Consider the following 230,686-nt stretch of genomic DNA (forward strand, 5'->3'; position numbering starts at 1 on the left):
CGTGCTCGACGTCGTCGATCACCACCACCGGGATCACCGGCGAGACGTCGAGCAGGTCGGTCGAATTCGTCGTGGCGCTCATCGGTTCGCCTCCACCTCCATACGCCCCGGCTGGGGCATGTTGAACACGCGAGCACCCTGGTCGGCCTGGGTCACCGCCGTACGCAGCGCCCCGAACAGCTCGCGTCCGGTCCCGGCCCACTCGGCCTCTCCGGGGGGACCGTCGACAGTCTCTCGTTCTTCGAGCTCGCTGGCTGGGACCAGTACTTCGAGCGTGCCGCGCTCGGCGTCGAGCCGGATGACGTCGCCGTCGCGAACCTTGGCCAGCGGCCCGCCGACGGCGGCCTCCGGGGACACCTGGATGGCGGCCGGGATCTTTCCCGATGCACCCGACATCCGACCGTCCGTCACGAGAGCGACCTTATGGCCTCGGTCCTGGAGAGAGCCGAGCGCAGGGGTCAACCCGTGCAGCTCCGGCATTCCGTTGGCGGCAGGCCCCTGGTTGCGCAGGACGACGACCACGTCCCCGTCTAGTTCGCCCGCGCGGTACGCCGCGTCGAAGGCATGCTGCGAGGGGAAGATCCTCGCGGGTGCGATCACCGTGCGGTGGTCGGCCGCGACGGCGGAGACCTTGATGACGGCGCGACCGAGGTTCCCGCGCAGCACTCGCAGCCCGCCGTCGACGTCGAACGGCTCGGCGACGCCCCGTAACACGTTCAGATCGAGGCTCTGGGCCGTCCCGTCCCGCCAGGTGAGTTCGCCGTCGATGAGGCGTGGCTCCTGGCGATAGCGGTCCAGTCCGTGGCCCGCCACCGTGCTGACCGAGCGGTGCAGCATCCCGGCATCGAGCAGTTCGCCGATCAGGAACGGCACTCCGCCTGCCGCGGCGAAGTGGTTGATGTCGGCGGGACCGTTGGGGTAGATCCGGGCGAGCAGCGGGACGGCGGCGGAGAGGTCCGAGAAGTCGTCCCAGGTCAGGGCGATCCCCGCAGCGGCGGCGATGGCCACCAGGTGCATCGTGTGGTTGGTGGAGCCGCCGGTGGCCAGCAGCGCGACGACGGCGTTGACGATGGTGCGTTCGTCGACGATCTCGGCCAGCGGGGTGTACTCGGCGCCAGCCCGGCGGATCTCCACGACTCGGCGGCCTGCGGCCTCGGTGAGCGCCTTGCGCAGCGGGGTGCCGGGCTGTACGAAGCTCGAACCGGGCAGATGCAGGCCCATCACCTCCATGAGGAGCTGATTGGAGTTCGCCGTCCCGTAGAAGGTGCAGGTTCCCGGCGAGTGGTAGGAGGCGGCCTCCGCCTCGATGAGGTCGTCGCGGGTCGCCCGGCCCTCGGCGAAGAGCTGTCGGACCCGGCTCTTCTCCGGATTGGGCAGGCCGGAGGCCATCGGGCCTGCGGGGACCATGAGCATCGGGAGGTGACCGAACGACAGCGCCCCGATGAGCAGGCCTGGCACGATCTTGTCGCAGACGCCGAGCAGGAGCGCGCCGTCGAACATCTCGTGTGACAGTGCGATCCCGGTGGACATGGCGATCACGTCCCGGCTGAACAGCGACAGCTCCATGCCGTCTCGTCCCTGGGTGATGCCGTCGCACATGGCGGGGACGCCGCCTGCGAACTGCGCGACGCCGCCCGCCGCCCGCACCGCGTCCTTGATCCAGCCGGGGAACTCGTGCAGCGGCTGATGAGCCGAGAGCAGGTCGTTGTAGGACGAGACGATGGCAACGCCCGGCTTGACGAGTCCTCGGATGGCGATTCGGTCGGGCCCCGCGCACCCGGCGAAGCCGTGGGCCAGATTGCTGCAGGCCATGCCTGCCCGGACCGGACCGTCGCCCGCGGCACGGGCGGTGCGAGCCAGATAGACCGCCCGGGACTCCTCGCTTCGAGCGACGATGCGCCGAGTCACCTCGGCGATCACTGGATGAAGGGTGTCCTGACTCTCGGGCTGGCTGCTCACCGTTGCCTCCTCGTCGTGTCGACGGGCCGATCGGGCGGCCCGCGAGGCGTTCGACGACGTTGGCAACGCGCTCGTGTTTCGGCTCACACAGTAGGTGAATCCGACTCTCTTTTCAAAATCGATAAAGGTTCACCACGCTGGGTGAACGGTCGAGATGGCCATTACTGGTGAATCTCCTGCTGTGTCACTTGTCACAGGGAAGGATTGTCGGGAGAGTCGGTGCTTGCCGCGTGGGCCGCACGCGGAACGTACGGGGGAGTCGAGGAGGTCGGTATGACGACGGGTGAGATCGCGGCGGTGCAGCGGGCCATCGGCGAAGTGCGGCGCTGCGTGTCGGCACTGCGTACCAGGCATGGCGACATCGGCCCTGTCCTTCGAATGCTCAACGACGTGGACCGGCTGAGCATCGACGCGGCAGACCTGGTCACCGACCCGGTGCCCGCCAGGAGGAACGCCGCAGCGGCGGTCGCTCCTCGGGTGGTCGAGGTGTCCGACGTGCCGTATGACCCAGATCTGTGGCGAGGGGCCGATGACGAGGGCGTCGGCGGACACCTTCGTCAGCATCACTGATGCAGTGCCCGATCTCGATTCGGCGACGATGACGGAGGCGACGTTCATGGCAGCCAGATCGAGCATCCCGAGGGGCACCGGGTGGCTGATGCCCACGTTTGTCCTGCTGGCGATCACTGCGGGCTGCGTGAACGAGCCTGTGCGGCCGGGTGACCCGGACACCTCGGCGGTCACCACATCACCCCTGATCGAGACCACGGATCCTGCCGCGAGCGAGCCCGTCGACCCGAGGGATACCGATGGTCCTACCGTCGAACCCTGGCCGACGTACCCGTGGTCCGAACTGCCGCGTGAGCCCCGTGAATCCGACATCGCGCCCCGACAGTCCCGGTCACCGGGCGACCGAAGACCGACGGTCGTCCCCGAGGCCCCCTCCCCGTCGCCGGGCGGCGTGGAGATCGACCACGGCGCACGGTCGGACACGACGGGAACCGACTGCGGGCTCGTCGAATCCCGCACCGGGACTCTGCGGGTGCACGCCTCGGGCAGCCCGATCGACTGCGTCCGGGCTCGGCAGGTCGTCGCAGCGCACCAGGACTCTCTGCCTGCCGGGGCCCAGCCGGGCGCCCCCGGCTCCGAGGGGGTTCGGATCGGTGAGTGGCACTGTGTCGTTCCCACGCCGAGCGGGACGATGGCGGCTCTCGACACACCGGCAGCCGACCGCGTGGCCGTCGAGACACGGCGACTCGGCATCGGCGGAGCCGCCCCCACGATCCAGCAGGATCGAGTCGATCCGGGGCCGGGCCCGACGGTCCGCGACGCGGCCGGGGCGGGTGCAGCCGGGGCGGACCGATTCGCCGCCGGTCCGACGGCCCGCCCGGCACCGGGCGATGCCGCCCACCGTGAGTCGATCGAGGCGGCCCCGTCCCAGACGAGCAGCCTGGACGCGGGCCTGTGCACCCATGCCGACGGAGTCCGCGTCCTGCTCGCCACCCGGATTGCCTGAGGCGCCGAGCCCGGGTCCGTCGCCTGCGAGATCCGATTCACGACGAGGGGCCGGGGTCGCCGCCTGTAGACGGTGCGAACCCCGGCCCCGATCGTCTCGATGCGAGTCGTCAGTCTCCGACGTCGATGTTCCGGCCCGGCTCGCCGGGCGTGCCCGCCCCTGGCGAACCCACGAGGGCCTTCTTCTCATCGCTCGGCTTGACCGCGACCTTCTTCGTCCGCCGCTGCCGGTTGTCCAGGATTCTGGCCAGCCAGGTGAGCAGCAGACACAGGATGATGTAGATCGCGGCGACGACCAGCGCGGTCGGGATCTGCGGGCGGTTGAACTGCCCGAGACCGCCGATGAGCCGCGCGTAGTCCAGCAGCTCCTCATAGGTGATCAGGAAGCCGAGCGCGGTGTCCTTGAGCAGCACCACGAGTTGGCTGATGATCGCGGGCATCATCGCCCGCAGCGCCTGCGGCAGCAGCACCACGTTCATGACCTGGGTCTTGCGCATCCCGATGGCGTAGGCCGCCTCGCTCTGCCCCTTGGGCAGCGAGAGCACGCCCGCACGGAACACCTCAGCCAGCACCGCGCCGTTGTAGAGCGTGAGACCCAGCACCAGCGCCCAGAGCTGGGACATCCCGAGGCCGTAATAGAAGATGAAGATCAACACGACCAGGGGGGCGGCCCGGAAGAACTCGACCACGATCATCGCGGGGCCGCGGAACACACCGTGGTCGGAGAGTCTGGCCGCGGCGAAGACCGCTCCGAACGTGAGCGCCAGCGCCGCTCCGAGCCCGAAGGCCGTCAGCGTGTTGAGCAGAGCGTTGCCGAGGCCGACCTGGACGTTGACGTAGAGGATCCACTCCCAGCGATCGGCGTCGAACTGGCCCGTTGCCCAGAACCGGTAACCGACGAATCCGATCCCGCCCGCGAGGAGCAGGATGCCGAGCACCCCGAGGAGACGATTTCGGGCCCGTGCCTTCGGCCCCGGCAGGTCGTAGAGGACCGAGGTCATCGAGCCACACTCCAACGCTTCTCCAGGCTGCGCTGTAGCAGCGTCAGCGGAATGACCAGCAGGACGAAGATCACCAGCACCCAGACGAGCCCGTAGAAGACGTCATAACCGCGTTCGGAGAGCATGCTGCGCAGCGCTCCCGCCTCGGCGACGGAGAAGCCCGCAGCGATGGTGGTGTTCTTCAGCAGGGCGATCAGGACGCTGACCAGCGGCGGGAACACCGATCGCACCGCCTGCGGCAGGATCACCTCGCCGAGCGTCTGCGTGAAGGTCAGACCCAGCGCCCTGGACGCCTCGGCCTGCCCGACGGGCACCGTGTTGATGCCGGAGCGGAACACCTCGCACACGAAGGCGGCGGTGTACAGCGACAGGGCGATCACAGCCGCAGTGAAGGGCTGGAAGCTGTTCAGCTCCAGGTACGGGTAGGCGAAGACGAAGAACACGAACACCAGCGTCAACGGGGTGTTGCGCACCACCGTCACGTACAGGGTGCCCATGGCTCGGAACACCGGCACCGGGCTGACTCGCAGCATCGCCAGGAGCGCGCCGAGCGCGACGGAGCCGATCACCGCCACGGCGAACAGCCGCAGCGTATTGCCGAATCCGCGCACATAGGCGTCGGAGTTATCGGCGAAGACCAGCCAGAAGTTCTGGATCTCGTCCAGCAGTGCGTTCATCGTGTCCTCATCCGGCAGCAAGAGAAGGACCGGTGGTCACCGCTGTAGGTGACCACCGGTCCCGTTGTGACTCAGTACCGATCGACCTCAGGCTGTTCTGCGGTGGAACCCGAACCGCCCAGCGTGGCGTCGTAGATCTCCTGCCACTGACCGTTCTCCCGAGCCTCGTCGAGGATGTCGTTCATCGCGTTGCGCAGGACCTCGTCATCGAGGGGGAGGCCGATGCCGTAGGGCTCGTCCGAGAAGGTCTCGCCCACGACCCGGAGCTCGCCCTCGTTCTCGGCCGCGTAGCCGAGCAGGATCGCGTCGTCGGTGGTGACCGCGTCGACCTGCTCGTTGCGCAGCTGCTCCACACACTCGGAGTACAACTGGTACTCGCGGATGTTGGACTCCTCGGTCAGGCCCTCGTCCCGCACCCGCTGGATCGGGGTGGAACCGGTGACCGAGCAGACGACCTTGCCCTCGAGGGTGTCGGGTCCGGTGATCTCCTCCTCGTCGGCCCGGACCAGCAGGTCCTGGCCTGCGACGAAGTACGGACCCGCGAAGTCGATCTGTTCCTTGCGGCCGTCGTTGATCGTGTACGTGCCGACGTAGTAGTCGACCTGCCCGTTGGCGATGGCCTGCTCGCGGGACGCCGAGGGGATCGCCTGGTAGGTGATGTCCTCGGCGGGGTCGAAGCCCAGCTCGGCCGCGATCAGCCGGGCGATCTCGACGTCGAAGCCCGAGTACTCGCCGGTCGTGGGGTCGAGCAGGCCCAGACCGGGCTGGTCCTCCTTGACGCCGATGATCACGCCGCCGCGCTCCTGCATGGCGTCGAAGGTGGGGGAGCCCTCCAGGGCGACGTCGGTGGCGACGTCCCGGTCTACCGGCTCGGCTGCGTCCTCGCCAGGCCCGCCCTCACGCCCGCAGGCGCTCAGTGCCAGCGCGCCGACGAACAGAGTCACCGCAAGGTTGCGGATCTTCATCGTGGTGTCCTGCTTTCTGTCATCAGCGGCACCGCGCGCGCCGCCATCTGGAACTAGTTCGACTCCGAACGGGTGCTGCCCGTCAGTGCGTCAGGATCTTGCCGAGGAAGTCCTTCGCCCGATCCGACTTCGGCTTGGTGAAGAACTCCTCCGGAGTGGAGTCCTCGACCACCTCGCCGTCGGCCATGAACACGACTCGATGCGCCGCCTTGCGCGCGAAGCCCATCTCGTGGGTCACGACCAGCATGGTCATGCCCTCCTTGGCCAGGTCGGTCATCACGTCGAGGACCTCCTGCACCATCTCCGGGTCCAGCGCGGAGGTGGGCTCGTCGAAGAGCATCACCTTCGGCTTCATCGCCAGCGCCCGCGCGATGGCGACCCGCTGCTGCTGGCCGCCGGAGAGCTGGGCGGGGTACTTGTCCGACTGGTTGGCGATGCCGACCCGTTCGAGCAGGCTCATCGCCAGCGTCCTGGCCTCTTCCTTGGGCAGCTTGCGGACCTTGATCGGCCCCAGCATCACGTTCTCCACGATGGTCTTGTGGGCGAACAGGTTGAACTGCTGGAAGACCATGCCGACGTCGGAACGCAGCTTGGCCAACTCCTTGCCCTCTGCGGGCAGCGGCTGGCCGTCGACCTCGATGGAACCGGAGTTGATCGGCTCCAGGCGGTTGATGGCCCGGCAGAGCGTCGACTTGCCGGAGCCCGACGGGCCCAGCACGACGAGCACCTGCCCACGAGGGACCGAGAGATTGATGTCCTTGAGCACATGCAGCGGCCCGAAGAACTTGTCCACGGAGGACACGCTGATCATTGGTGGCTGCCCTGGCGATGCGCTCATGGCCGCACACGATAACGGCAGCCGCGACGGAATTGCTCTCGGTGCGGTCGTCCGTGACCTCACCGGTATTTTGTCGGCGGGTTCCAGAAGGCTGCTGACCGGGCCCGACCGGCCAAGACGCCCCGCCAGAGCACCTCGGCATCGGCGGCTCGTACCCTGAACCGCGTGACCCGAAGCTACGAAGTCCGCACGTACGGCTGCCAGATGAACGTGCACGACTCGGAGCGTCTGGCAGGTCTGCTGGAGGACGCCGGCTATGTTCGAGCCTCGGGCGACGCCACCCCCGATGTCGTGGTCTTCAACACCTGCGCCGTGCGTGAGAACGCCGACAACCGCCTGTACGGCAATCTCGGGCATCTCCGGCCCGTCAAGGACGCGCATCCGGGGATGCAGATCGCTGTCGGCGGCTGTCTCGCGCAGAAGGACCGAGGTGAGATCGTCAAGCGGGCGCCCTGGGTGGACGTGGTGTTCGGCACCCACAACATCGGGTCGCTGCCCGCCCTGCTGAACCGGTCAAGGCATAACGACGAGGCCGAGGTCGAGATCCTGGAGGCGCTGGACGTCTTTCCCTCGACGCTGCCCGCGCGGCGTGACTCCGCGCACTCCGGCTGGGTGTCGATCTCGGTCGGCTGCAACAACACGTGCACCTTCTGCATCGTCCCCTCGCTGCGGGGCAAGGAGCGGGACCGCAGGCCGGGCGAGGTGCTCGCGGAGGTGGAGGCCCTGGTCGCCGAGGGGGTCCTGGAGGTGACGCTGCTCGGGCAGAACGTCAACTCCTATGGTGCCGAGTTCGGCGATCGACTGGCCTTCGGCAAGCTCCTCCGGGCCTGCGGCGGCATCGAGGGCCTCGAGCGGGTGCGATTCACCTCACCTCACCCGCGTGACTTCACCGACGACGTCATCGCGGCAATGGCCGAGACGGACAACGTCTGCCATCAGCTGCACATGCCGCTGCAGTCCGGCTCGGACCGGGTGCTCAAGGCCATGCGGCGGTCGTATCGCTCGGAGCGCTACCTCGGCATCCTCGATCGGGTCCGCGCCGCCATGCCGGACGCGGCGATCACCACTGACATCATCGTGGGTTTTCCCGGCGAGACGGAGGAGGACTTCGCCGCGACGCTCGACGTGGTGCGGCGGGCTCGCTTCTCCTCGGCCTTCACCTTCCAGTACTCGCCGCGACCGGGCACGCCCGCCGCCGAACTGGACGAACAGGTGCCGAAGGCCGTGGTCCAAGAGCGGTACGAGCGCCTGATCGCCGTGCAGGAGGAGATGTCCTGGGCGTCGAACAAGGAGCTGCTCGGCCGCACCGTCGAGGTGCTCGTCGCGCAGGGCGAGGGTCGTAAGGACGGGGCGACCCGGCGCCTGACCGGTCGGGCGAGGGACGGCAGGCTGGTGCACTTCGCGCCCGTCGGCCCGGCGGTCGTCGGCGAAATCCGGCCGGGCGACGTCGTGACGACACAGATCGACTATGCCGCCCCGCACCACCTGGTGGCCGACGGCACGGTGCTCTCCCACCGACGCACCAGGGCCGGGGACAACTGGGAGGCGGGTGTTCGCCCGCAGACCCCCGGTGTCAACCTGGGGCTTCCGTCGTTCGGTGCTCCTGCGGATCAGACGCCCGCCGGGGACGGATGTCGGGCCGGATGAGCGAGAAGGCGGACGGATGAGTTCTGAGACCGTGGATGCGAGCACGCAGACGGAGCGTGCTGGGCGGGTCCCCCTGACCAAGGCCGAGCGGCAGGCCCTGCGCCACTTCGAGCCCGGCAGGCGGGCCCTGTTCCTGGCCGCGGGCGTGCTGGTGCTGCTCCTGGGGGTCGCGTTGCCGTGGACGGGCGGTGCGACGGGCGTGGACATCCTGCTCGGGGCGAGCGACGAGGCCTTGGGGATCGGGGTGCTGCCGAGGATCTTCGTCGCATCGGTGCTGCTCTTCGGCGTGGCGGTGACGGCGCTGACGCTGATCGTGCGGCGGTGGTTCTTGGCCTGGGTCTGTGCCTTCGGCTGCGGACACTCGGTGTTCGAGGGGATGCTCGCGATCTGGACCCGGCAGACGGGTGTCGACACCCCCGGTCCCGGAGTCGGCCTGGTGATCACGGTCCTGGCGATCCTGTTCATGGCCGTGCAGTGGTTCCAGCTCGCCTGGTCCCGCTCCTGACCGTCCGGCCGCTGCCGGTCGACGGCAGAGCGGGCCGCGGGCCCCTGCGCCGCCGCGATCGTCCGGGGCGGTCTCGACGTGGGGGCTGTGCGCAGAGCCCGTAGCGTCCCCGGTGGTGTCCGGCCGTGACCAGACTCGGTGACCTCAGGCACGGCCTCAGACCGGTGGAAGGTCCCGCCGGAGCCTGCCGACGCCCGGCAGGCGCATCGCGGCGGCGACAGCCACGACACGGCGGCAGGCGGCCGAGGCTCGGGCCGGAGTCGTTCGCTCGGGCACGGGGCTGCCTGACCGAGGGCTCGGGTATTCGTCGGCGCACCGCCTGCGTCACCGCGCTGTCGTTCCCGCGTTCCCGGTGCGCTGGACCCCCGGAACGGGCGCCGAACATGAACTCCAGCGCGAACGACGTCGCCGGAGCCCAGGTGTTCCGGACTCCGGCGACGTAGGTCACCTCCGCAGTGTGGTCAGCGCGTCGCCAGTGCCTGCTCGGCTGCCGTCAACCATTCCCGCCACTGCGCGGCCTGCGCGTCGGCCTGTTCGGCCTTGCGTCGGTTGCCTGCCGCTCTGGCCTTCTCCGCCTGCGCCTCGAACTGCTCGACGCGCTCACGGAACTGCGCCACCCGTGCCTCCGCCTCCGGGTCGGTGCGGCGCCAACGGGCGTCGGACGCCTCTCGGACGCCGTCCTCGACCGCTCGGAGCCTGCCTTCGAGTTCCCGGATGCGATCCCGAGGCACCTTGCCGATCTCGTCCCACCGCTCCTGGATGCGCTGAAGCTGTGCGCGGGCCGCCTCCAGGTTCTTCGCCGGATCGATCTGCTCGGCATCGGCGAGCAGCTTCTCCTTCTCCTCGGCGTTGACCGCGAACTCCGCGTCGCGTTCCTCGAAGGTCGCGGAACGCCGGGCGAAGAACCGGTCCTGTGCGGCGCGGAACCGCTGCCAGAGGGTCTCGTCGGCGTCCTTGGGGGCTCGCCCCGCCGCCTTCCACTCGGTCATCAGCTGGCGGTACCTGGCTGCGGTGTCGGCCCAGTCGCTGGACTCGGCGATCTGCTCGGCCTCCTCGGCGAGCTCCTGCTTGCGGCTCTTGGCCACGAGCCGTTGCCGGTCGAGATCGGCGAAGTGGGCGCCGCGTCGGCGGTTGAAGGCGTCGCGGGCCTTGGCGAAGCGTCGCCAGAGCTGCTCGTCCGTCTTGCGGTCGACGCCCCGGATCTCCTTCCACTCGTCGACGATGGCTCGCAGCCGATCACCTGCCGGCTTCCACTGGGTGGACTCCGTGGCGATCTGCTCGGCCTCCTCGGCAAGGGCCTGTTTGCGTGCGGTGGCCGCAGACCTGGCCTCCTCCCGCTCCTGCTTGGCGACGCCGACGGCCTGCTCCGCGACGACCACGAGGTGATCGAGCCGGACGGCCAGCGCGGCGAGATCGCCCACCACTGCGGCTTCGCTCAGCCCGTCGCGAAGCTGGAGAGCGCTGGTCAGCGACTGCTTGGGGTCGCCTGCCTTCGAGGCCAGCCGCGCCTCCAGCAGCCCCGCCTCCGTCAGCAGGTCGTCGAAACGCCGTGCATAGTGCGCCAAACCCTCTGCGGCGTCGCCCGCCTGCCAGGAGCCGACCGCACGTTCACCGGTCTCGCTGGTCACGAAGACGGTCCCGTCCGCGTCGACGCGCCCCCACCGGCCTGGTTCCCTGGACGCCTGCGGTACCGAGGGCGTCGTGGTGGCGGGACGTGCGTTCTCCTGCACCGTCGTCGCCCCAGGGGTCGTCTGCTGATCGGTCATAGCCGGCTCCTCCTTGCCTGCCGCCTTCATGCCCGTGGTGTCCACGGACGCCTCGCCTGAACGAGGCCGAAGCACGCGGGTCCGTGCCAGGTCGGCTGATACCCGCGCGGGCATTCAAACAGGTCAACTCGCTCTTGGGTACCGCAAGGCCCGCACTCGTCGTCGCGGGAGCCCTCGAGGGACGGCTAGCGTGGTGGCTGTGATCGTCGGTGTCGCGGCCCTTCCGCACCCTCCGCTGCTGGTCCCCGAGCTGGTGGCCGGTGCTCTGACCGCGACCGCACCGGTGCGGGACGCCTGTCTGGCCGCCGCCGCCGAACTGCGTGACCTGGCGGCGGACTGGGTCGTCGTCGCCTGCGGACCCGCAGACTCGGCGGAGGTCCGAGGGACGGGAAGCCTCGCGGGTTACGGCAGGCGGGTGCTCGTCCGGCTGGAAGGACACGCGGAGCCCGAGCCCGAGCCCGACCCCGACCCGGACTGGCCGCTGCCGCTGCTGATCGCCGGCTGGCTGCGCGGACAGGTCGGCGCTCGCCGGGTACGCCCGCTGCTGATCGACTCCGGGCTCTCGCCTGCGGAGTGCCTGGCCGAGGGGGGCAGGCTGGCGTCGCGATTCGCAGGTCCCGATGCCGTCGGACTACTGGTCCTGGGGGACGGCTCCGCCCGATCCTCGGAGCGCTCACCGCTGCCCGCCGACCCGCGCGCCGCCGACTTCGACGCGGCGACGGCTCAAGCGCTCGGCACGCCGTCTCCCGAGGCCCTGGCGGGGCTGGACAGTGCGGAGGCGAGCGATCTCGCGGTGAGCGGCCGCGCACCATGGCAGGTGCTGGCAGGTGCGGCGCTGGCCTCCTCGACGCGGTGGACGGCGGAGCTGCGCTATTCGGCCGCGCCGTTCGGCGTCGGCTACCACGTGGCCTCCTGGCGCCCGCTGCACTGAGCCTCGCTTCGACGTGCGCCTCGCGGCTACGCCGGCGAACCCGTGCGTCTCGCGGTGATCGTGGGGGTCCGGTCCCGACCGGTGGGGACGACCCGACCGGACCTCGACCGACACACCCGACGCCCGGCTCCGCCCCTGGCCGAGAGAGCGTCCGCCAGGCGGCTTTACCCTCACCCCGTGACACATCCCCCGACCAGGCTGATCGCCGTGGTGGGCCCGACCGCCACCGGGAAGTCGGACCTCGGCGTGCGGCTGGCCGAGGAGACCGGCGGCGAGGTGATCAACGCCGACGCGATGCAGCTCTACCGGGGCATGGACATCGGGACGGCCAAGATCACGACAGCCGAGCGTCGTGGCGTGCCCCATCACCAGCTCGACGTCCTCGACGTCACCGAGACGGCGTCGGTGGCGGCCTACCAGCGACACGCGCGAAGTGTCGTCCAACGGCTGCTCGACGCCGCGACACCGCCGATCCTGGTGGGCGGGTCCGGCCTGTACGTGCAGGCGGTGCTCGACGAACTCGAGTTCCCCGGCACCGATCCGGCGATCCGGGCGAGTCTGGAGGCCGAGCTGGCGGAACTCGGTGCCTCGGCCCTGCACGACCGGCTGGCGGCTCTGGACCCCACGGCCGCCGCAGCGATCCTGCCGAGCAACGGACGCAGGCTCGTCCGGGCGTTGGAGGTCGTCGAACTGACCGGACGTCCCTTCTCCGCGACGATGCCCAAGACGGGGCCGCCGCGCTACGACGCGGTGCTCATCGGCCTGGACCGCGACCCCGCAGTGTTGGACGAGCGAGTCGAGATCAGGGTCGCTCGGATGTTCGCGGCAGGCCTGCCCGCCGAGGTCCGTTCGCTGCTCGAACTGGGCCTGCGGGACGGCCGCACCGCCTCGCGGGCGCTCGGTTATCAGCAGGTCGTGGCCGCCCTGGACGCGGGCGGTTCCGAGGACGACTTCGCCGCTGCGGCCGCCGACACGGCCAGGGCCACTCGACGGTTCGTCCGTAGACAGCGGTCCTGGTTCCGCCGAGACAAGCGCATCCGGTGGTTCGACGCAGGCGCGCCGGGACTCCTCGAGGAGGCTCTGCGGCACAGCGGCCTGCGATCGGGCGGTCGCTGAGCCGTCGATGCGGCGGCCTCTCGCCACCGCGCTGAGGGCGCGGGCAGGTCGTTCGGCGCCCGCACCGGTCTGCGGGCACGACTCGCCGCCTTCGGGCAACAGGTCACGACGGGAGGGACACACCGGCAGGTTCTAGGCTGTTCGAGTGACCGACGTGCGCTTCATCAAGGGACACGGGACGCAGAACGACTTCATCGTGCTGCCCGACGCCGATGGCGATCTCGACCTGACCGAACAGCGGGTTCGAGCCCTCTGCGACCGCAGGCGAGGTCTCGGCGCCGACGGTGTCCTGCGCGTGGTGCGGGCAGGCGCGTTGGGCGAGCCCGCAGCCGGCCTCGACCCCGACCTGTGGTTCATGGACTACCGCAATGCCGACGGGCCCGCAGTGGAGATGTGCGGCAACGGAGTCCGCGTGTTCGCCCACTACCTGGTCGAGTCCGGTCTCGTCTCGCCAGGTGAGTTCGCGATCGGAACCCGGTCCGGCCCGAAGCCGGTCCGCGTCGACGTCGACGGCATCGTGACCGTGGACATGGGCGCCGTGCGGGTCGGTGCGCCGAGTACGGCAGCCGTCGGGGGCCGGGCCTTCGACGGCGTCGCGGTCGACGTGGGCAATCCGCACCTGGCCTGTGTGCTGGGCTCGGCTGAGGACGATCAGGCGGAGTCTCGCGCCACCCTGCTCGCGGATCTGGATCTCACGGTGCCGCCCGCATACGACCCGACGGTCTTTCCGGACGGGGTGAACGTCGAGTTCATCGTGCCGGTCGAGGAGAACCTGGCCGAGATGCGTGTCCATGAGCGGGGGGTGGGGGAGACCCGTTCCTGCGGCACCGGCACCGTGGCCGCGGTCGCGGCCGTCCTTCGTGCCACCGGGCGGACGATCGGACGGATGCTCGTCGACACGCCCGGAGGCAGACTCACGGTGACCATCGGCGGCGACGACTCGCAGCTCACCGGCCCTGCGGTCCTCGTGGCGGAGGGCCGGCTGGACGCGCTGTGGTGGCAGCAGGCCAACCTGCACTGACGCGGGCGATCGGGCGGACGTCGGGCCGCGTCGTCCGTCGTTCGCCTGCCCGCGTCGCGTCCGAGTCCCGGCTTGGCCGGATGTCCGGACCGTGTGCGGCGGGGCGGGATAGGTCGACCGCGTCGTTCGCCACCACGACGGACCAGCCCGCTCGTCGGTCGAGTCCGTGCTCCGATCCTCGGAGACGATCAGCGGGACGAGGTGTCTGGCTCGTCATGCCGGTCGTGGTCCGGTCCGTCTCGGACGATCTTCGCCAGCCCCGCCTCGGCGGCGAGGAGTTCCTCCGGGGCCTCCCGGAGATGCCTCAGCGGTGCGGCGAACAGCCAGCAGCAGGCGAGGGACATGCCCACGGCCGCGATCATGATCGTCGCTCGAATCCCGACGAGTGCACCGAGTGCGCCACCGACCAGCGCACCCAGGGGGATCGCGCCCCAGGTGAGGAACCTGGTCGAGGCGTTGACCCGGCCCAACAGCCGATCCGGGCACACCGACTGGCGCAGGCTGACCTGGAGGACCGCGAACACGACGGTCCCGTATCCGCCGACGAAGACCCCGACGACGAACAGCGTGAGAGCCCAGCCCCGATCGGCGAAGGGAACGAGCAGCCGGAACGGCGTGGTCAGGACGGTCACCACGATCAACGCCCGGACGGTGCCGAAGGAGTTCGACCAGAACCGCGTGGTGAGTCCGCCGAGGATCCCTCCCGCACCGGTGACCGAGAGCAGCACGCCGACGGTCCCCTCCGCGAGATTCAGGTCGCGTACCAGGAAGAGCACGTTGACGGCGACGTAGACGTTGAGGAAGAAGTTGTAGGTCATGCTGAACAACGTCGTCGGCCGCAACAGCCAGTGCGCGAAGAGGAAACGCAGGCCCTCGGCGATCTCGTCGGTGAGCCTGCCGCGCGGCTGTAGAGCCACGGCCGGGCGCTCACGACTCATCCTGCCGAGCAGTAGCAGCGAGGTCACGAAGCCGAACACGCTGGCGACGAGGGCGTTGGTCGCGCCGAGGAGTTGAGCGAGTGCACCGCCCAGCGGCCTGCCGGAGAAGTGCATCACCTGTCTGCTGGTGTGCAGTCTGCGATTGGCCTCGGGCAGGTCGACCCGGTCGACGATGGTCGGCAGGTAGGACTGGCTCGCGACTTCGAAGAGGGTGAACATCGCCCCGCACAGCAGCGAGACGACGAACAGGTGGGGATAGGTCAGTGCTCCTGCCCACCAGGCGATCGGCACCGACAGCAGCAGCAGAGCCTGGCCCGCCTCCGCCCAGCGCATCACGGGCAGTCTGCGCATCCGGTCGGCCCACGCGCCTGCGGGCAGGCCTATCACCAGGTTGGCCGCCGTGCCCGCCGCCGTGAGCAGGCCCATCTCCACCGGTCCCGCGTCCAGGACGGTCGCGGCGATCAGCGGAATGGCGACGAAGTGGACTGCGGTGCCGAACTGGCTGGCGACGTCACTGAGCCAGAGCACTCCGAAGTCACGCCGTTGTCCTTGGCCGCGCGGCAGACGATTCCCGGTCACGAGACCGCACAGTTACGGAACCATAACCCCAGGTCAACGGCTTCTTGGTGAAGATGGGCTGAGCGGTCGTTTCCCCAGTGCGAAAGGACTTGATCCATCGGCCGGGCTAATCAGTTCGACTGTTCGTCCCAGGCCTCGGCGTGGTCTCACCGGGTGGTCCTCGACGATCCGGGAATGGATGCGCTCCGCGTGTCGCTTGAGTGGGGTGACACTGCGGAGCAAGCCCGCGAAACCGGCTTGCGGTGCGTGAGATGATGGAGGCGTATGACGACATCGATGCAGAGGCCCGACGAGGCCCGTGAAGAATTCCTCTCCGGCGGCGATCTGGAGCGTTCCGAACGCGCGGCGCTACGCCGGGTAGTCGGGCTGTCGACTGAGCTGGCGGATGTCAGCGAGGTCGAGTACCGGCGGCTTCGGCTGGAGCGCGTGGTGCTGGTCGGTGTCTGGACCGACGGCGACAGCGCCTATGCGGAGGCCTCCCTCGCCGAGTTGGCCAGGCTTGCCGAGACGGCGGGCTCGGAGGTGCTGGATGGCGTGGTTCAGCGCAGACAGCGTCCCGACCCCGCGACCTACATCGGCTCCGGCAAGGTCCTCGAGCTGCGCGATCTGGTCGCGGCCAACGGGGCGGACACGGTCATCTGCGACGGCGAGCTGTCGCCCGGCCAGCTCCGCCAGCTTGAGGACAAGCTGAAGGTCAAGGTCATCGACCGGACGGCCCTGATCCTCGACATCTTCGCCAGTCACGCTCGGTCCCGGGAGGGCAAGGCGCAGGTCGAACTGGCGCAGCTCCGCTATCTGCTGCCGAGGCTGCGCGGCTGGGGTGACGCGATGTCCCGGCAGGCCGGTGGTCAGATGGGCAACGGCGGCATCGGCACCCGTGGTCCCGGTGAGACCAAGTTGGAGACCGACCGCAGGCGGATTCACAAGCGGATCTCGAAGCTGCGTCGTGAGATCCTCGCCATGAGCAAGGTGCGGGAGACCAAGCGCGGGCGACGGGTCGCCAACGAGGTGCCCAGCATCGCCATCGCCGGGTACACCAACGCAGGCAAGTCGAGCCTGCTCAACGCCATCACCGGGGCGGGTGTCCTGGTCGACGACGCTCTCTTCGCGACGCTCGATCCGACGACCCGCCGGGGCACCACGCCGGACGGGCGGTCGCTGACCTACACCGACACCGTGGGCTTCGTCCGGCACCTGCCGCACCAGCTCGTCGACGCGTTCCACTCCACGCTGGAGGAGGTCGGCGAGGCACAGCTGCTGGTGCACGTCGTGGACGGTGCGGACCCGATGCCGGAGCGTCAGGTCTCCTCCGTGCGCGACGTCCTGACCGAGATCACCAAGGATCGCGACGAGCAGATGCCGCAGGAGCTGCTCGTGGTGAACAAGACGGATGCGGCCGACGAGGTCGCCATCGCCCGGCTGCGGCATCTGTTCCCCGACGCGGTCTTCGTCTCCGCCCGTACCGGTGTCGGCGTCGAGGCGCTCCAGGAACGGATCGCCGAGCTGATTCCCCGGCCGGACGCGCTCGTCGAGGTCTTCGTGCCTTACACGGATGGTCGGCTCGCCGCGCGACTGCACGCGGAGGGCGAGGTCTTGGAAGAACGGCATTCTGATGAGGGCACCACGATCCGGGCGAGGGTGGGCGCGAGCCTGGCCGCCGAGTTGTCCGACTCGATCGTGGAGCCTGCCGCGTACTGACCGAGTCGGGGCGAGGGCGGCGCAGTGGGTTGCGCCGCTGCTCGCCGTAGGCATGGTGACCTCGGCGCCCTCGGCCTGGGCAGCCGTCTCGGTTCCCGCGCCGGAGCCGGTGTGCGTGATGACCGACCCGGCGATCACCATGCTGTCGGGCCTGGTGTCCGACGGCGACCGCTGGTACATGGTGAACGATCACGATCCGCTCGTGCAGGTCTTCGTGGTCAATCGGGACTGCGTCGTCGAGCGCGTGATACCGACCGGGGTCGATCATTACGACGTGGGTGATCTCGCGATGGCCCCCGACGGGACCCTGTGGGTCGCGGAGACCGGTGACAACCGGCATCGGCGGGAGACGGTCGCCCTCGTGTCGATCCGGCCCGACGGGGTCGCGGCGCTGCACCGGCTTACCTACCCCGACGGGCCGCGCGACGCCGAGGCGCTGCTGATCGGTCGAGACGGCGTCCCCTACATCGTCACGAAGGAATTGATCGGGCCCGCCGAGATCTATCGTCCTGCCGAGCCGCTGGCCGTTCCCGGCCCGGTGCCGTTGGAACGGGTCGGGTCGGTTCGGCTGAGCGGCTCCGACACACCGGGTGGCCCGGTGCCGGGTTTCGTCGGTTCCTTCCTGGTCACCGGCGGTTCGGTTCATCCAGACGGGACCGTGGTGGCCCTGCGCACCTATACCGATGCCTATCTCTTTCCCGCACCCGACGGAGACGTCCTGAGTGCCTTGGCGGGCGAGCCGCTGCGTATCCCGCTGCCGGACGAGCCACAGGGCGAGGCAGTGGCGTGGGAACCCGACGGGACCCTGCTCAGTGGCTCTGAGGGCGCCGACCAGCCGATCCGTGCGGTCCCCGATGCCACGGGGCTGCTCGCGGCGGAGCTGGAACGTCGGGATCGGGAGGCCGGTCTCTCGTCCGAATCGGCCGCCGAACCCGCCGAACCCGGACGGGACGCGCCGCCGTCCGCCGCCCCGGCGGACACACAGTCGTCAGAGGGCCCGCCCGGCCTGCGGCAGGTCGGCATCAGCGTGGCCGCAGTGACGCTGGCGGCGGGAGTGCTGCTGTGGTGGCGCCGTGGAGGAGGCGGCGCAAGGTGCTGATCAGGGCGGCCGTCGATTCGGCGAATCGGAGAGGCGGGTCGCTTGAGCGGGGCGGTCGGCCGGCGTCGCGGGGTCTGCCCGGGTGCGTGTGCGGGTGCTTGTCCGAGCAGGCTCGGGCCGGATGTCGCGCAAACCGACCTGCTGGCTGGCCGCGGAAGAGCCCGCCTCGCTGAGCATGTGACGCCGACGGTTGTCCGCCGGGCGTGCGGTGCGCCCGGCAGCACGGGCCGCTTCGCCTCGTGGCGGTGAACCGGTGGGAGCACTCTGCTGACTCCCGCAGCGCAGCAACGGGCACCCGAGCACGCGTCGGCGTCGGCGCGCCGCGAACACCGGCTCGGTGTCCTGGCGTGGCCGCCGAAGACCCTCAGGCGGGGTGCTCCTGCTCCCCGCCACCGTGTCGAACTCGCGACGTGTCGAACTCGCGACGTGCCCGGAGAGCGTCCGTCGGGTACCCCCGGCCGAAGCGGCTGCCCCCGTGCCGATCAGAGCCTGCGGAGCACGGCGACGACCTTGCCGAGGATCGTCGACTCGTCGCCCAGAATCGGCTCGTAGGCCGGGTTGTGCGGCATGAGCCACACGTGGTCGTCGCGTCGTTTGAGCGTCTTCACCGTGGCCTCGCCGTCGATCATCGCGGCGACCACGTCGCCGTTCTCGGCCGTGGGCTGTTGGCGGACGACGACCCAGTCGCCGTCGGTGATCGCCGCGTCGATCATCGAGTCACCCGCGACCTTCAGCAGGAAGAGCGAGCCTTCGCCGACGATCTCGCGCGGCAGCGGGAAGACGTCCTCCACGGCCTGTTCGGCGAGGATCGGCCCGCCTGCGGCGATCCGACCCAGCATGGGCACGTACACGGGCGCGCCGTCCTGGTCGGGGTCCGCAGTGGCTGGTGCCTGCGGGACGCGGTCGATGGGGAGCACGCCGACGGCCCGAGGACGGTTCGGGTCGCGGCGCAGGTAGCCCTTGCGCTCCAGTGTCCTGAGCTGGTGAGCGACCGACGACGTCGACGTCAGGCCGACCGCCTCGCCGATCTCACGCACGCTCGGCGGATAGCCGTTGCGGTCGAGCCACTCCCGGATCACCTCCAGCACCCGATGCTGCCGGGGCGTCAGTGCCTCGACCGAGGCGGCCTCGGACTGCTCGGGTAGTGCACGCACCGCCGCGCCATCGCGCGCGCCGCCGGTGTCCTGCGCCGTCGTCTTGCGTGCCATCTCGTGCCTCCCGGCCTGTCGTGCAGGCCTTGCTCCCGCCACCCTCTCGGGTGCCCCATCAGTCATTCTCACGCTTTGTGCTCGTGAAGAGACCACAACGGTAACTCGTGACCTACGCAAGATCAAACACCTGTTCGAAGGAATTCGCCCCTTGGGCTGGCCTTCCCGCGAATGCAGTGGTAGAAAATCGCACAGGGGTTCGATCGAACAGCTGTTCGATTCATGAAAGACCTTCGCGGGAGGACTCGTGACCATTACCTCCGACGAGCGCACGCGACGCGATCACGGCGATCAGTGTGCGCCCGCGCCGCCTCGGGCGCCCGTCCGTCGCGTCGGGCGTGCGGGTGCGGCGCGGGCGTCTGCTCGCCATGGGCGTCTGCTGCGCCTCGGGTCGTCCTGTTCGGCGGGCGGTTCCGGCATGCATCGTGCTCGGTCGGCTCCCGCGGCCCGCCTCGGCGCGTCCACTCGGCCGGTCCGGCCGATCGGTCTGCTCGGCCTGGCGGGGCTGGTCCTGGTGCTCGTCGCGCTGCTGCTCGGCATGGCCTGGGGGGCCGCGCGTCCCTCCTCCGCGGGCCCGGTTCCGGAAGCGACGACGATCACCACGGTGGGCGCGGGCGAGACGGTCTGGTCGATAGCGAGGCGGGCGGTTCCTGGCAGCGCTCCAGCCGAGGTCGTCGACCGGATTCGGCTGCTCAACGGCCCCGAGGTCGCCGAGTTACGCGTCGGCCGGGTGCTGCGGGTGCCCGCGGCGGGCGACCACGCGCGGGGGTGATTCGGCTGCGGCGCGTCAGGTCGTCACAACCGGCGTGTCGGACCGCCTGTCGACTTGCAATCCGATCGATCGGAGCCTAGGTTCTACCCCAACATCTTGTGGTCGCAACGGGCTTACGTGTCCACAGATTGGGGTTCTGCCACAGCTCGTGCTGATGCGGTGGCAGAGCGACACTGGCTGTTCGGTGATCGGTTATGTGAGGTGATGGATCGTGCGGTGCCCGTTCTGTAGGCACCCCGACTCGCGAGTGGTCGACTCCCGTGAGGTGGAGGACGGCCAGGCGATTCGGCGCAGGCGATCCTGCTCGGACTGCGGTCGGCGGTTCACCACCGTGGAGGAGTCGGTTCTCGCCGTGGTGAAGCGTTCCGGGGTCACCGAGCCGTTCAGCCGCGACAAGGTCGTCCGAGGCGTTCGTCGTGCCTGCCAGGGCAGGCCGGTCGATGAGGACGCGCTACAGCAGTTGGCACATCGGGTCGAGGAGGCCATCCGGGCGACCGGATGCGCCGAGATCCCCAGCAACGAGGTCGGGCTGGCGATCCTCAGCCCACTGCGCAGCCTCGACGAGGTCGCTTATCTGCGCTTCGCGAGCGTGTACAGATCCTTCTCCTCGGTGGAGGACTTCGAGAAGGAGATCGCCGATCTGCGGACGGCGGACCCTGCGGACGAGCGGCCTTCGGGAGAGGCCTTCGTCTGATCGACGCGCCGACGGGCGGTGGTCGCGGCCCTTCTCGGCGGACAGGTGGGAATCACAGTGCGGTACCGCCACGGCTCGATCCGGGGCGGCCGATGCGCGACGACACAGTGCGGTACCTAGCCGGGTCGTGGTCGGACGGACGAGGGGATCGTCCGGTCGGGCCCTGGAGAATGAGAGTGAGCGGCATGACAGAGACCGTCGGGAGTGCACCGGCACGGTCCAAGCGGGCCAAGTCGGCGGCGAACGCGGCGAACACGGCGTCCTCCTCGGGGGAGCCCGCCGACGGCGCGGGGGCGCGTCTTCGGGTGCGCCGAGTGCACACCACCGAGGGAGTCCATCCCTACGACGAGGTGACGTGGCAGCACCGCGACGTGGTGATGACGAACTGGCGTGACGGTTCGATCAACTTCGAGCAGCGCGGCGTCGAATACCCGGACTTCTGGTCGGTCAACGCCGTCAATATCGTCACGAGCAAGTACTTCCGGGGCGCGGTGGGCTCCGAGCATCGGGAGCACAGCCTTCGACAGCTCATCGATCGCGTCGTCAAGACCTACGTCGCGGCAGGCGTCGAGAACGCCTACTTCGACACCGACGAGGACGCGGTCGTCTTCGAGCACGAGCTGACCTGGATGTTGTTGCACCAGGTGTTCAGCTTCAACTCCCCGGTGTGGTTCAACGTCGGGACGAGCTCGCCGCAGCAGGTCTCGGCCTGTTTCATCCTCGCCGTCGACGACACGATGGAGTCGATCCTCAACTGGTACCGCGAGGAGGGTCTGATCTTCAAGGGCGGTTCTGGCGCGGGACTGAACCTGTCGCGAATCCGTTCCTCTCGAGAACTGCTCTCCTCTGGCGGCACCGCCTCCGGGCCGGTCTCGTTCATGCGCGGCGCCGACGCCTCGGCAGGCACCATCAAGTCTGGCGGTGCCACCCGCCGCGCCGCCAAGATGGTGGTCCTCGACGTCGATCACCCCGACATCGCGGAGTTCGTCGAGACCAAGGCCAAGGAGGAGGCGAAGGTCCGCGTGCTGCGCGACGCGGGCTTCGACATGGACCTCGGCGGCTCCGACATCGTGTCGGTGCAGTACCAGAACGCCAACAACTCCGTGCGGGTCTCGGACGAGTTCATGCGCGCCGTGGAGTCCAAGGGCGACTTCGGCCTTCGTGCCAGGATCACCGGCGAGGTGATCGACGAGGTCGATGCGGAAGACCTCTTCGGCAAGATCGCCCAGGCCGCCTGGGAGTGCGCCGACCCCGGCATTCAGTACGACGGGACGATCAACGACTGGCACACCTGCCCGGAGTCGGGACGGATCTCGGCGTCGAATCCGTGCTCGGAGTACATGCACCTGGACAATTCGAGCTGCAACCTCGCCTCGCTCAACCTGATGAAGTTCCTCAAGGCGGACGGCACCTTCGACGGTGAGCTTTTCGAGAAGTCCGTCGAACTGGTCATCACCGCGATGGACATCTCCATCTGCTTCGCGGACTTCCCGACCGAGGCCATCGGCGACACCACCCGTCGCTTCCGGCAGTTGGGCATCGGCTACGCCAACCTGGGCGCGCTGCTGATGGCGACCGGGCATGCCTACGACTCCGAGGGCGGCCGCTCGCTCGCCGCCGCCATCACCTCGTTGATGACCGGCGTCGCCTACCGGCGTTCGGCCGAACTGGCGGGAATCGTCGGTCCGTACGAGGGATACGCCCGTAACGCCGAGGCGCACCAGCGCGTCATGCGCAAGCACTCGGCGGCCAACGACGAGATCCGCACGCTGCACGCCAACGACGCCGCGGTGCGCACACTGGCTAGCCGGGCATGGCAGCAGGGGCTCGAGGTCGGCGCGCGCAACGGGTGGCGCAACGCGCAGGCGAGCGTGCTCGCCCCCACCGGCACCATCGGTCTGATGATGGACTGCGACACCACCGGCATCGAGCCGGACCTGGCGCTGGTGAAGTTCAAGAAGCTCGTCGGCGGCGGGTCGATGCAGATCGTCAATCAGACGGTGCCCCGCGCTCTGTCCTCGCTCGGCTATCAGCAGGAGCAGGTGGAGGCGATCGTCGAGTACGTCGCCGAGCACGGGCACGTGATCGATGCTCCGGGCCTGCGCGTCGAGCACTACGAGGTCTTCGACTGCGCCATGGGCGAGCGTTCCATCTCGCCGCTGGGCCACGTTCGCATGATGGCGGCGGTGCAGGCCTTCATCTCGGGGGCGATCTCCAAGACGGTGAACATGCCGGAGGACGCGACCGTCGAGGACGTCAAGGAGATCTACTTCCAGGGCTGGAAGCTGGGCCTCAAGGCGTTGGCGATCTACCGGGACAACTGCAAGGTCGGCCAGCCGCTGTCGGTGTCCAAGAGCAGCACGGCGGAGAAGTCGCCGGAGACCGTGGTCGAGTACCGGCCGGTCCGTAAGCGGCTCCCCAAGAAGCGTCCGAGCCAGACCTACTCCTTCACGGTCGGCGGCGCCGAGGGTTACCTGCACGCGGGCTCCTACCCGGATGACGGGCTGGGCGAGATGTTCGTGAAGCTCGGCAAGCAGGGGTCGACGCTGGCAGGCGTGATGGACGCCTTCTCCATGTCCATCTCCGTCGGTCTGCAGTACGGCATCCCGCTGGAGTTCTACGTCTCGAAGTTCCAGAACCTGCGCTTCGAGCCTGCGGGCATGACCGACGACCCGGACATCCGCATCGCCACCAGTGTGCTGGACTACCTGTTCCGTCGGATGGCCCTGGACTACCTGCCCTACGACAAGCGGGCCGGGCTGGGCGTGTTCACGGCGGCCGAGCGCACCGCACAGGTCGAGGCTGACTACCCGGACACCTCGGCGCCGGTGAGCGAGAAGGTCGACTTCGAAGGGCTGCAGACCTCCGTCGACGCCGACCGGAAGCCCGCCGTCGAGGGACAGCCGGACCGGGCGGCCGGCAGTTCCACGGAGCTGATGGAGCTGAGGCTGGGCAAGGCGGCCGACGCGCCGCTGTGCTTCACCTGCGGCACGAAGATGCGTCCGTCGGGCTCCTGCTACCTGTGCGAGGGCTGCGGCTCGACCTCCGGGTGTAGCTGACACTGGCGCCGTTAATGGGTGAACTACCTGGTCAGAGCCGGGGCGCGATGGCGCGCCCCGGCTCTTTCCGTGTCTGTGCCGCGTCTGCGAGAGGCGACTCCACCAAATGAAAGTACGTGACGTACTTGGCCGTGGGTGGGGTTGTTGTGGGACCGACCGGGGAGGCGGGTATGGCTACCGTTCACTACGAGAGCTACACCGAAGCTCGCACGCATCTGAAGAAGCTGCTTGACGCTGCCGAGGAAGGCCGAGTCGCCACGGTTCGGCGTGACTCGGTCATGACGGCGCTGGTGGATGTGGAGCGCCTGCGTCGGTTCCTTGCGTCGACGGTCCCGTCGGATGCCCAGGTCGTTCCCGAGGCCGACAGCTGGTCGGTTTTCATTCCGGGGCTGCCGGTTTCCGCTGATGGCGCGTCGTTCGACGAGGCGATCGCCGAGATGGTCGATGCTCTTCGGGAGTATGCGCAGGACTGGCAGGAGCGCCTGCTCGCTGCGCCGAACCACCGCGACAACTGGGGTCTGGTGCAGTTGATCAGTCTCAGTGACGACGAACAGTTGCGCTGCTGGCTGGTCGGTGCAGCGCGGTGACTTCGTGGCCGCAGCCGACGCGCAAGGATCACGAGACCTTCTGCCAGGTCGAGGAATGGCGGCGAGTGCGAGACGCTCGTGGGCGCACCGGTACGCATCACGTCACTTTCGAACTCGATCTCCTCGATGGCAGGATTCTGCGGGCCCGTTCCTCGCATCCGGTGGACCGCAGCGGCTACGGGCAGAGCAGCTGGAGGCATGTCCTTCGCGATCAGCTCGAAGTCGACGAAGCAGAGTTCTGGCCCTGTGTGCATGACGGCGTCAGGCCCGCTCGCGGAACGCCTGAGCCGCCGACGGAGACGCTGCCCGCCGACCTCGTGCACCTGCTGACTCACGTGTCGGCCTCGACGAGTCCGAGATCGTCGGGCTGTCCAAGGACGAGGCCGCGGCCAGGCTTCAGAGCTATTGGACGCAGGGACCCTGATCGACGTCTGCGGCCCGATACCGGGACCGGCGCGTCAGCGAGTCCTCGGCGGGCATGCCGGGCCGTGTTCGTCTGCCTCCTTGAACCTCGCCTGCGGGACGTCTGTACGGGTCTCTTGGCAGGGCACTGCCGTGTGCCCCAGCTCGAAGGAAGTCGCAGCCCGCATCTCGTGACCACGGCCGATGCCTGCCTGTCTGCCGCGACAGCGGTGCGGACGCCCGTCAGCGTGCCGCTCGTGTCGGCCGGTCCCGCCCACCGTCCTGAGTGAGGCGGTTCCCACCCGATGCCGGTCCCGCGCCTCGCCGCGGACCGCTCCGAGCGATTCGGAGGAGAAAAGCGCGTGCGTAGGCCCGCTGGTCTTTGCTATGGTCTGTTCATGCGCTGACAAGCCCCTTCTTCGTGGTGTCACCTCCCACGCGTGCCTGCCGGTCTCTCGGCGGCATGATGCTTTTCTGTTCCGGCCCGGCGCTGTCTTTCGCGCATCGGTCGGTCTTCTTCATTCGTCTCGCCTCGCTTTGGCGTCCGTTCGGGACGCCGCCGATGATCGGCAGCGGGGCAGAGGTGTCCGTAACAGTCCTCGAATCATGAGGAGGCGATCTTTCATGACGCGAAATGAATCCGGTTCCGAACTCCGTCCGGCCGTGGTGGATGAGCTGAGCCAGACCACCAGCGAGTCGATTCCCGTCCCCTTTCCCCAGGTGGACGAGGTACAGGCCGCCGAGACGGCCGGGCCCAACCGTGCGGAACGCAGGCGGGCGGGCAAGAAAAACAAGGAACGGTTCTCCGGTCACGGGCTGGCCAGGCAGCCGCGTATCGCCGCGGCGCCGCCGCGTCAGTTCGCCCACCGTAGACGTGGCTGATCAGTCCTTCCTTGGTCAGCGGTACCGCCGAACGGACGGTCGATAAGGAGGTGCCAGTGGTGAGAGAAATTCGGCGCGAAGGCGCCCGGCGATAAGACGAGACCGACGGTATGAAGGCCGCGTCATGACAGCGGAACCGTGAGTCGGAACGAATCGGTGGCGAACACCGTGCTCGGCCGTGATCGTGGCCGAGCACGGTATTCGTCGTGGATTCGAATGCCCCGGCCTGCCCACCGGATGGTCGACCAGCGGGTGCTCGGCTGCGGCACATTTCCGACCGAGCAGGCCGCCGACGGTAGCGGCGTGCGTGTCGATCACGCTACGTTGCGAGTGGTCTGAATCACCTGGGCCAGTCCGGTCGTTGGGCGCGCGGTGACCGGCGTGGTCCCCAACCGGCATGTCCGGGAGGAGAACTGATGTCGAGGAGATCGTTCGCGCGCCGGTCGGCCGCCGTGATCGTCGCGGCCGTCATCGCACCACTGACCATGATCGGGTCGGCCTCCGGCGCGGAGCCCGTCGGTCCCGTCCTGTCGCAGGCCCCCGCCGTCGAACAACTCGATCGCCTGTCCGTGCACACCGACCAGGTCGCCTCGGGTCTGCGGCGGCCGACGGCCATCGCGGCTCCGGACGACGGCAGCGGCAGGCTGCTGATCGCGGAGAAGCCCGGCACCGTGCGCGTCTACCACCCGGACGCCGGGCTCGCCGCGACGCCGCTGCTCGACCTGACCGATCGGGTCGACAACTCGGCGAACGAGCGAGGACTGCTCGGCATCGCCGCCTCGCCCGACTTCGCGGAGACGCACGCCCTCTATGTCGCCTACACCTCCCTCCCCGACGGCGAGGTGACCCTGTCCCGCTTCCCGTTGTCCGACGCGGCGCAGGACCCGGTGCCCGCTGACGGGGAGGAGGTCCTGCTGACCCAGCCGCATTCGGAGTTCACCAATCACAACGGCGGTCAGGTCGCCTTCGGGCCGGACGGGCATCTCTACTGGAGCATCGGCGACGGCGGTGGTGGCGGCGATGCGCTGAACGCCGCCCAGGACCTCACGACGCTGCTCGGCAAGATCCTGCGCATCGACGTGAGCGCGAGCTGTGCCGACGCCTACTGCATTCCCGCCGACAACCCCTTCGTCTCCGATGCGCAGGCCCGCCCGGAGATCTGGGCCTACGGGCTGCGCAACGCGTGGCGGTTCTCCTTCGACGACGCCGACGGTGGGCTCTGGATAGCCGATGTCGGCCAGGGCACGCAGGAGGAGGTCAACCGCCTCGCTGCCGACCAGGGCGGTGCGAACCTGGGCTGGCCCTGCCTGGAGGGCACGTCGGTGTTCGACGAGACGCGCTGCGACTCCGAGGCGGAGTACGTCGACCCGGTGTTCACCTACGCGACCTCCCTCGAGGGATGCGCGGTGGTAGGTGGCCACGTCTACCGAGGGTCTGAGTTCGCCGACGCGGCGGCGGGCGTCTACGTGACGACCGACTACTGCACGGCGACCGGTTGGGGCATCGAGACGGCGGACGACGCGCACCCCAGCGCCGTCATCGGTGAGTTCCCCATCCAGACCAGCACCTTCGGCGAGGACGCCGACGGCGAGTTGTACGTCGCCAACGATCTGCCCGGCCAACTGCACGCCGTCTCATTCGAGCTCGAACCGCCTGCGGCGAGCTGTTCGGTCGACTACCAGGTGCGCAACCAGTGGGGCACGGGGTACATCGGCGCGGTCACGGTGGTCAATGAGGGCTCTGAGCCGGTCTCGGACTGGTCCTTGAGCTGGACGGCGCCCGCCGGGCAGACGGTGACCTCCGCGTGGAGCGCCGTCGTCTCGCAGGTGGGTGACCAGATCACGGCGGTCGGCGCCTCATGGAACAGGTCGATCCCGCCGGGTGGATCGGTGAGCTTCGAGTTCCTCGGGACGCACGGCGGTGCCGTCGCCGTGCCCGGTCAGTTCGTGATGAACGGCAGCACCTGCCGCTAGTCCGACTGAGAACGTCCGGGCTCCACGGGCAGCGCGAGGTCCCGCGTGGACGACCCGTCGCCCGGCTCGGACGTTCCGCCTGACTCCGGCGGGGCGTCCGAGCCTGCCCAGGCGAGAGCGCCCGCCTGTGCCGCCGCCAGGACCATCGCCGCCGACTGTTCGGCCAGATGGGCGTCGACGGGCTCGCGGGTGATGAACAGCCGATGGTAAAGCGGGGCCACGACCGCGCGGGCCACGGCGCCGGGGTCCGTGCTCGCGGGCACCTCGCCCCGTCGGATCGCCCGCGTGGTCACCGGCTCGCAGCGGGCGTGCCGATCGGCGAAGAAGTCGCGCAGCGCGGCGGCCGCCCGGTCGGAGTGGAAGGAGGCGTAGACGAACGCGTTGGGCGCACCGGCTCGGCGGGGGTCCGCGAAGTAGTGCAGGACCTCGGTGGCCAGTGCGCGCAGGTCGCCCGCGAAGGAGCCCGTGTCGGGTGGTCGCCAGTCGTCCTCGCCTGCGAGGTCCAACACGTCGATGACCAGTCCGTCCACCCCGCCCCAGCGCCGGTACACGGTGGTCTTGTGCACACCGGAGCGTTCGGCGACGGTGTCCACGGTGAGGCCCTGATAGCCGTGCGCCGCCAACTCGGCCAGCGTGGCGTCGCGGACGGCCGATCGCGTCCTGGCGGTGCGTCCGCCGGGGCGGACGGTGCCGGAGACACGCTCAGGCTCCTCCACAGAGAACTCCAGTCGCGTCGGGTCACTCGAGTGGGCAATCGAACTCCGCGTACACCGGGACGGCCTCGGTTCCGGCCGCCCGGTCGAGACATCACGTCGGTGCAGGTCCGAAGCCCGTCGCACGCTCTCCCGCGTGCACATCCGTCCAATGCCCACCAGGTCGCGTGAGTCCGAGGATGTCACACCCGACCGGGCGGCACGCCGTGCGCAGGGCACTGGGCGATCGACTGCGGTTCGCCGCAGGCTCCGTCCCGGTTCGCCCGGCGAGCGAGTCGGCATCGTCGGGGCGGCCGCTGCACCGGCACGACGCTGCCTCGCCTGCCGGTCGGCCGCGGCCGAGTCGATGAGGGCGCGGCGCGAGCGACTGCGTCCGGCCGCCTCGATTCAAGCTCGGTCGGCCGCCTCCTTCGCAGGAGCCCGCAGCCGTCCGCCCACACCGCCGCCGCCCCTGCCGTCGTCGTCGCTCGGCTCGTGGGAACAGAGATCCACGACGTCCGCGTGCCGGGTGCCGATGCGATGAGTGGGGACCCGGTCGCTCCCGGTGATCACTCGGCTTGGGAACATCACGGTATGGAACTGGACGTCCTGGCTGGCGAGTACGCGGTGTGCAGGCTCGACGCGGGGGAGGCGCTGCCGGACTGGATCGGACCCCGGGACGGCTCACGGCTGTGCTCCGTCACCTGGGCGGGCACCGAACTGTCCGTGCTGTGCCCCGCCGAGCAGGTGCCCGTCGACGAGGGGGCCGGTGACGTGCGGGTGACCGCAGGCTGGCTGGCGCTGCGGGTACGAGGGCCGCTCGACTTCGCTCTCATCGGGGTGCTCGCCTCGCTGGCAGAGCCGTTGCGGGAGGCCGGCGTCAGCGTGTTCTCGGTGTCCACCTTCGACACCGACTATCTGCTGGTGCCTGCGGCGGACCGATTCACCGCGTTGGCGGCGCTGCGCGAGGCCGGTCACACGATCGCCGAGGGGTGACTCCCCTCGGCCGGACTCGGGCGACGGCGGGGACTCCACAGCGGGGATGAGTTCCGCAGGCGGCGTGCTGAGAGCGTCGGCAGTGCACGATGTCGTGCGCCGCAGTCCAGGGCTTTCGTCCACCGGCCGCTTCCCGGTGCTGATCCCGATGATCCTGGCCGTCGGATTTGCGCCGTCGTGAGACCGTGCCGCCCGTCCCGTCGCCGTGGCGGCGGCTCGGCGAGCGAACGGAGTCCTCGGAGCCACGGGTAGCGGGCCGGGCTCGCGATCGGCGTGGTCGATCGGGCTCTCACCTCGCGTCGGTGCCGCCGCCCGCCAGCGAGTCGAGCTCGTCACGCAGCCGATCCACCAGATCCCTCGCCCGGCCCAGCGCGGGTGAGGACGGCGGGACGGCGGACGGCTCGATGGGGAGCAGGTCCGGCGCGGGGGTCAGCCGGAGCTGTTCGTTCTGCTCACTGAGCTCGACCTCGAAGGCGACCCGGTCGGCGCGGTGCCAGGTGGCGAACCACTCCAGCGGCCTGCCCAGCTGATCGGCTCCGCCGCCCTCCAGCAACAGCAGCGGTGCCCCTTCCGGCAGCGCGAGCGCCTCCGCCAGACGCGCGTCGGCAGGGACGGCTCGGACCTGTCGACGTCCGCTCACCGGACGGATGCCCAACGTCGTCTCCAGGACATGGTGGAGCGAGGCGTCGGTCAACAGTTCCTCGGTCAGACCTCGCACTCGTGCCGACGGCAGCCAGGTGCGCACGTAGGCCACCGGTTCCGAGCCCACCGAGCGCAGTCGTTCCAGCCGCATCGTGTCCGTGGTTCCCAGATACTCGGCGACCTGCGGCGGCGGACTGGCCGGGACCAGGTGCACGACCCTGGTGCGCAGGGCCAGGCCGCTTCGCGAGAACTGTTCGAAGAGGCCCGTCGCCCGTTGAACCAGCCTGCGGTGCTCCTGGGGCGATGCCACCACCGGAGCCCGTCCCTGCTCCCGACGGACGAGTCCCTCGGTGACCAGCGCGGCCAGCGCCTGTCGGACCACGCTGCGCGCCACCCCGAAACGGTCTCGCAGGGTCGCCTCACTCGGCAGCGTCGCGCCGGGCGGCATCTCGTGGTCGCGGATCTCTGAGCGCAGCACCGCGGCAACCTGTGCGTGCAACGGCTGCGGTGAGTTGCGGTCCACAGGCATGCGGGTGAGTTTAAGAGCCTGCGGGCCGTTCCCTTCTCCCCGTCGGGTGGGAGCGGCGCCTGCGAGTTCGTCGCCCCCGCCGTTCGCACGCACGCCGTGCCCCTCTCCTGATCGACGTGGTCCGCTGCCTGCGGCTATCACGCCGGGTCGGCACCGGAAGCGCTTCGCCAGACATGACCCCAGCCCGGCGCAAGCTCTGCGGCCCGGCGCAGGGCCAGCACCAGACTGGCCTCTCTGGCCTGGCCGGTGCCCACGATGTCGAAGGCCGTGCCGTGATCCACTGAGACTCGGACGACCGGCAGCCCGACGGTGATGTTCACTCCGTCGTCGCCGTAGACCGCCTTGAACGGCGCGTGTCCCTGATCGTGATAGCAGACAGCGACGAGCCGCCACTTTCCTCGGACGGCAGCCGGGATCAACGCATCGGCCGGGAGCGGGCCCACCGCGTTGATGCCTGCTGCGACGACCTCGGCGATGGCCGGGACGAGCACGTCGGCATCCTCGTCGCCGAACAGCCGATCCTCGCCTGCATGCGGATTGAGACCTGCCACGCCGATCGGCTCCGCAGGCCTGCTCAACGCCGTGCCGAAGGAGTCCGCCAGCCGCAGCACGGAGGTCACCCGCTGCCGGGTCACTCCCTCGATCGCATGCCGCAGGGAGACGTGGGTGGTGAAGTGGAAGACGAACAGGTCGCCTGCGGAGAGGACGAGGCTGAAGTCACGCACGCCGAACTCGTGGGCCAGCAGCTCGGTGTGGCCGGGCCAGCGGTGGCCCGCCGCGTGCATCGCCGCCTTGTTCAACGGTGCGGTGACGATGCCGTCGACCTGGCCGTCACGCGCCAGTGCACAGGCCGCCTTGACGAAGCGGACCGCAGCGTCGCCCGCCCTCGGGTGGACGGCACCGGCAGGCACGTCCGCGAGGGAGTCGCCGACCTGGATCACCTCGATGGTCCCCGGTTCGTTACGTGCCTGTCGAGGGGTGGCGATCACGCGGACCCTCGCCGGGTCGCCGCCCGCGGTCCGGACGCCTGCCCGCACGGCGTCGGCGTCCCCGACGACCACCGGGGCGCAGAGACCACGGAGGTCGGCGTGGCCGAGCAACGCCTTGGCGGTGGTCTCCGGGCCGATGCCCGCCACATCGCCGATCGTGAGCGCAAGGACGGGAATCGTCACTGCGGGCTCCTTTCTCGGATGACCGCGTCGACGGCCAGGGACAGCACGTCCTCGGCGCCGAATCCGCCCGCCTTCGTCACCACGGGCAGGCCCTCGGCGCGACCGCCGAGGATGCGGCTGCGGGGTACACCGGGGACCACCTCGTCCAGCAGCCGGAGGCCGGTCGCATCGAGCGCGTCGAGGACGGCCCGTGCGCCGTCGCCACCCGTGAGCACGAGTCCGTCGACAGGGTGACGCTCGATCATGTCGGACGTCAGGTCGGCGAGGCGGCGAGCGACGGTCGTCGCGTCCGTCTTCTCGCCGACCTCTGCCGGGCTGATGAGCAGGGTCGGGGCGTCCGTGGTCGGTGCGGTCGCGAGGAATCCGTCTCGCCAGCGTCGCCAATGGTCGGCGTCGGCGATCACCTCGGCAGACGGCTGGAACGCTCGACCGGGGTGCTCGGCTGCGAGCCTGGCCGCCTGTGCACGGGTGACCGGATGCAGCGAGGTGACGACGACCAGTACGGCCCCGCCGCGCGGCGCCTCGCCCCATACCCGGGCCAGATGCCTCCCCAGGCCTGCCGATCCCACCGGCACCGCCGTCGGCCCCAATTCGCCGACGGCCGCGGCCAGCAGCGCGAGGTCGTCCTCGTTCTCGGCGTCGACCACCACCAGCGGGCCTGCCTCGCGCAGCCGGTCGGCCGCCGCCCGGGGATCGGTCAGTCCGGTCAGACTGACGCCGACTCCGTCGAACAGCCTGGGCAGCAGACTGTCACGCACCGAGGTCACCGGGTCCGAGCCTGCCGAGGTCTCGGCCACCGGCACGCCGTCGACGAGCAGGGTCCCTGCTCGGACGATCCGGCCTGCCGACGGGAAGGCGGGACACACCACGGCCAGCGCGTCGGGCCCCCATGCTGCGATCGCCGCCGAGGTCTCCTCGGCCACGGGACCGCGCACCGTCGAATCGACCTTCTTGTACAGGTGCTCGACTCCCTCCGCTCGAAGCCTGCCGACCGCCTCGGTCACCAGCCTGGCCGCCTCGGCCGGCTCGGCGTGGCGGGAGTCGGTGGTCACCGCGAGCACCTCGGAGTCCGTGCGGGCCGGTCGGAACTGCAGTTCGGTGTTCCAGCCCGCTCGTGCGAACTGCACTGCGGTGTCGTTCGCGCCGGTGAGATCGTCGGCGATGATCGCGATTCGGGGTTTCATGCGGAGGTCTCCGTCTCGGGCTGGGACTGCCGAAGCGCTCCGTTGCGGCGGAGGACCCAGGAGGCGAACAGTGGGGCGGTGATCGCGGTGATCAGTACGCAGGTCGCGATCTGGGCGGTCGCGGTCCCGACGAACTCCGCGAAGCGCGGGTCGGCGGCGGCGACCACTGCGGGGGTGGCGATGGCGTTGCCCGCGGTCGTGCCTGCCGCGAAGCCGATGCCGCTCTGTCTGCCTCTGCGCAGGAGGAACCGATAGCCGAGGTAGACCAGCCCGCCGGTGATCGGCGTGATGAGCAGGCCGAGCACCAGACCGCTGATGCCGCCGCTGAGGATCGAGCCGAGGTCGATGGCGGTGCCGAGCGCGAAGGCGAAGAAGGGGATGACGATGTTGGGCACGGGCCGCAGCACCTCGCGCCACTGTGCGTCCAGATTGCCGATGATCATGCCGAGGACGAACGGCACCAGCGCCGCGACCAGGGCGATCACGGGGATGTCGCCGAGCCCCGACGCGCCGAGGAACAGCAGGGTGAGGAAGGGCCCGTCGTTGATCGCACTGGCCATGTAGGCGCCTCGGTCGCGCTCGTCGCCGTACTGTCCGGAGAAGGCCAGCCACAGACCGCCGTTGCTGTTGTCCAGTGCCGCGAGCAGGGCGAGGATCGAGACGCCGAGGATGCCGTCGATGCCGACGAAGCTGCCCAGCGTCACCACCAGCAGGGCCGGGATCAGGCTCTTGGTGAGCAGGATCGTGCCTGCCGTGGCCAGCACGGGACCGCCGGTGCGACCGGTGACCTGGGTGCCGGTGACGAAGATCAACAATGCGATCAGGGGCATCGCGCTGTCCTTGAACAGCGCCGTGGTGAATCCGCCGATCTCCAGGGCTCCGGGTGCGAAGGTGCCCAGCAGCGAGCCCAGGACCAGCGGCACCAGCATCAATCCGCCGGGAATGCGGCTCATGGTCCCGAACAGGGGAACCACGGAGCGAAGTCGTTCGCTCATCGTCGTCCTTCCGACACGTCGGTGACGTGCTGATCCTCCCGTAGCGCAGCACCGTCGGTACGTACAAGTGGTACGGACAATGTGCCACAGCTTTGCGGCGGAGGGAAGAGTCGACTCCATGTCGCCGCTTGACACCGATCCCACCTCCGGCAAGGGTGATCACAGTTCGTTCGGTGTCCGAATCTGCACGGGGAGTTGCCTTGCGACGTGCCCGAGGTGTCCTGCTCGCCGCCGCCCTCTCGCTGCCCGTCCTCGCGGCGCCCGCGCTGGCGTCGCCCGTTCTCGGCGAACAGGACCGCGCCCCGGCCGTCACGCCGCCGCTGGACTTCGAGGGCGGCGCCTCACAACCGGTGCTCGACCCGACCGCCGTGGTGCGCGAGAGCCTGTATGTCCAGGCTCCGGTGGACAGCGACGGCGACGGCCGCGACGACGAGGTCTATGTCGAGGTCGTGCGCCCGGACGTCACCGAGGATGGTCTCCGCCTCCCGGTCGTCTATTTCGCGAGTCCCTACTTCTCGGGCGGCAATCCGCTGCAGTTCCACGACGTCGACGTCGAACTGCACGTCCCGGGCGGGCCCGAGGGCATCGTCGGGTCTACCGCGTCGGCAGGTGATGCCGGCGCCGGGGCGGACGCCGATCAGGCGGCTGCTCGACCGGCCATCACCTCGGCTTATGAGTCGTTTCTGCTGGCCAGGGGATATGCGGTCGTCTACGCCGAATCGCTGGGCACCGGCTTGTCGACCGGGTGTCCCACCACCGGCGGCGAGAACGAGACGATCGGCGCCCGGTCGGTGGTCGACTGGCTCAACGGCCGGGCCCCGGCCAGGGACACGGCGGGCGACCCGATCGACGCCCCGTGGACGACGGGCCGGGTCGGAATGATGGGCGTCTCCTACAACGGCACCCTGCCCAACGCGGTGGCGGCGACGGGCGTCGAGGGCCTGGAGGCGATCGTTCCCATCGGCGCCATCTCGAGCTGGTACGACTACTACCGTGCCGACGGCGCCGTCGTCGCGCCCGGCGGATACCAGGGGGAGGACGCCGACGTCCTCGCCGAGTACGTCTACACCAGGGCCGATCGCGAGGTCTGTGCTCCCGTGATCGACGCACTGACCGAGCAGCAGGACCGCGTCACCGGCGACTACAACGAGTTCTGGGACGAACGCAACTACCTGAACGACGCCGATCAGGTACAGGCGGCAGTCCTGGCGGTGCACGGCCTCGCTGACTGGAACGTCAAGACCGGGCAGGTCGCCCAGTGGTACGACGCCCTGGCCCAGCACGATGTTCCCCGAGCCATCTGGCTGCACCAGGCAGGCCACGTCGACCCGCTCTCGGTCCGGCGGGAGGAATGGCTGGACGCCCTCAACCGCTGGTTCACCAACTACCTGCACGACGTGGACAACGGCGTGGCGGACGAGCCGAGGGCGACCCTGCAGCGTGAGGACGGGACCTGGACGGTCGAAGCCGACTGGCCCGCCCCCACCGCGACGGAGGCCTCGTTGTGGCCGTGGCCGGGCGGTGCCGCCGAGGGTGGTCTCGACCCGTCGAACCCGGTGCCAGGCAGCGCGACCGTGGAACGGTTCTTCGACGACGCCTCCAAGACGGCCCAGGACCTCGTCGACTCCCCACGCTCGGGAAATCGGCTGGCGTACTACACGCCGCCCGCCGCGCAGGAGGTCCGACTGAGCGGCACGCCCAGGGTCGACTTCGCCGTCTCCTTCACTCGCCCGGCGGCGAACCTCTCGGCACTGCTGGTCGCTCGCGCGCCCGACGGCAGTGCGGAGATCATCACGCGGGGCTGGACGGACCCGCAGAACCGGGACGCCGATGACCAGACCAGTCCGATCGTGCCGGGCGAGACCTACCGCGTCGAACTGACGATGCAGGCCCAGGACTACGTGCTGCCCGCAGGCCACGAACTCGGGTTCGTGCTGATCTCCAGCGATCGCTACTACACCCTGCGTCCCGCGCCCGGAGCGGGACTGGCGGTCGAGCTGGGGCGGACTCGTCTGGTCCTGCCCACGGTCGGCGGTCGTAGCACACTGACCAGTGCCTTCGGCTGATGATCACCCGTTCGGGAGTCCAGTTGTCCACATAGCCGGGTTGTCCACAGGGGCGTGCTGATCGGCGGGCGCCAGACGGCGCTGATCACGCATGGTCGTGCCATGAGCACGCCGCTGACCTCCTGTATTCGCCTGCACGATCCAGGCGAGTTGATCGCCGCCGTACCGCACCTGCTGGGCTTTCACCCCGCCGACTCCCTGGTCCTGATCACGCTCTGCGGCAGCGACCGCTCACGCGTCGGCGTGAGCATCCGACTCGATCTCCCCGGCGTCGACGAGTACGAGGCCGTGCAGGAGACCCTGCTGGCTCCGATACGGACTCAGCGGACCACCGGGGTGATGCTCGTCGTGGTGGGCGGCGGCAGCCACCACCGAGTCGACGGGCCGCCGCACCGAGGGCTGGTCGACGTCGTGGAGCGAGCCCTGGCCGACGCGGGAGTGCCGTGCCTGCACTCGGTCTGGACTCCGGACACCTCGACCGACAGCCGGTGGATCTGCTTCAACGAGGACGACTGCACCGGCAGGCTGCCCGATCCGGCGGCCACCACACTGGCCGCCGCGAGCGCGGCCGCAGGTCTGGTCACCTTCGCGGATCGCGCCGAGCTGGCCGACCTGCTGACACAGGACGACGAGGCGACCCTGCTCCGTCGGGCGGAGCTGATCGCCGCAGCCACCGAGGCGGGAGACCTGGACCGGACGCTGGCAGGCGCGGCGGCGGCCCGGCGCGACCTCGCCGCATTGCATCGGGCGTTGGAGTCGGTGGAGCGCGGCAGACTGATGGTCGACGACGATCTCGTGGTGCGGCTGGCCTTCTCCCTGACCGACCGTCGGGTTCGCGACGCCTGCATGCGCTGGTGCGCCGGACCTCGTTCGGAGGCGGCGGAACGTCTCTGGCTGGCGTTGACGAAGGCCACGCCTGCTCCCGAGCGTGCCGAGCCCGCAGGCCTCCTCGCCCTGTCGGCGTACCTGCGAGGCGACGGGGCGCTGGCGAGTCTGGCACTGGCCGAGGCCCGCGCCGCCTGTCCGGACCACCTCTTCGCCCAACTGCTCGATGAACTGCTCCAGTCTGGCGTGCCACCGAGCAAGCTCGCCGTCGTGATCTCGGCCAACGCGGAGGACGCGCTGCTCGCCATCGAGTCCGAGGACCAGGACGCATGGTGACCCGACTCCGGAACGAACCGGGTCGCCCGCATCCTCGGCCGCCGCGAAGGGAGATCGTCATGGAAACGGCTCGTCGTCTCGCGGCCCGACTGGTCGCCGCCCTCATCGCCTGCGTCCGGCGTCTGCGTCGAGGGCGGCGACAGAACGTCAGAGCAGGTCGGGACGTCGCCACGAGTCGCCGAGCACCCGCTCGGCGAGGAACGCGAAGACCGTCTCGTACCAGACCTTGGCGTTGCCCGGAGTCAAGATCCAGTGGTTCTCCGTGGGGAAGTACAGGAACCTGGCGGGCACGCCGTGCCGAGCCAGATCGTGGTACAGCCGAAGGGCCTCGCCGATCGGCACCCGATAGTCCCGGTCGCCGTGGATCACCAGCATCGGCGTGCGGATGTCGGCGACCCGAAGATGCGGCGAGTTCGCCGCCACCACCGCAGGCTCGGTCAGCGGATCACCCAGTGCGCGCTGCCAGAAGTAGCCGTCATCCGTCGTTCCGGAGAATTGGTCGATGTTCCACAACGACGCGTGGGTCACCACGGCGTCGAACCGGTCGGTGCTGGTGGCGATCCAGTTGGCCATGTACCCCCCGAAGGAGCCGCCCATCGCCGCAGTGCGCCGCCCGTCCACGTCCGGCCGTTCCACCGTCGCGTCGGTGATCGCCATCAGGTCGGTGTACGGAGCAGCCCCCCACCGCCGCCAGCCCACTCGGATGAAGTCCTGGCCGTATCCCGTGGACAGCGCGGGATCGGGGAGCAGCACCGCGTAACCGCGAGCGGTGGCCGTCCACGGATTCCACCGCCAGGTCCAGGTGTTCCAACTCATCATCGGTCCCCCGTGCACCCACAGCAGCAGGGGAGCGGGGTGCTGTGCGTCTGCGCCGACGGGCAGCGCGAGCCAGGCCCGCACGGTGCGGCCGTCGTCGACGGTGGTCTCGATCTCGGTCAGGGTTCCGGGCAGCTCGGCCACTGCGCCCGGCGCGGGCAGCCGCACCGGGTCCTGCTCGGTGCGGATCGTGTCGATCCGTACCGGCTGGGTCGGGTGGTCGATCGACGACCGCAAGGCGAACAGCACACCGGGATCGGCGCCGGGCTGGAGGTCTGAGTACGCACCTTCGCCGGTGAGGCGGTCGAGTCGACCGTCTTCCAGATCGAGGCGGAACACCGGCCTGCGGCCTGCCACGTTGGCGAGCAGGAACAGGCTTCGGCCGTCGCGGGCGACCGCCACCTCTTCCGGGCGGAACGGGAAGTCCGGCAGCAGATCGGTCAGCTCACCCGTGGCGAGGTCGGCACGGACGAGAGTCACATCCGGCGGCTCGTCGGCGCTGGCCTCCAGTTGACGCAGACAGAACACTGCGGCCGAGTCGGGGGCGAAGGCGGCGACCCGGAGGGAGGCGCCCTCCGTCTCGAAGGATGCCGTGGTCGCCCCGGTGCCAGCGTCGAGCACCACGACGGCGCTGCGGCTGCCTGCCTGCGGAGACACGTCGACGCGGAGTCCGTGGGCGACGAGGGTGCCGTCCGGGCTGATCAGCCCGGGCAGCGCGATCCTGCCGGTGGAGTCCGGCGTCAGGTCCAGCGGGTCGACGAGCCGACCGGCGTCCGCGTCGACACCCTCGGCGGCCAGCAGACGGGTGTGCGCCGGGCCGAGGTCGTGGTCCCAGTACCGCACCGGATACGACTCGTGCAGGATCGCCGTCACACCGGCCTTCTCGCGGGCCTTGCGCTTCTCCTCGTCGGCCTCGCCGAAGTCGACGAACGGGAGCACGGCGGCCGCGACGACGACCCGGCCGGTCTCGGCGGCGACCTGGACGGCCTGGACACCGCCGGACGGGGCGAAGACCTGCCGGGCCTCACCCGTCGGCGGCAGCAGCCAGAGCGCAGCTGCCGCAGTCGTGTCCTGCGGCGAGCCGGACGCCTCCTGATCGCGGCGAGCGGAGACGAACAGCAGCGAGCCGTCGGGACTGAAGACCGGGCTCGACTCGCTCTTGGCCGACCTGGTGAGACGCCGGGCAGGTCGTTGCCCTGCGGGGTCGAGTTCCCAGAGCGCGCCCTGCCATGTCTTGCCGTCCCCGGTCAGCTCGCTGACCACGGTGACGAGCCGATCTCCGGTCGGCGACACGGCCAGCGATCCGAGGCGGGGAACGGCCACGAAGCGGTCGAGATCGAGGAACGTGCCTGCCGCGTCGTCCGCAGGCGGCTCGGCGAGACTCGAAGTCGTCATCGATCAGGCGCCGATCCGGCCCTGGGTGAACCGCCAGGCGTCGGCGACGATGGTGTCCAGGTCCGGACGCTCCGGCTTCCAGCCCAGCTCGGCGCGGGCGCGGTCGGCGGCCGCCACCAGCGTCGCCGGGTCGCCCGCGCGGCGGGGGGCGAGCTCGGCCGGGATGGCGTGCCCGGTGACACGCCTGCAGGCGTCGATGACCTCCTTGACGGAGAAGCCGGTGCCGTTGCCGAGGTTGTAGATCCGGTGCTCGCCCGCCGAGGCGTGCCGCAGCGCGAGCAGATGGGCATCGGCCAGGTCCGTCACGTGGATGTAGTCCCGGACGCAGGTGCCGTCCTCGGTCGGCCAGTCGTCGCCGTAGATCGACACCTGGGCCCGCAGACCGGACGCCACCTGGAGCACGAGCGGGATGAGGTGCGTCTCGGTGGCGTGTCGCTCCCCGAACCGGTCGTGGGCGCCCGCGACGTTGAAGTAACGCAGGCTCACCGCCGCGAGACCGTGGGCGTTGGCGTAGGAGGTGATGGCGTGGTCGATCGCCAGTTTGGTGGCACCGTAGGTGTTGGTGGGGCGGGTGGGGGCCGACTCGGGGATCGGCACCTGCTCCGGCTCGCCGTAGGTGGCGGCCGTCGAGGAGAACACCAGCCGAGGAACACGATGCCGGTGTACGGCCGCGAGCAGCCGCAGCGAGGTCACCACGTTGCCGTCCCAGTACTTCGCCGGGTCCGTCATGGACTCGCCGACCAGCGACTTCGCCGCGAAGTGCAGGACGCCCTCGACCCCCTCGGCCAAGAGGTCGTCGGCCGCCTCGGCCAGATCGGCCTGGACGAATGTGGCGCCCTCGGGTACGGCGTCGGCGTGGCCGGTGGACAGGTCGTCGACCACCACGACCTCATGGCCCTCTTCGACCAGCCGCGCCGCACAGACGCTGCCTACGTATCCGGCTCCACCTGTCACCAGCAGCTTCACGTTTCCAGCCTTCCGTTGACGCCTCGCGGGACAGCGTTCGGCCGAGGCGGACGGGTGGCCGGTCAGCCTGCTGACGACTCCTCGCGGCCTGCGCCTGCCGAGGGCAGCGCCGCGAAGAACCGGGGGTGTGCCAGCCCGCGCTCGTCGAACGCGGCGATGATCGACTCCTCGACCTCCGCCTGTGCCGCAGACCGTATAAGGGCGATCGCTGACCCTCCGAACCCGCCTCCGGTCATCCGGGCGCCCAGGGCGCCCGCAGCCAGTGCCGACTCGACGACGAGGTCCAGCTCGGGGCTGGAGACCCGGTAGTCGTCGCGAAGACTCTCGTGCGAAGCGGTGAGCAGCGGGCCGATCATGTCGAGCCTGCCCTCCGTCAGCATTGTCACCACGGACTCGACCCTGGCGTTCTCGGTCACCACATGGCGGACCAGGGGCCGCAGCTCCTCGGGCAGGCGGGCCGTCGCCACGTCGAGTCCGCTGTGCGCGACCTCGCGCAGCGACTCGATCTCCAGGGCCTCGGCAGCCGCGACACAGCCGCGTCGCCGTTCCCCGTACCCCGACTCCGAGTGCGCGTGGCGGGTCCGGGTGTCGATGACCAGCAGCCGCAGGCCGTGCGCGGCGGTGTCGAAGGGCACCTGGATCTGCTCGCCGGAGCGGACGTCCAGGAACAGGACGTGCGCCGCCGTGCAGCACAGCGACGCCGTCTGGTCGAGAACGCCGGTCGGCGCGCCGACGAAGTCGTTCTCGGCGCGCTGCGCCCAGCGCGCGATCCGGGTGAGGTCCGGACGCGCGTCGTCTGCCGGTCCGTCCAGCGGCGTGCCTGCGAGGTCCAGCAGGCTCAGCGCGGTGGCGCACTCCAGCGCCGCCGAGGAGGACAGGCCCGCGCCGGTCGGGACGTCGCCACAGATCACCAGGTCGGCGCCGCCGAGTCGGACGCCTTCCTCTCGTAGGACCCAGGCCACGCCTGCGGGATAGGCCGCCCAACCCGTGACGTGCCCGGGCTCCAGCTCGGCGATGTGCAGCGGCTCGGCGATTTGTGGCCTGCCGTCGGCCCCGACGGTGGTCAGGTTCAACAGTCCGTCGTCTCGGGCCGAGGCCGCGACGACGGTGCGGTGCGGCAGCGCGAACGGCAGCACGAAGCCGTCGTTGTAATCGGTGTGCTCACCGATGAGGTTCACCCGTCCGGGCGCACCCCAGCAGACCTCGGGGGCGTGCCCGTGTCGGGCGCGGAAGGCCGCGACGGCACGCTGGGCGGCGTCCGCGGAGTCGGCGGGCACGGTGACTGACTCCTCGGCGTGGACGTCGGTGCTCACAGGGCGCGCACCAGCACGGCGTGAGCGATGTTGGTGGCGAGCAGGGCGCTACCGCCGGGTCCGGTCACCTTGATCTCGTTCGATCCGCCTGCGGAGGAGACGGTGACCACTCGGTCGGGCATGACGCCCGCCGCCTTCAGATGTGCCATCAGGTCGGGGTCGAGCTGCACGTACTCGGCGATCCGGCAGACCTGGGCCTGGCCGCCGCCCCGGCGCGCGATCTCGTCGAGCCGGAGCAGGTCGGTCTCCATCGGCGGCGCGGGTTCGCCGACGCCCAGCTTGTCTAGACCGGGGATCGGATTTCCATACGGGGAGGTGGTGGGGTTGCCCAGCAGCGTGACGAGCTTGCGTTCGACCGCCTCGCTCATCACGTGTTCCCAGCGGCACGCCTCGCTGTGCACGTGCTCCCATTCCAGCCCGATCACGTCGACGAGCAGGCGCTCGGCCAGGCGATGCTTGCGCATCACCGCCTCGGCGCGTTCCCGCCCGGCTCCGGTCAGCTCCAGGTGGCGGTCCTCGGCCACGATGAGCAGCCCGTCCCGTTCCATTCTGGCCACCGTCTGGCTGACGGTGGGCCCGCTCTGTCCCAGCCGTTCCGCGATGCGAGCGCGCAGTGGGATCACGCCCTCCTCGCCGAGGTCGTAGATCGTGCGCAGGTACATCTCGGTGGTGTCGATGAGCTCGTTCACGCCGGCTCCCCTGTTGAAAGTCCTAGAGCTTGTGGCAGTCGTGGTTCGTCGCGGAGAATGAGGTCGAGTCGCCAGGAGGGGGTCGCGAGAAAGGCGACACCTTGACACGCGAGCGGTGGGACCGCGCTACCGGCTACCACGACATCCTAGAGCCTGTCCTTGTTCCCTGTTCTCTCGTCATGTGACGCGTTGGTCGTCGGCGTCGCCGCCTCTCGGCCGTGACGCCGTCGTGGTCTGTTCCTCCGTCACCACCCCGCCCCGACTGCTTCGCGCGTGCCGTGGATCGCGACGCATGACGAGGGACGGCTGTCCTCCGTCTTCATCGTAGGGGCGGGTGCCGACCGGCTCGGCCCGATACACAGGCGTGGCGAGGTGGACCTGTGCGGTCCCGTTCCGCGAAGATGTCGAGCGTGCAGCCGTTGGTGAGTACCGAGGAACTGGCCGAGGCGATGGCGGGCGAGAACCCGCCGGTGCTGGTGGACGTGCGCTGGGCATTGACGGGGCCGCCCGGCCGCCTCGCCTACCAGGCGGGTCACCTGCCCGACGCGGTCTTCCTGGATCTCGACCGCGATCTCGCCGCCCCACCGGGGTCCGGGGGGAGACACCCACTTCCCGCCGCCGAGGACCTCCAGGCCGTGCTGCGGTCCGCCGGGATCAGCGCAGGCCGCCGGGTGGTCGCCTACGACGCCGCCGACGGCTCGGTGGCCGCGCGGGCTTGGTGGCTGTTGCGCTGGGCGGGGCATGACCAGGTCTCGGTGCTGGACGGCGGGTTCGCCGCCTGGACGGCCGAGGGACGCGAGGTGACCGCCGTCGTTCCCGACCCCGCGCCGGGCGACATCGTGGTTCGGGCGGGGAGCCTGCCGGTGCTCGACGCCGCCGGTGCCGAGGAGCTCACCGAGCGCGGCGTGCTCTTGGACGCGCGAGCGCCACAGCGCTATCGCGGCGAGGTCGAGCCGGTGGATGCCAGGCCCGGCCACGTGCCTGGTGCGCGGAACGCCCCGTTCGCCGAGCACCTCGACGAGTCGGGTCGCTGGCGTTCTCCCGCCGAGCTGGCCGAGCACTTCGCCGCCTTGGGCGTCACCGGCACCACGCCGGTCGGTGCCTACTGCGGATCAGGGGTGACCGCCTGCTCGGTGCTGCTGGCGCTGGAGACTGCGGGACTCAGCGCCCCCGACCGGCCTGCCGCCCTCTACGCGGGTTCCTGGTCGGAATGGGCGGGGCAGCCGCAGCGCCCGGCAGCGTTGGGGGAGTCGCCCCGCTGACATCGCCTTTCGCCGCAGCCGACCGCATCGACGCCGTGGCAGGTGCCGGGCGAGCCGGAACGTCGCCCGCGTCCGAGGACGTGGCGGGTCTGATGCGGTCGGTGGGACCTGGGCGGCCCGGACCGGCCCAGGAGTCGGGCTGGAAACGAGCGTGGGCAGCGAACGCGCAGCCGGTCGGCAGAACCGACCGTCCGGGCGGGGACACCGGCCGGTGCGCATGGCGCAGCGGTCCTGCCGTACCGAGCGGGGCTGACGGTTCAGCTGACCGGCCGGGCGTTTCCGGGCGGTCAGCCGTTCGTTCACCTGCGGGAAGGGCGAGGTCGGCCGACGGTGACGCCTCCGACGGCGATCACGAACACGCCGTCATCGAGGTGTCGGCCGACGCGGGCGCCGCCGTCGGGGGTTGGTCGGTGTCCAACGCGGTGTCGGTCGAGGCCCGACCAGGCGGACCACGCCGACGACGGGACGGAGCCCGAGCACGTCAACTGTGCTCGACCCGTGACGCGCGAATCACGAGGTGGTTCCGACCGCGAACGATCGCGGTCGGAACCGGTGCACCGTAGAACCGCAGTAGTCGACGATCAGGCTGCCGGAACCGCGTCGTAGACGAGCTGAAGCATCGCCTCGGCCTCCGGGCAGAGGTCCCGCTCGACAGTCCCCCAGGTGTCGAGGTCGACGTAGATCGTGTTGAGGAGCACCGAGGGGTCCTCATTGACGACGACGCCGACCTCGCAACGACCCTCGGTGACCAGGCGGTAACCAGGGCGTCCCAGGATCTCCGTTGGCTCCTCTTCCTCGCTCGTCACGTCCTCGCCCCAGTAGGTGGCCCCGAAGCCGAGGTAGTTGAGGGAGGTCCCGTCCAGGTCGATGGAATAGGAGCAGATCGTCGTGTAGTCGCTGGGGTCGGTCACGCTCGGCGAGCCGACGGCTGCCTCGATCTCGGCGACGTCCACCAGGTCGCAGTAGCCCGGGACGGCCTCGGGACTCTTCGCATCGCCGCCACCGCTGCCACCGCCGTCCGCGGTCGGGGTGGTGGGGTCCGGGATCGGGATCGTCGGTGTGGTGGCCTCGTCGCCTCCCGAGCCCGAATCGTCTTCGCTGGTCTGCGAGCCGCCCGCGCCGGGTGCGGGAGACGCGGTGCCTGCCACCGGCGTGGCACACGCTCCTAAGCCGAGAACGAGCAGAACGGCGCTGATCGCGGTGGTCAGGCTTCGCTGAGACATGGCGCGCATACCTTTCAGACGGGCGCCGAGCATATTCGGTTTCACGACGTCTGGAGCGAACTCCGTCGAGCTGATCACCGGATTCGGCACCGTGGGTGACCTCGCCGAACCGCAGCGGCAGGCAGGATCGCTGAGACGGTAGCCGACGACCCCGTCACCTCACATGCCGATCGGCGAACTCCGACCCAGCGTGGCCGAGGATGAGCGCTTCGCGACGGCGCAGGCTCGCCTGTCGCCTGCCTGGGAGCGCATGATCTCGCCGTCGTATCTCGCACAGAGCGGGGTACGGTCGGCCGGTGGCGTCGGCGGCGATCGTGTGGGACGAGAATCTGCTCGGATACGACATGGGCGAGTCCCATCCCCTCACCCCGGTCCGACTCGACCTGACGATGCGGTTGGCGCGTGAGCTGGGCGTTCTCGACGGGATCTCCCTCGTTCGGCCCGTCCCCGCCGACGAGACGCTGCTTGCCGCGATTCACGACCGCGAGTATCTCGCCGCCGTGCGTGCCGCCTCCGCGATCGACACAGAGCCCGCATCCGAACTCCCCTCCCGATTCGGCCTCGGCACGGTGGACAATCCGATCTTCCCCGACATGCACGAGTCGTCGGCGCTGATCGCGGGCGCCTCGGTCGCCGCGGCCAGGGAGATCGTCGAGGGCCGCGTCGACCGCGCCGTGAACATCGCGGGCGGGCTGCATCACGCCATGGCCGATCGCGCGGCGGGATTCTGCGTCTACAACGACTGCGTGGCCGCCATCGCGTGGCTCCTCGATCAGGGGCTGGAGCGCATCGCCTACCTGGACGTGGACGTGCACCACGGTGACGGGGTCCAGGCCGCGTTTCAGTACGACCCGCGCGTGCTCACGATGTCTGTTCACCAGCATCCGATGACACTGTGGCCGGGGACGGGCGGTCCTGCCGACGTGGGCGGTCCCGGCGCCGAGGGCCGGGCGGTGAACCTGGCCCTGCCGCCGGGGACCGACGACGCGGGCTGGCAGCGGGCCTTCCATGCGGTGGTGCCGTCGTTGCTCGCGGCGTTCGAACCTCAGCTGCTCGTCACGCAGTGCGGTGTCGACACTCACCGGGAGGACCCGTTGGCGGACCTGGCGTTGACCGTCGACGGCCACCGGGCGATCTATCGGACGCTGCGCGACCTGGCGGAGACGCACGCGGGGGGACGTTGGCTGGCCCTCGGCGGCGGCGGATACTCGCCGTTCCGCGTGGTGCCGAGGTCCTGGACCCACCTGCTTGCAGTGCTGTTGGACCGCGACCTCGCCCCGGAGACGACGATTCCCGCCGGGTGGCGTGCCCATGCCGCACGGCTCGCGCCGCCGGACACACCCATCCCCGTCTCGATGAGCGATGACGGGCATGGCGACGCGTCCGGAGACGCGGGCTTCCCTGCGTGGGACGGCGAGGTGTCCCATCGGGTCGACCGTGCTCTGCTGGCCACGCGTCGGGCAGTGTTCCCCCTGTTCGGACTGGACCCGGAGGACCGACGGGACTGAGGGGTCCTGCCGACTCGGGCAACCCGAGGCCGGTCTCCTCGGATGCGCGCGGGCCGAGGATCTCCAGCCCGTCCGGAGGGGCCAGCCGCCTTGTTCGGGAATCAGGACGCGGCGCCGGTCCGACGCCGTCGTGGGCTCGCCGACGGCAGGCGATGCGGCGCAGAATCGTGTCGTCGAGGTATCGCCGATCCGCGGCCCGGGCAGGAGTGATGGTGCGGTCCTCGCTGTTCCACGGGCCGCCCGTGGCGGTCGCGCGGGGTCGGAGATGTTGGCGACCCGCCGTCGCCGTGCCACGGTGGTGGCCGGGGCGGGCGGCGGGCAGCTCGCGGGCGCTGCGGTGGCGCGGCGCTGGTGCGGCTGGCCGAGCGTGGCTGGATGCGTGATCCGCCGCGCTGGTGGGGCGGTGCCGGACGCGCCGTGCGTGCGGCGATGCCTGCCGCGTCGCCACCCGCGCGGCGGCCGACGAGGGAGGGCAGCGGCTGATGGAGTCCGAGTCCGGGAGACGAGAGGTGCCGCAGGCGGCGCCGGGAGCACCTCGACACTGGGCGGCCGACGTCGTGCTCAGCGACGGCGGAACCGTGCACCTCCGGCCGCTGGAACCCGAGGACGGACCCCTGCTGGTGGCGCTGCACTCGCGGATGAGCGAGCGGACCCGCTATCTGCGTTACTTCGGCGCCTACCCCCGGATGCCCGCCTCGGACGTCCGGCGCTTCAGCACGGTCGACCACGACGAGCGAGTCGCGTTCGGCGCCCTGCTCGGCGACGACATCGTCGCCGTCGGCCGCTACGACCGACTGCCGGGCAGTGCCTCGGCGGAGGTGGCGTTCGTCGTCGAGGACGATCACCAGGGGCGCGGCCTCGGCTCGATCCTGCTGGAGCATCTGGCCGCCGCCGCGAGGGAGCGCGGCCTGCGCGGCTTCGAGGCCGAGGTCCTCGCGGAGAACGTCCAGATGGTCTCGGTGTTCCGCGAGGCGGGGTACTTGGTGCGCCGTGAGCTGGCGGAAGGGGTCCTGCACCTGGAGTTCACCATCGATCCGACCGAACGGTCCGTGGCGGTCGTCAGGGCTCGTGAGCAGGCAGCCGAGGCCCGCAGCGTGCACAACCTGCTGTATCCCAGGTCGGTTGCGGTGATCGGTGCCTCCACCGATCACGCGAAGATCGGTCACGCGGTGCTGACGAATCTGCTCGCGGCGGACTTCGCCGGGCCGGTCTATCCGGTCAATCCGGAGCACCGCTCGGTCCGGGGAGTCCGGGCCTACCCGTCCGTGGTGGACATCCCGGACGAGGTCGATCTCGCGGTGGTGGCGGTGCCCGCCGCGCGGATGGACGAGGTGCTCGACGGCTGCCTGGCCAAGGGCGTGAAGGCGCTCGTGGTGATCAGCGCGGGCTTCGGCGAGACCGGGCAGGACGGCCTGGGCGCGGAGCGGCGGCTGGTCCGCGCGGCTCGGGCCCACGGCATGCGTGTGGTCGGCCCGAATGCCCTCGGTGTGGTCAACAACGACGTCGGGGTCCGATTGAACGCGACGTTGGCGCCCGGACTGCCCAGGGTGGGGCGGGTCGGCTTCTTCTGTCAATCCGGCGCGCTGGGCACCGCGATCCTCGCCACGGCCGCAGGGCGGGGGCTGGGCCTGTCGACCTTCGTCTCGGCGGGCAATCGTGCCGACGTGTCGGGCAACGACCTGCTCCAGTACTGGCAGACCGACCCGGGCACCGACGTGGTGCTGCTCTATCTCGAGTCCTTCGGCAATCCCCGCAAGTTCGCGCGGCTGGCCCGCAGACTCGGCCGAACCAAGCCGATCGTGGCGGTGAAGTCTGGCCGACACTCCGGGCCGCCCGCGTTGGCGGCGACGTCGGTGCCGGTGGACGAGACCAGCGTCGCAGCCCTGTTCGAGCAGTCGGGGGTGATCCGGGTGGAGACGCTGGCCCAGCTCTTCGACACAGCTCTCGTCCTGTCGAATCAGCCGCTGCCCGCAGGCGACCGGGTGGCCGTCGTCGGCAATTCCACCGCGCTCGGCCTGCTCGCCGCCGACGTCGCACTGGCCGAGGGCCTGCAACTCGCGGGCGGCCCGGTGGACGTCGGCGCCGCCGCCACGCCGGAGCAGTTCGCAGCCGCGGTGCGCGCGGCGATCGGCTCTCCCGAGGTCGACGCACTGGTGGCGGTGTTCGTCCCGCCCATCGCGGTGCCGGGCAGCGCCTACGCCCGTGCCCTGCGCGAGGTGGTGTCCGAGCCGCCCGGCGGTACGCGCAAGCCCGTCGTCTCGACGTTCCTCGCGGTGGAGGGCATCCCGGACGAGCTGGCCGTGCTCGGTCCGGACGGCTCGCCGGGTCGAGGCTCGGTGCCGTCGTATCCGAGCCCGGAACGCGCGGTGGCCGCCCTCGCCAGGGCCGCTCGCCATGCCCGCTGGCGGTCGGCGCCGCAGGGCGAGCCCCGCAGGCAGACAGGCCTCGAGACCGACCGGGCCGCCGCTCTCGTCGACGCCTGGCGAACGCAGGCAGGTCCGGAACAGGCCACGGGCGCCGGGCCGCGTTCCGATGCGGCGCCGACCACGCCGGTGGCGGCGGGCTCCACCACTCGCCCCGGTCCCGGCATTGTGACGTTGTCGGACAGCCGGGTGCGCGAGCTGTTGGGCTGCTACGGCATCGAGGTGGTGCCGTTCACCCTGGTCGGGTCGATCGCGGAGGCGCTGGATGCCGCAGACGAGCTGGGCTTTCCCGTGGCATTGAAGAGCGCCGACCCGCGCCTGCGGCATCGGCCGGACCTGGTCGGCGTTCGGCTCGGCCTCGGCGGCCGGAGCGCGGTGCGCGCGGCGTATCAGAGCCTGCGGGCGGTGTCCCCGGACTCCGGGGTGTACGTGCAGCGGATGGCACCGGCCGGCGTGTCCTGTGTGATCGGGTTACAGGACGACCCCTCCTTCGGCACGCTGCTGTCCTTCGGGCTGTCCGGAATCGCGAGCGATCTCCTCGGCGACCTGGTCTACCGGGCGGTGCCGCTGACCGACGTGGACGTCGAGTCGGTGATCCGCGAGCCGAAGGCCGCGCCGCTGCTCACGGGATACCGGGGCGGCGAGCCGTCCGATCTGGTCGCCCTCGCCGACCTGGTCTCCCGTGTCTCCGCACTCGCCGAGGACGTGCAGTCCGTCCGTGCGCTGTCCCTGGAACCGGTGCTGTCCTCGGCGTCGGGCGCCTTCGTCGCGGGGGCTCGGATCGTGCTCGGCCCGGAGCCGACCTCGGATCTGGGGCCGCGCCGTCTTCGGTGATCTCGCTCGGCCGGGTCGACCTGCGATGGGGAGCACACCCGCCAGGCACCGGACTCGGCGACTGCGCGGCAGGCGGGGCCGTACGAGTCGGGCCCGGCGCCGCGTGGCCGCTCCGGCTGCGGGCCGGTACGGCTACGGAGCGGGCACGGTGGGCAGTCTGCCGACGAACGTGGTCAACAGTCGGGCGAAGTCGGCCTGTTCCTGCGGGCTGAAGTCGGCCATCGCGGCGGCCAGGACGCTCTGGCGAAACCGATGCGCGACGACAGAAGCCGCCTGCCCTTCGGCCGTGCGCATCAGCACGGTGCGTCGCCCGTCCCGTTGATCGGCCTCGCGGCGCAGCAGACCGGCCGTGACCAGGTCGGCGACCAGCCTGCTGGCCCTCGGCTGGTCGACGGCCAGCGCCGACGCGACGCCGGTGACGCCGATCTGTCGTCCGTCCAGCTCGGCGGCCTCGACGGCATCGAGCACCTCGAAGCCCGCAGTGTTCGTCGGTATGCCGCCCGCACCGCTGCGGCCCGCGAGCCGCCCGATCATCCGGCGGCTCTGCATTCTTCGGATGATCACCATGGCCCGTTCGACGGCCGCTACCTGCTCGTTCACCGGCCCCCATCACATATCATCGTGCAACTAGTTGTCAGATTACAATAAAAGGGGACCGTGATGGACGAGGCACGAACGCCGATCGGCTTCTGGCTCAAACACCTGGATCAGCTCATCGAGGCCGGGCTGGATGACGCGCTGGCGACGGCGAACGTGACTCGGCGTCAGTGGCAGGTGCTCTCCACCCTGCGGGCCAGGCCGAGGGAAACGGCGGAACTGCTGGTCGAACTGCGGCCCTTCGCTACCGTCGTCGAGGCCCATGACCTCCTCGACGACTTGACCGACCGCGGCTGGATCGCCGACGAGGCGGACCGCTGGACGATCACCGCCGACGGCGTCGCCGTCTGGAGCGCGGCTGCCGAACACGCCCATGAGTTCCGACGCGTGTCCTCCTCGGGAGTGACCGAGGAGGACTACCGGACGACGCTGCGAGTGCTGCGCCGGATGGCGGGGAACATCGCCGGGCGCGACGTCTCGTCGTCGTGACGCCAGGCCTCGGCGCCCCTTCCGTCTCAGACGAGACCGGGACCGATCCGACAGCGGATCGGTCCAGGCAGACTCGTGGTGATCAGTCGGTCGGCGGCCCCAGGTCGAGGGTGATCTGAGCGCCGCCCCAGGCCGAGACTCCGAGGCTCAGCGTCCCGCCGGAGGCCGAGGCGGTACGTCGAGCGATGTCCAGACCTAGTCCGGTGGAGCCCGCACCGCTGGCGCCGCGTCGCAGCGGGCCGGTGTCGCCGTTCGTCGACTCGGCGAAGCCCGGCCCGGCATCGGCGACGACGAGCCGGGCACCGCCGGTGGGCCAGGCGAGCAGCCGGACCGCGATGGCGCTGCCGTCGGGGGTGTGTGCGAAGACGTTGCCCAGCAGTGCGTCGACGCAGGCAGCCAGGTCTGCCTCGATGAGGCGGACCGGCACTGGTCCCAGGGCCAGATCCAGTTCCACCGGCCGCTCGGTGTCCTCGGCGAGGACGGACCAGAACTGCACGCGATCCCGTACCACTGCCGCGGCGTCGCAGGAGGTCGGCAGCGGATGGACTCCCGTCTCGACGGCTCGCCTCCTGGCGTCGCCGATGATCTCGCTGACCGCGCGCTCCAGTTCGGCCACCGCTGCGCTGATCCGCCGGGCCTCCGCCGGATCGTTCAGCCCTTCGGCTTCCAGCTTCATCGAGGTCAGCGGGGTGCGTAGCCGATGAGAGAGATCCGCGACGGTCTCCCGCTCCTCTCGTAGCAGCTCCTTGATCCGGCTCGCGAGATGGTTGAGCCCGCCCGCCACCTCGCGCAACTCCTGCGGGCCTTCCGGCGTGGCCCGTGCGTCCATCTCACCGGCCGCGAGCCGGTGGGAGACGTCGGCGAGCCTGCGGGTCGGACGGACCAGGGAGTGGGCCATCCGGTCGGAGACCAGCACGCTGACCGCCATCAGCGCGACGCCGAGCAGGAGCAGGATCAACCAGGATCGGGTGACTCCTCGGCCCATCTCCTCGGTCGTCACCAGCGTGCGGATCACCGCGGTGCGGCCGTCCGCGTCGACGGTGGCGAAGAGGATCTCTCGCCCCTCGGGGGTCTCGGCCGACAGGCTCTGGCCCAACATGGCCAGCTCGACCGCATCCGTGGGTGCCGCCTGTTCGCCGACGACCGTGCCGTCGGGTAGGAACACGCTGACCGGCCGGTCCGCCAGGCCGTTGGTTCGCATCCCCCGGTCCAGCGATTCGGCATCGCTGTTGGCCACCACCCAGATCAACGACTGCGCCTCCACCGTCGCCGCGTGCACCGCGCGGTCCTCGGCGAAGGTGCGGATCAACAGTGCGAGCGGGATCAGGAATGCCACCAGGACGAGTGAGGTGGTGGTCCCCACCAGGATCGCCAGTCGACGTCTCATCGGGGTCTCCTCATCCCTGCGGGGCGGCGAGTTTCACGCCGACCCCGCGCACGGTGTGCAGATAACGCGCGTTCTGGGCTGTCTCGCCGAGTTTCCGGCGCAGCCAGGACAGGTGGACGTCCACCGTCTTGTCCGCTCCGCCGTAGGGCACCTGCCAGACCTCGGTCAGCAGCTCGCGCTTGCTGACCACCTCGCCCGCGCGGGTCGCCAGGTAGTGCAGCAGGTCGAACTCGCGCGGGGTCAGCTCCAGTCGTCTCCCGTCGAGTTCGACCTCCCTGGCCCTGGCATTGACCCGCAGGCCGCCGACGGTCACCGTCGGGTCCTCGTCCTCTTCGCTGCCCCTGCGCAGCACGGCCCGGACGCGCGCGTCGAGCTGACCTGCCCCGAAGGGCTTGGTGAGGTAGTCGTCGGCTCCCGCATCGAGTGCGGCGATGATCTCGGTCTCGTCGTCGCGGGCCGTGGCCACGATCACCGGGACCCGGCTGACCGCCCGCAGCATCCGCAGCATCTCGCGACCGTCCATGTCCGGCAGCCCCAGGTCGAGCACGACGAGGTCGGGGCGATCGGCGACGGCCTGCGACAGGCCGTCCATCGCGGTCCTGGCCGAGGCCACGGCATGTCCGCGCTCGGTCAACGCACGCGTCAGCGCGGTGCGAATCGTCGCGTCGTCCTCGATCAGCAGTAGATGAGCCACCCGGGAACGCTAACCGAGGATCTCGGCTCCGCGGACGGCCCGGACAAGCCCTAAGCCCGCCTTAGCCGCGTGTTAACCCTCGACGATCACGGCCGCGTCGATCGCCGATCGAATCGGCTGACGCCGGGCGGAGACGAGTCGAGCCGAGGAGAGCGCTAGGCAGGCCTTAGTGTCGTCTTAACCATCTCCGAGCCAAGGTGACGACATGACCGAGGAGCGACCCGCACAGGGCAGGACGGCGTTGGGCATCGTGGGCTGGACGGTGGCCGCAGTGGTGGCGACCGGAGTCGGCGTCGCCGCCCTGAGCGCCATCGGCGCGGGAATCACCGAGTCGGTGATTCGTCCGCTGAGCCAGTCCGAGGTCCAGGGGCGACTCGCTGCGGCGGCTGCCGCCGGAAACGCCGACGATCCTGGGGGGCCCGGCGCGCCGCCCGCGACGTCCGACGGTCCGTCGGAGTCGCCGTCGCCGCCGAGCGAGCCGACGTCGCCTGCCGAGGACGTCTCGCCGCCCAGCCCGGAGCTGATCGAGACCGACGGCGGCATGGTGACCGCTCGGTGCGGGGACGCCGACGACGTGCTGCTGGTGACGCAGACTCCCGCGCAGGGATTCTCGGTCGACATCGAGCGGGAGGACGATGACGATGAGCCTGTGGGCGCCGTCACGGTGCAGTTTGAGTCCGAGGAGCTCGACGTCGAGGTGCTGTTGAGCTGTTCCGGCGGGGTGCTCTCGCACCGGACGTCCATCGACGACTGAGCACGGGCAGGCGGCCGGGGCACCCTGCCCCGGCCGCGCCGCCGCGCCGACCTCGATGCTCCGGCTAGACCACCAGATCCAGCAGCAGCAGACAGACCAGGGCGAAGACCGAGATGATGGTCTCCATCACCGACCAGGTTTTGATCGTCTGCCCGACGGTCATCCCGAAGTACTCCTTGACCATCCAGAACCCGGTGTCGTTGACGTGCGAGAAGAACAACGAGCCCGCGCCGATCGCCAGCGCGAGCAGCGCGCCCTGCGCCGGGTCCAGGCCTGCGGCCAACGGCGCGACGATCCCGGCCGCCGAGATGGTCGCCACCGTCGCCGAACCGGTGGCCAGGCGGATTCCCACCGCGATGAGCCAGCCGAGCATGAGCGGCGAGAGTGCGGCGTCCTGGCCATATCGGGTGATGATGTCGGCGACTCCGGACTGCACCAGGGTCTCCTTGAAACCGCCGCCTGCGCCGGTGATGAGCAGGATGCCCGCGATCGGTCCCAGCGAGGCACCGAAGACATCGGTGATTCGTTCCCGACCGAAGCCCGCGCCCCGACCCAGGGTGAACATCGCCACCAGGGTCGCCACGAGCAGCGCGACCAGCGGGGTGCCGAGGAAGTCCAGCCCGGTACGGACGGTGCTGCCCTCCGTCAGCCAGATCTCTCCGATGGCCTTGCCCAGCATCAGCACCACCGGCAGCAGCACCGTGATCAGCGTCGCGGTGAAGCCGGGCCTGCGGGCCGGTGCCTCGCCGTCGGCCGTGTCGGTGGCCGAGCGGGGCAGCAGATGGGCAGGCGGGCTCACCTGAACCCAGCGGGCGGCGTAGCGGGCGAACAGCGGTCCCGCGACGGCCACCGTTGGCAGCGAGACCAAGAGCCCGAATCCCAGGGTCAGCCCCAGATCCACTTCCAGGCTGTCGATGGCGATCAGCGGGCCCGGATGCGGCGGGACCAGTCCGTGCAGCACGGACAGGCCTGCCAGCGCGGAGATGCCGATCAGCATCAGGGGCTGCCCGCTGCGCTGCGCGGACAGCAGGACCACCGGGATCAGCAGCACGACGCCGACCTCGAAGAACATCGGCAGTCCGATGATCACCGCGACCAGCGCGATCGCCCAGGGCAGGGCACGTGCTCCGGTCCGGCCGAGGATGGTGTCCACGATCCGGTCCGCGCCGCCGGAGTCGGCGAGGAGTCTGCCCAGCATCGCGCCGAGGGCGATCAGCGCTCCGACGCCGCCGATCGTGCTGCCCAGCCCCGCGCTGAACGTCTCGACGATCTCGGCGACGGGCATGGCGGCGATGAATCCGAGCGCGCCTGCGCCCAGGGTCAGCGCCAGGAACGGATGGACCTTGAGCCAGGTGATCAAGACGACGATCACCGCGATCCCGACGAGGGCCGCGGTGACCAGCCGGGTGTCGTGCCCGGTCCACGGGCCGCCGCCCTGCGCTAAGAGATCGGCGTGTGCCGTCAAGGCGTTCACTGCCGGATTCATGTCAGATCGGCCTCCCTACGTCCTGCGGCCTTCAGCGCCGCGAGGGAACGGTCGACGATCACCTCGGCATCCTCGGAGACGTCCGCGGTGTAGCCCACTTCGTCGGACTCCAGCGGTTCGAGGTCGGCGAACTGGGAGTCCAGCAGCGAGGCGGGCATGAAGTGGCCGGTGCGGCCGGCCAGTCGATCGGAGATCACCTCGCGGCTGCCTGCCAGATGCAGGAACCACACGCCGTCGTTGCCGGTCCGCAGCAGGTCACGGTAGGAGCGCTTCAAGGCAGAGCAGGTCACGACCCCGCTGACGTCTGCCCGTTCCTGCTCGCTGATCCACGCGGCGATGGACCGCAGCCACGGCAGCCGGTCCTCGTCGTTCAGCGGGACGCCGGACTCCATCTTCGCGATGTTCTCCGGCGGATGGAACTCGTCTGCCTCCGAGTAGGTCACTCCGAGACGTTCGGCAAGAGATCGAGCGATCGTGGTCTTGCCGGAACCGGACACGCCCATGACCACCACGATGGTCGAGGACCGCTCCCTTGCGGACATCCGTGCTCCTCACTCTGGCTGCCGGGTGCGCGGAGACGCCACACCCCAAGCAGTCTCCTCGATCAGCCGGGCGCGACACCAGAGCGGCGGCGAGACTTCGCCCAGCACCGGCGAGACGGCCCGGACTCCGTCGACCCCGCCCGCCCCGACGGCGGTCGAGTGTCGCGACCCGAGCGTGACAGAGTCGGGCATCGTCGACCGGACGGCGGCCCGCCCGGCGAGTCGACCCTGCGCCCCGGGTGTCTCCGCCGTCGAACCCGGGCCGGACGACGGTCCGGGCGGGCGAGTCTCGGTCGTTTCGCGGGTCGACTCTGCTGCCGGGCGGCCGGGCTTCTGCCTGCGGTAGCAGCGGGAACAGCCTCGGACGACACAGCAGGAACGTGCGTGGACCGAGCCGGGTCGAGACCCGCCCCGACCCGCCTGCGGGCGTCCCGACCACGTCGACGGTCCACCACCCGGTGCTCGACGGCAGGCCCGCCTGCACCTGGTCGAGGCCGCTCTACTCCATCAGACCCTGTTGCAGCGCGTCGCGCCGCAGATCGGAGAGCAGGGTGCCCGTGGCGTCCGAGCCCGCCCGCCAGAAGTCCCAGCCGTTGCAGGCCTTGACGTTCAGCGCGACCGCAGCCGCCCGGGACACCGAGTCGAAGGTCTGCCCGCTGGGCAGCCGGATTCGGCCGCCCTCGGTGACTCGCGCGGTGTAGGTGTGCTTCTTCCGGTGGCCGTAGAGCTCGGTGCCGTCCTCGATCATCCCGGCCTCGATGAGGTCGGCGATCTCCACGCCGTACCGCGCTTTGCGTCGGCTGCGCTTCACGGTGGCCCGGTTAGGCGGGGTGTTCTCCGGCCGCAGCCCCAGCAGTTCGGGGCGCCAGATCAGCTCGCACAGCCGCCGGTACAGGCGCTGCCGGATCTGGATGGCATCCAGCCCGAAGTGATCCGGCCAGGGACGGAACGCCTCGCTGAGGTCGTGCTCGGCCACGAACCGGGCGAACTCGGGCTCGGCGGCCAGCGTCTCGGGATGCAACGAGGCCGCGAGGAGATTCTGCTCGCGGTAGTGGTCGATCTTCGTCGTGTGCTCGTCGGGGAGCCGATCCCCGGCGGGGAGCAGCAGCAGCGCGCCCAGCCGTTCCCGGAAGTCCTCGAACGCCTCGGTCGTCATGATCTCGGCTTGGTAGCGCGGAAAGGCGCGCGGCCAGACGTGCTCGATCTCCCAGGGCTGCGGATCGTCGAGGTAGACGGCGATCAGGTCGGGACGGCCCGACGCGACCTCCACGAACGACGTCAGCCTGGCGAGCACGTAGCGCACCTGAGCCCAGTTGCCCGGCTGGAGACTGAGCCGGTCCACGCCGGAGAAGTCGTCGGGCAGCGTGGCCGCCTCGGCCTCCAGGAGCCCGGTGAGTCCCTCCAGGCCCTCGGCGCTGCGCAGCCGCACGGTCAGCTCGTCGACCTCCGGGCGCACCTGGTGGGGCAGCAGGCTTCGGTTGTTGACGATCTTCAGTGTGGTGGCCAGATCGAGGTAGCCCGCGATGCGCCTGCTCTTCTCCTCGAAGACCTCGTCGGAGTCGTCGGGGCGCAGCGCGGACAGGATCGGCGGCAGGGGGTCGACGACCTCCAGCCGTGCGGTGTGGAAGACGGCCTCCATCCCGTGGACGAGCATCGCCGCAGCGTCCTTCAGCGCGCTGTACTGCCTGCTCAGCGGAACGAGGAAGTACTCGACGAAGGCCCGGAAGTCGTCCGCGGTCCGCAGCTCCAGCCGAGCCTCGTTCTTGCGTACCCACTCGTGGAAGCCACGGTCGATCTCCACCGGGTCGGTGCTGTCGGCGTCGAACGCCGCGAACTTCGCGATCAGCACGGCCTTGACGAACTCGCTCGGCGTGTCCACACCGTGCCGGGACAACTCGGCGATCATCCGCCGCCAGAGGTCGTTCAACTGGCGTCTGCCGGTCTCGGCCCTGGCGAGCAGATAGCTCTTGAGCAGGTCGACCGGGCTCAGCCGGGCGCCCCGGTTGTTCATCGTCTCGAAGATCTCCCAGCCGTGCTCCCGGTCGAGCGCGTCGATGGAGACCAGACAGACCCGGTCGAGCAGCCAGTCGTGGAAGAACGGCAGCGCCTCGTCACGCAGACTCGCGGGGAAGTCCTCCTCGATGTCGCGGGCCCGCTCGTACAGGTTGCGCACCGACAGACTGGCATCGGCGCTCAGTGTGTGAGCGAGGCCGCGCAGGAACGCGTTCAGCACCTCGTTGCGTTCCGGGATGTCGATGTTGAAGGTCGTCTCGCCGTGCCGGGTGCTGTAGATCATCGGGTCGAGACCCTTGGCGTCCTGATCGAGATCCTGTTCCTCCAGCAGCCTGCGGAGGTAGACGACGATCAGATGCAGCGTCGTGAGACGTTGTTGTCCGTCGACGAGGAATGCGGCATCCGGGGTCTGATAGCACACGATCGGACCAAGGAAGTAGGGCGCGTATCCGATGGTCTCTCGGCGCGAGTGCGTCGGCCGCCACTCCCGGATGAACCGCCGCTCCAGATCCTGGAGCAGCGCGACGACGTCCTTACGGGACCAGCTGTATTCCCGCTGGTAGTAGTCCAGTTTGTACTTCTTGTTGCTCAGGAGTTCCTGGACCGTGGCCCCTCGGCCCTCCACCGGACTCTGCGCCACCGCGACCCCTCCGAAACCATTGTGATCTCGACGACGGAGTGTAATCGAAGAGATCGTCGGCTCCCTCGATGGAGTGACGCAGTCGTGCGGTGCTTCTCTCGTCGTCCTCGAAGACCCCCGCCCGCATCAGCCTCGCCCCAGGAGGAACAACACGATTCCCGAAGGGACGATCAACAGCAGTTCGACGGAGCACGCCGCGAAGGTCCGGGCGGCTCGTCCCCACGGATCTCCGTCTCATCGAGTCGCCCCCTCCGTCAGCCACAGCAGGTCGTCCCGGGCGATCGACCAGGCTTCGTCGGCAGGCTCGCCGATCGTCGTCGTCGCCACCGTCCGCCAGGGGTCGTCGACGGGGCCTGCGATCCGGATGTCCCGCAGTCGATATCGGGACGAGCCGTTCTCCGCCAGGAAGCCGGGGCTCACCTCGACGACCACGGCGTGAGCAGCGGAGATCGGATGGAAGATTGTTGCGGCGCGGTCCTGCTGATCGCGAGCGCCCTGACGCCAGCTCAGCGCGAGCAGCCGACGCAGGGCGGCCTCGGTGACGGTTCCGCCCGCGGCGGGCAGCGGGTCGGCGGTTGGATCATCCGGACGTGTGAGGTACGACGCCCTGCCCAGCTGTGGGATCGGCTGAATGATCTCGTAGTCGGCGAACAGCGCCGACCAGCGGTGCAGATCCGAGCCCAGCCGCAGCGGATGCGGCAGTTCGATGAGCGCCGAGGGCGCAGGCGTGACGGTGTCGTCGTTCACGTCGGCGAACGAACCGTCCTCGGCGATGCGGAACGCCGCCGGGGCCGAACGACCGGGTTCCTGCGCCGTCCAGACCAGACCCTGCGCCAACCTGCCCAGCAGCGGGTGCTCTACCCAGCGCCGTCGGAACTCGGCGCTGCTCCACGTCCTGCCGTGACGCAGCGCGCGCTCCAACAGCACGGCGCTCTCCTCAGCCACCTGCGCGAGTCGATCCGCCAGTGCGGCGAGCCAGGGAGGCTCGGCGGCACCTCTGGCAGCAGACGCCCCGCCGCCGTGCTCAGTACTGTCGTCCCCGCCGGGCGAGACCCGCCTGCCGACCGGTCGGCCACTCGAGCCTGCGGCGCCGTCCACCGAGGCCGGGGCGGGCGACCTGCCGATCTCGGCTCCGAAGTCGCACTGCCCGGCGGGCTCGGTCCGGTCGTCGATGACGGCGGGCACGAGGCCCTGCTCCACGACCACGGTGACTCGACGCCCCGCAGCCTCGACCGGCCGGACCCCGCCTGGAGCGAAGCCGAGATCCGGCGTGATGCTCTCCAACGCCTGGTCGACGGTCATGCCCCGTCGGGCGGCGAGTGCGACGAGCTGGTCGCGGGCACGGGATCGGATCACGACGGACCGTGTCGTGTCGACGATGCGCCGGAGCTGCTCGACTGCGGCGTCCGAGCCCAGTTCCGCGAGGGCGTCGATCGCGAGGCCCGCCCGCTCGTCCCGACGGGAGACCAGTTCTCCGAGCTGCCGCGCCGTCTCGTCGTCGCCCAGCACGGCCTGCGCCCGCAGCACCCAGTCCGTGCCGGGCACGCCGGCGCCGTGCCGGTGCGAGTGCCAGAACAACGCCATGCCGAACTCCGCGAGCGACGTCGGGTCGCACCGGGCGCGGAGGACTGCGATGCCCGGATCTCGCCTGCCGGAGTGCGACCGAGCCAGCATCCGCAGCAGCCGGTCCACGACCGGATCGGGCAGGACGCTCGCCTGATCGCGCAGGAGGACCGACGGCAGTGCCTCGGCGGCCGTCCAGCCGTGGATCTCCGAACGTCGGCGTGGTGCGCGAGCTTCCTCCGACAGGGAGTCGGTGATCGGGTCCGCGCGGTCGCCATGCCGGGCGGCGACGTCGAACACCACCTGCGGGCCTGCGACCTCGACCAGCGCCCGGAGCGCGTCGACGGCCGATGCTCGCCGGGCGGGGTGCGGATGACCGCCTGCCTGGACGATCAGCAGATCCGCCGCCGCAGTCGGGTGTCTGGTCAGCCAGTTCAGTCCGATCCACCGGGCAGGGTGTCTGCGCAGCCACCGCGCTGCCGACGCGGCCACCCCGGGATGGACGACCGGCAGCAACGCCGCCGCCGTCCGCTCCGGTCTCCGCCGTACCGCCGAGAAGAGCAGCGGCAGGGTGGCCAGGCCGTGTCGTGCCACGATCGGCCGCAGCCGCCTGCGATGGTTCAGGAACAGCGGTGGTCGCCAGTGGGCGAGAAGGCAGCCGGTGATCTCGGCGGGTGCCTCGGCGAACATCCGGAACTGCTCCTCGAGCGTCAGCTCCCCTGCCGAGAAGGCGGCGGCGACGGCGGTCCAGTCGTCGTGGCGCAGCCACGGCGCCGGGTTCGCGCTCCGCTGCTCCGCCGCCCAGTCCTCTCGTTCGCCCGGCAGCCAGGACATCGCGGGCTCGACCGACGAGACGAGGCCCGGAACGGGAGTGGGAAGCCAGGGCCTCGCGCTCCGGGGCGGCGGCTCGACGAGCGGAATCGGTCGGCGCGACACCGTCACCTTGGTGACACGTTCGACGGCGGCACGATGGTCTGCGGGCAGTTGCGGCACCAGCGTCCGGGCGAGGTCGGGTCGATCGGCGACGTGCTCGCGTAACAGTCGCCGGGCAAGGTGCCCCGCCGGATCGGCGGAGTCCTTCGCCGAGGCTGCGGCCAGCAGTCGCAGACCCGCCGCCGGTATCCGGCGTAGCGCCGTGCGGACCAGGCCGGGCACCGGAGCATCGCCGAGCAGCGGCAGGAGCGCGGCGATCGACTCCTCGGTCGCGAACCAGGCCAGCATCTCCGACATCGGTTGTCGACCGGCCGGGAGGTCAGAGCGTTCCAGCAACTCGCGCAGGAACGGCGTCAGCGCGGACCCCATCCCGTCGGCGGCGGTGCAGAGGACCTCCGGCCGTCGCAGCGGCGAGTCGCCTCGGACGGCCGCGCCGAGCACCGTGGTCAGCTGTGCCGCCGTGGACACGGACCTGATCAGCGCGTCGACCGCCTTCTTGGACAGGCCCTTCTCCGCGCAGTCGGCCGCCACCCAGTCCTGTCTGGTCGGCACGAGGAACGAGGAGACGACCCGGCCTGCGAGAGTGCTTCGATATTCGGTCAAGGCCGTCGTCGCATCGGCATATACCTGCGCGGGGGCCACGGCCAGCAGCGCCCGCACCCGACGCGTGATCGGCTCGCAGCTCGGGCTGAACGCCGCTCCGCCGTCGCCGGTCAGCACCAGTCGAAGCGGCTGCCGCCACTCGGCGCGCCACGGCCTCGCCCAGAACCCGTTCAACTCCGCGACCGCCCGCGCCGCGAAGACCAGTCCCTCCGTCTCCACCCAGGCATCGGCGAGGCAGGCCAGACCGGCAGACTCCCCGAGGTCGAACGCGGTCGCCGCGGCCAGCACCGCCGCGCCGGCAGGCGTGGACTCCCCGGCCAAGTGGGCGTGCGCCGCCGTAGACAACGACGGGCCCCTCGGGTTGCGCTGCGACGGTGCGAGCATCCGGCGAATACTCGGCGGCGGCGTGAGCAGTCGCACCACGGCGCCCGCATCCCGGCGAGGTGCCCGTACCTGTCGCCACCCGCCGCCCCGACGCGGGTCGATGTGCCTGCCCCACTCCGGCGGGACGGACGTCGCCGCCGCATCGGAGGGCTCGTTCGCGGACCTGATGTGGTGTCTCCACTCTTCGACGACGCTGCCGTCGTGCCTGCTGATCTTCGTCGCAGCCCACCACACCGTCCGACGGCGCGTCCCGAGCCGTGCGCCGCCCCCCGAGTGACCGCGTCGCCTGCTCGCCCGAGGGCGTCGTCTCGCCGGGCGCGGAGCCTGGGGTGGCCTGGCGGCACGGCTGCCTCGCGACGGGAGAATCGCCCGTGCCGACGAACGGCGGACGGCCCGGCTCACGACCTGTCACACACGCCGTGACGACCGTGCGCCACGACGGGCGGTCTCGGGCGGCTACCCTCGCAGGGAGCAATGCCAACCGGGTGAGGCCTGCCCCCGTGGGCCTTCCCGACGAGTCCTGGAGCCTGAGACCTCGTGTTCGACACTCTCTCCGATCGTCTCACCTCGGTTCTGAAGAACCTGCGGGGCAAGGGACGACTGTCCGACGCCGACATCGACGCGACCTGCCGCGAGATCCGGATCGCACTGCTGGAGGCCGACGTCGCGCTTCCGGTGGTCAGGGCGTTCATCGCCCAGATCAAGGAACGCGCCAAGGGCGCCGAGGTCTCCCAGGCGCTGAACCCGGCCCAGCAGGTCGTCAAGATCGTCGACGAAGAGCTGGTGGGCATCCTCGGCGGGGAGACCCGCCGGCTGAACCTGGCGAAGAACCCGCCGTCGGTGATCCTGCTCGCGGGCCTCCAGGGCGCGGGAAAGACGACTCTGGCGGGCAAGCTCGCCAAGTGGCTGCGCGGCCAGGGACACACGCCGCTGCTGGTGGCCTGTGACCTCCAGCGCCCGAACGCGGTCACCCAGCTGCAGGTGGTCGGTGAACGGGCGGGCGTCCCGGTGTTCGCTCCGGAGCCGGGCAACGGCGTGGGTGACCCGGTCGAGGTGGCCAGGCAGTCGATCGCGGAGGCCGAGCGGTCCCAGTACGACATCGTGCTGGTGGACACCGCCGGTCGTCTCGGCGTCGACGAGGAGTTGATGCGGCAGGCTTCGAACATCCGTGACGCCGTCACGCCGGACGAGATCCTCTTCGTCCTGGACGCGATGGTCGGTCAGGACGCGGTGAACACCGCCGAGGCGTTCCGGGACGGCGTCGGCTTCACCGGCGTGGTGCTGACCAAGCTCGACGGTGATGCCCGAGGCGGCGCCGCGCTGTCCGTTCGGCACGTCACCGGCCAGCCCATCCTCTTCGCCTCCAACGGGGAGAAGCTGGAGGACTTCGACGTCTTCCACCCCGACCGGATGGCCAGCCGGATCCTCGGCATGGGCGACGTCCTCAGCCTGATCGAACAGGCCGAGCAGCACTTCGACCAGGAACAGGCGGAGAAGGCGGCCCAGAAGATCGGCTCCGGCGAGCTGACGCTGGAGGACTTCCTGGAGCAGATGCTCGCCATCCGCAAGATGGGCCCGATCGCCAACCTGCTCGGGATGCTGCCGGGCGCGGGGCAGATGAAGGACCAGCTCGCGGACTTCGACGAGAAGAGCCTCGACCGGATGCAGGCCATCATCCGAGGCATGACGCCTGCGGAGCGCGCCGATCCGAAGATGATCAATGCGTCGCGGCGACTGCGGATCTCTCGCGGCTCTGGTGTCGCGGTCAGCGACGTCAACGACCTGGTCACCCGCTTCTTCGACGCCCGCAAGATGATGCAGCAGATGGCAGGCCGGTTCGGCATGCCAGGGGTGGGCGGCGGCGGCAGCGGCCGCAAGGGCAAGGGTAAGAAGGGCAAGAAGGGCAAGGGGCGCGGCCCGACGCCGCCCAAGGTGCGGGGCGGGATGCCCGGCTTCCCGGGCGGTTTCCCCGGTGGGATGCCCGGCGGCTTTCCCGGCGGCCCGCAGGGTGGTGGCACCCCGCAGATCCCGCCGGGCCTGGCAGGCATGGACCAGCTGCCGCCCGGCTTCGACCCGAGCAGGCTGACCTTCGGCGACAACAAAAAGAAGAAGAAGTGACGCAGGCGTCGCCCGCCCTGCATCTCACCGGCGTCACCCTGCCCGACGGGGTCACCCGCGACCTGTGGGTCTCGGCGGGCCGCATCAGCGTCGACCCGGTCCCGGACGCTCGGCCGCTCCCCGGCGGTTGGCTGGTTCCCGGCCTGGTCGACGCGCACTGCCATATCGGGATCGATCCGACCGGCCCGGTCCCGGTGGCGGAGGCCGCTCGGCAGGCCGAGATCGAACGCGACGCCGGCGTCCTGCTGGTCCGCGACTGCGGTGTTCCGGTGGACACCCGGCCGCTACAGGCCCGGGACGACCTCCCGCGCATCATCCGGTCCGGCAGGCATCTGGCCAGGCGCAGGCGCTACCTGCGTGACCTCGGCCTGGAACTCGACGACCCGGCAGAGCTGCCTGCCGCCGTCGCGGCGCAGGCCGCCGAGGGCGACGGCTGGGTCAAACTCGTCGGCGACTGGATCGACCGGGAGGCAGGCGACCTGGCACCGCTGTGGCCCGACGACGTCCTTGCCGAGGCCGTCGCGGTCGCCCATCGGGCGGGGGCCCGCGTCAACGCCCACGTCTTCGGGGAGGACGCGCTGCCCGGCCTCCTCGCGGCAGGCGTCGACTGCATCGAGCACGGCACCGGACTCACCGACGACACCATCGACCAGATGGCCCGGCAGGGCACCGCCCTGGTGCCGACTCTGATCAACACCGCCGAATTCCTCACGATCGCCGACTCGGCAGGCCGGTTCCCGCGCTATGCGGCGCACATGCGTGCGCTGCACGCACGCAGGCTGTCGACTGTCGCGGCGGCGGCCGAGGCGGGCGTGCCCGTCTTCGCCGGGACCGACGCGGGCAGCTCGGCGGGCGAGGGCATCGGGCACGGGCGAATCGCCGACGAGGTGATCGCGTTGGCGGAGGCAGGCCTGCCCCGTGAACAGGCCCTCGGCGCGGCGAGCTGGGCGGCGCGCGACTGGCTCGGCTTCCCCGGGCTCGTCGACGGCGCGTCCGCCGATCTGGTCGTCTACGACGAGGATCCGAGGACCGATCTCGCGGTGCTGCGCTCGCCGAGGGACATCGTGTTACGCGGCGTGGTCCATCCGGGCGGCGGACGCTTCAAGACATCGACCCGGCGACCGAGCCGGGACTGATCGCGGATCGGCCGCAGGCCGGCGGGGGCGAACCGTCGAGGCGGCGGTCGGAAGGACAGGTTGTGGGCGAGGAACTTCCCAGGAGCACCGACGACCCCGACGACAGCCCGCAGGCTGAGCGTGCGCCCGACGCGGACGACGGGCCCGACGACCGGGCCGTGCCCGACGGGACGCCGGAACCCGAGGCGACGCCGGGGACCGCGTCCGGTGCCGATTCGGGCGCTCGCGGCCCGAGCGGAGCTGCGGTGCCTGGTGACGGGCAGGACGTCTCGGGCGAGACCGTCGTCGGGACCGGGCAGGCCGGGGCAGGCGTGTCTACCCCGGCGAGTGGGCAGCAGGGCATGCCCCACCGGGCTGCCGCCGATCCCGCCGAGGATCGGCCCGCACCACCAGGTGCCCGCCCGCCTGGTCCGACGCCGATGCCGACCTTCTCCGGCGGCGGGCCCGGCGCTGCGCAGGGCTGGGCCCCCGGCCATCCGGTGGCCGTCGTTCCCGGCACGCCGCCGGGTGCGCCGTCCTTCACCGCTCCGCCGCCCTACCAGCCGACTCCCGTTGCGCAGACCTACCACGCGCAGCCCCCCGGCGCTCCGGGCCACGGGATGCCAGGAGCGGGCTTCGGCCCACCGGGCGGCGGCGTGCCTGCGGCGGGGCCCCCGTCCTGGGCGAGCTACCCGAGGCAGATGGGCGGCGTCCAGGACGGCTACGACCCCAGGCTGCACTCCCGATACTGGGAGGCCCAGCTGGAGGCGAGTGCCCGGAGCAGCCTGCACTGGGGCTTTCTGGCCTTCTTCCTCGGCTGGGGCGGCTACTACCTGACCGGCATGCTGCTGTCGGTCGTCATGGCGGGCCGGTTCGAGAACTTCGATCAGCTCGACCCGCCGCCGCTCGGCCCGCTGCTGCTTCTCTCCCTGCTGCCCAACCTGTTCCTCGGGCTCGGGCCTGCCGTGCTGTCGTGGTGGAAGGGCAGCGGACTGCGCAGGGACTTCGGCATCCTGCCGAAGTGGCGGGACGTGTGGGTCGGGCTGTCCTGTGGTGGTGCGGGCCTGCTCGGTGCATTCATCGTGGCGTTGATGGTGATGGGCAGCGCGGGCGAGAGCGGCGATGACAGTGCCATCAGCGGGATGGGCGCATTGTTCGAAGGCCAGGCGGTCTGGGTCTTCTGCCTCGCCTTGTTCATGTTCATCGGCGCGCCGCTCACCGAGGAACTACTGGTCCGGGGTGCACTCTGGGGTGCGCTGGAACATTTCAAGGTGCCCCGTTACGCGATTCTCCTGCTGACCACTTTCGTGTTCGCCCTGATTCACGAGGAGCCGATGCGAACCCCGATCCTTCTGGTCGGCGGGTTGGCCATGGGGATTGCTCGGATGATCACCGGCCGGGTCTCCGCCGCGATCATCGCGCATGCGACCTATAACTTCCTGCCAGCGTTGATCTTCTACACGCAGTTCTCCTGAGGCTCTTCCGAGGCCGCGCCGGTCGCCGTCGAATCACGGTGGCGACCGGCCTGCCTCGACCGCCCGAAATCGCACGCGCGGCCGTTTCTCACGCCTCTGTGGACTGCCCTCGGCCTGTCGAAACGGACTAGCCTCGACGAAGGGCACCGATTCGGACCGGGCACCCCGCGCGTGGGCGGCGGAGGGCTCGTCGGGACCCGCAGAGACGGCCGTCTGGTCTTGAAGAAGCGGGGTGCGGGTGAGCAAACCCGAGAAGTCGCGACAGCGGAGTAGTGGACACGCGGAAATCGAGGACACGGACTTCACCGGGACCATACCGCCGAGAAGCGTCGAGAAAGGCGACCGATCGGCGCAGACGGCGTCCGCCGTCGACCCGTCGCCGAAGCCGACCGCGGTGCACCGCTGGGGCTTCGGTGTCTTCTTTCTCTCCCAGCTGGTCTTCCTGCTCTCCTCGGTCTTCGTGGTGGCCCCCTTCGGCGACACCGCGAGCGATCCCTCGCTGCGGCCTGCCGTGCTGTTGATCGGGCTGATCGTCCCTACAGTGCTCTCGGCGACGGTGGTCGTGGTGGCGACGCTGATCCGAGGCAACGGTCCTCGGGCCGATCTCGGGCTGCGCTGGTCGTGGGCCGACGTGCGCACGGGGCTCGGGCTCGGTGCGGTCGGCATCGTGCTCACGCTGGGCGCCTCCCGCCTCTGGACGAACTGGGTGGGGGAGGACCAGGCGACCTCCGCAGTGGGCTCGTTGTTGGACGATCTGCGGCTGCCGCCCGTGCTGGCCGTGCTGATCTTCCTGCATCTGCTCGTGCTCGCACCGCTGTGCGAGGAGCTGGTGTTCCGAGGCGCGCTGTGGGGTGCGATGGACCGGCTGCGCTGGAGCCGGTGGACGGCCTTCGGCGTCACCACGGCCCTGTTCGCCGTCGCGCATCTCGAACCGGCCCGCACTCCGCTGCTGCTGGTCATCGGCATCCCGATCGGTCTCGCCCGGCTGTTCACCGGACGGCTCCTCGCGGCCGTCGTCGCCCACCAGGTGAACAACCTGCTGCCCGCTCTGGGCGTCCTGCTGCTGGCCCTCGGCGTCATCCCGACCTGACGAGACCGGTCGTCGTCGAGCCCGGCGCGTGACGGGCGCGACTCGACTCGGCCCGGCTCGCCTCCGGCGTGCCTGGCAAGGGACGGGTTGGTCTGCCGTCGATGCGGTCTGGCAGAATGGCTCGTTGTCCGCCATGGCGTCGGTCCCTCTCACTGACTCGTGGCCAGCCAAATGATGTCCGAGCGCTCGGACCCGTCGCCCCACTCGGGCCCACGGGCGTTCACCCATGAGCAACGAGAGCTTGAGGAGCACCTGTACCCGTGGCCGTCAAGATCAAGCTGATGCGGCTTGGCAAGATCCGTGCGCCGTACTACCGGATCGTCGTCGCCGACTCGCGCACCCGCCGTAACGGCAAGGCGATCGAGACCATCGGCAAATACCACCCCACCGAGGAGCCCAGCTTCATCGAGGTCGACGGTGACCGCGCCCAGTACTGGCTCGGTGTCGGCGCGCAGCCGACCGAGCCCGTGCAGCGTCTGCTGGAGCTGACCGGCGACTGGCAGCGCTTCAAGGGCCTGCCCGTTCCCGAGGGTGTGCTGAAGGTCAAGGAGCCGAAGGCCGACAAGCAGGCGCTGTTCGCCGCCGCGCTCGCAGCGGCGGGCGAGGAGCCTATGGCCGACGCGACGACGCCGAAGAAGAAGGCCGCCAAGAAGGCCGATGAGCCCAAGGCCGAGGCCGAGGGCGGCGAGAAGACCGCGGACGGCCAGGCGTGAGCGTCCTCGCTGACGCCCTGGAACACCTGGTCCGAGGGATCGTGACCAACCCGGACGATGTCCGAGTCCAGCTGATCACCTCCCGGCGGGGGCGCACCCTTGAGGTGCACGTACACCCCGACGACCTGGGCAAGGTCATCGGCCGCAGTGGGCGTACGGCCACTGCGCTGCGCACCGTGATGGCCGGTATCGGCGGTCGCGGTGTGCGGGTGGACGTGGTCGACACCGACCGTTGACGCCGCAGGTGACCCGCGACCGACGTCCGGACGGCGGATCTGCCGACTCCCTGTTGGTGGGGCGAGTGAGCAGGCCGCACGGCGTTCGGGGCGAACTGGTCGTCGACGTGCGGACGGACTCCCCTCGGGAGCGGTTCGCAGTCGACGGCACCGTCGAGGCACGACTGCGGGACGGCAGTTCCCGGCAGCTCACCGTGACGGCCGCCAGGCCGCACGGCGAGCGGCTGCTGCTGAGCGTGACGGGTGTCTCGGACCGGGAGGGTGCGGAGCGTCTGCGCGGCGCTCTGCTGACGGTGTCGAAGTCGTCGTTGCCTCCCACCGAGGACCCCGACGAGTACTACGACCATCAGCTGGAGGGGCTCGCCGCCGTGCTGCCCGACGGCTCGCCGCTCGGCACGGTCCGCGAGGTGCTGCATGGAGCGGGCGGAGACCTGCTCGCCGTGCGTCTCTCGGACGGCGAAGAGGCATTGATCCCCTTCGTCAAGGAAATCGTGCCGACGGTCGACGTCGCGGGAGGTCGGCTCGTCGTCGATCCGCCGCCCGGCCTGGTGGACGACCAGTTCGAGGAGTGAGTCCTCCGTCGGCGCCCCCGGTCCCGTTCGGGACGGGCCGGGCGTCGGCGGAGCCTCGGCCGGACCTGTCGGCGGTGTCCGCAACCTGCGCACCATGCCGTCCGGCCGCCGGACGAGGAACGGCCGAGCAGTGATCGACGACGTCCGGACCGGCCCTTCGCCTCGCGGCAGTGGGCCCGGCCGGTGACGGCGGCCGGACGAAGCCTGTAGGCAGCCGGTGAAGGGGAACAGTGCGGATCGACGTCATCACCATCTTCCCGGAGTACCTCGCCCCGTTGCGGGCCGCGCTGCTCGGTAAGGCGGTCGACCGCGGCCTGATCGAGTTCGGGGTGCACGACCTGCGGGACTGGACGCACGACGTGCATCGCGCCGTGGACGACAGCCCCTACGGCGGAGGCCCGGGCATGGTGATGAAGCCGCAGGTCTGGGGTCCGGCGCTGACCGAGGTCTGTGCGCCTCGTCCCGAGCACGAGGGTCCGCCGACCCTGATCGTCCCCACACCTGCCGGCCGCCGTTTCGATCAGCGCACGGCCGAGGAGCTGGCCGAGTGCCCGTGGCTCGTCTTCGCCTGTGGTCGGTACGAGGGCATCGACGAGCGGGTGGTGGAGGACGCCGCCGAACGGATGCCGGTGCGTGAGCTCTCCATCGGCGACTATGTGCTGGTCGGCGGGGAGGTCGCGGTGCTGACCATGGTGGAGGCGGTGAGCAGGCTGCTGCCGGGCGTGCTCGGCAACCCGGCCTCGGCGCAGGAGGACTCGTTCTCCGACGGCCTGCTGGAGGGGCCCTCCTACACGCGACCGGAGGTGTGGCAGGACCGGCCCGTGCCGGAGGTGCTGCGCTCGGGCAACCATGCGGCCATCCGGAGATGGCGCCGCGACCAGTCCATCATCCGCACCTATCACCGCAGGCCGGACCTGCTGGCTGCGCTGGGTGACGATGCACTCGACAAACACGACCACCGACTGCTGGCCGCCCTCCGCGAGTCGGAGGCGAGCAGCGCCCGGCCCGACGGTTCCGCCGGCCCGATTTCATGACCAGGTCGCAGCCGTGGCACACTGGAGAGGCTGCTGTCGTCGGACAGACCGACGCGCGCCAGATGCCCATTCCCATGCAGGGTTGCACTGTGTAGACAGTCGTGCCCGCGCGGGCACGAGATGCCCGATTGATTGACGAGGACGGACCACCGATGAACACCCTGGACGCTCTGGACGCTCAGTCGCTGCGTTCCGACATCCCGGCCTTCCGGCCCGGAGACACGCTGAAGGTTCACGTCCGCGTCATCGAGGGTTCCCGCCAGCGGATCCAGGTGTTCCAGGGCGTCGTGATCCGTCGTCATGGCGGCGGAGCCCGCGAGACCTTCACCGTGCGTAAGGTCTCCTTCGGTGTCGGCGTGGAGCGCACGTTCCCCGTGCACTCGCCGAACATCGCCCAGATCGAGGTGGCGACCCGAGGTGACGTGCGCCGGGCCAAGCTGTACTACCTGCGCGAACTGCGTGGCAAGGCCGCGAAGATCAAGGAAAAGCGCGAAACGCCGACCGCGTCCTGACCGCGTTCGAGATCACGTAACGTAGCCTGGGAGCCGTGGCAGACCTCGTGCCCTCCACCTCACCACAGGGCGAATCAGACCAGCCGGATCACTCGGATCGGCCTTCCGCATGGCAGCGCAGAGACCATGCGGGAGGTGCCGGGCAGCCGGGGCCGTCGTCGGCGGACGATGTCGACGACGGCCAGGAGAAGCCGTCGAGGCCCGCGAAGAAGGGGTCTTTCTGGCGGGAGCTGTTCGTCCTGGTAGGGATCGCGGTGGTGCTCACCATCGTGATCCAGACCTTCCTGGCGCGGGTCTACGTGATCCCCTCCCAGTCGATGGAGGAGACCCTGCACGGCTGTGCGGGTTGTACCAATGACCGGGTCCTCGTCGACAAGATCACCTATCGGTTCGTCGATCCGGAACCCGGCGACGTGGTCGTCTTCCGCGGGCCCGAGGCCTGGGGACAGAACGACTTCATGACTGCGGAGCCCGCCAATCCGGTGGCGCGTTTCTTCCAGAGCGTCGGCGCGATGTTCGGGTTCGCCCAGCCGGACGAGAAGGACTTCGTCAAGCGGGTGATCGCCACCGGCGGCCAGACCGTCGAGTGCTGTGACGAGGAGAACCGGGTTCTCGTCGACGGCGACCCCCTGGACGAGCCGTACATCTTCTGGCAGCCGGGCCGGGGCAACACTCAGGAGCCGTTCGGCCCTGTCACGGTGCCCGACGATCACATCTGGATGATGGGAGACAACCGCAACAACTCGCTGGACTCCCGAGTGCAGGGTGGCGGCGGCGAGCTGGGCGCGGTCCCGCTGGACAACGTGATCGGCAAGGCCAGGATCGTGGTACTGCCCCCGCAGCGCTGGCAGGGCATCAGCGACCACGACCCGCAGCAGTCGGTGTTGAGCGCACCCGTCTGGCAGACGGCGGTTCCCGCCGGGCTCGGCCTACTCGGCGCGTTCCCCACCCTCTGGCTGGGCCGCAGGCTTCTCGGCCGTCGAGACCGGGACTGACACGGAAGAGACGCGGCGGGCCATGTCCGATCTGCTTCGCCCACCTCGCGTCGTGGTTCGTCGCGACGCGGGGAACTGGGCTCTGCAGTCGGCGTTGGACCGCCGAGGACTCGGCCCGGTCGCGGGCATCGACGAAGCAGGCCGCGGCTCCTGCGCGGGCCCGCTGGTGGTGGCCTCGTGCGTGCTGCGTCCCAAAGACTCGGCACGCCTGACCGGGCTCACCGACTCCAAGCTGATGACTGCTGCGGCTCGCGACCAGATGTTCGATCTCATCACGGCTCGTGCTCTCGACTACGCCGTGGTCGTGGTCCCCGCCGAGGAGATCGACGAGATCGGTGTGCACGTCGCCAACATCGAGGGGATGCGCCGGGCCGCCGCCCGGCTCAGCCTGCAGCCCGGCTACATCCTGACCGACGGATTCCGGGTGCCGGGCCTGCCTGCTCCTGGCCTGCCGGTGATCAAGGGCGACCAGGTGGCGGCGTGCGTCGCGGCCGCGTCGGTGCTCGCGAAGGTGACCAGAGACCGCATCATGACCTGCTTAGACGTGGAGTACGCCCAGTACGGGTTCGCGGTGCACAAGGGCTACAGCACGCCGGAGCACGCTGCGGCGCTGACCAGGCACGGGCCGACCATCGTGCACAGATGGTCTTATGCCAACGTGGCAGCCTCGGCTCGGCTGCACGGCATGGTCTCGCCGAGAGGGCGGTTCGGTGGATGGGATTCGGGGTCGTCTCTCGTGGTGAGGGATGATGTGATGGACAATGAAGCGCCCGTATGAGGGGCGTGCACAGTCCGGCGACAGGGAGGGCTCGAACTCGATGAGTTCGGAGGATCTCGAAAAGTACGAGACCGAGATGGAGCTGCAGCTCTACCGCGAGTATCGCGACATCGTCGGGCAGTTCTCCTACGTGGTGGAGACGGAGCGTCGGTTCTACCTGGCCAACGCGGTCGACGTCCAGGTTCGCAACTCCGAGGGTGAGGTCTACTTCGAGGTGCGGATGTCCGATGCCTGGGTGTGGGACATGTATCGGCCTGCCCGATTCGTGAAGAACGTCCGGGTGATCACTTTCAAGGACGTCAACGTAGAGGAACTGGACAAACCCGAGCTGCGGCTGCCGGAGAGCGGGCCGTTCAACGAGACGTGAGGTGTCGCCGCAGGTGTGCAGGCCTGCGCCGACGCGCGTGCGGCGGCGGCTTCCCGCTCGGAAGACCCCGTGACGCGCCGAGCCCCCGTGCGAGGCTTCGGCAGACGGATCGGGCGCTGCGGTGGCACCGATCGGTGCGCTGAGGCCGACGCCTGTTCGGGCGGACGGCTCTTCTCGCATGTGCGAATCGAGGTCCGCCCTGTGATGGTGGTGCGACCGATGATGCGGGGGAGAACCCTGTTCCTACGGTCGGTCCGTGGGCCTGCCGCTTGCCTGCGGCGACCGACGGGACGGCGCAGCGCCCCGTGCCTGCCTGCGGTGACCTCCGCGCTGCCGTCCGTCGTCGAGGTCGGGACGCGGGATATGAGGTTCAGACCTCGGCCGAGGCGCGGCTGCCGAGCATCTGCGGGGCGAACTCGCTGTGCAGCACCAGCGCCGCCGAGCCGACCGCGCTGACGTCCTCGCCTATCGGCGACATGACGGCCGTCAGCGGCCTGCCGCGCCTGGCGAATGCCCGGGTGGTCAGGACGTCCTCGATGGCGGCCGTGTAGAGGTGTCCGATCCCCGCGAAGGCCGGGCCGCAGAGCACGATCAGGTCGAGGTCCAGCAGGTTCACCATGGTCAGGACGCCTGCTGCCAGGTGTCGGGCCGACTGTTCGATCAGCCGGACAGCGGGTGGTTCGCCTGCGGCCGCCGCCGTCCGGATTCTGCCGAAGTCGGCATGGACGTCGTGGGCGGCACCGGACAGGTCAGGCCAGGAGCCTGTGGTGCGTGCCGCCAGCGCCGCCGCGACCACGGCGGGCGGTGCGCTGTACAGCTCGACGCAGCCTCTGTTGCCGCAGAAGCACCAGTCGCCGTTTACGTTCAGCGAGATGTGCCCGAGTTCGCCGACATTCGAGGTGGCACCCCGGTAGACCTGGCCGTCGATGAAGACGCCCGCGCCGATGCCGGTCTCCATGTAGATGCTCGCGAAGTTGCGTGCCGTCCCCGCGCAGCCGAGCCAGTGCTCACCGACGGCTGCGGCCGTGGCGTCGTTGTCGATCATGACGGGCAGTCCGAGCGCCTCCGCCAGTTCGTCGCGAAGGGCCACGTCGTGCCAGTGCGTCATGTTCGGCGGGTCGAGGATCATTCCGCGTTCGTGATCGATCGGTCCGGGGGCGGCCACGCCGACCCCGACGACCCTGGCCTTGTCGATTCCGCAGGACCCGAGTAGTCCGACGGCCTGACCTGCGATGTTCCTGATGATCTCTCGCGGCGCGGTGCTCGATTCACCGTGTCTGGCCCTGGCGACGACGCGCCCGGCGAGGTCGATGACGACGTAGGTGGTGCCCTGGAGGTCGATGCGGACGCCGACGGCGTAACAGGCGGTCGGGTTGAGCGTCAGGAGCGTGCGTCTCTTGCCGCCAGTGGAGCGGCCCTGCCCTGCTTCCACCACGAGTCCGTCGTCGATGAGCCTGCGCACGATGTTGGACACCGTCGGTGCGGTCAGGCCCGTCAGGGCCGTCAATTCCACGCGACTGATCGCGCCGCTCGAGCGGATGCCCTCCAGCACCACTCCTCGGTTGTACGTGCCTACCAGCGGCAGGTTGGCACCTCCGCGCATGTCACTCCTCAGGTCCGACCTCACTCTGGCGAGCGAAAGTATTGCACCCTTGACTTACTTGTTAAAAATGACTAAGAAAGTCGCGAAGGTGTAACACAGAACACACTCGCGCTCCTTCTGTTGGCCGTAGGGCCTCATCCGAGCAGGCGGAGCGGGCTCGTCCCGACAGGAGGATCACGATGACGGTCCCGATCAGACGACGGAGAAGCCTGACCGCGCTCGCAGGCGCCTTATCCCTGGCGGTCGTCGCAGGCTGTGCGGGAGCACCCGCGACCAGCAGCCCGGCCACCTCGATCACCGCTTACACCGGAGCCACCGGCCAGCTCACGGCCAACTTCAACCCGTACATCCTCACGTCCAACCAGCCGGGCCGCGGGATCATCTACGAGACGTTGATGTTCCTCAACCGCGCCAGGGCCGACGACCCCCGGCCGATGCTGGCCGAGGAGTTCGACTGGAACGACGACGGCACCGCGATCACCTTCCAGCTGCGCGAGGGCGTCCAGTGGACCGACGGTGAGGCCTTCACCAGCGACGACGTGGTCTTCACCTTCGAGCTGATGGCGGAGCACGAGGCGCTGAACACCTCGGCGCTGCCCATCGAGTCCGTCGAGGCGGCCGGTGACACCGAGGTGACGATCACCTTCGGGCGGCCCGCTTACACCGACCTGTGGACCATCGCCAGCGACACCTTCATCGTTCCCGAGCACATCTGGTCCGAGATCGAGGACCCGGTGACCTTCGGCAACGCCGAGCCAGTCGGCACGGGCGCGTTCGCGCTCAGCTCTTTCACCGCCCAGAGCTACGAGCTGACGGCCAACGAGAACTACTGGGACGGGGACAAGCCCTACCTGGACTCCATTCGGTTCGTCTCGCACAGCGGAAACCAGTCCGCGCTCTCCGCGTTGACCGCCGGGCAGATCGACTGGGCGAGCATCTTCATCCCGGACATCGAGAACACCTACGGCTCGCGGGCAGAGGGCAATCATTACGAGGTCACCCCCGTCTACATCTCGACGCTCGGGGCGAACCTTGAGGAGGGGCCGACCAGCGACCTCGCCGTTCGGCAGGCCATCTACCGGGGCATCGACCGCGACCAGGTCAACGAGCTGAACTATGACGGACTGAGCACTCCGGCCACCCCCGGCATGCTGATGCTGCCGCGCGAGGAGGAGTTCCTCGCCGAGGACCTCCAGGGCGTGGTCCCCACCCACGAGCCCGACGAGGCACGGCAGATCCTTCAGGACGCCGGTTACACCGAGGGAGCCGACGGCATCTTCGTCAGCCCTGACGGCGATCCGTTGAGCATCGAGGTCAAGGTCGTCACGGGGTACACCGATCAGATCGCCGCGCTGGACGTGATGCGTCAGCAGCTCGCCGAGGTCGGCATCGATCTCCAGCCCCGTGAGGTCTCCTTCGCGTCCTTCGTCGCGGATCGGGACAACGGCAACTTCGAGCTGGTCATCGACAACCTGTACGGCGGCGTCACGCCGTTCACGCTCTACGAGGACTTCTACTCCAGCGCGGCCGCCCCGCCCATCGGACAGCCCGCGACCAAGAACTTCGCGCGATTCCGCAGCGACGTCGTCGACGAGGCCCTGGAGGAGATCGCGGGCACCGAGGACGAGCAGGTCCACGCCGAGGCCTACGCGCGGATTCAGGAAGAGGTCGCCGAACAGCTGCCCTACATCCCGATCCTCCAGTCCATGGCGCTCAGCCAGTTCGCGGGCGCGAAGATCACCGGTTTCCCCACGGCGGACGACCCGTACGCGTTGCCGATGACGCACTCAGCGCCTGACCTGGGCATCGTCGCGGCGAACCTGCGCCCGGCGGAGTGAGCGTGCCTGCCGGGCAGGAGTCCGGGGAGGCCCGGACATGACCTATCTCCGTCGAAAACTGCTCTTCTACCTGGTCGCGGCCTGGGTGGCGATCACGATCAACTTCCTGATCCCGCGACTGATGCCGGGCTCGCCCGTCGACGCACTGCTGGGCAGGCTCCAGCAGGCGGGCGGAGCGGTGTCGGCGGAGGCGAGGGCCTCGCTGGAACTCCTGCTCGGTTACGGCGGGCAGGGCAACCTCTGGGAGCAGTACGTCGGCTACCTGGGCAATCTGCTGCGCGGGGACTTCGGCGTCTCGTCCACCTACTTCCCGACCGAGGTGTCGACCATCCTCGGCGCGGCCCTGCCGTGGACGCTGGTCCTGGTCGGCCTGTGCACGTGTCTGTCCTTCGTTCTGGGCGTCACCCTGGGAATGGTGGTCGGCTGGCGGCGGGGCGGCAGGCTGGACAACCTGGTCCCGATCGCGACGTTCCTGGCGGCCGTGCCCTACTTCTGGCTGGCGCTCGTCCTGGTGTTCCTGCTCGGGTCGACGTTGCGGCTGCTGCCGCTGACGGGCGGCTACGAGTACGGCACGGTGATCGGCCTCAACTGGGAGTTCATCGGTTCGGCCTTGTATCACGCGCTGCTCCCCGCGATCACCATCGTCCTCAGCTCGGTCGGCGGCTGGCTGCTGGGGATGCGCAACATGATGGTCTCCACGATGGGAGAGGACTACGTTCTCACGGCCGAGGCGAAGGGCCTCCGCCCCCGGCGGGTCATGATCACCTATGCCGCGCGGAACGCGGTGATCCCCAGCATCGCCGGCTTCGCGATCTCCTTGGGCTTCGTGGTGAGCGGCTCGATCGTCACCGAGGTCGTGTTCTCCTATCCGGGAATCGGCTTCACGCTGCTCCAGGCGGTGCAGAACAACGACTATCCGTTGATGCAGGCCGTCTTCCTGGTGATCACGCTCACCGTTCTTGGCGCGAACCTCCTGGTCGATCTGCTGTACGCGGTGATCGACCCTCGGACAAGGCAGGCGGGGTGATGACAGGGATGGACGGTCAGAAGGAAGTCACTCCGCCGACCACCACGGCGGCCCCCTCGGCACCCGCGCCGAGTGCGGGCGGTCGTGCACGTCCGGTCCGGATCGGCGGGCTGCTGCGTGACGGGAAGCTGCGGATCGGATTGAGCATCGTCGGATGCTTCGCGTTGATCGGGCTCCTCGGTCCCTTCTTCATCACCGACGTCGGCGCGATCAGCGATCAGGCGCTGCAACCGCCGTCGGCCGAGCACTGGCTGGGCACCACGCAGACCGGTCAGGACATCTTCGGTCAGCTCGTCAACGCCACGCGCGGTTCCCTGATCGTCGGCCTCGTGGTCGGCCTCCTGGCGACGGTCCTCTCGGTGCTCGTGGGCGTCGTCGGCGGGTATCTCGGCGGGCGGGTGGACGAGGGTCTCTCGCTGGTGAGCAATGTCGTGCTGGTCATTCCGAGCCTGCCGTTGGTCATCCTGATCACGAACTACCTGGACGGTGCGGGAATCCTGACGATCGCGCTGATCATCTCGATCACGAGTTGGGCCGCCTCGGCGCGAGTGCTGCGAGCACAGACCCTCTCGGTGCGATCCCGCGACTACGTGGCCGCCGCCCGCGCGATGGGCGAGCGCACCTGGCGGGTGGTGTTCGTCGAGATCCTGCCGAATCTGCTGCCGGTGATCGCATCCCAGTTCGTGTTCGCGATCATCTTCGCGATCCTGACCGAGGCAGGCCTGTCGTTCCTCGGACTCGGCGGCATCGACTACCTGACCTGGGGGACGATGCTCTACTTCGCGCAGAACGCCCAGGCCCTGGCCTTGGGCGCCTGGTGGTGGTTCATTCCACCGGGCCTGTCGATCGCGCTGGTCGGCGCAGGCCTCTCCCTGATCAATTTCAGCTTCGACGAACTGATCAACCCGAGGCTGCGTGCACCGGGAGTTCCCCGGCCCGCCCGGAAGACGAGGAGGCGCTCGTGATCACCGACGATCCCGAACCGAGCCGACGGGGCAGGCGAGATCCGGCCGGGAGCGAGCCGCCTGCGGCCGCGTCGATCGGGTCCGACTCCCCTGCGGACTTGCCTGCCGAGGACAGCCCCGATCCGGTGCGGCACACCCTCGGCGCGCCGGTGCTGACCGTTCGCGGGCTGACCGTGCACTACGAGACGGACCAGCAGGTGCGTGCGGTCCAGGACGTGGACTTTGTCCTGCGCAGGGGAGAGGTCTTCGGACTCGCAGGTGAGAGCGGCTGTGGGAAGTCGACACTGGCCTATGCGCTCAACCGACTGCTGCGCCCGCCTGCCCGTGTCGTGTCGGGCTCTGTCGTGTTCCACGACGAGGGCGGTGACGTCGACCTGCTCGGTCTGGCGGGCGAAGAGCTGCGTCGCTTCCGCTGGAAGAAGATCGCCATGGTCTTCCAGGGTGCGATGAACGCGCTCAATCCGGTGCTCACGGTGCGCACCCAGCTCGCCGACGTGCTGGCCGCGCATGAGCCGGACATGTCCGCCTCGGCCCGGCTGGCGCGGTGCGCCGAGCTGCTCGATCTGGTCGGCGTCGACCGGACCAGGCTGGGCAGCTATCCGCACGAGCTGTCCGGCGGCATGCGTCAACGCGTGATGATCGCGATGGCGCTGGCCCTGAGTCCGGACGTGATGGTCATGGACGAGCCGACCACCGCGCTGGACGTCGTGGTCCAGCGGGACATCCTGCGCGAGCTGAGCAGGCTGCGGGAGCACTTCGGCTTCGCGATCGTCTTCATCACCCATGATCTGTCCCTGCTCTTGGAGATCAGCGACCAGATCGCGATCATGTACGCGGGCCGGATCGTCGAGCAGGCGCCCGCCGGGCGGCTTCTCGACGCGCCGAGGCATCCCTACACCGTGGGGCTGCTCAACTCGTTCCCGAGCCTGACCGGACCGCGCCGGGAGATGCGCGGCGTGCCGGGACACCCGCCGGATCTCGCCGTGCCGATCGTGGGCTGCTCCTTCGCGCCCCGCTGCCCCTACCGACGACAGCCCTGCGACGAGCACCGCCCCGACCTGCGCCGCCGAGACTCGGCGTCCGACGGCATCGCCGCATGTCACGCCTATGCCGAGGCGGATTACGGCGCGCCCGCACCGCCCGCGCTGTTGCGGGGCGAGTTCCATCCGGTCGAGACGGCGGAGGTGGTCGAGGCATGAGCGTTCTTCAGGTCAAGGATCTCGTGAAGGAGTTCGTCGTCCGAGACGGCCGCCGTCGTACGGCGCTGCGGGCGGTGGACGAGCTGTCCTTCGAACTCACCGCAGGCACGACCGTGGCATTGGTCGGCGAGAGCGGCAGCGGGAAGTCGACCGTGGCCAGGATGCTGGCCCAGCTCATGCGACCGAGTTCCGGCACGATCAGCCTGGACGGGAAGCCGATCAGTACACGGGGGCGTGGGCTGCGCCGCTACCGCGAAGACGTGCAGATGGTCTTCCAGGACCCCTTCGGATCATTGAATCCGTTTCACACCGTCGACCATCATCTGCGCAGGCCGCTCCGCGTGCACCGCCGTGCCGAGAACCGCGCGGACGAGGACCGACAGATCGAGCACCTGCTGGAACGCGTCAACCTCACCCCACCCGCCAGGGTCGCCGCGAAACGCCCGCACGAACTCTCGGGCGGTCAGCGCCAGCGCATCGCCATCGCGCGTGCCCTGGCGCCCGCGCCAAGGGTGCTGCTGGCCGACGAGCCGGTGTCCATGCTGGACGTCTCGATCAGGCTGGAGATCCTCAACCTGATCGACCGGCTGAAACAGGAGGACGACCTGGCCGTCCTCTACATCACCCACGACCTCGCCACCGCCCGGCACTTCTCACGACGCATCATGGTGATGTATCGGGGCGAACTGGTGGAAAGCGGCGACGCGGACGACGTGATCCTGCGTCCTCAACACCCCTACACCCGCCTGCTCGCCGCCGCCGCACCCGATCCGCGGCGGCGGATCACGATCGACGGTGCGGCGACCGGCGCGATCGGGTCGCCGACGAGCCCTGCTCAGCCCGGCGGCGATCCTGCCGTGTCGGGGCCTGTTGCGGGCGGTTCGTCTGCCGGGATCTCGGACGGCTGCCGCTTCCGGGCGCGTTGCCCCTCCGCGATGGCGGTCTGCGCGGAGCGGCCGCCGATCCTGTCCGTCGGCGACGGACACAGCGCCCGCTGCTGGCTCTACCGCGACGGGTCGGATGCCTGACCCCACCACTGTGAACACCACGAATGACGAAGTCGACCAGGGAGAGTTGATGCGGACACTGTTGCACGATGGTTGGACGCTGCGAGCCGTCGGCGGCGCCGCCCCGGACACGATCGCCGAGGCAGTGGTGCCTGCGACCGTGCCCGGCTGCGTGCACACCGACCTGCTGGCAGCCGACCTGATTCCCGACCCCTATCTCGACGACAACGAGGCGGCGCTCGCCTGGATCGGTCGCACCGACTGGCGCTACGAGACGACCTTCGCGTGGCACCCCGCCGAGGCCCATGACGTCGTCGAACTGGTGTGCGCCGGTCTCGACACCATCGCCACGGTGGTGCTCAACGGAGTGGTGGTCGGCGAGACGCAGAACATGCATCGCACGCACCGGCTCGACGTCACCGACGTGCTCCGCGAGGGCGACAACCGGCTCGCGGTGACCTTCGCCTCGGCGGTGGATCATGTGGAACGCATCCGCGAGGAGACGGGGGCGCTGCCGCACACCAACCACCATCCCTACAACCTCATCCGCAAGACGGCCTGCAACTTCGGCTGGGACTGGGGCCCCGATCTGGTCACGGCGGGCATCTGGCGTCCCATCGCGCTGGAGGCGTTCAGCAGCGCGCGCCTGGCCGAGGTGCGCCCGCTGGTCGACGTTCAGGACGGCCACGGCCGGGTGATCACTCACGTCGAACTGGCCCGCGCAGGCGAGCACGACGAGCCGTTGGTGGTCTCCGTCGAGGTGGCGGGCCACCGTGTCGAGGTGGCCGTCGACGAGGACGAGGACACCGCGGTGGTGGGCATCCTGGTGGAGAGCCCGGAGCTGTGGTGGCCGCACGGACATGGAGCCCAGCCGCTCTACCCGGTCGCGGTGCGACTGCGCTCACCCGCCTCCGGCGTCGAGTTGGACGCCTGGGACGGCGAGATCGGCTTCCGCACCGTCACCCTGGACACCGGCTCCGACGCCGACGGCACCCGTTTCACCTTCGTCGTCAACGGCAAGCCCGTCTTCGTGCGTGGTGCGAACTGGATCCCCGACGACGCCTTCCCCCACCGGATCGACGCCGAGCGCTACGCGGCCAGGATCGACCAGGCCAAGGATGCGGGTGTCAACCTGCTGCGCGTGTGGGGCGGCGGCATCTTCGAGAGCGAGGACTTCTACCGCCACTGCGACCGCGAGGGCGTCCTCACCTGGCAGGACTTCCTCTTCGCCTGTGCGGCGTACCCGGAGGAGGAACCGCTGCGCAGCGAGGTCGTCGCCGAGGCGAGAGAGGCGGTGGCCCGCCTGTGCCCGCATCCGAGCCTCGTGCTGTGGAACGGCAACAACGAGAACAACTGGGGATGGCACGACTGGGGCTGGCAGGAGCGACTCGGCGACCGGACCTGGGGACTCGGCTACTACACGGAGCTGCTGCCTGAGATCGTCGCCGAGCTGGACCCGACTCGGCCTTACACGGCGAGCAGCCCGTGGTCGGTCACCACCGAAATCCACCCGAACGAGCAGGCACACGGCAGCATGCACGTGTGGGACGTGTGGAACTCGCGCGACTACACGGCCTACCGCGACTACCGACCGAGGTTCGTCGCCGAGTTCGGCTATCAGGGGCCGCCGACGATGCGGACCCTGTTGCGCGCCGTCCACGACGAGCCGCTGACCCCGACCAGCCCGGGAATGATCGTGCATCAGAAGGCGGCCGACGGCGACGCCAAGCTGGAACGAGGTCTGACCGCGCACTTCGGAGTGCCTGCGGACTTCGACTCCTGGTTCTGGGCGACCCAGCTCAACCAGGCCAGAGCGGTGTCACTGGGCATCGAGCACTTCCGATCCCTGAGTCCGTTGTGTGCGGGCACCGTGGTCTGGCAGCTGAACGACTGTTGGCCGGTGACCTCCTGGGCGGCGGTCGACGGCGACGGCCGACGTAAGCCGCTCTGGTACGCGTTGCGCAACGCCTATGCCGACCGCCTCCTCACCGTGGAGCCCAGGGACGACGGGCTGGTCGCGGTCGCGGTGAACGACAGCGACGAGGACTGGTCCGCGCGGCTGACCGTCCGACGTCTCGCCGTCGACGGAACCGTGCTGCGGATGTTCGAGGTCCCGCTGACGGCGTCGGCGCGCACCACCGTGACGCTGCCGTTGGCGCCGGGCGACGTCGCGCCGGAGCATCCGGAGCGGGAGCTGCTGATCGTCGACGCCGACACCGGGCAGCGGGCAGCGTGGTTCCACGTGGCCGACAAGGATCTCGCGCTGCCTGCACCCGAGCTTCGGACCGAGGTCGAGCGGGTCGAGCAGGGCTATCGGGTCCGCGTGCACGCCGGGGCATTGGCTCGGGACGTGTCGATCCTCGCCGACCGGGTCGCCCCGGACGCCGAGGTCGACGACATGCTGGTCACCCTGCTGCCCGGTGAGTCGACGACGTTCCTGGTGCGCACCCTCGCCGATGTCGCGCACGACCGGCTCGTCGCACCCGACGTGCTGCGCACGGCGAACGAACTCGTGGCCCGATGACCGTCGGGACGACGCGGGCCGGGGACGACGACTCCGGGCCCGACACGAGTGGGCGGCACGTGAGAGAGGCGTCCCGACCGGACGACGGCGTCGTGCTCGGTCTCGACGTCGGCGGTACCAAGCTCGCGGCGGGGGTGGTCTCTCGGGACGGCCGGGTCCGGGCGTTCACCACCGTGCCGACGGACGCGGCTGACGGGCCGGTGAAGGTGATCGCCCGGCTCTGCACCCTGGCCAGGGAGGTGCTGGCCGTCGCAGGCCTGAGCCCCGCCGACCTGACCGCGGTCGGGATCTGCTGCTGCGGACCGCTGGACGCCCGCACCGGGATGGTTCACGACCCGCCGAACCTGCCCGGCTGGGGTGACGTCCCGCTCGCCGATCTCGTGGCTGCCGACCTGGGAGTTCGGACCTGGGTGGAGAACGACGCGACGGCGGCCACGGTGGGCGAGTGGCGCCACGGCGCGGGCCGAGGCGTCCGCGACCTGGTCTACTTCACGATCTCCACCGGGGTCGGTGGCGGCGTGGTCATCGACGGCCGGGTCCTGCGGGGCGGCAGCGGCAACGGCGGGGAGCTGGGGCACACCCTGCTCGTCGCCGACGGCAGACCGTGCGGCTGCGGTGCCAGAGGCTGCCTGGAGGCCTACGTCTCCGGCACCGCCATCGCCGCCAGGGCACGAGAACGGATCGAGGACGGCGGCGGCTCGACGCTCGCCGCGCTGACCGACATCGGCGCGGCCGACGTCGCACGGGCGGCCAGAGCCGGAGATCCGCTGGCCTCGGCGGTGTGGCAGGAGACGACGGACCTGCTCGGCGGGGCGCTGGCCGGCTACGTCAACCTGTTCGAACCACGGCTCGTGGTGCTCGGCGGCGGGGTCGCCCGCAGCGGAGATCAGCTGCTCGTCCCGGTTCGGGATCGAGCCAGGGCCCTGGCCATGCGCCCGGCCGCCGACGTCGTCGACGTGCGGCCCGCACAGCTCGCCGAGAAGGCGGGGGTCGTCGGCGCCGCTGCCGTGGCGTTCGAACGGGCTGCGGACGAAGGGTGACAGTCGAGGGATGACAGCCGTTGGATGACACGAGCCTCGGCGCCCGGTTCGGCGCCGAGGCTCGTCGCCGCCCTTACCGCGTCCATCGGCCGCGTTCACCAGCATTGATGTTCCTCGGTAGCACAGTTCCTCGCGGCGAACCGCGACACGCCGTCGTCGGCGGACGAGTTGTCCACATGCCGGGGGTTATCCACAGCGAAGGATCTTCATCTTCGTCTCGTCGGCCGGTCTCGCGACATCGTGTGCCCCAGAGCTCGTGAGCCGATCGAGGGGATGTCATGAACACGCAGACACACCAGCACACCGTGCCGTCGACACCTGCTGAGCTGGGCAGACTCGGGGAAGATCTCGCCGCGGAACACCTCCAGCAGCAGGGGATCGTGCTGCTCTCCCGCAACTGGCGCTGCGAACTAGGCGAACTCGACCTGGTCGGCTATCAGGACGGCGGTGTCGTCGTGTGCGAGGTTAAAGCACGCTCGGGAGAGGAGTTCGGCAGCCCGGCCGAGGCGATCACCGACGCCAAGGCGCGCAGGCTGCGCAGGCTCGCCAATGCCTGGCTGAGCGTCCATCACATCGGCTGGGTGTCCGTCCGGTTCGATCTCGTCTCGGTGCTCTGGCCGAAGAACGGTCCGGTCCGCCTCCACCACCTGCGCTCGGTGTTGTGATGGGCATCGCGACCGGCTGGGGCGTTGCGCTGATCGGGGTCGACGGCGTGCCCGTCGAGATCGAGGCCGACGTCGGCGCCGGAGTGCCCGATGTGAAACTGCTCGGCCGCCCCGACACCGTGGTCAACGAGTCGAAGGACCGCATCAAGGCTGCTCTGCGCAACAGCGGCGAGAGCTGGCCCCGGTCCAGGGTCACGCTCGGCATGTCGCCTGCCGGGCTGCAGAAATGCGGTGCGGGCTACGACCTGGCCCTGGCCTGCGTCGTCCTCGCGGCCGCCGGGGTGATCCCTGCCGTTCGGCTGCCGGGGATGCTCCTGCTGGGCGAACTCGCGCTGGACGGTCGGCTGCGCGCGGTCCGGGGCGTACTGCCCGCCCTTCTCGCGGCCCGTAAGGCCGGTCTCCGGGAGGCGGTGGTGCCCGAGGCTGCGCTGCCGGAGGCGGCGCTGGTCGAGGGCGTGGTCTCGCGAGGCGCCCGGCGCCTGATCGACGTGATCCGATGGCTCAGAGGGGAGGCCGACGACCTGATCACCATGACCGAGCCCGAGTCGCCCGCGCGTAGGCCTGCAGGCGATCTGGCCGACGTCGTGGGGCAGCCGGAGGCCCGTTGGGCCTTGGAGGTGGCGGCCGCAGGCGGCCATCACCTCCTGATGGTCGGGCCGCCGGGCACCGGGAAGACGATGCTCGCCCAACGACTTGCAGGGCTGCTGCCGGAGCTGTCCAGGGAGGAGGCGATCGAGGTCGCCATGATCCGGTCGGTGGCGGGACTGCTCGCCGCCGACGCACCCTTGTCTCGATACCCGCCGTTCGTCGCGCCGCACCATTCGATCTCGTTGGCCGCCCTGGTCGGCGGTGGTGCAGGCATGGCGAGGCCGGGCGCGGTGAGTTCGGCGCATCGAGGCGTCCTGCTCGCGGACGAGGCCTGCGAGTTCGGTGCGAAGCATCTCGACGCCCTGCGAACCGCGCTGGAGGACGGCGAGGTGCGGATCGCCCGCAGTCTGGGCGTGGCCAGGTTTCCCGCCCGCTGCCAGCTCGTGCTGGCGACGAATCCGTGTCCTTGCGCTCCGCCGAGAGACCTCGACTGCGTGTGCTCCGCAGTGAGCAGGCGTCGCTATTTCGGCAGGTTGTCCGGGCCCCTGCTGGACCGCGTCGATCTTCGGGTGCGGATGCGTCCGGTCACCGGACTGACCGTTCGCCCCGGACACGAGCCGGAGTCGACGGAGGTGGTCCGGGAACGGGTTCGGTTGGCACGACTGCGGGCCGCCAGACGCTGGGCCGAGCACGGCTGGCGTTGCAACGCGGAGGCTCCCGGTCCCGCGCTGCGCCGCGACTTTCCGCTTCCCCGCGACGCGCTGGAGATCCTTGATCGAGGGCTCACCATCGGCGCGATGACGGCCCGAGGCGCCGACCGCTGTCTGCGAGTGGCCTGGACGCTCAGCGATCTCGCAGGCGCGGAGCAGCCGGACTCCTCGCATGTGGCCGCGGCACTGGAGTTCCGCGATCGGCTTGCGTCATGACGCCCGGCGAGCTGTCCCTGTTGCTGGCCAGGGCATACCTGTTGCGAGTGGCGGAACCGCCTGCACCGGCACTCACCAGGTTCGTGGTCGAGCACGGCGCGGAAAGAGCGGCCGAGGCGGTACGCGGCGGACGGGTGCCAGGAGACGTTGCGAAGGAGGTTGCTGCGAGAAACGATCTGCGGCTCGCCGAACAGGATCTTCAAACGGGCCATGCGATGGGTGCTCGACTGCTCGTTCCGGAACACGAGCAATGGCCGAGACAGCGGTTCGCCGACTTCGAACACGCGGCGCAGAACGGAGTCCAGAATGCGGCTCCGCCGTTGGCGTTGTGGGTTCGAGGCTCGCCGAGACTGGCCGAGTCGACCGCCTCGGCGGTCTCCGTGGTGGGCTCCCGAGCCGCCTCGGGGTACGGAGAGCAGTTGGCGGCCGAGTTCGGTCACGGCCTGGTCGGGCGGGGATTCACCGTCGTCTCCGGTGCCGCGTACGGCATCGACGGGGCGGCGCATCGCGGTGCACTCGCGGGAGGCGGAACCACCGTCGCGGTCTTGGCCTGCGGGCTCGACGTGGGGTATCCGGCCGGGCACACCAGCCTGCTCCGGGCGGTCGAATCGGGGGACGGTGCGGTGCTCAGCGAGTACCCGCCGGGTACTCCGCCCGCTCGCCATCGGTTCCTCGTCCGCAACCGACTCATCGCGGCTCTGTCCGCAGGGACCGTCGTCGTGGAGGCCGGACGACGCAGCGGCGCAAGGAACACGGCGGGGATCGCAGGCGGTCTCGGTCGAGTGGTGATGGCGGTGCCCGGCCCGGTCACCTCGGCGCTCTCCGCAGGCTGTCACGAACTGCTGCGGGACGGCGAGGCCCTGTTGGTGACCAGCACGGCGGAGATCGCGGAGGCGGCCGGGCCGATGGGCGACCACCTGATCTCGCCTGGCGATCGGCCCAGCCGAGACACCGACGGACTAGGAGAGGAGGAGTTGCGCGTCTTCGAGGCGCTGGATCTCCGGAAGGGGGCGGCGGCGGACGAGGTGTCCGTCAGGTCGGGAGTCGAGCTCGCCAGTGTCCGGGCAATCCTGCCGGTCCTGGAGTTTGCGGGGCTGGCCGCGCGAGGCGAGTACGGCTGGACGAGACGACGGAGGCGATCGGGACGATCTTGACGACGGACCTGCGGTGACTGAGCAGCGCAGTGGATCGAGGCGGGCGCGCGCCGCCTCGATCCACCGTCTCCCACCCGAAAGAAGACACGCCCGAGACCAAATCAATCTTGACGTGGCTGCGTTCGCCGCGCAGCGTTGTGGCATGACGGAGCCGACCGCGCAGGACTCTCCACGTGGGGACTCGCGATCGACGGTGACCGAGCTGCCTGCCGATCTCGAGCGCCTGTGCGTCGATTTCGTCCGGCATCTGCGATTGGAACGGAACCTGTCGGAGCACACGGTGCGGGCCTATCGCGGCGACGTGACGAGCCTGCTCGGCCACGTGGTGGACTGCGGTGGTGTCGAGGCGACGGCGGTGGACCTTCGGATGCTGCGGTCCTGGCTGGCGATGCAGCACGGTGCCGGGGCGAGCCGTGCCACTCTGGCGAGACGGGCCGCCTCGGCGCGAGCCCTGACGTCCTGGGCGCATACGGCGGGGCGGATCGCGCACGACCCCGGACCGCGACTGTCAGCGCCTTCGCCGCGTCGACGGCTGCCCGTGGTCCTGCGGCCCGCCGACGCCGAGGTGGCATTGGGCGCCGCTGGTGCGGGGGCTGCGCAGGCCGACCCCGTTGCGCTGCGTGATCACGCGGTGGTGGAGGTGCTGTACGCAACCGGGGTAAGGGTGGCGGAGTTGTGCGGCCTCGATCTTGACGACGTCGATCGGCAGGCCCGCCTGTTGAGGGTGTCAGGCAAGGGCGGCCGCGAACGCGTCGTGCCCTTCGGCCTGCCAGCCGATCGGGCGCTGGAGGCGTGGTTGTCCTCGGGCCGAGGACACCTGCTCACATCGGCGTCATCTGCGGCGTTGTTCCTGGGTGCCCGTGGCGGGAGGATCAATCAGAGATCCGTTCGGCGCGTGGTGCACGAGGTGCTGCGGGCGACGCCGGGCGTGCCGGACACCGGCCCGCACGGGCTTCGGCACTCTGCGGCGACGCATCTGTTGGAGGGCGGAGCCGACCTCCGCAGCGTTCAGGAGTTGCTTGGTCACGCTACGCTCTCAACTACCCAGTTCTACACCCATGTCACCGTCGAACGGCTGAAGGCGATCCATGACCGAACCCACCCCCGTTCCTGACGATGCCGGGGGAGGTTCCCGTACTGCCACCGTGCGCCAGGATGAGCGACGCGCGAGCGGAACCGATGTCGTGAGAGGCACCGGTTCGGGTAGACCAGGGACAGCTCCGGTGGGCGGCCCGCAGACACGCGATGCCGCAGGTCCACGACAGCGCGTGCCGTCGACCGCCAGGTCGGATGCGGCGGAACGCAGTGCCGATGTCGAGGCGGGCATCGTCGCCCTGTGGCGGGCCTATGGCGGCCAGCGTCAACGTGTGCTGCGTGATCGCCTGGTGCTGCACTATGCCCCGCTGGTCAAGTATGTGGCGGGCCGAGTCGGCACCGGGCTCCCGTCCCACGTCGACGTGGCCGACCTGATCCAGTCCGGCATCTTCGGCCTGGTCGATGCCATCGAGAAGTTCGAACCAGAGCGTGGACTGAAGTTCGAGACCTACGCGATGCAGCGGATCAGGGGTGCGATCCTGGACGACCTCAGAGCCCAGGATTGGGTGCCCCGGTCGGTTCGTAGCCGCGCTCGCGACGTGGAGCGGGCGATCGAGCGGCTGGAAGGCAAACTGCAGCGCACCGCGAGCGATCCCGAGCTGGCCACGGAACTAGGGATCGACGTCGGGGAGCTGCGCGATCTGTTCGCTCAGCTCCAACTCACCAGTGTCGTCGCGTTGGACGAGCTGATCGCGGCAGGCCGGGGCTCCGCCTCTCTCGCGGAGACTCTGCCCGACGAACGGGCCGAGGACCCGGTGGCGAACCTGGTCGATCGGGACAGCAGGCGACAGTTGGCCGAAGCCATCGCCCAGCTTGCCGAACGGGACCGTGTCGTCGTGACCCTCTACTACTTCGAGAACCTGACCTTGGCCGAGATCGGCAGGGTCCTGGGGGTGACCGAGTCACGGGTCTGCCAGTTGCACACCCGAGCGGTGCTGCGGCTGCGAGCCAAGCTCGCCGAACAGGTCTAGTCAGGTCCCACCGGCCACCAGCCACCGGCCGAGCGGTCCACTCCCACTGGCCGAGCGGCCGAGCGGCCGAGCGGCCGAGCGGCCGAGCGGCCGAGCGGCCGAGCGGCCGAGGGCTGAGCGGCTGAGCGGTCGCGTGGCTGGAGGGACCGGCAGACTGCGCTGGCAACGACAGCTGACACGTCACATGACGATGTCCTGCTCGATCTGCTCCTGGGCCTCCTGGGCCTCCTGGGCCTCCTGGGCCTCCTGGACCTCCTGGGCAACCCAAGGTCTCGCGTCCGGGCCCGAATCCGGGCAGTGTCTCGTCGGTTCCAAAGTTGGGGGCTGGGCCGAAGGCGTGTGTCTTTCAGGGGGCTGGTGCGTGGCTGCGGTGGGAATCGGTGCGGCTGTCTGTTCCGACCGTGTCGGTGTGTCGGTGTTCCGCTTGTGTCGGTGTGTCGGTGTGTCGCTCTGACGTGTGCGAACTCGTGCCACCGCATTGCCCGCCGCTCACCACGGCAGCAGCCGCAGTCTCAGGCGACCGAGCAGCGTGAGCGGATCGACGTAGACGCCGTCGCGCCGGGCGCCCCAGTGCAGGCAGGCCTCCGAGGTGCAGCCGGGATGTCCCCTCATCGCCTCGCCGATCGGCTGACCTGCGGATACCCGGTCTCCGGTCGAGAGCATCGATTCCACCGGCTCATAGGTCGTGATCAGTCCGGCCGCGTGCTGGATCGACACCACGGGCCTGCCCGCCACCGGGCCTGCGTGACGCACCGTGCCCGCTCCGGCTGCATGAACCAGTTCACCGGGCGAGACGAACAGGTCGACGCCACGGTGGCCGGGGCCGTAGGGGTGAGGCGGCGGATCGAACGCACGCACCACCGTCAAGACGGTCTTCAACGGCGAGACGAAGGGCTCCTGGCCATCCGCCTGCGCGACCTGTTGACGCCCCAGGCTGGTCGGCATCGGCGCCGCCACGGGCGCGGGCAGCGCCAACACCAGGATCAGCCCGGCCCAGACGCCCCTCCACAACAGCCCGCGATGACAGCCCGCCTGTCCACGTCGATCATGCTTCCCGAGACCGCCGAGACCGCCGAGACCGCCGAGACCGCCGAGACCGCCGAGACCGCCGAGACCGCCGAGACCGCCGAGACCGCCGAGACCGCCGAGACCGCCGAGACCGCCGAGACCGCCGAGACCGCCGAGACCGCCGAGACCGCCGAGACGACGCGGACGGCGTCGCCGATGGCGGTCGACAGGCCTGACGGCTGACGCGGGCATGCGACACACGCTGCCCGCCGCGCCTGGTGACGCGCCAATGCGATCGCACGAGCCTGTGGACAACTCGGCGTTGTGGACAACCTCGTGTGCATGGTCAGCCGCCCTCGGGGTCTTCGGGGGAGGGACGTATACTGATGGGTGCGGCCAGTTTGTCTTCAGGCCGACTTCACAGTGCTGACGCATGCCTGATCGTCTGCGGACGACCAGGCAAGGGCGCCCGGTGGTCCTGACGCGGTTCTCTTCGCCGTGCGGGTCCGGGTGGTTCGCGTGGCACCAGGGCGGCGGGCCACCCGGTCCGTCGCGACAACCGACAGTGCGTGCAGGCCGAGTCCAGCACGCCGACCATACGAGGTGGAACCGGCTATGGCCGTCGTCACCATGAAACAGCTGCTCGACAGCGGCGTTCACTTCGGACACCAGACTCGTCGGTGGAACCCGAAGATGAAGCGCTACATCTTCACCGAGCGCAACGGCATCTACATCATCGACCTCCAGCAGACGCTGTCCTACATCAACCGGGCCTTCGAGTTCATCAGGGAGACCGTCGCGCACGGCGGTTCGATCCTGTTCGTCGGCACGAAGAAGCAGGCGCAGGAGGCGATCTCCGAGCAGGCACTGCGCGTGGGGATGCCGTTCGTCAACCAGCGCTGGCTGGGCGGGATGCTCACCAACTTCACCACCGTGCACAAGCGCCTCCAGCGTCTCAAGGAGCTGGAGTCGATGGAGCAGACCGGTGGCTTCCAGGGTCGCACCAAGAAAGAGATCTTGATGCTGACCCGTGAGAAGGACAAGCTGGCGCGCACGCTCGGCGGTATTCGCGACATGGCGAAGGTGCCCAGTGCGGTGTGGATCGTGGACACCAAGAAGGAGCACATCGCCGTCGGCGAGGCCCGCAAGCTGGGCATCCCGGTCGTCGCGATCCTGGACACCAACTGCGACCCCGACGAGGTCGACTACCCGATTCCGGGTAACGACGACGCGATTCGCTCCGCCGCTCTGCTGACCCGTGTGGTGGCCGACGGCGTCGCGGAGGGTCTGATGACTCGCTCCGGTCGCAACAACAGCGCGCCCGAGGGCGAGGACAAGCCGCAGCCGGGTGCGACCGACGAGCCGCTCGCTGAGTGGGAGAAGGAGCTGCTCACGGGCGCCGAGGCCGAGAAGCCCCAGGCCGAGGCGACCGAGCAGCCTGCCGAGCAGCCTGCCGAGCAGCCCGCCCAGGCCTGAGTCCCGGCCTTCGATCCCGCCGCCGGTTGACTGCGGACGGGATCACGGCAGGCCTTCCAGGACTGCGGACGACCTCCCGACAACCGCGCGGGCGGGCCCACCGGGCCCGCCCGCGCGGTGCGGGATCGGGGCGCCTCGGCTGTTCGGCCGGTGCCCTGTCTTTGCCCCTGGCGCGACTTCGCCGCGCAACAACAGACATGTAAGGATTGACGACGCACCATGGCGAATTACACGGCGGCTGATGTCAAGCGTCTCCGCGAGTTGACCGGCTCCGGGATGATGGACTGCAAAAAGGCCCTGGAGCAGACCGACGGCGACATGGACAAGGCCGTCGAGATCCTGCGCATCAAGGGCGCCAAGGACGTCGGCAAGCGTGCCGAGCGCGTCACGGCCAACGGCCTGGTCGCGGCGGACGGCGGCGTCCTGCTCGAACTGAACTGCGAGACGGACTTCGTCGCGAAGACCGCCGCCTTCGAGGAGCTGGCCGCGCAGATCGTCGCCGCCGCCAAGGCGAGCTCGGCAGGCGACGTCGCGGCGCTCAAGGCGGCTCCGATCGCCGACGGCAGGACCGTCGACGAGCTGGTCCAGGAGCAGTCGGCCAAGATCGGCGAGAAGCTCGAGATCCGCCGCGTGGTCTGCTTCGACGGCCCGGTCTCGGTCTACCTGCACCGCCGTTCCTCCGACCTGCCGCCCGCAGTGGGTGTGCTGGTGGAGTTCGAGGGTGGCAGTGAGCAGGCCGCTCGTGGCATCGCGATGCAGATCGCCGCGCTGCACCCCCGCTACGTCACCCGTGACGAGGTGCCCGCCGACATCGTCGAGAACGAGCGTCGGATCGCCGAGCAGACGGCCCGCGAGGAGAACAAGCCCGAGGCCGCGCTCAGCCGGATCGTCGAGGGCAGGCTCAACGGGTTCTTCAAGGACGTCGTCCTTGTCGACCAGCCTTCGGTGCAGGACTCCAAGAAGCAGGTCAAGGCGCTGCTCAGCGATGCAGGCATGACCGTGAAGCGTTTCGCGCGCTTCGAGGTCGGCCAGGCCTGAGAGGTCCCCGCGCGCCCTGTCCTCCGCCGTCACGGCGGAGGACAGGGCGCTGGCTGTCAGTCAGGCTCATGGAGGAGAACCGTTGACCGAACGCAGCGAAACAGCACCTGGCTTCCGACGGGTGCTGCTCAAGCTCGGTGGTGAGATGTTCGGCGGCGGCGCCGTGGGCGTCGATCCCGACGTCGTGCACACCGTGGCCGCCCAGATCGCCGCAGTGGTGCGCGGCGGAGTCCAGGTCGGCGTGGTCATCGGGGGTGGCAACTACTTCCGAGGCGCGGAGTTGCAGCAGCGCGGGATGGAGCGCACCCGCGCCGACTACATGGGAATGCTCGGCACGGTGATGAACTGCCTGGCATTGCAGGACTTCCTGGAGCGGGAACAGGGCATCGACACTCGTGTGCAGACCGCCATCACCATGGGCCAGGTCGCCGAGTCCTACATTCCCCGCCGCTCGATCCGGCACCTGGAGAAGGGGCGGGTCGTGATCTTCGGCGCGGGCGTGGGGATGCCGTACTTCTCCACGGACACCACCGCTGCCCAGCGCGCGCTGGAGATCGGCGCCGAGATCGTGCTGATGGGCAAAGCCGTCGACGGCGTGTACACCGCCGACCCCAAGCGTGACCCGCAGGCCACGATGTTCAGCCACATCAGCCACCGTGAGGTGCTGGAGCGCGGTCTCAAGGTCGCCGACGCCACGGCGTTCAGCCTCTGCATGGACAACAACATGCCGATCCTGGTGTTCAACCTGCTCAACGAGGGCAACATCGCTCGGGCCGTGCGTGGTGAGAAGATCGGCACGTTGGTCAGCACCCCTGGCGAGCGCTCGGAGTACTGAGCGTGCTGAGATCGACACTCGGGGCCCCACCACTGCCGCTATGCATAGTAAGGAGTCAGCCGTGATCGACATCGACGAGTCTCTTCTCGACGGCGAGGAGAAGATGGAGAAGGCGGTGGCCGTCGCCAAGGACGAACTGGCGAGTGTGCGCACCGGTCGGGCGACTCCGAACATGTTCAACGGCATCGTCGTCGAGTACTACGGCGCGCCGACGCCGCTGAATCAGGTGGCGGGGATCAACATCCCCGAGGCACGTCAGGTCGTCGTCAAGCCTTACGACGCGAGCCTGCTGACCGCCATCGAGAAGGCGATTCGCAGCTCGGACCTCGGCGTCAATCCCACCAACGACGGCACGATCATCCGAGTGCTGGTCCCGCAGCTCTCCGAAGAGCGCAGGCGTGACCTGGTGAAGGTGGCGAAGACCAAGGGCGAGGAGTCCAAGGTCACCATCCGGAACATCCGCCGGAAGGTCAAGGACGAGATCGACCGGGCGGTCAAGGACGGCGACGCGGGGGAGGACGAGGGCACCCGCGCCGAGAAGGAACTGCAGAGCCTCACCGACAGGTACGTCGGCCAGGTCGAAGAGCTGGTCAAGCACAAGGAAAGCGAACTGCTGGAGGTCTAGGGCGTGCTGATCGAACATTCGACCGAGCCGCGCTCTTAGGACTGTCGATGGTGGTGGCTGGTGAGAAGAATGCGGCACCGGGAGTCGGTACCGGCATCCTGCGGGAGTCTCCTGCGTCGACGACGCAGGACGCCGCCCTGGTTCCGGCGGTGAAGCCTCCGTCCAGGACGGGGCGGAACCTCGGTGCCGCGGTACTGGTCGGTCTGCTGCTCGGTGCCGCGATCCTGGCGTCCCTGCTGTGGGCGCGGCACCTGTTCCTCGTGGTCATCGGCGCGGCGGTGGCCGTGTCGACGGTGGAGACGGCCACCGCGTTCCGCCGGGCGCGCGGCATGAAGGTCGCCATGACGCCCCTGCTGGTGGGCGGTCAGGCGATGCTGTGGGTCTCGTGGCCCTATGGCCTGGACGGCGTGCTGACGGCCTTCGTGCTGACCGTGTTGGCGTGCCTGCTCTGGCGGGTGCCGGGCGGTTCGGAGAACTATCTTCGCGACGTCGCGGGATCGATCTTCGTTGCCGCCTACATCCCGTTGTTCGCGACCTTCGCCGCCCTGCTGGTGCTCCCGGAAGACGGGGTCCTGCGGGTGGTGGCCTTCATGCTCGTGGTGATCGGCTCGGACACCGGCGGTTACGCGGTCGGGGCGCTGTTTGGCAGGCACCCGATGGCACCGCAGATCAGTCCGAAGAAGTCCTGGGAGGGCTTCGCGGGCTCGCTGGTCGCAGGCGTCGGTGCAGGCCTGATCATGGTCACCCTGATGCTGGGCGGTCAGTGGTGGCACGGCGCCCTGTTCGGCGTCGCCCTGGTGGCGACGGCGACGGTGGGTGATCTGTTGGAGTCGCTGGTCAAGCGGGACATCGGGGTCAAGGACATGGGCACGCTGCTCCCCGGCCACGGCGGCCTGATGGATCGAATGGACTCGCTGCTGCCCTCGGCCATGGTGGCCTGGCTGCTGTTGAACTGGTTCATTCCCGTCGCCTGATGGCGTTCTGGTCTTCGCGTGCGGGCGGCCCGTCCTCGTCCGGTGTGCTGCCGAGTCCGAACATCTGGCGGTGGCCAGGGGTCTACGAGGTGGAGAACCGGGCTCAGGACCGCGAGCACGCTCTCTTCGTGGCGCTCCGGGCGGCCTTCGACTGGGCCGGGCTCGACGTGGTCGACGTGGGCTGTGGCGACGGCTTCCACCTGCCGATGCTGGCTCGCGATGCGCGGTCGGTGGTCGGCGTTGAGCCGCATCCGCCGTTGGTCCGTCGGGCGCGACGGCGGGTGGCAGGCCTGGACTCGATCCGGGTGCTGGCGGCGGGAGCGCAGCGCCTCCCGCTGCCGGACGCGAGTGTCGATCTCGTCCACGCGCGGACGGCGTACTTCTTCGGTCCCGGATGTGAGCCGGGACTCCGGGAGGCCGAGCGGGTGCTGCGTCCCGGCGGGGCGATCGCGATCATCGATCTGGACGCCACGCGGCACCCCTATGGGAGCTGGATGCGGGCCGACCTGCCCGACTACTCGCCCGCCGACGTGGAGGACTTCTTCGCGGCGCAGGGCTTCGACTGTCGTCGGGTGGACACGCTGTGGCGGTTCGACGACAGGGAGAGCCTGGGCTCGGTCCTGCGTATCGAGTTCTCCCGTCGGGTGGCCGCGCGCGCGATCGCGCAGACGCCGGGCCTGACGTTGCCCGTCGGCTACCGCCTGCATGTGCGGCGTCGGCCCGCCACCGTGCTGCTGCCGGGCGGGCGACCGACGTCCTGACTCGGGTGCCCGGTGATGCAGGCGGGGCCGATCGGATGAGTGCGTCGTCGGGTGACGAGAGGTGCTCGCGAGGCGGCGGTTGCTCGCGAGGCGATCGGTGCGATGCGCGACCCCGTCGAGCGCGACGTCGGGGCCGGTGAGAGCCGCTCGCGCTCCGTGGGACACTGGATTACGCCATGACTGCGCTACCTCTCGTCTTCGACGCACCGCGCCGCGGCCTGCCGCCGCGCCACCTCGCCGACCTCGCCGCCGCCGACCGCAAGGCCGCCGTGGCCGAGCTGGGGGAGAAGCCCTTCCGGGCCGCCCAGCTCGCACACCACTATTTCGGTCGGCTGAGCACCGACGCGGAGTCGATGACCGACATCCCGGCCGCCAGCCGGGAACGGCTGGTCAGCGAGCTGCTGCCCACGCTGTTCACCACGGTCCGGGACGTGACCACGGACGAGGGCACCACCCGCAAGACGCTGTGGCGGGCTCACGACGGCACCCTCGTCGAGAGCGTCCTGATGCGGTACACCGATCGCGCGACGGTCTGCATCTCCAGCCAGGCGGGCTGTGGAATGGCCTGTCCGTTCTGCGCCACCGGTCAGGGCGGACTGCAACGCAACATGTCCACGGCGGAGATCGTCGACCAGGTCCGTTCCGCTGCGGCCGTGATGCGCGACGGGCTGATGCCCGGCGGCCCCGGCAGGCTGTCGAACGTGGTCTTCATGGGCATGGGCGAGCCCTTGGCGAACTACAAACGGGTGGTTGCCGCCGTGCGCCGCATCTGCGATCCGGCCCCCGACGGGCTCGGGCTGGCGCAGCGGTCGGTGACGGTCTCGACCGTGGGGCTCGCTCCCGCGATCCGCAAGCTCGCCGACGAGGGACTCCAGGTGACACTGGCCGTCTCGCTGCACACGCCCGACGACGAGCTGCGGGACACGCTGGTGCCGGTCAACACGCGGTGGACGGTGGCCGAGGTGCTGGAGGCCGCCCGGTACTACGCGGACCGTACCGGCAGGCGGGTGTCCATCGAGTACGCCCTCATCCGCGACGTCAACGACCAGCCATGGCGGGCCGACCTCCTGGCGAAGCTGCTGCGCAGGCACCTGGGCCAACTCGTCCACGTCAACCTGATTCCGCTGAACCCGACGCCGGGGAGCAAGTGGGACGCCAGCCCCAAGCCGGTGGAACGCGAGTTCGTCCGCCGCGTGCAGGAGGGCGGCGTGAGCTGCACCGTTCGGGACACCAGGGGACAGGAGATCGCCGCCGCCTGCGGCCAGCTCGCCGCGGAGGGCTGAGCGGGGCGCACGGGTCGCGGATCACGCACGTCGTGCCCCGGGCCTGCCCCCTCGAACTGTGGGGGCGACCTTCGCACCGGCTCTCGCCTCCTTGACCGGTGCGGCGGGCCTGTCGCCCTGTGCCCTCAGGACCGCTTCGGGCCGGTGATCCGGACGAACCAGGCCCGACATCCCACCCCGGTACCTGCCTATCCTGGCCGGGCGAGACGGACTCGCAGGCGCCGGAGCACGGGACGGGGTCCATCCGGCCGAAGTCACAGCGCCGGAGCGCTCGTTCGAGGCGGCGTCGGGCTGCCGGAGCGGCACCCCTCCGTGGCCTCCCGGCAGCGGAACCTGCCTGCCGAAACGCCCGGCCGGTGGTTCCCCGACGCTTCACCGCGCCGCTGAGCGGCCCACCGTGCCGATCGCCGACGTCCACACGGCGACACGGTGGGCCGATCGAGGGCTAGAACGGGCCGAGCCCGCCGGACCGCGTTCCCGGGGTTCGGCGAGGCGCGACCCGGGAGGATACGAGGCCCAGACCAGCACGGAACGTCTCGCTGGTCCGCCGTCATCCGATCCCGGTCGATCGGAGCGGTAGCCCGCGCTCGTTCGACGGCCCGCGCGCCGTCACACGACTTCGCGCAGCGCCCCGGTCTCGACGTCGAAGACGAATCCTCGAACGTTCTTGTGTTCGATGAAGGGGTTGGTCTGGATGCGCTTGATGGACTGCCGGACGTCGCCGTCGAGGTCGTCGAAGGCCTCGGCGGCCCATTCCGGCTTGATGCCGGTCTCGGCGAGGATCTCGGACTTCAGCTCGTCGTCGGTGAACGTGAGCATCCCGCAGTCGGTGTGATGGATGAGGATGATCTCCTCGGTGCCCAGCATCCGTTGGCTGATCACCACGGAGCGGATCATGTCGTCGGTGATCACGCCGCCTGCGTTGCGGATGATGTGGGCGTCGCCGAGGCGGAGTCCCAGCATCTCGAACACGTCGAGTCGCGAGTCCATGCAGGCGACCACGGTGAGTTTCAGGGCGGGCGGCAGCGGCAGTTTGAGGCCGAAGGACGCGCTGTAGGCCTTGTTGTTCGTGATCAGCTCGTCGGTGACTCTCATGATCGCTCTCCATCGCTGTGCCGGGCCGGTCGAGCTTCCGTCGCGGCGGGGATGGACGGCAATCGACGACGCCGTGCTGCTCGGTGACGTCGACGGGCTTGCGGACTGCCCATAGCCACCCGGCGGGCGGCCGTCGCGGAGGGAGCTGCCGACCCGATGAGTCGGGACGGGACTGTGCGCGGCGGGGCATCATCGGCCCGAGACGTCGACCCGGGCGCGGGTCGCGCGGGTCGACGTCTGAAGTGCACGCGGAGAAGTCAACAGAGGACGACGCAAAGACGCAAGCGTTGAGCGGAAACGCTGCTGGTCATGAGCTCGATGGTGGCTTGAACCACTCTTTGGTGCACGCCGTTCCCGGCAATCCCTGGCGCATGGTGACCGGGTAGCGCCGTGCGTCGCCCCGAGCCGGGCTCAGTTACGCCAGGAGGTCCGGCGGCGGACCTGGTCCCAGATCAGCGCGGCGACCATGCCTGCGCCGAGGAAGATCAGCCAGAGGTCCTCGGTGTGACCCTCGTGGTTGCCGATCAGCATGGCGAACACGGAGAGGGCGCCCACCCAGCCTGCCACCCGCGTGCCGACGGGGAAGCCGCCGTGCCAGCCCCATTCGGCCGAGGGCTCCTCATGGGGGTCGACGGTCGTGGCGGGACGCTTCTCCACTGCCGACGAGGACCTTGCAGAACGAGCGGCCACGTTCCCTCCACCACGAACACGATCGAGTAGGTTGCCCACGTATCGTCGCATACGGGGGCGTCGTGACCCCGATCAGCCTGGGCTGTCCGCCGGTGACTGTCTGCGGTAGGAGGGTCTCGTCTACGCTGCGGCGCGTCGACCGGGCCGTGACCCGATGCCGACGGCCCCAGTCCCCCGCTGTCCCTGCCGAGGTGTGTGCCTGTGACCGACGAGTCGGCGGAGTTCCATCCCCGAGAACAGCGCACCCCCGACACCTTCGCCCCGGTCGCGGTCGCGTTGTCCGGGGTCACCCGACGTTACGGGGACCAGATCGTGCTCGACGATCTCTCGCTGCGGGTGCACGAGGGCGAGTTCTTCTCGATCCTCGGGCCGTCCGGCAGCGGCAAGACGACCCTGCTGCGGATGATTGCAGGCTTCGCCGACCCCGAGCGCGGGACCATCGAACTCGACGGCGTCGACATGGTCGGCGTGCCGCCGTACCGGCGCGACGTCAACACCGTGTTCCAGTCCTATGCGTTGTTCCCGCACCTGGACGTCTGGAACAACGTGGCCTATGCGCTGCGCCGCAAGGGGCTGCGCGGGGGTGAGCTGCGGCGACGGGTCGGCGAACATCTGGAGCTCGTCCAACTGTCCGGTTTCGCCCGGCGCAGGCCGCACCAGCTCTCCGGCGGCCAGCAACAACGGGTCGCGGTGGCGAGGGCACTGGCCGCTCGCCCGCGTGTGCTGCTCCTCGACGAGCCGCTCGGCGCGCTGGATGCTCAGCTTCGCGGGCGGATGCAGGTCGAGCTGATGCGTATTCAACGCGAGGTCGGCACGACCTTCCTCTACATCACCCATGATCAGGAGGAGGCACTGGTCCTCTCGCATCGCCTCGCCGTGCTCGCGGGCGGACGCATCCGGCAGGTCGGCTACCCCGAGGACGTCTACGAGCGCCCGGCCAGCAGGTTCGTCGCGAGCTTCCTGCGTTCCTCCGCCACGGGCACGACGAACATCCTGGACAGCGAGGTCGTCGGGCACGACGCGGCCGCCGACCTGTTGGAGCTGCGGGTGGGTCCGGGTGCGCGCCTGCGCGCGACGCTGCCTGCCGGGACCGCCGCCCGGGCGGGCAGCCGCGTGGCACTGACGGTCCGGCCGGAGAAGGTGCACGTCTACGACGTGGACGGATCGGTGGCGCCGCCCTCGGGCTGGTGCCTGCTGCCGGGCACCGTCGTCGACATCGTCTACACCGGCGTGTCCACCCAGTATCTGGTGCGGGTCCCCGCGACGGGCGGGGACACCCTGGTGGCGTTCGTGCAGAACACCCGGCGGATCAGCGATGCGGGCGGTCCGGGCCAGCCCGTGCTGCTGGCCTGGGACCCCGAGCACAGCGTGCTGCTGGCCGACGACGCCGATCTCGACGACCACGGCGCGGCGGAGGCGGGACCATGACACCGATCGAGGGAGTGACAGGCGCAGGGAGGGCGGGCTCGGCGGCGCGATCCGAGTCCATGCCTGCCTGCGGCTCGACGGCGCGGAGCGGATCGGCGCCACGAGGGTGACCGGCCCGGCGAACGCGCCGCGACACCGCGCGTTCGCGCACATCGAACGGCCCCCGCGTCGAGTCGACGCTGACCGGGGCGCCGAGCACGGCACGAACACGGCACAGCACGAACACGGCACGGGACGAAACACGGTGAGGGAGGTGGATGCGACATGGCATCCGAGCAGGACGGACGACCGGCGGTGCGGATCGCACGACTGTGGGACGGGGGCAGCCCGCGCCTCACGCGCCGATCGATGTTGAGGTCGATGGCCTTCTTCGCGGTGGCCGCGCAGGGAGCGGCGGCCTGCGGAGTGGGCGCCGCGCCGTCCCCGTCCGACTCCGCCTCGCCGGACTCCTCGTCCGTGCGCAACGACGTCGACGAGCCGGTGCTCAACCTCTACAACTGGACCGACTACATCGACGAGGACACCATCCCCGGCTTCCAGGAGGAGACCGGCATCCGGGTCGTCTACGACAACTTCAGCTCCAACGACGAACTGGAGGCCAAGATCGCCTCGGGCGCGGCCGGGTACGACCTGGTGGTCCCCACCGACAACTTCCTGCGGAGGTTCCTGCGCTCCGATCTGCTGCGCCCCCTCGATCAGGACCTGTTGACCAATCTCGACAACCTGGGGAGTCGCTTCCGCGACGCCGACTACGACCCAGGGAACCGCTACTCCGTTCCGTGGGCCTGGGGCACGACCGGGCTGGCCTACTCGCCCGCCGAGCTGGGTGCGGAGGTGACCAGCCTGTCGGCCTTCGACCTGCCCACGGCGCGGGGCCGCAGCATCCTGCTCGACGAGGCTCGCGACGGCCTGGCGCTGGGCATGTTGGCGCTGGGACACGATCCGAACTCCACCGAGCCCGCCGACCTGGACGAGGCGGTGGAGTACCTGCTGGACCTGAAGAGCAGGCTCGGTCAGATCACCTCGGACGTCATCGAGCCGCTGTCCTCCGGCCAGGCACCGCTGGCCCAGGCCTATTCCGGGGACGTGTTCCAGGCCCAGGAGGCCAATCCCGACCTGGCCTATGTGATTCCAGCGGAGGGCGGGCTGTCCTGGGTCGACGTGTTGTGCATTCCGAGGGACGCACCGCACGCCGAGAACGCCCACCGCTTCATCGACCACATCCTGCAGCCCGAGGTCGGGGCGCGGCTGGCGGAGGAGATCCAGTACGGCAGCCCCAACGAGGCCGCCCTGCCGCTGATCGATCCGGCGCTGCGGGACGATCCGCTGATCTACCCGTCAGAGGAGGAGCTGGCCAGACTGCCGTTCACCGCCGATCTCGGCCCCGAGGTGGAGGCCCGCTACGCGGACGCCTGGACCAGGGTGAAGACCGGGTGACGGGCCCGCGCTCGCGGCGCGGGATCGCGCGGGGGCTGGCCACGGCGGGACAGCTGGGGCCCGCGGCGTTGTGGCTGGTCCTGTTCCTGCTGGTCCCGTTGGCACTCGTGGTGCAGTTCAGCTTCGCGACCAGGGACACCGGCGCGGCACGAGCCGTGCTGCCCTGGACGACGCTGCCCTATCGAACCGCGCTGGACCCGGCGTTCCTGCCGATTTTCTGGCGCACCCTCGTCTACGCGACCGTGACCACGGCGGCGTGCCTGGTGCTCGCTTTTCCGCTGGCGTGGTTCATCGCCCGACACGGTGGTCGGTTCCGCACGGTGCTGCTCGCGCTCGTGCTGATCCCGTTCTGGGCGAGCTATCTGGCCAGGGTCTACGCGTGGAAGGCGCTGCTCGACGGCGACGGCCCGATCAATCGGCTGCTCGACCTCGTCGGCCTCGGACGGGCGGGCGGCTACCTGCTCACCGACACGGCGGTGGTGCTGGGCCTGACCTACGGGTTCCTCCCGTTCATGGTGCTGCCGCTCTACGTGGCCTGCGTGCGCTTCGACCACCAGCTCGTGGAGGCCTCCTACGACCTGGGGCACGGCAGACTGGGGACGTTCTTCCGCGTCGTTCTCCCCGGCGTGCTGCCGGGCATCCTCGCGGGGGCGCTGCTGGTCCTGGTGCCTGCCGCCGGGGACTTCGTGACGCCGAGCCTCCTCGGCGGCGTCGACCAGAGCACCTTCGGCAGCGTCGTCGACGACCAGTTCGGCGGCGGCAACAACTGGCCGCTCGGCTCGGCGATGGCGGTGCTGCTGCTGATCCTGGTGGTGGTCGCGCTGCTGGCGCGCGGCCGCAGGGGAGAGGACGTCCTGTGAGCGCAGCGCCTCGGCTCGGGCGGCGGAGCCAGGGGAGCGACTCGGGGGCCCGCCGGGCGGACGGGCGACCGGTCGGGCGGCGACGTGCCGTTCGACGGCCCTGGCGGCTCGGCGCGGCGGCGGTCGCGGTCTACGTCTTCCTGTACGCGCCGATCCTGTGGTTGGCGCTGGTCTCGTTCAACGATTCACGGACGCTGAGCACCCTCACCGGCTTCTCCCTGCGCTGGTACGTCGAACTGGCGAACGACGAGCGGGTGATGTCGGCGCTGCTGCTGTCCCTGCGGCTGGCAGCGGTCAGCGCGGTGATCGCCACCCTCATCGGGACTCTCGCGGCCTTCGGCCTGCGGCGGGCGTTCCGGGGGCGCGGCCTGTGGACGACGGTGCTGGCGTTGCCCCTGGTGGTGCCCGAGGTGGTGCTCGGGGTGAGTCTGTTGGCGTTCTGCGTGCAGCTGCTGGGCATTCCGCTCGGCTTCGGCGCGCTGCTGCTCGCGCACGTCACGTTCTCGCTCAGCTATGTCGTGGTCGTGGTGCGGGCCCGTCTGGCGGGCCTTGATCCGAGGATCGAGGAGGCGGCCGCCGATCTGGGGGCCGGTCCGCTGACGCGCTGGCGCACGGTCACGCTGCCGTTGATCGCCCCGGCCGTCGGCGCAGGCGCGGCCTTCGCCTTCGTGCTGTCCTTCGACGACGTCGTGACCTCGGGATATCTCACCGGGGTCGGCTCGACGACGCTGCCGGTGTTCGTCTACGGGCAGGCTCGGCGCGGGGTGTCCCCCGAAGTGGTGGCCCTGTCGACGGCCATGGTGGCCGCCTCCGCCGCGGTGCTGCTCCTCGGCGTGCTGGTCACCGTGTTGCGGGCTCGTCGGGCCGGGCGGTCGGCCGCGCGAGACGTCCTGTCCACTGCCTCGTGACCCCCTCGGGGCGCTGCCGCACGGGGATCGCCTCCGGGCGTCGCGCATCCTCCCGGGGCGCGAACTGGACTGCGCCGTCAGGAGGCGGGACCTCGGCCCGCGACCCCGGACACGCGGAAGGGACCGCGAGCGCCGTAAGGCACCGCGATCCCTTCCGTAGTCGAGGACCAGCTCAGGCGTGCGCCCGAGGTGATCCACGGCGTCCCACGACCATGCGATAGATGGCCAACAGCACGATCGAGCCGAGAATGGCGACGATCCAGGTCTGAATGCTGAAGAAGTCCTCCGTACCGGTGCCGAAGAGTGCGCTTCCCACCCAACCGCCGAGGAGGGCTCCTACCACTCCGAGGACCATCGTCATCACGATGCCGCCGGGGTCCTTGCCTGGCATGACCGCCTTGGCGATGGCGCCTGCCAGAAGCCCCAGCACGATCCAACCGAGGATGCCCATCGGTGTACTCCTTCCATGCTTCGGGCGTCGTCTGCGCCGCTGACACGGGAGTACCCAGACGGGGGCACGTCATTCGTGTGAATTCACCAGGCGCCGGGCTCGTTATCTTTTCGTGACCATGGTGGCGGCCGCCTCGAGGCGCCTGCGACCGCCCGATTCCGGCGCCCGACCAGGGTCGTAAGAGAATGTCGGCGATGCACGTTCTCGCGACTTCAGACGGTTCCGCCACTCGCCGTGACGTACTGCTGCTGGGCTCCACAGGCTCGGTCGGCGTCCAGGCACTCGAAGTGGCCCGCCTCGACCCGGCGAGGTTCCGGGTCGTCGGACTGGCGGCGGGCGGAGGTGACCCAGCCGCCCTGGCCGCCCAGGCACTGGAGTTCGGCGTCGCCGCCGTGGCGGTGGCCCGCGCCACCGCCGTGGAAGACCTGCAACTCGCCTGTTACGCGGAGGCTCAGCGCCGCGGCTATTCGCGCGGCGAGTTCCGGATGCCCCGCATCCTCGCCGGGCCGCAGGCCGTCGTGGAGCTGATCGAGACCACGCCCGCCGACGTGGTGCTCAATGCGATCGACGGCTCCCGAGGGCTCGTCCCCACCCTCGCCGCGCTGCGGACCGGGGCCACCCTGGCGCTGGCGAACAAGGAGTCCCTGATCGCGGGCGGCTCCCTGGTCCTCGACGCGGCGGCCCCCGGCCAGCTCGTACCGGTGGACTCCGAGCACTCCGCGTTGGCCCAGGCATTGCGCGGCGGCCGGGCCGAGGAGGTGGACCGGCTGGTCGTCACCGCGTCGGGCGGGCCCTTCCGGGGGCGGACGCGGGCGGAACTGGCCGACGTCACGGTCGAGCAGGCGATGGCGCACCCGACGTGGTCGATGGGCCCGGTCATCACCGTGAACTCCGCCACTCTGGTGAACAAGGGCCTGGAGGTCATCGAGGCGCACCTGCTGTTCGGGGTCCCCTATGACCGCATCGACGTGGTGGTCCATCCGCAGTCGATCGTGCATTCCATGGTGACCTTCGTCGACGGCTCCACCCTCGCCCAGGCGAGCCCGCCGAGCATGAAGCTGCCCATCGCGGTGGCGCTGGGCTGGCCCGACCGCGTTCCGGGCGCCTCGCCTGCCTGCCGGTTCGACGAGGCGAGCGCCTGGACCTTCGAGCCGTTGGACGACGTCGCGTTCCCCTCGGTGCGGCTGGCGAAGGCGGCAGGCGCGGCGGGCGGCTGTCTTCCTGCGGTGTACAACGCCGCCAATGAGGAGGCCGTCGGGGCATTCCTGCAAGGTCGCACCGATTTCACCGCCATCGTGGACACTGTCACCGAGGTGCTGAGCGAGGCGGACGGCTGGCGGGCCGACCCCGCCGACATCGACGACGTGTCGGCGGCCGAGGACTGGGCCAGAGCTCGCGCCGGTGAACTTCTGGGTGTCGCCGTCGGCGGCGCCGCGGCTGAAAGGGACTGACGACGTGGCCTTTGCAATCGGGGTCATCCTCTTCGCGCTGGGGATCGGGATCTCCATCGCGTTGCACGAGTTCGGCCACCTCGCCGCGGCCAAGGCCTTCAAGATGAAGGTCACGGAGTACTTCGTCGGATTCGGCCCGAAGATCTTCTCCTTCCGCCGTGGTGAGACCGAGTACGGGCTCAAGGCCATCCCGGCGGGCGGCTACTGCCGGATCGTCGGCATGACGGCGCTGGAGGAGGTCGACCCGAGCGAGACCAGCCGGGCGATGTACAACAAGCCCGTCTGGCAGCGGGTCATCGTGCTCTCAGCGGGCTCGCTGGTGCACTTCGTCCTCGGCTTTCTGATCCTGCTGATCATGGCCTTCAGCATGGGCCTGCCCAACATCGACGGCCGGGCGTCCGTCGGCGTGATCAGCGACTGCGTCAGCGATCAGGACCCGGAGAGCGGCCAGCTCGTGCCCTGTGCGCCGGGCGACCCGGCGCCCGCCCGCGACGCGGGCATCCAGCCCGGTGACGAGATCATCGCCGTCGCGGGCAGCGCGACCCCGCTCTACACCGACGTGCTCGAGCAGACGCGCGACGCCGAGGGGCCGACCGAGTTCACCATCGTCCGGGGCGGCGAGGAACAGACGGTCACCGTGGACGTCGCCACGGTCCAGCGGCTGCCGCTGGACGGCGGCGATGGCCTGGAGTCGGTGGGGGCCGTCGGCCTCGGCCAGGCCGCGACCTTCCATTACGAGGGCCTGGCCGCCGTGCCCGCGACCGTCGACTTCACCGGCACCATGTTCGTCGAGACCTTCCAGCGGCTGCTGGAGTTGCCCGAGCGGATTCCCGCCCTGTTCACCGCCATCTTCGGCGGCGAGCGCGACATGAACACCCCGGTGAGCGTCGTCGGGGCCAGCATCATCGGCGGCGACGCGGTCGATCAGGGCCTGTGGGAGCTGTTCCTTCTGCTGCTGGCGACCCTGAACTTCTTCGTCGGCGTGTTCAACCTGCTGCCACTCCTGCCGTTGGACGGCGGACACATCGCGGTCAACGTCTATGAGCGGGTCCGGGACATGGTGCGCGGCTGGCGGGGCAAGCCCCGAGGCGGGCCGGTGGACTACACCAAGCTGCTGCCGATCACCTATGCAGCGGTCGTGATCGGCGGTGCCTTCGTGCTCCTGACCCTGACGGCGGACATCGTCAACCCCTTGCGGCTCACCCAGTAGGCTGGTAGCGGCCCGCTCGTCACGGGCGGGTCGCTTACCGACCGAATCGCGGAGAGGATTCGATGAGCGTCGATCTAGGGATGCCTGCGGCGCCGCCGCCGGTGCTGGCGCCACGACGTAAGACCCGATCGTTGCAGGTCGGAACGGTGCAGGTCGGTGGGGACGCTCCGATCTCGGTGCAGTCGATGACGACGACGGTGACGGCGGACGTCAACGCCACTCTGCAGCAGATCGCCGAGCTGACCGCCTCCGGCTGTGACATCGTCCGCGTCGCGTGCCCGACACAGGACGACGCCGACGCGCTGCCCGCGATCGCGCGCAAGTCGCAGATCCCGGTGATCGCCGACATCCACTTCCAGCCCAAGTACGTGTTCGCCGCCATCGAGGCAGGTTGCGCCGCCGTGCGGGTGAACCCGGGGAACATCAAGAAGTTCGACGACAAGGTCAAGGAGATCGCCCAGGCGGCCAAGGACCACCGCACGCCGATCAGGATCGGCGTGAACGCGGGCTCGCTGGACCCTCGGCTGCTGGCCAAGCACGGCAAGGCCACTCCGGAGGCACTGGTCGAGTCGGCGCTGTGGGAGGCGAGCCTGTTCGCCGAGCACGACTTCCACGACATCAAGATCTCGGTCAAGCACAACGACCCGGTCGTGATGGTCCGCGCGTACGAGCTGCTGTCCGAGGCGTGCGACTACCCGCTGCACCTCGGCGTGACCGAGGCGGGGCCCGCGTTCCAGGGCACCATCAAGTCGGCCGTGGCCTTCGGCGCGCTGCTGCGACAGGGCATCGGCGACACCATCCGTGTGTCGCTCTCGGCGCCGCCGGTCGAGGAGATCAAGGTCGGCACCCAGATCCTCCAGTCGCTGAATCTGCGGCCGCGCAAGCTGGAGATCGTCTCCTGCCCCTCGTGCGGCCGGGCGCAGGTCGACGTCTACACCCTCGCCGAGGAGGTCACCGCAGGCCTGGAGGGCATGGAGGTGCCGCTGCGCGTCGCGGTGATGGGCTGTGTCGTCAACGGCCCCGGCGAGGCGCGCGAGGCCGACCTCGGGGTGGCCTCCGGCAACGGCAAGGGACAGATCTTCGTCAAGGGCAAGGTCATCAAGACCGTGCCGGAGCACCAGATCGTCGAGACGTTGATCGAAGAGGCGATGCGCATCGCCGAGACGATGGAGGACACCGGCGAGCCCAGCGTGACGGTCAGCTGACCTCACGGGGCCGGACGGTCCCGGCGAAGATCACCGGTGCCGACCCGCGTCGCCGTGCGATCAGTGGCCTCTGGCACTCTTGACGGCGTGTTGAGGCTCGCCGGTGCTCGGCTGCTCGACGAACGAGACGGGGGCGCGATCCGGTCGGCGATCGCCCTCGACCCGGTCGCGGCCTGCATGGTCGCGGCCAGGGTGGAGGCGACCGGCCTCGACCCCTGGCGCCTGGGCGGCGAACTGTGGGGCGTCGGATCTCGGCTCAACGGGCTCTGCTTCTCCGGAGCGAACCTCATCCCGCTGCGCGGCGGGCGGGCCGCGCTGCGGGCCTTCGCCGATCGGGCGCTGCGCCGTCGGCGATTCTGCTCCTCGCTGGTCGGTCCCGCCGAACAGGTGCTGGGCCTCTGGCGTGAGCTGGAGCCTGCGTGGGGACCTGCCAGGGACATCCGCCCGGACCAGCCGCTGCTCGCCATCCCCACGGCGCCGAGGATGAGTCCCGATCCACTGGTCCGGCGCGTGCGTCCGGAGGATCTGGAGCGCTACCTTCCTGCGGCGATCGCGATGTTCATCGAGGAGGTCGGCGTCGATCCTCGGATCGAGGACGGCGGCGCGTCCTACCGGGCACGGGTGGTCGAACTCGTCGCGGGCGGCCGGGCGTTCGCCCGGTTCGAGGGCGACGAAGTCGTGTTCAAGGCGGAGATCGGCGCCTTGTCCTCGCGAGTGGGGCAGATCCAGGGCGTGTGGGTGCACCCCGACCATCGGGGTCGCGGTCTGGGCGTGCACGGCACGGCGGCCGTGGTCGACCACCTGGTCACCAGGCTCGGCCGGACGGCCAGCCTGTACGTCAACGGGTACAACCACGTCGCTCGGCGGGTCTACGAGCGGATCGGCTTCCAGACCGTCGGAAGATTCGGCACCGTGCTGGTCTGAGCCGTGCAGGCCGCAGGCACGGTGCTACCCGTGCTGCGGACTCGCGCGGCGGCGACTCCTCCTGGCTCGGGCGATACGACCCGTCGCCGCAGACTCGGGTGGTGGTCGTCGGCCGGTCGCCTGCGGCGGTCGTCTGCCCGCCCGGCCCGGTGTGTCGCGGGCGTCCCCCGGCGTGGTGCCCGGCTTCGCTCGCTGACCTGTCGATGCCGACCCCGTCCGTTCGGTCTGGGCCCGATGCCCGCTGTCGGCCCCGATCGCGGCATCGGTCGAGTAGGAACACCGTGACCTGCGAATTTCCAAGCCTCCCTCCCCCGGCGCGGCCTGCGCCGTGTTGATCGCGGAACACCGAGGACGGCGAAGAGGACGGCGGATGTGTCGACGCATTCGACGGGGAGTACGGTTCCCCGTCGTGCACGGCCTGCTGGACCGTACGGAGTAGTTCGGCGAGGACAGCGCCGCCAGACCGATCAGGTGTTCTCTCGCCGAATCAAGATGAAGAGGTGCTCGTGTCCCGGATCACTCGGGCACTGCCTGCCGCGTCGGTGGACGTGTTGGCAGTGCTGGTGTTCGCATTCGTGGGTCGACGTAATCATGAAGAGGCAGCAGGCCTCGGTGACGTCGTCACGACGTCGGTCCCGTTTCTCGGCGGGTTGGCCGTCGGCTGGTTGGTGACGAGGGCTTGGCGCGAGCCCACTCGACTGGCGGTCGGCGTCGGCGTCTGGGTGGCTGCGGTGTTGGGCGGACTGGCGGTTCGCGCGGTCACGGTCAATGTGCCGCCGGTATCGTTCGCGCTGGTCACAGCGACTGTTCTCGGCTTGTTCATGCTCGGTTGGCGGGCGGCGGCGGTCATGTTCGATCGAGGTTGCGACTGAATCGGTGATCTGCGGAGGCTCTTGTTCGAGTGCGGGTACCGGATGATGTTCTGACGTGCGGGCATAGCGATTCTTCCGGGCTCCGGGAGTTTCGCTATTGAACCACTCAATTCAGACGTATCGCGGACTCCGATTCGATCGTCGCAGGCGAACGGGAGCGGCGTGCGGTCGGCCGCCGATCCCGGCTTTCGGTGTTCCGCGCCGGGCGATCATCGACCTCGACGAGAGGCTGCTCACGGTGGTTGGGGAAGCGGGGGCGCCGATCGCCGTTCCCGGCGCTGCGTAATCTGGGGGCATGTCGCTTCGCTCCCCCCTTCGGCCTGGACAGCAGTCGCCCCGCAGGCCGGTTCCCGCAGCCATCACCCGACCCGAGTATGTGGACCGCCCCGCCCCGGCACGCAATACCGACCCGTGGGTGCAGTCCGCCGAGGTGATCGAGAAGATGCGGGTGGCGGGACGACTGGCGGCGCAGGCTCTGGAACTGGGCGGCAAGACGGTCGCACCGGGCGTGACCACCGACGAGATCGACCGGGTGATCCACGAGTTCCTCTGCGACAACAACGCCTACCCGTCGACGCTGGGCTATCGGAACTTCCCGAAGTCCTGCTGCACCTCGCTCAACGAGGTCATCTGCCACGGCATCCCCGACTCGACGGTGATCGAGGACGGCGACATCGTCAACATCGACGTCACCGCCTACCTCGACGAGGTTCACGGCGACACCAATGCCACCTTCTTCGCGGGCGAGGTCGCCGAGGAGGTGCGCCTGCTGGTGGAGCGCACGCACGAGGCGACGCTCCGGGCGATCCGCGCGGTCCGGCCGGGCCGCAGGCTCAACGTCATCGGTCGCGTCATCGAGGCCTACGCGAAGCGGTTCGACTACGGCGTGGTCCGTGACTTCACCGGCCACGGCATCGGCCGCTCCTTCCACAGCGGGCTGGTGATCCTGCATTACGACGAGCCGAACGTCGACACCGAGATCGAGGAGGGCATGACCTTCACGATCGAGCCGATGATCACTCTCGGCGGCATCGACTACGACATCTGGGACGATGGCTGGACCGTCACCACCAAGGACAAGAGCTGGACCGCGCAGTTCGAGCACACGATCCTGGTCACCGCCGACGGTGCGGAGATCCTCACCCAGGCGTGAGGCTGCCTGCACCAGGCGTACGGGGCAGCGGTCGGCGTCGATCGGTTCGGTACGCTGCGGCGATGAGTGCGGCGCCCGGTGAGTTCTCGTCGGCGCCCCGTGGCTGATCGAGGCCTGGGCGGCGCGCTGTTGGTGGCGGGCACCACCTCCGACGCAGGCAAGAGCGTGCTGACGGCCGGGCTGTGCCGGTGGCTGGCCCGGCGCGGGGTGCGGGTGGCGCCGTTCAAGGCGCAGAACATGTCCAACAACTCGGTGGTCACCGTCGACGGCGGCGAGATCGGCCGGGCACAGGCCATGCAGGCTGCGGCGGCCGGGCTCCGGCCCAGCGTCCGCTTCAATCCGGTGCTGCTCAAGCCGGGCAGCGATCGCAGCTCCCAGGTGGTGCTGCACGGGACGGTGATCGGCGAGGTCGACGCCGCGTCGTACCGGCGTCGCCGTGCCGAGCTGGCCGAGGCGGTGCGGACGAGCCTCGCCGAGCTGCGCGCCGAGTTCGACGTGGTGATCTGCGAAGGCGCCGGGTCGCCCGCCGAGATCAATCTCCGGGCGGGCGACCTCGCGAACATGGGGCTCGCCGTCGCCGGGCGGCTGCCGGTGATCGTGGTGTCCGACATCGATCGCGGCGGGGTCTTCGCTCATCTCTACGGCACGCTGGCCCTGCTCGACGCGACCGATCAGTCACTGATCGCGGGTTTCGTGATCAACAAGTTCCGAGGTGATCTCGGCCTGCTGGAACCCGGGCTGCGGACGCTCACCGACCTCACCGGCAGGCCCGTCTACGGCGTCCTGCCCTGGTCGGACGGACTGTGGCTGGATGCCGAGGACTCGCTGTCCACCGCGACCGACGGCGTGTTGGGCCGACCGGCGCCGCCGCTGGGGGAGTCCTGGCTGCGGGTGGCGGTGCCTCGGCTGCCGAGGATGTCCAACCCGACCGATCTGGACGCACTCGCCTGCGAACCCGGCGTCGCGGTCCGCTTCGCCGAGGAGCCCTCTCGCCTGGCCGATGCCGACCTCGTGGTGATCCCCGGCTCCAAGTCCACCGTCGCCGACCTGGACTGGCTGCGTCGGACGGGGCTGGCCGAGGCGATTCGACGGCACGCCGAGGCGGGCAGGCCGGTGTTCGGCGTGTGCGGCGGTTTTCAGATGCTGGCCCGCACGATCGACGACCGGGTCGAGTCCCGCCGGGGCACCGTGCCGGGGCTGGGCCTGCTCGACCTCGAGGTCACCTTCGAGGCCGCCAAGACGCTGCGGACGCCGACGGGTGTCGCGCTGGGTGAGCCGGTGACGGGTTACGAGATCCATCACGGCCGGATCAGCAGGCGCGCGGCGGGGCTGGCGCCGCTGGTGGAGCGGGTCTCCTCGGCCCGCGGAGCGGACGCGGTAAACGTCGGAGACGCGGCGCGCGGAGCGGGCGCGGATTCTGCGGCGGCCCGCGTGGGCATCGGCGGGAAAGACGACGCGGCCGGGGACGATCGAGTGGAGGGCGTGGCATCCTGGCCGGTGGCGGGCACGCACTGGCACGGCCTGTTCGAGAACGACGCCTTCCGCCGCGCCTTCCTTCGCCGGGCCGCTGACCAGGCCGGGCGGGCGGGCTTTCGTGTCGCCTCCGACACCTCGTTCGGCGCCGCCCGCGAGCAGCAGCTCGACCTGCTCGCCGACCTGGTGGACGAACACCTGGACACCAACGCGCTGCTCCGGCTCCTCGAGCAGGGCGCCCCGGCCGGGCTGCCGCTGCTGGCGCCGGGGGCATTGCCCTAGCGGCGGTGACCTCGCCGGCTGTGGCCACCCGATGCGGGCCAGGCGCCGAGCTTCGCTTCAGATCGACGTCGTTGCGGCCGGGGTCGGCTGCCCTGCGCCGCTGCCTCGCTGCGTCGCTGTCGTGGGCGGACGGGCGGCAGCCTCGTGCAATCGACTTGACCAGACTAGGTCTAACGGTACCGTGGAGATATGACGATCCAGGTCAACCTCTATGAGGCGAAGACGCAGTTGTCGCGGCTGGTCGACCAGGCAGCTGGCGGCGAGAAGGTGATCATCGCGCGGAACGGCAGGCCGGTGGCGGCCCTCGGGCCGCTGCCGAAGCACGAGGTCGTGCGGCGGACCCCCGGCGACTGGAAGGGCAAGGGGTGGATCGCCCCCGATTTCGACGAGACGCCGGATGAGGTCGTGGATCTCTTCTACGGGGATTCTCGATGAGGGTGCTGCTGGACACGAACGTGCTGCTCTGGTGGTTGTTCGACGACGAGCGGCTCACGAGGGAGGCGACCGAGCTGATCGCCGACGTCGACAACACGGTGTACGTCTCGGCGGTCAGTGCCTTCGAGATCGCGACCAAGAGTTCGATCGGCAAACTCAGCGTGCCGGGCGACCTGGCGGAGCTCATCACGAAGAACGCCTTCGACGAGATGCCGGTGACGGTGTCACACGGGCTGGAGGTCGCCCGGCTGCCTCTCCACCACCGTGACCCGTTCGACCGCCTGCTGATCGCGCAGGCCCGCTGCGAGTCGCTCACGCTGCTCACCGGTGACACGAAGTTGGAGTCCTACGAGGTCAAGGTGATCACGGTCGGCTGATCGGCGACGAAGGCGCTGAGCCAGGGGGCAGTCTGTCTCGGCGAGGTGCCGGGAGCATAGGGGCGGTTGAGAACCGAGGAGGCGGGCTGATGGCGGCTGTCATGGAGCACCCGACAGGGCACCTAGGCGGCGGCCCTCCGTGGAGCAGCAGCCGCTGCGCGCCCGCGCCGTAGGTTCAGGACCGGCCGGTGTGCTCGCCCGGCTCCCCGAGCCTGTCGAGCTGCTCGTCCAGGAAGCCGCCTGCCTCGCGGGCGGCCTGTTCCGGGTCGTGGTCGCGCACCGCGTCCAGGAGAGCGCTGTGGGACACGTGCTGGACGCACGCCGCCGCGTTGTCCATGGCGACACCGGTCGCGACGCTGGCCAGCACCGCCTCGGTGAAGCCTTGATACAGCTCGGTCAGCACCGGGTTCTGGGCACACGCGACCAGCTGGGCATGGAAATCGGTGTCGATGCGCACCATCGACTCCCAGTCTTCCGCGACCAACGCCGCGTCACGTCGGCGAAGCGTCTCGGTGAGCGAGTCCAGCTCCTCGTCGGTGCGGCGCAGTGCGGCCAGCCGGGCCGCCTCGACCTCCAGCGCTCGGCGCGTCTCCAGCACGTCCCGCAGCTCCGATGCGCACAGCCTGCGCACGGCACCGGACAGCTCGCTGGTGGCTCGGACGAAGGTGCCGTCGCCCTGTCTGACCTCCAGCAGCCCGGCGTGGGCCAGCGCCCGGACCGCCTCCCGCACCGTGTTCCGGCCGACTCCGAGTGCGTCGACCAGTTCGGGCTCGGCGGGTATCCGGCTGCCGATCGCCCATTCGCCACTGGTCACCAGCAGTCGAAGCTGTTCGATGACCTGGTCGACGAGCCCGGTGCGTCGAGTGGTGGCCAACGGCACAACGACGTCCTTTCATCCGAACATCCTATGTTTGGCATAGTAGTCCGCGTGTCCTGGGAACGACGAGAACCACCAGCCTGGAATGATCGGATTCTCCCCGACGAACCGGGCGGCGTACAGCAGGCCGTCTTGGCCGGCGAGGACGCCGTGGCCCCGGACGCAGGCGCGGCGGCAGGCAGGCGGCCTGGTGCCAAGGGCCACACCGCTCTCGTCGGCAGTGGGCTGCTGCTGATCGGCGTCGCCCTCGCCGCCGCGAACATGCGACCGGCCGTCACCAGCCTCGCGTCGGTCCTCGGCGAGATCCGTTCCTCCCTCGGCCAGTCGACGACCTGGGCGAGCGTGCTGACCACGGTGCCGACGCTCTGCTTCGGACTGGCCGGGGTGGCCGCGCCCTTCCTGGCCCGCCGTTTAGGGCTGGCCCGAGGCATCGGGCTCGCGTTGGCCGTGCTCGCCGTCGGGCTGACGGTCCGCGCCGTGGACGGCCCCTCGGCCGTGCTGGCGGGCACCTTTCTGGCCTGCGGCGCCATCGCGCTGTGCAACGTGCTGGTCCCCGTGGTGGTCAAGGAGTCGTTCCCCCACCGCATGGGCATGGCCACCGGCATCTACACCTCGGCGATGGCGGCGGGCGGTGCGCTCGGCTCCGCGTTGACGCCCCGCTTCGCATTGTGGTTCGACGGCTGGCGGCTGCCGCTGGCCACCTGGGCGCTGCTGGCGCTGGCCGCGCTGTGCGTCTGGTCGGTCGCCGCCCGCCATGACCGCTCCGCCGCGCCCGCCGCGCCGTCCACCACGCCGGATCGACAGGGTTCGCTGCTGCGCAGCCCGCTGGCCTGGGCCATCACCCTGTTCTTCGCCACGCAGGCCCTGATCGCCTACGTGGTGATGGGCTGGCTGCCGGAGGTGCTCATGGCGGTGGGGCACGACGCCGCGACGGCGGGCCTCCTGCTGGCCGTGGTGATGGTGGTGGGGGTGCCGATGAGCCTGCTCACCGGGCCCCTCATCGCGCGCAGCCCGACTCAGTCGTGGTGGGCGGCGGGCCTGGGCGGCCTGGCCGCGGTCGGCATCCTCGGGCTGCTCGTCGCGCCGCTGTGGGCGCCGCTGCTGTGGGCGTTGACCCTCGGGATCGGCATGGCCGTGTTCCCGCTGGCACTCACGCTCATCTCGCTGCGGACCAGGTCGTCGGCGGAGACGGCCAGGATGTCCGCGATGGCGCAGAGTCTGGGCTACCTGATCGCGGCCACCGGACCGTTCCTCTTCGGGCTCCTGCACGACGCGACCGGCGACTGGGACGTGTCGTTGCTGATGGTGCTGGGAGTGCTGGTGGTGCAGACCGTCCTCGGCGTGATCGCTGGTCGTCCTCGCTACGTCTGACGACGGTCGGCACTCACGAGCCCGTGCTCACTTCTTGCGGAACTTCGCCAGGTAGCCCTGGACCTTCTCCTTGTTCTTGGGATCGTTTGCCATCTCCTTGGCCTTGTCGATGGCCTCGCGAGCCTTCGGGCTCTTGGCGAACTCCTGGATTCGAGAGAACAGGGAAGACATGGCTCAAACCCCTCTTCGGCACTGCGTCGGGCACTATGCGCCGACAAGGTCGAGATTACCCAATCGTGCGGTATGTGAACCGTTCTCGTCGCCCGGCGGGTCTGCTGGGGCGCCCGCCGGGCTCCTGACGGGTCCTCGATCGGCTCAGCCGGGCAGCGGCAGCTTGAGCAGGGCGTTCTCCACGAGCTCCGGCATGGCTGGGTGGATCCAGTACTGATCGCGCGCCATCCGTCGCACGTCCAGACCGAAGCTCATCGCCTGGATCAGCGGCTGGATCAGTGTCGAGGCCTGCGGACCGATGATGTGTGCGCCCAGCAGCCTGCCGTCGTCGGGGTCGGCGATCAGCTTGCAGAAGCCCGTGGTGTCCTCCATCGCCCAGCCGTAGGCGATGTCCGCGTAGTCCTGGGTCGCGGTGACGTAGCGGAGTCCCCGGATCTTCGCCTCCTGCTCACTGACCCCCACCGACGCGACCTGCGGAGCGGAGAACACCGCGTGCGGCACAAAGCGGTGATCGGAGGCCCTCGGCGCCTCGGGGTGCAGCAGGTTGTGCTGGACGATCCTCGTCTCGTGGTTGGCGACGTGCTTGAGCTGGTACTCCGAGCTGAGGTCGCCCAGCGCCCAGATCCCCTCGACGTCGGTGCGCTGGTACTCGTCCACCACCACCCGGCCGTCCGGGTGGGTCCGCACCCCGGTGCGGTCCAGGCGCAGCAGATCGGAGTTGGGCACGCGGCCTGCCGCGACCAGCAGGACCTCGCCCTCGGCACAGGTGGCGCCGCCGGGACCCTGGGAGTGCACGCGGACGAGGTCGCCCTGCCGCTCCACGCTGGTGATCGTCTGATCGAACCGCACGTCCCACCGGTCCGCGGCCAGCTCCGAGAACCGTCGGGAGACGTCGAGGTCCTCGTGCCGCAGCAGGGCCCCCGACCTGGTGACCATCGTGATCTCGACGCCGAAGGAGCCGAACACGTGTGCCAGTTCGGCGGCGATGAACCCGCCGCCCAGGATCACCATCCGCTCCGGAAGCTTCTCCAGCCGCATGATCGTGTCGCTGGTGTGGGCGCCGACCTCGGCCATCCCCGGCACCGCCGGGATGACCGGCCTGCTGCCCGCCGCCAGCACGAACCGATCGGCGGTGATCGTCTGCTCCTCGGCACCCCGACCGGTGACGGTCAGCGTCTTGTCGCCGACGAACCGGCCGGTGCCCTCGAACACGGTCACGTTCGGGCTGCCCTCGATCCGATACCGCCTGCCGCCCTGCGCGATCGGGTCGATGCGGCCGAAGATCCGGTCGCGCACGTCGGGCCAGCGCACGCCCTGCAACTCGGAGTCCACGCCCAGCGCGGCCGAGGCGGCGGGCGTGCCCGCCAGTTCGGCGGTGTGCACGAACATCTTCGTGGGGATGCAGCCCACGTTCAGGCAGGTGCCGCCGAAGGTGCCGCGCTCGATCAGCGCGACGTTCCAGTCGGCGAATCGGTCATCCACGATCGAGTTGCCCGATCCGGTGCCCACGATGGCAAGGTCGAAGTGCTGCACGCCGTCATCTCCACTGTTCGTGTGTCCGTGTCGTCTGAGCCGATGGTGGCCGGGTCGTCGTCCGCCGAGAGGCGCTACGCCCTGGTGTTCTGGGGTCGATCATGTTCGGAGCCGCCGCCGCGCCGCGACGACGCCGTGGTGCCGGACTGCCGCTGCGGCTCGGCCGCCGCACCCTCGCCTGTCTGGTCGTCCTCGTCGGTCTCCGGCGTCGCCGAGCCGGCAGGCCCGTCTCGGCCGACTCGGACGTCCACCGCGTGCAACCCGCTGAGCATTCCGCTGATTCCCCGCCGGTCGGCGGTCAGCAGCAGCGACACTGCGTGCAGACCGGCCAATGCCACCGCTGCCCAGACCGCAGGCGCCCACCAGATCAACGCGGCCGTCTGGAGCACTCCGAAGGCGCCGAACCCGCTGATCCACCAGACCACGGCGCGCAGCGCAGCGGCTCGACCGCCGTCCACACTGGTCAGACGCAGCAGCACGATCTGCTGCCCCGGCGTGGCCCGGCGAACCACGAGGCTGGTGCCGATCAGTGCCGCGGGCAGGCCCCACTGTGCCACCGCGTGGATCCACGGCAGCCCGTCCTCCGCGGCACCCCCGGTGCCGACCGCCGCCGTGACGATCAACAGGGCGACGTTTCCGGAGAGCCACATCACCAGCAGGTCGCAGGCCATCCCGAGCAGCCTGCGACTCGCGGTCACCGGCCTGGGCACGCCCGGCGCCGCTCCGGTGCGCTGGCCGGGCACCAGCCGCAGCAGCGGGGCGAGGACCGCCCCCACCACCGCGCCCAGTCCGTTGGCCGCCAGGTCGTCGACGTCGAACAGCCGGTAGGGGCACGGGTAGAGGAACCAGATCCCGGTGAGCTGGGTGAACTCGATGAACAGGGTCGCGGCGGCCCCGATCGCGATCGTGGCGAGGAAGCCTCGCCGGAACATGTGCCGGACGAACATGCCCATCGGCACGAACAGCGCGATGTTCATCGCGAACTGCTGGAACGCCGAGTCGACCAGCAACGAGCGGACGCCGCCGGAGCCGAAGGTCGCGGGCAGTCCGGAGAGGCTGGCAAGCGGGGTCAACTGCGGGCGCACCCAGGAGTAGGCCTCGCAGAAGCCGGGCCCGACGGGCGGGATCGGGATCAGCACATAGGCCAGCAGGCCCAGGATGTAACAGAGGAAGGCGAAGGCGATCAGCGCGTGGCCTAAGCCGAGCTGGCCCCGACGACGGTACTGCCGCGCCACGTAGGGCAGGAAGGCCAGCGCCGCGACGACGATCGCCAGGGTCAGCGCCACGAATCCGGGCAGGACACGGATGCTCACGGTGGAAGTTGCTCCTGTGCTGGAAGTGGGGCGGTGCCCTGACGACGCCACGGCGGCCTCACGGGGAGGTCGACTCGGACGCGGGAAGGCCTGGGGGGACGGCCTGCTCGTGGTGCGATCACGCGCAGCGGGACGGCTCGGTGGAACGGGTGGCGCACGCCGGGATGGTCTGCTCGGCGGTGGAGCGGGCCGTCCCCGACAGGGTCGGAGCAGTCGAGATCAGACCCGGCGGGGGTCGGGTCCCGACCCGAGGCGGGAGCGGGGAACCAGACGAGCCTGCCTGCCCCGGAGACTGCGGCAGGCTCGGTGCGGACACCTCAGTGGGAGAAGACCGGAGCGATGATCGCCCTGGCGAGGGTGTGGAAGACGAGGTTGAAGCTGACCACCGTCAGGCTGGTGTCCGCGTCGACGTCGATGGCGGGCACGTCCATCGCGTGCACGACGAAGTAATACCGGTGCGGGTGGTCGCCCTGCGGGGGAGCGGCGCCTGCGTAGTCCCTGGTACCGAGGTCGTTGCGCACGGCGAACGCCGCGCCGGGCAGTGCTGCCCCTGCCGCGCCCGCACCGGCCGCCAGCGTCGTCGTCGTGGCCGGGAGGTTCACGACCCCCCAGTGCCAGAAGCCGGCAGGAGTCGGCGCGTCCGGATCGAAGCAGGTGACGGTGAAGCCCTGGGTCTCGGCGGGGAACCCCGACCAGCTCAGCGCGGGCGAGACGTCCTCGCCGCCCGCTCCCGCAGAGATGTGCCGGGCGGGCAGCTGCTCCCCGTGGACGACGTCGTCACTGGTCACGGTGAAGGACGCCACCGAGGGAAGCAGGGTGTAGGGGTCGGGCGCGATCGGCCGGTCCAGGCTCATCGGACTCCTCAAGCGTCGTCGAGATCGTCGGTCTTCGCCGACGACCCTAGCGGCGCCTGCGCCTGCCGCCGCCGCCCGTTCGGTCGGTGCGTGCCGAGGCAGGCGGCCGCTCGCCGCGACGTCGCTTGTCGACGTGGCCCGGCCGACCCGACGGGCGGGTCAGGTCCGCCGAGCGGGACCCTCGCCGTGTTCCGGCTCGGCCGACGGCGTCGGACGTCGTCTGTCCAGCGGTTCTGCCGACCGAAGGTGCTCTCGCCGTGCCGGGGGGTGTCGGCGCGTCGACCCCGCAGTGGAGACCCTGCCGAGGGAGGCGACTCCCTCTGCCGAGGGAGGCAGGCGGGTGCTCGGGCGCGGGAGCCTGACCTCGACGTCGAGTACCACGCCGACCTCGTCGGCGCCGATCCAAGGGAGTTCCGATGCCCCGTTCGACTCCGCAGGCCGCACCCGCCCCGCCGAGCGCGGCGCCTGCGCCGAAGCCGATCGATGCAAGACCGCCGTCCGCCCGCCCGCTGCAGCTGGCCAGGGCGGCGCTCGTCGTCTGCCTGGCGCTGCTCGTTCTTGGTCTGCTGCCCGCGCCCGGCGACGTGCTCACCGCTGCCACCGGCGTGCCTGCCTGGTTCGCCCCGATCGGCGCGGGACTCGGGATGATCGCCGCCGCGCTGCTCGGCGGGTCGAGGACGCGCCGACATCCCGCGTCGATCGTGCTGGGCGTACTGGCCGGGGCGGCCCTGATCTGGGTCTCGACCGGGCTGCTCATCCAGGTCTTCGGCATCCCGGTCCTGGTGTTGTTCGGCGGTGAACTGCCATACGAACTGCTCCCGATGGCCGTGCGCGTGCTGGCCGCCACCGCCGTCGCACTTCTCGCCGCGAGCATCCTGAGCGGTCGGGTCTTCACCGTCCCAGGACCGCACGGCTCGTGGTTCGGCGTGGTCTCACTGGTCCTGGTGCTGGTCTACCCGGCGATCAAGACGGCATGGGCACTCGGCAGCGAGTTCGGCGTCACCGGTGAGCCGGTCGCGCACGGCTTCGACGCGGGATGGATTCCGGCGATCTTCGCCCTGTTCGGCGCGGTGCTCGTCCTCGCATTGACCTTCGATCGGGCTCGGTTCCTGCCCCGCTGGATGCTGCTGGCCGCAGGCTGGTTCGGATCCGGCGCCCTGATCACCGTCATCCCGGTGGTCCTGGCACCCGCCCAGTCGGCGGACTCCGGTGATCTGGCGCCGTGGGTCTTCACCCTCTTCTACGGCAGCTGGGCACTGCTCGGCCCGACGCTGGGCGCCACCACCTGGGTCTATCAGCTCCGCAGCCGCCGGACCGCAGGCCCCGTCCACGTCGCCGAGCCCGCTCCGCCGTCGCTACCGTGAGCCTGCCATGACCGTTCTGCCGCGCTTCCTGCGCTCGATGCGCCGCGTGCCCGTCCTCCGCCGGGCGTTCGACGCGGCCTTCTATCGCCGCTGGGCACACCTTGTCCTCGGCGGTGCCCTGCTGATGCCGTTCGTGGCGTTGACGGGCGTCGCCGTGGAGTTGCTCGCGCGACGGACGACCGAGGAACTGCCCGTCCTGCTCACGGCCACCCTGGCGGCCCTGCCGCTGGTGGCGCTCGTCGGGCTGCTGTCGCCCGTGCGGGAGTTGTCGGCGAGCGCGGCCAGGGCGTTGCTGGGCGGCCCGCTCATCGAGCAGGAGTTCGCACGGACCGGCGGCAGGCAGGCGCGGCGTCGCACGAGCCTATGGTTCGTGCTGCACCTGTTGATCGGCGGGGTGATCAGCGCGCTCACCCTGGCGCTGCCGCCTGCGACAGCCCTCGGGCTGGCGGCGCCATGGCTGCCGGATCTCCAACTGCCCGCAGGCTGGGGTGTCGGTGCCGAGGACGTCCGACGCTGGTGGCTGGTTCTCGGCGCGGTCCTGCTGCTGCTCGGTCTGTTCGCGGCGGTGGCCTCGGCAGGCGCCCTGCTGAGTCGGGCGGCAGGCGTGCTGCTCGGTCCGACGCCGGACGAGCGTCGTGCAGCCGCGCATCGGCAGCTCGTGCGTCGCGCGGAACGGCACCGGCTGGCGAGGGAGCTGCACGACTCGGTCGGCCATGCGCTGAGCGTGGTCAGCATCCAGGCGGGGGCGGCCCGACACACTGCGGCCACCGACGTCGCGTTCGCCGTGACCGCGATGCGGGCCGTCGAGACGGCGGCGCGGGAGGCTCAGACCGATCTGGATCACGTCCTTGGTCTGCTGCGCGACGACGACACGGCCGCTCGTCTCGCGGCGCCGCTGCTGTCCGAGGTACACGCCGTCGTGGACGCCGCCCGCGCAGCGGGGACCGAGGTCGAGCTGGTGGTGTCCGGTTCCCTCGACGAGCCCGACGCCGAGATGTCGCGGGAGGCCTACCGGATCGTGCAGGAGTGCCTCACGAACTGCCTGCGGCATGCGCCGGGCTGCCCGGTGCGCCTGTCCCTGGACATGAGGGCAGGGGAACTGCTGATCTCCGTCGGCAATCCGCTGCCGGCGGCGGATACCCGATCCCGGCCGGGACCGAGCGGCGGGCGCGGCCTGCGGGGCGTGCGGGAGCGGGTCGCGAGCCTGGGCGGCCGGGTGGAGACGGGTGCGGTGGACGGCCGGTGGGCGGTGACGGCACGACTGCCGTCGGCTCGGACGGGAGGACGATGACAGACGCGATGGCAGACCGGGTCTCGGCCGCAGCCGAGTCGTTCGAGGTGATCGGCGTGCTGCTGGTCGATGACGAGGCGCTCGTGCGGGGCGGGCTGCGCGCGATCATCGACGCCCAGCCGGATCTGCGGGTGGTCGGTGAGGCCGCCGACGGCGTGGACGTCATCCCGCTGGTTCGGGCCCTGCGGCCGGACGTGGTGCTGATGGACGTGCGCATGCCGGGTATCGACGGCATCGAGGCCACTCGGCGGCTGTTGGCAGGCAACGCCATGCCGCCGAAGGTCCTCGTGCTGACGACCTTCGAGAACGACGATCACGTCTACGACGCACTGCGCGTCGGCGCGCAGGGCTTCCTGCTCAAGCGCGCCGCCCCGGAGGAGATCCTGCGGGCCGTCCGGACCATCGCGACAGGCGACTCGCTGCTGTTCCCTGCTGCGGTTCGGTCCCTTCTCGCGCGCCGCCCCGGTCCCACGCGCGCCGGGCCGCGTCTCACCGAACGAGAGGCCGAGGTCCTGCGTCTCCTCGCCACGGGACTGACCAATGCCGAGATCGCCGGCCGGCTGTTCCTCGGTGTGGAGACCGTCAAGACGCACGTCCGCGCGGTGCTCGCCAAGCTCGGCGCCCGAGACCGGACACAGGCCGTCATCGCCGCTTATGAGACCGGACTGGTCCGGCCCGACTGAGCCTCGCAGGCCGCACAGCCTGTAGCGGCCTGCGATCGATGTCCGCCCCACGGCGGGGATCGGCTGCAGGCGAAGGGGTGGCGATATCGCTGCGAGCGGGGCTCGCACGCCGTCCGGCGGCGGTCCGGGCCGTGCGGCGGGCGAGCCCGCGGCGAGGGCGGGTCGCGACGGGTCCAGCGCCGCAGTCCGATGCGACCCCGGCGGCGCCGTCTCCGGCCGGCGAGCCGGGCGAACCGAGGGCCTCGCCCAGGTCGGCTGCCGACCGTCGACGCAGGACCGATACCGTGATCATGCAGGCGTTTCGGGGGCGAGACGAAGTGGAGTGTCATGGCTGAGGTCAAGGTCACGGTCGAGCGGGAGTTCGACGACGAGGTGAGTCGGATTCGCGAATTGATCGCCGACTATCAGGAGACGCGGCCTGCCGTGCTTCCCCCGCCGTTCAGTGAGTACGAGGTGCTCGCGGGCGGCACCGGCGCCGGGACGCGGGTGCGCTGGAAGCTCCAGGCCACCAAGAGCCGGATTCGTGACTGTGTGCTCGACGTGGACCAGTCCGCCGAGGGTGACCTGATCGAGCGGGACGCCAACTCCAGCATGGTCACCACATGGACGGTGCGACCCGGTGTCGCGGGCCGGTCCAGAGTCGCGGTGACCAACACCTGGCAGGGCGCCGCCGGCGTCGGCGGCTTCTTCGAACGGACCTTCGCTCCGATGGGGCTGCGCCGGATCTACGGCGAACTGCTGGACAACCTCGCCCGTCGAGCCAACTGAGGTTCCCCACTCGTTCGCGACGCGGCGGTGGCGGGTGACGGCGAGGGCGCCGACGCCGCGCCCGCAGCGAGCAGCGGCCGGTTCGGCGTAGCCGTTCGCGGATCATGCCGACGGTCCGGTGGTGCGCCGCAGGTCCGGCCGGGCTGCTCCTGCGGACTGGCCGTGCCGCCCGCGACCCGTCGTCCGACGCCACGGGGCGGCGCTGCGACGTGCGTGCTCCGGACCGGTCCGGCGATGCGAACCGCGGTCCGGCGGCCGGCTCGCCGAGTCGGCGATGCGTCGGCGGCCGTGGGTGATCCCTTCGAGGATGCGCGGATCTCGGGACGGGTTCGTCTCCGCGTCCGGCTAGCGACCTTGGCGACGTGATCGGCTAGCGGACGCCGCCACTCCCGCCTGCCGGTTCGGCGACCCGCGCCGCCGTGATGTCGAGTTGGCGGGCGAGGCCGTCCCGCACCTCGGTGAGAGCCTCGATCCGTTCGGTCAGGTCGGCCAGTCGTCGCCGTGCGACGTCGAGACCGGGCAGGCCGGGGCGCGCGGCGAACACGTCGCCGTCCAGGCACGGCAGGAAGAAGCGGACGTCCTCCAGCACGAGACCGAGCGAGAGCAGTCGGCGGATGTTGACCACACGGGCCACGGCAGAGTCCTCGTAGACGCGGTACCCGTTGGGCAGGCGTTCCGAGTCCAGCAGGCCCTGTTGTTCGTAGTACCTGATCGACCGCGTGCTGCATTCCGATCGTGCGGCCAGCTCCCCGATCCGCATCTCGCCCGGTCCTCCTTCGTGGTCAGGTGACGCTGCCACCGCCGTCCACCGGGAACCAGGCGCCGTTCACCTGCGCCCCGTGCCGTCGGTGGGCGATGGCGACGATCCACCAGGCCACCTCGTCGGCGGTGTTGACCCGCCCTTGCGCGAACCGAGCGTTGTTCTCGGACTCCACCCGCGCGAGGTCGGCCTCCGAGTATCCGTTGTTCGTCAGCACCGGAGTGTCGGTGGGGCCGGGCGCCACGGTCACCGCGCGGACGCCCCGCGAGCCGAGTTCGGCCGCCCACGCCCGGCTGAGGAAGTCCAGCCCGGCCTTGCTCGCACCGTAGACCGACATGTCCGGCCAGCCGCGCTGCCCGACCGCCGTGCTGACGTTGATCACCGCGCCCCCGACGGCTTCCAGACTCGGCAGCGCCTCCTGCGTCAGGAACATCGGCGCGACCAGGTTGGTCTCGAGCTGGCGATTCACCTCTTCCCTGGTGATCGAGCCCAACGGCGTCCGGCCGACGACGCCCGCGTTGTTCACCAGCACGTCGAGGCGTCCGGACAGCGTCAGCGCCGCCTCGACGATGCGCGCAGGCCCGTCCGCCGAGGTGACGTCGACGGCGAGCGGGTGGATCGTCGGGTGTCCGTCCGCGGTCTCGGCCAGCGGTTCCGGCCTGCGCCCGACGGCGAGCACCCTCGCACCGCGCTCGGCGAAGGCGCGGGCGGCCGCCCGGCCGATCCCGGACCCGCCACCGGTGACGATGACGCTCTGACCTGCGAAATCGATCTCGTGCTCTGTCATGTCGGGGACGGTAGAACGTTGACGTCAGTGACAAGGTCAAGCCGAGGAGCCGGTGACGGCCGAGGTCGTGAGCGGGATCACGGGCCTCCGGTGCAGCGCCGAGGGCGGCTCAGCCGCCGGTCGCCGAGAAGTGCATCAGGTCGGACGGGGAACTCCACCGCCCGCCCCACGTCCAGCCGATCTCGTCGAAGGCCGCCGTCACGACATCGCCCTCCAGGATCATCCCGTCCCGCACCCGGCCTCGGTCGACATAGGCCGAGGCCAGCTCGGGCAGCACGACCCCGTCGGAGCGCACATACGGGTTGACGAACGGGTTGACGTCCACCGCGAGCCCGGAGGCGTGTGCCGACCAGGCGCCGGAGCCGACGGCGGCGCGGCACACGAAGGCGGAGGTGTTGTTGCCGTCCCCGGTCGGCGCCGTGTCCAGTTCCCAGGCGGCGGTCACCCGCATCTCCTCGATCGGGAAGCGGTCGGCGTGCAGCCTGCCGAAGGCCGTGACGATTGCGTCGGCGACGTCGGCGTGGACGAGCATCTCCCCGGTGTGATGCCCGCCGTCGAAGCCCCAGAACGACATCGTCAGGTATCGCAGGTCCGTCGCGGCGACCGGGCAGCCCGCATGCCAGGTGCTGCGGGCGAGGAGCTCCTCGGGCACCGTCTCGACGGCGGCCGCGTAGCGCTCGTCCGGCGGGGCGGGCAGCAGGTCGGGGGTCGGCAGCCTGCGATCGACCAGCTCCGGGGGCGTGGGCAGGATCTCGCCGAGGCCGTCCGGTCGTTCCGGCAGTGGCGACGCCCCGACCTGCCAGTGCGTCGGCGCGGCGGGTTCCGCGGGCTCGGCAGGTTCGTCGTCCGGTTCCGGCGTGGCCGTGGGGGATCGGGACGACTCGTCGGCCGGGTCGCTTGACTCCGGTGCCGTGGTGACGCCGACCGTGCCGGGGTCCAGCGGCGCGACCGCGTCGGAACTCGGCGGCGGGCCGAGCGAACAGGCAGCCGACATCGCCACCGCCGCTGCTAACCCGGCCGTCACCCGGTGGAGTGTCTTTTCCATGGCCATCCCACCAGCGTGGCACGAGTGACGAGCGGGACGCCGGGGCGCCCGAGTTGTTGCTGACGGGGTTCCGTGTTGCGCTGCATGGACGCCGATCAGAGCGGGGGAGCGATGTCCACGGTGCTCAGCGAGATCCGTCGACGGCCACTGGCGCTCGTGGTCGCGGTCCTCCTCGCGGGGCCGGCCGTGCCGGTGGTGCCGGGACTCGGCGTCGAGCTGTTCGCTGCGAGTGCTGATCGGCCCGCCGCAGGCGAGACCGAGGCGGCGAATCCCACGGCAGGCGCGGATCTGGGTGGCGCGGGCGGGGCGGTCGTCGGCGTCGAGGGCGAGAGCGCACCCCCGGACGATGCCGCCGCCGAACCGCCCGAGGTCCTGCCCGAGGATGTCGAGTATCCGTGGGCGCTCCGGCTGACCACGGCCAACGGAGTGCCCTTCTGCGCGGGTGCCCTGGTGGCCCCGACCAGCGTGCTCACCGCCGCCACCTGCGTCTGGGGCGCGGACCCCGCCCGGCTGCGCGTCGTCGCGCCCGCCGACGCAGCCTCCGGCGACGACACCGAGCCGGGTCTACGAGTCGCCGAACTGTGGACGCATCCCGAGCACGTCCCGGCGACCGCAGACCACGACATCGCCCTGATCACTCTCGCGGAGCCGCTCGACCGGCCCGTGCTCCGGTTGGCGGGGACCGACGACGCCGCGCTGTACGAGCTCGGCGGCGCGGCCTTCCTGCTGCGCGGTGACGGGGCCGAGCAGGACGAGTCACGGCGCGGCGTGCTGAGCATCCAGTCCGCCGACGCGTGCTCCTCGGCCTACGACTTCTATGACCCGACGTGGATGCTCTGCGCCGCATCCGATCCCGGTGGCGTCGATCCCTGCCAGAGCGAGGTCGGCGGCCCGATCTTCGTCTTGGACGGCGACTCCGAGGCGGTGATCGGCCTTCTCCCCTCGGGTCGAGGCTGCGGCGCGGCGGGCCGACCCGGTGCCTTCCCGAACGTCGCCGCCTATGCCGACCTGCTCGCCGAGCAGCTCCCTGCGCCCGAGGTGGTGGAGCCTCCCCAGGACGTCGCCGCACCCGACGCGGCCGCACCCGATGCCGCCGACGACGCCGAGGCGCGCCCGGCCGCCGATCCGGCCGCCGCACCCGCACCGCCGGGGCCGCCCGCCGCGCCGACGGAGTCCCCGGCGCAGGCCGAGTCGGCGCCCTGACGCGTACCGGGTGATCCGCGTCGTGGCCGTGCCACGCCGATGTTCGCCCGACTGAATGATCCCGTACCGCAACTGATCGGATACGGTGAGTACTCATGTCGATTACGCCGAAAGGAGCAGCCGTGCTGCGTCGAGTGGATCAGTCGCATCGAGTCGGCCGCCGGATCGGAGCCGCCCTGGCGGCCGTGCTGCTGCTGGCGGTCGGTTCGGTCGCCTCGGCGGCGGACGCGCCCGAGGGCGGGTCGGTGGCCGAGAGTCGCATCGTCGGCGGAGTCCCCGCCGACACGGCCGATCATCCGTGGATGGCGGCCCTCACCACGCCGAGCGGTGATCTGTACTGCGGTGGCGCACTGGTGGCGCCCGACAAGGTCGTCACCGCGGCCCACTGCCTGGTGCTGCCCTCGGAGCAGGGCGTGCGTGTGAAGCCGAGGTCGGACGTCCGCGTCGTGGTCGGGCGCACCGACCTTCGCACGACCGACGGCGTCCAGGCGGGGGTGCGGAGCATCTGGGTGCATCCCCGGTACTCGTCGTTCGTCGAGGGCGAGGACGTGGCCGTGCTGACCCTGGACCGCCGGATCAACGTCGAGACCGCGAAGCTGGTGGACCTCGGCGACGACCGGCTGTACTCGGCAGGGACGCCCGCCACGACACTGGGCTGGGGGCGGACGAGCGAGAACGGCACGACCTCGCCGACGCTGCGGTCGCTCGACCTGCCGATGATCGCCGACGCCGACTGCGCTCGGTCCTATCCGGAGTACGACTCCGCGGCGATGGTCTGCGCGGGTTATCTGGACGGCGGCCGGGATGCGTGCGCGGGCGACTCCGGCGGTCCGCTGATCGCCGAGGGTCGAGTGGTCGGCCTCGTCTCCTGGGGCGACGGCTGCGCTCGGCAGAACAGCCCCGGCGTCTACACCCGGCTCATCGAGTACCGGACCATGCTCGCGCAGCAGACCGGGGTCTGAGCGGCGCTGGGGTGGTCTGTTAGACAGACGAGGTGCGTGCCTACTCCATCGAGGACCAGGGTCGACCGACCGACGGCGTGGTCGTGCATCGCGCCGCAGGCGACGAGCTCACGGCCCAGACGCTCTACGGCCTGCTCCGACTCCGATCCGCCGTGTTCGTGGTCGAGCAGGACTGCGCCTATCTCGACCCGGACGGGCGTGACCTGGCGCCGGACACCCGGCACCTCTGGTTGACCGACGCGGGCTCCACCGAGCCGGCGGCCGTCCTGCGGCTGCTCGCCGAGCCTGCCGGGGTCGTCCGCGTCGGTCGGGTATGCACGGCCTCGGCCGCGCGGGGGCGAGGCCTGGCCCGCACGCTCATGACGGCCGCGCTCGCGGAGATCGGCTCGGCGACGTCCGTGCTGGCCGCGCAGGTCACGGTCGTCGACTTCTACCGCTCCTTCGGCTACCAGGAGTCGGGGGAGGCCTTCGACGAGGACGGCATCCGACATCAGCCGATGACCCGTCCGGGAGTCGACGCGGGCTGACGACCTCCCGTATCGCCGTGCGCCCGATCGGTCCGCTCCGACCGCGCGGCGTGTCGCGTTCCTGCAAGCGGGCGGGCTGCTCCTCGCGGCATGCTGACTCGGCGGCTGCGCGGCCGATCCGGTCGCGCGGCGTCGACGACGCGGAGGAGCGGCGGACATGTTCGGTTACCTCGCCAGTATGCGGACGACCCCCGGACACCGGGACCGGGTGATCGCCCTGTTGACGGGCGGTGTCGACGGCCTGCGTGCGCTGGGCTGCACGCTCTATCTCGTCGGCGCCTCCGCCACCGATGACGACGTCATCTGGGTGACCGAGGTGTGGGAGAGCCGGGAGCATCACGAGGCCTCGCTGTCCCGGCCGGAGGTCAGGGCGGCCATCGCCGAGGCGAGACCCATGCTGACCGGCGATGTCACCAGTGCGGAGTTCACGGTGGCGGGCGGGCTCGGAATCTGAGCCCGGCCTACCGGCCGCCGCATCCGGAGGGAAGCGAGCTGCGCAGGCAGTCGGGTGTCAGCCGGGAGGACTTGCTGCTCACCCCGGTCCGATGCTGGCTGGTGGAACCGACCGAACAGCACCGAATCGCCCGGGCGGCGCCTGCACGTCCCGGCCCGATCTGTGGCCGCGAGATCGGGGCGTCCTGCCGGTGCGGGGGCCGGTCCGTCGTCGCCGATCCCGCTGCGCGCCCGATCGTCGTGCCCGAGCACCCGCCGCCCGCGAAGGCGGGTCGACAGGCGACCTCACGTCGCGAGCAGCCGCTCGTCTGCCCGCGCGGGGGCGGTGGCGACGAGGACGTCCACCACGTGATCCAGATCCTGCTCGGTGAGGTCACTGCGGGCGGTCAGCCGGAGCCGGGAGACGTGGTCCGGCACCGAGGGCGGTCGGAAGCACCCGACGGCCACGCCTGCCGCTGCGCAGCGGCCCGCCCAGTCGAGTGCCTGCTGGGCCGAGGGCGCCCGGACCGACACCACGGCACCCGCAGGCTCGGCTGCGTCCAGGCCCGCCGCCCGCAGTCGCTCGGCCAGGGCGCGGGCCGAGGCGCGAACCCGGTCGGCGAGTTCCGGCTCGGCCCGCAGCACGGCGAGGGCCTCGGCGGCGGCACCCACCGACGCAGGCGCCAGCCCGGTGTCGAAGATGAACGTGCGGGCCGTCTCGACGAGATGGCGGATGACTCGCGCGGGCCCGAGCACCACGCCGCCCTGCGAGCCCAACGATTTGGACAGGGTCGCGGTGACCACCACGTCCGGCGCGCCCGCGATCCCCGCCGCCGCAGGTGCGCCGCGTCCGCCGGGACCCAGGACGCCGAGGCCGTGCGCGTCGTCGATCAGCAGGCCCGCCGAGTGCTCGCGACACACGGCGGCCAGCGCGGCCAGGGGCGCGAGGTCACCGTCCACCGAGAACACCGAGTCGGTGACCACCAGGGCACGTTTCCGCGACCGGTCGCGCAGCGCGGCGGCCACCGCCGCGACGTCGCGATGCGGAACCCGCATGTGGTCCGAACGGGACAGCCGCATCCCGTCGATCAGCGAGGCGTGGTCGTACTCGTCGGCGACGAGCAGCGTGCCTGGCCCGCCCAGCGCGCTCAGCGCGCCCAGATTGGCCAGGTAGCCGGAGGAGAACACCAGGGCGCTCTCGACGCCGCAGAAGTCGGCGAGGTCTCGTTCCAGCTCCGCATGGGCGTCGAGAGTGCCGGTCACCAGCCGCGAACCGGTCGACCCGGCGCCCCAGCGTCGCGCCGCCGCCGAGGCCGCCGCCACGACGCGCGGGTCTCTGGCGAGACCCAGATAGTCGTTCCCCGCGAGGTTGCGCACGTCGGAGTCGGCGGACCTGGGCACGAGTCGGCGGCGGAGCCCGGCCTTCGCCCTGGCCTGGGCCCGGACGTCCAGCCAGTCGAACACCTGATCACCCGGAGCGCTCACGCGCGGCAGTGTCGCACGGGCGCCGCGCGGCCCGGTCCCAGAAGTCGGGGTCACCTGCCGAGCCGGGGGTCGGGTCCGCCGTCGAGCAACGGTGCCTGCTGCGCGATCGGCGTCGCCGTACCGGGTCGGTCGGCGAGGTCCCGCCGACCTCGCCGACGGGCGAGCCGCTGCCGCGCAGACGCGCCGCCTGCGCGGGGCTGCCTGCCCGGCCCCGAATTCTGGGCCCGGTCGACCTGGCCCGGCCGGGATCGCGACGTCGTGGCGGTGCCCGCGTTCGGGCGCACCGAGGCCGACCGAGGTCAGGCGGCCCAGGCCGTGTTCGTCGGACCGAGGTGTCGCCCGCATGTCGAGCGGGTCGACCGCGTGATCGAGTCGATGCGGGCGCCGTACGCCGAGGGGCGGGCGGCTGTGCGGTGGCAGCCGAGCCGAGACGGCCGAGCAGATCACCGGCAGGTGACGGTCGATCTCGCACCGGCCTCCGGGATGCGGTGAGCCCCGGGTTGCGCCGTACCGTCGGCTGGTGGTCGATGACGTGATGCTCTGGGGGGCCGACGGCGCCGCCCCGCCCCCCGACCCGGCGGCGGGGGCGGACCTCTTCACCGAGTTGTGGGACTCCCCGACCGTCGGTGCCGCGACCTCCTCGGTCCGGTACTCCCAGGAGACCGGCCTCTGGCTGGTGCGCCGGGCATCCGACATCCGCCGCATCCTGTCCGACGTCGAGACCTTCCGCCCGGACAACGCGCTCGACGCCTTCACGCCGTTGTCGATTCCCGCGCTGCGCACGCTGGCGCGCGCGGGCTTCAGCCTGCCGCCGACCCTGGCCAACAACGGCACCGACACGCACGCCGGGCTTCGCGGCGTGGTCGCGGCCTTCGTGACACCCCGGCGCGTCGCGGCGGCCGTCCCGATGATCCGGCGACTCGTGCGGTCCTGGCTGGCCGACTATGCCCCCGCCCTGCAGAGCGGAGCCGTCGTGGACCTCGGCAGCCCGCTGGCCCGTGATCTGCCCGCCCGGGTGCTGCTGCATCTGCTGCGCGTCGACGAGGTCGACCTGCCGGTGCTCAAGGAGTGGAGCAGCGCCTCCCTGGAGCTGTTCTGGGGCCTGCCCGGCGAGCGGCGCCAGCGTGATCTCGCCGTCCTGGCAGGCGACTTTTACCGCTGGCTGCGGTCGCGGCTGGCCGCCGCCGACCCGGACGGTCCGGACCTGTTCGCCGCGTTGCGCAGACATCGGCTGCCCGATGGGGCGCCGCTGTCGGCCGCTGAGGCGGTAGGCGTCTGCTACTTCCTGTTCATCGCGGGGCAGGAGACCACGACGCAACTCCTCGCAGGCCTGCTGCATCGGGTGCTCGGCGAACCGGAGCGCTGGCGCGAGATCGCGGCAGGCGCCCCCGGCGCGGCCGAATCGTGTGTCGAGGAGTTTCTGCGCCTCACACCGCCGGTCCCGACCTGGCGCCGGGTCACCGCCGCCGAGACCGTCGTCGACGGGGTCACCGTGCCTGCGGGCGCCCGACTGCTGTTGCTGCTCGGCGCGGCGGGCCGGGATGACGTGTCGGCGGGGCCCGGCGTGGGATGTCCCGTGCCCTCGGGTGTCGGCCCCTCGGATCTCGACTCGTCCGATCTCGACGGCTCGGGCCGGGTGCCGCGCCCAGCCGGAGCTCCCGAGGCCGACCGCCCCGACGCGGCCCTGGGGGCAGACGCCGAACAGGAGACGGCCGATCCCGGCGTGTTTCGGCCCGGGCGCCCGAATCCTCGGCGACATCTGGCCTTCGGCCACGGCCCGCACTTCTGTCTCGGTGCGGGACTGGCGCGCGCCGAGGCCGCCGTCGTGCTGGAGACCGTCGCGGCCGCCCTGCCCCGGCTGCGCCGTGTCGAGGAGCATCCGCCGCAGCTCCGACTGCTGTCCTTCCGCGCGCCCCGGCGGGTCCTCGTGACGGAGGAGCCGCCGATGAGGTGACCCAATGTGTCGATCACGATGAGAGGGGCGACGGCGGCGATCGACGGCCTGCCGCGAAACGGTACGGTCGTCACCTACGGTGCCGTGTCCAGCGCGCCGAGGCGACGACGACATACCGGGCGCTTCGGCGGCTCACGACGTCGTGACGTCCTCAGCCAGTTCACCAGTCTCGTGCTCCCGCCGACGCGGGGGAGGGGAGCAGCATGACCAGCGGCCGGGTCTCGTTCATCGGTGCAGGTCCCGGTTCGGCCGATCTCATCACGGTGCGTGGTGCCCGCCGCATCGCAGAGGCCGAGGTCGTGGTGTGGGCATCCGGGTCGATCTCGCCGGACTGTGTTCGCGAGCACGCCGGGGAGCAGGCGCAGCTCGTCGACTCCTCGCGGGTTTCCGACGAGGCGGTCGTGGAGATCTACCGGCGCGCGGCGGCCGAGCGGCTTCGAGTCGTCCGCCTGTTGCCCGGCGATCCCGCCCTGTGGAGCGGCGTCCAGGCGCACCACGACGTGTGCAGGCGTTTCGGCCTCGACGTGGAGATCGTGCCCGGCGTGTCCACTGTGTCGGCGGCGGCCTCGGCGGCAGGCCGCGAGCTGACCCCGGACGGCGCTCACTCGGTGGTCCTGGCCAGGGCGGATGGCGGCAAGACGCCGTTGCCGCAGGGCGAGGACCTGCGGCAGTTCGTCGCGGGCGGTGCGACGATCGCGATGTACCTGGCGGGCGCGCGGGCCGGGGAACTCGTCGAGCAGCTCGTGGCGGGCGGTTTCACCGCGACCACGCCGGTGATCGTCGGACATAAGCCGTCGTGGCCGGACGAGCAGCTCCTGCGCACCTCACTCGGCGAGCTGGCGGCGACCGTCAAGCAGCACCGACTCTGGAGCAACACCCTCTTCCTGATCGGCGAGTCGCTGGCCGAGAGCGGGCCGCGCGGCCGAGGGGCGAACAGGTCTGCGCATCCCTACCGGCGTTCCGCCGGTGCCACGACGGGTTCTGCCCACCGGAGCGCCGCCACGGCACGGCGCGAGGCACGGGAGTCGAGTCGCGGCGGGGACGCCGGGTCGACGGCCGCCGGTGCCGATGTGCCGTTCGAGCCCAGGACCTCGGAGGCGGAGCGCGGCGCCGAGGCCACGGCGGCCTGGTGGGCGGTGCGGGACTGGCAGGAGACCGCACGGGGTGCGAGTCGCGCCGGCGGCCGAGGCGCCTCGGGCCGGACCCGCCGCGCCGCCGAGGACTCCTCGGCCGGTGTCGAGTCCGATGAACCGCTGCCCGCCGCCGCCGACACTGCGGAGTCGGCGGCGGGGGACGGCGAGCAGACCTCGACCGCCGGTCAGTCGCGTGCCGAGGCCACGACGGCGATTCCCGCCCAGGCGGAGGCCGTCGACCCGGTGCCCTCGGAGTCCAGGACTCCCGCAGCGGGCCAGAAGGTCAGCGCCAAGCGCACCGCGACGCAGTCGGTGAGTGCGAAGGTCGACACCACGAACCGTGCGAAGACCAGGTCTGCGGGCGAGGCCAAGGGCTCGGATGCCGGGACGGACGCAGGCTCCGGCGGCCGTCGCGCCGCAGGCCGCAAGTCCTCGCAGGGGCGCGGCCGCCGTTCCTGAGCCGACTTCTTCTCGGCGGCGGCCGGTGTCCGGCGGAGTCGGGGCGGAGCGCTGCGACGACCAGGCATTGCGCCGGGACTCCCGGCGTGGGCAGGAACCTCCACAGCCGACAGCCGACAGCCGACAGCCGACAGCCGACAGCCGACAGCCGACAGCCGACAGCCGACAGCCGACAGCCGACAGCCGACAGCCGACAGCCGACAGCCGACAGCCGACAGCCGCCTACGCCCCTGCGCCCGGTCGAGCCTGCGGACGTTCGTGCCTCGGCCGGTCGCGGTCGACGTGATCTGTGTCGCGGCCTGTTCGCTAGGACACCGGCCCGCCTGACGGCATCCTTGAGCACCATGCGAGCCGAACAGCACGACGGGTCCCCCGATCCCTATCTCACCGGGCTGCTGCTGACCGGTCGACGGGTCGTGGTGGTGGGAGCGGGCACCGTTGCCCAGCGACGGCTGCCCCGACTGGTCGGTGCGGGCGCGGTCGTCGAGGTCATCGCCCCGCAGGCCACGCCGTCGGTGGAGGCGATGGCCGACGCCGGCGAGCTGACCTGGTCGCGACGGCCCTATCAGACGGGCGATCTCGCCGACGCCTGGTTCGCCGTGGCCTGCACCTCGGAGCCGTCGGTCAACGCCGAGGTCGCGGCAGAGGCGGCGGTGAGCAGGGTCTTCTGCGTCCGGGCCGATCAGGCGGCGGGTGGCAGCGCCGTGACCCCCGCCGTCGGCGAACACGCGGGCCTGCGCATCGGGGTGCTCGCGGGCGGACGGCCACGTCGCTCGGCCGCCGTGCGTGATGCAGTACTGGCCGGCTTGAGTTCCGGGGCGATCGACGATCAGGACGAGACCGCCGAGCAGCACGCCGCCGGTGTCGCGCTCATCGGCGGCGGTCCCGGCGACCCGGACCTGATCACGGTGCGCGGCAGGCGGCTGCTCGCCCGCGCCGACGTCGTGGTGACCGACCGGCTGGCGCCTCGTGAGCTGCTGGAGGAACTGGCCCCCGACGTCGAGGTGATCGACGCCTCGAAGATCCCCTACGGGCGGGCGGCGAACCAGGAGGTCATCAACGCGACGCTGATCGAACGCGCCCGCCAGGGCCGGTTCGTGGTCCGGCTCAAGGGCGGAGACCCGTTCGTCTTCGGCCGGGGGTTCGAGGAGGTCCTGGCGTGTGCGGAGGCGGGCGTTCCCGTCACCGTCGTGCCCGGCGTCACGAGTGCCTTCGCCGTCCCGGCCGTCGCCGACGTCCCCGTGACGCATCGGGGCGTCGCTCATGAGGTGGTCGTGGTCTCCGGCCATGTCGCTCCGACCGACGACCGGTCGCTGACCGACTGGCAGGCGCTCGCACGGCTGCGCGGCACCATCGTGCTGCTGATGGGCGTCGAACGCATCGAGCAGTTCGCCTCGGTGCTGACCGAGCACGGCAGGCGGGCCGACACCCCGGTGGCGGTGCTGCAGGACGGGACGCTGCGCTCACAGCGAGTGCTGCGATCCACTCTGGACACCGTCGCCGCGGACATCGCCTCGGCTGGGGTCCGGCCGCCCGCCGTGATCGTCATCGGCGACGTGGCCGCGCTGGGGCCCGCGCCGCGTCCGACGTCGTTCGAGGTGGACGCGGAGTCCGAGGCCTGATCGGCGCAGGCGAGTGGCGGGCGGCCCGCGCCTGCCACTCGCCGAGGGATCGGACTGCAAGGCCTGCGCCGTCCGACGCCGGTCCGGACCGGACGGCGGACCGATCCCGGTCGTCCCTCCGGCGGCCCCGAAGGGCGCTCGACGTCGTCGACGTGGATGCCCCGCGCGGCGACGTCGTCGACGATGCCTCACCGGGCGTCGACGGAGACAGGGGCCGAGCAGCCTGTCTGATCCGGCCGCCGAGCCTGCTCTGTCCGGCGGCCAACGGGCGGGGATCGGTCTGCGGCAGCCTGCTGCGGGATCCCTGCATCAAGCATGGTCACCACGACGACGTCGCCTGCCGGGATCTTGCGCGGCGATCAGCAGGTGAACACCGATCGCGGCCGGGATCGACCACCGGCTGCTTGGCCCTCGACCCGTTGTTCATCGACTACACGGCGTGGCCGAACGAGGTACTCGAGGCGCGGCACTCGTCGCCCGTGCGGTGGCTCGGTCAGCCAAGAACGCTGGTCAGGCGGGGCCCGCCATCGGACTGTCCGCTGGGGGATCACGAATCACCGCAGCGCGGCCCGGCCGTCGACGGCGGACCGACGGCCACCGGCCCGGGAAAGACGACGGCGGGGCCGGTCGCAGAAAGCGACCGGCCCCGCCGTAGGACACTGCGTCTGATCAGCGAGAGTAGTTCGCGCGGTTCTCCCGCTGGCCCCGGTCCCGACGCTCGCCGCCTCGGAAGCCGCCGGAGCGAGCCGCGCCCGCTCCGCCGCGACCGCGGCCGCCGGGCGCACCCGCCCGACGCGGCCGGGGCTGACGCTCCGGACGCGGCTCGGCCACCGGCTCGCCGCTGGGGGTCCTGGCCCCGGTGAGGGTGGACAGCTCCTCGTCGCCGGGACGCACGCGGGTCGACTTCGCCCGCACGCCCGCACGGTTCGTCATCGCGGTGACACTGCGACGCTGCTCGTTGAGCACCAGCGTGACCACCACGCCCGACTCACCTGCCCGAGCGGTACGTCCCGCACGGTGCAGGTAGTCCTTCGGGTCTGCGGGCGGGTCCACGTGCACGACCAGGCTGACGTCGTCGACGTGGATGCCGCGCGCGGCGACGTCGGTGGCGACCAGCACGGGCGTGCTGCCCTCGCGGAACTCGCCGAGCGTGCGGGTCCTGGCGTTCTGAGTCTTGCCGCCGTGCAGCGCACCGGCCCGGACGCCGACCGACCGCAGCTTCTTGGCGACGCGGTCGGCGGTGTGCTTGGTGCGCACGAACATGATCGTGCGGCCCTCACGTGCGCCGATGCCCGCCAGCACGTCCGGCTTGTCGTCGGCCGAGACGAGGAGCAGGTGGTGCTCCATGGTCGTGACGCTCGCCGAAGGCGGGGCGACGGCGTGGACCACCGGGTCGGTGAGGTACTCCCGCACCAGCGTGCCGACCTCGCGGTCCAGCGTCGCGGAGAACAGCAGCCGCTGTCCGCCGGGCTTCACCAGGTCGAGGATCGCGCGGACCTGGGGCAGGAAGCCCATGTCCGCCATCTGGTCGGCCTCGTCCAAGGTGGCGATCATCACGTCGTCGAGCTGGCAGGTGCCCTGCCGGACGTGGTCGGAGAGCCTGCCCGGCGTCGCGATCAGCAGGTCGACGCCGCGCCGCAGCGCGGCGGTCTGCCGGGGGAAGGACGTGCCGCCGACCACCGTGGTGGTCCGCAACCGCAGGGCGTGGGCGAACGGCTCCAGAGCGTCGTGCACCTGCATCGCGAGCTCGCGAGTGGGCACCAGGATCAGGCCTCGGGGCCGCAGCGGCGCCGTCTGGCCGTCCTTGAGCCTGGTCAGCATCGGGAGACCGAAGGCGAGGGTCTTGCCGGAACCGGTCTGGCCCCGGCCGAGCACGTCGCGCTGAGCCAGGACGTCGGGCAGCGTGGCCGCCTGGATCGGGAACGGCTCGGTGATGCCCTTCTCGGACAGCGTCCGCACCAGGGCCTCCGGCAGGCCCAGCTCCGTGAAGGACGGCATCGGGCCGGTCGGCAGCGGGGCCGTGGCCTCCAGCGCCGAGTGAAGCAGCGGCGAGACGGCCTGCTGCGGCCTGGTCTCGCGGCGGGGACGTCGCCTGCCGCTGCCGTGCCGCGCTCCGTCGCCGCCACGCCCATGCTCATTGGGGTGACGCGGCGAGTGCGCGCGTTCGGAACGGCTTCGGGACGTGGTTGGCACAAGCACCTCCGTGACATGGCACGTCTCGGGGATGCGCCGCGCAGAGTCGAAGCGGGTGCGATCTCAAGGACGAGCCCGGCGCGTCATAGCGCCTTGACTGTAAGTGAGTGGATCGACAGCACCGAAGAATCGCCTTGGCGACCGGGCGACGAAAGGAGTTCGAACCCGAGCGGTGCCCTGTGAGACTACACGGCCGGACGATCTGATCATCATCGGGCGGCGGGCAGGTCGATGGCCGACCAGCGAAACCGGTGGTCCACGCGGTGTGAGATGTGTCGAGGACCACCGGTTTCCGCCGGATCATCGCGGTGTCGACAGGCCCGCCGCGTCGAGCAGCTCCCGCGTCAACTCGCTCTCGTGGGCCAGTTCGGCGGGCAGACCGTGAGCGAGGAACCACGCGGAGACGTTGGCCACGTCCCTGGCGAGGAAGCGCGGGCCCTCCGGATTGGCGACGACGTCCACGAGCTGCGGGAGATCGATCAGGATCAGCTCACCCTGGTGCACGAGTAGGTTGTAGGCGGACAGGTCGCCGTGCGCGAGCCCGTGCGAGGCCATCAGGTGCAGTGACCGAAGTAGTGACGCCCACAGCCTGACCAGCTCGTCTTCGGCCGGGCGGAGCTGCGCCAGCCTCGGTGCGGCGGTGCCGTCGGGCTCGCCGAGGAACTCGATGAGCAGTTCGGTGCCGACCTGCTGCGCCGGATACGGCACCGGGACGCCCAGCTCCCACAACCTGCTCAACGCGGCGAACTCCGCTGTCGCCCACTGCTCGGCGATGAGGTTGCGGCCGAAGTCGGTGCGTCCCTCGATCGCCCGCATCTCGCGGGAACGCCGCATCCGCCTGCCCTCCAGGTAGCCGGCGTCCCGGTGGAACAGCCGATGCTCGGCCGAGCGATAGCGCTTGGCGGCCAGCAGGCAGGAGGCCCCGGTGATCGACTCGGATCGCTCGATGAGGTGAACTTCAGCCTCCTTGCCGGTCTTGAGCACGCCGAGTTCGCGATCCGAGGCGGCGGAGGCGGTGACGAGCCAGCCCGGGTGGGGGAGCGGGCCCCGGACGCCGTCGTCCCAGGTGGTCCAGCGGTCGGCATCCGCTGGGAGGGGGACGTCGGTGGGATCGACGTTCTCTTCGCGGAGTTCCAGGGCCCGCTGCCGAGCCGCCTCGGTCAGCCTGCCTCGGCGGTGGCTGAGTCCGGCCTCGTCCTGGTCGCGGGCCCTGCGGCGCGGCCTGCGCCCGCGTCCGGCCCAGGCGTGATCAGCGTCGTCGTAGTCCGCGTACTCGTCGTACTCGTCGTCCTCCGCGTTGGGCTGCTCGTCGGAGAAGTCGGTGAAGTCGGTGAAGCCGCCGTACCGGCCTTCGACATCGTCCTCGTCGCCGTACTCGCCGTCCCAGGAGACGCCGAGCGGGGTCGCGTGATCGGAGGCGTGCTCGGCAGCGTCCGCCGGCACGGCGTCCGGCGGCACGGACCTCGCCGATTCAGCAGCCACGGCCGAGGCCGTGCGGTCGGCCGTCGTTCCGGACGGTGGCGCGGCGGGACGGTCGACCTCGGACGGTCGTTCCGATTCCGTTTCCGGGGACACGGGTGGTGCCTCGGCGGGACGCTGCCCGGTCGTCGACGACGCGGGCTGCTGTGCCGCCTGCCGCCGTGGCGCGGTCGATCGCCGAGTGGTGGCGAAAGGTGTGGGATTCGCCGGGGACTGGTGGGTCGAATGGTGCGAAGACATCGCGAGAACTCCAGCGGAGTAGGCGCGCACTCCCGAGCGAGCACAGACCGCTGACGCCGTCGGCGAACTACTGCGACTGGCGAGGAGTCAGTGTCGGGAGGCGCGGGGCGTCTGAGTGATGCAGACCGCGTCGAGCGTCGATGAGTTCATCAATTCAGCACCTCCTCGCGATGGGCGCAGGACCACGGACGGTCGTGCGCGATGGCGTTGAGCCTTGCAGACCCGATGGATCGGCGACAACTGATTTTCCGCGCCCGACTCCGTCGGCCGCCGCCCGCGCCTGAATCCCGCGCCTGCCTTCCCGCCGACGGGCGTCAGCCCGCGCCGACGGGCGCTCCGACGCGGCTGATCAGGTCGACGGCGCCCGAGCCGCGTCGTTCGGCGATCAGCCCCAGCCGGGTCGCCGCCTCGACGACCTCGTCCACGCCGGTCGGCTCCGGCTCGATCTGGACCAGCGCACGGGCCAGCCTGCCCTTGAGGTGCTTGTTGGCATGACTCACCACCGACCGCGCACCGGACTCGTCCTCGGAGAGGACGCGGACGGCGACCGCGCCGGGGGCGTCGGCGAGCGTGGCGTAGGCGCCGGAGCGGAGATCGACGATGAGGCCGTCCTGCGCGGCGAGCACCGGGCCCGCCACCGGGCGCCACAGACTCCGCAGTGAGGCGAGTCCCGGCAGTCTGCTGCCTGCCGAGAGTCGATAGCCCGGAATCAGATCACCGCCCCCGACCAGACCGAACAGCGCAGAGGAGACGGCGAGCCTGCTGGTCGCCCGGTCGCGATCGGCGGCGGAGAGACTGGCGAGATCCAGCGCGTCGTACACCACTCCGGTGTAGCGAGCCAGCGCGGGCAGCGTGCCCGCGGTGGTCAGGACGGCGTTGCGCGCGGCCTCCGCGCTCTGCCTCGGCGACAGCCCCAGCGCGTCGAGGCTCGCGGGCACGTCCTCGGCGAGGGCGGCCACCGCACGGATCAGGGTGCGCCGGACGTCGGTGAGTTCGGGGAAGGAGAGCCCGTCGAGGTTCAACGGCGGGCCGTCGCCGCCGTGTGCCTTGGTCTCCGAGGGCGGCAGCAGCACGAGCACCCGCGCACCGTACCGACCTTCCCGGCCGGTGCGGCGTGGGGAGGCGGCGCGGCGGCCGGCCGGGGCAGGCACCAGACGCAGGCTCGCCAGGACGCCGCGAGGGCTCGGACCGAGCGGCAGGTCTCACCCGGATCACCCGTTCGGGTAGAGCCGCTCGCTTCGTACACTGCGGCTCCGCCGATCCTCGGCCGTGTTCGGCGGCTTCGTCCCCGCTCCCCGCATCCGCATCCGCATCCGTCTGTCGCCTGCGTCGGCGACGGCGCGGGCGCGACGAACGCCCGCCGGTCGCCACCCCGCCGCCGCACGTTCGCCCCGCTGCCCGCGTCGGTCCGTCCCGGCGATCACGGGTCGAACCCTCGGCGCGGGGACGGACGTCGTCCTGATCGTCACCGGCCGCGTCGACCGGCTCGGCTCGACGCGGCGGAAGGAGACCGTGAACTCGGTGGTGCCCGCTGCCCGCGCCGCCCGACCCGCTTGGCGGGACGTGCCGGAGTCCACCCGTGCCTCGGTGCAGGCGAGGCTCACCGCCCCGGTCGTGCAGGCGCTCGGCCAGGCGGGCGGCTTCACGCCGGGAGCCGCCAGCAGGCTGCTGCTCGCCGACGGCAGACGGGTCTTCGTCAAGGCCCTGCCCGTCGATCACCCGATGGCAGACGCCTATCGCGCCGAGGCGCGAGTCTCCGCCCAGCTGCCGGTCGAGGCGCCTGCGCCCCGACTCCTGTTCACCGTGGAGCGAGAGTGGACGGCGCTGGTCTTCGAGGACGTCGACGGGCGGGAGCCCAGCCTGCGTCCCGGTTCCCCGGATCTGGCGGCCGTGCTGGCCGCCGTCGGCGGGCTGGCCCGTGGCCTCACCCCGTGCCCGCTGTCCTCGGTGCCCGCCGTGCTCGACGACCTCGGTCCGCTGTTGCAGGGCTGGTCCGCCCTGCGCGCCGCGCCGCCGGAGAACCTCGATCCCTGGGCGCACACACATCTCGACTCGCTCGTGGCGATGGAGAGCGCCTGGCATCCCTGGGCCGAGGGCGACACGCTGCTGCACAACGACCTGCGGCCGGACAACATGATCAGGCGCCTGGACGGTCGGATCATCGTCGTCGACTGGGCCCGTCCGGCACGGGGCGCGGCCTGGCTGGACGTCGCCGGTCTGGTGCCTGCCCTGTTGATGGCCGGACACGAGCCACGACATGCCGAGCGGCTCGTCATCGCCCGCCCCTCGTTGGCGGGCGTCCCGGCCTGGGCGGTCACCGGCTTCGCCGCCGCGCTGGCAGGCTATTGGGAGCGCGGCAGGCGGCTGCCCGAGCCTGCGGGCGCGGCGGGCCTGCGTCGGTTCCAGGCCCGCGCCGCAGTCGCCGCCCTGGCCTGGTTCCGACATCGCATGCGCCTCTCCTGAGCGGCCGAGGCGGCCGACCGGCGCCGACGGTGTCCGCACCCGGTGCCCGCCGTGCCTCGGCCGTCGAGCCGGCCGACTGCGTGCCGGTGCAGATCGGCGGCGCACCGCCGCGATCCCGGCCCGGCTGGTCGTCGCCGGTCGGGGTGGACGACGCGGTCCGCAGGGCGTGGGCGCACGGCTGCGTCGACGTCGGTCGAGTGGATCAGCCGACGAGGTCGTCCACTGCGCAGGGTGATAACCCGATAGGAGGCCGCATCGGCGCTCGCTACGCTGCTCGCCAGAAAAGCGATCGGGTCGTGGGTGGTCTCCCACCACGTCCGGCGTCGCATTGCCGCACCAGCCGAGGAGCGAGTCACCGTGATCACCAGGATGTCGTCGTTGTTCCTGCGCACCCTGCGCGAGGACCCGGCGGACGCCGAGGTTCCGAGTCACACACTGCTGGTGCGGGCAGGCTACGTGCGTCGTGTCGCCCCCGGCGGATACTCCTGGCTGCCGTTGGGACTGCGCGTGCTGCGCAACATCGAGCGCATCGTCCGCGAGGAGATGGAGGCCTTCGGCGCGCAGGAGATCCAGCTCCCCGCGCTGCTGCCCCGGGAACCGTACGAGACGAGCGGCCGGTGGACCGAGTACGGCGACAACCTGTTCCGCCTCAAGGACCGCAAGGGCGGCGACTTCCTGCTCGGACCGACGCATGAGGAGCTGTTCACGCTCACCGTGAAGGGCGAGTACGGCTCCTACAAGGACTTCCCCGTCACGCTCTACCAGATCCAGACGAAGTACCGGGACGAGGAGCGGCCGAGGGCGGGCATCCTGCGCACCAGGGAGTTCCTGATGAAGGACTCCTACTCCTTCGACCTCGACGACGCGGGGCTGGACCATTCCTACCGGCAGCACCGCGACGCCTACATCAGGATCTTCGACCGGCTCGGCCTGCGCTACGTCATCGTCTCGGCGATGTCCGGGGCCATGGGCGGTTCGGCGTCCGAGGAGTTCCTCGCCGAGAGCGAGACCGGTGAGGACACCTACGTGCGGTGTCTGGAGTCCGGCTTCGCCGCCAACGTCGAGGCGATCACCACGACACCGCCTCCCGCGCAGCCCTTCGACGACGTGCCCGCCGCCTCGGCCCACCACACGCCGAACACGCCGACCATCGCCACGCTGGTCGACTACCTCAACGCCTCGGACCTGGGCCGCACCTTCACCGCCGCGGACACCTTGAAGAACGTCATGGTCAAGACGCGTGCTCCCGGTGCCGAGGAGTGGGAGCTGCTGGCCGTCGGCCTGCCGGGCGACCGTGAGGTGGACTTCAAGCGGCTGGAGGCCTCGCTCTATCCCACCGAGGTGGCGCTGCTTGAGGAGTCCGACTTCGAGGCCAACCCGTTCATGGTGAAGGGCTACATCGGGCCGGGCGCGCTGATCGCCAACGGCGTGCGCTACCTGGTCGACCCGAGGGTGGTCACGGGCACCGTGTGGGTCACCGGCGCCGACAAGGCCGATCACCACGTCGTCAATCTCGTCTGCGGCCGGGACTTCACGCCGGACGGCACCATCGAGGCCGCCGAGGTCCGGGTGGGCGACCCCTCGCCGGACGGCGCGGGCGCGCTGGTGGCGGCGCGGGGCATCGAGATCGGGCACATCTTCCAGCTCGGCCGCAAGTTCGCCGACGCCTTCGGTCTGGATGCGCTGGGGCCCGACGGCAAGCCGGTGCGGATCACCATGGGCTCCTACGGGGTCGGCGTGTCCCGGCTGGTGGCGGCGATCGCCGAGCAGTCCCACGACGGCCGGGGCCTGATCTGGCCCCGCGCGATCGCCCCCGCCGACGTGCAGCTGGTGATCGCGGGCAAGGACGAGGCGATGCGCGAGGCGGCGGAGCGGCTCGCCGCCGAGCTGGATGCCGAGGGCGTCCGGGTGATCCTCGACGACCGCAAGGCCTCGCCGGGCGTGAAGTTCGCCGACGCCGAGCTGATCGGCGTGCCCACCATCCTGGTGGTCGGGCGCGGCCTGGCGCAGGGCGTCGTCGAGGTCAAGGACCGCCGCAGCGGCGAGCGCGAGGACGTCGCCGTCGACGCGGTGGTGGCCCGGCTGGTCGAGATCACGCGGGACTGAGCACACGACTCGATTCGGGGTCGAGACTCGATCAGAGCATCAGAGAAGGCGTGGCCGGGGCCTCCCGGCCACGCCTTCTGCGTCGGTTGGGCCACCGTCGGGACGTTGGACTCGGCGAGTCCGACGCTGGGGCAAGGGCTGCCTCGCACGACCGATCAGCGGTCGCCTGCGTGTGCGCATCGCAGCCGCTCGCGGCCCGAGACGCTCGGTCATTCCCCCGCTCGGTCATCCCTGCATCGGCGGCCGGAAGGATTCGATGATGCGCCGCATGTCTTCCGGCGTGATCGAGTTGTCCACCTGCTGATCCCCCACGGCCGCCAGGGCGAGCGCCCCGTTCCCGTCGGTGGTGGGGATGGTGACGACGTGAATCGATCCTGCCGGCGATCCGCATTCCGCAGGGTCGGATACCGTGGCGGTGGCCTGCACATACTGCGCGGCCGTGTCGGCGGCCAGCGTGATCGACTCCGGATCGCCCACCTCGACCTCAGCCGGGGTCTCCTGCGAGCTGTAGGCGCTCTCTGCCAGCCGTCGAGCGGTGTCGGTCGCGGCGGCGGCCAGGTCCGGCTCGGCCAGCACCGTCACGCCGGCACTGGCCCGGAGGAAGCCCGGGGCACAGGTGTTGCGTTCCAGCGTGGTGGCGGACTCGAGTGAGATGCCGTCTTGGGCCACGTCGCCGTAGCTGATGTTCTGCTCCGACAACTCCCAGTCCCTCGGCACGTCGTAGAGCGCGCCGCGCTCGGTGTGGATGACCTGCCAGCCGAGCACGTGCGGCGGCTCCGCAGGCGAGTCCGCCGTCTCCTGGCTTGCGGCGGTCTCCGATATCGGTGTCGGTGTGTCCTGTGTGGCGGTCTGGTCGGCGGCCGGGGTGCTGCCTCGTCCGCCGCCGTTCACCAGCAGGACGATCGTGGTCGTCACGACGGCGACCAGCAGCACGCTGAGCCCGCCGATCAGCAGGCCGCGACCCCTGCCGGGTCCGGACCGGGGCGGCTCGCCGCCGGACGCCCCGTAGACGCCGAGGCCGCCGTAGGAGCCGGTGGGACCTGCGCCCGGTCCCTGCGCAGGGAAGGATCCGGATGCCGGGTACCCGCCTTTCCCGTGTGCGCCTGAGTCGTCCGGCGACTGTCCGGCGTGAGACCACGAAGTCATGGGTCTTACGGTAACGGGCGACCTGGCAGGCGGATCAGGGTTCCACGGGTTCGGCCACCGCGCCGTCCCGCCGCGAGCCGGGACCGTCCGAGCCTGTCGAGCTCGCCCGGCGGGAGGCCTGCGGTGCGGTCCGGCCGCCTCCGACGGCCCTGGGAGCACCGAAAGCGCGCTGTGGGGACGTCTGGTACGGCCGCGGTCTGGCCCAGCGGCGGGGGTGCAGGGAACGGCCTGGCGGACGGCGGGCCGAGATGCAGCCCGCGCGCGACCGGCGCCTCGAGTACGGCAGCCGACGCACCGATGCGGGGCTCGGGTGTCGCAGGCGGCCGCATGTGACCCGAGACTCCCGCCATGCCTCGAGCAGGCAGCGCTCGGCGGCGGCGGGAAGTTCCGGGCTCGCTCGCGCGTTGGCCAGCCGTGTGACCCTTTCTCGATCCGTCCCGCTGTCCGTGCTGGACCTCGCCCCCGTCGTCGCCGGCTCCACCGCGACCGAGGCCCTGCGGAACACCCTCGACCTGGCCCGACTCGCCGAGCGCCTCGGCTATCACCGCTACTGGGTCGCCGAGCATCACAACATGCCGGGCATCGCCAGCTCCGCGCCCGCCGTGCTGATCGGGCAGGTCGCCGCGCACACCTCGACGATGCGGGTCGGCTCGGGCGGGGTGATGCTGCCCAACCATCCGCCGCTGGTGGTGGCCGAGCAGTTCGGAATGCTGACCGCGATGCATCCGGGGCGGATCGACCTGGGCATCGGACGCGCGCCGGGAACCGACCAGCGGACCGCCGCCGCCCTGCGACGCACCAGCAATCCGCTGTCCGTGGAGGACTTCCCCCGGCAGCTCGCGGAGCTGATCGACTACTTCGACCCCTCAGGCGGCGATCCGGCCTGGGACGTCACCGCCGTGCCCGCCCCCGGCAACAAGCCGCCGGTGTGGCTGCTCGGCTCCAGCGACTACAGCGCCACCGCCGCCGGGATGATGGGCCTGCCGTTCTCCTTCGCCCACCACTTCAGCGCCCAGAACACCCTGCCCGCGCTGGCCGCCTACCGGCGGAACTTCACGCCGTCGGCCGACCTGGCCAAGCCCTACGCGATGGTGGCCGTCGGCGTGGTGGTGGCCGAGACCGAGGAGCAGGCGCGCTGGCTGGCGGGTTCGCAGGCGCTCGCCATGGTGCGGCTGCGTTCGGGACGACCGGGGCTGCTGCCAAGCCCGAAGGAAGCGGCCGAGTATCCCTACACCGAGGCCGAACTCGCCGTCGTGGAGTCCTGGTCGGCCTCCTACGTCGTGGGCACCCCGGAGTCCGTCACGGCCCAGCTCGACGAGCTGCTGGCCAGGACCGAGGCCGACGAGCTGATGGTCACCTCGATGATCCACGGGCACACCGAGCGGCTGCGCTCCTTCGAGCTGCTGGCCGAGATCGGCGGGCTCACCCCCGCAGGAAGCTGAACCGCACCCGCCGCACCGGGTTGTCGATGTTGGTGTCCACCAGGCACACCGACTGCCAGGTGCCCAGTGCCATCCGGCCGTCGAACACCGGCACGCTCGCGTGCGGCGGGACCAGTGCGGGCAGAACGTGGTCTCGTCCGTGGCCGGGGGAGCCGTGGCGATGCCGCCATCGGTCGTCCTTGGGCAGGAGGTCGCGCAGCGCGGCCAGCAGGTCCTCGTCGCTGCCCGCGCCCGTCTCCAGGACGGCCAGGCCCGCAGTGGCGTGCGGCACCCAGAGGTGCAGCAGCCCGTCCACGCGGCCGACGTCGGCCAGGAACCGCTCGCACTCCGCGCTCAGGTCGTAGACGACCTCCACTCCGCCGGTGCGGATCTCGATCTCCTCGCTCAACACGGTCTCCAGGGTAGTCGCGTCGCGGCTCCGCCTCGGCTCGTGTGATCGCCGTGGCCGGGGCCGCCCCGGCGGGGCGGTGGCCGGCCCGCCGGCGGACTCCGGCCGCGCGGTGGCCTCGGCTCAGGTGTAGCCGGGCGGCGCGGCCTGATCGCCGGTCGGCGGCGGGGACCGGCGACCGGCGGTTGCCGCGCCGCGACAGCCCGGCCTCATCGACCCCGACCGTGCCCTCAGCCGCCCGGCACGCCGGTCCGCGCCGCCTTCCGGCCGGGATCGGGCCGGTCGTGCTGCCACGGCCGTTTCCGGGGCGGGCGGCGGCCCGCGCACGGCTGGACCTCGCCCGCCCGAGCCGGGCAGGCGGCTAAGTCGTGACCGGCAGGCAGGTCGCGCGGCGCCCCGGTGGGAAATTCACCGAAACGTGACGCCGAGGCGGTCGCACCCCTGTTCCGGGCCCACCCGGCGCCCTAGTCTCGGCTGCGTGCGCGAGGCATTCGGAGAACAGTTTCAGATTCCTGACGGCTATCTCAACACCGCTGCGACCGGGGTGCCGCCGTTGCGGGCAGGCAGACGGGTCGCCAAGGCCGTCGAGGACTGGTACACCGCCGCGCAGCCCAACGCCTCCTTCGACGACGAGGTCGACGCGTCCCGCGCGGCCTTCGCCGCCCTGACCGGAACCGACCCCGACCGGGTCGCGATCGGCTCTGCCGTGTCGCATCTGATCGGCATGGTCGCCGCCGCGCTTCCCGACAACTCGCGGGTGCTGGCGGTGCGCGGCGAGTTCGGCAGCGTGGTCCGCCCGTTCGTCGCCCAGGCCGATCGCGGGATCACCGTCACCGAGGTCGACCTCGACGACCTGGCGACGCACGTCCCCGGGCACGACCTGGTGACCGTGGCCGTCACCCAGTCCATCGACGGCCGGACCGTGGACCTGGCGGCACTGCGGGCCGCCGCCGAGAGCACGGGGGCGCGTGTCCTGCTCGACGTCAGCCAGGCCGCAGGCTGGCAGCCGCTGTCGCTGGGCTGGGCGGACTGGGTCGTCGGGGTCTCGCACAAGTGGCTGCTCAGCCCCAACGGAGCGTGTTGGCTGGCGTGCTCGGAACGAGGCCTCATCGAGGCCCGGCCGCATGCGGCGAGCTGGTACGCGGCCGCCGACCGATGGCAGAGCCTCTACGGGGCCGAGCCGGTGCTGGCCGCCGGGGCGCGCGGACTGGACACGTCCCCGATCTGGCACGCCCACCTCGGCGCCGTCGAGTCGTTGAACTGGCTGTCGACCCTGGATCTCGCGGAGGTGCGGGAGCACTGCGTGGGGCTGGCCGATCTACTGCTGGAACGGCTGGGACGGGCGCCTGCGGACTCCGCCATCGTGGCCATGGATCTGCCGGAAGGCGCAGGCAGGATCGCCGAGGCCGGGGTTGCCGCCTCGGTGCGCGCGGGGCGGGTGCGGCTCTCGTTCCATCTTTACAACACCGAGGACGATGTTCATCAGGTGGTGCGGGCGCTCGGCCGGTGAATCAGAGGCGTCGTCGCCTGATGAGGTGAAACACATTACGGTGTGTCCCCATGGCGACCCCGGATCACGCTTCCGACCCGGCCACACGACAGGCGGGCCCGAGTCACACCGAGATGACCACGCCCATGCCCGCTGTGTCCGATTCGCCATGGTCCACGCCGGAGAGCGCTCACCAGGACTCCGGCCAGCCCACGTCCGATTACTCGACGCCGAGGCACTCCAGGCACGCCGTCGGGCAGACCGGCGGGCAGTCGTCGGAGGAGGAACCCGCCACCGCCCAGTACTCGGTGGAGCCGTCGAGCGGCGGTCCGGCCGATCCCGCAGGCGAGGCGGTTCAGGAGGATCGGAGCACGTCGAGCACACCGGGAACGCCGGTACCTGCGGGCAGCGGTCGCCATGGGTTCACCCCGCCCGCCGGGCTCGACGCCCAGGCCGTCGATCCGCAGGCCTCCGCACCGAGGTTCGGACCGCCGACTCCGCCACGTGGCACCCAGCCGACCAACGACTCGGCCACGGTCGCCCAGGAACGGCCCGGTGCCACGCCGCCGCCCGGCGTGCCGATGTCGGCGACGACGTCGATGCCGCCCGCACCCGGGCACCAGTCCCACCCGCAGTACGCGCCGCAGGGCTCGTCGCCGCAGCATTCGCAGCAGCCTGCGCCGACGCCCGGCCACGGTTACGAGGCTCAGCCTCGGCCGACCACGCCTGCACCGGGATTCGCGGCCGCGTACGGCGCTGCGGCAGGCATGCAGCACGGGCCCGGCACGCCCCAGCCGGGCGGGCAGGCCCCCGGAATGCCCATGCAGCCCACGCCGGCAGGCGGCCTGCCCGCGCAGGCAGCACAGCTTTATGGAACACCGGCCCACGGGATGCCGCAGGGAGCACCGGGCCAGGCGATGCACGCTCCGGGCCTGCCGCCCCAGCAGATGCAGGGCCAGACACCCCCGCCGGGAACACCCGCCCAGGGTGTGCCGGGGCAGGCGATGCAGGCGGGGACACCCGGCTTCGGCATGCAGGCGGGCGGCCCGCCTCCGCACGGGGGACAGGCACCGGGTCAGGCCGGCGGCGCACCGGGCGGTCCCAACCCGCCCCGACCGAACCGGCGGCCGCCCGCCGGTCGTCCCCCGGCGAAGGCCCCCGACACGAAGAACAAGACCGCCGACTACTTGATGAAGGGCCTGGGCCTGGTCCTGGTCGCGGTCCTCTCCGGCACGATCTACGTGCTGATGCAGCCCCGGCCGGAGGCTGATGGTCCGGGCCTCGGCTCGGGTGGCTCCGGGGAGCCGAGTACGGCGCCGAGTGAGCAGGCGGAAGAACTGCCTTACACGTTCGCGGAGGTGCCCGACGCCAAGCGCAGCTTCAGCGGCGTCGACTGTGCGGTGCACTCCTACGGGCAGGTGCAGAACTTCCTTGAGGAGAACCGCTGCGACCGGCTGACCCAGGTCCTCTACACGACCGAGCACGAGGGCGCCGACGTCGTGGTCTCGCTGGTGACGGTGACTTTCGAGGAGGAGCAGACCGCCGAAGACCTCAATGAACTCACCACCCGGACCGGCACCGGCAACATCAACGACCTCATGACGGAGGGCGTCCTCGCCGACGGCGGCCCCGAGTCGCTGCACCCCGAGGCTGGCTACTACTCCGAGCGACGCGGAGACACCTTGATCATCTCCGAATCCGCCTTCTTCGACAAGCGCAGCGACAAGCCGAACCTCGACGAGATCTGCGCCGAGGCGGTCCGCCAGTACGACGAGGACGCCCCCGCGAACTAGGCCGAGTCCGGCGAGCCGGGGAAGGTCACCGTCAGCGGGTTCTGCCCCGCCGCCCGTCGCCAGCGGACGGCCCGGACCGCCGCGTCGGTCAGCGCCGCCACCGAGGTCGCCCGCACGCCCGGCTGCTCGGCGTGTTCCAGCAGCGCGCGCCAGGCGCCCGCGCAGTCCGTCTCGGCGTGGATCAGCATCGCCACCGCCGTCGCGTGGTCGGTGACCTGCTCCGGCGACTGGTATGCGGCCTCGGTCGGCACGGGATCGACGCCTTCGGCGCGCAGGGCGTCCTCCAGGGTGTCGCGGCGGACCGTGTGCGTCCTGGTGCCCTCGGCCAGCGCCTCGGCGACCTCCTCATCACGGAAGGCCGCCGCCAGGTGGTGTGCCCAGACGGCCGCGTGCTCGGCCGCCAGCGCGGTCTGTACGGCGTCGACGGCGTCGCCGATTGAGCCTCCCAGACCCGGCTCGGCGGAACCGGTCGTCTCGGCACCCGAGGTGTCGGGGTCGCCGGAGCTGTCAGCGGTCTCGGTGGAACCGGAACGGCGGTCGATCATCACAGCACCTCTCCCAGGGTCGTGCACGATGCGCTGATCGAGCCCGCGAGGCCCGCCCGGTGCCCGCTCAGCTCCGGAGCCAGCTCGGCGGCCTGCGCGGCGGCCAGGCTCATCGCCTCCTGAAGGCCGGTCAGTGCCGCACCCGCGTCCGACGGCGGCTCGACCGGCGGCGGCGCCTCGGAGGCCGAGGGCTCGGGCGGCTCCACCGTCACGGCCCGGTCGATCTCCCTGCGCAGCGCCTCGGCGTGCGCGGCTCGGTCGGCGGCCACGAGTCCGGCGCTCTCCGCGAGGTCGGGGAAGGCGGCGGCGACGGCCTCGGCGAGCGCGGCATCGGCCTCGGCGGACTCCAGCAGGGGTTCGAGGACGTCGGGCTCCGGCGGTGGCGGCGGGTCGGTGCACGCGGCCAGCAACGGCAGCGCCACCGCACCCAACAGGCCTGCCAGCAGCACGCGACGCCGCGTGATCGGCCGGGCCGAGCGGGGCGATGGCTGGGCCGAAGGAGGCGAGTAGGTCGGCGGAGTGGTCGGGAAGGTCACGATCGCCCATCCTGCCGGCGCGGCCCGACGGCTCCTCGGCTGCGCCGTCGCAGGATCTCGGGGCCGGGGCCGGGCACCCACGCGATACGCTTCCCCACCACGACCGTCGGAGAGCTGGGGCCGGCCGGCGGGCCGCCATGCGCGGCGGCGGGACGGTGCCCAGGCCGCGGCAGTGCAGTCGCAGCACGAACAAGCAGCAGTGAACTAGGGAGTCGAGCAGGTGCCGAGTGGGCAGGACCGCGGGTCGCAGTCGCGAGGCGAGGCCGCACGCGCGCGGCGGGGCGGTGGTGCCGAGGCGGCACTGGAACCGCTGATCACCGGCGCGCTCGCCCCTCTCGGCGTCGATCTCGACTCGCTGGACGTCGGGCGAGCGGGCAACCGGCGCATCGTCAAGGTCGTGGTGGACGCCGAGGACGGCATCGGCCTGGACGAGGTCGCCTCGGCCAGCCGAGCGGTGTCGGCAGTGCTGGACGCCGCCGACACCGACCAGCAGGACGCCGACGGCAGCGGGCAGGCCGGGGCACTCTTCGGCGGGCCCTACACGCTGGAGGTCACCTCGCCGGGCGTCGACCGGCCGCTGACCAGGCCGAGGCACTGGCGCCGAGCCCGGAAGCGGCTCGTCGCGGTGCGCCTCGCCGAGGGCGGCGAGCTGACCGGTCGCGTCGGCGCCTGCGACGACCAGGGGGTGACCCTGCTCGTCGACCGGACGCTGCGCCGCCTCGCCTATTCCGAGGTGGAGCGCGCGACGGTGGAGGTGGAGTTCCGCCCGCCCGCCGAGGAGGATCTGCGGCTGCTCGGCGACGACGAGGCAGGACACGACCGGCAGGCTGCCGGCGTGGAGCAGGACACGCACGCCGAGGGCGTGCGGTCGAATACGGAGGAGAAGTCGCAGTGAACGTCGACATCGCCGCACTTCGGGCGATCGAGCGGGACAAGGACATCCCCTTCGACACGGTTCTCGAGGCCATCGAGAGTGCTCTGCTCACCGCATACCGACACACCGAGGGCCATCACCCGCACGCCAGGATCGACATCGATCGCAAGTCGGGCATGGTGCGCGTGCTGGCCTACGACCTCGACGCGGAGGGCGCGGTCGCCGAGGAGTGGGACGACACGCCGGAGGGCTTCGGCCGGATCGCGGCGACCACCGCGCGACAGGTCATCCTCCAGCGGTTGCGTGACGCGGAGCACGAGCGCACCTACGGCGAGTTCGCGGCCAAGGAGGGCGAGATCCTGGCAGGCGTCGTGCAGCGCGACGCCAGGGCGAACGCCCGAGGTATGGTGGTGGTGCAGGTGGGGGAGATCGAGGGTGTGATTCCCCCGGCCGAGCAGGTTCCCACCGAGACCTACACCCACGGCAGCCGGATCAAGTGCTACGTGGTCGGTGTGGCCCGTGGGGCGAGGGGGACGCAGGTCACCCTCTCCCGGACCCACCCCAACCTGGTGCGGAAGCTGTTCGCGCTGGAGGTCCCCGAGATCGCCGACGGCGTCGTGGAGATCCCCGCGGTGGCACGCGAGTCCGGACATCGATCCAAGATCGCCGTTCATTCGACCGTGTCCGGGGTCAACGCCAAGGGCGCGTGCATCGGCCCGATGGGTGCCCGAGTGCGTAACGTGATGAGCGAACTGGGTGGCGAGAAGATCGACATCGTCGACTACTCGGACGATCCGGCCTCGTTCGTCGGCAACGCGCTCTCGCCTGCCAAGGTGGTGTCGGTCCACGTCGTGGACGAGCGGGCCAAGACCGCCAGGGTGACCGTTCCCGATTTCCAGCTCTCGCTGGCGATCGGCAAGGAAGGTCAGAACGCCCGGTTGGCGGCCCGGCTCACCGGGTGGCGGATCGACATCCGCAGCGATGCGGAGCCCGCGTCGGCGGCGTCCGACGCAGTGGGTTCGGCGTCGGATTCGGCAGGTTCTCCGGCAGCCGGTTCGGCTGAGTGAGAGGCACGGGTTAAACTTTCATTGGATCACCTCATGTCAGCGGTTCCAGAACGCGCTCGCCCGGTTCGGACGTGTGTCGGCTGTCGGTGTCGTGCGGTGGCATCCGAGCTGTTGAGGGTGGTGGCCACGGCTGAGGTCGTGGTTCCGGACCCCAGGCGAAGACTTTCGGGCAGGGGTGCCTGGTTGCACCTCGACCCGAAGTGCCTTCGGCTCGCCGAGCGACGTCGGGCATTCCCCAGGGCGTTGCGCGTTCCGGGGCCGCTGGACTTGTCGGCGGTACGGACGTATCTCGACGCTGTCGAAGGTGTTACAGACTGACGTGGAGCCCTTCCACGTCTGCCGCAAGAGGAAGCAGGTCGACCCGTCATGAAGCAGCCGTGAAGCTGAAGCCATGAACGTGTTTCGACGGTAGGACGAGGTCGTGCGGGACTGCCGCTCGGCCTCACCCAGATGAGGAGAGCAGTGGCAGGCAAGGCCCGCGTGCACGAGCTCGCAAAAGAGCTCGGCGTCACGAGTAAGGAAGTACTGACCAAGCTCCAGGACCTCGGCGAGTATGTGAAGTCGGCGTCCTCCACGGTGGAGGCGCCGGTGGCCCGCAGGTTGCGGGACGCATTCCCGAAGGGCGACGGAGGACGGTCTCGTCGGAGCGGACCCCGCCCCGAGGCATCGGCACGGCCCGGTCCGCCGGCGACGCCGAAGCCCCCGTCGAGCGAGCCGGGCGCCGAGCGCCCCGCCGCTCGCCCCGGCCCCGGCATGTTCAAGCCCGGCCCCGCCAAGCCCGGCCCGGCTCGTCCTGCGCCGCAGGCCGAGCAGCCGCAGGCACCGGCGGCGCCGACCCCCACTCCCACACCCCAGCCGGAGCAGCCCGCTGCCTCGGCCGCGCCCGCTGCGCCGAAGGGCCCGTCGACCGACGGCCCGTCGGCAGGCGGACGTCCGCCGATGCCCGGCCCGCGCAAGCCCGCGCCCAAGCCGGAGCAGACTCCCGCACCGCAGCAGCGTGCGCCGGAGCGTCCGGGCGGCAAGCCCGGCGGCGGCGCCCGGCCCACGCCCGGCCAGTCGGTCGTGCCCCCGAGGCCGCAGTCGCCGAAGCCGGGGCCGCGCGCGCCTCGGCCCGGTAACAACCCGTTCGGTGTCGGCGGCGCGTCGCCGCGTCCGGCCGGGCCCCGCTCCGGCGGCGGTCCCGGTGGCAGCGGCGGCCCCGGCGGCGGCGGCGCACCTCGTCCCGGCGGCGGTCGTCCCGAGCGGGGCGCACCGCGCTCCGATCGCAGCGGCCCCTCGGGCGGCGCTCGTCCCGCAGGCCCCGGTGGCGGCGGTGGCGGCGGCGGTTCCCGGCCCAACCCGGGCATGATGCCGCCCAGGCCCAACCCCGGCATGATGCCGTCCGGCAGGCCCGGCGGCGGTCCCGGTGGTGGCGGCGGCGGTCGTCCCGGCGGCGGTCGCCCCGGTGGCGGCGGCGGTCGTCCGGGTGGTCCCGGTGGTGGCGGCGGCGGTCGTCCCGGTGGCGGCGGCGGTGGCGGCGGCTACCGAGGTGGCGGCGGCGGTGGCGGCGGCTACCGTGGCGGTCCCGGTGGCGGCGGCGGTGCCCCCGGCGCGGGCGCTCCGCCCGCAGGCGGCTTCCGAGGCCGTCCCGGCGGCGGCGGCAACCGAGGCCGTGGCGGCGCGGCGGGTGCCTTCGGGCGTCCCGGCGGACCGGCTCGGCGTGGTCGCAAGTCGAAGCGGCAGAAGCGCCAGGAGTTCGACAACATGCAGGCCCCCTCGGTCGGCGGCGTCCGCCTGCCGAAGGGCAACGGCGAGACGGTTCGTCTTCCCCGTGGCGCCTCGCTGACCGACTTCGCGGAGAAGATCAACGCCAACCCGGCCGCGATGGTCCAGGCGATGTTCCACCTCGGCGAGATGGTGACCGCGACGCAGTCGGTCTCCGACGAGGTCCTGGGCCTGCTCGGCCAGGAGATGAACTACACGATCCAGGTCGTGAGCCCGGAGGAGGAGGACCGCGAGCTCCTCGACACCTTCGACATCACCTACGGCGAGAACGCGGGCGACGAGGACGACCTCGAGTTCCGTCCGCCGGTGGTGACCGTCATGGGTCACGTCGACCACGGTAAGACGCGACTGCTGGACACGATCCGCAAGACCAACGTCCAGGAGGGCGAGGCAGGCGGCATCACCCAGCACATCGGGGCCTACCAGGTCGTGACCGAGGTCGGTGAGCACGAGCGTCTGATCACCTTCATCGACACCCCTGGTCACGAGGCGTTCACCGCCATGCGAGCCCGTGGTGCGAACTCCACGGACATCGCGGTGATCGTGGTCGCGGCCGACGACGGCGTCATGCCGCAGACGGTGGAGGCCATCAACCACGCGCAGGCCGCGAGCGTGCCGGTCGTGGTGGCGGTCAACAAGATCGACAAGGCGGGCGCCAACCCGCAGCGCATCCGCCAGCAGCTCACCGACTACGGGCTGATCGCGGAGGAGTACGGCGGCGACACCATGTTCGTCGACATCTCGGCGCGGCAGGGCACCAACATCGACGGGCTGCTGGAAGCGATCGTGCTGACGGCGGACGCGACGCTGGACCTGCGGGCCAACCCGAACATGGAGGCTCAGGGCGTCGCGATCGAGGCGCACCTGGACCGTGGTCGGGGTCCGGTGGCGACGGTGCTGGTGCAGCGCGGAACGCTCCGGGTCGGCGACTCGATCGTCGCGGGCGACGCCTACGGGCGCGTCCGGCGGATGGTGGACGAGTTCAACGAGGACATCATCGAGGCGACTCCGTCGCGTCCGGTGCAGGTCATCGGCTTCACGTCGGTTCCGGGTGCGGGTGACACCTTCCTGGTCGTCGACGAGGACCGGGTGGCTCGGCAGATCGCCGACCGCAGGCAGACGCGGATGCGCAACGCGCAGTTCGCCTCGCGTCGCAAGCGGGTCAGCCTGGAGGACCTGGACAAGGCCCTCAAGGAGACCAGCCAGCTCAACCTGATCATCAAGGGCGACAACTCGGGTACCGTCGAGGCTCTCGAGGCCGCGCTGTTGAAGATCGACGTGGGCGACGAGGTCGAGCTTCGGGTCATCGACCGGGGCGTCGGCGGCATCACCAAGGCCAACGTCGACCTCGCGGTCGCCTCCGACGCCATCATCCTGGGCTTCAACGTCCGGGCGGAGGGCAAGGTCGTCGATCAGGCCACGCACGAGGGCATCGACATCCGGTACTACTCGGTCATCTACCGGGCGATCGAGGAGATCGAGCAGGCCCTGACGGGAATGCTCAAGCCCGAGTTCGAAGAGGTCGAGCTGGGTCGCGCCGAGGTCCGCGAGGTCTTCAAGTCCTCGAAGATCGGCACGATCGCCGGTTGCATGGTGATCGGCGGCGAGGTGCGACGCCGGAGCAAGGCTCGCCTGCTGCGGGACAACCTGGTCGTCGCGGAGAACCTCGGCGTCTCGACGCTGCGGCGATTCAAGGACGACGTCACCGAGGTCCGCGAGGGCTTCGAGTGTGGTCTGACCCTCGGCTCGTACTCCGACCTCCGGGTCGGCGACGTGATCGAGACCTACGAGATGCGCGAGAAGAAGCGCGCCTGAGACGAGTCCTCGGTGGGCAGGTCCTGAGCTGGGCCTGCCCGCCGAGTTCGTCCCCGCCCGCCTCGTCAGGCGGGCGGACCATGACGATCAGCTCACCTGGTGATGCCGGTGTACGTCGGTGCCCTCGAACTCGACCTGTTACTGGGCGATGTTCATTCGTTGAAGCAGAAGCGGTCGGTGGTCCGGCCGGTCATCGCGGAGCTGCGCAAGCGCTTCGAGGTGTCCGTGGCCGAGAGCGGCCACCTGGACCTGCATCGTCGCTCGTTGATCGGGGTCGCCGTGGTGGCGCCCGACTCGCAGCACGTCCGCACGGTGCTCGACGCCTGTGAACGGACGGTGGCAGGCCGCCCCGAGATCGAACTGCTCTCGGCCCGCACACGACTGCTGGGGCCCGAGGACGAGTAGCGAACCACCCTTCGAGGAGGCCGACCGGCCTTCTCGAAGGTCTGTCTGGATTCTAGTGATCAAGGAGGAGCGTCGTGGCCGATGTGGCCCGCGCCCGCAGGCTTGCCAAGCGGATCGCGCAGATCGTGGCGTCCGCGATGGAACGTGAGGTCAAGGACCCGAGGTTGGCGAGGGTGACCATCACCGACGCCAAGGTCACGGCGGACCTGCGGGACGCCACCCTGTACTACACCGTGATCGGCGAGAGCGTCGACGCACCACCGGACGTGGCCTCGGCCGCTGCGGCGCTGGAGAGCGCCAAGGGCGTGCTGCGCAGCCTGGTCGGGCAGCAGACGGGGATTCGGTTCACGCCGACCCTGACCTTCGTCGCGGACACCGTGCCCGAGGCGGCCAAGAGCATGGACGAACTGCTGGCCAGGGCTCGGGAGGCCGACGCGGAGGTGGCCCGGATCGCCTCGGGCGCGACCTTCGCCGGTGAGGCCGACCCGTACAAGTCCACGGACATGGACGACGAGGAGGAGGACCTCCACGACGCCGAGGAAGACGCTGCCGACGAGAACTCCTCGGCAGCCGAGGACGCGGTGGACTCCGAGCGTCCGGCGGACTCGGCGTCGACGCCGCGCGACGCGGCGGACTCCGAGCGCTGACAGCTGGTCAACCGGGCCCGACCTCTCCACCGCCGGTTCTTCGCGGTGTGGAGGTGCGGGCCCGTTCTGCTGTGTCGACTCGGCACGGGCGTCGTCGGAGGGGCTGAACGAGACGCCGGAGGCGAGCCGCCCCGACCCGCGCGTGCTCGGCAGGCCGCTGCACGACACCCGTGGCCATCGCCGCTGGTGGGCGGCTCGCTTGGCCCTGCGGGGACCGGCAAGGCGAACTAGCATCGCACACCATGACGTTCCCCGTTCTCGAAGGAAAGACCGCGATCGTCACCGGCGCTGCGAAGGGCATGGGCGCCGCGACGGCGCTGCTGTTCGCCGAGGCGAAGGCGAAGGTGGTCGTCGCCGACCTCGACGAGGAACTGGGGCGGCGGACCGTCAGCGAGATCGAGGCCGCGGGCGGCACCGCGTTCTTCCATCGGGTGGACATCTCCTCGGCCGCCGACGTCGAAGCGTTGGTGGCCGCGACGGTCGACCGCTTCGGCAGGTTGGACGTCGCGATCAACAACGCCGCGTTGACGCCGGACGACCGGCCGATCAACGACCTCGACGAGGCCTACTGGGATCGGCTGATCGCGGTCGACCTGAAGGGCACCGCGTTGTGCCTGAAGTACGAGATCCGCCAACTGCTCGCCCAGGGCGGCGGCGGCTCGATCGTCAACATCTCCTCGGTCAGCGGCTTCCGTCCGCAGCCGAACAACGCCGCCTACGTCGCCGCCAAGCACGGGGTCGTCGGCCTCACCAAGGTCGCGGCGATGGAGAACGGCAGCCAGGGCATCAGGGTGAACTCGGTGGCGCCCGGCGCCATCGACACGCCGATGCTGCGGGGCGCCCTGGAGCAGTTCGGCTTCGACGAGCACGAGTACGCCGCCCAGCTGAGCCTGCTGGAGCGGTTCGGCGAGGCCAGGGAGATCGCTCAGGCGAGCCTGTGGCTGGCCTCCGACCTCTCCTCGTACGTCACCGGCACGACCCTCCACGTGGACGCGGGGTACACGAGCCGCTGAGGCGGTCGCGACGTTCGGCAGTCGGCTTGCCGCTCCCCGCCCGCACCGGTCGCTGACGACCGGAGGCGCTCGGGTGTGCCCTGTCGCTGCGCCCCGGCGGCCTGCCCTACCGCCTCTGCGCGGGTCCTTCCACTTCCCGGGCCGCTGAGCTGTCACTTCTGGTACCTCAACTTGTCCTCCTTGTGTCGTCGCCCTGTCTCGTCGTCCTGCCTCTCCGCTTCACGGTTCGATGGTCTCGCGGCTTCCCCGTCGAGCGGTCGTCTTCACCGGGTGCTGCCAGAGCCGACGGCCGCCGCCCCCGCCGCCGGGAGACACCCGCTCTTTCGGGCCTTCGCTCGTCCGGCGGGTGTCGACCGCGAACGCTGCGCCCTCGGGCCGTCGAATCCCCCTGCCCCGTGATCGCCCGCGATCGAATCCGGGCGGTTGCGCGGGGCGATGCCCGACGACGGCCCCCCACCCCGCGAGACGGCCCGACCGCGGGCCTCGGCGATGTCCGGGGCCGCATCTAGGGTGTGCTGGGCCGCCACGCGGCCCGCCGGTCGTCGTCTGTCAGCCGTGAGGTGGTCGTGTCCGAGGCTGTTCCAGAACCGTCGCAGGCAGCGGAACGCGTCCGGCCGAAGGAGTTCCTCCGGCTGGCGGTGCCCGCGCTGGGCGTGCTCGCCGCCGAGCCGCTGTATCTGCTGGTGGACACGGCTGTCGTCGGCCATCTGGGGGCGGTGCCGCTGGCCGGACTGGCCGTCGGCGGCGTGGTGCTCGCCCAGATCTCGACCCAGCTGACCTTCCTCTCCTACGGCACGACGGCCAGGGCCGCCCGCCTGCACGGTGCGGGCCGACGCGGGGAGGCCGTCGCCGAGGGCGTGCAGGCCACCTGGCTGGCCCTGGCGGTCGGGACGGTGCTGCTCGTCCTCGGGCAGCTGTTGGCCGGGCCGATCGCCCGAGCATTGGCCGGACCAGGGGAGATCGCCGACGCGGCGACGTCCTGGCTGCGCATCGCGTTGTTCGGGGCGCCGCTCATCCTCGTCACGATGGCGGGCAACGGCTGGATGCGCGGGGTGCAGGACACCATGCGCCCGTTGCGTTACGTGCTGATCGGCAACGGCATCTCCGCCGTGCTCTGCCCGATCATGGTGCACGGCCTCGGCTGGGGCCTGGAGGGCTCGGCCATCGCCAACGTCGTGGCCCAGTCGCTGTCGGCGCTGCTGTTCTTCCGATCGCTGCTCATCGAGAAGGTCGCGCTGCGTCCGGTGCCCGCGCGGATGATCGCCCAGCTCAAGCTGGGGCGGGATCTGGTGCTGCGCAGCCTCGCGTTCCAGGCCTGTTTCGTCTCGGCCGCCGCCGTCGCGGCCCGTCACTCGGTGGGCGCGGCGGGCGCGCACCAGATCGTCCTCCAGCTCTGGACCTTCCTGTCGTTGGTCCTGGACTCGCTGGCCATCGCGGCGCAGGCGTTGGTGGGCGCGGCGCTCGGTCGGGGCGACCGCAGCCAGGCGCGCGGGCTGGCGTGGCAGGTCGCCCGCTACGGGCTGTTGTTCGGGCTGGCGTTGGGCGTGCTGTTCGCCTCGGTGTCCGACGTGCTGCCTCGGGTCTTCACCCCCGACGCGGTGGTGCTGGCGGAGGTGCCCGCCGCCTGGTGGTTCTTCGTGGCGCTCCAGCCGATCGCCGGGGTGGTGTTCGCGCTCGACGGCGTGCTGCTCGGTGCGGGCGACGCGGCGTTCCTGCGCACTGCGACCCTGTTGGCGGCGGTCGTCGGCTTCCTGCCGTTGATCTACCTGTCGATGTTCTACGGCTGGGGTCTGGCGGGCATCTGGACCGGCCTGGCCGCGTTCATGGTGCTTCGCCTGCTAGCGGTGCTGCTGCGCACCCGGTCCGGGAACTGGGCCGTGGTCGGGGCGGTGCGGTAGTCGACCTCGTCCCTGGCGAGAACGGACTGCGTGCGCAGGATGCCGATCTCCGATCGGCATCCTGCGTTGCACACTGTTCGACGATCGTCAGCAGCCCTGCCTGCCGCTGCTGATCTGTTGGCGGAGGCCGCCCCATTCGATGTAGCCGACGGCGGCCACACAACGGTTGGCCGTGCCGGTGACCCCCCGAGGTCCTGCGTAGTAGGCGAAGTCGCCCAGGTCCGCGCTGGACGAGGTGTCGATCGTGCAGGGCAGGCCTTCGCCGCTGCTCTCGACACAACGGTAGGCCCGCACGTAGGTCGGCGCCGCCACTCCGTAGGACGCGCCCCGGTGGTAGAAGCAGGCGCTGTTGGTTCCGCCGTTGGAGCTGTTGTAGAAGATCGCCAACTCGCCGACGCCGCTACTCAAGGTTCGGCTGTAGCTGACGGTTCCGGAACACGACACCGCTGAGGTTCCCGGATCTTCGCCTGCCGGGCTCGCCGCTGCCGCAGTGAAGCCGCCCATGGTGAGCAGGAAGCCCACCACAGCCAGCATCGAACACACTGATCGCACGATTCTCTGCATTTCCCCCTCGATCCTCTGATTCGCCACGCAGCGATCTGGCGAGGCCCCCCGGCCTCGGCGCACAGACGTCGTGCGTTGCTGCGGTGCGGAACAGATCGTGCGCGCCGCTACATCTGAAGTAAACCCGGTTCGCGGGAAATGGTCCGATCAGCGGTGTGCCTGCCTGCCGTGGCCGGGCCTGCGACTCGGCCGGACGGCCGCGTGCAGGCGGCACAGAACTCCCTCGACGCCGCGCTGCTGATCCGGCATCATGGCGTCGAGTACTCACAGTGAGGAGTCGTGCGTTGTCCGTGACGGAGGTGGTGGAGCAGTTGCGGCGGGCGCATGCCTTGTTGGTGGTGGCCAGGGAGGCGGCGGTGGTGGCGGAGTTCGCGATCGGCGAGGGTGGGGAGATCTTCGACGAGGGAACCGCAGGCTCGGTCTGGCCGCAGGTCCAGGAGATGCGCAGGCTGCGGCGGGAGGCAGGAGAGGACGTGCGGCTGGCACACGCGGCGATGGTGGCGGCGCAGGAGATCATCGACGAGTACTGCTTCGCCATCGCGGGGCACGGGGTTGACGGGGCGGCGGTGTTCGGGTCGGTGAGTGGATCGGGGCCGAGCGTTGACGAGGAGGTGCCTGCCCCTGCTGCCGATACCAGGCCGCCTGGCCGAGACACGGCCGCGCAACGGGAAGCGGAAGCGGACTGGATCGCTGACCGGGAACGCGCAGGCGTGGTGATCAACCCGAAGAACGTCACTCGGATCGCCAGGCTGCCGGACGGTCGGATTGTCTGGGTGGAAGGGCGAAATAAGAAGGGCGGCCAGGAGCATATTCTGGATGATGACCGTGTGGGTCATTTCCGCCGCGTAGGCGTGCCAAGAGAGCGCGTAATTCCGTTGGTCTTTGCTGCCCTCGAGGGCGGAACGGTGGTCGGGTATAGTGGAAAAGATCGGCCGGTGTATGAAGTGGTGTTTGATGGAGAGGTGCGACGTGTGGCTATCACTGTCACACGTGATGGGTTGATTGTAGGTGCGCATCCAATCTCTCTTAAGCGAAAATTGCGACCACGTCTTCATAGGAGTTAATTTGTCTCGATCTGTTGTTGTGTCCTTCCTTGTCGGCTGGCAAGAAGATCCTTTTTATTACGATTGGGATGATCCTGAGGAGTACAACCACTCGATCGAGGAGGCTGCAAAGGATCTGCAGCTTTCTGCTGACCTGGTTGCCCAGATCACGATCTGGGACGATGAATACCAGGCTACATACAAACCTGACGATTATCGAAACTCGGGCTTCCCGAGCGTGGAACTTGAGGAGGCGTGGCGGGAGCGCGGGAAGGTGTTGGCTGAGCGGATCAAGCGGGAGTCCCCCGTGGTGAAGAGCGTGGATTATCGGGCCGAGGGTCTGCACCCTAAGGGGTGGTGTGTGTTCTGATCGACAGGGGTTCGGGTTGGCCTGCTTGGCGCTCACTCCTGTAGCTGAACCTGGCGCAACTTTTGGGGAGTTAGATGGAGCGTTCGGTTGAGGTGGGATTGTTGCTGGGATGGCAGGAGGACCCGTTCTATTACGAATTGAATGATCCTGAAGACTACAATCACTCGATTGAGGCGGCGACAGAAGAGTTGCGTCTGCCTGCCTCCTTGGTTTCCGAGATCATAGCGTGGGATGCCGAATATCAGGCGACTTATGATCCCGATGGTTACGTGTGGTCGAAGTCCGGGTTCGATTCACCGGAGATCGAGGACGCGTGGCGGGAGCGGGGCAGGGTGTTGGCTGAGCGGATCAAGCGGGAGTCGCCGGTGGTGGCGAGTGTGGATTATCGTGCTAATGGGGTTATTCCGCCGCGTACATGCGTATTCTGATGGGTGCGGAACTGCAGGGAACTCATTCGCATCCGCATTGCATTGGAGGCTGTAATGTCTCGTTCTATTGTGGTGTCGTTGTTGGTCGGTTGGCAGGAGGATCCGTTCTACTATCACGGAGCTGATCCTGAGGAGTATGGTCATTCGATTGAGGAGGCGTCGGACGAGCTGAAATTGCCCACTGACCTCGTTGCCGAGATCAGGGATTGGGATGCTGAGTATCAGGCGACGTATGATCCTGATGGTTACGTGTGGTCGAAGTCGGGGTTTGATTCGCCGGAGCTTGAGGAGGCGTGGCGGGAGCGGGGGAAGGTGTTGGCTGAGCGGATCAAGCGGGAGTCGCCGGTGGTGGCGAGTGTGGATTATCGCGCCGAGGGTCTGCACCCTAAGGGGTGGTGTGTGTTCTGATCGACAGTCGTTCGGGTTGAGCTGTTTGGCGCTCGCCCCTGTAGCTGAAGCTGGCGCGACTGTTGGGGAGTTAGATGGAGCGTTCGGTTGTGGTGGACTTGTTGGCAGGCTGGGATATGGGTCCGTTTTACTATCATGTGGAGGATGATCCCGGCGGGTTTGATTATTCGGTCGAGCAGGCTGGCGAGTTCCTGAGGCTGCCGGCCGAGTTGATTCGAGAGCTGAAGTCGTGGGATGACGAACTTCAGGCAACGTATGACGAGGACGGCGACGGGGAGTCCGAATTTCCGAGTGCAGAGCTTGAGGAGGCGTGGCGGGAGCGAGGCAAGGTCCTGGCTGCTCGGATCAAGCAGGAGTCGCCGGTGGTAGCGCGCGTGAATTATTGGGCTAACGGTGAGATTCCCGACGGAATTTATATCTACTGACTGAGTGTGGTTTAACGGCTCTTCTCGGCTGTGGTGGCTGCCGGACGAGCTTGGACTCACCGCCGTCGACCTTTCGTGTTGGTGTGTGCTCCCGCCGCGATGTGTGCGGCGGGGGAACACGGGCGTCCGGTCTCAGCGGAGCCGGTCGGTCTTGATCGAGGTCAGGAAGCTGTTGAACCGGGTGCGGTCGAATGCCAGCGTGCCGCCGTCCCGGTTCTTGGTGTCTCGGATTCCGACCAGACGTTGACCTTGGCCGATCTCGACGCAGCCGCCGTTGGACGCACTGCGAGTGCTCTTGCGCCAGCCGCCGAACCTGTCTTCCGTGATTGCGCGACTCCGTCCCTTACTCGTTCAGCAGGTCTGTTGATTCGTCAATGGCCAGAGCCGGTTCTTCCATGCTGTCAGCTGCCGGCAGTGAGCGTCGGCCTGTGTGCCGGATTGAGTCCGCAGCTCAGCTCTAGGCCGATGACCGGCTCTTCGGTGCTGCACGTCGACGGCGGTGACGAGGTGTGGTGGTGCGCTGGTTGGCGTGTGCTCCCGCCGCGATGCGTGCGGCGGGAGCACACGGGCGACCGGTTTCAGCGGAGCTGATCGGTCTTGATCGAGGTCAGGAAGCTGTCGAAGGCGGGGCGGTCGACGACGAGCGTGCCACCGCCCCGGTTCTTCGTGTCCCGGATTCCGACGATACCGGGTGCATCGCCGATCTCGACACAGCCTCCGTTTGAGTGGCTTGCCGTGGCTTTGTGCCAGCCTCCCAGCTGGCCAACATCATTTGGTGTCATTGCCACACTCCACCCTGTACCTCTCTATGACGGCCATCGACTCGCCCGCTGTCAGGGCGATGGCCTCGACCTTACCTACCGCGTCGAAATAGATTTCCGTGTCTTCTCGACGATCCAACCACGTGCCGGTCCGCAGTCGTTCCAGGTAGACGATCGGATCCATCGATTCAAATTCTAGGATCGTAAAAGGACCTGCCATGCCGAAGTATGCGCCGACGCGGTCTGGGATCACTCGGATGGTTATGTTCGGTCGCTTCGTCGCATCTATCAGGTAGTCGAGCTGCTCGCGGAGCGTGGCTGGACCGCCGACGGGGCGTCGGAGCGCGTTTTCTTCCAGGTACAGCGCATACGGTGTTGCGGTTCGCCGCCGTTCCAGAACGGATCGTCGGGACAGCCTGACCTGGATCAGTTCGTCTACATTATGTGCGTCGTCGTCAATCTCGATCAGAGAGCGCGCGGTTTCTTCGGTCTGTAGGAGACCGGGGATAAATCCGCCCACATCGGTGATCTGAGTCGCTTCGCGTTCGTAGCCCATCAGAGTGGTCAGTTGTTCCGGGTTCGCGGCCCCGGGAGTCCATGGCGAGATGCCGAGGCGTGTGAAGTCTTCCAGCCACTGGTACAGGCGGTCGTTTCCGACTCCGATCGCGGCGGCTACTTCTTTGAGCAGTTCCTCTGTGAAGAGGATTTCACCGCGTTCCAGCCGCGTGACATAGGTCGGGTTCTTGGGCTTGTTCAACCGCCGCGCCAGCTCGCGAATGCCGATGCCTGCGGTGTCGCGTGCCCGCTGGATCGTCCTGCCGAGCGTCCGCGCCTGCGGACTGCGGAGGTTCGTCACGGGCACAGGGTACGCGGCTCCCTCAGCCGTGGAGGTCTTCCGGGACCCTCGAGGCTTTACCCCCATCGGGCGATTGACTAACTGTTTTGACACGGCAACAGTGTAGCTAGTGTCGCAAAACAGCAACTCTGGGTAGTGGGAATGCTCGGGGTCTGTTCGACACGAGATCCCCGGATCACCTGGCTTCCTCACGAAAAGGAGTCGGCGACGTGACCACCGCCGTGCGTACTCAAGCCGAAGATGTGACAAAGAGTGACCGCTTGTGGAGGCGGCGCCATCGAACGGCATCGCCGGATCACCCCGTCCGGGGAGGCCCTCGGGTGCCGCGATGAGCACCGCGCTGGCCGGGTCGCTCTCGCCACAGCCCATGGCAGCTCGCTACCTCGGTGTCTTCCGGCGGCTCGAGCACCGCCCGGACCCGAACTATCACCGGGTCTGCGTGGCGGTGTGCGGGGCGATGGTCACCCGCCGGACCGCCTCCGACCGCCGCTTCTCTCCGTGCCCCTCCTGTTTCCCGGAGCCCTCATGTCCTTCCGCTGGTTCGTCCGGTCCCTGTCCAGAGGGGACACCCACCTCGGCCGCCGCGCCGAGCAGCCCGCTCCTTCCGTCGCCGCGTTGTGCGATCCCGAGCTCTCGTTCGCCCCGCTGAACCGGCGGCCGTTGGCGGTCTGCTTCTTCGACTGGCAGGTCTGCCTCGACTGCCTCACCGCCGACTCTCCTGCCGTGGAGATCGCGTCGCCTCGGGTGCCCGGTGATCTGGGCGTCACGCCGGACCGCTCGGTGCCACTGCCCGTGCCGGTGTCGCTCGGCGCCGGGGCGGTGAGCCGGTGAGCGCTCGTCATGCCCGACGTCGGCTCGCTGTAGCGGGCGTGCCCGCGCGGTGGCAGTCCGTCGGTGGACTTCAGCGGCTCCCCGCCGCCCGAGTCCGACCGTATCTCGGCATCTCCCTCTGGCCGTCCGAGGAGGACCAGTCATGACCGCACTGATCGCCGAACACTCGATCTCGGCTGCGAACCCGCCTGGTCGACTGTTCCCGCCGAGTCGTCGGCGCCCGTCTGCTGGGGAGAACGTCACCGAGCGCCAGAACCTCCCCGGTCGCGAGAGCCTCTCCCGTCACGAGAGCCTTGCCGAGCGCGAGAACCCGCCGGATCGAGCGAACCCGCCTGATCAGGAGAATCCGTCGATTCAACACGCTCCGTCGGACGGGCGGGATGCCCCGGTCGCGCCGCCGGCTCCGAGGGTCCCGAGGCCGCAGGCGTCCGTGACCTCCGCAGCGTCCGCGACCTCCGCCGCGCTGCCGCTGGTGGTGTCGGTGAACTCCACGACCGGGCGGCCGGAGTCCCTGGTGCTCGTGGCGGATCGATCAGCCCGCTCGGTCACCCTGGCCCGTCGGGGGCGGGGGTTGGCCTCGTTGACCGTCCAGACCGCCGAGATCCTGCGGGCGGCGGCGTCCACCGGTCGGCCTGCGGCGGCGGTGGAGATCGCCGTGGTGGCGCGGGACCGCCGGGCCGGTCGGCTGCGGGTCGCGGTCCTCGGGCCGCAGATCACGATGACCCTCCTCGCGGGCGGGTACGAGCTCCGGTGCTGGCAGGTCCCGCAGCGTGGCGCGCTGGCTGCGATGCTCGGCCGCGCCCTGGCCCACCTCGTCCGGGAGGCCCGGTGAGCGCGGAGACGACCGTGTGGTGGCAGGACGTGCCCACCACGACGCGAGAGGTCGCCGACCGGCACGCCGTCGACATCCGCCACGCCGGGCCGCCGAAGAGCGGCGCCCAGGTCGAGACCCTGTGCGGGATCACCATGACCGTCCGCACCGTCCGCCGCTGCCTCGGCCGGATCACCACCTGCCGAGACTGCCAAGACCTGGCCCGGCAGCTCTGCGGCCTGCCGCCGCTGGAGTCCGACGCGGGAGGTCGCCATGGGTGACCACACCGGTCGTCGGATCGCCTGCCCCGCCGCGACCTGCCGGGCGATCGGGTCCGTCGAAGCCGGGCACGCCGTCGAGTCCGCGGGCCTCGGTCGTGGCGTCGATACCGACGGGCGGGTCCAGACCGCCGGGTCCGGGGACGCCTGCGGGTCGCCGCTGCCCGTGACGGCCGGATCGAACCGCGTCGTCCGGCGGGGCGAGTCCGCAGGGCGGGAATCAGCAGGGCGTGCCGATTCCCCCGACTCGGCTCCCGCTGGTGCTGCCGCTGGTGCTGCCGACTACGCCGCCACGGCCGGGCGCGGCAGGCTGCTCCGGCCCGCGAGAGCCGGCAGGCCCGTCGGTGCTGCCTGCTGCGCCCTGCCGACTCGGCAGGGCGACCCTGCCGGAATCCGCAGGCGTTCCTGGGCCGGCCTGCTGCACGCCGCGCTCGCCGTCCTCACGGCGTTCGTCGGTCTGCCTGCCGAGAGCGGCCCTGCTCGCCGCCGACGCGACCGGAGCGCGGCAGGCTCGACGGCGCGGCAGCCCCGGCGGGCTGCCCGGTCCGACCGGGCCTGTCCCCGCTGCCGGGGGCGTCGGATCGTCGCCACGCCGGGGAGCCGGCTGCCCTTCGACACGATCTGCTGCCCGGAGTGCCGATGACCGACCAAGAACCCGACCTCGGCGGCGACGGGGTGCACCGCTGCCCGGCCGCCGCGCCCCGGCCCGCCGCGCACGTCTGGATACTGCCCGCCGTGGCGGGCGGGCTGTTCTGGGGCGTCTCCTGCTCGCGGTGCCCCACCCGATGGCACGGCATCGTGCACGGCGGCGTCGACGACGCGCTCCGCGAGGCCACCGCCGGGATCACGCCGGAGACCTTCGTCAAGCGTCATCACCTGATCTCCGGCGGCAACCGACTTCACCAGTGGATCAGTCGATCGCCCGACGTCCCGCCGCTGCTGCGGCGCCTGGTCGCCCACGACCCGACCTTCGCCGTCGACGGGGAGTACCGGCTGACCGCAGACGGCCCGGCCGTCGGGTCGGCGGACGTCGTCGCGGCGGACGCGAGCTTCCGGCCCGCCAACGGCGCCGCCGGGTGGGCGGTGGTCACCGGTCGCGGCTGGCACGACTCCGGGCGGCTCGACCCGCGACATCCCTGGGACTCCCACTCCGCCGAGGTGATGGCCGCCGCCCACGCCGCCTCGCTCTATCCACGTGGCCATTCCGTCACCGTCGTCACCGACAGTCGGATGGCCGCCGAGGTACTCGACATCCTCGTCAATGCAGGCAGCCGACGACGCCGCCGCATCTACCCCGGTCTCACCGTCAGCGAGCGCGGCCTGAACATGATCGAGGACCTCACCAAGGCTCGATGCGAAGGCGCCCGCATCCGGTTCGTCTGGAAGCCCCGCAACACCGACGCGATGCTCATCGCCGCCGACACCCTGGCCGCCGCCGCCGCCGTCGCGACGACCGAGGTCACCCACCCCGACGTCCTCCGGGAGCTGCAACGCTCCGTCGCCGCCATCCGCAATGCCGTCCGGCGGGCCGTCTCCACCCTCGACTCCGCAGGACTGCAGCCCCACCAGAACACGGCGGCGATGGCCTCCCTCGCCTCCGCCTACACCGACGCGATGGCCAAGGCCAGCGAGCGACTGGCGACGGAGGCGCCGTGGGAGCCGGAGTCTCGCTCCTCGCCGCCCCGGCGGCCGTGATCGGCGACGGGCCGCCGAGGTCGAGTGCTCCGACCGGCGGTGCGCGAGTGCCCTGATCCAGTGGCGGACGGGCTCGTGTCGGCAGCCTGCGAGGGGTTGGCCGGACGGTGAGCCGCCTGCGCAGGTGGGTCGCCCGCGTCCCGCAGGGTGACAGGCCTCGTCGAACGAGCCTCGTTCTCGACGGCGATGCCCGCTTCGGACGGCCGACGGAGGTCGAGTCTCGGGCCTGGCCCGGTGTGTCCTCGCCGCGCGAGGTCTCGTCATGCCTCCGCTGGGGGCGGGGGAGTACGTCGGTTCCTGGCGGACGGCAGTCGATTCGGGCGAATACACACTCGGATCGGCGAGGTTCGGGCCTCGGCTGCGGCGCCCTCGGGGCGGCACACCGCCCTGCGGTGCCCGGACGGCCGTTCGGCGGTGCCCCTTCAGGCTGACATCGTCGTCCGTTCGGCCTAGAGTCGGCTGCCTCTTCGGACGCCTGGGCGGTCCTCGGCAGTCCGCCCACGCTTCGCCTGCCGCTCCGGCGGCAGACGGCGTACGTCGGTTCGGTGGGACGGCGCCCGCCGAGTCGGGGCGGCGCTCCACCGGGCCCGGCGTCGTCGGTCTCGAGGCTCCTCGGCGACCTTCCCCGGCACCCCGAGGCCTGCCGGGCGGCCCGGCGTAGACCGATCCGTGATCTCCGAGGCGGTTCGACCGTCGAGTCGGTCCCCGCGCCCGAGGCCCGTCGCCCGCCGAGGCTCGGCGTCCTCGGCGCCGCAGGACTCGCCGCCCGACTCGGGCGACGCGCCGGCAGTGTCCGGGCACATCAGGCCTGCTCACGAGGCAGACGACGGGCGGAGGCGGCGCGGTCGACGGCGGGCGGGCGTCGCGAGGGAACGCGCCAGGGACCCGGCGGGGCCAGCCAGTGCTCGGATGTCCGGCCGATGACGTGCGGGCAAAGTACCGATGTCGATGAACGACTGGGTCACATTCCGGTAGCGAATTCGACCGGCGCGGCCATACACCAGGTGAAGCAACAACCTGGAGGAACACCGTGTCATCCCAACGCCACGCGCGCCGAGCGTGGTTGATCTGGACCTTCGCCGTCATCGTCTATCTCGCCGCCGTCTTCCACCGCGGTTCCCTCGGCGTCGCGGGAACCCTGGCCAGTGAGCGTTTCGCCATCGGCCCCGCCGCACTCGGGGTCTTCACCGTCGTGCAGGTCGGCGTCTACGCCGCCATGCAGATCCCCACCGGTTTACTGGTCGACCGATTCGGCCCGCGCCGCGTGCTGACCGCCGCCGCCGTGCTCCTGGGCGTCGGGCAACTCCTGTTCGCCCTCGTCGACTCCTACCCGGCCGCCCTCGCCGCGCGCGTGACCGTCGGCATCGGCGACGCGCTCACCTGGGTGAGCATCCTGCGGCTGGTCGCCGCGCACTTCAGCGCCCGCCGCTACGCCCTGGTCGCCTCGGTGTCCAGCGCGTTGGGCGCCCTCGGCGGCGTGCTCGCCACCGTGCCGCTCGGTCTCGCCCTGACCAACGTGGGCTGGACGCCGACCTTCGCGATCGTCGGACTCGTCACCGCCGCCTACGCCGTCATCGCGGGCCGCTTCGTCCGCGACGCGCCGCAGGCCGTCCCGGTGGACGGCGAGCAGCCCCCGGCCCGGCCCACCCCGCCCGGCCTGCGGGAGGTCCTCCACCGCGTCCCCACCGTCTGGCGCGTGCCCGGCACCCGGCTGGCGTTCTGGGTGCACTTCTCCACGATGTTCCTGCCCGGCGTGCTCGGCCTGCTCTGGGGCTTCCCCTACCTGGTCGACGGCCTCGGTGTCGCGCCGGGGACGGCGGGCGTCCTGGTCGGACTGCTGGTCTTCGGCGGGGTGTTCGCGGGCCCGCTGGTCGGCGCGCTGATCGGCCACCGCCCGACGTGCCGGATGCCGCTGGTGATCGGCTACCTCCTCACCGCCCTCGGCGCCCTCACCATGCTGCTGGCCTGGCCCGGCGACGGTCCGCCGCTGCTGCTGGTGACCATGGCGTTCGTGGTCTTCGCCTGCGGCGGCCCCGCGTCCTCGGTGGCCTTCGCCCTGGTGCGGGACTACAACAGCCTCACCGAGGTGGGCACCGCGACCGGGGTCGCCAACGTCGGGGGACACCTGGCCACCGCGTTCTCCGCGCTGCTCATCGGGCTGCTGCTGGACGGGACGGGAGGCTCCTACCGGATCGCCTTCCTCGGCGTCGGCGCCCTGATGCTGTTCGGGATGTCGCGCACCCTCGTCTGGTGGCGGCGGGCGCGCGCGGTGGTGCTGGCCGCCGACGCTCGAGGCGAGTCGGTGCCGGTTCGGCTGAGCTGGCAGCGCTGGGACCTGCGGCCCGCTCCCGTGCCCGCCCGCGTCTGAGGGCCGGTCTTCGGTCGGCGCTCCGGCGTGAGCGGGGAGCGGCCTGGCTGAGCTGCCAGGCGACGATGCCGCAGATCGCCGCGTCTGCCGTGCGCAACAGGACAGGCTCTGCGGACGTCTCCGGGCAGGATCGCCGCCCCGAGAACGGCCAGGCCCCGCCCCCGAACAGTCCGGCTCAGCCCGGCCCGTTCGGGGGCGGATCTGCGCGAGGCGGACGGCGTCGACCGGGCCGAGGACCGCCGCGTCGACCTCGCCGATCGTGCCCGTCACCCGGCGGGCCGGGCTCGGCGAGGCGTGCGGCAGGATGTCACCCCGTGTCCGGACCGTCTCGCAAGCCCCGCGCCTCCCGTCCCCCCGTGCCGCCCGGCCTCGTCGTCGTCGACAAGCAGAGCGGCATGACCTCGCACGACGTGGTCGCCGTCGCCCGTCGAATACTCGGCACCCGCAAGATCGGGCACGCGGGCACCCTCGACCCGATGGCCACCGGCGTGCTGGTCCTCGGCGTGGAACGCGCGACCAAGCTCCTCGGTCACCTCGCCCTGGACACCAAGGCCTACCTCGCGACGATCCGACTCGGCTCCGCCACCACCACCGACGACGCCGAGGGTGAGGTGCTCTCCACCACCGACGCGAGCGGGATCAGCGAGTCCGACGTGCTCACGGCCATCGAACCGCTGGTGGGCGACATCCAGCAGCGGCCGAGCGCCGTCAGCGCCGTCAAGGTCGACGGGAAGCGCGCCTACGCGCGGGTCAGGGCGGGCGAAGAGGTCGAGCTGCCGCCCAGGCCGGTGACCGTGCAGCGGTTCGACGTGCTCGCGCAGCGCACCGAGGGCGAACACGTCGACCTGGACGTCCTCGTCGAGTGCTCCTCCGGCACCTATGTTCGTGCCCTGGCCCGTGACCTCGGGGCCTCGCTGGGCGTCGGCGGGCATCTCGCCGCGCTGCGCCGGACCCGCGTCGGGCCCTTCGGCATCGGGGGCGCCAGGACGCTGGCCAGGCTGGAGGAGAAGCCCGAACTGACCCTCGGCCTGGCGGACGCCGTCGCCGCCGCCTTCCCACGACGCGATCTCGATCACGTCGAGTCCTCGGCGCTGGCCCACGGCGGCAGGCTGCCGCTCGCGGGCATCCCCGGCGCCTACGGGGCCTTCGACCCGGCGGGCAGGCTGATCGCACTGGTCAGTGAGAAGACCGGCCAGGCGACGTCGCTGGTGGTGTTCGCTCCGGCGGGGGCGGCCGCAGACGCCCGCTGACCCGCCAACGTGCACTCCAGCCGCCTCCCGCGACGACGTAGGGTGCTCCTCATGCGACGCTGGCGCGGTCTGGACGCCGTTCCCTCCAACTGGGGTCGGTGCGTGGTCACCATCGGGATCTTCGACGGGGTGCATCGTGGTCATCAGCAGCTCATCGCCTCCGCCGTCGGGCGGGCGCGGGAGCTGGGACTGCCGTGCGTCCTGCTGACCTTCGACCCGCATCCGGCGGAGGTGGTGCGGCCGGGCAGCCACCCGGCGCAGCTCACCACCCTGCGGCGCCGGGCCGAACTGGTCGAGGAACTCGGCGTCGACGTGTTCTGCGTGCTGCCCTTCACCTCGGAGGTCGCCAAGACGCCGCCGGACACCTTCGCGCACGAGGTGCTGGTGGAACGGCTGCACGCGGCGGCGGTGGTGGTGGGGGAGAACTTCACCTTCGGTCACCGCGCCGCGGGCGACGTCGCCCTGCTACGCACGCTCGGCCGTCGGTTCGGCTTCGTCGCCGAGGGCGCGGATCTGCTGGCCAGGAACGAGCTGACCTTCTCCTCCACCTACATCCGCTCCTGCCTGTCGGCGGGCGACGTGACGGCGGCGGCCGAGGCGCTCGGCAGACCGTACCGCTTGGAGGGCATCGTCGTCCGGGGCGACGGCCGAGGCCGTGAACTGGGCTTTCCCACGGCGAACCTCTCGATGCACCGGTATGCGGCCGTGCCGGGCGACGGCGTCTATGCCTGCCGCTTCCAGCTGCGCTCGCACGGTCGGGAGCAGGAGCGGCGAGTGCTGTCCGCCGCCGTGTCGGTGGGGACCAACCCGACGTTCTCCGGCGAGGAGCGCCGCGTCGAGGCCTATGTGCTCGACGTGGACGAGGACTTCTACGGTGAGCACGTCGAGCTGGACTTCGTGGCCAAGCTGCGGGACATGGAGCGGTACGACGAGGTGCAGGCGTTGATCGATCAGATGAGCGTGGACGTGCGGCAGACGCGCGAGATCCTCACCGGGCAGGCGTGAGGACGGGCACCTTCCTGGTACTTGATTTCCGTCGGTTCGGTCCTGAGGCGCCTGGATGACCTGGCAGGATGGCCGGACCACTCGCCGAAGACGAGGACATCGGCGGCGCCGCTGTCGCGTGGTGTGGGCATGGAGAGCGACGACTCAGCCGAGGAGCTGATGTGGACGAGCAGAAGATCGTGCAGCGCAATCTCGCGCTGCAACGAGAGTGGTACGGAGAGCCGCTCGGCGACCGAGTGCGCAGACTGGTGGTCGCGTATCGGATCTCGCAGGCTCAGCTCGCCGACGTACTGGGGATCAGCGCCCCGATGCTCAGCCAGGTCATGAGCGGGCGGCGAGCCAAGATCGGCAACCCCGCCGTGCTCGCCCGACTGGTGATGCTGGAACGGCGGGCCCTGGCGCGCGATGTCACCGCAGGCGACCGCGAGGCCATCCAGCGCGCGCTGGACGAGGTGCGCAACTCGCGCCCCACCGTGGCCAGGGGCGAGCTGCCGATCAACGAGGGCAACCACTCCGACATCGTCGCCCAGGTGCTCGGCCAGGCGGCCAGCTTCGAGGAGCTGATCGAGGCGGCCGAGCTGATCGAGGGCAGGCACCCCAAGCTGGCGCGCGTGCTCCGCGACGCCGCGCGGGACTGACGAAACGGCACCGGAGCGACGACGTGCGGCTGTTCTCGACGCTGTGGCCCGCCTCGGCGGTCGTCGACGATCTCCGCGCGGCCCTGACGGAGGTCCGCGACCGACGGCCGGGGATCGCGGGACCGGGGCTGCGGTTCGGCGCCGAGGCGGACTGGCACGTGACCCTCGCCTTCCACGGTGAGAACGTGGACCGGGCCCCCTTCGCCGATCGGCTGCGCTCCACGATGACGGGACTCCGCGCCCCTCGACTGCGCCTCGCCGGGGTGGGCACCTTCCCGAAGGTCCTCTGGGCGCGAGTCGTTCCGGAACAGGCCGCCGACGAGGCCGCGCTGACGGCACTGGTCGCGGCGGCGGGCGGCGATCCCGACGACTATCAGGCGCATCTGACGCTGGCGCGGTGGAAGCCGGACGCCGACGAGCCGAGGGCCCTGACCTCGGCGCTCGCCGACTACGTCGGGCCGTCCTGGCAGCCTGCCGAGGCCTCACTCGTCGAGAGTGGACCTACCGTGGGCGGCGGCTCTCGCTTCCACCGCGTGCTGGACGTCGCGCTGACTCGCTGAGGCGCGCCGTGTCGTCGGTTCGCCGCGCCCCTGGTCTGCCTGCTGTGTCGCAGGCTCGTCGTGTCGGCGCCGTCGCCCGCTTCGAGCGGATCGGCCGCTACGCCCCGAACCGGGTGCGTCGCCCGAGTCGTTCCGCGCCCGCCTGTCGGTCTCGGCGGGCTTTCGACTCGCCTGCCCGGCGGCAGCCGCAGCAGACCCCCGGGCAGGGCTGCTGAGCCTGCGGGAAACGCCTGACGCGGCGCCCGCCTCCGCCGGGACGGTGATCGCCAGGCCGTTCCATGCGACGGGCTGTCCGGCGTGGTCGGGCCGCCCGGCGGGTTGTCCGGCGGGCTGTCTCCGGGCCGAGGACCGGATGCCGCGCACCGCAGGCCGGGTCGGAAGTCCACGTCACGCAGGGTGCGCCGGGCGCGGCCCTGGTGAGTTCGCCGACGTCGTCAAGGCCGGTGCCGTCGAGTCCCACCGATGCACCGACGTCATCGTGGTCAGGACGTCGTGGTCGAGACGTCGTGGTCAGGACGTCAAGGTCAGGACGTCACCGAGATCGCCGACCGCACCGGGATCACGGCGGGTCCACGGCCAGCCGATACCCGCGTTTGACGACGGTCTGGACGAGCCTCGGCTCGCCGAGGGCGGTGCGGAGCCTGCCGATCGCGGTCTCCACGGCGTGCTCGTCCCCGCCGGTCGGCAGGGCCGCCAGCAGTCGCCGCCTCGGCACGACGCGCCCCGGTGTCGCGGCCAGCGCCCGGAAGACCGCCATCGGCGCCCGAGGTACCGGCCGCAGCATCCCGTCGACGACCGCCGCGTGGCCGCGCAGCTCGACCTCACGGGCGGCGATCCACAGCCGCCCGGCCCTGGCGGGCAGCGTCACCGCCAACTCCCGAACGAGCGCGCCGATCCTGGCCCGCTCCGGCCGCACCACCGGGACCCGCCGGGCCGCCAACGGTCCGGCGCAGATCGAGCCGACGCAGGCCACCAGCACGTCGCGGCGCAGCTCCGCCAGCAGCAGCTCCTCTCGGCCCGTCTCCGCCGCCACCGCCAGCAGATTGCTCGCCGCGGGCGCGCTGGTGAACGCGAGGGCGTCGATCTGCCGGGTCAGGATCGCGTCCACCAGCCGGTGCAGCGGCGCCGAGTCCAGCGGCGGCTGCCACCGATAGACCGGCACCTCCACGACGTCGGCGCCCGCCTCGCGCAGCGCGGCAACGAACTCCGGCTGGGGCTCGCCGTGGAGCTGGACCACGATGCGGCGGCCCGCCACCCCGTCGGACAGCAGGTGACCGAGCATCTCGGCGTTGCTCTCCGTCGGCGGCGACCACGTCTCGATCAGCCCGGCCGCCCGCACGGCGCCGCGAGACTTCGGCCCCCTGGTCAGCAGCCGGGCCGCCCCGAGCCTGCCCAGCAGCCCGTTGCCCAGTCCCCAGCCCTCGGCGGCCTCCAGCCAGCCCCGGAAGCCGATCGCCGTGGTCACCACCACCGCGTCCACCGGGGCCCGCAGCACCGCCTCCGTGGCGGCTCGCAGCCGCACGTCGTCGGCCAGCGGAATGATGCGGATGGCGGGGGCGTGCACCACCACCGCGCCCTTGCGCTCCAGCAGCGCGACCAGTTCCTCCGCCCGACGCGCGGCCGTGACTCCCACCGTGAACCCGGCCAGCGGCAGCAACTCGCCTGCCTCGGTCGTCCGGTGTGCTGTCATGGACGTCCCACCTGAACGGCCCCCGCCACGAGCCGGACCGGATGGGCCCGGACCGAGACGGCCGGATCGTCGAGACAGCGTCCCGTCTGCAGGTCGAACACCTGCTTGTGCATGGGCGAGCTGACGACCGGGCTGCCCGCGCGGTCGCCGACGATGCCTCGGGACAACACGGCTGCCCCGCTCACCGGGTCGAGATTGTCCAGGGCGAAGAGCTGGTCGTCATGAGTGCGGAACACCGCGACCTGATCCCCGCCCGGCAGCAGCGCGGCCACCCCGCGCTCGCGCTGCAACATCCTCAGGTCGCAGACGCTCACCCAGGTCGACTCGAACAATGCGGTCATGGGCTCTTCACCTCCGGGACACCGAGGAGCACCGGCACACGCTGGCCGCGCTCCTCACGGAACGAGATGGACGGGTCGGGGGTCTCCGGCGCGTTGACGAACGAACTGAACCTGGCGAGCTTCTCCGGGTCGTCCAGCACGCCGCGCCATTCGTCGACGTAATCGGTGACGTGCGCGGCCATCGCGGCCTCCAGCTCGGCGCAGATGCCGAGACTGTCGTCGACGATCACCGCTCTGAGATGGTCCAGGCCGCCCTCCATGGACTCGATCCAGGCGGCGGTCCGCTGCAACCGGTCGGCGGTGCGGACGTAGAACATCAGGAAGCGGTCGATCAGCCGGATGAGCGTCTCGGTGTCGACGTCGGTCACCAGCAGCTCGGCGTGGCGGGGGGTGAAGCCCCCGTTGCCGCCCACGTAGACGTTCCAGCCGGACTCGGTCGCGATGATCCCGACGTCCTTGCTCCTGGCCTCGGCGCATTCGCGGGCACAGCCGGAGACGCCCGCCTTGATCTTGTGCGGCGCGCGCAGCCCCCGATAGCGCAGCTCCAGGTCCACCGCGAGACTCACCGAGTCCTGCACGCCGAAGCGGCACCAGGTGGAGCCGACGCACGACTTCACCGTGCGCAGCGCCTTGCCGTAGGCGTGTCCCGACTCGAAGCCCGCCTCGACCAGCCTGCGCCAGATCAGCGGCAGCTGGTCCACGGTGGCGCCGAGCAGGTCGATCCGCTGGGCTCCGGTGATCTTGGTGTAGAGCCCGAAGTCCTTGGCGACCTGCGCGATCACCAGCAGCTTGTCCGGGGTGATCTCCCCGCCGGGAATCCTCGGCACCACCGAGTAGGTCCCGTTGCGCTGGATGTTGGCCAGATAGCGGTCGTTGGTGTCCTGGAGGACGGCCTGCTCACCGTCCAGGACGTGACCGCCGCCGAGCGAGGCGAGGATCGAGGCGGCCACCGGCTTGCACACGTCGCAGCCGCGTCCCCGACCGTGCCGCGCGATCAGCTCGCTGAAGGTCCGCAGGCCGGTGGACCGGACGATCTCGAACAGCTCCGCCCTGGTGTGCTCGAAGTGCTCGCACAGCGCGCGGGACTGCTCCACCCCGCGCTCGGCGAGCATCCGCTTGAGCATCGGAACACACGAGCCGCAGCCGCTGCCCGCCTTGGTACAGGACTTCAGTGCGGGGACGTCGGTGCAGCCGTCGTCGATCGCCGCGTTCAACGCGCCCTTGGTGACCGCGTGACACGAGCAGACCTGTGCCGAGTCCGGCAGCGCCGCCGTGCCGACCTGTCCGCCGCCGCCCTCCGGCGCGAGGAGCTGATCGGGTTGTGCGGGCAGCGGGGCGCCGACCAGCGGCCGGAGCAGACCGTAGGCACCCGCGTCGCCCACCAGCACGCCGCCGAGCACGGTCTTCGCGTCGTCGGAGACCACCAGCTTCTTGTAGGTGCCCGCCACCGGGTCGTTGTGCACGACCTCCAGCGCGCCGGGCGCCTGGGCGTGCGCGTCGCCGAAGCTGGCGACGTCGATGCCGAGCAGCTTGAGCTTCGTCGAGGTGTCCGCGCCCGCGAACTCCGCCGCCCCGCCCAGCAGCCGGTCCACCACGACCTCGGCCATCGCGTATCCGGGGCCGACGAGCCCGTACACCCGGCCTGCCACGCACGCGCACTCGCCGACGGCGTAGATCGACGGCTCGGAGGTCTGACAGCCCGCGTCCACGACGATCCCGCCGCGTTCGCCGACGGTCAGGCCGATCCGCCGCGCCAGGTCGTCGCGGGGACGCACGCCTGCGGAGAACACCACCAGCGGCGTGTCGATCCGGCCGCCGTCCGAGAGCCGGACCCCGGTGACCTCGCCGCCTGCGGAGCCCAGCACCTCCTGGGTGGAGACGCCGGAGTGCACGGCGACGCCGAGGCGTTCGACCTGGCCGCGCAGCACCGCGCCGCCGCCCTCGTCGATCTGCAGGGGCATCAGTCGCGGAGCCAGCTCCACGACGTGTGGGCGGACTCCGAGCAGCCGGAGCGCGTTGGCGGCCTCCAGACCCAGCAGGCCGCCGCCGACGACCACGCCCGTCTCGGCGTGCTCGGCCGCGGCCCGAATGCCGTCGAGGTCCTCGATGGTGCGGTAGACGTGACAGCCCGCAAGGTCGTGGCCCGGCACCGGCGGCACGAACGGCCGCGATCCCGTCGCCAGCACCAGCGCGTCGTAGGCGCGGGTGACGCCCGAGGCCGTCGTCACCGTGCGGGCCGTCGGGTCCACGTCGACCACCGGATCGCCCAGCCGCAGCTCCACGGTCTCGTCCTCGGCGAACTCCGCGCCGGGCAGCCGCAGCGTCTCGGGTCGCCAGGAGTCCACATAGGACGACAGCGCGACCCGGTCGTAGGCGGGCCGGGGCTCCTCGGCGAGGACCACGACGCGCCAGGCGCCCGTGACGTCCCGATCGCGGAGCGCCTGGACCACTCGATGGCCGACCATTCCGTTGCCGACGATGACCAGCGTCCGCGTCATGGAAGTCCCTTCTTCGGCAGGTGTCCTCCATGCTCACCGCGTGCCGTGTCCCGCCTGGGTCCCCGGTATTGCATGACCGTTAACGGGTGCTCTCCTCGCAGGTGACGGGCAGTGCGACGCGGCGATCGGAGCAACGGCGGCCTGCGCGCTGTCGTCGCTTTCACGCCAACCTCACGCCGACGGCGCCGGACGACGAACGCCCCGCCCGGCGCAGGCGGCCGAGCGGGGCGTGGACGTCAGGAGCGGGACGAGCCCGGCGCCCTCGGGCGCGGTCTCGGCCCGGATCACACTCTGGCGGCCGCCAGACTCGGCAGCCGGGAGACCAGGACGGTCTTGCGCAGGTAGCACCACCACGTGACGGCCAGGCACAGCCCGTAGAAGACGACGAAGCCGTAGAGCGCCGCCTCGATGCCGCCGCTGCCCGAGATCGACGCCGCGAAGCCCCGGTTGACGAAGAACCCGCCGAACGCCCCGACCGCCGAGGCGATGCCGATGGCCGCCGCTGCCTCCCGCTTGGCCCGCGCGCCCGCCTCGGCCCGATCGACGCCCGCCGCCTCCTCGCGGCGTGCCCGCGCCCTGAAGATGGCCGGGATCATCCGATAGGTGGAGCCGTTGCCGATCCCGCTGGTGATGAACAACAGCAGGAAGGCCCCGAGGAAGAGTTCGAAGCGCCCGCTGCGCAGACCGGCGATCACCGCCAGGGCCGTCAGTCCCATGGCCGCGAACGTCCACACCGTGACCCGCGCGCCGCCCAGCCGGTCGGCCAGCCAGCCGCCCAGCGGACGGGCCAGCGAGCCGACGGCCGCGCCGAGCCAGGCGAAGTACGAGCCCTGGACGTCGGGGAACTGGGTGGAGATCAGCAGCGGCAACGCGGCCGAGAAGCCGATGAAGGAGCCGAAGGTGCCGATGTAGAGGAAGGACATCACCCAGGTGTGCGGCCTGCGGGCCGCCGTGATCTGCGCCTTGAAGTCCGACCGCGCCTCGACGAGGTTGTCCATGAACAGCAGCGCGCAGATCGCCGCCGCCACCACGAACGGCAGGTAGAACAACGCCGCGTAGGCCAGGTTCACCCCGGTGCCCAGCGAGATGACCACCGGAATGATCAACTGCATCAGCGCGACGCCGAGATTCCCGCCCGCCGCGTTCAGGCCCAGCGCGAAGCCCTTGCGCGACTCGGGATAGAAGAAACTGATGTTCGCCATGCTGCTGGCGAAGTTCCCGCCGCCGACGCCCGCGGTGGCCGCCGCGAGCAGGAACATCCAGAACGGCGTCTCCGGATTCGACACGCAGAGGATCAGCAGGGCGACCGGCAGCAGGAGCAGCAGGGCGCTCACCGCCGTCCAGTTCCGCCCGCCGAAGCGGGGCACCGCGAAGGTGTAGGGCAGCCGCAGCGCGGAGCCCAGCAGATTGGGCACCGCCACCAGCCAGAAGAGCTGATCGACGGAGAAGGCGAAGCCCGCCGACGGCAGCGCGACCACGACCACGCTCCAGATCGACCAGAGCGCGAAGCCGAGGTGCTCGGCGAAGATCGAGAAGATCAGATTCCGCCGCGCGACCCGCGCCCCGGTGCGGGCCCAGAACTCGGGGTCCTCCGGCTCCCAGTGCTCGATCCACCGACGGCCCTGTCGTCCGTGTCGCTCTTGCCGCTCGCTGTCCGCCGTCACGGTCATCCGTCGTCCTCCAGTGCCCACGTCGGTCGTCCTCACCTCGCCTCACCGGGGCCGTCATCGGTGGCGACCCGGCCACGAGAGCCGTCGCCGACGCTATGAAGTGCCCGTTACCTCGCGATGACCGGGGATGACCGGTGGGCGAATTCCCCTTCACCGGGCTGTGCAGACCTGGGTGAGCCCGGATTGCCGCCGTCGTCACCCCGACGGGGTTCGGGGGCCGGCTGCTCGCCCGATGGCAACGGTCACCCGCTCGGTACCCCCGTCGCCTGCGGTGATCAGCAGCCGTGAACGCAGACCCGATGCGATCGTGCGAGCTCCCGGCGGCGACGTGGGTCACGGCTCGTCGGGGCGAGCCGGGCGTACTGCTGGATCACCGTCGACGGAACGAGAGCAGGCGAGGAACGACAACGGCGGCCACCTCGGCCGGGCCGAAGCCGTGATCGGGGCGCGGATCACCGCGACGTGGCAGGCCGGTCGGGGCCGTGGCACGAGCGCGATGGTCTCGCGGCGAGGCTCCGTGCCGACTCCTCCGGCGACCGCGGCCCGCCTCGACCACGACGGCGCCCCGCCGCCTCACCCCGCCGGAACCGCCACCGCGGGCTCTCGATCCGCCAGCCAGGCCGCCAACGCGCATACCTCGTCCCGGCAGCCGCCGCAGCCGGTGGTCGCCCTGGTTTGCACCGCGAGGTCCGACACCGAGCGCGCCCCCGACTCCCAGGCCTCCACGAGACGATCCCGCCGCACCGAGTTGCAGCGACACACCATCGCGTCGGCGGGCTGCGCGCCGGGATCGATGCTGCTCTCGGCGGGGAGCGCCCGGCCGAGCAGCAGGCCCAGCCGGTCCGGTGGCACCGGAGTCCCCCGGTCGAAGAACCCGGTGATCGAGGCGGCGGCGTCCGGAACACCCAGCAGGATCGCCCCGGTCACCCGTTCGTCCCGCACCACCAGCTTGGCGTAGCGGCCCCGCACGGGGTCCTGCACGCACACCACCTCGGAGTCGGGGCTGTCCACCGGCACGTGCACGTCGCCGAGCGCCGCGAGATCGATGTCTCGTGCCTTCAGGCGCGTCACCGTGGTCGTGCCCGTGTAGCGGGACTCCGGGTTCGACTCGGTCAACAGGTCCGCGAGCACCGAGGCCTGGTCCCAGGCAGACTGCACCAGGCCCGCGTCCGCGCCGGGATGCTGGGCGCAGTCGCCCAGCGCCGAGACGTCGGGGTCCTCGGTGCGCAGCCGGTCGTCGACCAGCACTCCCCGGTCCACCGCCAGCCCCGCCGCCCTGGCCTGCTCCACCGCCGCGCGCACCCCGGCGGCGACCACCACCAGCTCGGCGGGCACCGTCGTGCCGTCGGCCAGCAGCAGGCCCGTGCCCGGTCGGTGCGCCACGGCAGGCACGCCCAGCCGGAGCCGGACGCCCAGCTCACTCAGCGACCGGGCCAGCACCCGACCCGCGCCCGCGTCCAGCTGTCGTTCCATCAGGTGATCGCCCGGATGCACCACGGTCACCTCGGTGCCCCGGCCCGCGAGGCCCCGCGCGGCCTCCAGCCCGAGCAGCCCGCCCCCGAGCACCGCCACCCGGACGCCCGCCCGCGCGGCGGCCGAGATCCGTTCGCAGTCGTCCAGCGTGCGGAAGGGCACGACGTCCGAGGCAGGCTCGCCGTCGGAGTCGAGTAGACCCGGCAGCGGCGGCAGCCACGCCCTGCTGCCGGTGGCCAGGACGAGGTGGTCGTAGGCGCACCACCGATCGTCGTCGAGCCGGACCCGCCGTTCGCGGAGGTCCAGCTCCGTCACCCGACGTCCGCGCCGCAGGTCGACGAGGTTCCGCAGCGCCCAGTCCTCGTCCTGCAACTGCACGGCCTCGGCGGGCAGCGAGCCCGCCACGACGCTGGAGAGCAGCACCCGGTTGTACGCGGGATGCGGCTCCTCGCCGAACACCGTCAACGCCACGCGGTCGCCCGCCGGATCACGCCTGCGGATCTCCTCGGCAAGCCGGGCCCCGGCCATTCCGTAGCCCATCAGGATCACCTGTCGACGGCTCATCGGACCTCTCCTTCGCGCTGGATCGCGGCGGGGTGCGCCGCGTCGAGACGGGCCGCGCAGACCTTGAACTCGGGCATCCGACTCACCGGGTCGAGCACCGGATTGGTGAGCAGGTTGGCGCGCTGGACGCCGGGGAAGTGGAAGGGCAGGAACAGCACGTCCGGCCGCATCGAGGGCACACAGCGCACCCTGGCCTGCATCACCCCTCGGCGGGAGCTGACCCACGCCGTCGCGCCCTCGGCGAGTCCGGCGCGCGCGGCGGTGTCGGGGTGGACCTCCACGTGCGCCTCCCCGGACACCGCGACCAGCTCGGGGATCAACCGGGTCTGTGCCCCGGACTGGTACTGCGCCAGGACCCGGCCGGTGGTCAGTACCAGCGGGAACTCGGCGTCCGGCGGCTCGGCGGGCCCCCGGTAGTCCACCGCGACGAACCGGGCCCGTCCGTCGGCGTGGGCGAAGGAGTCCAGGAACATCCTCGGCGTCCCCGGATGCGTCGGGTGGGGCACCGGCCAGTGCAGGGCCTCCCCGGCGCGCAGCCGCGCATGGCTGATCCCCGAGTAGTCGGCGGGCCCGCCTGCCGAGGCGGCCCGCAGCTCCTCGAACACCGTGTCGGCCACCACCGGGAACCGCTCCGGCGGCTGCCCCAGCCGGACGGCCAGCCCGTGCAGGACGTCGAGGTCGCTGCGCACCCGAGGCGGCGGGTCGACCGCCTTGCGCCGGAGCAGCACCCGGCCCTCCAGGCTGGTCATCGTGCCGTCCTCCTCGGCCCACTGCGTCACCGGCAGCACCACGTCGGCCGCCTCGGCCGTCTCGGAGAGCACCACGTCGGCGACCACCAGCAGGTCCAGCGCCGCCAGCCGCTCCTGCACGTGTGCCGCGCGGGGCGCCGAGACCACCGGGTTGCTGCCGAAGACGAGCAGGGCGCGCGGCCCGTCGTCCCGGCCGAGTGCGTCGAGCAGCTCGTAGGCCGAGCGGCCGGGGCCGGGCAGCTCGGCAGGGTCGACGCCCCAGACTCCGGCGACGTGCGCGCGAGCCGCCGGATCGTCGAGTCGCCGATAGCCGGGCAGCTGGTCGGCCTTCTGGCCGTGTTCGCGCCCGCCCTGGCCGTTGCCCTGCCCGGTGAGGCAGCCGAAGCCCGCGCCAGGCGTGCCCGGCAGCCCCAGGGCCAGCGACAGGTTGATCCAGGCCGAGACGGTGTCGGCGCCGTCGGAGTGCTGCTCGGTGCCGCGCGCGGTCAGCACGTAGGCGCGGTCGGCCTCGGCGAGCAGCCGCACCGCAGCGTGCTGGTCGGCCGCCGACACCCCGGTCACCCGCTCGACGCGCTCCGGCCACCAGGCCGCCGCCGCCCGCCAGGCCGCGTCGAGGCCGCTGGTCCGCGACTGGACGTAGGCGTGATCGACCAGGCCGTCCAGTACTGCCGCGTGCAGCATCCCGAGGGCCAGCGCCAGATCCGTGCCGGGGGTCGGCTGCAGGTGCAGCGCGGCCTGCTCCGCCGTCGGTGTCCGGCGAGGATCGATCACGATCAGTCCGCCCCGATCGGCCGTCCGCCGCAGGTGGCCGACGAAGGGCGGCATGGTCTCCGAGGGATTGGCGCCGATCAGCAGCACCGCGTCCGCCGCGCCGAGGTCGGCGACCGGAAACGGCATCCCGCGATCCAGCCCGAACGCCCGCATGCCCGCTGCGGCCGCCGAGGACATGCAGAACCGACCGTTGTAGTCGATCTGCGAGGTGCCCAGCGCAACCCGCGCGAACTTGCCGAGCAGATACGCCTTCTCGTTGGTCAGCCCGCCGCCGCCGAAGACCCCGACCGAGTCGGGGCCGTGCTCGGCGCGCAGCCCGCGCAGCTCGGCGGCGATCCGGTCCAGCGCCGTCTCCCAGCTCACCGGCCGCAGCGGCGCGTCCCGCCGGGGCCGGGCCAGCGGGGTCGTCAGCCTGCCCGGCGAGGTCAGCACCGTCGCCGAGGTCCAGCCCTTCTGACAGAGTCCGCCCCGGTTGGTGGGGAAGTCCCTCGGCGCGACCTCCAGCGTGCGGGTCGTCACCGTCATCGCGCACTGGAGCGCGCAGTAGGGGCAGTGGGTGGCGACCTCGGCGCCCGGCCCGCCGGTGTCGGCGGTCCCGCCTTCGCCGACGATCTCCTCGGGTGCCCGAGGCGCGGTGACCTGCGACATCGTGTGCCTCCTCGTTGGCGGGCCCGCCGTGCGCCCGGCGTTCGCCGCGTCTCGCAGGCCGCTCGCACCGCCCGGTCCGCGCCGACGCGTCCGCGCCGGGCCCGCGTCGGCGGGTGCGGATCACCGACGCTAGGCACCCGCTGTTACTCGGGCGTGGCGTCGCGTTTCCGGCAGGCGAAATCGTCTGCGCAGGCCTTGACGGTCTGCGGTGAGGTCCGGCGTCTGCCCGCCTGCTACCCTCGGCTCTCGGGTCCGGCTGCGTTCCGTGGCGGCCGTGACCGTCTTCCGCGAGGCCTGACCCGCTCGGTCGGTGTTCGTGGTGCTCGCGACCTGCAGGCTGTGGGCGCCCCCGACTGATCGCGGGCTGGTGCGGAGTCGCACGGAACCCGGATATAAGGAGACACCAGACCGTGGCACTGTCCACTGCCGAGAAGAAGTCGATCCTCGCCGAGTACGGCGTGCACGAGTCCGACACGGGCTCCCCGGAGGCTCAGGTCGCGATGCTGACCAAGCGCATCAGCGGCCTCACCGAGCACCTGAAGCAGCACAAGCACGACCACCACTCGCGTCGTGGCCTGTTGCTGCTGGTCGGCCGCCGTCGTCGACTGCTCAACTACCTGACGAAGGTCGACATCTCGCGTTACCGTTCGTTGATCAGCAGGCTCGGCCTGCGTCGTTGATCTGATCCGCCTCGCGGGCGCGGCCGACTCGGTCGCGCCCGCGACGTGGGCAAAGAGGAGTGGCCGCCGCACGTGAAGACGCCGATCGGGAACAGTTCGCCGGTCCTCGGTAGTGGTTCTCGGGACACACGGTCCCGTGGACTTCGATCGATGACCGGCCACGTTCGAACCTGCTCCCGTGTCTCGCGCGCTCCGGCCCGTTGACACAAGGAGAGAACTACGTGACAGACACTGATTTCACCGAGGCCACCGCGACCATCGACAACGGTCGCTTCGGCACTCGGACGGTCCGTTTCGAGACCGGTCGCTTCGCCCGCCAGGCGGCGGGCAGCGTCGCCGCCTATCTCGACGACGAGACCATGCTGCTCTCGGCGACCACCGCGTCCAAGCACCCGAAGGAGCACTTCGACTTCTTCCCGCTGACGGTGGACGTCGAGGAGCGGATGTACGCCGCGGGCCGCATCCCCGGCTCGTTCTTCCGCCGGGAGGGCCGTCCCTCCACCGACGCGATCCTGACGTGCAGGCTGATCGACCGGCCGCTGCGGCCGTCGTTCGTCGAGGGCCTGCGCAACGAGGTCCAGGTCGTCGTCACCGTGATGAGCCTGACCCCCGGTGACCTGTACGACGTGCTGGCCATCAACGCGGCCTCCGCCTCCACCCAGCTCTCCGGCCTGCCCTTCTCCGGTCCGGTCGGCGGCGTCCGCGTCGCGCTGATCGAGAACCAGTGGGTGGCCTTCCCGACCCACGAGCAGCTCGAGGGCGCCGTCTTCGACATGGTCGTCGCCGGTCGCATCGTCGGCGACGACGTCGCGATCATGATGGTCGAGGCCGAGGCGCCCGAGCACGTCCTCTCGCTGATCGAGAACGACGCGCCCGCGCCGACCGAGGAGATCGTCGCCCAGGGTCTCGAGGCGGCCAAGCCGTTCCTGAAGGCCCTGTGCGAGGCCCAGCAGCAGCTGGCCGACTCCTCGGCCAAGGAGACGGTGACCTTCCCGCGCTTCCTCGCCTACGAGGAGGACATGTTCGCGGCGGTGGAGCGGGTGGCCGCCACCGAGCTGGCCGAGGCGCTGACCATCGCGGGCAAGCAGGAGCGCGAGGCCCGCATCGACGAGGTCAAGGCCAGGACGCTCACCGAGATCGGTCTCGGCGAGGGCGAGGCCTTCCACGGGCGGGACAAGGAGGTCGGCGCGGCGTTCCGCTCGCTGACCAAGAAGCTCGTCCGCAACCGGGTGCTCCGGGACAAGGTCCGGATGGACGGCCGAGGCCTGGCCGACATCCGCAGCCTCTCCTCCGAGGTCTCGGTGATCCCGCGCGTGCACGGCTCGGCGCTGTTCGAGCGCGGCGAGACCCAGATCCTGGGCATCACCACGCTGAACATGCTGCGGCTCGAGCAGAACCTGGACACGCTCGCGCCGGAGACCACCAAGCGCTACATGCACCACTACAACTTCCCGCCCTTCTCCACCGGTGAGACCGGCCGCGTCGGCTCGCCCAAGCGGCGGGAGATCGGCCACGGCGCGCTGGCCGAGCGGGCCCTGATGCCGGTGCTGCCCTCGCGCTCGGAGTTCCCGTACGCGATCCGGCAGGTGTCCGAGGCGCTGGGCTCCAACGGCTCCACCTCGATGGGCTCGGTCTGCGCCTCGACGCTGTCCCTGCTCAACGCGGGCGTGCCGCTGAAGGCTCCGGTCGCGGGCATCGCGATGGGCCTGGTCTCCGACGAGGTCGACGGCGAGACCCGCTACGTGGCGCTGACCGACATCCTCGGTGCCGAGGACGCCTACGGCGACATGGACTTCAAGGTCGCGGGCACCAAGGACTTCGTGACGGCTCTCCAACTCGACACGAAGCTCGACGGCATCCCGTCCGACGTGCTGGCCCAGGCGCTCCGGCAGGCCTACGACGCCCGACTCACCATCCTGGAGGTCATCGCCGAGGCGATCGACCGTCCGGACGAGATGAGCCCGTACGCCCCGCGCGTCACCAGCGTGAAGATCCCGGTCGACAAGATCGGCGAGGTCATCGGCCCGAAGGGCAAGATGATCAACTCGATCACCGAGGAGACCGGCGCGGACATCTCCATCGAGGACGACGGCACGATCTACGTCGGCGCGGTGGACGGTCCCTCGGCCGAGGCGGCGGTGGACAAGATCAACGCCATCGCCAACCCGCAGCTGCCGAAGATCGGCGAGCGCTTCCTGGGCACCGTCGTCAAGACGGCCGCCTTCGGCGCCTTCGTCTCGTTGGTCCCCGGTCGGGACGGCCTCGTGCACATCTCCAAGCTGGGCAACGGCAAGCGGATCGCCAAGGTCGAGGACGTCGTCAAGGTCGGCGACAAGATCCGGGTCGAGATCGCCGACATCGACAACCGGGGCAAGATCAGCCTGGTGCCGGTCGCCGAGACCGAGTCGACGGAGAACGGTGCGGCCCCCGCCGAGGGCGCGGTCGCCGCCCCGTCGTCGGAGTCCACGACGGCGTGACGATCAGCGACAGGACGGCCGCGGGTCCCGACGGGGCCCGCGGCCTTCGCGACACACCTGACTCTCACACCGGGCTCGCCGGGCATCTTCAGGACGCGGGTACCACCGTCGTCCTGGACTCCGACGAGACGGGACGCATCGTGCGGCGCACCGTGCTGCCCAGCGGACTCCGGGTGGTCACCGAGCGGATGCCGGGGCTGCGTTCGGCCTCGGTGGGCATGTGGGTCGCCGCAGGCTCCCGCGACGAGACCGGCCCGGAGGCGGGCGCCGCCCACTACCTGGAGCACCTGCTCTTCAAGGGCACCCGCAGGCGCAGCGCGACGCAGATCGCCGAGGAGGCGGACGCCGTCGGCGGCGAGCTGAACGCGTTCACCTCCAAAGAGCACACCTGCTACTACGCGCACATGCTCGACGAGGACCTGCCGCTGGCCATGGACCTCGTGTGCGACGTCGTGTTCGACGCACTGCTGACGGACCAGGACGTCGAGATCGAGCGCGGGGTGGTGCTCGAGGAGATCGCCATCCGGGACGACGATCCCGAGGATCTCCTGCACGAGGCGTTCAGCGCCGCACTCCTGGGCGAGCACGCGCTCGGTAGGCCGGTCCTGGGCACCGAGGAGTCGATCGGCGCCATGACGCCGGATCGGCTGCGCACCTTCTATCGCCGCAGTTACACCCCGTCCAGGATGGTGCTGGCGGTCGCGGGCAACATCGAGCACGACGAGGTGTTGCGGCTGCTCGACCGGGCGCTCGCCGAGCGGGAGCCCGCCGACGGCGAGACCGCAGGCGCCCGCCCCGCCGCGCCGAGGCGGGGACGAGCCGACCTCGTCCAGGTGCGCGATCTCGTGCTGCATTCCGACGAGACCGAGCAGGCCCATCTGATGCTCGGCATGCCCGGCCTGGACCGCCACGACGAGCGGCGCCAGGTGCTCGGCGTGCTCAGCGCCGCCCTCGGGGGCGGAATGAGCTCGCGGCTCTTCCAGGAGATCCGGGAGCGGCGCGGACTGGCCTACTCGGTGTACTCCTCCGATGCGTGCTACTCCGACGCGGGCAGCCTCGCCGTCTACGCGGGCTGCCAGCCCGCCCGGCTCGGCGAGGTCGCGGGCGTGGTGCGCTCGGTGCTCGCGGAGGTGGCCGAGGGCGGACTCACCGAGGCGGAGGTGGCCAGGGGGCGCGGGCAGCTGCGCGGCGGCCTGGTCCTCGGCCTGGAGGACAGCGCCTCCCGGATGACCAGGCTGGGCAAGCGGGAGCTGAACTTCGGCACCCAGCTCGGCGTGGACGACCAGCTCCGACAGATCGACGCCGTCGGCGTCGACCAGGTCTCCGTGCTCGCCGCGGACCTGTTGCGACGCCCGATCAGTGCGGCCGTGGTGGGCCCGTACGCTCACGTCGGCGAACTGCCCGTCGAGGTGCAAGAGGTGACGAGATGAACGCGGCGGAGACCGGGAACGGTCCGATCCGAGTCGGGGTGATCGGCGGACGAGGCAGGATGGGCTCCGAGGTCTGTCGAGCCGTGGAGGCGGCCCCGGATCTCGAACTGGCGGCGGTCGTCGACGAGGGCGACTCGCTGTCCGCCCTCGTCGACGCGGGCACGCAGGTCGCCGTGGACTTCACCCATCCCGGCGTGGTGCTCGACGGGATCCGCTTCTGCGTGGAGCAGGGCATCCACGCGGTGGTCGGCACGACCGGTCTCGACGAGCAGCGGTTGGCAACCATTCGGGGCTGGCTGGAGCCGCATCCCGACCGGGGCGTGCTCATCGCGCCGAACTTCGCCATCGGCGCCGTGCTCACCATGAAGTTCGCCGAGATCGCGGCCCGCTACTTCGAGTCGGCCGAGGTCATCGAGCTGCATCACCCGCGAAAGGCGGACGCCCCCTCCGGCACCGCCGACCACACCGCCAGGGTGATCGCCGCCGCGCGGAGGTCCGCCGGACTCGGCGCGGCCCCCGACGCCACCACCCAGGAGCTGGCCGGGGCGCGCGGCGCCTCGGTCGACGACGTGCGGGTGCACTCGGTGCGGCTGGCGGGCCTCGTCGCTCACCAGGAGGTGCTCTTCGGCACCGAGGGGGAGACGTTGACCCTGCGGCACGATTCGCTGGACCGGAAGTCGTTCATGCCGGGGGTGCTGCTCGGCGTGCGCAAGGTGTCGGACCTGCCCGGTCTGACCGTGGGCATCGAGGGGTTGCTGGAACTGTGATCACCGCCCGTCGGGTGGCGATCCTGCTGACCGCCGTCCTCGTGGTCTACCTCTGGCTGTTGGCAGGCCGCGCGTTCATCCTGCTTCGCTCCGGCGACGCCGTGGCCGTGGTGCTCGGCGTCGCCATCCTGGTGCTGCCGGTCCTGGGCCTGTGGATGGTCATCGCGACCTGGCGGTTCGGCGCCCGCACAGCAGCGCTCGGCGAGCGGCTGGCCGAGGAGGGCGGACTCCCCGACAGCTCGGACCTGCCCAGGGCGCCCTCGGGCCGGGTGGAGCGGGAGGCCGCCGACGCCTGGTTCGAGGAATGGCGCAGTGAGGTGGAGGAGCGGCCGACGGACTGGCGGGCCTGGTTCCGCCTCGCCCACGCCTACGACCTGGCAGGCGATCGACGCCGGGCCAGGGAGGCGATGCGGCAGGCCGTCGACCTGGCGGACTGACCGCGCGGGCCGCCGTGTGACGACGGGCTGGCGGCCTGGACGGCCGGTTGGCAGCCGTTCGGCGTTGCACGGTCGACGGTCGGGCTCGTCCGGCGGATGGTTCCGGCGACGCGGGCGCGGGTTGTTCGGACCGGACCGGTTTCTCCGCCTGCGAGCCCGTTTTCGATCCCGCCCCGTCGTGAGCGGGATTCGGCGTGGCCGAGCTGTCAGGCGACCGAAGAGTGCCATGACGGAGTCGTGGTGACCGACGATGGCGCCGCAGTTCGCCGCGCCTGCCCCGCGCAACCCCGACGGCAGGGATCAAGAACAGGCTCTCAGAACCACCAGGCCCCTGCGATGCCGGGGACCACGGCCACCAGGGCGAAGCGTCCGAAGCGTCCCGCCAGGCCGGTGAGGACGAACGTGCGTAAGGGGATGCCTGCCACGCCGGCGATCACCGAGACGGCGGCGAACGGCGGAAGGCTGACGAAGGAGCTGCTGAGCAGCACTCCCGCCGTCCAGACCGGCCTGCCCCGGCAGGCCTCGCGGAAGCGGGCCAGCCGGAGACTCCACCGGCTCGGCGTGTCCTCGGTGCGACGGAAGACCTTCGGCAGTGGCAGGCTCCCGCGTCCGGCGTAGTAGTAGAGCAGCTTGCCCACCACCTGCCCGGCCGCGACGACGGCGGCGAGCTGCCACCACGCCGTGTCCGGCGCTCGGAGCATCAGTGCGATGACGAACAGCTCGACGCTGATCAGCGGGATGAGGGCGGAGAGCACCGAGACGCCGAACGCGGTGGACATGAGACCGATCCACAGCAGCACGGCGGCGGCCCCAGGGTCGACGAGACGGTGACCGGCGCGACCTTACTCGGCAGGCGGCTCGGAATCGGGGTCTTCGATCACCTCGGCGGCCTGGAAGTCCAACGGACCGGTCAGCCGCAGCTCGCGGACCGTCCGCTCGCCCGCAGCCAGGGTGCGGGACAGTCCGTCCGGCTCCCAGCCCGCGATCTTGAAGAAGGCCAGCGACGCGGCGTCGGCGATCGGCACCCACACGATGCCGCGCCGCGCCCCGGCTGCCCGGAGCTGCTCGCCCGCAGCCAGCAGCAGCCTCCCGCCGTGCCCCCGGCGCCCCCATCGCGGCTCCACCAGCAGCGAGGCGATCAGACCGGTCTCGGCGGCGTCCGGCGCAGGCACGCCGTCGGAGCCCGCGGTCTCCTCGGGGGGCGCCGCGCCGACCACGCAGAACCCCACGGTCCACTCACCCTCGGTCGCGATCAGCACCGAGGCACGGTTGTCGTCGATCGCCTCGCGCCAGGAGGCCTCGACGGCTGTGACGTCGAGTTCGTCGAGGACGGCGGCGGGAAGAATCCGGGTGTACGCGGCTCGCCAGGTGTCGCACTGGATGCGGGCGACCTCGGCGGCGTCGTCGGGGAGTGCCGGGCGGACGGCGGCGTGTGCCATGCCGGTCAACCTATCTTCCGGCGCGAGCGCCCTCGCTCACCGGTCGCGTCCCGGTGGCGCGTCCCGTGTCGCGGCAGGCCTGCGGAAGGCCACGCTGCCGATGACGCCTGCCGGGCACGGTCGCTTGTCCCATGCTGATCGATCGGGTTCACCCGACTCGGCCTGCCCTGCGGAGGCGGAACCCTGGTCACGGGGTGTGAGAATCCTCGTCCTGGGGGTCGGCGTCGGCTCTTCGACCGCCTGACAAGAGGCCATTCCGGTGGTGTCATTGGGCCGAACCGGGTAGGTGAGTATCGGCGGACCTGACAGGGACAGACTGATCGCCTGCACGATCGAGACGACGTCCCATATCGGCAGGAAGTGAACATGACTTCGCCCATTGTGGCTTCGGCGCGACACAGACCGGATGACGATGCCTTCGAGTTGGTCGGTGAACGCGGCAGGTTGCCTGCTGCGGGCCCGTTGGTCCGCCCGCCTCGAAGTCCACAGTTGGTGGTTGCGGTGAGCGGTCCGTCCGTCCTGCCACGTGCCCGTCGGACGGGGATGCAGGCCCGATGGAATGCTCCGCAGGTTGGGAGCACGAGATCATGACCCAGATCCGTGCCGACGATGCCAGGACGGTGCCCATCCTGCGGCGGGTGGCGCAAGGGAAGACCTTCTGGACACCGCGCCCCGCGCCGTTTCCGAGACCGAAGATGTCTCCGATGTGGGGGCCGCTGCTGGAGCGCGAAGCGTCGAAGGCCGGGTCATCCGTGCAGGCGCTCGTCCGAGAACTGATCAGAGTCAAGGAACCGCTGAAGATCGTGGATCCGATGGCCTTCTGTCGCCTTTCCCCGATCTGCAACGCGGTGTTCTCCGACCTGCTCGCCGTGCGCGGGCGTGTCTCGGTGATCGACCTCACTCACCGAGCGGGACCGGATCTGCCCCAGGGGCCGCGTCCAGGGTTGTCGGTGCGCGTCGCGGACCAGGTGTTCGGTGGGATGGTGTTGTTGGGTTGGGAGTTGGCGGCCTTCCTGAACCCGGCCTCGAACTCGGACGAGGACAGGGTGCTCACGGTGCGAGACCCCCAGCTCGTTCGGCTGTTCCACACCCTTTTCGATTATGAATGGACCCGTGCGAGCCCACCGTACGTCGAGTCCGAGACGGGCGAGGACCATGACGAGATGGACGAGGAGGACGTGCTGCTGCTCACGATGATCAGCAACACGGTGAAGGATCAGGCAATCGCCCGCGCGTTGGGAGTGTCGATCCGCACTCTGCACCGGCGGATCGCCGCCCTGCAGTCGCGATTCGCCGTGCGCAGTCGCGTGGAGCTGATCGTCGCTGCGATGCGCAGCGGAATCATCAGCTGAGCATCGGTGTGGACAGGTGCCGATGCGAGTCCCTCGGCAAGATCCGGACTCGCAACGGCACTGTCCTCATCTGCTCAGCTGGGCCTCCACCAACTCGGCGTAGGCACCGCCGATGGCGAGCAGTTCCTCGTGGGTGCCGCGCTCGATGATTCGGCCCTCGTCGACCACGATGATCAGGTTCGCGTCGCGGACCGTGCTCAGGCGGTGCGCGACGATGATGCGAGTGCAGCGCAGCGCGCTGAGGTTGTCATGAACCATTCGTTCGGTACGGGCGTCGAGATGGCTGGTCGCCTCGTCCAGCACCAGAATTCTCGGCTGGGAAAGCAGTGCACGGGCGATCGCCAGCCGTTGACGCTGACCGCCCGAGAGCCCGCTGCCCCGCTCCCCCAGCGGTGTCCGATAGCCCAACGGCATACGCTGGATGTCCTCGTGCAGGCAGGCCAGCTCGGCAGCCCGGACCACCTGGTCCAGTTCCGCCCCCGGCGAGTTGACGGTGATGTTCTCGATCAGGTCGCCGCTGTACACGGCGCTGTCCTGTACGACAACGCCGCACTGCGCTCGCGCCGACCGCAGATCGAGTTCCTCCAGCGGCAGGCCGTCGAGCAGTACCCTGCCCTGTTGTGGCTGGTAGAGGCCGAGCATGAGCCTGGTCAACGTGCTCTTCCCCGAGCCGGTCGCCCCCACGATCGCCACACAAGAGCCCGCGGGGACGTCCAGTGAGATGTCGGTGAGGGTGGCCGGTCCATCCGCCTGGTGGTGGAACTCGACGTCCTTCAGCGTGATCTGCCCTTTGAGACTGAGTGCCTTCGCACCGGGAGTGCTCTGCTCCGGTTGCTCCTCGAACACGTCCCGAAGACGATTGATGTGCACGCTCACGGTCTGAAGAGACTGGTAGACCTGCGACAACGAGGTGAGCGGCGACAGAGCCATCCCGGCGAGGGCGTTCGCGGCGAGCAGGGTGCCGAGCGTCAGATCGCCCGACAGCACCGACCAGGTCCCGACCCACAGCAGCACCATCGGGGCACCGACCCGGAGGATGTCGAAGAGTCCTTCCATGGTGTTGGTCAGCGATCCCTGTCGAAGGGTGGCCACCACCTGGGTGCGATAGGAGTTCTCCCACCGCTGCAGTGCGGTCTCTTCGGCACCGGAGGCCTTCAGTGACTCGATGCCGGTCAGGGATTCCACAAGCCTGCTCTGTGCCCGGGACATCGCGCCGACCTCCTGCTTGCTCGCCTCCTGCACACGAGAGGTGAACAGCACGGCCAGCGCGATCTGGATGATCGCTGCGGCGAGCACGATGCCGCCGATCAGCGGCGAGATCAGCATCAGCAGGATGACGTAAAGGAGGCCGATCGTCCCGTCGAGCACCAGGCTCAACGTGTGGGTGGTGATGACCTCTCGGATCATGAGGCTGCTCGACACCCGCGTCAGGATGTCGCCGCTGGTTCGTAGCTGGAAGTATCTGAAGGGCAGTCGAAAGAGGTGTTGCAGGAACGTGGTCATCATGCCGAGATCGATGCGACCTCGTAGTCGCAGCAGCGCCTCGCGTCGGAGGTAGCCGAGCAGCGCGTGTCCGAGGGTCAGCGACAGGATCGCCGCGCCGAGTACGGGAAGCAGCTCCCCTGCGTCGACCGCAATCACCCGGTCGACGAGGTATCGGGTCAACAACACCGGTACGAGGCCGATCAGTGTCAACAACACCGAGGTGATGAGCACCGACGAGATCAGCGACGGCACGCGCGGCACGAAGCGCAGAATGAAGCGGGGCAGCTCCCCTCGGGGGACGCCCCTCGGGACGAAGTCGGGTCCGGGGCGCATCACGAGCACGACGCCGGTGAACTCCCGGTCGAAGTCCGCGCGCTCGACCACGCGCCGTCCGCCTGCGGGATCGACGAGGGAAGCCTTCTCCCGGTCGATCTTCTCCACGATCACGAAGTGGCTGAAGCCCCAGTGCACCAGGAGCGGGCCTGTCAGATCGATCAGCGCGTCCGGCTCGCCCCGGTAGGCCTCGACGATCATGCCGTGCTCCTGGGCCACCGAGGCCAGAGCACTCGCGTTCGAGCCGTCCCGGCCGATCATCAGCTCATCACGGATCTGATGGACGCTCGTGTGCCTCCCGTAGTAGGTGAGCATCATGGCGATGCATGCGGCACCGCACTCGGCGATGTTGTCCTGCAGGAGCACCTTGATCCGAGGACGACGGCGAGTCCGTGTGGTCATCCTGCGCCTCCCGTCAGTACGTCGACCAGCAGTGATCGCTCTTCCTGCGGCATTCCGGAGCCCGGATCGTCCACCGGGACCCTGGCGGTCAGTCCGATGGCGAGCAGCAGGACCAGGGAGACCGCGACCGCGATGATCGGCCACTTCGGCAGCCGGAGGCGGGCGGCCAGCTCGGTCGACTTGTCCTCCTCCTGCTGTAGCCCGCGATTGAACGCCTCGATGGCCTCCTGGCGAAAAGGGTGATCCGTCATCGAGCGGTCACGCCTCCTCCGACGGCCGGGGGAGCCAGCAGCAGCAGCGACGGCACCAGCGAAGGCATGGTCATCCGGAGCAGGCTGTACCCGATGCCCGAACGTCCGTACATCAGTCCGGGCAGCGCCTCCGCGCTGAGTTCTCCGGTGCTCCATCCCTCTCGCTCCGCCGTGCTGCACAGGGCCGCGACGGCGCGCAGGTACCGCTCCTCTGCATCGGTGTCTCCGCGCAACCGTGCGGCCGCCTGGAGGAACTCCAGATTTCCGAGTTCGCCATGGCAGACACAGCTGTTTCCCAGCCTGCTCAATGAGACGGCGGAGGAGAACATCACGGCCTCGGTGGTGTGCGTCGCGATGGCCAGGTCCTCGCGGGCGAGGTCGTGCAGCGGCGCGAGTACTGTGCTTTCGAAGAGGCCGGGAACCCCCAGCATGCCGAGCCGTGCGAAGCCGACCCCCGGAGCACCGTGGCACCAGGCCAGCACCGGTCCTTCCGCGCCGCCCGCCTCCGGGGACCGCAGGTCCGGCCAGTTTCCTTTCTCCTGGTCCAGCAGCGACCGCTCGTACCGCAGTACGCCTGCGATCAGCTCCGGGTACTCGTCCCGGGGGGCGACCGCGTGCAGCCGCGCCAAGGCGTAGGCGATCCCGCTGGCACCGTGGGACATGCCTGCGAGAGGCTGTGGGCCGTGCTGAGTGGGCCAGCCGATGCCGTCTGCGGCGTCCACGGCGCTGTCGATCAGGCGCCTGCCCGCCTCCTCGGCCACGGCGAGCGCGTCGGAGCCGGGCGACGTCGCGTGCAGTGCCAGTGCGGCGAGGACTGCTCCGGCGTTGCCACCGATGAGGTCATAGGTGGTGTCGTGGGCGACGTGGCGACGCAGCAGGTCGAGTGCGGACTCGGCCGCCTCCGTGAGCTCGGGCCGGTCGTGTAGGACTGCGGCGTGGCTGAGGTAGTAGACCAGCGAGCCCGCCGTCCCGAACACCCCTGAGTCCGCGCTGCGTTCCAACTGATCACGCAGCAGTGAGTTTCGCTCCAGGTCGCGGCGTGTCTGCTCGACCAGTTCGACGGTTTGACCGGCCACGGACTCCGCCGCCGCCGTCGCGAAGGCAGTCGTCTGCTCGTCGGAGTCGACGGCGGCCAGGGTCGAGAGGAACATGCTGATGCCGACGGTGCCCGAGTACATGTTCAGTGGTGCGTTTCCCACCCGCCAGAGCTTTTCCTGGATGAAGTTGAGCACGGTCCAGCCGATTTGCCGGTCGTGGCGGACGGCCTCGTCCTCGATGGTCCTGGCCAGTGCCCTGGCCGACGTGATCGCCTCCGGGGTGCTGATCGAACGGTCTGCCAGCGCGACCGGGGTGAAGACCTCCTCGGTGGCCTCGGACACCTGAAGCGTCTCGAAGGACCGGCGGATCAGTCGAGTCTGTGCAGCCAGGTCGGCCTCGGAGAGCCCTGCCACGCGGCTCCGCACGATGTCGATCGGACGGTCTGCCAGATAGTCGGCGATGACCTCGCCTCGGCTGTTCCACACGTCACGGGTGTTGGGACGGGAGGTGAAGAACGGGATGTCGCCGTGCCGCAGGTCCTCGACCTCGCTGGCGACCAGCCGTTCCCAGCTGCCGCTCCCGTCGGCTCCGATCGCCAAGCGGGCCAGCACCCGGTCACGGTCCAGGGCGTCACGCAGGAAGTCCGGGTGAAGGCTGGTCTGCAGAAGACGCGCGTAGACCATGGTCGCGCGGGGGATGTGCCGTAGCGGGGCGTCGGTGAATCCGGCGAGCAGACCGCCCTCGGCTAGCCATTCGTCCCTGGCGGACAGGATCGCCCGGTACGAGGCGATAAATCCTGCTGCCATGGAGTCGGCGAAGCGTGTGGGGTCGGCCAGCGCGTCGCCGATGCGTGCCCGGTTGTCGGCCTTGTTGTCCATCGGCAGGTACTGCTCGACGAACCGCATCGTGTCGGTCCCGGTGTCCTCCGGTGTCGGAATCGGCAGCAGGGACATCTGCTTCTCCTCCGCACCCACCGCGCTGATCTCGAAGGAGCGGACCCCCGCCTCGGTGCGCACGACGAGCTTGTCCGGCAGCAGGCCGACGGCCATCACACCCTCACGCAGCAGCTTGTCGGCCGGGTCCGCCCACTGGCGTTCCTGGCCGACGGGGAGCGCACCGTGGAAGACCGATTCGAGATCGACCAGCACCGGGTGTTCGCCGTGGGCCAGGAGATTCTCCAGGTGTACGTCGTTGGTGCAGGTGGCGTGCATGAGCGCCAGCAGCGCCCCCATCCGCCAGTAGAACGCCGCAGCCTGTGCCTCGTCCTCGCAGGGCTCCACTGTGACGAAGTCAACCCACCCGTGGTCCTCACGACTGATCACGGCCGGGGCGATCAGCTCGTGGTCCAGACGCTGGGCGTTGAACCAGTTCACGACACCACGCCAAGACTCGTCCACCGCGAGCGACCTCGGCTTGTAGACCAGCCGGTGCTCGGTGAAGTCGACGATGCACACCGTTCGGCCGCCCCGGTGACGGTCACCGGCACCGAACTCGACCTGCCGGACCGTTCCGAGCCTTCCACCGCCGCCCGCTGCAAGTGCGTCGAGCTCCTGCAGGTCTTCGACGAGATGTCGGGCGAACTCGAGTCGCGCGGTCACCCAGCCGCGCAGGCAGTCGTCGGCGAAGCGGAGCAGGACCGGGTACTCGTCCCACAGCGCCCGCTGGAACTCGTCGTCACCGAGCATCCGCAGGAAGTCCGTGAAGCGCTTCTGTTGGGTGTCGCCGACGAGACGCTCCTCGACACGGGCGACGTTGAGTTCCAGGACCATCGTCCTTGCGAAGGCGCCCGCGAGCTCCTCCGCAGGCCAGTCGGTGGCGAGGATCGTGGGAAGATCTGCCAGTCGGGCATCGCCGTTCGCGCCGTCCGAACAGAGCCGCGCAACGCCGAGGAACAGCTCACGCTGCCTGCTTCGGATGAGACGCGCTATTCCGCGTTGCAGACCTAGGGCCTCCTCGGGTACGAGTACGGCTTGCGCCTCGGGGTCTCTCGGCTCCTCCGCCGTCAGCGCATGGTCTAACTCGATGACCCAGTCGGGTGTCGCTCCGTGATCGGCGGGCTTCGAACCGACCAAAGCCCGCAGCCGTTCGCCGTCGGTTCCGAGCACGGCCAGAGCGGACTCGACCGCCTCCTCTGCGGGACCGAGCAGGTCGATCCAGTTCGTGATGCGCCATGTCGAGCTTTGAGCTCCGATCGCCTCCCCCGCTTCTCGTTCGTCCAGGTAGCAGGCGCGCGCCCAGGTCAGCGTGCTGGCCTGCCATGCCTGCGCGTCCACCGTCGTTCGTGAGGTGCTGGAAGTCATGGGCTTTCTCCGTGAGAGAGGGGTGACGACGAAGAGCGCGGGTGGGGGCCGTGTTCGATGAACACGGCCCCCACCTCTCAGTGAGCGCCGATCAGCAGACGCTCAAGGTGACCGAGCACAGGATGGGGCTGGTGTAGGTGAAGGTCTGCGGCGAGAAGCAGCAGCCGAAGGTCGCCAGGTTCTCGGTGCGCCCGCCCGCGGCCTGGGAGGCGTCTCCGAGTTCGAGGGGAGTCAGCTCGGCGGGGCCTGCCGGGTGGGCTGCCGAGGGAAACGACGCCCGGAACTCCGGGTCCTTCCAAGAACGAACGATGTCCATCGAATTCTCCTAGCTCATTGATCGAATATTACGGGGCGCGTTTGGCGACGACAGATCACCGACCTGGGGTGTCGTCTTCGGCGCGGTGATCCGCCGATACGGAGCTGCGACGCGCGATTTTCGTCACCGAGACTCGCGGTGTCGATTTGTTGTTGTGTGGCATACTCGATTGGGTTGGGCGATGGCAGGTCAATGCGAAGCTATCGCGCCGACCGCCGTGACCACCCGAAAAACGGATGTCGAGAGGTGTTCGTGTGGGTGACGGCAGGATGCGGATCAGTTCGGGCGAGGGTGCGCGCCGCAATCAAGTGATCACGATGTCCGCTGTCTGCCGAAACAGATCTCGTCGAGCACGATCTGCATCATTCGTCGAGTCTGCCGTGGGGCGGCTGGTGGCGGTGGTGGGTGCTGCTTCGGCTGGCGCGGGAGATGGGTCGACGTCAATCCCGCTGTACTGCCGGAATCAGCAGCAGCCCACGCTGCCGTAGCCCTTGGTGCCCTGACATGCGGCGATGGAGACCGTGATTCCGAAGCAGGGCCAGGTCGTGCCGCCCTGCGCCATCTCCAGCTCGCTGCTGGTCAGCAGTGAGGGTCCGGCCGGGTGGGCGTTCCCCCCTGCCAGGGCGTCCTTCGCGAGAGAGTCGCGGTACTCCGGGTCCTTCCATGCGCGGATCGTGCTCATAGGTTTCCAGCCTTTCTGGGAGGTTCGGATGGTGAGATGGTGCCCGGCCGTCAAGGGCTCGCGTCAGCAGAGACTGAGGGAGACGATGCACCACGCCGGTAGCGTCAGCGTCAGCGTGGCGGTCGGGCCGCAGATCCGGGCGCTGCCAGCACCCGCAGCCTCGATCTCTCCCAACTCCAGCCGCGAGAGTCGAGCGGGGCCGGACGGGTGCGCCGTGAACTCGCCGTGGCTGGCGCGGTACTCGGGGTCTTTCCAGGAACGAACGACGTCCATCAGACGACTCCTTCTTCATAGCCGGAACAGATCAAGAGAGCCGCGAATCTGATTGGTCCGGGTCTCGTCGGACGCGGCCTGCAGTGCCGTCGAAATCCGGCTGCGGGTCACGATCGGGTACTCGTTCGAGATGTCCAGAATTTATCCGGACATCGTGAACTTTTGATCGTGGTGCCCGTCAAACTCGTGGTAGCTCGGACTCTCATTCTTCCGGTCGTGACTTCCTGCGGTACGATCGCGACGGTGGCGATATCGTTGGCGGTGACCATCTAGCTGCGGGCGAAGGAGTCATGTCTGTCCTTCTTGGCTCCTCGTTGCGACGTTCCTCGAATCGGCGCCCCGCGTCCCGGATGGATGGCCATCTAGTCGGCGAATTATGCGGTGTTCGAAGTTCGCCTGCACCGGATTCTCGATCGACCCCGAGAAGCCGGTGCAATCCGGGTTCTGTCCTGTCTCGTTCGCCGCGATGGATGTGTCTGTCCCGCCGCGAGCCACTGTCGTTCAACGGTTGCAAGCATCACGTCTCCGGCCGGCGCAGGCCAGCGTCGGACGCGGCCTAGGCCTGCCATGGCGGTGTTAGGCCACTGTCTGCCCAGTTCGCGCCCGCCGGATGTCGGGGGTCGGGCGGCAGCCGCTTGGGGAGCTTGGCGGTCGATCAGACACTTCGGTGTCGGTCGAACACACGCAGCTTGCCGGTGTCCGACTGGACGTGCCCGTCCTGTCGGCGGCGGCCGGCATCATGCGGCCGTGCAGACCATGACCGCTGACGCCGCCCGGCGGACCGCGCTCGCCGCGCAGGGCTTCACCGATCGTCGGCCGAGCGGGGAGCCGACCCGACGCCACCTCAACCGTGTGCTGGATCGGGTCCGGCTGCTCCAGCTCGACTCGGTCAACGTCGCCGTCCGGGCCCATTACATGCCGGTGTTCAGCAGGCTCGGTCCTTACTCGCGGGACCTGCTCGATGAGGCCGCGTGGTCGCATCGGGCCGCCCGACCTCGGCTGCTGGTGGAGCACTGGGCCCACGAGGCGAGCCTGCTGCCGCCCGAGGACTGGCCGCTGCTGCGGTGGCGGATGCGTCGTTACGCCGAGCGCTACGGCGCGCACCATGAGGCGGTGGAGTCCCGGTCACCGGGCTTGACGAGCGAGATCCTGGCGGCCGTCAAGGAGCTGGGGCCGATCAGCGCTGGGGAGCTGGAACGCGCGATGGGGGCCGTCGGGCCCGCCGCCAAGGGCGGCTGGTGGAACCGGTCGGACACCAAGCACACCTGTGAGCACCTGTTCGGCATCGGGGAGCTGACCACCGGCACCCGGCGAGGCTTCGAGCGGCGCTACGACCTGCCGGAGCGGGTGCTGCCCGCCGCCGTCCTGGCCACCCCGGAGCCCGCTCCCGCCGACGCCACCCGCGAGCTGATCATCCGGTCGGCCGAGGCACTGGGCGTGGCCACCGAGCCCGATCTGCGCGACTACTACCGGCTGCCGCCCAAGGCGTCGCAGCAGGCGGTGGCCGAGGCCGTCGAGGCAGGCGCGCTGGAAGAGGTGTCGGTGCGCGGCTGGTCGAAGCCCGCCTATCGCCGTCCGGGCGCCCGTACCCCGCGTGCGGTGGAGGGCAGTGCCCTGCTCTGCCCCTTCGACCCGTTGATCTGGCGCCGGGAGCGGGCCGAGCGCCTCTTCGGCTTCCACTATCGGATCGAGATCTACGTTCCCGAGCCCAAGCGGGTCTTCGGTTACTACGTGTTCCCGTTCCTGCTGGACGGGCGGCTGGTCGCGCGCGTCGACCTCAAGGCCGATCGCCAGGCGGGCGTGCTGCGCGTGCCGGGGGCCTTCGCCGAGGTGGGCGTCCCGGTGCCGCGTGTGGCGGCGGAGCTGGCGACGGCGCTGCACGAGATGGCCGAGTGGCTCGGGCTGGACGGGGTGCGGCTGGGGGAGCGGGGCGACCTCATCGCGCCACTGGCTCCGTGTCTGTGACCTGCGTGCCTGCCCGCTGACGAGACCCGGCCCGCCTGCTCGCCGACGCGGCCCGCTCCGCTCCGCACGGGCCAGGCTGCTCGATCGACGTTCCGCCGAACGCCGCCCGCCCATGCCGCGTCCGGCTGTCCGGACGAGGCATGGGCAGACGATTCATTCGCGCAGCCCGAGTGCCGCGTCGTGTCGTGTCGCGCTCCGCACCCGGAGACTGATCGGGCGGCAGGCTTGCTCAGCGCGTCGTGGCGCTGGTGAGCAGGAAGTTGCCCGCGCCGGTACGGGCCCGCAGCCGCACGGCGGGCTGCTCGGCAGGCTCCTCGCGCGAGACGCCCAGCTCGCTGCGCACGCTTCCGCCGGGAGTGGACACGTCGAGTTCCGCACCGACTCCCTTGCGCAGACCGACCCGGATGTCCCCGGAGCCGCTGATCAGTTCCAGCCGCCCCGACACGGCCTCGGCGATGCTCACCGAGCCGCTGCCGGTGCGGACCGACAGATTGCTCTGCGCCACCCCGAGCCAGACGTCGCCGCTACCGGTGTTCACCGTCGCCGGGCCGTCCACCGAGGCGATCTCCAGATCACCGGTGCCCGCCCGCACGACGAGCCCGTCGCGCAGCTCACCGAGCCGGACCTGACCGGTGCCGCCGTGGACGGAGGCGTGTCCGTCGGCCGCCTCGACCCGGATCGCGCCGGTACCCGACTGCACCTCGACGCGGTCGCCCGTCCCGGTGACGGTGATGTCGCTGGACTCGCTCCTGGCCACCACGGAGGAGCCGTGCGGCGCACGAATCCGCACGACCAGCGCGACCTGACGGAGCCCGAGGTCCTTGGGTGTCCGCACCACGACGCGGCGTCCCACGGATTCCACCCTGGTCTCCCGGACGGCGCTGCTCGGCACGTCGCGGATGCGGTCGTCGCTGATCTGCTCGCTCACCCAGCCGAGGAAGTCCTGGAAGCCGCTGACCAGCGGAGACTGCTCATCGGGATCATGTCGCACCTCGACGCTGACCCCCGGCTCCTCGCCGAGGGCGATCTCGATTCGGCCCGTGGCGACGAAGGCGTCGAGTTCAGCCGGGCCGTCGACGGCGAAGGACTGCGTGCGGATCGGCGTCGACGGTGGCGCCTCGTTCGGCTCGTTCTCGGTCATGAACTGGTGCCTTTCCTGGTCTGGGACGACGGTGTGGCGATTCGTGCCGGTGCGGGCTCAGCCCTGCACCCAGCCGCGCAGCCGCGTACGGCTCTCAGACTCGGGGCGAGACTGCTGGCTGCCTGCCTCGGACTGGTCGCCGTTCTCGGAGCCGTCCCAGGACCGGCCGCGCTGGCCGTGGCCGTGCAGAGCGCCCTGCACCGCCTGCGACACCCAGGAGTTCAGGGAGACCCCCTGCGTGGACGCGGCCTTCTCCGCCTTGGACTTGAGTTCGTCGAAGAGGCGCAGCGTGATCCGGCTGATGTCACCGCCGTCCAGCGGCGGCGGGGGCGGGGGAGGCGGCGGCGGTGCGCTCGCCCGGTCGTCGGCGGGCTCCGGCGTCGTCCTGGTCACCACGACCTGCACGTCGCGACCGGCGAGGCGGACGTCCACCACGTCGTCGTCCAGCGCGGCGGTCACCTCGGCCGCGAGGTCGGACAGCGCGTTCATCAGCGCGAGACGAGCGGCAGGCTGCAGGGAGGCGGCCAGCAGGGCGGCCGTACGACGAGTCTGCTCGTCCGCGGTCGAGGTGGCAGCGGTCAGATCCTGACGCAGCTGCTCGACATAGGGCGTGAGGTCCATGACGTCATGGTGACACCATTCATGACGTCGCGCAAGGTGTGGTGACGTCGTGGCTGGGCGCACTGCCTGTCGCGGGTGCAGGGCGGGCTTCGGCGAATGGCCGTCGCCCCCGCCCCGGGTCGGCGGGCGGCGTCCTCTCCTCACTGCCGACCCGGCCGCGCCGCCCGCCCGCTGGGCGCCCTCTCGCACTCTGCCCTGTCGTCGGCGGGCTCCCTGCCTCGTGCGCCCGGCGGACCCGCCCACGGGCCGCGCAGCGGCCCGTGGGCGGCCGCTGGCGACAGCGCGTGACCGTCGCCCTGTGTCAGCCGGGTGGTAGGTGCCTGGGGAGGGGCGCGGAGGGGGCCTGCGGGGCTTGTCGCGTGGCTAAGCGGTCGGCGATCGCTCGGAGGTCTCGTCGTTGTGGCCACGTGGGTGACCTGGAGTTGTGACGGTCTGTGGAGTTTCGGGTGCGTCGTTATGGCGTGGCGGGGTGCTGGGTCACAGATGTTGGAAGCGGTGGGTGACCGGCGCTTACGGTCTGGCTTGTACGTCACGGTCCGGTCACGAGAAAAGCATCAAGCAAGGCCCCCCGCGTGTGGGAGTGAGTCCCCCCGGGATGTGTGGGCCGGTCGGTTTTCCCCGCCGATCGCAGTGGCTGTGCCGTTTCCCCGAGACGCAGGAAAGGTTGACGATGCCCCGTACCACTCTGAACGGGCAGTTCACCACCCCGGCGACCCTGGACGGCACGACTCCCGGCACTTCCCGTACCTCGCGTTCCGGCCGTTTCTTCCGTCGCGGCGCGGGCCGCGCGGTGGTCGCCTCGACTCTGGCGGGTGCGTTCCTGTTGGGTGGCCAGCCGATGCTGGCCGGTGCCGCCGAGGACGGCGGTCCCGACAACTTCGTGGAGGTCCAGAGCACGGAGTCGGTGCTGCCTGCCTTTTATGACAATCCCGCTCGTGGTTTGACGTCGTTGGTGAATGAGACCAAGGCGGAGGCTGATCGGGTGGCGGCGGAGGAGGCTGCGGCTGCGGAGGCGGCGGCGCGTCCTGATTTCGTGAAGCCTGCGGAGGGCACGTTCACCTCTGGTTTCGGTGGTCGGTGGGGCACCACGCATTACGGTGTCGACATCGCCAACTCGATTGGTACGCCGGTGGTGGCGGCCACCGAGGGCACCGTGATCAACGCGGGCCCGGCCACGGGCTTCGGTCAGTGGGTGCGGGTGCAGGCGCCGGACGGCACGATCACCGTCTACGGCCATGTGGAGTCGTTCACCGCTGCGGTGGGCCAGCAGGTGGCTGCGGGCGAGCAGATCGCCACGGTCGGCAACCGGGGCCAGTCCACCGGCCCGCACCTGCACTTCGAGGTCCAGGTCGGCGGTCAGAAGATCGACCCCCAGCCCTGGCTCGCCGAGCGCGGCATCACCCTCCAGTAAGACCACCGACACACCCACACCGAGACGCCCGCCAGGCACCCTGGCGGGCGTCTTCGTGCGTTCGCAGCCGAGTGGGTCCGATCGGGGAGCCGGTGGTGGTGTCTCGCCCCGCCTACCGGGACGTCGCACCGGCAAGCGGGATGACGTCGCTCAGGCACGGTCAGGTGACGTCTTCGGTGGCCGGCTGCTGACGTCGCTCCGAGCAGGCCACCTGACGGCGTGCCAGACGGCTCCTGCCTCTCGCGGGGCCGGGTGCCGAACTTCTCGCCGGGCGCGGTCGCTACGTCTCGCGGGGCTGGGTCCCTACGTCTCGCAAGGCCCCGGCGAAGGCGATGCGGCGACTCGCCAGGCGTCAGGTCGACGCCGATGCCGCCGCCATCGGGGCTGACCGCTACGCTTCGGCCCGCGTCGGGGGAACGCAGGCCGACGTAGCACGAGGTCGCCTGCCGATTCCGGCGCGAGTGCACTGTGTCAAGAGGGAAGTGGGTGGACGTGACCGAGCTGGTGTCGCTGAAGGTGCAACTGATCGCGAAGACCGAGTTCACGCCACCGGAGGACGTGCCGTGGACCACCGACGCGGACGGCGGTCAGGCGCTCGCCGAGTTCGCCGGGCGCGCGTGCTACCAGTCCTGGCGCAAGCCCAACCCGGCCACCGCAACCAACGAGGGCTACCTGCGGCACATCCTGGAGGTCGGCCACCTCTCCGTGCTCGAGCACGGCAGCGTCAGCTTCTATCTGACCGGTATCTCCCGGTCGCTGACCCATGAGCTGATCCGGCACCGTCACTTCTCCTACTCACAGCTCTCGCAGCGCTACGTCCCCGAGCGGGACGCCGCCATGGTGGCGCCGGACGTGATCGCCGAGGACCCCGAGCTGCACGCTCGGTTCCTCGCCGCCGCCGAGGCAGGCGTCGCCGCGTACAACGACCTGCTCGAAGGCCTGCAGAAGAAGTTCGCCGACATCCCCAACGCCACGCTGCGCCGGAAACAGGCCCGGCAGGCCGCCCGCGCGGTGCTGCCCAACGCCACCGAGACGCGGATCGTGGTCACCGGGAACTACCGGGCCTGGCGGCACTTCATTGCGATGCGGGCCACCGAGACCGCCGACGTGGAGATCCGGGCTCTGGCGGTCGAATGCCTGCGGCAGTTGCAGAAGGCGGTCCCGAACGTCTTCGGCGACTTCGACATCGCCGAGCTGACCGACGGCACCGAGGTCGCCTCGAGCCCGTATGTCACCGAGGGCTGAGCGGGTCGACTCCGCCGTCTCACTCGGCCGTGGCCGAGGCGGACCGGCTCCCGGCGTCAGCCCGACGAGGCGGTGGGGCAGGACCGGAGTCGGTCCTCGGCGTGTCCTCGCCGGATGACCACCTTTTCTCGGCCTCGTCGGCATGACGTCGCGCTCCGGCGGACGTCTCCGCCGGATGCGGCGCCCGGCGGTCCCCGCGTTCGGCGGCGCCGTCCGCAGTGGAGCGGGACGCGCGGCAGACGGGCCGGACCCGTCCGATTCATCGGCGCGAGACGACCGGGGGTCCCGGTGGGCGTGACGAACGCGACGCGGCAGACCCCGTCCTCGGCGACCACCATGGGTCGGTGCGATCACGTCGCCGGATCGAAGGCCGCTCGGCCGCGTCGCCGCCTGCGGACCTCGGCGTCCGCGAGGATCGGCCGACCCGAAGCACGGCCGCGACCCGATCGAAGCATGAGGCTTCACCCTGTACGGGCGGTGCGTATTGCCGCCTGTCGGCCGGTTTCGTCCTGGTTGACCCGATCGGGCGGAACCATTCGGGCGGACCCGCGCCACCTCGCGCTGTGTCCGTCCGCCGTACCTGCTGGACTACGAAGAGAGACGGTAGCGTCACCATCATGACCGGATGTCCCACCGCCTTGCCCGGCAGGCCTTTCGGCCGGGTGCTGACCGCGATGGTCACCCCGTTCGACGCCGAGGGCGCGCTCGATCTCGATCTTGCGCAGGAACTCGCCGTGCACCTGGTGGACAACCAGGGCAACGACGGACTGGTGATCAACGGAACCACCGGCGAGTCGCCGACGACCACCGACGCGGAGAAGGTCGACCTCATCCGGGCGGTCACCGACGCGGTCGGCGATCGGGCCACGATCGTCGCGGGTGCGGGCACCAACGACACCCGACACTCAGTACAACTGGCCAGGGACGCGGAGAAGGCGGGCGCCCACGGGCTGCTCGTCGTCACGCCGTACTACTCCCGCCCGCCGCAGGAGGGCCTGATCGCCCATTTCACGGCGGTGGCGGACGCGACCGAGCTGCCGGTGATGCTCTACGACATTCCGCCGCGCTCGGTGATCCCCATCGAGGTCGAGACGCTGCGGACGCTGGCCGAGCATCCGCGCATCCTGGCGGTGAAGGACTCCAAGCACAATCTGTGGGCGGGCAGCGAGATCATCGCCAGCACCGACCTCGCGTACTACTGCGGCGAGGACCCGCTGAACCTGCCGTGGCTGTCCGTCGGCGCCGTCGGATTCGTCTCGGTCATCGGCCACGTCGTCGGCGACCGCCTGAAGCAGATGCTCGACGCCTTCGAGGCGGGCGAGCCCGCCAAGGCCAGGGAGATCCACGAGGGCCTGCTGCCGGTGTACCTCTCGATGAACCGCATGGGCGGCACCATGTTCGCCAAGACGGCGTTGCGGCTCTGTGGTTTCGAGACGGGACAGCCGAGGCTGCCGCTGCCTGCTCCGTCCGAGGAGGAGACCCGGCTGATCGCGGCCGATCTGTGGGAGGCGGGCCTCGTCCTGGTCAATCCGAACACCATGGCCGAGACGGCCCCGAAGGCAGGCGACCAGTGACACTGACGGCAACGGATCAGCGCGGAGCCCCCGGCCCGCTTCCCGAGGGCGCCCTGCGCATCGTCGCGCTCGGCGGCATCGGCGAGATCGGCAAGAACATGACCGTCTTCGAATACGACGGTCGGCTCCTGATCGTGGACTGCGGAGTCCTGTTCCCCGAGGACGACTCGCCGGGGGTGGACCTGATCCTGCCGGACTTCCGCGCCATCGAGGACCGGATCGACGACATCGAGGCGCTCGTCCTCACTCACGGCCACGAGGACCACATCGGGGCGGTGCCGTTCCTGCTGAGGCTGCGTCCCGACCTGCCGGTGATCGGTTCCCGATTCACCCTCGCGCTGCTGGCCGCCAAGTGCAAGGAGCACCGACAGGTGCCCCGGCTCCAGGAGGTCAAGGAGGGCGAGCACACCCGGCACGGCGCCTTCCAGTGCGAGTTCTTCGCCGTGAACCACTCGATCCCGGACGCGTTGGCGGTCGCGATCCGCACGCCTGCGGGAACGGTGCTGCACACCGGAGACATCAAGCTAGACCAGCTGCCGCTGGACGGACGGCTCACCGACCTGGCCGGGTTCTCCCGGCTGGGTGACGAAGGCGTCGACCTCGCCCTGGTGGACTCCACCAATGCCGAGGTCCCCGGCTTCGTCCCGCTGGAGCGCGACATCGGCCCGGTCCTGGACGGGGTCATCGGCAAGGCGACCCAGCGGGTCATCGTCGCCTGCTTCGCGAGCCACGTGCACCGGGTCCAGCAGGTGCTCGACGTCGCCGTCGCGCATCGCAGGCGGGTCGCGTTCGTGGGTCGTTCGATGGTGCGCAACATGGGCATCGCCGTCGACCTCGGACTGATCAAGGTGCCGGAAGGCCTGCTGATCGACCTGGACGAGGCCCTGCAGCTCCCGGAGAGCAAGGTGCTGCTGGTGTCCACCGGCTCGCAGGGCGAGCCGTTGTCGGCCCTGTCGCGGATGGCCAGGGGCGACCATCGACAGATCTCCATTCGCGCAGGCGACACCGTGGTGCTCGCCAGCTCCCTGATCCCCGGCAACGAGACCGCCGTGTTCGGCGTGGTCAACGGGCTGGTGCGCCTCGGCGCGCAGATCGTGCACCAGGCGAACGCCAAGGTGCACGTCTCCGGGCACGCCTCGGCGGGCGAGCTGCTGTACCTCTACAACGCGCTGCGCCCGAGCAACGTGATGCCGGTCCACGGCGAGTGGCGACACCTGCGGGCCAACGCCGCACTGGCCGAGGCGACCGGAGTGCCCGCGAGCCGCACCGTGATCGCGGAGGACGGCGTGGTCGTCGACCTGATCGACGGCATCGTGCAGATCGCGGGCCGAGTGGAGATCGGACACGTCTACGTGGACGGGCTCTCGGTCGGCGACGTCGGCGAGTCGACGCTGTCGGATCGTCTCGTCCTCGGCGAGGGCGGCTTCATCTCCATCACCGTCGCGATCGACAGCGCCACCGGTCGCGCCGTCGCCCCGCCGACCGTGTCGGGTCGCGGGTTCTCCGACGACCCCAAGGCCCTGGACGAGGTCGTCGCGCTGGTGGAGTCGGAGCTGTCGCGCACCGAGGTCGAGGGCATCACCGATCCGCACCGCGTCGCCCAGGCGGTGCGCCGGGTCGTCGGTCGCTGGGTGGCCGCCACCTACCGCCGCAGGCCGATGATCATCCCCACGGTGCTGCCGGTCTGATCTGCCGGGCTGCCGCCTGCCCGTCCGAGGGCAGGCGGCGGCTCTGGCCGAGGCGTGTTGAATCAGCTGGTCCTGATTCGATGAAGGTGATGACCGCCGCCGAGGTCTCCCGATGCCTCTCCACCGTGCCGGACCAGGCAGAACACGGCGAGCGCATCGTCGTGACACGAGGAGGTGGATGCTCGCCGTGATCGGTCCTGCTCCGGTCCTCTCCGGTCGGGTCTTCAAGGACCTGGTCAGCCGAGGCGGACTCGACGAGGACTTCGGACGAGACGTCGAACAGGCCCGAGAACTCCTCGTCGAGCAGGAGCCTCCGTGGCACGACGACTGATCTCCGGCTCCGGGCCTTCTGCCGAGCTGGGCGCGGCACCGGTCACCCTCGGCAATGTCCAGCCGCCTCAGATCACACCAGAAGCCGTGTGGTTCGTGTGGCGGATGGTGCCGCCTACTACCGTATGACACATGGCTGGGCGGACCACGACCTCGGGGAAGAGCACCACGGGTAGTCGAAGCACGTCGAAGTCGGGCGGCAGTCGATCCGGCAGCCGCACGACGACGCGACGGCCCTCGGGGAAGAAGGCGTCGACCTCGGGTCGGCGCAAGGGCTCGGTGACCACGCTGACGCTGCTCAAACGGGGCGCGGGCAGTGTGGTTCGCGCGGTGTCCCGTACCCGCGAACTCGATCCGGAGCATCGCAGGGACGCCCTGGGCATGGTGTTGATCGGCCTGGCCATCGTGACCGCCGCAGGCGTCTGGTGGGAGGCGGGCGGCCCGGTCGGGTCCTGGGTGGACGCGGCCCTGCGCAGCTTCCTCGGCCTGGGCGCGGTGGTCTTCCCGATCGTCCTGCTGGGCGTCGGCTTCTCGCTGATGCGTGCCGAGGCACAGCCGGAGAACCGGCCTCGTCATGCCGTCGGCTCGCTGCTGGCGATCCTCGGCGTGCAGGGAATCCTGCACCTCGCGACCGGTGCCCCCACCGATCCGCCCGCCTGGCGGGACTCGGCCGGGGTCATCGGCTTCCTGCTCGGCGGCCCGCTCGGCCAGGGCCTCACCGCCTGGGTCGCGGGCCCGCTGCTCGCCCTCATCTGCGGCCTCGGCCTGCTGATCCTCACCGGCACCTCCGTGCGGCGGATTCCCGAGCGGCTGCGTGAGCTGGCCGGACTCACTGATCCCGACCGCGTACTGCGCGAGGAGCGCTATCCGGTGGACGCCGAGCCGATCGAGCCCGTCACCGCGCGGACGCGCAGGCCTGCCCGGCGTAGGCAGGGCAGCGCGGCGGCGTCGGCGGCCGAGGCCGAGGCCGAGACGGCAGCGGAGGTCGACGCACCTGCCGCCGCCCCCGCCCGCCCCGGCCGGGCGAAGAAGGCCAAGCCCGCAGCGGCAGGCGCGGCCGGGGCGGCTGCGGCGAGTTCCGGCGCGGACGCCGACCACGACGCCGCCACGCAGGCCGTCGCCGCAGAGCCCCCCGCCGAGAGCGCAGGCTCGGGCGGCTTCGCCCCGGTGCGGGCGGTGGAGGGCGACTATCGGCTTCCCCCGGCCGACCTGCTCAAGGCGGGAGATCCGCCGCGAGCGCGCAGCAAGGCGAACGACTCCATGATCGAGGCCATCAGCGGGGTGCTGGACCAGTTCTCCATCGACGCCAAGGTCACCGGCTTCACCCGTGGCCCGACGGTCACCCGCTACGAGGTCGAGCTGGGCCCCGGCGTGAAGGTCGAGAAGATCACCGCGCTGACCAAGAACATCGCCTACGCGGCGGCCACCGACAACATCCGGCTGCTCGCGCCGATCCCCGGCAAGTCGGCGGTCGGCATCGAGGTGCCCAACAGCGATCGCGAGATGGTCCGGCTGGCCGACGTGCTGTACTCCACGACCGCCGTCGGCGACGAGCATCCGCTGGTGATCGGCCTCGGCAAGGACATCGAAGGCCACATGCTCACCGCGAACCTGGCGAAGATGCCGCACCTGCTGTGTGCGGGGTCGACCGGGTCCGGAAAGTCGAGCTTCGTCAACTCGATGCTGGTCTCCCTGCTCGCCCGCGCCACGCCCGCCGAGGTCAGGATGATCCTGATCGACCCGAAGATGGTCGAGTTGACCCCGTACGAGGGCATCCCGCACCTGATCACGCCGATCATCACCCAGCCGAAGAAGGCGGCCGCCGCGCTGAGCTGGCTCGTGGAGGAGATGGAGCAGCGCTACCAGGACATGCAGGTCAGCAAGGTCCGGCACGTCGACGACTTCAACCGCAAGGTGCGTTCTGGCGAGATCACCGCCCCGCCGGGCAGCGAGCGCGTCTACCAGCCCTACCCCTACATCCTGGCGATCGTCGACGAACTCGCCGACCTGATGATGACCGCGCCTCGGGACGTCGAGGACGCCATCGTGCGCATCACGCAGAAGGCGCGGGCGGCGGGCATCCACCTGGTGCTGGCCACGCAGCGGCCCAGCGTGGACGTGGTGACCGGTCTGATCAAGACCAACGTCCCCTCTCGACTGGCCTTCGCCACGTCCTCGCTGACCGACTCCCGCGTCATCCTCGATCAGCCCGGCGCGGAGAAGCTGATCGGCATGGGCGACGGGCTCTACCTGCCGATGGGCGCGTCCCGTCCGGTGCGGATGCAGGGTGCCTTCATCACCGACGAGGAGATCTCGGCGGTCGTCGCCTACACCAAGGACCAGGCGCAGCCCGAGTATCAGGACGGGGTCACCGTCGCCAAGGCGGGCGAGCAGAAGGAGATCGACTCCGACATCGGGGACGACCTCGACGTGCTGCTCCAGGCCGCCGAGCTCGTGGTCACCAGTCAGTTCGGCTCGACCTCGATGCTGCAACGCAAGCTCCGGGTCGGCTTTGCCAAGGCGGGGCGCTTGATGGACCTGCTGGAGAGCCGCTCGATCGTCGGCCCGTCCGAGGGTTCGAAGGCGCGCGATGTGCTGGTCAAGCCGGACGAGCTGGACTCGGTCCTGCTGCTGATCAAGGGCGGCGGCTCCGCCGAGGAGGAGTGAGCGGTTTCGGCAGGCTCACCCGGCGGTCGGCGCGGGTCGCCCGGCGGAGGCGAGACACCGAGAGGCTGGTGCGGGCCCCAGGACGCGCACCAGCCCGCCGGGTGATCAGCGGCCGCTGACCAGCTGCGCCTGGGTCTCGACCTTGCTCAGGGCGTCGGCCGTGGTGCCGGAGCCGCCGAAGTTCCGGACCGCGTAGTAATAGACGTCTGCGGTGCGCTCACACGTCCATCCGCCGCCGCAGACCGAATACATGTCGGACCGGAATTTGTCGTCGATACGCAGTCGGTTCGCCTCGGTGAACCGGCCCTGCAGCTTGTAGTTCCGGTAACCGAAGTCGTGCCGGTGGCAGGAGTTGAGGAATTCGTATCCGAACGGCTGGTCGGGCGACCAGGAACACCCGTCGGACGACCAGTCGAGCTGATCCGAGTGCGGCGCCTGTCCTCGGGTGGTGACGAACTGGCCGAGCGAGACGCTGAAGACCTGATTGTCCGTGAAGGCCTGGAGTTCGGCGGGCGGCAGGGCGGCGTTCGCGGTTCCGGTGCCGAGGAAGACGGCGGCGGCGGCCAGGACCGAGGCGAAGGCGGCCTTGACGGTGCGGCGCAGGGTGGTTGTCACGAAATCTCCTAGCAGGTCGAGATGCTGGTAGAAGATTTCTAACTGTTCGGTCTTGGTAAAGCCAGGAGCCCGGCTCGAAAGCGCGGATGAACAGGGGGTGCGGACTGGGGTCGAATGCCTAGGGGGGTACGGAATAACGACGACCCATCGTGACGGATAGTCCGCATTGGAATGAGTCAACGGCCGATCGGGTGATTCACGACGGCAGTGTCAACAGCATTCGACTGTTTCCGAGGGTGTTGGGCTTGGCATAGGGCAGGTCAAGGAACTCCGCGACCCCCTCGTCCAGCGAGCGCCGCATCTCCTCGTAGACCTCGGGAGAGACCGGGGTGCCGTCGATCTCCACGAAGCCGTGCCTGCCGAAGAACTCCGTCTCGAAGGTCAGGACGAAGATCCGGGCCAGCCCCAACTCCACCGCCGCCTCGACCAGCCGCGCCACGACCCGGTGGCCGACGCCCCGGCCCAGCGCCGACGGCGCGACCGCCACGGTCCTGATCTCGGCGAGGTCCTCCCACAGCACGTGCAGCGCGCCGCAGCCCACGACCTCGCCGTCCACCTCGGCGACCCAGAACTCCTGGACGCTCTCGTACAGCGTCACCAGCTCCTTGGTCAGCAGGACCTTCCCCGCGTACGCGTCCACCAGCGTCTTGATGGGACGGACGTCGGCGATCCTGGCGCGACGGACGAGAACCACTGGCTGCTGTGACACGACGAGAACACTAGCCCGGCGCGCCGCAGTCCGACCCCGATCGAGACTGCCACCTCACCCGTTGAGATCAACCCGACCGGGCGCTGGACGAGCTCGAATGGTGGTGGTCGCAGGTGTCAGCGTCCCAGCGCGCGGAGCTGATCAACGAGGCGATCTGGTGCATCGGTTGATCAACGGCTGCTTCTTCTACCGTAGAACTCGGCGACGCAAGACCCGACTCGACTTCGAGTTCTGGCTCCTGCTGCACTTCCAGGAGCGGACCGCCTGGCTGCGCGACGCCGACGCGACGATCCGGGAACTCCGGCGGCACCTGCCGCGTTACGAGAAGAGCACGGTGAGCCTCGCCGATTTCGCCGAGGGCGTCGACGACGCGGTCCGCCGCGCCAAGGCCGCCGAGCGCGACACGCCGCACCACACGCGGAACCCCTCCACCAGCGTGTGGCGCCTGGTCGAGCGCATCAGGGCCCCGTGAGGTCATGGCGGTCTGGTGTCGGCCGTTACCCTTGTGCCGTGCCGCCACCACCTGCCGCTCGCCGCGTCGCCATGGTCACCCTCGGATGCTCTCGAAACGAGGTGGACTCCGAAGAGCTGGCCGGCCGGCTCTCGGCCGACGGCTGGGACCTGGTCGAGACCGACGGCCCGCAGCAGCCGGACGTCGTCATGGTCAACACCTGCGGCTTCATCGAGTCGGCGAAGAAGGACTCGGTGGACACGCTGCTGGCCGCCGCCGACACGGGCGCGAAGGTCGTCGCCGTCGGCTGCATGGCCGAGCGCTACGGCGTCGAGCTGGCCGATCAGCTTCCCGAGGCCGACGCCGTACTGGGCTTCGACCACTACCCGGCCGTGGCCGAACGACTCGACGACGTCCTCGCCGGGCGATCCCTGGCCTCGCATACCCCCACCGACCGCAGGCTGCTGCTGCCGATCTCCCCGGTCCAGCGGCCCACCGCCGCCGAGGACGTCACGGTTCCCGGCCACGCCTGGGGGCCGACGGTCCTGCGGCGCAGGCTGGACGACGCCCCGGTGGCCCCGCTCAAGCTCGCCTCCGGTTGTGATCGTCGCTGCACCTTCTGCGCGATCCCCTCCTTCCGAGGCGCCTTCGTGTCCCGCACGGCCGAGGAGATCCTCGGCGAGGCGGCCTGGCTGGCCGAACAGGGAGTTCGCGAGCTGTTCCTGGTGAGCGAGAACTCCACCTCCTACGGCAAGGACCTCGGCGATCTGCGAGCGCTGGAGAAGCTGGTTCCCCGGCTCGCCGCCGTCCCCGGCGTCGACCGGGTGCGGGTCTCCTACCTTCAGCCCGCCGAGACCCGGCCGGGGCTGATCGACGCCATCGCCACGACGCCGGGTGTCGCCCCCTACTTCGACCTGTCCTTCCAGCATTCCAGTGAGACGGTGCTCCGTAGGATGCGCCGGTTCGGCTCCACCGAGTCCTTCCTCGCCCTCATCGATCAGATCCGCGCCAAGGCCCCGGAAGCGGGCCTGCGGAGCAATGTGATCGTCGGGTTCCCGGGGGAGACCGAGGCGGACGTCGCTGAACTGGAGGACTTCCTCACCAGGGCTCGGCTCGACGTGGTGGGCGTCTTCGGTTACTCGGACGAGGACGGCACCGAGGCGGCGGACTTCGACGGCAAGGTCGACGCCGACGTGATCGCGGAGCGGGTCGCCAGGGTCTCCTCGCTGGTGGAGGAGCTGACCGCGCAGCGCGCGGAGGAACGCGTCGGCGAGGAGGTCACCGTGTTGGTGGAACGAGTCGAGACCGAGGACGAGGACTGTGCGGGTCGTGCCGCGCACCAGGGTCCCGAGGTGGACGGGGAGTGCATCTTCAGCGAGTCCGAGGGGTTGAAGGTCGGTGATCTCGTCCGGGCCAGGGTGATCGGGTCCGAGGGCGTGGACCTCATCGTGGAGCCGGTGGATTCGGGGCCGGGAGGGCAGGAGTCGTGACCGCCGCCGCCGACGACACCGTCGAACCGACGCCGACCCCGGTTCCGGTCGTCAACGTCGCCAACGCGCTGACGGTCTTCCGTCTCCTGCTCGTGCCGGTGTTCCTCTTCGCGCTGCTGGACGACGGCGGCGAGAGCACCACCTGGCGGCTGGTGGCGACCGGGATCTTCCTGCTGGCCGCCGCGACCGACCGCCTGGACGGCGACCTGGCCCGCAAGCGCGGGCTCATCACCGACTTCGGCAAGATCGCCGATCCGATCGCGGACAAGACCCTCATTGGCTCCGCGCTGATCGGACTCAGCATCCTCGGCGAGCTGCCCTGGTGGGTCACCGTCGTGATCCTTGCGCGCGAGCTGGGGGTCACCCTGCTCCGGTTCTGGGTGATCCGCCACGGCGTCATCCCGGCCAGCCGAGGCGGCAAGGCCAAGACGATCGCGCAGATCGTGGCGATCGTGCTCTTCCTGCTGCCGCTGCCGGACGGATTCGCCTTCGCGGCAGGCACGGTGATGGCCGTGGCGGTCGGGCTGACGCTGGCCACCGGGATCGACTACGTGGTGCGGGCGGTGCGGCTGCGGGCCAGGGGACGTCGGGCGATCGCGGGAGCTCCGTGACCTCGGCTGACACGTCGGCACGCCCACGAACAGCGGTCCCGACACCGGCCGGGGGGATCTCGGAGCGCCCTACGCCCGGCGGAACCGGAGCGGCGGCGAGGCCGGACCTCGCGCCCGCGGACTCGATCGTCGGGGAGGCAGCCGCCGCCGCATTCGAGGCGGTCGTCCGCACCGATGCGTTGCGACGCTGCGTGGCGATGCTGCGCGGCCGCCGCGAGACCTTCGCGGTCGCGGAGTCGCTGACCGGCGGGTTGGTCAGCGCGGTGATCACCGGGCTCGACGGTGTGAGCGAGGTGTTCCGAGGCGGCCTGGTGGTCTACGCCACAGACCTCAAGTCGGAACTGGCCTCCGTCGATCCGGCGCTGCTCGCCGAGCACGGCGCGGTGCACCCCGACGTGGCTGCTCAGCTGGCCGACGGGGCCCGGCAGCGCTGTCGCGCGGACTGGGGAGTGGGCCTCACCGGGGTCGCGGGGCCCTCGGCGCAGGACGGCGTGGTCCCCGGGACGGTGCATGTGGCCGTGTGCGGTCCGACACGTCGGCTGGTGCGCTCGGCCCGGCTCGACGGCGACCGGGCCACGGTCCGGATCGGCGCCGCCGAGCTGGCCCTCGGCCTGCTGGCCGAGGCGATGACGGAGGACGTCGGCTGATCGCCAGGGGGCCCACGGCCAGTTCGCCGAAGCGAACGTCGGGAACATCTCGGCGTGGTCACTCGTTCGCCGTGGGCGGACGTGGGAGAAGAGTCGCTGACGGTGCCTGCCAGGCTCGGTACGGTGGTCTCACGGTGGAAGGAGACACAGGATGGCCGTCTTGCTGCGGGAGGCTATCGGCGAGCGGCTGCGCCACGAGCGCACCGCGCAACGTCGAACGCTTCGCGAGGTGTCGCGCATTGCCCGGGTGAGCCTGGGATATCTCTCCGAGGTCGAGCGGGGGCGCAAGGAGGCCTCCAGTGAGCTCCTTGCCGCGATCTGTCACGCCCTGGAACTGGAGCTCGCCAGGCTCCTCGACGACGTGGCCACCGACATCCGGGGTGAACTGGGCTCCGAGACGGTGCCCGTCCAGGCCGGGGCGTCGACGGCTGCCGAGCGTTCGGCCGGACCCGGCACCGGGGAGATCGAGGGCGGCAGGCTGGTGCCCTCGATGATCGGCTCGGATCTTCGTGTTCAGCCCGTGCGGGGGCGTGCGCGCCTCGGCTCGACGATGCAGATCACCAATAAGGTGGTGGTGGCGGCGTGAGGCGACTTCGCCCCGGACGTCCCGCCATTCCCTAGAATCGTCCCCAGGTAGTGCGCCGGAGCACCGACGTGGCAGGCGCCGTCGGTGGAAACGGGGGAGCAGCGGTGTTGACGACGATCGTCGCGGTGGCGGCGCTGGTTGTGATCGCCGTCCTCGTGCTGCTCGTCGCCCATGCCAGGCGGCAGGCGGTCGCGGGCAGGCAGTCCGACGCCGAGCGCTCGACCTTGGAGAGTCCGGCCCGCCAGTGGCGTGCGCGCGGCGACAAGGCCGTGGAGCGCATCGAGCAGCTGACGCGGTCGCGTCCCGAGCTGTCCGGCGTCCGAGCCGACGCCGAGGCCGTGGCCGCCGAGCTGCGGGAGACCGAGGGCCGGGTGGCCATGCTCGACGAGGCCATCGCCTCCGTGCCGTCGCCGGAACTGTCGGCGGGGCGGGCCAGGCTCGTCGCCTCGGCGGAGTCCGGCGCCGAGGCGGACCGCGCCGAACTGCTCGACGCCGTGCGCTCGGTGGACCAGACACTGGAGTCGGATCGACGGCGACGGGCCACCCGAGACGCGCTGCTCGCCAGGATGCACGGCACGGTGTCGGGACTGGAGGCTGCGGTGTCGGAGGTGCGCGAATGGGTCGGCGAGGCTGAGAGCGTCGTGTCCCCGAATTCGGCGGCGGAGTCGACTCGCTCCGCGTCGACCACCTCCCCTCCTGATCTCGACGCCGTGTCCAGGCCTGCGATGGCGGACCGGTCGGGGGCTTCGGTGGAGCTCGCCGAACGGTTGCAAGGCTTACGGGAGGGGCTGGTCGAGGTGCGGCGACTGCCGGATCACGGCTCCCCGCCCACTCAGGGACTGCCCTGATATCTACCGGGGGCGGTGGAAGCCGTTGAGCACACCTGACACGATGTAATGGGAATCGGAACCGGGTCAGTGCTCGGAAGCGGTCAAGGTGATGTCCGAGTGGTTAGAGAAGGCAGGCGGAGGAGATGGCCAACCCGTTCGTGAAAGCTTGGAAGTACCTGATGGCGGCGTTCTCGTCGAAGATCGACGAGCATGCCGACCCCAAGGTGCAGATCCAGCAGGCCATCGAGGAGGCACAGCGGCAGCACCAGGCTTTGTCCCAGCAGGCCGCAGCCGTCATCGGTAATCAGCGCCAGTTGGAGATGAAGCTCAATCGGCGTCTGGGCGACGTCGAGAAGCTTCAGGCCTCGGCGCGGCAGGCGCTGGTCATGGCGGAGGACGCCATGGTCAAGGGGGACGCGGAGAAGGCGACACAGTACGAGAACAGCGCGCAGGCCTTCGCGGCTCAGCTCGTCAGCGCGGAGCAGGAGATCGAGGACCTCAAGAGCCTCCACGACTCGGCGATCCAGGCCGCGGGCGAGGCCAAGCAGGCCGTCGAGCGCAACTCGATGCAGCTCCAGCAGAAGATCGCCGAGCGCACCAAGCTGCTCAGCCAGCTTGAGCAGGCGAAGATGCAGGAGCAGGTCTCCAGCTCGTTGCAGAGCATGAGCGAGCTGGCCGCGCCCAAGAACACCCCGAGCCTCGACGAGGTGCGGGACAAGATCGAGAAGCGCTACGCGACGGCCATGGGGCAGACGGAGCTGGCGAAGAACTCGGTGCAGGGCCGGATGCTGGAGGTTCAGCAGTCGACCATGGACATGGCCGGTTCCTCGCGTCTGGAGCAGATCCGCGCCTCGATGCGGGGCGGCGGCGCTGCGGGCGAGGTGACCAGCGGACAGGCTGCTCCCACGCCTGCGACGCAGGCCGTCCAGCAGCCGGGTCAGCAGCAGCCGGGCCAGGCCTGAGTCACCGACGACGATGGCCATCGACAAGCGTGACTGGGCCAGGCACGCGTCCTCGGTCGGCCGGCTCGGTATCGAGCTGGCCGACGAGGTGCGTCGGGGCGTCTCCACCTGGCGTGATCCACGGGCCAAGGCGGAGCGACGCCGGAAGCGCGCGAAGCGTGGCCTGGGGTTTCGCGTCGGGCTGGCCGCGCTTGCCGGGGCCGGGGCGTTTCTGATCGGAAGCGATCCGGGGATCGAGTTCGGCGAGGTGGTGCTGGGCGGTGTCGCCGTCGCGGCCTCTGCCTCGTCGGTCTCCTCCGCCATCCGCGTCAATCGGCTGTATCGGACGCCGCTGCCTGCGGCCGCCGCACCGCCGCCGGAGCTGCCGCCGGTCTCCTCGGCGGCTCGGGCGCCGATTCAGCGGCTCACCGCAGCGGAGGAGAGTCTTCGCGAACTGCTGGACCGGCTGAGCGATCCCGCATCGGGCGTTCCGCTGGACTCGGTGGTGCAGACCCGCCTGACCGCCGCCGACGCGGCCTCGGCCGTGCGGGACGGCGCGGAGCGCCTGCAGGTGGTGGAACGGGCCGCTGAGGCGGCCCCGCCCGCTGAGCGGGCGGGGCTCGCGCCGGAGATCCGGCGGCTGGCCGAGCAGCTTGACGAGAGCGTCGACGGCTACGGCAGGCTCGTGGCGGCCGCAGGGCGGGCCGTGGCGGCCTCGGCCTCGGCTGCCGAGCCGCAGGCCGCGCTCACCGACGCCTCCGACCGGCTGGCGGGACTGGCGGCCGCGCTGCGCGAGCTGTCGCGTGGACCGGGGCTGTGAGACGAAGCCGGGGCGTGACGAGCCAGGGGCTGTGACGAACCCAGGGCCGTGACGAGCCTGGCCGGAACCGTGCCAGCCCCCGGCTCGTGCCCCGGAGCGGGTGGAGCGTGCCCGGTGACGCGGACTGTGCGGAAGCGGGGCCGGCGGATTTTCCGAAGCGACGGTCGCGACCCGTGTCGAGGGCCGGACCGGCCGGGTTCGCGGGACGATCCGTGTCGACGGACCCGACTGCATAGGCGAAAAGCGACGGCGATCCGGTGACTGATCGGCACCGGCGCCGACCCGGTCACGCTCGGGTGGTTCGCTCCGGGCGGGCAGCGTGTTCTCGCGGCGGAGCCGTGGGATCCGGACACACTGCCTGTTACTTTCCGTAACATATTTTCGGCATTCTGGCCGAAAAAGCCTGCTTTCTTCGTACATCCGAGTGATATCGGATAGTTATCTGCCGTTGTTGGCTACAACCCGTGGCAGGATCGCCCACTACAGCACCTGTCGGGGGTGAGGTAGTTGGCGCTGTGGGCTGTCCGCGGCGGCGGTCGCTCGGTACGAGACGGGGTCGCCGTCGCGGCCGATGAGCGGCTCAGCTGGCCGGTGACGATCGGTTTCGGGTTACAACATGTCTTCGCGATGTTCGGCGCCACGGTGTTGGTGCCGCTACAGACCGGGTTCCCCGTCACCACCACGTTTCTGTTCTCCGGGCTCGGCACGCTCCTGTTCCTGCTCGTCACCCGGAATCGGGTGCCCAGCTATCTCGGCTCGTCCTTCGCGTTCGTCGCGCCGTTGAGCGCCGCGCAGGCCGACGGCGCCGGGCCGGCCGTACTGCTCGGCGGTGTGCTGGTCGCCGGGCTGCTCCTGGTCATGGTGGGCATCGCGGTGAAGGCGCTGGGCGCCAGGCTGCTGGACTCGCTGATGCCTCCGGTGGTCACCGGTGCCGTCGTGATCCTGATCGGCTTCACGCTGGCGCCGATGGCCGCCGAGGACGTCGGCGCCCAGCCTGCCGTCGCGCTGATCACCCTGCTGAGCATCATCGGCATCGCGATTCTGGGCCGTGGGCTGCCTGCGCGGCTGTCCGTGCTGCTCGGGGTCCTCGTCGGCTGGGCGGTGGCCCTGGTGGTCGACGGTGTCGACCGGGAGGCCGTCGTCCGCCTCGTCGAGGCGCCCTGGATCGGCCTTCCCGAACTGACCTCGCCGATGGTGTCGCCCTCGACGACGCTGCTCGTGCTGCCGGTGATCCTGGTCGTGGTCGCCGAGACCGTCGGCCACGTCAAGGCCGTCGCGGCCGTCACCGGTCGAGACCTGGACGGCAGTGTCGGGGACGCGCTGATCGGCAACGGGCTGGCCACCGCCATGGCAGGCGCGGGCGGTGGATCCGCGACGACGACCTACGCCGAGAACATCGGCGTCATGGCGGTGACGAAGGTCTACTCCACGGCGGCGTACGTGATCGCCGCCCTGATCGCCGTCCTGTTGTCGCTGTCGCCCAAGTTCGGCGCCTTGATCCTGACGATGCCGCTCGGGGTCCTCGGCGGCGCGACGATGGTCCTCTTCGGTCTGATCGGACTGGTGGGCGTTCGGATCTGGGTGGACAACCGAGTGGACCTCGGCGACCCGGTGAATCTGCTCGTCGCCGCCGCGGCGCTGATGGCGGGCATCGGTGATCTCACCTTCGTGATCGGCGGCGTCGAGCTGGGCGGCGTCGTGTGGGGCTCGCTGCTCGTCGTGGTGCTCTACCCGCTGCTGAGCAGGTTGTCGAGACGACTGGGGCGGGGTGGCTGAGCGCGCCGGAGGGTGCCCGCACGCTCGTCGCCTCCTCGGCCGTTCCGGTGCACGGGGCGGCTTCAGATGTCTGCCCGTCGCCAGGACGGCAGGCGCGGCATCGGACCGGCGGTCACCACTCCGTCAGAAAGACGCCCCAAGACCTGGCGATGTCGACGTCGTCTCGTCCGCCGGGAGAACCGGGCCCTTGTCAGGCCGAGACCCGAAGCGCGCGCTCGGGCCTGCGGCGGCGGTAGCGTGCCGACGGCCTGCGTGGCAGACACCCGGTGAGCCGCACCGTCGGCGAGGACACGTCCCCCGTGCCCGGAGGTCGAGACTCAGCCCGCCTCCGAGTCCTCCTCGGCACGCGCCCGGGTCCGGCGGCCCCGACCTGCCCGCAGGACCCTGGCCAGCAGCAGATTGAAGGCCAGGGAGACCTCACGGGCGCCGGGAGTGCCCCACTGATGGATCGGCATGCACGCGCCCTGCGCCTGCTGCACGGCGAGCCGATCCGGCAGCACGACCGGCATCACCAGCGGGCCGAAGATCTCCCGCAGCTCGTTGATCCGGAACTGGTGTTCGTGCGAACGCGGCCGGACGCGATTGACCACGACGCCCAGCGGCTGGAGCTCGGGATTGTTCTCGTCACGCTCGGTCTGCACGGCCTCGAAGGCACGCTGCACGCCGGAGACCGCGAACATCGTCGGCTCGGCGACCAGCAGCGCGCGATGCGCGGCGACCAGTGCGGATCGGGTCAGCCTGCCCAGCGAAGGGGGACAGTCGAGTAAGACGAGCTGGAAAGGCCGTTCCTGGGCGATGTTCAGCTCGTTGACGGCACCGAGGACCCGCGACAGGGTCGACAGTCGTTTCAGGCTGGGGTCGGGCGTGTTGTGCAGCTCGGCGTCCTCGGAGCCGACGAGCACATGGACGTCCTCACCCCAGCCGCTGGGCACGACGGCCGAGGCCAGCACGGAGGGACTCGGTTCGGCCAGGACGTCGGCGAGGTCCGCCTCGGCGTCCTCGGGTTCCAGCGCCGACGTCGCATTGCACTGCGGGTCGAGGTCGACGACCAGGGTGCGCAAGCCGCGTCGCATGGCTGCCGAAGCCAGTCCCAGCGCGACGGTCGTCTTGCCCACACCACCTTTCAGGCTGAGGACTGCCACGGTATGCACGGGTGCAGCCTACGGGCAGTGGCCAGTGGGCCGGCCAGTGCGCGGGTGCTCTTCGATCTCCGGACGGCCGCTGCCGCGCGGGGTCGCGTCCACGCCGAGGTGCGCACGCAGGGCCGTTAGGCTCTGCGCCATGCGTTCCGAGGCCGTCCACCGCGTTCTGATCGCCGAACTCGCCGCCGCGCGAGCCCGGCAGGCGGGCCGTGCTCCGCGCGCCCCTCGTGTCCTGGACGTCGGCGGCGGCACCGGAGTGTGGGCGGTGCCCATCGCGGCGTCCGGCTGCGCCGTCACGGTGATCGACTCCAGCCCGGACGCCTTGGCGACGCTGCGCCGCCGAGCCGCCGACGCGGGCGTCGCCGAGCGCGTGCTCGGCGTGCAGGGCGACATCGAGACGCTCGGCGACCTCGTCCCGTCGGCCGACGTCGACCTCGTGCTCGGCCACGACGTGCTGGAGTTCGTCGAAGACCCGGCCGCGGCCCTTCGGTCGCTCGCGGCCGTGCTCGTGCCCGGTGGAGCGGTCTCGGTCCTGGTGTCCAACCGCTATGCGGCCGTGATCCATCGCACGCTCGCGGGCAGGCTGGACGAGGCGCGGGAGTTGTTGACCGACCCGGCGGGGCGGCTGGGCTCTCGGGACGGGACCCACAACCGGGACCCGCTGCTGCGGCGTTTCGACGCCGCAGGACTGTCGGCCCTGCTGAGCGAGGCGGGGCTGGCCGTCGAGACGGTGCAGGGCGACGGGGTGCTGTCCGACCTGGTTCCGGGCACCGTCCTGCAGACCTCCCTCGCGACGGGGGAGACGCTGACCGAGCTGGAGCGGGCGGCCGTCGGACACCCCGCACTGCTCGCGACGGCGACCAGGCTGCACGCGCTCGGCCGACGAGACGAGGGCACCGTCGAATCCAGAGTCGAGTCGATCACACCCTGAGAACGGGAAATGCCTGCTCACCCCGGTTCAAACCTCGAACTTCGCTCGATCCGGGCCGAGTTCGTGGCATATGAAAACGCTCGGGTGCCCAGACCGGGTAGTCGAGGCGTGCTGTGCCTCGTATCCTTAGGGATGACACCCCACGTGAGGTGTCCACCGGGGTCTAAGGCCACGAGACCATCCGGTGCCCGCGACCCCAGTGCCGGAGGAGGAGCAATGCCACTCTCCGAGCACGAGCAGCGACTGCTCGACCAGATCGAGCGCGCGCTCTATGCCGAGGACCCGAAGTTCGCCTCCAGCGTGCGTGGAGCACGACTGCGCAAGCCCGCCAGGCGTCGCCGCCTGCAAGGCATCGCGCTGCTGGTGGTCGGTCTCGTCATGCTGGTGCTGGGGGTGGTCCTGCCGGTGCGTGTGGCGGACATCCCGATCATCAGCGTGCTCGGCTTTCTGCTCATGTTCGGTGGTGTCGCCCTGATGCTGATGGCTCTCCGTTCCACACCGGCGGAGGGCGAGGAGTCTCAGGGCGAGACTGCGGAAGAGAGTGCGGCACCGCCGTCGCGCCGTCCGAGGAGCTCCTTCTCGCAACGTATGGAGGAGCGATTCCGCAGGCGCATGGACGGTGATCGCTGATCACGCGTTCCGATCACCGTCCCTCCCGGTGAGGGCGGTGATCGGGACCGCGATCCGAGACGTCGCTCGCGGTCGACCGCGATACCGACGTTCCGGGTCTCGTCAGGCTGGGGGCGGCCTCGCTCCCGCCTGGTCGGCGGCTTCGGCCTGACCGCAGGCCGAAGGCGCGGACCGCGTCTCTCGCGCCCTGCGCCGGTGTTCGGCCCTCGGTGCTCGTGGTGTCGTCGAGTTCCCCGCGATGCCCGTGACCCCCTAGCTCGCCGTCGACGCCCTCAGGTCTCCTGCGGGGCGGCTCGTGGCGTCCGGCTGCTCCGGCCTGTGGCAGGACCCCCGTCTCGTCTCCGTGACAGCGTCCGTGCCGTCGGAGCCGGTCGACTCGCCGTTCTCGTGGTGATCCGGTCGGCTGCCCTCGGCTCGGTTCGGCGGATGCCCGCGGGATCAAAGGGCCCCTCGGCGCAGGCGCCGAGTCCTCATGGTGGTACGGGATTCCGTTCCACCCGCGTTGTGTCCCGGCCGACGTGTCACACCCTGCGCGCCCGCCACTCTGATCGCCGTCGGCGGCCGAGGCCCGCAGCCCGCCGATCTGTCCGGCCTCGATCCTGCCGACGTCGGACGCAGTCACTCGGCCTTGAGCCCCCGTTCGGCCGGACTCGACGGCGGCCCGCCCGGATCGACGTCTCTTCCGGCGATCCAGGCAGGCCGCCCGACCCCCGCGAGTCCGCCGGTCGGACCGCGCCCGGTGTGCCCGTGCGTGCCTCGCAGGCTCAGGCCCGCCCGGTTCTGGGACGCAGCACCGAGCGGGGCAGCAGTCGCGCCGTCCACGACATCGGTGCGGTCTGTCGCAGGCTCTGCGCGACGGTGTGCATGGCCGCAGGCAGTGTGGGATCGACCTGTCCAGCCTGCCCGTACCAGTCACGTTCGACCTCGGAGACCAGCGTGCCGAGGGCGTGGGCTCCGCGAGGATCGAGCGAGAACTGCCGGATCAGCCTGCCCGCCGTGGTTCGCACCGTCTCGCTCGGGCTGACGTCGGTGCCCCGATCGCCCGCCTCGGCCAGCAGTTCGCGCCAGGCGGCGCTCGCCGCACCCGGGCCGAGCGCCGAGATCGTGCGGAACCGGGCGGTGCGCTGTCGAGACCGCAGGAAGGAGGGGCCCAGCAGGCCGCAGACCGCCGCCAGCGGCACCAGTGGCAGCCACCACCACCCGGCCGGTCCGGCGGGGAGCAGCAGCCACCACAGCCACGGCAGCGCGGCGGCGAGCGCAACGGCGAGCAACAGCATCCGCAGGCGGAGTGTGCCGTCGGCGTCCGGCGGACCGGCTCGACCCGTCCGGCCCGACGGGACGGATCGTCCACCGAGCCACGACAGCACCGCCGCTCCCAGCATCGCGAGCAGCGCCGCCGCCGTCCAGATCCACAGGGCGCCGGGCGGGGCGCCCTTGCTCGGCGTGGCGCCGCCGCCCAGGCTCAGGTCCTGCGAGGTGGCGTCGTCGGTGGTGGAGGTGCTCGTCGTGGTCGTCTCCGCGGGCGCCGTGTCCTCAGTCGGCGTCGGCGTGTCGACCTGGTCGGGCAGGTCCTCGTTCAGGTAGTTCGGAGTGATCATCCGGCCGTCGGAGGGCGTCGGTTCGAAGGTCACCCAGCCGATGTCCTGGAAGTAGGCCTCCACCCACGCGTGGGCCTCTCGGGTGCCGATGACCCGGTACTCGCCCGCGTTGTAACCGCCGGTGAAACCGAGGGCCACCCGGGAGGGCACTCCGACGGTCCGCAGCAGGGCGGCCATCGCCGAGGAGAACTGCTCGCAGTAGCCGGTCCTGGAATCGAGCAGGAAGTCGCTCAACGCGTCGGAATGGCTGCCCTGCTCGGTCTCGAGGCTGTAGGTGAAGCCGTTCTCCGGCTCGGTGAAGAAGTCGTTGAGCGCCTTGGCCCGGTCCGCGGCGGTGGGCGCGCCTGCGGTGATCTCGCCTGCCAGGGCGATCACCTCGTCGGGAATGCCCTCGATGTTCAGATACACCGGATCGACGTCGACCGGGTCGGGTGCGGCCTGGAGCTCGGCGAAGCTAGGCGTGGCGAGGGAGGTCTCCACGGTGTAGGGCTCGGCGATCTGACGATCGCCGTAGACGGTGCCGCTGCGCTCGTCGTACCGCCAGCTGTCGTCCACGCCGCGCAGCGCGGTCGGCGTCCCGTAGACCGGCAGCCACGGGTCCTCGAAGTTCGTCGGTTCGATCTGCACACTGGTGATGTCGGACGGGATCGGCGTGCCGACCGGCAGCGGCAGCGCGCCCTCCGCAGGCCCGCCGTCCTGCAGCGGCCCCATCTCCCAGCCCTCGCCCGCGACGTACTGGTCGAGCGTGAACAGCCGTAGATACCGGGGATCCTCCAGGCCCCGCACCCGGAACAGCTCCACGTCGCTCTGGTTCAACTGGCCGCGCAGCGAGGTGAAGGGCTGGAACCCGATGCCCTGGGTCCCGCCGCCGGTGCCGGGCAGCCTGCCGTCGGTGCCGATGAACGTCAGCGTCGAGCCCATGCCCAGCGCCAGCACGGCCGCTGCGGCGGTGATCGCCACCATGGGAGACCGCCCCGGCTCGGTCCGTCCGGAGCCCGACCCGCCCGCCCGCCGCCAGCCCAGGGCCTTGAGCCTGCCGTCCACCGCGAGCAGGGTCGCGAATCCGACGGCGCCGAGGACGAAGGTCCACCACGGCAGCATCTCCGGTGCCAGTGACGCGGGCACCGCGAACACGGTGAGCAGCACGAGCCCTGCGGCGGCGGGAGCCTTGACCGACACCGCGAGCAGGTCCACCAGGATCGCCACCAGACCGAGCGCCGCCACCAGCACGGCGGTGATCGCGGCCGTGGTCTCGATCGGCGGAATGCCGATCCGCACCTCGGAGGTGGCCTGCATGAGCAGCGACTGAAGGTCGTCCACCGCCTCCGGCCCAGGCAGGACCATGAGGACGCCCTGCCTGCTGAAGACGGCGGTGATGAGGAAGACCAGCACGATGAACTGACACGCCACCACCAGCGGCGCGGGAACCTGAAGCGTGCGCAGCAGGATGCCCGCGCTGACGATCGCCACGACGGCCACGACGGCGAACAGCAGCCAGCTCATCGGCGCGACCACGCCTGCGATGGCCGTGGCGGCGCAGATCACCGCTCCACCCGCGACGGCCGCGGTCGCGGAGTCCTGCTCCCGTGCCGTCCACGACACGCTCATGCGTTCCTCCCGTGATCGCCTGCGTAGACGGCCGCACCGCGTTGCAGGTCCGCCCGACACAGCTCCGCCCAGATCGCGCTCATCACCTGGTCGGGTCGGGCGACGACGACCGACCAGCCCGCCGCCCGCAGTAACGCCGCAGCGGGTGCCGGATCGGGTGCGGCAGGCTGATCCGAACCGGCCCACGCGCGCACGTCCACCAGCACCGCCGCGCTGCGCAGTCCCCTCGGTCGATGCCGAGCCAGCTCCTCCGCGGCGCCGGGCGTGACCGCGCCGAGCACGGCGAAGGTCTCCTGGCCCGCACCAGGATCGCTCGTCCATCGCAGGTCACGGCGGTGGGACGGGGCGAGCATGGCGAGCGCGTCGAGCACCCGTGAGTCCCCGTGCCCGCCGTCGCCGGACCCGCCCGCCAACACCTGTCCGTCATCGGTGCACAGCCGGACCTGGTGGCTGAAGCGGTGCAGGTGCACGCACACGCTGGCCGCGAACGAGATCGCCCATTCCAGACTGGACGTCGGGCCCATTCCCCGATGCGCCGCCGATCTCGTGTCGAGCAGGACGGTCGTCCCGCCCCGCCACGGGCGGTCCTCGACCCGCACCATCAGCTCGTCGCGTCGTGCCGTCGACTTCCAGTGTACCTTCCGCAGATCATCGCCCTGGCGATACGGCCGGACGATGGCGTCGTCCTCGCCCTGCCCGGAGCGCAGCCGGATCGAGCCGTCCTCGCCTGCGCCCAGCCCGGAACCGCCCGGCACGCCGTGCAG

At 70.5% G+C, this 230,686-nt stretch carries 206 protein-coding genes and 1 pseudogene (2 of these 207 running past the window's edge); 132 read left to right on the forward strand and 75 right to left on the reverse strand.

What is annotated here, in order from left to right; all coding sequences use genetic code 11:
- Positions 1-82 carry the 5' portion of a bifunctional 4-hydroxy-2-oxoglutarate aldolase/2-dehydro-3-deoxy-phosphogluconate aldolase gene (gene eda / locus UA75_RS08600; protein WP_075739803.1) on the reverse strand. Its footprint begins 554 nt before the window's first position, so the window shows 82 of its 636 coding nt (coding positions 1-82); the start codon lies at positions 80-82; the stop codon falls past the left edge of the window.
- Positions 79-1,959 (reverse strand): phosphogluconate dehydratase, encoded by a 1,881-nt coding sequence (gene edd, locus UA75_RS08605; protein WP_075739804.1) that lies wholly within the window; start codon positions 1,957-1,959, stop codon positions 79-81. Before edd ends, eda begins: the two co-directional genes overlap by 4 nt.
- A gap of 273 nt (positions 1,960-2,232) precedes the next feature.
- On the opposite strand from edd, the gene UA75_RS08610 reads away from it, so the two are divergent.
- Both UA75_RS08610 and UA75_RS08615 read left to right on the forward strand, forming a co-directional pair.
- The gene (locus UA75_RS08610; protein WP_075739805.1) at positions 2,233-2,529 is read left to right on the forward strand and encodes a hypothetical protein; all 297 of its coding nucleotides are present in this window, start codon (positions 2,233-2,235) and stop codon (positions 2,527-2,529) included.
- A gap of 46 nt (positions 2,530-2,575) precedes the next feature.
- The gene (locus UA75_RS08615) at positions 2,576-3,475 is read left to right on the forward strand and encodes a hypothetical protein (protein ID WP_157434064.1); all 900 of its coding nucleotides are present in this window, start codon (positions 2,576-2,578) and stop codon (positions 3,473-3,475) included.
- Between the two features lie 109 nt (positions 3,476-3,584).
- Here the strand turns inward: UA75_RS08615 and UA75_RS08620 are convergent, their stop codons facing one another.
- From UA75_RS08620 to UA75_RS08635, 4 genes are all read right to left on the reverse strand, one after another.
- On the reverse strand, positions 3,585-4,475 hold the full coding sequence (locus UA75_RS08620; protein ID WP_075739807.1) for an amino acid ABC transporter permease: 891 nt from the start codon (positions 4,473-4,475) through the stop codon (positions 3,585-3,587).
- Positions 4,472-5,152 carry an amino acid ABC transporter permease gene (locus tag UA75_RS08625; RefSeq protein WP_075739808.1) on the reverse strand — a complete coding sequence of 227 codons (681 nt, stop codon included), beginning with the start codon at positions 5,150-5,152 and terminating at the stop codon, positions 4,472-4,474. Before UA75_RS08625 ends, UA75_RS08620 begins: the two co-directional genes overlap by 4 nt.
- A 71-nt stretch (positions 5,153-5,223) precedes the next feature.
- On the reverse strand, positions 5,224-6,117 hold the full coding sequence (locus UA75_RS08630) for a glutamate ABC transporter substrate-binding protein (RefSeq protein WP_075739809.1): 894 nt from the start codon (positions 6,115-6,117) through the stop codon (positions 5,224-5,226).
- Positions 6,118-6,199: 82 nt separating this feature from the next.
- Positions 6,200-6,928 (reverse strand): amino acid ABC transporter ATP-binding protein, encoded by a 729-nt coding sequence (locus UA75_RS08635; RefSeq protein ID WP_157434564.1) that lies wholly within the window; start codon positions 6,926-6,928, stop codon positions 6,200-6,202.
- A 192-nt stretch (positions 6,929-7,120) separates the two neighbouring features.
- On the opposite strand from UA75_RS08635, the gene miaB reads away from it, so the two are divergent.
- The gene (gene miaB / locus UA75_RS08640) at positions 7,121-8,602 is read left to right on the forward strand and encodes a tRNA (N6-isopentenyl adenosine(37)-C2)-methylthiotransferase MiaB (protein ID WP_232237680.1); all 1,482 of its coding nucleotides are present in this window, start codon (positions 7,121-7,123) and stop codon (positions 8,600-8,602) included.
- Positions 8,603-8,618: 16 nt separating this feature from the next.
- Positions 8,619-9,107, forward strand: coding sequence for a hypothetical protein (locus UA75_RS08645; protein ID WP_075739812.1), 489 nt, complete (start codon positions 8,619-8,621; stop codon positions 9,105-9,107).
- A gap of 461 nt (positions 9,108-9,568) precedes the next feature.
- On the opposite strand, the gene UA75_RS08650 is transcribed toward UA75_RS08645, so the two are convergent.
- Positions 9,569-10,873, reverse strand: a complete 1,305-nt coding sequence (locus tag UA75_RS08650) for a DUF349 domain-containing protein (RefSeq protein WP_075743562.1) — start codon at positions 10,871-10,873, stop codon at positions 9,569-9,571.
- Positions 10,874-11,072: 199 nt separating this feature from the next.
- Here UA75_RS08650 and UA75_RS08655 point away from each other — a divergent pair, with 199 nt between their 5' ends.
- The 3 genes from UA75_RS08655 to dapF all read left to right on the forward strand — a co-directional run bounded on the left by UA75_RS08655 (position 11,073) and on the right by dapF (position 13,941).
- A complete protein-coding gene (locus UA75_RS08655) occupies positions 11,073-11,804 on the forward strand; it encodes a hypothetical protein (RefSeq protein WP_075739813.1) in 732 nt (243 codons plus the stop codon).
- Positions 11,805-11,981: 177 nt separating this feature from the next.
- Positions 11,982-12,920: a tRNA (adenosine(37)-N6)-dimethylallyltransferase MiaA gene (miaA, locus tag UA75_RS08660; RefSeq protein WP_083683034.1), complete on the forward strand. Its 939-nt coding sequence runs from the start codon at positions 11,982-11,984 to the stop codon at positions 12,918-12,920.
- A gap of 145 nt (positions 12,921-13,065) precedes the next feature.
- The gene (gene dapF / locus UA75_RS08665; protein ID WP_075739814.1) at positions 13,066-13,941 is read left to right on the forward strand and encodes a diaminopimelate epimerase; all 876 of its coding nucleotides are present in this window, start codon (positions 13,066-13,068) and stop codon (positions 13,939-13,941) included.
- A gap of 188 nt (positions 13,942-14,129) precedes the next feature.
- On the opposite strand, the gene UA75_RS08670 is transcribed toward dapF, so the two are convergent.
- A complete protein-coding gene (locus UA75_RS08670; protein WP_075739815.1) occupies positions 14,130-15,458 on the reverse strand; it encodes an MFS transporter in 1,329 nt (442 codons plus the stop codon).
- A gap of 276 nt (positions 15,459-15,734) precedes the next feature.
- Here UA75_RS08670 and hflX point away from each other — a divergent pair, with 276 nt between their 5' ends.
- Both hflX and UA75_RS08680 read left to right on the forward strand, forming a co-directional pair.
- A complete protein-coding gene (gene hflX / locus UA75_RS08675; protein ID WP_075739816.1) occupies positions 15,735-17,156 on the forward strand; it encodes a GTPase HflX in 1,422 nt (473 codons plus the stop codon).
- A 118-nt stretch (positions 17,157-17,274) separates the two neighbouring features.
- The gene (locus UA75_RS08680; protein WP_232251179.1) at positions 17,275-18,255 is read left to right on the forward strand and encodes a hypothetical protein; all 981 of its coding nucleotides are present in this window, start codon (positions 17,275-17,277) and stop codon (positions 18,253-18,255) included.
- Positions 18,256-18,737: 482 nt separating this feature from the next.
- Here UA75_RS08680 and lexA read toward each other — a convergent pair whose 3' ends face one another.
- Entirely contained in the window at positions 18,738-19,463 is a 726-nt protein-coding gene (lexA, locus tag UA75_RS08685) for a transcriptional repressor LexA (protein WP_075739818.1), read from the reverse strand.
- A 418-nt stretch (positions 19,464-19,881) separates the two neighbouring features.
- On the opposite strand from lexA, the gene UA75_RS08690 reads away from it, so the two are divergent.
- The 6 genes from UA75_RS08690 to UA75_RS08720 all read left to right on the forward strand — a co-directional run bounded on the left by UA75_RS08690 (position 19,882) and on the right by UA75_RS08720 (position 27,832).
- Positions 19,882-20,235, forward strand: coding sequence for a LysM peptidoglycan-binding domain-containing protein (locus UA75_RS08690; RefSeq protein ID WP_083690654.1), 354 nt, complete (start codon positions 19,882-19,884; stop codon positions 20,233-20,235).
- 211 nt (positions 20,236-20,446) lie between these two features.
- On the forward strand, positions 20,447-20,929 hold the full coding sequence (nrdR, locus tag UA75_RS08695) for a transcriptional regulator NrdR (RefSeq protein ID WP_075739819.1): 483 nt from the start codon (positions 20,447-20,449) through the stop codon (positions 20,927-20,929).
- Between the two features lie 185 nt (positions 20,930-21,114).
- Positions 21,115-23,988 (forward strand): vitamin B12-dependent ribonucleotide reductase, encoded by a 2,874-nt coding sequence (locus UA75_RS08700; protein WP_075739820.1) that lies wholly within the window; start codon positions 21,115-21,117, stop codon positions 23,986-23,988.
- A gap of 170 nt (positions 23,989-24,158) precedes the next feature.
- On the forward strand, positions 24,159-24,575 hold the full coding sequence (locus UA75_RS08705; RefSeq protein WP_075739821.1) for a prevent-host-death protein: 417 nt from the start codon (positions 24,159-24,161) through the stop codon (positions 24,573-24,575).
- Positions 24,576-25,601: 1,026 nt separating this feature from the next.
- Positions 25,602-25,859 (forward strand): hypothetical protein, encoded by a 258-nt coding sequence (locus UA75_RS08715; RefSeq protein WP_075739822.1) that lies wholly within the window; start codon positions 25,602-25,604, stop codon positions 25,857-25,859.
- A 416-nt stretch (positions 25,860-26,275) separates the two neighbouring features.
- On the forward strand, positions 26,276-27,832 hold the full coding sequence (locus tag UA75_RS08720) for a PQQ-dependent sugar dehydrogenase (RefSeq protein ID WP_198044240.1): 1,557 nt from the start codon (positions 26,276-26,278) through the stop codon (positions 27,830-27,832).
- On the opposite strand, the gene UA75_RS08725 is transcribed toward UA75_RS08720, so the two are convergent.
- Together UA75_RS08725 and UA75_RS32660 are read right to left on the reverse strand one after the other, a co-directional pair.
- Positions 27,829-28,548, reverse strand: a complete 720-nt coding sequence (locus UA75_RS08725; protein ID WP_075739824.1) for a TetR/AcrR family transcriptional regulator — start codon at positions 28,546-28,548, stop codon at positions 27,829-27,831. The genes UA75_RS08720 and UA75_RS08725 overlap by 4 nt on opposite strands.
- A 384-nt stretch (positions 28,549-28,932) precedes the next feature.
- Positions 28,933-29,112, reverse strand: a complete 180-nt coding sequence (locus tag UA75_RS32660) for a hypothetical protein (protein ID WP_157434065.1) — start codon at positions 29,110-29,112, stop codon at positions 28,933-28,935.
- Positions 29,113-29,118: 6 nt separating this feature from the next.
- Here UA75_RS32660 and UA75_RS08730 point away from each other — a divergent pair, with 6 nt between their 5' ends.
- On the forward strand, positions 29,119-29,520 hold the full coding sequence (locus UA75_RS08730; RefSeq protein WP_075739825.1) for an ACT domain-containing protein: 402 nt from the start codon (positions 29,119-29,121) through the stop codon (positions 29,518-29,520).
- Between the two features lie 289 nt (positions 29,521-29,809).
- Here the strand turns inward: UA75_RS08730 and UA75_RS08735 are convergent, their stop codons facing one another.
- From UA75_RS08735 to UA75_RS08750, 4 genes are all read right to left on the reverse strand, one after another.
- Positions 29,810-30,691 carry a GntR family transcriptional regulator gene (locus UA75_RS08735; RefSeq protein ID WP_075743565.1) on the reverse strand — a complete coding sequence of 294 codons (882 nt, stop codon included), beginning with the start codon at positions 30,689-30,691 and terminating at the stop codon, positions 29,810-29,812.
- Between the two features lie 137 nt (positions 30,692-30,828).
- Positions 30,829-31,863, reverse strand: coding sequence for a 4-hydroxythreonine-4-phosphate dehydrogenase PdxA (gene pdxA, locus UA75_RS08740; protein ID WP_075739826.1), 1,035 nt, complete (start codon positions 31,861-31,863; stop codon positions 30,829-30,831).
- Positions 31,860-33,047, reverse strand: coding sequence for a four-carbon acid sugar kinase family protein (locus tag UA75_RS08745; RefSeq protein WP_075739827.1), 1,188 nt, complete (start codon positions 33,045-33,047; stop codon positions 31,860-31,862). Before UA75_RS08745 ends, pdxA begins: the two co-directional genes overlap by 4 nt.
- Positions 33,044-34,042, reverse strand: coding sequence for a 2-keto-3-deoxygluconate permease (locus UA75_RS08750; protein ID WP_075739828.1), 999 nt, complete (start codon positions 34,040-34,042; stop codon positions 33,044-33,046). Before UA75_RS08750 ends, UA75_RS08745 begins: the two co-directional genes overlap by 4 nt.
- A 200-nt stretch (positions 34,043-34,242) precedes the next feature.
- Here UA75_RS08750 and UA75_RS08755 point away from each other — a divergent pair, with 200 nt between their 5' ends.
- On the forward strand, positions 34,243-36,108 hold the full coding sequence (locus UA75_RS08755; RefSeq protein WP_075739829.1) for a Xaa-Pro dipeptidyl-peptidase: 1,866 nt from the start codon (positions 34,243-34,245) through the stop codon (positions 36,106-36,108).
- A 102-nt stretch (positions 36,109-36,210) separates the two neighbouring features.
- Positions 36,211-37,269 carry a DUF4192 domain-containing protein gene (locus UA75_RS08760; RefSeq protein WP_075743566.1) on the forward strand — a complete coding sequence of 353 codons (1,059 nt, stop codon included), beginning with the start codon at positions 36,211-36,213 and terminating at the stop codon, positions 37,267-37,269.
- A gap of 147 nt (positions 37,270-37,416) precedes the next feature.
- Here the strand turns inward: UA75_RS08760 and UA75_RS08765 are convergent, their stop codons facing one another.
- The 4 genes from UA75_RS08765 to UA75_RS08780 all read right to left on the reverse strand — a co-directional run bounded on the left by UA75_RS08765 (position 37,417) and on the right by UA75_RS08780 (position 42,448).
- Entirely contained in the window at positions 37,417-39,480 is a 2,064-nt protein-coding gene (locus UA75_RS08765) for an alpha/beta hydrolase family protein (RefSeq protein ID WP_075739830.1), read from the reverse strand.
- 3 nt (positions 39,481-39,483) lie between these two features.
- Positions 39,484-40,446: a UDP-glucose 4-epimerase GalE gene (galE, locus tag UA75_RS08770; RefSeq protein ID WP_075739831.1), complete on the reverse strand. Its 963-nt coding sequence runs from the start codon at positions 40,444-40,446 to the stop codon at positions 39,484-39,486.
- Positions 40,447-40,508: 62 nt separating this feature from the next.
- The gene (gene galK, locus UA75_RS08775) at positions 40,509-41,759 is read right to left on the reverse strand and encodes a galactokinase (protein WP_404799967.1); all 1,251 of its coding nucleotides are present in this window, start codon (positions 41,757-41,759) and stop codon (positions 40,509-40,511) included.
- Entirely contained in the window at positions 41,756-42,448 is a 693-nt protein-coding gene (locus tag UA75_RS08780; protein WP_075739832.1) for a metal-dependent transcriptional regulator, read from the reverse strand. Before UA75_RS08780 ends, galK begins: the two co-directional genes overlap by 4 nt.
- Before the next feature lie 410 nt (positions 42,449-42,858).
- Between UA75_RS08780 and UA75_RS08785 the strand changes: the two genes are divergently transcribed.
- A complete protein-coding gene (locus UA75_RS08785; protein ID WP_075743568.1) occupies positions 42,859-43,710 on the forward strand; it encodes a sulfurtransferase in 852 nt (283 codons plus the stop codon).
- Positions 43,711-44,291: 581 nt separating this feature from the next.
- On the opposite strand, the gene UA75_RS08790 is transcribed toward UA75_RS08785, so the two are convergent.
- On the reverse strand, positions 44,292-44,933 hold the full coding sequence (locus UA75_RS08790; RefSeq protein ID WP_198042970.1) for a hypothetical protein: 642 nt from the start codon (positions 44,931-44,933) through the stop codon (positions 44,292-44,294).
- A 296-nt stretch (positions 44,934-45,229) separates the two neighbouring features.
- Here UA75_RS08790 and UA75_RS08795 point away from each other — a divergent pair, with 296 nt between their 5' ends.
- Both UA75_RS08795 and UA75_RS08800 read left to right on the forward strand, forming a co-directional pair.
- Positions 45,230-46,441: an acetoin utilization protein AcuC gene (locus UA75_RS08795; protein WP_075739834.1), complete on the forward strand. Its 1,212-nt coding sequence runs from the start codon at positions 45,230-45,232 to the stop codon at positions 46,439-46,441.
- Positions 46,442-46,923: 482 nt separating this feature from the next.
- Complete coding sequence (locus tag UA75_RS08800) at positions 46,924-49,698, forward strand: bifunctional GNAT family N-acetyltransferase/acetate--CoA ligase family protein (protein ID WP_075739835.1); 2,775 nt, start codon at positions 46,924-46,926, stop codon at positions 49,696-49,698.
- A gap of 132 nt (positions 49,699-49,830) precedes the next feature.
- Here UA75_RS08800 and UA75_RS08805 read toward each other — a convergent pair whose 3' ends face one another.
- Positions 49,831-50,298 carry a MarR family winged helix-turn-helix transcriptional regulator gene (locus tag UA75_RS08805; protein WP_075739836.1) on the reverse strand — a complete coding sequence of 156 codons (468 nt, stop codon included), beginning with the start codon at positions 50,296-50,298 and terminating at the stop codon, positions 49,831-49,833.
- A gap of 60 nt (positions 50,299-50,358) precedes the next feature.
- Here UA75_RS08805 and UA75_RS08810 point away from each other — a divergent pair, with 60 nt between their 5' ends.
- Complete coding sequence (locus UA75_RS08810) at positions 50,359-50,784, forward strand: MarR family winged helix-turn-helix transcriptional regulator (RefSeq protein WP_075739837.1); 426 nt, start codon at positions 50,359-50,361, stop codon at positions 50,782-50,784.
- Between the two features lie 82 nt (positions 50,785-50,866).
- On the opposite strand, the gene UA75_RS08815 is transcribed toward UA75_RS08810, so the two are convergent.
- Together UA75_RS08815 and UA75_RS08820 are read right to left on the reverse strand one after the other, a co-directional pair.
- Positions 50,867-52,171: a sensor histidine kinase gene (locus UA75_RS08815; RefSeq protein WP_075739838.1), complete on the reverse strand. Its 1,305-nt coding sequence runs from the start codon at positions 52,169-52,171 to the stop codon at positions 50,867-50,869.
- Between the two features lie 10 nt (positions 52,172-52,181).
- Positions 52,182-52,865: a response regulator transcription factor gene (locus tag UA75_RS08820; RefSeq protein WP_075739839.1), complete on the reverse strand. Its 684-nt coding sequence runs from the start codon at positions 52,863-52,865 to the stop codon at positions 52,182-52,184.
- Between the two features lie 205 nt (positions 52,866-53,070).
- On the opposite strand from UA75_RS08820, the gene UA75_RS08825 reads away from it, so the two are divergent.
- Positions 53,071-53,619 (forward strand): hypothetical protein, encoded by a 549-nt coding sequence (locus UA75_RS08825; protein WP_075739840.1) that lies wholly within the window; start codon positions 53,071-53,073, stop codon positions 53,617-53,619.
- A gap of 64 nt (positions 53,620-53,683) precedes the next feature.
- Here UA75_RS08825 and UA75_RS08830 read toward each other — a convergent pair whose 3' ends face one another.
- The 4 genes from UA75_RS08830 to UA75_RS08845 form a co-directional block, all read right to left on the reverse strand.
- A complete protein-coding gene (locus tag UA75_RS08830; RefSeq protein WP_083683039.1) occupies positions 53,684-55,105 on the reverse strand; it encodes a gluconate:H+ symporter in 1,422 nt (473 codons plus the stop codon).
- Positions 55,102-55,647: a gluconokinase gene (locus UA75_RS08835; protein WP_075739841.1), complete on the reverse strand. Its 546-nt coding sequence runs from the start codon at positions 55,645-55,647 to the stop codon at positions 55,102-55,104. Before UA75_RS08835 ends, UA75_RS08830 begins: the two co-directional genes overlap by 4 nt.
- A 499-nt stretch (positions 55,648-56,146) precedes the next feature.
- Entirely contained in the window at positions 56,147-58,300 is a 2,154-nt protein-coding gene (locus UA75_RS08840) for a DUF262 domain-containing protein (RefSeq protein WP_075739842.1), read from the reverse strand.
- A gap of 234 nt (positions 58,301-58,534) precedes the next feature.
- Complete coding sequence (locus UA75_RS08845; RefSeq protein WP_157434067.1) at positions 58,535-62,017, reverse strand: DUF4132 domain-containing protein; 3,483 nt, start codon at positions 62,015-62,017, stop codon at positions 58,535-58,537.
- Between the two features lie 303 nt (positions 62,018-62,320).
- On the opposite strand from UA75_RS08845, the gene ffh reads away from it, so the two are divergent.
- The 12 genes from ffh (at position 62,321) to UA75_RS08905 (ending at position 72,788) form a co-directional block, all read left to right on the forward strand.
- Positions 62,321-63,901 carry a signal recognition particle protein gene (gene ffh / locus UA75_RS08850; RefSeq protein WP_075739844.1) on the forward strand — a complete coding sequence of 527 codons (1,581 nt, stop codon included), beginning with the start codon at positions 62,321-62,323 and terminating at the stop codon, positions 63,899-63,901.
- Positions 63,898-65,037: an amidohydrolase family protein gene (locus tag UA75_RS08855; protein WP_232251180.1), complete on the forward strand. Its 1,140-nt coding sequence runs from the start codon at positions 63,898-63,900 to the stop codon at positions 65,035-65,037. The genes ffh and UA75_RS08855 overlap by 4 nt, the downstream gene beginning before the upstream one ends.
- Positions 65,038-65,099: 62 nt before the next feature.
- The gene (locus UA75_RS34405; RefSeq protein ID WP_232251181.1) at positions 65,100-66,491 is read left to right on the forward strand and encodes a CPBP family intramembrane glutamic endopeptidase; all 1,392 of its coding nucleotides are present in this window, start codon (positions 65,100-65,102) and stop codon (positions 66,489-66,491) included.
- 238 nt (positions 66,492-66,729) lie between these two features.
- Positions 66,730-67,581 (forward strand): type II CAAX endopeptidase family protein, encoded by an 852-nt coding sequence (locus UA75_RS08865; protein ID WP_232237686.1) that lies wholly within the window; start codon positions 66,730-66,732, stop codon positions 67,579-67,581.
- A gap of 260 nt (positions 67,582-67,841) precedes the next feature.
- Positions 67,842-68,294: a 30S ribosomal protein S16 gene (rpsP, locus tag UA75_RS08870; protein WP_075739845.1), complete on the forward strand. Its 453-nt coding sequence runs from the start codon at positions 67,842-67,844 to the stop codon at positions 68,292-68,294.
- Complete coding sequence (locus UA75_RS08875; RefSeq protein ID WP_069848007.1) at positions 68,291-68,530, forward strand: RNA-binding protein; 240 nt, start codon at positions 68,291-68,293, stop codon at positions 68,528-68,530. The genes rpsP and UA75_RS08875 overlap by 4 nt, the downstream gene beginning before the upstream one ends.
- 8 nt (positions 68,531-68,538) lie before the next feature.
- The gene (gene rimM / locus UA75_RS08880) at positions 68,539-69,102 is read left to right on the forward strand and encodes a ribosome maturation factor RimM (RefSeq protein WP_232251183.1); all 564 of its coding nucleotides are present in this window, start codon (positions 68,539-68,541) and stop codon (positions 69,100-69,102) included.
- A 230-nt stretch (positions 69,103-69,332) separates the two neighbouring features.
- Positions 69,333-70,136, forward strand: coding sequence for a tRNA (guanosine(37)-N1)-methyltransferase TrmD (trmD, locus tag UA75_RS08885; protein ID WP_075739846.1), 804 nt, complete (start codon positions 69,333-69,335; stop codon positions 70,134-70,136).
- Positions 70,137-70,288: 152 nt separating this feature from the next.
- Positions 70,289-70,648, forward strand: coding sequence for a 50S ribosomal protein L19 (gene rplS / locus UA75_RS08890; RefSeq protein WP_075739847.1), 360 nt, complete (start codon positions 70,289-70,291; stop codon positions 70,646-70,648).
- A 35-nt stretch (positions 70,649-70,683) separates the two neighbouring features.
- The gene (gene lepB / locus UA75_RS08895; RefSeq protein ID WP_157434068.1) at positions 70,684-71,643 is read left to right on the forward strand and encodes a signal peptidase I; all 960 of its coding nucleotides are present in this window, start codon (positions 70,684-70,686) and stop codon (positions 71,641-71,643) included.
- Between the two features lie 22 nt (positions 71,644-71,665).
- Positions 71,666-72,421, forward strand: a complete 756-nt coding sequence (locus tag UA75_RS08900) for a ribonuclease HII (protein WP_075739848.1) — start codon at positions 71,666-71,668, stop codon at positions 72,419-72,421.
- A gap of 40 nt (positions 72,422-72,461) precedes the next feature.
- On the forward strand, positions 72,462-72,788 hold the full coding sequence (locus UA75_RS08905) for a DUF2469 domain-containing protein (protein ID WP_075743575.1): 327 nt from the start codon (positions 72,462-72,464) through the stop codon (positions 72,786-72,788).
- A gap of 370 nt (positions 72,789-73,158) precedes the next feature.
- Here UA75_RS08905 and UA75_RS08910 read toward each other — a convergent pair whose 3' ends face one another.
- Positions 73,159-74,391 carry an ROK family transcriptional regulator gene (locus UA75_RS08910; protein ID WP_075739849.1) on the reverse strand — a complete coding sequence of 411 codons (1,233 nt, stop codon included), beginning with the start codon at positions 74,389-74,391 and terminating at the stop codon, positions 73,159-73,161.
- 179 nt (positions 74,392-74,570) lie between these two features.
- Between UA75_RS08910 and UA75_RS08915 the strand changes: the two genes are divergently transcribed.
- From UA75_RS08915 to UA75_RS08970, 12 genes are all read left to right on the forward strand, one after another.
- Positions 74,571-76,229: an ABC transporter substrate-binding protein gene (locus UA75_RS08915; protein ID WP_083690657.1), complete on the forward strand. Its 1,659-nt coding sequence runs from the start codon at positions 74,571-74,573 to the stop codon at positions 76,227-76,229.
- Between the two features lie 37 nt (positions 76,230-76,266).
- Entirely contained in the window at positions 76,267-77,256 is a 990-nt protein-coding gene (locus UA75_RS08920) for an ABC transporter permease (protein WP_075739850.1), read from the forward strand.
- A gap of 8 nt (positions 77,257-77,264) precedes the next feature.
- The gene (locus tag UA75_RS08925) at positions 77,265-78,221 is read left to right on the forward strand and encodes an ABC transporter permease (protein ID WP_083683042.1); all 957 of its coding nucleotides are present in this window, start codon (positions 77,265-77,267) and stop codon (positions 78,219-78,221) included.
- Positions 78,218-79,420 carry an ABC transporter ATP-binding protein gene (locus tag UA75_RS08930; RefSeq protein ID WP_083690658.1) on the forward strand — a complete coding sequence of 401 codons (1,203 nt, stop codon included), beginning with the start codon at positions 78,218-78,220 and terminating at the stop codon, positions 79,418-79,420. Before UA75_RS08925 ends, UA75_RS08930 begins: the two co-directional genes overlap by 4 nt.
- On the forward strand, positions 79,417-80,448 hold the full coding sequence (locus tag UA75_RS08935; RefSeq protein ID WP_075739851.1) for an ABC transporter ATP-binding protein: 1,032 nt from the start codon (positions 79,417-79,419) through the stop codon (positions 80,446-80,448). The genes UA75_RS08930 and UA75_RS08935 overlap by 4 nt, the downstream gene beginning before the upstream one ends.
- Before the next feature lie 49 nt (positions 80,449-80,497).
- Positions 80,498-82,951: a glycoside hydrolase family 2 protein gene (locus UA75_RS08940; protein WP_075739852.1), complete on the forward strand. Its 2,454-nt coding sequence runs from the start codon at positions 80,498-80,500 to the stop codon at positions 82,949-82,951.
- 59 nt (positions 82,952-83,010) lie between these two features.
- Positions 83,011-83,991, forward strand: a complete 981-nt coding sequence (locus tag UA75_RS08945; RefSeq protein ID WP_075743578.1) for an ROK family protein — start codon at positions 83,011-83,013, stop codon at positions 83,989-83,991.
- 278 nt (positions 83,992-84,269) lie between these two features.
- Complete coding sequence (locus tag UA75_RS08950) at positions 84,270-84,656, forward strand: YraN family protein (RefSeq protein ID WP_075739853.1); 387 nt, start codon at positions 84,270-84,272, stop codon at positions 84,654-84,656.
- The gene (locus UA75_RS08955) at positions 84,656-86,170 is read left to right on the forward strand and encodes a YifB family Mg chelatase-like AAA ATPase (protein ID WP_075739854.1); all 1,515 of its coding nucleotides are present in this window, start codon (positions 84,656-84,658) and stop codon (positions 86,168-86,170) included. Before UA75_RS08950 ends, UA75_RS08955 begins: the two co-directional genes overlap by 1 nt.
- Positions 86,167-87,324 (forward strand): DNA-processing protein DprA, encoded by a 1,158-nt coding sequence (gene dprA / locus UA75_RS08960; RefSeq protein ID WP_075739855.1) that lies wholly within the window; start codon positions 86,167-86,169, stop codon positions 87,322-87,324. The genes UA75_RS08955 and dprA overlap by 4 nt, the downstream gene beginning before the upstream one ends.
- 142 nt (positions 87,325-87,466) lie before the next feature.
- On the forward strand, positions 87,467-88,438 hold the full coding sequence (locus UA75_RS08965; RefSeq protein ID WP_075739856.1) for a tyrosine recombinase XerC: 972 nt from the start codon (positions 87,467-87,469) through the stop codon (positions 88,436-88,438).
- Positions 88,413-89,390, forward strand: a complete 978-nt coding sequence (locus UA75_RS08970; protein WP_075739857.1) for a FliA/WhiG family RNA polymerase sigma factor — start codon at positions 88,413-88,415, stop codon at positions 89,388-89,390. The genes UA75_RS08965 and UA75_RS08970 overlap by 26 nt, the downstream gene beginning before the upstream one ends.
- A 180-nt stretch (positions 89,391-89,570) precedes the next feature.
- On the opposite strand, the gene UA75_RS34885 is transcribed toward UA75_RS08970, so the two are convergent.
- Both UA75_RS34885 and UA75_RS08975 read right to left on the reverse strand, forming a co-directional pair.
- Positions 89,571-89,705: a hypothetical protein gene (locus tag UA75_RS34885; protein WP_257787615.1), complete on the reverse strand. Its 135-nt coding sequence runs from the start codon at positions 89,703-89,705 to the stop codon at positions 89,571-89,573.
- 174 nt (positions 89,706-89,879) lie between these two features.
- Complete coding sequence (locus UA75_RS08975) at positions 89,880-90,401, reverse strand: M23 family metallopeptidase (RefSeq protein WP_232237689.1); 522 nt, start codon at positions 90,399-90,401, stop codon at positions 89,880-89,882.
- A gap of 9 nt (positions 90,402-90,410) precedes the next feature.
- Between UA75_RS08975 and UA75_RS08980 the strand changes: the two genes are divergently transcribed.
- From UA75_RS08980 to rlmN, 8 genes are all read left to right on the forward strand, one after another.
- A complete protein-coding gene (locus UA75_RS08980) occupies positions 90,411-90,641 on the forward strand; it encodes a hypothetical protein (protein WP_075743580.1) in 231 nt (76 codons plus the stop codon).
- A 372-nt stretch (positions 90,642-91,013) separates the two neighbouring features.
- Positions 91,014-91,874 carry a 30S ribosomal protein S2 gene (gene rpsB, locus UA75_RS08985; protein ID WP_075739858.1) on the forward strand — a complete coding sequence of 287 codons (861 nt, stop codon included), beginning with the start codon at positions 91,014-91,016 and terminating at the stop codon, positions 91,872-91,874.
- Positions 91,875-92,093: 219 nt separating this feature from the next.
- Positions 92,094-92,912, forward strand: coding sequence for a translation elongation factor Ts (tsf, locus tag UA75_RS08990; RefSeq protein ID WP_075739859.1), 819 nt, complete (start codon positions 92,094-92,096; stop codon positions 92,910-92,912).
- 82 nt (positions 92,913-92,994) lie between these two features.
- The gene (pyrH, locus tag UA75_RS08995) at positions 92,995-93,747 is read left to right on the forward strand and encodes a UMP kinase (protein ID WP_075739860.1); all 753 of its coding nucleotides are present in this window, start codon (positions 92,995-92,997) and stop codon (positions 93,745-93,747) included.
- Between the two features lie 40 nt (positions 93,748-93,787).
- On the forward strand, positions 93,788-94,372 hold the full coding sequence (gene frr, locus UA75_RS09000) for a ribosome recycling factor (protein ID WP_075739861.1): 585 nt from the start codon (positions 93,788-93,790) through the stop codon (positions 94,370-94,372).
- 47 nt (positions 94,373-94,419) lie between these two features.
- The gene (locus tag UA75_RS09005) at positions 94,420-95,346 is read left to right on the forward strand and encodes a phosphatidate cytidylyltransferase (RefSeq protein WP_083683045.1); all 927 of its coding nucleotides are present in this window, start codon (positions 94,420-94,422) and stop codon (positions 95,344-95,346) included.
- Complete coding sequence (locus UA75_RS09010) at positions 95,346-96,107, forward strand: class I SAM-dependent methyltransferase (protein WP_075739862.1); 762 nt, start codon at positions 95,346-95,348, stop codon at positions 96,105-96,107. The genes UA75_RS09005 and UA75_RS09010 overlap by 1 nt, the downstream gene beginning before the upstream one ends.
- Positions 96,108-96,283: 176 nt before the next feature.
- Positions 96,284-97,390, forward strand: coding sequence for a 23S rRNA (adenine(2503)-C(2))-methyltransferase RlmN (rlmN, locus tag UA75_RS09015; protein ID WP_075739863.1), 1,107 nt, complete (start codon positions 96,284-96,286; stop codon positions 97,388-97,390).
- 609 nt (positions 97,391-97,999) lie between these two features.
- Here the strand turns inward: rlmN and UA75_RS09020 are convergent.
- Positions 98,000-98,485 carry a beta-class carbonic anhydrase gene (locus UA75_RS09020; RefSeq protein ID WP_075739864.1) on the reverse strand — a complete coding sequence of 162 codons (486 nt, stop codon included), beginning with the start codon at positions 98,483-98,485 and terminating at the stop codon, positions 98,000-98,002.
- A gap of 411 nt (positions 98,486-98,896) precedes the next feature.
- Positions 98,897-99,175 carry a DUF2631 domain-containing protein gene (locus UA75_RS09025; RefSeq protein WP_075739865.1) on the reverse strand — a complete coding sequence of 93 codons (279 nt, stop codon included), beginning with the start codon at positions 99,173-99,175 and terminating at the stop codon, positions 98,897-98,899.
- A gap of 201 nt (positions 99,176-99,376) precedes the next feature.
- On the opposite strand from UA75_RS09025, the gene UA75_RS09030 reads away from it, so the two are divergent.
- From UA75_RS09030 to UA75_RS09045, 4 genes are all read left to right on the forward strand, one after another.
- Complete coding sequence (locus UA75_RS09030; RefSeq protein ID WP_075739866.1) at positions 99,377-100,603, forward strand: ABC transporter ATP-binding protein; 1,227 nt, start codon at positions 99,377-99,379, stop codon at positions 100,601-100,603.
- 264 nt (positions 100,604-100,867) lie between these two features.
- Complete coding sequence (locus tag UA75_RS09035; protein ID WP_075739867.1) at positions 100,868-102,040, forward strand: ABC transporter substrate-binding protein; 1,173 nt, start codon at positions 100,868-100,870, stop codon at positions 102,038-102,040.
- A complete protein-coding gene (locus UA75_RS09040; protein ID WP_075739868.1) occupies positions 102,037-102,900 on the forward strand; it encodes an ABC transporter permease in 864 nt (287 codons plus the stop codon). The genes UA75_RS09035 and UA75_RS09040 overlap by 4 nt, the downstream gene beginning before the upstream one ends.
- Entirely contained in the window at positions 102,897-103,808 is a 912-nt protein-coding gene (locus UA75_RS09045) for an ABC transporter permease (RefSeq protein ID WP_083683047.1), read from the forward strand. The genes UA75_RS09040 and UA75_RS09045 overlap by 4 nt, the downstream gene beginning before the upstream one ends.
- 172 nt (positions 103,809-103,980) lie before the next feature.
- Here UA75_RS09045 and UA75_RS09050 read toward each other — a convergent pair whose 3' ends face one another.
- Positions 103,981-104,259 (reverse strand): GlsB/YeaQ/YmgE family stress response membrane protein, encoded by a 279-nt coding sequence (locus UA75_RS09050; RefSeq protein WP_075739869.1) that lies wholly within the window; start codon positions 104,257-104,259, stop codon positions 103,981-103,983.
- Between the two features lie 194 nt (positions 104,260-104,453).
- Here UA75_RS09050 and dxr point away from each other — a divergent pair, with 194 nt between their 5' ends.
- The 9 genes from dxr to UA75_RS09095 all read left to right on the forward strand — a co-directional run bounded on the left by dxr (position 104,454) and on the right by UA75_RS09095 (position 113,641).
- Complete coding sequence (gene dxr / locus UA75_RS09055) at positions 104,454-105,710, forward strand: 1-deoxy-D-xylulose-5-phosphate reductoisomerase (RefSeq protein WP_075743583.1); 1,257 nt, start codon at positions 104,454-104,456, stop codon at positions 105,708-105,710.
- 4 nt (positions 105,711-105,714) lie between these two features.
- Complete coding sequence (locus UA75_RS09060) at positions 105,715-106,920, forward strand: M50 family metallopeptidase (RefSeq protein WP_075743584.1); 1,206 nt, start codon at positions 105,715-105,717, stop codon at positions 106,918-106,920.
- Positions 106,921-106,982: 62 nt separating this feature from the next.
- The gene (ispG, locus tag UA75_RS09065) at positions 106,983-108,125 is read left to right on the forward strand and encodes a flavodoxin-dependent (E)-4-hydroxy-3-methylbut-2-enyl-diphosphate synthase (RefSeq protein WP_075739870.1); all 1,143 of its coding nucleotides are present in this window, start codon (positions 106,983-106,985) and stop codon (positions 108,123-108,125) included.
- A gap of 87 nt (positions 108,126-108,212) precedes the next feature.
- Positions 108,213-109,049, forward strand: coding sequence for a GNAT family N-acetyltransferase (locus UA75_RS09070; RefSeq protein ID WP_075739871.1), 837 nt, complete (start codon positions 108,213-108,215; stop codon positions 109,047-109,049).
- A 506-nt stretch (positions 109,050-109,555) separates the two neighbouring features.
- Positions 109,556-109,921 carry a DUF3054 domain-containing protein gene (locus tag UA75_RS09075; protein ID WP_075743585.1) on the forward strand — a complete coding sequence of 122 codons (366 nt, stop codon included), beginning with the start codon at positions 109,556-109,558 and terminating at the stop codon, positions 109,919-109,921.
- A 295-nt stretch (positions 109,922-110,216) separates the two neighbouring features.
- Positions 110,217-111,074 (forward strand): type I methionyl aminopeptidase, encoded by an 858-nt coding sequence (map, locus tag UA75_RS09080; RefSeq protein WP_075739872.1) that lies wholly within the window; start codon positions 110,217-110,219, stop codon positions 111,072-111,074.
- 114 nt (positions 111,075-111,188) lie between these two features.
- Entirely contained in the window at positions 111,189-112,829 is a 1,641-nt protein-coding gene (locus tag UA75_RS09085; RefSeq protein WP_075743586.1) for a cobyric acid synthase, read from the forward strand.
- A gap of 189 nt (positions 112,830-113,018) precedes the next feature.
- Positions 113,019-113,264, forward strand: a complete 246-nt coding sequence (locus UA75_RS09090; RefSeq protein ID WP_075739873.1) for a type II toxin-antitoxin system Phd/YefM family antitoxin — start codon at positions 113,019-113,021, stop codon at positions 113,262-113,264.
- A complete protein-coding gene (locus tag UA75_RS09095) occupies positions 113,261-113,641 on the forward strand; it encodes a type II toxin-antitoxin system VapC family toxin (protein ID WP_075739874.1) in 381 nt (126 codons plus the stop codon). Before UA75_RS09090 ends, UA75_RS09095 begins: the two co-directional genes overlap by 4 nt.
- 175 nt (positions 113,642-113,816) lie before the next feature.
- On the opposite strand, the gene UA75_RS09100 is transcribed toward UA75_RS09095, so the two are convergent.
- Positions 113,817-114,521: a FadR/GntR family transcriptional regulator gene (locus UA75_RS09100; protein WP_075739875.1), complete on the reverse strand. Its 705-nt coding sequence runs from the start codon at positions 114,519-114,521 to the stop codon at positions 113,817-113,819.
- Positions 114,522-114,569: 48 nt separating this feature from the next.
- Here UA75_RS09100 and UA75_RS09105 point away from each other — a divergent pair, with 48 nt between their 5' ends.
- Complete coding sequence (locus UA75_RS09105; RefSeq protein ID WP_232237690.1) at positions 114,570-115,889, forward strand: CynX/NimT family MFS transporter; 1,320 nt, start codon at positions 114,570-114,572, stop codon at positions 115,887-115,889.
- A 27-nt stretch (positions 115,890-115,916) separates the two neighbouring features.
- Here UA75_RS09105 and UA75_RS33755 read toward each other — a convergent pair whose 3' ends face one another.
- From UA75_RS33755 to UA75_RS09120, 4 genes are all read right to left on the reverse strand, one after another.
- The gene (locus tag UA75_RS33755) at positions 115,917-116,060 is read right to left on the reverse strand and encodes a hypothetical protein (RefSeq protein WP_198042973.1); all 144 of its coding nucleotides are present in this window, start codon (positions 116,058-116,060) and stop codon (positions 115,917-115,919) included.
- Between the two features lie 144 nt (positions 116,061-116,204).
- Positions 116,205-117,593 (reverse strand): mycothione reductase, encoded by a 1,389-nt coding sequence (locus UA75_RS09110; protein WP_075739876.1) that lies wholly within the window; start codon positions 117,591-117,593, stop codon positions 116,205-116,207.
- Positions 117,594-117,667: 74 nt separating this feature from the next.
- Entirely contained in the window at positions 117,668-118,906 is a 1,239-nt protein-coding gene (locus UA75_RS09115) for a VanZ family protein (protein ID WP_075739877.1), read from the reverse strand.
- A 317-nt stretch (positions 118,907-119,223) separates the two neighbouring features.
- Positions 119,224-119,760, reverse strand: coding sequence for a YbhB/YbcL family Raf kinase inhibitor-like protein (locus UA75_RS09120; RefSeq protein ID WP_075739878.1), 537 nt, complete (start codon positions 119,758-119,760; stop codon positions 119,224-119,226).
- Between the two features lie 416 nt (positions 119,761-120,176).
- Here UA75_RS09120 and UA75_RS09125 point away from each other — a divergent pair, with 416 nt between their 5' ends.
- The 4 genes from UA75_RS09125 (at position 120,177) to UA75_RS09140 (ending at position 123,866) form a co-directional block, all read left to right on the forward strand.
- Positions 120,177-121,124 carry a hypothetical protein gene (locus UA75_RS09125; protein WP_075739879.1) on the forward strand — a complete coding sequence of 316 codons (948 nt, stop codon included), beginning with the start codon at positions 120,177-120,179 and terminating at the stop codon, positions 121,122-121,124.
- A 7-nt stretch (positions 121,125-121,131) separates the two neighbouring features.
- Positions 121,132-122,415 carry a sensor histidine kinase gene (locus UA75_RS09130; protein WP_198044241.1) on the forward strand — a complete coding sequence of 428 codons (1,284 nt, stop codon included), beginning with the start codon at positions 121,132-121,134 and terminating at the stop codon, positions 122,413-122,415.
- Positions 122,412-123,098 carry a response regulator gene (locus UA75_RS09135; protein ID WP_232237691.1) on the forward strand — a complete coding sequence of 229 codons (687 nt, stop codon included), beginning with the start codon at positions 122,412-122,414 and terminating at the stop codon, positions 123,096-123,098. The genes UA75_RS09130 and UA75_RS09135 overlap by 4 nt, the downstream gene beginning before the upstream one ends.
- Positions 123,099-123,425: 327 nt before the next feature.
- Complete coding sequence (locus tag UA75_RS09140) at positions 123,426-123,866, forward strand: SRPBCC family protein (RefSeq protein WP_075739880.1); 441 nt, start codon at positions 123,426-123,428, stop codon at positions 123,864-123,866.
- Between the two features lie 370 nt (positions 123,867-124,236).
- On the opposite strand, the gene UA75_RS09145 is transcribed toward UA75_RS09140, so the two are convergent.
- From UA75_RS09145 to UA75_RS09155, 3 genes are all read right to left on the reverse strand, one after another.
- On the reverse strand, positions 124,237-124,626 hold the full coding sequence (locus UA75_RS09145) for a MerR family transcriptional regulator (RefSeq protein ID WP_075739881.1): 390 nt from the start codon (positions 124,624-124,626) through the stop codon (positions 124,237-124,239).
- Positions 124,627-124,648: 22 nt separating this feature from the next.
- Positions 124,649-125,413: an SDR family NAD(P)-dependent oxidoreductase gene (locus tag UA75_RS09150; RefSeq protein WP_075739882.1), complete on the reverse strand. Its 765-nt coding sequence runs from the start codon at positions 125,411-125,413 to the stop codon at positions 124,649-124,651.
- Between the two features lie 109 nt (positions 125,414-125,522).
- Positions 125,523-126,464, reverse strand: coding sequence for a M15 family metallopeptidase (locus UA75_RS09155; RefSeq protein ID WP_232251184.1), 942 nt, complete (start codon positions 126,462-126,464; stop codon positions 125,523-125,525).
- 78 nt (positions 126,465-126,542) lie between these two features.
- On the opposite strand from UA75_RS09155, the gene UA75_RS09160 reads away from it, so the two are divergent.
- The 4 genes from UA75_RS09160 to UA75_RS09175 all read left to right on the forward strand — a co-directional run bounded on the left by UA75_RS09160 (position 126,543) and on the right by UA75_RS09175 (position 129,604).
- A complete protein-coding gene (locus UA75_RS09160; RefSeq protein ID WP_157434069.1) occupies positions 126,543-127,661 on the forward strand; it encodes a S1 family peptidase in 1,119 nt (372 codons plus the stop codon).
- A 122-nt stretch (positions 127,662-127,783) separates the two neighbouring features.
- Positions 127,784-128,623 carry a S1 family peptidase gene (locus UA75_RS09165; protein ID WP_232251185.1) on the forward strand — a complete coding sequence of 280 codons (840 nt, stop codon included), beginning with the start codon at positions 127,784-127,786 and terminating at the stop codon, positions 128,621-128,623.
- Between the two features lie 32 nt (positions 128,624-128,655).
- On the forward strand, positions 128,656-129,150 hold the full coding sequence (locus tag UA75_RS09170; RefSeq protein ID WP_232237693.1) for a GNAT family N-acetyltransferase: 495 nt from the start codon (positions 128,656-128,658) through the stop codon (positions 129,148-129,150).
- A gap of 157 nt (positions 129,151-129,307) precedes the next feature.
- The gene (locus UA75_RS09175) at positions 129,308-129,604 is read left to right on the forward strand and encodes a putative quinol monooxygenase (RefSeq protein WP_075739885.1); all 297 of its coding nucleotides are present in this window, start codon (positions 129,308-129,310) and stop codon (positions 129,602-129,604) included.
- Positions 129,605-129,888: 284 nt separating this feature from the next.
- Here the strand turns inward: UA75_RS09175 and UA75_RS09180 are convergent, their stop codons facing one another.
- Complete coding sequence (locus tag UA75_RS09180; RefSeq protein WP_232237694.1) at positions 129,889-131,067, reverse strand: 8-amino-7-oxononanoate synthase; 1,179 nt, start codon at positions 131,065-131,067, stop codon at positions 129,889-129,891.
- 520 nt (positions 131,068-131,587) lie between these two features.
- Between UA75_RS09180 and UA75_RS09190 the strand changes: the two genes are divergently transcribed.
- The 3 genes from UA75_RS09190 (at position 131,588) to cobA (ending at position 136,235) form a co-directional block, all read left to right on the forward strand.
- Positions 131,588-133,021, forward strand: coding sequence for a cytochrome P450 (locus UA75_RS09190; RefSeq protein ID WP_157434070.1), 1,434 nt, complete (start codon positions 131,588-131,590; stop codon positions 133,019-133,021).
- 203 nt (positions 133,022-133,224) lie between these two features.
- Positions 133,225-134,613, forward strand: a complete 1,389-nt coding sequence (locus UA75_RS09195) for a cobalt-precorrin-4/precorrin-4 C(11)-methyltransferase (RefSeq protein ID WP_075739888.1) — start codon at positions 133,225-133,227, stop codon at positions 134,611-134,613.
- A gap of 344 nt (positions 134,614-134,957) precedes the next feature.
- On the forward strand, positions 134,958-136,235 hold the full coding sequence (gene cobA, locus UA75_RS09200; RefSeq protein WP_075743593.1) for a uroporphyrinogen-III C-methyltransferase: 1,278 nt from the start codon (positions 134,958-134,960) through the stop codon (positions 136,233-136,235).
- Positions 136,236-136,904: 669 nt separating this feature from the next.
- Here cobA and UA75_RS09205 read toward each other — a convergent pair.
- The 3 genes from UA75_RS09205 to UA75_RS09215 form a co-directional block, all read right to left on the reverse strand.
- Positions 136,905-138,428, reverse strand: coding sequence for a DEAD/DEAH box helicase (locus UA75_RS09205; RefSeq protein ID WP_075739889.1), 1,524 nt, complete (start codon positions 138,426-138,428; stop codon positions 136,905-136,907).
- 300 nt (positions 138,429-138,728) lie between these two features.
- A complete protein-coding gene (locus UA75_RS09210; protein WP_232251186.1) occupies positions 138,729-139,910 on the reverse strand; it encodes a serine protein kinase RIO in 1,182 nt (393 codons plus the stop codon).
- A gap of 551 nt (positions 139,911-140,461) precedes the next feature.
- Positions 140,462-141,226 carry a YaaA family protein gene (locus UA75_RS09215; RefSeq protein ID WP_075739890.1) on the reverse strand — a complete coding sequence of 255 codons (765 nt, stop codon included), beginning with the start codon at positions 141,224-141,226 and terminating at the stop codon, positions 140,462-140,464.
- A gap of 433 nt (positions 141,227-141,659) precedes the next feature.
- Between UA75_RS09215 and UA75_RS09220 the strand changes: the two genes are divergently transcribed.
- Positions 141,660-142,610: a phosphotransferase family protein gene (locus UA75_RS09220; protein WP_232237695.1), complete on the forward strand. Its 951-nt coding sequence runs from the start codon at positions 141,660-141,662 to the stop codon at positions 142,608-142,610.
- A gap of 357 nt (positions 142,611-142,967) precedes the next feature.
- The gene (locus UA75_RS09225; protein ID WP_075739891.1) at positions 142,968-144,716 is read left to right on the forward strand and encodes a proline--tRNA ligase; all 1,749 of its coding nucleotides are present in this window, start codon (positions 142,968-142,970) and stop codon (positions 144,714-144,716) included.
- Positions 144,717-144,941: 225 nt separating this feature from the next.
- Here UA75_RS09225 and UA75_RS09230 read toward each other — a convergent pair whose 3' ends face one another.
- Positions 144,942-145,862 (reverse strand): hypothetical protein, encoded by a 921-nt coding sequence (locus tag UA75_RS09230; protein WP_075739892.1) that lies wholly within the window; start codon positions 145,860-145,862, stop codon positions 144,942-144,944.
- A 416-nt stretch (positions 145,863-146,278) separates the two neighbouring features.
- On the opposite strand from UA75_RS09230, the gene UA75_RS09235 reads away from it, so the two are divergent.
- Positions 146,279-147,304 carry an LLM class flavin-dependent oxidoreductase gene (locus tag UA75_RS09235; protein ID WP_232237696.1) on the forward strand — a complete coding sequence of 342 codons (1,026 nt, stop codon included), beginning with the start codon at positions 146,279-146,281 and terminating at the stop codon, positions 147,302-147,304.
- Here the strand turns inward: UA75_RS09235 and UA75_RS09240 are convergent.
- Positions 147,285-147,695 carry a YjbQ family protein gene (locus UA75_RS09240; protein WP_075739893.1) on the reverse strand — a complete coding sequence of 137 codons (411 nt, stop codon included), beginning with the start codon at positions 147,693-147,695 and terminating at the stop codon, positions 147,285-147,287. The two genes, UA75_RS09235 and UA75_RS09240, sit on opposite strands and share 20 nt — an antisense overlap.
- A gap of 475 nt (positions 147,696-148,170) precedes the next feature.
- Between UA75_RS09240 and UA75_RS09245 the strand changes: the two genes are divergently transcribed.
- Together UA75_RS09245 and UA75_RS32670 are read left to right on the forward strand one after the other, a co-directional pair.
- The gene (locus tag UA75_RS09245; protein ID WP_075739894.1) at positions 148,171-149,202 is read left to right on the forward strand and encodes an aminotransferase class V-fold PLP-dependent enzyme; all 1,032 of its coding nucleotides are present in this window, start codon (positions 148,171-148,173) and stop codon (positions 149,200-149,202) included.
- 50 nt (positions 149,203-149,252) lie between these two features.
- Positions 149,253-150,974 carry a hypothetical protein gene (locus UA75_RS32670; RefSeq protein ID WP_075739895.1) on the forward strand — a complete coding sequence of 574 codons (1,722 nt, stop codon included), beginning with the start codon at positions 149,253-149,255 and terminating at the stop codon, positions 150,972-150,974.
- Here the strand turns inward: UA75_RS32670 and UA75_RS31645 are convergent.
- The gene (locus tag UA75_RS31645) at positions 150,971-151,519 is read right to left on the reverse strand and encodes a ferritin-like domain-containing protein (RefSeq protein ID WP_157434071.1); all 549 of its coding nucleotides are present in this window, start codon (positions 151,517-151,519) and stop codon (positions 150,971-150,973) included. The genes UA75_RS32670 and UA75_RS31645 overlap by 4 nt on opposite strands.
- Positions 151,519-152,055, reverse strand: a complete 537-nt coding sequence (locus UA75_RS31650; protein ID WP_232237698.1) for a hypothetical protein — start codon at positions 152,053-152,055, stop codon at positions 151,519-151,521. Before UA75_RS31650 ends, UA75_RS31645 begins: the two co-directional genes overlap by 1 nt.
- A 220-nt stretch (positions 152,056-152,275) precedes the next feature.
- Between UA75_RS31650 and rimP the strand changes: the two genes are divergently transcribed.
- The 8 genes and pseudogenes from rimP (at position 152,276) to UA75_RS09295 (ending at position 161,538) form a co-directional block, all read left to right on the forward strand.
- The gene (gene rimP, locus UA75_RS09260; RefSeq protein ID WP_083683055.1) at positions 152,276-152,950 is read left to right on the forward strand and encodes a ribosome maturation factor RimP; all 675 of its coding nucleotides are present in this window, start codon (positions 152,276-152,278) and stop codon (positions 152,948-152,950) included.
- Positions 152,947-153,996 carry a transcription termination factor NusA gene (gene nusA, locus UA75_RS09265; protein ID WP_075739896.1) on the forward strand — a complete coding sequence of 350 codons (1,050 nt, stop codon included), beginning with the start codon at positions 152,947-152,949 and terminating at the stop codon, positions 153,994-153,996. The genes rimP and nusA overlap by 4 nt, the downstream gene beginning before the upstream one ends.
- Positions 153,997-154,029: 33 nt before the next feature.
- Positions 154,030-154,314, forward strand: a complete 285-nt coding sequence (locus UA75_RS09270; protein ID WP_075739897.1) for a YlxR family protein — start codon at positions 154,030-154,032, stop codon at positions 154,312-154,314.
- Between the two features lie 144 nt (positions 154,315-154,458).
- Complete coding sequence (gene infB, locus UA75_RS09275) at positions 154,459-157,575, forward strand: translation initiation factor IF-2 (RefSeq protein ID WP_075739898.1); 3,117 nt, start codon at positions 154,459-154,461, stop codon at positions 157,573-157,575.
- A gap of 108 nt (positions 157,576-157,683) precedes the next feature.
- Positions 157,684-157,980: a DUF503 domain-containing protein gene (locus tag UA75_RS09280; protein ID WP_075743597.1), complete on the forward strand. Its 297-nt coding sequence runs from the start codon at positions 157,684-157,686 to the stop codon at positions 157,978-157,980.
- A 74-nt stretch (positions 157,981-158,054) separates the two neighbouring features.
- Positions 158,055-158,501: pseudogene (rbfA, locus tag UA75_RS09285) on the forward strand (30S ribosome-binding factor RbfA); the annotation flags it as partial.
- Between the two features lie 368 nt (positions 158,502-158,869).
- Positions 158,870-159,640 (forward strand): SDR family NAD(P)-dependent oxidoreductase, encoded by a 771-nt coding sequence (locus UA75_RS09290; RefSeq protein WP_075739899.1) that lies wholly within the window; start codon positions 158,870-158,872, stop codon positions 159,638-159,640.
- A 566-nt stretch (positions 159,641-160,206) separates the two neighbouring features.
- On the forward strand, positions 160,207-161,538 hold the full coding sequence (locus tag UA75_RS09295; RefSeq protein WP_075743598.1) for an MATE family efflux transporter: 1,332 nt from the start codon (positions 160,207-160,209) through the stop codon (positions 161,536-161,538).
- Positions 161,539-161,625: 87 nt separating this feature from the next.
- Here UA75_RS09295 and UA75_RS09300 read toward each other — a convergent pair whose 3' ends face one another.
- Positions 161,626-162,090 (reverse strand): hypothetical protein, encoded by a 465-nt coding sequence (locus UA75_RS09300; protein WP_232237699.1) that lies wholly within the window; start codon positions 162,088-162,090, stop codon positions 161,626-161,628.
- Positions 162,091-162,240: 150 nt separating this feature from the next.
- Here UA75_RS09300 and UA75_RS34890 point away from each other — a divergent pair, with 150 nt between their 5' ends.
- From UA75_RS34890 to UA75_RS09320, 6 genes are all read left to right on the forward strand, one after another.
- Positions 162,241-162,375, forward strand: a complete 135-nt coding sequence (locus UA75_RS34890; protein ID WP_257787616.1) for a hypothetical protein — start codon at positions 162,241-162,243, stop codon at positions 162,373-162,375.
- A 17-nt stretch (positions 162,376-162,392) separates the two neighbouring features.
- Positions 162,393-163,166, forward strand: coding sequence for a cysteine rich repeat-containing protein (locus UA75_RS32675; RefSeq protein WP_157434072.1), 774 nt, complete (start codon positions 162,393-162,395; stop codon positions 163,164-163,166).
- 19 nt (positions 163,167-163,185) lie between these two features.
- Entirely contained in the window at positions 163,186-163,515 is a 330-nt protein-coding gene (locus tag UA75_RS09310; RefSeq protein ID WP_075739901.1) for a hypothetical protein, read from the forward strand.
- Positions 163,516-163,589: 74 nt separating this feature from the next.
- Positions 163,590-163,943 carry a hypothetical protein gene (locus tag UA75_RS32680; protein ID WP_157434073.1) on the forward strand — a complete coding sequence of 118 codons (354 nt, stop codon included), beginning with the start codon at positions 163,590-163,592 and terminating at the stop codon, positions 163,941-163,943.
- Positions 163,944-163,997: 54 nt separating this feature from the next.
- Positions 163,998-164,351, forward strand: a complete 354-nt coding sequence (locus UA75_RS09315; RefSeq protein WP_157434074.1) for a hypothetical protein — start codon at positions 163,998-164,000, stop codon at positions 164,349-164,351.
- A 74-nt stretch (positions 164,352-164,425) separates the two neighbouring features.
- A complete protein-coding gene (locus tag UA75_RS09320; RefSeq protein ID WP_157434075.1) occupies positions 164,426-164,776 on the forward strand; it encodes a hypothetical protein in 351 nt (116 codons plus the stop codon).
- Positions 164,777-164,908: 132 nt separating this feature from the next.
- On the opposite strand, the gene UA75_RS09325 is transcribed toward UA75_RS09320, so the two are convergent.
- The 3 genes from UA75_RS09325 to UA75_RS09335 form a co-directional block, all read right to left on the reverse strand.
- Positions 164,909-165,103 (reverse strand): DUF397 domain-containing protein, encoded by a 195-nt coding sequence (locus UA75_RS09325; RefSeq protein ID WP_075743600.1) that lies wholly within the window; start codon positions 165,101-165,103, stop codon positions 164,909-164,911.
- Positions 165,104-165,354: 251 nt separating this feature from the next.
- A complete protein-coding gene (locus UA75_RS09330) occupies positions 165,355-165,558 on the reverse strand; it encodes a DUF397 domain-containing protein (RefSeq protein ID WP_075739904.1) in 204 nt (67 codons plus the stop codon).
- The gene (locus tag UA75_RS09335) at positions 165,545-166,393 is read right to left on the reverse strand and encodes a helix-turn-helix domain-containing protein (protein ID WP_198042975.1); all 849 of its coding nucleotides are present in this window, start codon (positions 166,391-166,393) and stop codon (positions 165,545-165,547) included. The genes UA75_RS09330 and UA75_RS09335 overlap by 14 nt, the downstream gene beginning before the upstream one ends.
- Positions 166,394-166,918: 525 nt before the next feature.
- Between UA75_RS09335 and UA75_RS09340 the strand changes: the two genes are divergently transcribed.
- The 9 genes from UA75_RS09340 to UA75_RS09385 all read left to right on the forward strand — a co-directional run bounded on the left by UA75_RS09340 (position 166,919) and on the right by UA75_RS09385 (position 175,829).
- Positions 166,919-167,224, forward strand: coding sequence for a hypothetical protein (locus tag UA75_RS09340; protein WP_075739906.1), 306 nt, complete (start codon positions 166,919-166,921; stop codon positions 167,222-167,224).
- Positions 167,225-167,366: 142 nt separating this feature from the next.
- Entirely contained in the window at positions 167,367-168,056 is a 690-nt protein-coding gene (locus UA75_RS09345; RefSeq protein WP_075739907.1) for a hypothetical protein, read from the forward strand.
- On the forward strand, positions 168,053-168,316 hold the full coding sequence (locus UA75_RS09350; RefSeq protein ID WP_075739908.1) for a zinc finger protein: 264 nt from the start codon (positions 168,053-168,055) through the stop codon (positions 168,314-168,316). Before UA75_RS09345 ends, UA75_RS09350 begins: the two co-directional genes overlap by 4 nt.
- 636 nt (positions 168,317-168,952) lie before the next feature.
- A complete protein-coding gene (locus tag UA75_RS09360) occupies positions 168,953-170,008 on the forward strand; it encodes a hypothetical protein (RefSeq protein ID WP_157434077.1) in 1,056 nt (351 codons plus the stop codon).
- Between the two features lie 1,030 nt (positions 170,009-171,038).
- A complete protein-coding gene (locus UA75_RS09365; protein WP_075739911.1) occupies positions 171,039-172,376 on the forward strand; it encodes an MFS transporter in 1,338 nt (445 codons plus the stop codon).
- Positions 172,377-172,690: 314 nt separating this feature from the next.
- Entirely contained in the window at positions 172,691-173,626 is a 936-nt protein-coding gene (gene truB, locus UA75_RS09370; protein ID WP_075739912.1) for a tRNA pseudouridine(55) synthase TruB, read from the forward strand.
- Positions 173,627-173,677: 51 nt separating this feature from the next.
- Entirely contained in the window at positions 173,678-174,631 is a 954-nt protein-coding gene (locus tag UA75_RS09375) for a bifunctional riboflavin kinase/FAD synthetase (RefSeq protein ID WP_075739913.1), read from the forward strand.
- A gap of 161 nt (positions 174,632-174,792) precedes the next feature.
- A complete protein-coding gene (locus UA75_RS09380) occupies positions 174,793-175,269 on the forward strand; it encodes a helix-turn-helix domain-containing protein (RefSeq protein ID WP_075739914.1) in 477 nt (158 codons plus the stop codon).
- A gap of 23 nt (positions 175,270-175,292) precedes the next feature.
- Positions 175,293-175,829, forward strand: coding sequence for a 2'-5' RNA ligase family protein (locus UA75_RS09385; protein WP_075739915.1), 537 nt, complete (start codon positions 175,293-175,295; stop codon positions 175,827-175,829).
- Between the two features lie 559 nt (positions 175,830-176,388).
- On the opposite strand, the gene UA75_RS09390 is transcribed toward UA75_RS09385, so the two are convergent.
- The 6 genes from UA75_RS09390 to UA75_RS09415 form a co-directional block, all read right to left on the reverse strand.
- Positions 176,389-177,519, reverse strand: a complete 1,131-nt coding sequence (locus tag UA75_RS09390; RefSeq protein ID WP_075739916.1) for a uroporphyrinogen-III synthase — start codon at positions 177,517-177,519, stop codon at positions 176,389-176,391.
- Positions 177,516-177,860: a nitrite reductase small subunit NirD gene (nirD, locus tag UA75_RS09395; RefSeq protein WP_075739917.1), complete on the reverse strand. Its 345-nt coding sequence runs from the start codon at positions 177,858-177,860 to the stop codon at positions 177,516-177,518. The genes UA75_RS09390 and nirD overlap by 4 nt, the downstream gene beginning before the upstream one ends.
- Entirely contained in the window at positions 177,857-180,358 is a 2,502-nt protein-coding gene (gene nirB, locus UA75_RS09400) for a nitrite reductase large subunit NirB (RefSeq protein ID WP_075739918.1), read from the reverse strand. The genes nirD and nirB overlap by 4 nt, the downstream gene beginning before the upstream one ends.
- Positions 180,359-180,642: 284 nt before the next feature.
- Positions 180,643-182,028, reverse strand: a complete 1,386-nt coding sequence (locus UA75_RS09405; protein ID WP_075739919.1) for an MFS transporter — start codon at positions 182,026-182,028, stop codon at positions 180,643-180,645.
- 573 nt (positions 182,029-182,601) lie between these two features.
- A complete protein-coding gene (locus tag UA75_RS09410; RefSeq protein WP_075739920.1) occupies positions 182,602-184,065 on the reverse strand; it encodes an FAD-dependent oxidoreductase in 1,464 nt (487 codons plus the stop codon).
- Positions 184,062-186,233, reverse strand: coding sequence for a molybdopterin oxidoreductase family protein (locus UA75_RS09415; protein ID WP_083690660.1), 2,172 nt, complete (start codon positions 186,231-186,233; stop codon positions 184,062-184,064). The genes UA75_RS09410 and UA75_RS09415 overlap by 4 nt, the downstream gene beginning before the upstream one ends.
- Before the next feature lie 410 nt (positions 186,234-186,643).
- On the opposite strand from UA75_RS09415, the gene rpsO reads away from it, so the two are divergent.
- The 5 genes from rpsO (at position 186,644) to UA75_RS09440 (ending at position 192,024) form a co-directional block, all read left to right on the forward strand.
- On the forward strand, positions 186,644-186,913 hold the full coding sequence (rpsO, locus tag UA75_RS09420; protein WP_075739921.1) for a 30S ribosomal protein S15: 270 nt from the start codon (positions 186,644-186,646) through the stop codon (positions 186,911-186,913).
- A 221-nt stretch (positions 186,914-187,134) separates the two neighbouring features.
- The gene (locus UA75_RS09425) at positions 187,135-189,390 is read left to right on the forward strand and encodes a polyribonucleotide nucleotidyltransferase (protein ID WP_075739922.1); all 2,256 of its coding nucleotides are present in this window, start codon (positions 187,135-187,137) and stop codon (positions 189,388-189,390) included.
- 113 nt (positions 189,391-189,503) lie between these two features.
- On the forward strand, positions 189,504-190,820 hold the full coding sequence (locus UA75_RS09430) for a M16 family metallopeptidase (protein WP_075743602.1): 1,317 nt from the start codon (positions 189,504-189,506) through the stop codon (positions 190,818-190,820).
- The gene (dapB, locus tag UA75_RS09435; protein WP_075739923.1) at positions 190,817-191,587 is read left to right on the forward strand and encodes a 4-hydroxy-tetrahydrodipicolinate reductase; all 771 of its coding nucleotides are present in this window, start codon (positions 190,817-190,819) and stop codon (positions 191,585-191,587) included. Before UA75_RS09430 ends, dapB begins: the two co-directional genes overlap by 4 nt.
- Positions 191,587-192,024, forward strand: a complete 438-nt coding sequence (locus UA75_RS09440) for a tetratricopeptide repeat protein (RefSeq protein WP_075743603.1) — start codon at positions 191,587-191,589, stop codon at positions 192,022-192,024. The genes dapB and UA75_RS09440 overlap by 1 nt, the downstream gene beginning before the upstream one ends.
- A gap of 314 nt (positions 192,025-192,338) precedes the next feature.
- Here the strand turns inward: UA75_RS09440 and UA75_RS09445 are convergent, their stop codons facing one another.
- Both UA75_RS09445 and UA75_RS09450 read right to left on the reverse strand, forming a co-directional pair.
- Positions 192,339-192,803, reverse strand: coding sequence for a hypothetical protein (locus tag UA75_RS09445; RefSeq protein ID WP_075743604.1), 465 nt, complete (start codon positions 192,801-192,803; stop codon positions 192,339-192,341).
- Positions 192,804-192,866: 63 nt separating this feature from the next.
- The gene (locus tag UA75_RS09450; RefSeq protein ID WP_075739924.1) at positions 192,867-193,463 is read right to left on the reverse strand and encodes a GNAT family N-acetyltransferase; all 597 of its coding nucleotides are present in this window, start codon (positions 193,461-193,463) and stop codon (positions 192,867-192,869) included.
- A 587-nt stretch (positions 193,464-194,050) separates the two neighbouring features.
- Here UA75_RS09450 and UA75_RS09455 point away from each other — a divergent pair.
- Positions 194,051-194,815, forward strand: coding sequence for a response regulator transcription factor (locus UA75_RS09455; protein WP_198044242.1), 765 nt, complete (start codon positions 194,051-194,053; stop codon positions 194,813-194,815).
- A gap of 66 nt (positions 194,816-194,881) precedes the next feature.
- Here the strand turns inward: UA75_RS09455 and UA75_RS09460 are convergent, their stop codons facing one another.
- The 6 genes from UA75_RS09460 to UA75_RS09485 form a co-directional block, all read right to left on the reverse strand.
- Positions 194,882-197,035 (reverse strand): peptidase domain-containing ABC transporter, encoded by a 2,154-nt coding sequence (locus UA75_RS09460; RefSeq protein WP_075739926.1) that lies wholly within the window; start codon positions 197,033-197,035, stop codon positions 194,882-194,884.
- Positions 197,032-197,286, reverse strand: coding sequence for a hypothetical protein (locus UA75_RS09465; RefSeq protein ID WP_075739927.1), 255 nt, complete (start codon positions 197,284-197,286; stop codon positions 197,032-197,034). Before UA75_RS09465 ends, UA75_RS09460 begins: the two co-directional genes overlap by 4 nt.
- Entirely contained in the window at positions 197,283-200,624 is a 3,342-nt protein-coding gene (locus tag UA75_RS09470) for a type 2 lanthipeptide synthetase LanM family protein (RefSeq protein ID WP_083690661.1), read from the reverse strand. The genes UA75_RS09465 and UA75_RS09470 overlap by 4 nt, the downstream gene beginning before the upstream one ends.
- 91 nt (positions 200,625-200,715) lie before the next feature.
- Positions 200,716-200,940, reverse strand: coding sequence for a mersacidin/lichenicidin family type 2 lantibiotic (locus tag UA75_RS09475; protein ID WP_075739929.1), 225 nt, complete (start codon positions 200,938-200,940; stop codon positions 200,716-200,718).
- Positions 200,941-201,403: 463 nt separating this feature from the next.
- Positions 201,404-201,622 carry a mersacidin/lichenicidin family type 2 lantibiotic gene (locus UA75_RS09480; protein WP_075739930.1) on the reverse strand — a complete coding sequence of 73 codons (219 nt, stop codon included), beginning with the start codon at positions 201,620-201,622 and terminating at the stop codon, positions 201,404-201,406.
- 63 nt (positions 201,623-201,685) lie between these two features.
- The gene (locus UA75_RS09485; RefSeq protein WP_075739931.1) at positions 201,686-201,895 is read right to left on the reverse strand and encodes a mersacidin/lichenicidin family type 2 lantibiotic; all 210 of its coding nucleotides are present in this window, start codon (positions 201,893-201,895) and stop codon (positions 201,686-201,688) included.
- A gap of 756 nt (positions 201,896-202,651) precedes the next feature.
- Between UA75_RS09485 and UA75_RS09490 the strand changes: the two genes are divergently transcribed.
- A complete protein-coding gene (locus tag UA75_RS09490; RefSeq protein ID WP_157434570.1) occupies positions 202,652-203,860 on the forward strand; it encodes a winged helix-turn-helix domain-containing protein in 1,209 nt (402 codons plus the stop codon).
- Positions 203,861-204,089: 229 nt separating this feature from the next.
- Here the strand turns inward: UA75_RS09490 and UA75_RS09495 are convergent, their stop codons facing one another.
- Both UA75_RS09495 and UA75_RS09500 read right to left on the reverse strand, forming a co-directional pair.
- Complete coding sequence (locus UA75_RS09495) at positions 204,090-205,001, reverse strand: DUF4097 family beta strand repeat-containing protein (protein WP_075739933.1); 912 nt, start codon at positions 204,999-205,001, stop codon at positions 204,090-204,092.
- A 57-nt stretch (positions 205,002-205,058) separates the two neighbouring features.
- Positions 205,059-205,622, reverse strand: coding sequence for a toxin-antitoxin system HicB family antitoxin (locus UA75_RS09500; protein ID WP_075739934.1), 564 nt, complete (start codon positions 205,620-205,622; stop codon positions 205,059-205,061).
- Positions 205,623-206,292: 670 nt separating this feature from the next.
- Here UA75_RS09500 and UA75_RS31660 point away from each other — a divergent pair.
- The 5 genes from UA75_RS31660 (at position 206,293) to UA75_RS32685 (ending at position 211,871) form a co-directional block, all read left to right on the forward strand.
- Positions 206,293-207,033 (forward strand): M23 family metallopeptidase, encoded by a 741-nt coding sequence (locus UA75_RS31660; protein WP_083682900.1) that lies wholly within the window; start codon positions 206,293-206,295, stop codon positions 207,031-207,033.
- Positions 207,034-207,525: 492 nt separating this feature from the next.
- Positions 207,526-208,278 carry an FAD-dependent thymidylate synthase gene (thyX, locus tag UA75_RS09510; RefSeq protein ID WP_075739935.1) on the forward strand — a complete coding sequence of 251 codons (753 nt, stop codon included), beginning with the start codon at positions 207,526-207,528 and terminating at the stop codon, positions 208,276-208,278.
- 617 nt (positions 208,279-208,895) lie between these two features.
- Positions 208,896-209,852, forward strand: a complete 957-nt coding sequence (gene dapA, locus UA75_RS09515; protein WP_075739936.1) for a 4-hydroxy-tetrahydrodipicolinate synthase — start codon at positions 208,896-208,898, stop codon at positions 209,850-209,852.
- Positions 209,849-211,540 carry a ribonuclease J gene (locus UA75_RS09520; RefSeq protein ID WP_075739937.1) on the forward strand — a complete coding sequence of 564 codons (1,692 nt, stop codon included), beginning with the start codon at positions 209,849-209,851 and terminating at the stop codon, positions 211,538-211,540. Before dapA ends, UA75_RS09520 begins: the two co-directional genes overlap by 4 nt.
- A 178-nt stretch (positions 211,541-211,718) precedes the next feature.
- Entirely contained in the window at positions 211,719-211,871 is a 153-nt protein-coding gene (locus UA75_RS32685) for a hypothetical protein (RefSeq protein WP_157434079.1), read from the forward strand.
- Positions 211,872-211,938: 67 nt separating this feature from the next.
- On the opposite strand, the gene UA75_RS34410 is transcribed toward UA75_RS32685, so the two are convergent.
- On the reverse strand, positions 211,939-212,157 hold the full coding sequence (locus UA75_RS34410) for a hypothetical protein (protein WP_232237700.1): 219 nt from the start codon (positions 212,155-212,157) through the stop codon (positions 211,939-211,941).
- On the opposite strand from UA75_RS34410, the gene UA75_RS09525 reads away from it, so the two are divergent.
- Positions 212,150-214,537, forward strand: a complete 2,388-nt coding sequence (locus UA75_RS09525) for an FtsK/SpoIIIE family DNA translocase (RefSeq protein ID WP_232237701.1) — start codon at positions 212,150-212,152, stop codon at positions 214,535-214,537. The two genes, UA75_RS34410 and UA75_RS09525, sit on opposite strands and share 8 nt — an antisense overlap.
- 105 nt (positions 214,538-214,642) lie before the next feature.
- Here UA75_RS09525 and UA75_RS09530 read toward each other — a convergent pair whose 3' ends face one another.
- A complete protein-coding gene (locus UA75_RS09530) occupies positions 214,643-215,152 on the reverse strand; it encodes a phospholipase (protein ID WP_198042976.1) in 510 nt (169 codons plus the stop codon).
- Positions 215,153-215,348: 196 nt separating this feature from the next.
- Positions 215,349-215,861 (reverse strand): amino-acid N-acetyltransferase, encoded by a 513-nt coding sequence (locus UA75_RS09535; protein WP_075739939.1) that lies wholly within the window; start codon positions 215,859-215,861, stop codon positions 215,349-215,351.
- Between the two features lie 97 nt (positions 215,862-215,958).
- Between UA75_RS09535 and UA75_RS09540 the strand changes: the two genes are divergently transcribed.
- The 9 genes from UA75_RS09540 to UA75_RS09580 all read left to right on the forward strand — a co-directional run bounded on the left by UA75_RS09540 (position 215,959) and on the right by UA75_RS09580 (position 224,013).
- Entirely contained in the window at positions 215,959-216,333 is a 375-nt protein-coding gene (locus UA75_RS09540) for an RloB domain-containing protein (RefSeq protein ID WP_075739940.1), read from the forward strand.
- A gap of 71 nt (positions 216,334-216,404) precedes the next feature.
- Entirely contained in the window at positions 216,405-217,802 is a 1,398-nt protein-coding gene (gene rimO / locus UA75_RS09545; protein WP_075739941.1) for a 30S ribosomal protein S12 methylthiotransferase RimO, read from the forward strand.
- Positions 217,799-218,413, forward strand: a complete 615-nt coding sequence (gene pgsA / locus UA75_RS09550; protein ID WP_075739942.1) for a CDP-diacylglycerol--glycerol-3-phosphate 3-phosphatidyltransferase — start codon at positions 217,799-217,801, stop codon at positions 218,411-218,413. The genes rimO and pgsA overlap by 4 nt, the downstream gene beginning before the upstream one ends.
- A 197-nt stretch (positions 218,414-218,610) precedes the next feature.
- A complete protein-coding gene (locus UA75_RS09555; protein ID WP_075743606.1) occupies positions 218,611-219,060 on the forward strand; it encodes a CinA family protein in 450 nt (149 codons plus the stop codon).
- A 151-nt stretch (positions 219,061-219,211) separates the two neighbouring features.
- Positions 219,212-219,646 (forward strand): helix-turn-helix domain-containing protein, encoded by a 435-nt coding sequence (locus UA75_RS09560; protein WP_075739943.1) that lies wholly within the window; start codon positions 219,212-219,214, stop codon positions 219,644-219,646.
- 104 nt (positions 219,647-219,750) lie between these two features.
- Entirely contained in the window at positions 219,751-220,494 is a 744-nt protein-coding gene (locus UA75_RS09565; protein ID WP_157434081.1) for a hypothetical protein, read from the forward strand.
- A 125-nt stretch (positions 220,495-220,619) separates the two neighbouring features.
- Positions 220,620-221,438, forward strand: a complete 819-nt coding sequence (locus UA75_RS09570) for a PspA/IM30 family protein (protein WP_075739945.1) — start codon at positions 220,620-220,622, stop codon at positions 221,436-221,438.
- Between the two features lie 13 nt (positions 221,439-221,451).
- A complete protein-coding gene (gene pspM, locus UA75_RS09575; RefSeq protein WP_075739946.1) occupies positions 221,452-222,237 on the forward strand; it encodes a phage shock envelope stress response protein PspM in 786 nt (261 codons plus the stop codon).
- A 507-nt stretch (positions 222,238-222,744) separates the two neighbouring features.
- Complete coding sequence (locus tag UA75_RS09580; RefSeq protein ID WP_075739947.1) at positions 222,745-224,013, forward strand: uracil-xanthine permease family protein; 1,269 nt, start codon at positions 222,745-222,747, stop codon at positions 224,011-224,013.
- A gap of 317 nt (positions 224,014-224,330) precedes the next feature.
- Here UA75_RS09580 and UA75_RS09585 read toward each other — a convergent pair whose 3' ends face one another.
- Positions 224,331-225,164 carry a ParA family protein gene (locus UA75_RS09585; protein ID WP_075739948.1) on the reverse strand — a complete coding sequence of 278 codons (834 nt, stop codon included), beginning with the start codon at positions 225,162-225,164 and terminating at the stop codon, positions 224,331-224,333.
- 130 nt (positions 225,165-225,294) lie between these two features.
- Between UA75_RS09585 and UA75_RS09590 the strand changes: the two genes are divergently transcribed.
- Positions 225,295-226,086, forward strand: a complete 792-nt coding sequence (locus UA75_RS09590; protein WP_075739949.1) for a class I SAM-dependent methyltransferase — start codon at positions 225,295-225,297, stop codon at positions 226,084-226,086.
- Positions 226,087-226,302: 216 nt separating this feature from the next.
- On the forward strand, positions 226,303-226,716 hold the full coding sequence (locus UA75_RS09595; RefSeq protein WP_075739950.1) for a DUF3040 domain-containing protein: 414 nt from the start codon (positions 226,303-226,305) through the stop codon (positions 226,714-226,716).
- A 764-nt stretch (positions 226,717-227,480) separates the two neighbouring features.
- Here the strand turns inward: UA75_RS09595 and UA75_RS09600 are convergent.
- Together UA75_RS09600 and UA75_RS09605 are read right to left on the reverse strand one after the other, a co-directional pair.
- The gene (locus UA75_RS09600; RefSeq protein ID WP_075739951.1) at positions 227,481-229,922 is read right to left on the reverse strand and encodes a transglutaminaseTgpA domain-containing protein; all 2,442 of its coding nucleotides are present in this window, start codon (positions 229,920-229,922) and stop codon (positions 227,481-227,483) included.
- Positions 229,919-230,686, reverse strand: the 3' portion of a protein-coding gene (locus UA75_RS09605) for a DUF58 domain-containing protein (RefSeq protein ID WP_075739952.1). 510 nt of this gene lie beyond the right edge of the window; the window shows 768 of its 1,278 coding nt (coding positions 511-1,278); the start codon falls outside the window, past its right edge — the gene reads right to left on this strand; it ends in the stop codon at positions 229,919-229,921. Before UA75_RS09605 ends, UA75_RS09600 begins: the two co-directional genes overlap by 4 nt.

The sequence above is a fragment of the Actinoalloteichus sp. GBA129-24 genome, assembly GCF_001941645.1.
Classification (GTDB): Bacteria; Actinomycetota; Actinomycetes; order Mycobacteriales; family Pseudonocardiaceae; genus Actinoalloteichus_A; species Actinoalloteichus_A fjordicus.

Excerpts from the sequence above, each read along its gene's own strand:
- UA75_RS08610 (WP_075739805.1), top strand. The coding sequence starts at position 2,233 with ATGACGACGGGTGAGATCGCGGCGGTGCAGCGGGCCATCGGCGAAGTG.
- UA75_RS08615 (WP_157434064.1), top strand. The coding sequence starts at position 2,576 with ATGGCAGCCAGATCGAGCATCCCGAGGGGCACCGGGTGGCTGATGCCC.
- UA75_RS08620 (WP_075739807.1), bottom strand. The coding sequence starts at position 4,475 with ATGACCTCGGTCCTCTACGACCTGCCGGGGCCGAAGGCACGGGCCCGA.
- UA75_RS08625 (WP_075739808.1), bottom strand. The coding sequence starts at position 5,152 with ATGAACGCACTGCTGGACGAGATCCAGAACTTCTGGCTGGTCTTCGCC.
- UA75_RS08630 (WP_075739809.1), bottom strand. The coding sequence starts at position 6,117 with ATGAAGATCCGCAACCTTGCGGTGACTCTGTTCGTCGGCGCGCTGGCA.
- UA75_RS08635 (WP_157434564.1), bottom strand. The coding sequence starts at position 6,928 with ATGATCAGCGTGTCCTCCGTGGACAAGTTCTTCGGGCCGCTGCATGTG.
- UA75_RS08645 (WP_075739812.1), top strand. The coding sequence starts at position 8,619 with ATGAGTTCTGAGACCGTGGATGCGAGCACGCAGACGGAGCGTGCTGGG.
- UA75_RS08650 (WP_075743562.1), bottom strand. The coding sequence starts at position 10,873 with ATGACCGATCAGCAGACGACCCCTGGGGCGACGACGGTGCAGGAGAAC.
- hflX (WP_075739816.1), top strand. The coding sequence starts at position 15,735 with ATGCAGAGGCCCGACGAGGCCCGTGAAGAATTCCTCTCCGGCGGCGAT.
- UA75_RS08680 (WP_232251179.1), top strand. The coding sequence starts at position 17,275 with ATGACCGACCCGGCGATCACCATGCTGTCGGGCCTGGTGTCCGACGGC.
- lexA (WP_075739818.1), bottom strand. The coding sequence starts at position 19,463 with ATGGCACGCAAGACGACGGCGCAGGACACCGGCGGCGCGCGCGATGGC.
- UA75_RS08690 (WP_083690654.1), top strand. The coding sequence starts at position 19,882 with ATGCATCGTGCTCGGTCGGCTCCCGCGGCCCGCCTCGGCGCGTCCACT.
- UA75_RS08700 (WP_075739820.1), top strand. The coding sequence starts at position 21,115 with ATGACAGAGACCGTCGGGAGTGCACCGGCACGGTCCAAGCGGGCCAAG.
- UA75_RS08705 (WP_075739821.1), top strand. The coding sequence starts at position 24,159 with ATGGCTACCGTTCACTACGAGAGCTACACCGAAGCTCGCACGCATCTG.
- UA75_RS08715 (WP_075739822.1), top strand. The coding sequence starts at position 25,602 with ATGACGCGAAATGAATCCGGTTCCGAACTCCGTCCGGCCGTGGTGGAT.
- UA75_RS08720 (WP_198044240.1), top strand. The coding sequence starts at position 26,276 with ATGTCGAGGAGATCGTTCGCGCGCCGGTCGGCCGCCGTGATCGTCGCG.
- UA75_RS32660 (WP_157434065.1), bottom strand. The coding sequence starts at position 29,112 with ATGTTCCCAAGCCGAGTGATCACCGGGAGCGACCGGGTCCCCACTCAT.
- UA75_RS08730 (WP_075739825.1), top strand. The coding sequence starts at position 29,119 with ATGGAACTGGACGTCCTGGCTGGCGAGTACGCGGTGTGCAGGCTCGAC.
- UA75_RS08735 (WP_075743565.1), bottom strand. The coding sequence starts at position 30,691 with ATGCCTGTGGACCGCAACTCACCGCAGCCGTTGCACGCACAGGTTGCC.
- UA75_RS08745 (WP_075739827.1), bottom strand. The coding sequence starts at position 33,047 with ATGAAACCCCGAATCGCGATCATCGCCGACGATCTCACCGGCGCGAAC.
- UA75_RS08750 (WP_075739828.1), bottom strand. The coding sequence starts at position 34,042 with ATGAGCGAACGACTTCGCTCCGTGGTTCCCCTGTTCGGGACCATGAGC.
- UA75_RS08760 (WP_075743566.1), top strand. The coding sequence starts at position 36,211 with ATGAGCACGCCGCTGACCTCCTGTATTCGCCTGCACGATCCAGGCGAG.
- UA75_RS08765 (WP_075739830.1), bottom strand. The coding sequence starts at position 39,480 with ATGACGACTTCGAGTCTCGCCGAGCCGCCTGCGGACGACGCGGCAGGC.
- UA75_RS08790 (WP_198042970.1), bottom strand. The coding sequence starts at position 44,933 with ATGTCTCAGCGAAGCCTGACCACCGCGATCAGCGCCGTTCTGCTCGTT.
- UA75_RS08800 (WP_075739835.1), top strand. The coding sequence starts at position 46,924 with ATGGAGTCCGAGTCCGGGAGACGAGAGGTGCCGCAGGCGGCGCCGGGA.
- UA75_RS08810 (WP_075739837.1), top strand. The coding sequence starts at position 50,359 with ATGGACGAGGCACGAACGCCGATCGGCTTCTGGCTCAAACACCTGGAT.
- UA75_RS08815 (WP_075739838.1), bottom strand. The coding sequence starts at position 52,171 with ATGAGACGTCGACTGGCGATCCTGGTGGGGACCACCACCTCACTCGTC.
- UA75_RS08825 (WP_075739840.1), top strand. The coding sequence starts at position 53,071 with ATGACCGAGGAGCGACCCGCACAGGGCAGGACGGCGTTGGGCATCGTG.
- UA75_RS08830 (WP_083683039.1), bottom strand. The coding sequence starts at position 55,105 with ATGAATCCGGCAGTGAACGCCTTGACGGCACACGCCGATCTCTTAGCG.
- UA75_RS08835 (WP_075739841.1), bottom strand. The coding sequence starts at position 55,647 with ATGTCCGCAAGGGAGCGGTCCTCGACCATCGTGGTGGTCATGGGCGTG.
- rplS (WP_075739847.1), top strand. The coding sequence starts at position 70,289 with ATGAACACCCTGGACGCTCTGGACGCTCAGTCGCTGCGTTCCGACATC.
- UA75_RS08900 (WP_075739848.1), top strand. The coding sequence starts at position 71,666 with ATGTCCGATCTGCTTCGCCCACCTCGCGTCGTGGTTCGTCGCGACGCG.
- UA75_RS08905 (WP_075743575.1), top strand. The coding sequence starts at position 72,462 with ATGAGTTCGGAGGATCTCGAAAAGTACGAGACCGAGATGGAGCTGCAG.
- UA75_RS08910 (WP_075739849.1), bottom strand. The coding sequence starts at position 74,391 with ATGCGCGGAGGTGCCAACCTGCCGCTGGTAGGCACGTACAACCGAGGA.
- UA75_RS08915 (WP_083690657.1), top strand. The coding sequence starts at position 74,571 with ATGACGGTCCCGATCAGACGACGGAGAAGCCTGACCGCGCTCGCAGGC.
- UA75_RS08920 (WP_075739850.1), top strand. The coding sequence starts at position 76,267 with ATGACCTATCTCCGTCGAAAACTGCTCTTCTACCTGGTCGCGGCCTGG.
- UA75_RS08925 (WP_083683042.1), top strand. The coding sequence starts at position 77,265 with ATGGACGGTCAGAAGGAAGTCACTCCGCCGACCACCACGGCGGCCCCC.
- UA75_RS08935 (WP_075739851.1), top strand. The coding sequence starts at position 79,417 with ATGAGCGTTCTTCAGGTCAAGGATCTCGTGAAGGAGTTCGTCGTCCGA.
- UA75_RS08940 (WP_075739852.1), top strand. The coding sequence starts at position 80,498 with ATGCGGACACTGTTGCACGATGGTTGGACGCTGCGAGCCGTCGGCGGC.
- UA75_RS08950 (WP_075739853.1), top strand. The coding sequence starts at position 84,270 with ATGAACACGCAGACACACCAGCACACCGTGCCGTCGACACCTGCTGAG.
- UA75_RS08955 (WP_075739854.1), top strand. The coding sequence starts at position 84,656 with ATGGGCATCGCGACCGGCTGGGGCGTTGCGCTGATCGGGGTCGACGGC.
- dprA (WP_075739855.1), top strand. The coding sequence starts at position 86,167 with ATGACGCCCGGCGAGCTGTCCCTGTTGCTGGCCAGGGCATACCTGTTG.
- UA75_RS08965 (WP_075739856.1), top strand. The coding sequence starts at position 87,467 with ATGACGGAGCCGACCGCGCAGGACTCTCCACGTGGGGACTCGCGATCG.
- UA75_RS08970 (WP_075739857.1), top strand. The coding sequence starts at position 88,413 with ATGACCGAACCCACCCCCGTTCCTGACGATGCCGGGGGAGGTTCCCGT.
- UA75_RS08980 (WP_075743580.1), top strand. The coding sequence starts at position 90,411 with ATGACAGCCCGCCTGTCCACGTCGATCATGCTTCCCGAGACCGCCGAG.
- rpsB (WP_075739858.1), top strand. The coding sequence starts at position 91,014 with ATGGCCGTCGTCACCATGAAACAGCTGCTCGACAGCGGCGTTCACTTC.
- tsf (WP_075739859.1), top strand. The coding sequence starts at position 92,094 with ATGGCGAATTACACGGCGGCTGATGTCAAGCGTCTCCGCGAGTTGACC.
- frr (WP_075739861.1), top strand. The coding sequence starts at position 93,788 with ATGCATAGTAAGGAGTCAGCCGTGATCGACATCGACGAGTCTCTTCTC.
- UA75_RS09005 (WP_083683045.1), top strand. The coding sequence starts at position 94,420 with ATGGTGGTGGCTGGTGAGAAGAATGCGGCACCGGGAGTCGGTACCGGC.
- UA75_RS09010 (WP_075739862.1), top strand. The coding sequence starts at position 95,346 with ATGGCGTTCTGGTCTTCGCGTGCGGGCGGCCCGTCCTCGTCCGGTGTG.
- rlmN (WP_075739863.1), top strand. The coding sequence starts at position 96,284 with ATGACTGCGCTACCTCTCGTCTTCGACGCACCGCGCCGCGGCCTGCCG.
- UA75_RS09020 (WP_075739864.1), bottom strand. The coding sequence starts at position 98,485 with ATGAGAGTCACCGACGAGCTGATCACGAACAACAAGGCCTACAGCGCG.
- UA75_RS09035 (WP_075739867.1), top strand. The coding sequence starts at position 100,868 with ATGGCATCCGAGCAGGACGGACGACCGGCGGTGCGGATCGCACGACTG.
- UA75_RS09050 (WP_075739869.1), bottom strand. The coding sequence starts at position 104,259 with ATGGGCATCCTCGGTTGGATCGTGCTGGGGCTTCTGGCAGGCGCCATC.
- dxr (WP_075743583.1), top strand. The coding sequence starts at position 104,454 with ATGCACGTTCTCGCGACTTCAGACGGTTCCGCCACTCGCCGTGACGTA.
- ispG (WP_075739870.1), top strand. The coding sequence starts at position 106,983 with ATGAGCGTCGATCTAGGGATGCCTGCGGCGCCGCCGCCGGTGCTGGCG.
- map (WP_075739872.1), top strand. The coding sequence starts at position 110,217 with ATGTCGCTTCGCTCCCCCCTTCGGCCTGGACAGCAGTCGCCCCGCAGG.
- UA75_RS09090 (WP_075739873.1), top strand. The coding sequence starts at position 113,019 with ATGACGATCCAGGTCAACCTCTATGAGGCGAAGACGCAGTTGTCGCGG.
- UA75_RS09095 (WP_075739874.1), top strand. The coding sequence starts at position 113,261 with ATGAGGGTGCTGCTGGACACGAACGTGCTGCTCTGGTGGTTGTTCGAC.
- UA75_RS33755 (WP_198042973.1), bottom strand. The coding sequence starts at position 116,060 with ATGTCTTCCCTGTTCTCTCGAATCCAGGAGTTCGCCAAGAGCCCGAAG.
- UA75_RS09120 (WP_075739878.1), bottom strand. The coding sequence starts at position 119,760 with ATGAGCCTGGACCGGCCGATCGCGCCCGACCCCTACACCCTGCTTCCC.
- UA75_RS09125 (WP_075739879.1), top strand. The coding sequence starts at position 120,177 with ATGCCCCGTTCGACTCCGCAGGCCGCACCCGCCCCGCCGAGCGCGGCG.
- UA75_RS09130 (WP_198044241.1), top strand. The coding sequence starts at position 121,132 with ATGACCGTTCTGCCGCGCTTCCTGCGCTCGATGCGCCGCGTGCCCGTC.
- UA75_RS09135 (WP_232237691.1), top strand. The coding sequence starts at position 122,412 with ATGACAGACGCGATGGCAGACCGGGTCTCGGCCGCAGCCGAGTCGTTC.
- UA75_RS09140 (WP_075739880.1), top strand. The coding sequence starts at position 123,426 with ATGGCTGAGGTCAAGGTCACGGTCGAGCGGGAGTTCGACGACGAGGTG.
- UA75_RS09145 (WP_075739881.1), bottom strand. The coding sequence starts at position 124,626 with ATGCGGATCGGGGAGCTGGCCGCACGATCGGAATGCAGCACGCGGTCG.
- UA75_RS09150 (WP_075739882.1), bottom strand. The coding sequence starts at position 125,413 with ATGACAGAGCACGAGATCGATTTCGCAGGTCAGAGCGTCATCGTCACC.
- UA75_RS09155 (WP_232251184.1), bottom strand. The coding sequence starts at position 126,464 with ATGGCCATGGAAAAGACACTCCACCGGGTGACGGCCGGGTTAGCAGCG.
- UA75_RS09160 (WP_157434069.1), top strand. The coding sequence starts at position 126,543 with ATGGACGCCGATCAGAGCGGGGGAGCGATGTCCACGGTGCTCAGCGAG.
- UA75_RS09175 (WP_075739885.1), top strand. The coding sequence starts at position 129,308 with ATGTTCGGTTACCTCGCCAGTATGCGGACGACCCCCGGACACCGGGAC.
- UA75_RS09195 (WP_075739888.1), top strand. The coding sequence starts at position 133,225 with ATGACCAGCGGCCGGGTCTCGTTCATCGGTGCAGGTCCCGGTTCGGCC.
- cobA (WP_075743593.1), top strand. The coding sequence starts at position 134,958 with ATGCGAGCCGAACAGCACGACGGGTCCCCCGATCCCTATCTCACCGGG.
- UA75_RS09230 (WP_075739892.1), bottom strand. The coding sequence starts at position 145,862 with ATGACTTCGTGGTCTCACGCCGGACAGTCGCCGGACGACTCAGGCGCA.
- UA75_RS32670 (WP_075739895.1), top strand. The coding sequence starts at position 149,253 with ATGGCGACCCCGGATCACGCTTCCGACCCGGCCACACGACAGGCGGGC.
- UA75_RS31645 (WP_157434071.1), bottom strand. The coding sequence starts at position 151,519 with ATGATCGACCGCCGTTCCGGTTCCACCGAGACCGCTGACAGCTCCGGC.
- UA75_RS09270 (WP_075739897.1), top strand. The coding sequence starts at position 154,030 with ATGTCAGCGGTTCCAGAACGCGCTCGCCCGGTTCGGACGTGTGTCGGC.
- UA75_RS09290 (WP_075739899.1), top strand. The coding sequence starts at position 158,870 with ATGACGTTCCCCGTTCTCGAAGGAAAGACCGCGATCGTCACCGGCGCT.
- UA75_RS34890 (WP_257787616.1), top strand. The coding sequence starts at position 162,241 with ATGGTCCGATCAGCGGTGTGCCTGCCTGCCGTGGCCGGGCCTGCGACT.
- UA75_RS32680 (WP_157434073.1), top strand. The coding sequence starts at position 163,590 with ATGGAGCGTTCGGTTGAGGTGGGATTGTTGCTGGGATGGCAGGAGGAC.
- UA75_RS09315 (WP_157434074.1), top strand. The coding sequence starts at position 163,998 with ATGTCTCGTTCTATTGTGGTGTCGTTGTTGGTCGGTTGGCAGGAGGAT.
- UA75_RS09320 (WP_157434075.1), top strand. The coding sequence starts at position 164,426 with ATGGAGCGTTCGGTTGTGGTGGACTTGTTGGCAGGCTGGGATATGGGT.
- UA75_RS09330 (WP_075739904.1), bottom strand. The coding sequence starts at position 165,558 with ATGACACCAAATGATGTTGGCCAGCTGGGAGGCTGGCACAAAGCCACG.
- UA75_RS09340 (WP_075739906.1), top strand. The coding sequence starts at position 166,919 with ATGTCCTTCCGCTGGTTCGTCCGGTCCCTGTCCAGAGGGGACACCCAC.
- UA75_RS09345 (WP_075739907.1), top strand. The coding sequence starts at position 167,367 with ATGACCGCACTGATCGCCGAACACTCGATCTCGGCTGCGAACCCGCCT.
- UA75_RS09360 (WP_157434077.1), top strand. The coding sequence starts at position 168,953 with ATGACCGACCAAGAACCCGACCTCGGCGGCGACGGGGTGCACCGCTGC.
- UA75_RS09375 (WP_075739913.1), top strand. The coding sequence starts at position 173,678 with ATGCGACGCTGGCGCGGTCTGGACGCCGTTCCCTCCAACTGGGGTCGG.
- UA75_RS09390 (WP_075739916.1), bottom strand. The coding sequence starts at position 177,519 with ATGACAGCACACCGGACGACCGAGGCAGGCGAGTTGCTGCCGCTGGCC.
- nirD (WP_075739917.1), bottom strand. The coding sequence starts at position 177,860 with ATGACCGCATTGTTCGAGTCGACCTGGGTGAGCGTCTGCGACCTGAGG.
- nirB (WP_075739918.1), bottom strand. The coding sequence starts at position 180,358 with ATGACGCGGACGCTGGTCATCGTCGGCAACGGAATGGTCGGCCATCGA.
- UA75_RS09405 (WP_075739919.1), bottom strand. The coding sequence starts at position 182,028 with ATGACCGTGACGGCGGACAGCGAGCGGCAAGAGCGACACGGACGACAG.
- UA75_RS09410 (WP_075739920.1), bottom strand. The coding sequence starts at position 184,065 with ATGAGCCGTCGACAGGTGATCCTGATGGGCTACGGAATGGCCGGGGCC.
- UA75_RS09415 (WP_083690660.1), bottom strand. The coding sequence starts at position 186,233 with ATGTCGCAGGTCACCGCGCCTCGGGCACCCGAGGAGATCGTCGGCGAA.
- dapB (WP_075739923.1), top strand. The coding sequence starts at position 190,817 with ATGAACGCGGCGGAGACCGGGAACGGTCCGATCCGAGTCGGGGTGATC.
- UA75_RS09445 (WP_075743604.1), bottom strand. The coding sequence starts at position 192,803 with ATGTCCACCGCGTTCGGCGTCTCGGTGCTCTCCGCCCTCATCCCGCTG.
- UA75_RS09450 (WP_075739924.1), bottom strand. The coding sequence starts at position 193,463 with ATGGCACACGCCGCCGTCCGCCCGGCACTCCCCGACGACGCCGCCGAG.
- UA75_RS09455 (WP_198044242.1), top strand. The coding sequence starts at position 194,051 with ATGACCCAGATCCGTGCCGACGATGCCAGGACGGTGCCCATCCTGCGG.
- UA75_RS09460 (WP_075739926.1), bottom strand. The coding sequence starts at position 197,035 with ATGACCACACGGACTCGCCGTCGTCCTCGGATCAAGGTGCTCCTGCAG.
- UA75_RS09465 (WP_075739927.1), bottom strand. The coding sequence starts at position 197,286 with ATGACGGATCACCCTTTTCGCCAGGAGGCCATCGAGGCGTTCAATCGC.
- UA75_RS09470 (WP_083690661.1), bottom strand. The coding sequence starts at position 200,624 with ATGACTTCCAGCACCTCACGAACGACGGTGGACGCGCAGGCATGGCAG.
- UA75_RS09475 (WP_075739929.1), bottom strand. The coding sequence starts at position 200,940 with ATGGACATCGTTCGTTCTTGGAAGGACCCGGAGTTCCGGGCGTCGTTT.
- UA75_RS09480 (WP_075739930.1), bottom strand. The coding sequence starts at position 201,622 with ATGAGCACGATCCGCGCATGGAAGGACCCGGAGTACCGCGACTCTCTC.
- UA75_RS09485 (WP_075739931.1), bottom strand. The coding sequence starts at position 201,895 with ATGGACGTCGTTCGTTCCTGGAAAGACCCCGAGTACCGCGCCAGCCAC.
- UA75_RS09490 (WP_157434570.1), top strand. The coding sequence starts at position 202,652 with ATGACCGCTGACGCCGCCCGGCGGACCGCGCTCGCCGCGCAGGGCTTC.
- UA75_RS09495 (WP_075739933.1), bottom strand. The coding sequence starts at position 205,001 with ATGACCGAGAACGAGCCGAACGAGGCGCCACCGTCGACGCCGATCCGC.
- UA75_RS09500 (WP_075739934.1), bottom strand. The coding sequence starts at position 205,622 with ATGGACCTCACGCCCTATGTCGAGCAGCTGCGTCAGGATCTGACCGCT.
- UA75_RS31660 (WP_083682900.1), top strand. The coding sequence starts at position 206,293 with ATGCCCCGTACCACTCTGAACGGGCAGTTCACCACCCCGGCGACCCTG.
- dapA (WP_075739936.1), top strand. The coding sequence starts at position 208,896 with ATGACCGGATGTCCCACCGCCTTGCCCGGCAGGCCTTTCGGCCGGGTG.
- UA75_RS32685 (WP_157434079.1), top strand. The coding sequence starts at position 211,719 with ATGCTCGCCGTGATCGGTCCTGCTCCGGTCCTCTCCGGTCGGGTCTTC.
- UA75_RS09540 (WP_075739940.1), top strand. The coding sequence starts at position 215,959 with ATGGTGGTGGTCGCAGGTGTCAGCGTCCCAGCGCGCGGAGCTGATCAA.
- rimO (WP_075739941.1), top strand. The coding sequence starts at position 216,405 with ATGGTCACCCTCGGATGCTCTCGAAACGAGGTGGACTCCGAAGAGCTG.
- UA75_RS09555 (WP_075743606.1), top strand. The coding sequence starts at position 218,611 with ATGCTGCGCGGCCGCCGCGAGACCTTCGCGGTCGCGGAGTCGCTGACC.
- UA75_RS09560 (WP_075739943.1), top strand. The coding sequence starts at position 219,212 with ATGGCCGTCTTGCTGCGGGAGGCTATCGGCGAGCGGCTGCGCCACGAG.
- UA75_RS09570 (WP_075739945.1), top strand. The coding sequence starts at position 220,620 with ATGGCCAACCCGTTCGTGAAAGCTTGGAAGTACCTGATGGCGGCGTTC.
- pspM (WP_075739946.1), top strand. The coding sequence starts at position 221,452 with ATGGCCATCGACAAGCGTGACTGGGCCAGGCACGCGTCCTCGGTCGGC.
- UA75_RS09590 (WP_075739949.1), top strand. The coding sequence starts at position 225,295 with ATGCGTTCCGAGGCCGTCCACCGCGTTCTGATCGCCGAACTCGCCGCC.
- UA75_RS09595 (WP_075739950.1), top strand. The coding sequence starts at position 226,303 with ATGCCACTCTCCGAGCACGAGCAGCGACTGCTCGACCAGATCGAGCGC.
- UA75_RS09600 (WP_075739951.1), bottom strand. The coding sequence starts at position 229,922 with ATGAGCGTGTCGTGGACGGCACGGGAGCAGGACTCCGCGACCGCGGCC.